General features: G+C 69.6%; 177 protein-coding genes, 3 tRNA genes and 4 pseudogenes (2 of these 184 cut by a window edge). 54 read left to right on the top strand and 130 right to left on the bottom strand.

What is annotated here, in order from left to right; all coding sequences use genetic code 11:
• The 4 genes from eat to HDC36_RS01655 all read left to right on the top strand — a co-directional run.
• A protein-coding gene (gene eat / locus HDC36_RS01670; RefSeq protein ID WP_179563930.1) for an ethanolamine permease crosses the window boundary here: on the top strand, positions 1 to 301 show its 3' end. 1,076 nt of this gene lie to the left of the window's left edge; only the last 301 of its 1,377 coding nucleotides appear in the window; its start codon lies off the left edge, out of view; its stop codon occupies positions 299 to 301.
• Between the two features lie 49 nt (positions 302 to 350).
• Positions 351 to 1,745 (top strand): ethanolamine ammonia-lyase subunit EutB, encoded by a 1,395-nt coding sequence (locus tag HDC36_RS01665; RefSeq protein ID WP_179563929.1) that lies wholly within the window; start codon positions 351 to 353, stop codon positions 1,743 to 1,745.
• A gap of 11 nt (positions 1,746 to 1,756) precedes the next feature.
• On the top strand, positions 1,757 to 2,584 hold the full coding sequence (gene eutC / locus HDC36_RS01660) for an ethanolamine ammonia-lyase subunit EutC (protein ID WP_179563928.1): 828 nt from the start codon (positions 1,757 to 1,759) through the stop codon (positions 2,582 to 2,584).
• A gap of 544 nt (positions 2,585 to 3,128) precedes the next feature.
• Positions 3,129 to 4,310 carry a putative acyl-CoA thioester hydrolase gene (locus HDC36_RS01655; RefSeq protein WP_179563927.1) on the top strand — a complete coding sequence of 394 codons (1,182 nt, stop codon included), beginning with the start codon at positions 3,129 to 3,131 and terminating at the stop codon, positions 4,308 to 4,310.
• A gap of 124 nt (positions 4,311 to 4,434) precedes the next feature.
• Here HDC36_RS01655 and HDC36_RS01650 read toward each other — a convergent pair whose 3' ends face one another.
• The 6 genes from HDC36_RS01650 to efp all read right to left on the bottom strand — a co-directional run bounded on the left by HDC36_RS01650 (position 4,435) and on the right by efp (position 9,348).
• On the bottom strand, positions 4,435 to 5,136 hold the full coding sequence (locus HDC36_RS01650; protein WP_179563926.1) for a phytoene/squalene synthase family protein: 702 nt from the start codon (positions 5,134 to 5,136) through the stop codon (positions 4,435 to 4,437).
• A gap of 21 nt (positions 5,137 to 5,157) precedes the next feature.
• Complete coding sequence (locus HDC36_RS01645; protein WP_179563925.1) at positions 5,158 to 5,868, bottom strand: phosphoglycolate phosphatase; 711 nt, start codon at positions 5,866 to 5,868, stop codon at positions 5,158 to 5,160.
• Positions 5,858 to 6,595, bottom strand: coding sequence for a bifunctional 2-polyprenyl-6-hydroxyphenol methylase/3-demethylubiquinol 3-O-methyltransferase UbiG (gene ubiG, locus HDC36_RS01640; RefSeq protein WP_179563924.1), 738 nt, complete (start codon positions 6,593 to 6,595; stop codon positions 5,858 to 5,860). The genes HDC36_RS01645 and ubiG overlap by 11 nt, the downstream gene beginning before the upstream one ends.
• A 52-nt stretch (positions 6,596 to 6,647) precedes the next feature.
• Positions 6,648 to 7,982 (bottom strand): TRZ/ATZ family hydrolase, encoded by a 1,335-nt coding sequence (locus HDC36_RS01635; protein ID WP_179563923.1) that lies wholly within the window; start codon positions 7,980 to 7,982, stop codon positions 6,648 to 6,650.
• 25 nt (positions 7,983 to 8,007) lie between these two features.
• A complete protein-coding gene (locus HDC36_RS01630) occupies positions 8,008 to 8,658 on the bottom strand; it encodes a TMEM175 family protein (RefSeq protein WP_179563922.1) in 651 nt (216 codons plus the stop codon).
• A gap of 123 nt (positions 8,659 to 8,781) precedes the next feature.
• Positions 8,782 to 9,348, bottom strand: a complete 567-nt coding sequence (gene efp / locus HDC36_RS01625; protein WP_179563921.1) for an elongation factor P — start codon at positions 9,346 to 9,348, stop codon at positions 8,782 to 8,784.
• 101 nt (positions 9,349 to 9,449) lie between these two features.
• On the opposite strand from efp, the gene epmB reads away from it, so the two are divergent.
• Complete coding sequence (gene epmB, locus HDC36_RS01620; RefSeq protein WP_179563920.1) at positions 9,450 to 10,481, top strand: EF-P beta-lysylation protein EpmB; 1,032 nt, start codon at positions 9,450 to 9,452, stop codon at positions 10,479 to 10,481.
• 275 nt (positions 10,482 to 10,756) lie between these two features.
• Positions 10,757 to 11,785 carry a glycoside hydrolase family 43 protein gene (locus HDC36_RS01615; RefSeq protein ID WP_179563919.1) on the top strand — a complete coding sequence of 343 codons (1,029 nt, stop codon included), beginning with the start codon at positions 10,757 to 10,759 and terminating at the stop codon, positions 11,783 to 11,785.
• Between the two features lie 115 nt (positions 11,786 to 11,900).
• Here HDC36_RS01615 and HDC36_RS01610 read toward each other — a convergent pair whose 3' ends face one another.
• The 3 genes from HDC36_RS01610 to HDC36_RS01600 form a co-directional block, all read right to left on the bottom strand.
• Positions 11,901 to 14,039 (bottom strand): EAL domain-containing protein, encoded by a 2,139-nt coding sequence (locus HDC36_RS01610; protein WP_179563918.1) that lies wholly within the window; start codon positions 14,037 to 14,039, stop codon positions 11,901 to 11,903.
• Entirely contained in the window at positions 14,036 to 14,926 is an 891-nt protein-coding gene (locus HDC36_RS01605) for a phosphate/phosphite/phosphonate ABC transporter substrate-binding protein (RefSeq protein WP_179565537.1), read from the bottom strand. Before HDC36_RS01605 ends, HDC36_RS01610 begins: the two co-directional genes overlap by 4 nt.
• A gap of 227 nt (positions 14,927 to 15,153) precedes the next feature.
• Positions 15,154 to 15,915 (bottom strand): RNA methyltransferase, encoded by a 762-nt coding sequence (locus HDC36_RS01600; RefSeq protein WP_179563917.1) that lies wholly within the window; start codon positions 15,913 to 15,915, stop codon positions 15,154 to 15,156.
• 115 nt (positions 15,916 to 16,030) lie between these two features.
• Here HDC36_RS01600 and HDC36_RS01595 point away from each other — a divergent pair, with 115 nt between their 5' ends.
• Entirely contained in the window at positions 16,031 to 16,858 is an 828-nt protein-coding gene (locus tag HDC36_RS01595) for an inositol monophosphatase family protein (protein ID WP_179563916.1), read from the top strand.
• Between the two features lie 169 nt (positions 16,859 to 17,027).
• Here HDC36_RS01595 and secF read toward each other — a convergent pair whose 3' ends face one another.
• The 6 genes from secF to HDC36_RS01565 form a co-directional block, all read right to left on the bottom strand.
• Positions 17,028 to 17,993, bottom strand: coding sequence for a protein translocase subunit SecF (gene secF, locus HDC36_RS01590; RefSeq protein ID WP_179563915.1), 966 nt, complete (start codon positions 17,991 to 17,993; stop codon positions 17,028 to 17,030).
• A 121-nt stretch (positions 17,994 to 18,114) separates the two neighbouring features.
• The gene (gene secD, locus HDC36_RS01585) at positions 18,115 to 19,959 is read right to left on the bottom strand and encodes a protein translocase subunit SecD (protein ID WP_179563914.1); all 1,845 of its coding nucleotides are present in this window, start codon (positions 19,957 to 19,959) and stop codon (positions 18,115 to 18,117) included.
• A gap of 56 nt (positions 19,960 to 20,015) precedes the next feature.
• The gene (yajC, locus tag HDC36_RS01580) at positions 20,016 to 20,360 is read right to left on the bottom strand and encodes a preprotein translocase subunit YajC (RefSeq protein ID WP_145700623.1); all 345 of its coding nucleotides are present in this window, start codon (positions 20,358 to 20,360) and stop codon (positions 20,016 to 20,018) included.
• Positions 20,361 to 20,824: 464 nt separating this feature from the next.
• Complete coding sequence (gene tgt / locus HDC36_RS01575; protein WP_179563913.1) at positions 20,825 to 21,970, bottom strand: tRNA guanosine(34) transglycosylase Tgt; 1,146 nt, start codon at positions 21,968 to 21,970, stop codon at positions 20,825 to 20,827.
• A gap of 143 nt (positions 21,971 to 22,113) precedes the next feature.
• Positions 22,114 to 23,166 carry a tRNA preQ1(34) S-adenosylmethionine ribosyltransferase-isomerase QueA gene (queA, locus tag HDC36_RS01570; protein ID WP_255432562.1) on the bottom strand — a complete coding sequence of 351 codons (1,053 nt, stop codon included), beginning with the start codon at positions 23,164 to 23,166 and terminating at the stop codon, positions 22,114 to 22,116.
• A 141-nt stretch (positions 23,167 to 23,307) separates the two neighbouring features.
• Complete coding sequence (locus HDC36_RS01565; protein WP_179563911.1) at positions 23,308 to 23,739, bottom strand: Lrp/AsnC family transcriptional regulator; 432 nt, start codon at positions 23,737 to 23,739, stop codon at positions 23,308 to 23,310.
• A 128-nt stretch (positions 23,740 to 23,867) separates the two neighbouring features.
• On the opposite strand from HDC36_RS01565, the gene HDC36_RS01560 reads away from it, so the two are divergent.
• Positions 23,868 to 25,364: an aminotransferase class III-fold pyridoxal phosphate-dependent enzyme gene (locus HDC36_RS01560; protein ID WP_179563910.1), complete on the top strand. Its 1,497-nt coding sequence runs from the start codon at positions 23,868 to 23,870 to the stop codon at positions 25,362 to 25,364.
• Positions 25,365 to 25,377: 13 nt separating this feature from the next.
• Complete coding sequence (locus HDC36_RS01555; protein WP_179563909.1) at positions 25,378 to 25,677, top strand: hypothetical protein; 300 nt, start codon at positions 25,378 to 25,380, stop codon at positions 25,675 to 25,677.
• A gap of 147 nt (positions 25,678 to 25,824) precedes the next feature.
• Here HDC36_RS01555 and HDC36_RS01550 read toward each other — a convergent pair whose 3' ends face one another.
• Positions 25,825 to 26,988, bottom strand: a complete 1,164-nt coding sequence (locus tag HDC36_RS01550; RefSeq protein WP_179565535.1) for a phytase — start codon at positions 26,986 to 26,988, stop codon at positions 25,825 to 25,827.
• Between the two features lie 14 nt (positions 26,989 to 27,002).
• A complete protein-coding gene (locus HDC36_RS01545) occupies positions 27,003 to 29,483 on the bottom strand; it encodes a TonB-dependent receptor (protein WP_343204317.1) in 2,481 nt (826 codons plus the stop codon).
• 200 nt (positions 29,484 to 29,683) lie between these two features.
• Here HDC36_RS01545 and upp point away from each other — a divergent pair, with 200 nt between their 5' ends.
• Complete coding sequence (gene upp / locus HDC36_RS01540) at positions 29,684 to 30,316, top strand: uracil phosphoribosyltransferase (protein WP_145700641.1); 633 nt, start codon at positions 29,684 to 29,686, stop codon at positions 30,314 to 30,316.
• A 204-nt stretch (positions 30,317 to 30,520) separates the two neighbouring features.
• Positions 30,521 to 30,955, top strand: coding sequence for a hypothetical protein (locus HDC36_RS01535; protein WP_179563907.1), 435 nt, complete (start codon positions 30,521 to 30,523; stop codon positions 30,953 to 30,955).
• 121 nt (positions 30,956 to 31,076) lie between these two features.
• Here HDC36_RS01535 and HDC36_RS01530 read toward each other — a convergent pair whose 3' ends face one another.
• The 4 genes from HDC36_RS01530 to HDC36_RS01515 all read right to left on the bottom strand — a co-directional run bounded on the left by HDC36_RS01530 (position 31,077) and on the right by HDC36_RS01515 (position 35,889).
• Complete coding sequence (locus HDC36_RS01530) at positions 31,077 to 32,807, bottom strand: glycoside hydrolase family 9 protein (protein ID WP_179563906.1); 1,731 nt, start codon at positions 32,805 to 32,807, stop codon at positions 31,077 to 31,079.
• A 91-nt stretch (positions 32,808 to 32,898) separates the two neighbouring features.
• Complete coding sequence (locus tag HDC36_RS01525) at positions 32,899 to 33,810, bottom strand: MBL fold metallo-hydrolase (protein ID WP_179563905.1); 912 nt, start codon at positions 33,808 to 33,810, stop codon at positions 32,899 to 32,901.
• A gap of 46 nt (positions 33,811 to 33,856) precedes the next feature.
• Positions 33,857 to 35,608: a gamma-glutamyltransferase gene (gene ggt / locus HDC36_RS01520; protein ID WP_179563904.1), complete on the bottom strand. Its 1,752-nt coding sequence runs from the start codon at positions 35,606 to 35,608 to the stop codon at positions 33,857 to 33,859.
• Positions 35,605 to 35,889: a YfhL family 4Fe-4S dicluster ferredoxin gene (locus tag HDC36_RS01515; RefSeq protein WP_179563903.1), complete on the bottom strand. Its 285-nt coding sequence runs from the start codon at positions 35,887 to 35,889 to the stop codon at positions 35,605 to 35,607. Before HDC36_RS01515 ends, ggt begins: the two co-directional genes overlap by 4 nt.
• Before the next feature lie 361 nt (positions 35,890 to 36,250).
• On the opposite strand from HDC36_RS01515, the gene HDC36_RS01510 reads away from it, so the two are divergent.
• The gene (locus tag HDC36_RS01510) at positions 36,251 to 37,174 is read left to right on the top strand and encodes an NmrA family NAD(P)-binding protein (RefSeq protein ID WP_218847970.1); all 924 of its coding nucleotides are present in this window, start codon (positions 36,251 to 36,253) and stop codon (positions 37,172 to 37,174) included.
• 120 nt (positions 37,175 to 37,294) lie between these two features.
• On the opposite strand, the gene HDC36_RS01505 is transcribed toward HDC36_RS01510, so the two are convergent.
• The 3 genes from HDC36_RS01505 to rsmD are packed head-to-tail and all read right to left on the bottom strand — an operon-like array spanning position 37,295 to position 38,934.
• Positions 37,295 to 37,789 carry a hypothetical protein gene (locus HDC36_RS01505; protein ID WP_179563902.1) on the bottom strand — a complete coding sequence of 165 codons (495 nt, stop codon included), beginning with the start codon at positions 37,787 to 37,789 and terminating at the stop codon, positions 37,295 to 37,297.
• Between the two features lie 36 nt (positions 37,790 to 37,825).
• Entirely contained in the window at positions 37,826 to 38,332 is a 507-nt protein-coding gene (gene coaD, locus HDC36_RS01500) for a pantetheine-phosphate adenylyltransferase (protein WP_179563901.1), read from the bottom strand.
• Positions 38,329 to 38,934, bottom strand: coding sequence for a 16S rRNA (guanine(966)-N(2))-methyltransferase RsmD (rsmD, locus tag HDC36_RS01495; protein WP_179563900.1), 606 nt, complete (start codon positions 38,932 to 38,934; stop codon positions 38,329 to 38,331). Before rsmD ends, coaD begins: the two co-directional genes overlap by 4 nt.
• Positions 38,935 to 39,147: 213 nt before the next feature.
• Between rsmD and htpG the strand changes: the two genes are divergently transcribed.
• The 3 genes from htpG (at position 39,148) to HDC36_RS01480 (ending at position 42,661) form a co-directional block, all read left to right on the top strand.
• Complete coding sequence (gene htpG, locus HDC36_RS01490) at positions 39,148 to 41,052, top strand: molecular chaperone HtpG (RefSeq protein ID WP_179563899.1); 1,905 nt, start codon at positions 39,148 to 39,150, stop codon at positions 41,050 to 41,052.
• A 176-nt stretch (positions 41,053 to 41,228) separates the two neighbouring features.
• Entirely contained in the window at positions 41,229 to 42,254 is a 1,026-nt protein-coding gene (locus HDC36_RS01485; RefSeq protein WP_179563898.1) for an Ldh family oxidoreductase, read from the top strand.
• Between the two features lie 236 nt (positions 42,255 to 42,490).
• A complete protein-coding gene (locus tag HDC36_RS01480; RefSeq protein ID WP_179563897.1) occupies positions 42,491 to 42,661 on the top strand; it encodes a hypothetical protein in 171 nt (56 codons plus the stop codon).
• A gap of 12 nt (positions 42,662 to 42,673) precedes the next feature.
• Here HDC36_RS01480 and HDC36_RS01475 read toward each other — a convergent pair whose 3' ends face one another.
• The 22 genes from HDC36_RS01475 to HDC36_RS01370 all read right to left on the bottom strand — a co-directional run bounded on the left by HDC36_RS01475 (position 42,674) and on the right by HDC36_RS01370 (position 85,534).
• Positions 42,674 to 45,562, bottom strand: a complete 2,889-nt coding sequence (locus HDC36_RS01475; RefSeq protein ID WP_179563896.1) for a TonB-dependent receptor — start codon at positions 45,560 to 45,562, stop codon at positions 42,674 to 42,676.
• 617 nt (positions 45,563 to 46,179) lie between these two features.
• Positions 46,180 to 47,769, bottom strand: coding sequence for a glycoside hydrolase family 27 protein (locus tag HDC36_RS01470; protein ID WP_179563895.1), 1,590 nt, complete (start codon positions 47,767 to 47,769; stop codon positions 46,180 to 46,182).
• A 56-nt stretch (positions 47,770 to 47,825) separates the two neighbouring features.
• Positions 47,826 to 50,246 carry a glycoside hydrolase family 127 protein gene (locus HDC36_RS01465; protein WP_179563894.1) on the bottom strand — a complete coding sequence of 807 codons (2,421 nt, stop codon included), beginning with the start codon at positions 50,244 to 50,246 and terminating at the stop codon, positions 47,826 to 47,828.
• Between the two features lie 207 nt (positions 50,247 to 50,453).
• Positions 50,454 to 53,363, bottom strand: coding sequence for a TonB-dependent receptor (locus HDC36_RS01460; protein ID WP_218847969.1), 2,910 nt, complete (start codon positions 53,361 to 53,363; stop codon positions 50,454 to 50,456).
• A 444-nt stretch (positions 53,364 to 53,807) separates the two neighbouring features.
• A complete protein-coding gene (locus HDC36_RS01455) occupies positions 53,808 to 56,171 on the bottom strand; it encodes a S9 family peptidase (RefSeq protein WP_255432561.1) in 2,364 nt (787 codons plus the stop codon).
• Between the two features lie 385 nt (positions 56,172 to 56,556).
• Positions 56,557 to 58,137, bottom strand: a complete 1,581-nt coding sequence (locus HDC36_RS01450) for a family 43 glycosylhydrolase (protein ID WP_179563893.1) — start codon at positions 58,135 to 58,137, stop codon at positions 56,557 to 56,559.
• Positions 58,134 to 62,375, bottom strand: coding sequence for an Ig-like domain-containing protein (locus tag HDC36_RS01445; protein ID WP_343204316.1), 4,242 nt, complete (start codon positions 62,373 to 62,375; stop codon positions 58,134 to 58,136). The genes HDC36_RS01450 and HDC36_RS01445 overlap by 4 nt, the downstream gene beginning before the upstream one ends.
• Before the next feature lie 92 nt (positions 62,376 to 62,467).
• Positions 62,468 to 65,302, bottom strand: a complete 2,835-nt coding sequence (locus HDC36_RS01440; RefSeq protein WP_179563891.1) for a TonB-dependent receptor — start codon at positions 65,300 to 65,302, stop codon at positions 62,468 to 62,470.
• Positions 65,303 to 65,616: 314 nt separating this feature from the next.
• A complete protein-coding gene (locus HDC36_RS01435) occupies positions 65,617 to 67,986 on the bottom strand; it encodes a Tat pathway signal protein (protein ID WP_179563890.1) in 2,370 nt (789 codons plus the stop codon).
• Positions 67,987 to 68,247: 261 nt separating this feature from the next.
• On the bottom strand, positions 68,248 to 68,556 hold the full coding sequence (locus HDC36_RS01430; protein ID WP_179563889.1) for a flagellar basal body rod C-terminal domain-containing protein: 309 nt from the start codon (positions 68,554 to 68,556) through the stop codon (positions 68,248 to 68,250).
• A gap of 40 nt (positions 68,557 to 68,596) precedes the next feature.
• Entirely contained in the window at positions 68,597 to 70,150 is a 1,554-nt protein-coding gene (locus tag HDC36_RS01425; protein WP_255432560.1) for a DUF5597 domain-containing protein, read from the bottom strand.
• 134 nt (positions 70,151 to 70,284) lie between these two features.
• Positions 70,285 to 72,615, bottom strand: a complete 2,331-nt coding sequence (locus HDC36_RS01420; protein WP_179563887.1) for a S9 family peptidase — start codon at positions 72,613 to 72,615, stop codon at positions 70,285 to 70,287.
• Positions 72,616 to 72,729: 114 nt separating this feature from the next.
• Positions 72,730 to 74,301, bottom strand: a complete 1,572-nt coding sequence (locus HDC36_RS01415; RefSeq protein WP_179563886.1) for an APC family permease — start codon at positions 74,299 to 74,301, stop codon at positions 72,730 to 72,732.
• Between the two features lie 190 nt (positions 74,302 to 74,491).
• Positions 74,492 to 76,318 carry a DUF885 family protein gene (locus HDC36_RS01410; protein WP_179563885.1) on the bottom strand — a complete coding sequence of 609 codons (1,827 nt, stop codon included), beginning with the start codon at positions 76,316 to 76,318 and terminating at the stop codon, positions 74,492 to 74,494.
• Positions 76,315 to 78,144, bottom strand: coding sequence for a DUF885 family protein (locus HDC36_RS01405; protein WP_179563884.1), 1,830 nt, complete (start codon positions 78,142 to 78,144; stop codon positions 76,315 to 76,317). Before HDC36_RS01405 ends, HDC36_RS01410 begins: the two co-directional genes overlap by 4 nt.
• Before the next feature lie 64 nt (positions 78,145 to 78,208).
• A complete protein-coding gene (locus HDC36_RS01400) occupies positions 78,209 to 79,417 on the bottom strand; it encodes a Xaa-Pro peptidase family protein (RefSeq protein WP_179563883.1) in 1,209 nt (402 codons plus the stop codon).
• Positions 79,414 to 81,006 (bottom strand): aldehyde dehydrogenase family protein, encoded by a 1,593-nt coding sequence (locus HDC36_RS01395; protein ID WP_179563882.1) that lies wholly within the window; start codon positions 81,004 to 81,006, stop codon positions 79,414 to 79,416. Before HDC36_RS01395 ends, HDC36_RS01400 begins: the two co-directional genes overlap by 4 nt.
• Before the next feature lies 1 nt (position 81,007).
• Positions 81,008 to 81,913 carry a dihydrodipicolinate synthase family protein gene (locus HDC36_RS01390; protein ID WP_179563881.1) on the bottom strand — a complete coding sequence of 302 codons (906 nt, stop codon included), beginning with the start codon at positions 81,911 to 81,913 and terminating at the stop codon, positions 81,008 to 81,010.
• Positions 81,914 to 81,917: 4 nt separating this feature from the next.
• On the bottom strand, positions 81,918 to 83,258 hold the full coding sequence (locus HDC36_RS01385; protein WP_179563880.1) for an FAD/NAD(P)-binding oxidoreductase: 1,341 nt from the start codon (positions 83,256 to 83,258) through the stop codon (positions 81,918 to 81,920).
• Positions 83,251 to 83,487 carry a (2Fe-2S)-binding protein gene (locus tag HDC36_RS01380; RefSeq protein ID WP_179565526.1) on the bottom strand — a complete coding sequence of 79 codons (237 nt, stop codon included), beginning with the start codon at positions 83,485 to 83,487 and terminating at the stop codon, positions 83,251 to 83,253. The genes HDC36_RS01385 and HDC36_RS01380 overlap by 8 nt, the downstream gene beginning before the upstream one ends.
• An 8-nt stretch (positions 83,488 to 83,495) precedes the next feature.
• Positions 83,496 to 84,596, bottom strand: a complete 1,101-nt coding sequence (locus HDC36_RS01375) for an FAD-dependent oxidoreductase (protein ID WP_179563879.1) — start codon at positions 84,594 to 84,596, stop codon at positions 83,496 to 83,498.
• Positions 84,593 to 85,534, bottom strand: a complete 942-nt coding sequence (locus HDC36_RS01370; protein ID WP_179563878.1) for a 4-hydroxyproline epimerase — start codon at positions 85,532 to 85,534, stop codon at positions 84,593 to 84,595. Before HDC36_RS01370 ends, HDC36_RS01375 begins: the two co-directional genes overlap by 4 nt.
• Before the next feature lie 177 nt (positions 85,535 to 85,711).
• On the opposite strand from HDC36_RS01370, the gene HDC36_RS01365 reads away from it, so the two are divergent.
• The 4 genes from HDC36_RS01365 (at position 85,712) to HDC36_RS01350 (ending at position 89,464) form a co-directional block, all read left to right on the top strand.
• Positions 85,712 to 86,419 carry an AraC family transcriptional regulator gene (locus HDC36_RS01365; RefSeq protein WP_179563877.1) on the top strand — a complete coding sequence of 236 codons (708 nt, stop codon included), beginning with the start codon at positions 85,712 to 85,714 and terminating at the stop codon, positions 86,417 to 86,419.
• Positions 86,420 to 86,581: 162 nt separating this feature from the next.
• Positions 86,582 to 87,931: a signal recognition particle-docking protein FtsY gene (ftsY, locus tag HDC36_RS01360; protein ID WP_179563876.1), complete on the top strand. Its 1,350-nt coding sequence runs from the start codon at positions 86,582 to 86,584 to the stop codon at positions 87,929 to 87,931.
• Positions 87,932 to 88,093: 162 nt separating this feature from the next.
• Positions 88,094 to 89,155 (top strand): A/G-specific adenine glycosylase, encoded by a 1,062-nt coding sequence (mutY, locus tag HDC36_RS01355; protein WP_179563875.1) that lies wholly within the window; start codon positions 88,094 to 88,096, stop codon positions 89,153 to 89,155.
• A gap of 30 nt (positions 89,156 to 89,185) precedes the next feature.
• Positions 89,186 to 89,464, top strand: coding sequence for an oxidative damage protection protein (locus HDC36_RS01350; RefSeq protein ID WP_179563874.1), 279 nt, complete (start codon positions 89,186 to 89,188; stop codon positions 89,462 to 89,464).
• Between the two features lie 139 nt (positions 89,465 to 89,603).
• Here the strand turns inward: HDC36_RS01350 and HDC36_RS01345 are convergent, their stop codons facing one another.
• Positions 89,604 to 90,062, bottom strand: coding sequence for a DUF6491 family protein (locus HDC36_RS01345; protein ID WP_179563873.1), 459 nt, complete (start codon positions 90,060 to 90,062; stop codon positions 89,604 to 89,606).
• Between the two features lie 175 nt (positions 90,063 to 90,237).
• On the opposite strand from HDC36_RS01345, the gene HDC36_RS01340 reads away from it, so the two are divergent.
• Positions 90,238 to 92,040: a VWA domain-containing protein gene (locus HDC36_RS01340; RefSeq protein ID WP_179563872.1), complete on the top strand. Its 1,803-nt coding sequence runs from the start codon at positions 90,238 to 90,240 to the stop codon at positions 92,038 to 92,040.
• Positions 92,041 to 92,121: 81 nt separating this feature from the next.
• Here the strand turns inward: HDC36_RS01340 and HDC36_RS01335 are convergent, their stop codons facing one another.
• Together HDC36_RS01335 and HDC36_RS01330 are read right to left on the bottom strand one after the other, a co-directional pair.
• Positions 92,122 to 93,033, bottom strand: a complete 912-nt coding sequence (locus HDC36_RS01335) for a M48 family metallopeptidase (RefSeq protein ID WP_179563871.1) — start codon at positions 93,031 to 93,033, stop codon at positions 92,122 to 92,124.
• Between the two features lie 82 nt (positions 93,034 to 93,115).
• The gene (locus HDC36_RS01330) at positions 93,116 to 95,023 is read right to left on the bottom strand and encodes a formylglycine-generating enzyme family protein (protein ID WP_179563870.1); all 1,908 of its coding nucleotides are present in this window, start codon (positions 95,021 to 95,023) and stop codon (positions 93,116 to 93,118) included.
• Positions 95,024 to 95,126: 103 nt separating this feature from the next.
• Here HDC36_RS01330 and rnd point away from each other — a divergent pair, with 103 nt between their 5' ends.
• Positions 95,127 to 96,212, top strand: a complete 1,086-nt coding sequence (rnd, locus tag HDC36_RS01325) for a ribonuclease D (RefSeq protein WP_179563869.1) — start codon at positions 95,127 to 95,129, stop codon at positions 96,210 to 96,212.
• A 293-nt stretch (positions 96,213 to 96,505) separates the two neighbouring features.
• On the opposite strand, the gene HDC36_RS01320 is transcribed toward rnd, so the two are convergent.
• On the bottom strand, positions 96,506 to 96,910 hold the full coding sequence (locus HDC36_RS01320; RefSeq protein ID WP_179563868.1) for an H-NS family nucleoid-associated regulatory protein: 405 nt from the start codon (positions 96,908 to 96,910) through the stop codon (positions 96,506 to 96,508).
• 258 nt (positions 96,911 to 97,168) lie between these two features.
• Here HDC36_RS01320 and HDC36_RS01315 point away from each other — a divergent pair.
• A tRNA-Ala gene (locus HDC36_RS01315) sits at positions 97,169 to 97,244 on the top strand.
• 114 nt (positions 97,245 to 97,358) lie between these two features.
• Here HDC36_RS01315 and HDC36_RS01310 read toward each other — a convergent pair.
• The 4 genes from HDC36_RS01310 to HDC36_RS01295 all read right to left on the bottom strand — a co-directional run bounded on the left by HDC36_RS01310 (position 97,359) and on the right by HDC36_RS01295 (position 104,812).
• On the bottom strand, positions 97,359 to 97,526 hold the full coding sequence (locus HDC36_RS01310) for a hypothetical protein (protein ID WP_179563867.1): 168 nt from the start codon (positions 97,524 to 97,526) through the stop codon (positions 97,359 to 97,361).
• Positions 97,527 to 97,760: 234 nt separating this feature from the next.
• Positions 97,761 to 98,279, bottom strand: coding sequence for a chemotaxis protein CheW (locus tag HDC36_RS01305; RefSeq protein ID WP_179563866.1), 519 nt, complete (start codon positions 98,277 to 98,279; stop codon positions 97,761 to 97,763).
• Between the two features lie 10 nt (positions 98,280 to 98,289).
• Complete coding sequence (locus tag HDC36_RS01300) at positions 98,290 to 99,948, bottom strand: methyl-accepting chemotaxis protein (protein ID WP_179563865.1); 1,659 nt, start codon at positions 99,946 to 99,948, stop codon at positions 98,290 to 98,292.
• A 496-nt stretch (positions 99,949 to 100,444) separates the two neighbouring features.
• A complete protein-coding gene (locus tag HDC36_RS01295; protein ID WP_179563864.1) occupies positions 100,445 to 104,812 on the bottom strand; it encodes a DEAD/DEAH box helicase in 4,368 nt (1,455 codons plus the stop codon).
• A 316-nt stretch (positions 104,813 to 105,128) separates the two neighbouring features.
• On the opposite strand from HDC36_RS01295, the gene HDC36_RS01290 reads away from it, so the two are divergent.
• The 3 genes from HDC36_RS01290 to HDC36_RS01280 all read left to right on the top strand — a co-directional run bounded on the left by HDC36_RS01290 (position 105,129) and on the right by HDC36_RS01280 (position 107,216).
• A complete protein-coding gene (locus HDC36_RS01290; RefSeq protein WP_179563863.1) occupies positions 105,129 to 105,380 on the top strand; it encodes a hypothetical protein in 252 nt (83 codons plus the stop codon).
• Positions 105,381 to 105,396: 16 nt separating this feature from the next.
• Positions 105,397 to 105,711, top strand: a complete 315-nt coding sequence (locus HDC36_RS01285) for a DUF3175 domain-containing protein (protein WP_179563862.1) — start codon at positions 105,397 to 105,399, stop codon at positions 105,709 to 105,711.
• Positions 105,712 to 105,830: 119 nt separating this feature from the next.
• Positions 105,831 to 107,216: an EAL domain-containing protein gene (locus HDC36_RS01280; RefSeq protein WP_179563861.1), complete on the top strand. Its 1,386-nt coding sequence runs from the start codon at positions 105,831 to 105,833 to the stop codon at positions 107,214 to 107,216.
• A gap of 226 nt (positions 107,217 to 107,442) precedes the next feature.
• Here the strand turns inward: HDC36_RS01280 and pnp are convergent, their stop codons facing one another.
• The 25 genes from pnp to tpiA all read right to left on the bottom strand — a co-directional run bounded on the left by pnp (position 107,443) and on the right by tpiA (position 133,699).
• Positions 107,443 to 109,551 carry a polyribonucleotide nucleotidyltransferase gene (gene pnp / locus HDC36_RS01275; RefSeq protein WP_179563860.1) on the bottom strand — a complete coding sequence of 703 codons (2,109 nt, stop codon included), beginning with the start codon at positions 109,549 to 109,551 and terminating at the stop codon, positions 107,443 to 107,445.
• A gap of 164 nt (positions 109,552 to 109,715) precedes the next feature.
• The gene (rpsO, locus tag HDC36_RS01270) at positions 109,716 to 109,976 is read right to left on the bottom strand and encodes a 30S ribosomal protein S15 (protein ID WP_003467392.1); all 261 of its coding nucleotides are present in this window, start codon (positions 109,974 to 109,976) and stop codon (positions 109,716 to 109,718) included.
• Positions 109,977 to 110,191: 215 nt separating this feature from the next.
• Complete coding sequence (gene truB, locus HDC36_RS01265) at positions 110,192 to 111,118, bottom strand: tRNA pseudouridine(55) synthase TruB (RefSeq protein WP_179563859.1); 927 nt, start codon at positions 111,116 to 111,118, stop codon at positions 110,192 to 110,194.
• A 259-nt stretch (positions 111,119 to 111,377) separates the two neighbouring features.
• Entirely contained in the window at positions 111,378 to 111,785 is a 408-nt protein-coding gene (gene rbfA, locus HDC36_RS01260) for a 30S ribosome-binding factor RbfA (RefSeq protein ID WP_179563858.1), read from the bottom strand.
• Positions 111,786 to 111,898: 113 nt separating this feature from the next.
• Positions 111,899 to 114,607 carry a translation initiation factor IF-2 gene (gene infB, locus HDC36_RS01255; protein WP_179563857.1) on the bottom strand — a complete coding sequence of 903 codons (2,709 nt, stop codon included), beginning with the start codon at positions 114,605 to 114,607 and terminating at the stop codon, positions 111,899 to 111,901.
• A 92-nt stretch (positions 114,608 to 114,699) separates the two neighbouring features.
• Entirely contained in the window at positions 114,700 to 116,211 is a 1,512-nt protein-coding gene (gene nusA / locus HDC36_RS01250; RefSeq protein ID WP_179563856.1) for a transcription termination factor NusA, read from the bottom strand.
• A complete protein-coding gene (gene rimP / locus HDC36_RS01245) occupies positions 116,208 to 116,855 on the bottom strand; it encodes a ribosome maturation factor RimP (RefSeq protein WP_179563855.1) in 648 nt (215 codons plus the stop codon). The genes nusA and rimP overlap by 4 nt, the downstream gene beginning before the upstream one ends.
• Positions 116,856 to 117,060: 205 nt before the next feature.
• Positions 117,061 to 117,137 (bottom strand) — tRNA-Met (locus HDC36_RS01240).
• A gap of 210 nt (positions 117,138 to 117,347) precedes the next feature.
• Entirely contained in the window at positions 117,348 to 118,823 is a 1,476-nt protein-coding gene (gene nuoN, locus HDC36_RS01235) for an NADH-quinone oxidoreductase subunit NuoN (RefSeq protein WP_179565524.1), read from the bottom strand.
• A gap of 37 nt (positions 118,824 to 118,860) precedes the next feature.
• A complete protein-coding gene (locus HDC36_RS01230; RefSeq protein WP_179563854.1) occupies positions 118,861 to 120,363 on the bottom strand; it encodes an NADH-quinone oxidoreductase subunit M in 1,503 nt (500 codons plus the stop codon).
• Positions 120,364 to 120,383: 20 nt separating this feature from the next.
• Positions 120,384 to 122,540: an NADH-quinone oxidoreductase subunit L gene (gene nuoL, locus HDC36_RS01225; protein ID WP_179563853.1), complete on the bottom strand. Its 2,157-nt coding sequence runs from the start codon at positions 122,538 to 122,540 to the stop codon at positions 120,384 to 120,386.
• A 7-nt stretch (positions 122,541 to 122,547) separates the two neighbouring features.
• Positions 122,548 to 122,853: an NADH-quinone oxidoreductase subunit NuoK gene (nuoK, locus tag HDC36_RS01220; RefSeq protein ID WP_179563852.1), complete on the bottom strand. Its 306-nt coding sequence runs from the start codon at positions 122,851 to 122,853 to the stop codon at positions 122,548 to 122,550.
• Positions 122,850 to 123,500, bottom strand: a complete 651-nt coding sequence (locus tag HDC36_RS01215) for an NADH-quinone oxidoreductase subunit J (RefSeq protein WP_179563851.1) — start codon at positions 123,498 to 123,500, stop codon at positions 122,850 to 122,852. Before HDC36_RS01215 ends, nuoK begins: the two co-directional genes overlap by 4 nt.
• A 9-nt stretch (positions 123,501 to 123,509) precedes the next feature.
• A complete protein-coding gene (gene nuoI, locus HDC36_RS01210; RefSeq protein ID WP_003467418.1) occupies positions 123,510 to 123,998 on the bottom strand; it encodes an NADH-quinone oxidoreductase subunit NuoI in 489 nt (162 codons plus the stop codon).
• A 3-nt stretch (positions 123,999 to 124,001) separates the two neighbouring features.
• On the bottom strand, positions 124,002 to 125,093 hold the full coding sequence (gene nuoH, locus HDC36_RS01205; protein WP_179563850.1) for an NADH-quinone oxidoreductase subunit NuoH: 1,092 nt from the start codon (positions 125,091 to 125,093) through the stop codon (positions 124,002 to 124,004).
• Entirely contained in the window at positions 125,090 to 127,342 is a 2,253-nt protein-coding gene (gene nuoG, locus HDC36_RS01200; RefSeq protein ID WP_179563849.1) for an NADH-quinone oxidoreductase subunit NuoG, read from the bottom strand. The genes nuoH and nuoG overlap by 4 nt, the downstream gene beginning before the upstream one ends.
• Positions 127,339 to 128,682, bottom strand: a complete 1,344-nt coding sequence (gene nuoF, locus HDC36_RS01195; protein ID WP_145700758.1) for an NADH-quinone oxidoreductase subunit NuoF — start codon at positions 128,680 to 128,682, stop codon at positions 127,339 to 127,341. The genes nuoG and nuoF overlap by 4 nt, the downstream gene beginning before the upstream one ends.
• A gap of 5 nt (positions 128,683 to 128,687) precedes the next feature.
• Complete coding sequence (gene nuoE / locus HDC36_RS01190) at positions 128,688 to 129,215, bottom strand: NADH-quinone oxidoreductase subunit NuoE (RefSeq protein WP_179563848.1); 528 nt, start codon at positions 129,213 to 129,215, stop codon at positions 128,688 to 128,690.
• A complete protein-coding gene (locus HDC36_RS01185) occupies positions 129,212 to 130,519 on the bottom strand; it encodes an NADH-quinone oxidoreductase subunit D (RefSeq protein WP_145700762.1) in 1,308 nt (435 codons plus the stop codon). Before HDC36_RS01185 ends, nuoE begins: the two co-directional genes overlap by 4 nt.
• Complete coding sequence (locus HDC36_RS01180) at positions 130,516 to 131,265, bottom strand: NADH-quinone oxidoreductase subunit C (RefSeq protein WP_179563847.1); 750 nt, start codon at positions 131,263 to 131,265, stop codon at positions 130,516 to 130,518. Before HDC36_RS01180 ends, HDC36_RS01185 begins: the two co-directional genes overlap by 4 nt.
• A gap of 34 nt (positions 131,266 to 131,299) precedes the next feature.
• Positions 131,300 to 131,854 carry an NADH-quinone oxidoreductase subunit B gene (locus HDC36_RS01175; RefSeq protein WP_003467428.1) on the bottom strand — a complete coding sequence of 185 codons (555 nt, stop codon included), beginning with the start codon at positions 131,852 to 131,854 and terminating at the stop codon, positions 131,300 to 131,302.
• Positions 131,845 to 132,201, bottom strand: coding sequence for an NADH-quinone oxidoreductase subunit A (locus HDC36_RS01170; protein ID WP_179563846.1), 357 nt, complete (start codon positions 132,199 to 132,201; stop codon positions 131,845 to 131,847). The genes HDC36_RS01175 and HDC36_RS01170 overlap by 10 nt, the downstream gene beginning before the upstream one ends.
• Positions 132,202 to 132,307: 106 nt before the next feature.
• Positions 132,308 to 132,392 (bottom strand) — tRNA-Leu (locus HDC36_RS01165).
• A 48-nt stretch (positions 132,393 to 132,440) separates the two neighbouring features.
• Positions 132,441 to 132,878 (bottom strand): preprotein translocase subunit SecG, encoded by a 438-nt coding sequence (secG, locus tag HDC36_RS01160; protein WP_179563845.1) that lies wholly within the window; start codon positions 132,876 to 132,878, stop codon positions 132,441 to 132,443.
• A 65-nt stretch (positions 132,879 to 132,943) separates the two neighbouring features.
• Positions 132,944 to 133,699: a triose-phosphate isomerase gene (gene tpiA, locus HDC36_RS01155; protein WP_179563844.1), complete on the bottom strand. Its 756-nt coding sequence runs from the start codon at positions 133,697 to 133,699 to the stop codon at positions 132,944 to 132,946.
• 127 nt (positions 133,700 to 133,826) lie between these two features.
• Here tpiA and HDC36_RS01150 point away from each other — a divergent pair, with 127 nt between their 5' ends.
• The gene (locus HDC36_RS01150; protein ID WP_179563843.1) at positions 133,827 to 134,624 is read left to right on the top strand and encodes an SDR family NAD(P)-dependent oxidoreductase; all 798 of its coding nucleotides are present in this window, start codon (positions 133,827 to 133,829) and stop codon (positions 134,622 to 134,624) included.
• Positions 134,625 to 134,744: 120 nt separating this feature from the next.
• Here HDC36_RS01150 and HDC36_RS01145 read toward each other — a convergent pair whose 3' ends face one another.
• The 6 genes from HDC36_RS01145 to trpB form a co-directional block, all read right to left on the bottom strand.
• Positions 134,745 to 135,683 carry an isopenicillin N synthase family oxygenase gene (locus tag HDC36_RS01145; RefSeq protein WP_179563842.1) on the bottom strand — a complete coding sequence of 313 codons (939 nt, stop codon included), beginning with the start codon at positions 135,681 to 135,683 and terminating at the stop codon, positions 134,745 to 134,747.
• A gap of 114 nt (positions 135,684 to 135,797) precedes the next feature.
• Complete coding sequence (gene glmM, locus HDC36_RS01140; protein ID WP_179563841.1) at positions 135,798 to 137,147, bottom strand: phosphoglucosamine mutase; 1,350 nt, start codon at positions 137,145 to 137,147, stop codon at positions 135,798 to 135,800.
• 145 nt (positions 137,148 to 137,292) lie between these two features.
• Positions 137,293 to 138,183, bottom strand: coding sequence for an acetyl-CoA carboxylase, carboxyltransferase subunit beta (gene accD / locus HDC36_RS01135; RefSeq protein WP_003467454.1), 891 nt, complete (start codon positions 138,181 to 138,183; stop codon positions 137,293 to 137,295).
• Between the two features lie 398 nt (positions 138,184 to 138,581).
• On the bottom strand, positions 138,582 to 139,397 hold the full coding sequence (gene trpA, locus HDC36_RS01130) for a tryptophan synthase subunit alpha (RefSeq protein ID WP_179563840.1): 816 nt from the start codon (positions 139,395 to 139,397) through the stop codon (positions 138,582 to 138,584).
• Positions 139,394 to 139,549 (bottom strand): hypothetical protein, encoded by a 156-nt coding sequence (locus HDC36_RS01125; RefSeq protein ID WP_179563647.1) that lies wholly within the window; start codon positions 139,547 to 139,549, stop codon positions 139,394 to 139,396. Before HDC36_RS01125 ends, trpA begins: the two co-directional genes overlap by 4 nt.
• A complete protein-coding gene (gene trpB, locus HDC36_RS01120) occupies positions 139,546 to 140,763 on the bottom strand; it encodes a tryptophan synthase subunit beta (protein ID WP_179563839.1) in 1,218 nt (405 codons plus the stop codon). Before trpB ends, HDC36_RS01125 begins: the two co-directional genes overlap by 4 nt.
• Positions 140,764 to 140,858: 95 nt before the next feature.
• Between trpB and HDC36_RS01115 the strand changes: the two genes are divergently transcribed.
• Positions 140,859 to 141,761 (top strand): LysR family transcriptional regulator, encoded by a 903-nt coding sequence (locus HDC36_RS01115; RefSeq protein WP_179563838.1) that lies wholly within the window; start codon positions 140,859 to 140,861, stop codon positions 141,759 to 141,761.
• A 170-nt stretch (positions 141,762 to 141,931) separates the two neighbouring features.
• On the opposite strand, the gene HDC36_RS01110 is transcribed toward HDC36_RS01115, so the two are convergent.
• The 12 genes from HDC36_RS01110 to prmB all read right to left on the bottom strand — a co-directional run bounded on the left by HDC36_RS01110 (position 141,932) and on the right by prmB (position 160,366).
• On the bottom strand, positions 141,932 to 143,029 hold the full coding sequence (locus tag HDC36_RS01110; protein WP_179563837.1) for a toxic anion resistance protein: 1,098 nt from the start codon (positions 143,027 to 143,029) through the stop codon (positions 141,932 to 141,934).
• Between the two features lie 47 nt (positions 143,030 to 143,076).
• Positions 143,077 to 143,796 (bottom strand): hypothetical protein, encoded by a 720-nt coding sequence (locus HDC36_RS01105; RefSeq protein WP_343204308.1) that lies wholly within the window; start codon positions 143,794 to 143,796, stop codon positions 143,077 to 143,079.
• Positions 143,793 to 149,138 carry a DNA repair ATPase gene (locus HDC36_RS01100; protein WP_179563836.1) on the bottom strand — a complete coding sequence of 1,782 codons (5,346 nt, stop codon included), beginning with the start codon at positions 149,136 to 149,138 and terminating at the stop codon, positions 143,793 to 143,795. The genes HDC36_RS01105 and HDC36_RS01100 overlap by 4 nt, the downstream gene beginning before the upstream one ends.
• 128 nt (positions 149,139 to 149,266) lie before the next feature.
• Positions 149,267 to 151,255 (bottom strand): hypothetical protein, encoded by a 1,989-nt coding sequence (locus HDC36_RS01095; RefSeq protein WP_179563835.1) that lies wholly within the window; start codon positions 151,253 to 151,255, stop codon positions 149,267 to 149,269.
• Positions 151,252 to 151,941 (bottom strand): OB-fold-containig protein, encoded by a 690-nt coding sequence (locus HDC36_RS01090; RefSeq protein ID WP_179563834.1) that lies wholly within the window; start codon positions 151,939 to 151,941, stop codon positions 151,252 to 151,254. Before HDC36_RS01090 ends, HDC36_RS01095 begins: the two co-directional genes overlap by 4 nt.
• A 277-nt stretch (positions 151,942 to 152,218) precedes the next feature.
• On the bottom strand, positions 152,219 to 152,881 hold the full coding sequence (locus tag HDC36_RS01085; protein WP_179563833.1) for a phosphoribosylanthranilate isomerase: 663 nt from the start codon (positions 152,879 to 152,881) through the stop codon (positions 152,219 to 152,221).
• Positions 152,878 to 153,651, bottom strand: a complete 774-nt coding sequence (gene truA / locus HDC36_RS01080) for a tRNA pseudouridine(38-40) synthase TruA (RefSeq protein ID WP_179563832.1) — start codon at positions 153,649 to 153,651, stop codon at positions 152,878 to 152,880. The genes HDC36_RS01085 and truA overlap by 4 nt, the downstream gene beginning before the upstream one ends.
• Positions 153,652 to 153,722: 71 nt before the next feature.
• Positions 153,723 to 155,744 (bottom strand): FimV/HubP family polar landmark protein, encoded by a 2,022-nt coding sequence (locus tag HDC36_RS01075; RefSeq protein ID WP_179563831.1) that lies wholly within the window; start codon positions 155,742 to 155,744, stop codon positions 153,723 to 153,725.
• A 422-nt stretch (positions 155,745 to 156,166) separates the two neighbouring features.
• A complete protein-coding gene (locus HDC36_RS01070; protein ID WP_179563830.1) occupies positions 156,167 to 157,192 on the bottom strand; it encodes an aspartate-semialdehyde dehydrogenase in 1,026 nt (341 codons plus the stop codon).
• Positions 157,193 to 157,292: 100 nt separating this feature from the next.
• Positions 157,293 to 158,333: a D-glycerate dehydrogenase gene (locus HDC36_RS01065; protein WP_179563829.1), complete on the bottom strand. Its 1,041-nt coding sequence runs from the start codon at positions 158,331 to 158,333 to the stop codon at positions 157,293 to 157,295.
• Positions 158,326 to 159,429 carry a chorismate synthase gene (aroC, locus tag HDC36_RS01060; RefSeq protein WP_179563828.1) on the bottom strand — a complete coding sequence of 368 codons (1,104 nt, stop codon included), beginning with the start codon at positions 159,427 to 159,429 and terminating at the stop codon, positions 158,326 to 158,328. The genes HDC36_RS01065 and aroC overlap by 8 nt, the downstream gene beginning before the upstream one ends.
• 10 nt (positions 159,430 to 159,439) lie before the next feature.
• Complete coding sequence (gene prmB / locus HDC36_RS01055; RefSeq protein ID WP_179563827.1) at positions 159,440 to 160,366, bottom strand: 50S ribosomal protein L3 N(5)-glutamine methyltransferase; 927 nt, start codon at positions 160,364 to 160,366, stop codon at positions 159,440 to 159,442.
• Positions 160,367 to 160,445: 79 nt separating this feature from the next.
• On the opposite strand from prmB, the gene HDC36_RS01050 reads away from it, so the two are divergent.
• The 3 genes and pseudogenes from HDC36_RS01050 to HDC36_RS23275 form a co-directional block, all read left to right on the top strand.
• Positions 160,446 to 161,093: an SCO family protein gene (locus HDC36_RS01050; protein WP_179563826.1), complete on the top strand. Its 648-nt coding sequence runs from the start codon at positions 160,446 to 160,448 to the stop codon at positions 161,091 to 161,093.
• On the top strand, positions 161,090 to 161,938 hold the full coding sequence (gene asd / locus HDC36_RS01045; RefSeq protein ID WP_179563825.1) for an archaetidylserine decarboxylase: 849 nt from the start codon (positions 161,090 to 161,092) through the stop codon (positions 161,936 to 161,938). The genes HDC36_RS01050 and asd overlap by 4 nt, the downstream gene beginning before the upstream one ends.
• 50 nt (positions 161,939 to 161,988) lie before the next feature.
• Positions 161,989 to 162,090: pseudogene (locus HDC36_RS23275) on the top strand (phosphatidylserine decarboxylase); the annotation flags it as partial.
• A gap of 377 nt (positions 162,091 to 162,467) precedes the next feature.
• On the opposite strand, the gene HDC36_RS01040 reads toward HDC36_RS23275, so the two are convergent.
• On the bottom strand, positions 162,468 to 164,066 hold the full coding sequence (locus HDC36_RS01040) for a transglycosylase SLT domain-containing protein (RefSeq protein WP_179563824.1): 1,599 nt from the start codon (positions 164,064 to 164,066) through the stop codon (positions 162,468 to 162,470).
• A gap of 65 nt (positions 164,067 to 164,131) precedes the next feature.
• On the opposite strand from HDC36_RS01040, the gene HDC36_RS01035 reads away from it, so the two are divergent.
• Positions 164,132 to 165,769, top strand: coding sequence for a helicase HerA-like domain-containing protein (locus tag HDC36_RS01035; RefSeq protein WP_255432559.1), 1,638 nt, complete (start codon positions 164,132 to 164,134; stop codon positions 165,767 to 165,769).
• 30 nt (positions 165,770 to 165,799) lie between these two features.
• Complete coding sequence (locus tag HDC36_RS01030; protein WP_179563822.1) at positions 165,800 to 166,318, top strand: hypothetical protein; 519 nt, start codon at positions 165,800 to 165,802, stop codon at positions 166,316 to 166,318.
• 148 nt (positions 166,319 to 166,466) lie between these two features.
• Here the strand turns inward: HDC36_RS01030 and nudK are convergent.
• A pseudogene (nudK, locus tag HDC36_RS01025) lies at positions 166,467 to 167,065 on the bottom strand (GDP-mannose pyrophosphatase NudK).
• 361 nt (positions 167,066 to 167,426) lie between these two features.
• Between nudK and HDC36_RS01020 the strand changes: the two are divergent.
• The gene (locus tag HDC36_RS01020) at positions 167,427 to 168,707 is read left to right on the top strand and encodes a hypothetical protein (RefSeq protein WP_179563821.1); all 1,281 of its coding nucleotides are present in this window, start codon (positions 167,427 to 167,429) and stop codon (positions 168,705 to 168,707) included.
• A gap of 42 nt (positions 168,708 to 168,749) precedes the next feature.
• Here HDC36_RS01020 and HDC36_RS01015 read toward each other — a convergent pair whose 3' ends face one another.
• Entirely contained in the window at positions 168,750 to 170,204 is a 1,455-nt protein-coding gene (locus HDC36_RS01015; RefSeq protein WP_179563820.1) for a rhomboid family intramembrane serine protease, read from the bottom strand.
• 110 nt (positions 170,205 to 170,314) lie between these two features.
• Between HDC36_RS01015 and greB the strand changes: the two genes are divergently transcribed.
• Complete coding sequence (greB, locus tag HDC36_RS01010) at positions 170,315 to 170,821, top strand: transcription elongation factor GreB (RefSeq protein ID WP_145700821.1); 507 nt, start codon at positions 170,315 to 170,317, stop codon at positions 170,819 to 170,821.
• Positions 170,822 to 170,870: 49 nt separating this feature from the next.
• Here greB and rimO read toward each other — a convergent pair whose 3' ends face one another.
• On the bottom strand, positions 170,871 to 172,268 hold the full coding sequence (gene rimO / locus HDC36_RS01005) for a 30S ribosomal protein S12 methylthiotransferase RimO (protein WP_179563819.1): 1,398 nt from the start codon (positions 172,266 to 172,268) through the stop codon (positions 170,871 to 170,873).
• A 193-nt stretch (positions 172,269 to 172,461) separates the two neighbouring features.
• Between rimO and HDC36_RS01000 the strand changes: the two genes are divergently transcribed.
• Genes HDC36_RS01000 through HDC36_RS00990 form a run of 3 tightly spaced genes read left to right on the top strand, consistent with a single transcriptional unit; the run spans position 172,462 to position 173,737 of the window.
• Entirely contained in the window at positions 172,462 to 173,124 is a 663-nt protein-coding gene (locus tag HDC36_RS01000; protein WP_179563818.1) for a dienelactone hydrolase family protein, read from the top strand.
• Between the two features lie 9 nt (positions 173,125 to 173,133).
• Positions 173,134 to 173,541: an HIT family protein gene (locus HDC36_RS00995; RefSeq protein ID WP_179563817.1), complete on the top strand. Its 408-nt coding sequence runs from the start codon at positions 173,134 to 173,136 to the stop codon at positions 173,539 to 173,541.
• Between the two features lie 28 nt (positions 173,542 to 173,569).
• A complete protein-coding gene (locus HDC36_RS00990; RefSeq protein WP_003467495.1) occupies positions 173,570 to 173,737 on the top strand; it encodes a DUF5668 domain-containing protein in 168 nt (55 codons plus the stop codon).
• 98 nt (positions 173,738 to 173,835) lie between these two features.
• On the opposite strand, the gene HDC36_RS00985 is transcribed toward HDC36_RS00990, so the two are convergent.
• The 3 genes from HDC36_RS00985 to apbC form a co-directional block, all read right to left on the bottom strand.
• Positions 173,836 to 174,363: an RDD family protein gene (locus tag HDC36_RS00985; RefSeq protein ID WP_179563816.1), complete on the bottom strand. Its 528-nt coding sequence runs from the start codon at positions 174,361 to 174,363 to the stop codon at positions 173,836 to 173,838.
• Positions 174,364 to 174,391: 28 nt separating this feature from the next.
• Complete coding sequence (gene dcd / locus HDC36_RS00980) at positions 174,392 to 174,964, bottom strand: dCTP deaminase (protein WP_179563815.1); 573 nt, start codon at positions 174,962 to 174,964, stop codon at positions 174,392 to 174,394.
• 128 nt (positions 174,965 to 175,092) lie between these two features.
• Positions 175,093 to 175,944 (bottom strand): iron-sulfur cluster carrier protein ApbC, encoded by an 852-nt coding sequence (apbC, locus tag HDC36_RS00975; RefSeq protein WP_179563814.1) that lies wholly within the window; start codon positions 175,942 to 175,944, stop codon positions 175,093 to 175,095.
• Positions 175,945 to 176,699: 755 nt separating this feature from the next.
• Between apbC and HDC36_RS00970 the strand changes: the two genes are divergently transcribed.
• Positions 176,700 to 179,447: a TonB-dependent receptor gene (locus HDC36_RS00970; protein WP_179565520.1), complete on the top strand. Its 2,748-nt coding sequence runs from the start codon at positions 176,700 to 176,702 to the stop codon at positions 179,445 to 179,447.
• A gap of 187 nt (positions 179,448 to 179,634) precedes the next feature.
• On the opposite strand, the gene HDC36_RS00965 is transcribed toward HDC36_RS00970, so the two are convergent.
• Both HDC36_RS00965 and HDC36_RS00960 read right to left on the bottom strand, forming a co-directional pair.
• On the bottom strand, positions 179,635 to 181,224 hold the full coding sequence (locus tag HDC36_RS00965) for a sulfotransferase (protein WP_179563813.1): 1,590 nt from the start codon (positions 181,222 to 181,224) through the stop codon (positions 179,635 to 179,637).
• Positions 181,225 to 181,454: 230 nt separating this feature from the next.
• Positions 181,455 to 183,056, bottom strand: a complete 1,602-nt coding sequence (locus HDC36_RS00960; protein ID WP_179563812.1) for an NAD(P)/FAD-dependent oxidoreductase — start codon at positions 183,054 to 183,056, stop codon at positions 181,455 to 181,457.
• Between the two features lie 202 nt (positions 183,057 to 183,258).
• On the opposite strand from HDC36_RS00960, the gene HDC36_RS00955 reads away from it, so the two are divergent.
• Positions 183,259 to 185,361 (top strand): M13-type metalloendopeptidase, encoded by a 2,103-nt coding sequence (locus HDC36_RS00955; protein WP_179565518.1) that lies wholly within the window; start codon positions 183,259 to 183,261, stop codon positions 185,359 to 185,361.
• 282 nt (positions 185,362 to 185,643) lie between these two features.
• Positions 185,644 to 187,653, top strand: coding sequence for a M13 family metallopeptidase (locus tag HDC36_RS00950; RefSeq protein ID WP_179563811.1), 2,010 nt, complete (start codon positions 185,644 to 185,646; stop codon positions 187,651 to 187,653).
• A 389-nt stretch (positions 187,654 to 188,042) separates the two neighbouring features.
• Here the strand turns inward: HDC36_RS00950 and HDC36_RS00945 are convergent, their stop codons facing one another.
• The 7 genes and pseudogenes from HDC36_RS00945 to HDC36_RS00920 all read right to left on the bottom strand — a co-directional run bounded on the left by HDC36_RS00945 (position 188,043) and on the right by HDC36_RS00920 (position 193,754).
• The gene (locus HDC36_RS00945) at positions 188,043 to 188,699 is read right to left on the bottom strand and encodes a rhomboid family intramembrane serine protease (protein WP_179563810.1); all 657 of its coding nucleotides are present in this window, start codon (positions 188,697 to 188,699) and stop codon (positions 188,043 to 188,045) included.
• A gap of 40 nt (positions 188,700 to 188,739) precedes the next feature.
• The gene (locus tag HDC36_RS00940; RefSeq protein ID WP_179563809.1) at positions 188,740 to 189,105 is read right to left on the bottom strand and encodes an MGMT family protein; all 366 of its coding nucleotides are present in this window, start codon (positions 189,103 to 189,105) and stop codon (positions 188,740 to 188,742) included.
• On the bottom strand, positions 189,102 to 190,037 hold the full coding sequence (locus tag HDC36_RS00935) for a DMT family transporter (protein ID WP_179563808.1): 936 nt from the start codon (positions 190,035 to 190,037) through the stop codon (positions 189,102 to 189,104). Before HDC36_RS00935 ends, HDC36_RS00940 begins: the two co-directional genes overlap by 4 nt.
• Positions 190,038 to 190,283: 246 nt before the next feature.
• Complete coding sequence (gene gorA, locus HDC36_RS00930) at positions 190,284 to 191,642, bottom strand: glutathione-disulfide reductase (RefSeq protein WP_179563807.1); 1,359 nt, start codon at positions 191,640 to 191,642, stop codon at positions 190,284 to 190,286.
• A pseudogene (locus HDC36_RS23385) lies at positions 191,639 to 191,812 on the bottom strand (amino acid dehydrogenase); the annotation flags it as partial. The pseudogene HDC36_RS23385 and the gene gorA, both read right to left, overlap by 4 nt.
• Before the next feature lie 15 nt (positions 191,813 to 191,827).
• Positions 191,828 to 193,105, bottom strand: coding sequence for a DUF418 domain-containing protein (locus HDC36_RS00925; RefSeq protein WP_179563806.1), 1,278 nt, complete (start codon positions 193,103 to 193,105; stop codon positions 191,828 to 191,830).
• A gap of 169 nt (positions 193,106 to 193,274) precedes the next feature.
• Entirely contained in the window at positions 193,275 to 193,754 is a 480-nt protein-coding gene (locus HDC36_RS00920; RefSeq protein ID WP_179563805.1) for a peptidylprolyl isomerase, read from the bottom strand.
• A 110-nt stretch (positions 193,755 to 193,864) separates the two neighbouring features.
• Between HDC36_RS00920 and HDC36_RS00915 the strand changes: the two genes are divergently transcribed.
• From HDC36_RS00915 to HDC36_RS00905, 3 genes are all read left to right on the top strand, one after another.
• The gene (locus HDC36_RS00915; RefSeq protein WP_179563804.1) at positions 193,865 to 194,407 is read left to right on the top strand and encodes a C40 family peptidase; all 543 of its coding nucleotides are present in this window, start codon (positions 193,865 to 193,867) and stop codon (positions 194,405 to 194,407) included.
• Positions 194,408 to 194,514: 107 nt separating this feature from the next.
• Positions 194,515 to 195,336, top strand: coding sequence for a C40 family peptidase (locus tag HDC36_RS00910; protein ID WP_179563803.1), 822 nt, complete (start codon positions 194,515 to 194,517; stop codon positions 195,334 to 195,336).
• Positions 195,337 to 195,583: 247 nt separating this feature from the next.
• Positions 195,584 to 196,333 (top strand): nucleotidyltransferase domain-containing protein, encoded by a 750-nt coding sequence (locus tag HDC36_RS00905; RefSeq protein ID WP_179563802.1) that lies wholly within the window; start codon positions 195,584 to 195,586, stop codon positions 196,331 to 196,333.
• A 28-nt stretch (positions 196,334 to 196,361) separates the two neighbouring features.
• Here HDC36_RS00905 and HDC36_RS00900 read toward each other — a convergent pair whose 3' ends face one another.
• The 3 genes from HDC36_RS00900 to HDC36_RS00890 form a co-directional block, all read right to left on the bottom strand.
• On the bottom strand, positions 196,362 to 196,841 hold the full coding sequence (locus HDC36_RS00900; protein ID WP_009584133.1) for an acyl-CoA thioesterase: 480 nt from the start codon (positions 196,839 to 196,841) through the stop codon (positions 196,362 to 196,364).
• A gap of 175 nt (positions 196,842 to 197,016) precedes the next feature.
• Entirely contained in the window at positions 197,017 to 197,853 is an 837-nt protein-coding gene (locus tag HDC36_RS00895) for a class I SAM-dependent methyltransferase (RefSeq protein WP_179563801.1), read from the bottom strand.
• A gap of 7 nt (positions 197,854 to 197,860) precedes the next feature.
• A complete protein-coding gene (locus tag HDC36_RS00890) occupies positions 197,861 to 199,201 on the bottom strand; it encodes a dicarboxylate/amino acid:cation symporter (RefSeq protein WP_179563800.1) in 1,341 nt (446 codons plus the stop codon).
• A 150-nt stretch (positions 199,202 to 199,351) separates the two neighbouring features.
• Between HDC36_RS00890 and HDC36_RS00885 the strand changes: the two genes are divergently transcribed.
• The 5 genes from HDC36_RS00885 to HDC36_RS00865 all read left to right on the top strand — a co-directional run bounded on the left by HDC36_RS00885 (position 199,352) and on the right by HDC36_RS00865 (position 204,616).
• Positions 199,352 to 201,061, top strand: coding sequence for an alkaline phosphatase (locus HDC36_RS00885; protein ID WP_179563799.1), 1,710 nt, complete (start codon positions 199,352 to 199,354; stop codon positions 201,059 to 201,061).
• Positions 201,062 to 201,084: 23 nt separating this feature from the next.
• Positions 201,085 to 201,624, top strand: a complete 540-nt coding sequence (locus HDC36_RS00880; RefSeq protein ID WP_218847966.1) for a WG repeat-containing protein — start codon at positions 201,085 to 201,087, stop codon at positions 201,622 to 201,624.
• A gap of 515 nt (positions 201,625 to 202,139) precedes the next feature.
• The gene (tilS, locus tag HDC36_RS00875; protein ID WP_343204307.1) at positions 202,140 to 203,450 is read left to right on the top strand and encodes a tRNA lysidine(34) synthetase TilS; all 1,311 of its coding nucleotides are present in this window, start codon (positions 202,140 to 202,142) and stop codon (positions 203,448 to 203,450) included.
• Between the two features lie 31 nt (positions 203,451 to 203,481).
• A complete protein-coding gene (locus HDC36_RS00870; protein WP_038237299.1) occupies positions 203,482 to 203,745 on the top strand; it encodes an exodeoxyribonuclease VII small subunit in 264 nt (87 codons plus the stop codon).
• Positions 203,735 to 204,616 carry a farnesyl diphosphate synthase gene (locus HDC36_RS00865; RefSeq protein ID WP_179563797.1) on the top strand — a complete coding sequence of 294 codons (882 nt, stop codon included), beginning with the start codon at positions 203,735 to 203,737 and terminating at the stop codon, positions 204,614 to 204,616. The genes HDC36_RS00870 and HDC36_RS00865 overlap by 11 nt, the downstream gene beginning before the upstream one ends.
• A 288-nt stretch (positions 204,617 to 204,904) precedes the next feature.
• Here HDC36_RS00865 and HDC36_RS00860 read toward each other — a convergent pair whose 3' ends face one another.
• Positions 204,905 to 206,458: a beta-xylosidase gene (locus HDC36_RS00860; RefSeq protein WP_179563796.1), complete on the bottom strand. Its 1,554-nt coding sequence runs from the start codon at positions 206,456 to 206,458 to the stop codon at positions 204,905 to 204,907.
• 281 nt (positions 206,459 to 206,739) lie between these two features.
• Here HDC36_RS00860 and HDC36_RS00855 point away from each other — a divergent pair, with 281 nt between their 5' ends.
• On the top strand, positions 206,740 to 207,831 hold the full coding sequence (locus HDC36_RS00855) for a M35 family metallo-endopeptidase (RefSeq protein WP_179563795.1): 1,092 nt from the start codon (positions 206,740 to 206,742) through the stop codon (positions 207,829 to 207,831).
• Positions 207,832 to 208,003: 172 nt separating this feature from the next.
• Here HDC36_RS00855 and HDC36_RS00850 read toward each other — a convergent pair whose 3' ends face one another.
• The 3 genes from HDC36_RS00850 to HDC36_RS00840 all read right to left on the bottom strand — a co-directional run bounded on the left by HDC36_RS00850 (position 208,004) and on the right by HDC36_RS00840 (position 212,120).
• The gene (locus tag HDC36_RS00850; protein WP_179563794.1) at positions 208,004 to 209,143 is read right to left on the bottom strand and encodes a DUF1501 domain-containing protein; all 1,140 of its coding nucleotides are present in this window, start codon (positions 209,141 to 209,143) and stop codon (positions 208,004 to 208,006) included.
• 37 nt (positions 209,144 to 209,180) lie between these two features.
• On the bottom strand, positions 209,181 to 210,602 hold the full coding sequence (locus tag HDC36_RS00845; protein WP_179563793.1) for a DUF1800 domain-containing protein: 1,422 nt from the start codon (positions 210,600 to 210,602) through the stop codon (positions 209,181 to 209,183).
• Positions 210,603 to 210,749: 147 nt separating this feature from the next.
• Positions 210,750 to 212,120 (bottom strand): MFS transporter, encoded by a 1,371-nt coding sequence (locus tag HDC36_RS00840; protein ID WP_179563792.1) that lies wholly within the window; start codon positions 212,118 to 212,120, stop codon positions 210,750 to 210,752.
• Here HDC36_RS00840 and HDC36_RS00835 point away from each other — a divergent pair.
• Positions 212,089 to 213,111 (top strand): LysR family transcriptional regulator, encoded by a 1,023-nt coding sequence (locus tag HDC36_RS00835; RefSeq protein ID WP_343204306.1) that lies wholly within the window; start codon positions 212,089 to 212,091, stop codon positions 213,109 to 213,111. The two genes, HDC36_RS00840 and HDC36_RS00835, sit on opposite strands and share 32 nt — an antisense overlap.
• A 48-nt stretch (positions 213,112 to 213,159) precedes the next feature.
• Here the strand turns inward: HDC36_RS00835 and HDC36_RS23380 are convergent, their stop codons facing one another.
• The 3 genes and pseudogenes from HDC36_RS23380 to pmbA form a co-directional block, all read right to left on the bottom strand.
• A complete protein-coding gene (locus HDC36_RS23380) occupies positions 213,160 to 213,537 on the bottom strand; it encodes a DUF4870 domain-containing protein (protein WP_185813339.1) in 378 nt (125 codons plus the stop codon).
• Between the two features lie 144 nt (positions 213,538 to 213,681).
• A pseudogene (locus HDC36_RS23375) lies at positions 213,682 to 214,062 on the bottom strand (DUF4870 domain-containing protein); the annotation flags it as partial.
• Between the two features lie 55 nt (positions 214,063 to 214,117).
• The gene (gene pmbA / locus HDC36_RS00825; RefSeq protein WP_179563790.1) at positions 214,118 to 215,482 is read right to left on the bottom strand and encodes a metalloprotease PmbA; all 1,365 of its coding nucleotides are present in this window, start codon (positions 215,480 to 215,482) and stop codon (positions 214,118 to 214,120) included.
• 146 nt (positions 215,483 to 215,628) lie between these two features.
• Here pmbA and yjgA point away from each other — a divergent pair, with 146 nt between their 5' ends.
• Positions 215,629 to 216,222 carry a ribosome biogenesis factor YjgA gene (gene yjgA, locus HDC36_RS00820; RefSeq protein WP_179563789.1) on the top strand — a complete coding sequence of 198 codons (594 nt, stop codon included), beginning with the start codon at positions 215,629 to 215,631 and terminating at the stop codon, positions 216,220 to 216,222.
• A 147-nt stretch (positions 216,223 to 216,369) separates the two neighbouring features.
• Here yjgA and tldD read toward each other — a convergent pair whose 3' ends face one another.
• From tldD to HDC36_RS00800, 4 genes are all read right to left on the bottom strand, one after another.
• Complete coding sequence (gene tldD / locus HDC36_RS00815; protein ID WP_179563788.1) at positions 216,370 to 217,812, bottom strand: metalloprotease TldD; 1,443 nt, start codon at positions 217,810 to 217,812, stop codon at positions 216,370 to 216,372.
• A gap of 64 nt (positions 217,813 to 217,876) precedes the next feature.
• Positions 217,877 to 221,770: a YhdP family protein gene (locus HDC36_RS00810; RefSeq protein WP_179563787.1), complete on the bottom strand. Its 3,894-nt coding sequence runs from the start codon at positions 221,768 to 221,770 to the stop codon at positions 217,877 to 217,879.
• Positions 221,771 to 221,894: 124 nt separating this feature from the next.
• Positions 221,895 to 223,385 (bottom strand): ribonuclease G, encoded by a 1,491-nt coding sequence (rng, locus tag HDC36_RS00805; protein ID WP_179563786.1) that lies wholly within the window; start codon positions 223,383 to 223,385, stop codon positions 221,895 to 221,897.
• Positions 223,385 to 223,951, bottom strand: coding sequence for a Maf family nucleotide pyrophosphatase (locus tag HDC36_RS00800; protein ID WP_179563785.1), 567 nt, complete (start codon positions 223,949 to 223,951; stop codon positions 223,385 to 223,387). The genes rng and HDC36_RS00800 overlap by 1 nt, the downstream gene beginning before the upstream one ends.
• Positions 223,952 to 224,083: 132 nt before the next feature.
• Here HDC36_RS00800 and HDC36_RS00795 point away from each other — a divergent pair, with 132 nt between their 5' ends.
• From HDC36_RS00795 to HDC36_RS00785, 3 genes are all read left to right on the top strand, one after another.
• Positions 224,084 to 224,821 (top strand): SIMPL domain-containing protein, encoded by a 738-nt coding sequence (locus tag HDC36_RS00795; protein ID WP_179563784.1) that lies wholly within the window; start codon positions 224,084 to 224,086, stop codon positions 224,819 to 224,821.
• Between the two features lie 238 nt (positions 224,822 to 225,059).
• Complete coding sequence (locus tag HDC36_RS00790; protein WP_179563783.1) at positions 225,060 to 225,731, top strand: energy transducer TonB; 672 nt, start codon at positions 225,060 to 225,062, stop codon at positions 225,729 to 225,731.
• A 224-nt stretch (positions 225,732 to 225,955) separates the two neighbouring features.
• Positions 225,956 to 228,670: a TonB-dependent receptor gene (locus HDC36_RS00785; RefSeq protein ID WP_318241185.1), complete on the top strand. Its 2,715-nt coding sequence runs from the start codon at positions 225,956 to 225,958 to the stop codon at positions 228,668 to 228,670.
• Positions 228,671 to 228,841: 171 nt separating this feature from the next.
• On the opposite strand, the gene rlmH is transcribed toward HDC36_RS00785, so the two are convergent.
• The 3 genes from rlmH to rsfS all read right to left on the bottom strand — a co-directional run.
• The gene (gene rlmH / locus HDC36_RS00780) at positions 228,842 to 229,312 is read right to left on the bottom strand and encodes a 23S rRNA (pseudouridine(1915)-N(3))-methyltransferase RlmH (RefSeq protein WP_064540057.1); all 471 of its coding nucleotides are present in this window, start codon (positions 229,310 to 229,312) and stop codon (positions 228,842 to 228,844) included.
• Between the two features lie 178 nt (positions 229,313 to 229,490).
• Positions 229,491 to 230,657, bottom strand: a complete 1,167-nt coding sequence (locus tag HDC36_RS00775; protein WP_179563781.1) for a J domain-containing protein — start codon at positions 230,655 to 230,657, stop codon at positions 229,491 to 229,493.
• Positions 230,650 to 230,686, bottom strand: the final stretch of a protein-coding gene (gene rsfS / locus HDC36_RS00770) for a ribosome silencing factor (protein WP_179563780.1). The gene runs 377 nt beyond the window's last position; 37 of the gene's 414 nt are visible here — the last part of the coding sequence; its start codon lies beyond the right edge, outside the window — the gene reads right to left on this strand; the stop codon is at positions 230,650 to 230,652. Before rsfS ends, HDC36_RS00775 begins: the two co-directional genes overlap by 8 nt.

Genomic DNA, 230,686 nt, shown 5'->3' with positions numbered 1-230,686 from the left:
GGCGATGATCACCATGTCGGTGTTCGGCGCGATCGTCATGTACATCATGAGCATGCTCAGCCTGTTCAAGCTGCGCCGCGCCGAGCCGCAGCTGGAACGCAGCTACCGCGCGCCGGGCTATCCGCTGGTGCCGGCGCTGGCGCTGCTGCTGGCGCTGGTGTGCCTGGCGGCGATGGTGTGGTTCAACGCGCTGCTGGCGCTGCTGTTCCTGGGCCTGATGCTGCTCGGCGCCGGCTGCTGCGCGCTGAGCCTGCGCGGCAACGGCGGCGTCATCGCCGCCGAGGCCAGCGGCGAGGCATGATCGAGGACACGGCGCCCGCCGCGCGCGGGCGCCTGCAGGAGGATCCGGCATGAGCGGTTTCGCACACAGCGTCGGCGGCCAGACCTGGCGCTTCGACGACCTCAAGGACCTGCTGGCCAAGGCCACGCCGGCACGCTCGGGCGACCGCCTGGCCGGGCTGGCCGCGGCCAGCGAGCCGCAGCGGGTGGCGGCGCAGATGGCATTGGCCGATCTCCCGCTGCGGCACTTCCTGCACGAGGCGGTGATTCCCTACGAGGACGACGAGGTGACCCGGCTGATCGTCGACAGCCACGACGCCGCCGCGTTCGCGCCGGTGGCGCACCTGACCGTCGGCGGCTTCCGCGACTGGCTGCTCGGCGAAGCGGCCGACGCAGCCGCGCTGGCCGCGCTGGCCCCGGGCCTGACTCCGGAGATGGTCGCGGCGGTGTCCAAGCTGATGCGCATCCAGGACCTGATCCTGGTGGCGCAGAAGATCCGCGTGGTCACCGCGTTCCGCAACACGCTCGGCTTGCGCGGGCGGCTGTCCACCCGGCTGCAACCCAACCACCCCACCGACGACCTGGCCGGCATCGCCGCCAGCGTGCTCGACGGGCTGCTGTACGCCAACGGCGATGCGGTGATCGGGATCAACCCGGCCAGCGACAACACCCAGACCATCTGCGAACTGCTGAAGATGCTCGACGCGGTGATCGCCGGCTACCAGATCCCGACCCAGGCCTGCGTGCTGACCCACGTCACCACCTCGATCGAGGCGATCGAACGCGGCGTGCCGCTGGACCTGGTGTTCCAGTCCATCGCCGGCACGCAGAAAGCCAACGCCAGCTTCGGCATCGACCTGGCGCTGCTGCAGCAAGGCTACGAGGCCGGACTGAGCCTCAGGCGCGGCAGCGTCGGCGACAACGTGATGTATTTCGAGACCGGCCAGGGCAGCGCGCTGTCGGCCGACGCGCACCACGGCGTGGACCAGCAGACCTGCGAGGTGCGCGCCTACGCGGTGGCGCGCCGCTTCAAGCCGCTGCTGGTCAACACCGTGGTCGGCTTCATCGGCCCCGAATACCTGTACGACGGCAAGCAGATCATCCGCGCCGGCCTGGAAGACCACTTCTGCGGCAAGCTGCTCGGCGTGCCGATGGGCTGCGACATCTGCTACACCAACCATGCCGAGGCCGACCAGGACGACATGGACGTGCTGCTGACCCTGCTCGGCACCGCCGGGATCAACTTCATCATGGGCATCCCCGGCTCCGACGACGTGATGCTCAACTACCAGACCACCTCGTTCCACGATGCGCTGTACGCGCGCCAGGCGCTGGGCCTGCGTCCGGCGCCGGAGTTCGAAGCGTGGCTGGAGCGGCTGGACATCCTGCGCCTGGACAACGGCCGCTTCCGCCTCGGCCACGAGCCGCCGGCCGCGTTCCGGCGCGCGCTGGCGCAACTGAGCTGAGCGGGCCGCGCATGCACGACGACAGCGAACGCCCCTCCCGCGCCGATCCATGGGCCGCGCTGCGCCGGCTGACCCCGGCGCGCATCGCCCTGGGCCGCACCGGCACCAGCCTGCCTACCGCGGCGCAACTGGACTTCCAGTTCGCGCATGCGCAGGCGCGCGACGCGGTGCACCTGCGCTTCGATCCGGCGCCGCTGGCCGCGGCGCTGGACGCACGCGGCCGCGATCACGTCGCCCTGCGCAGCGCCGCGGCCGACCGCCACAGCTACCTGCAGCGGCCCGACCTGGGCCGCCGGCTGAGCGAGGACGCGGCCAGCGAACTGCGCGGCCTCATCGCCATGCAACGCCGCAGCTACGACCTGGCCGTGGTGGTGGCCGACGGCCTGTCGGCGCTGGCGGTGCATCGCCACGCCACGCCGATGCTGGAACGCATCGACGCGCTGGCCGCGGCCGAAGGCTGGACGCTGGCGCCGGTGGCGCTGGTCGAACAGGGCCGCGTGGCGATCGGCGACGAGATCGGCGAACTGCTGGACGCGCGCATGAGCGTGGTGCTGATCGGCGAGCGCCCCGGCCTCAGCTCGCCGGACAGCCTCGGCCTGTACTTCACCTACGCCCCACGCGTGGGCCTCAACGACGCCTGCCGCAACTGCATCTCCAATGTGCGCGAGGCCGGCCTGAGCTATGCGCAGGCCGCGCACAAACTGGCCTGGCTGATGCGCGAGGCATGCCGGCGGCAGCTGTCCGGCGTGCAGTTGAAGGACCAGGCCGACACGCCGGCGCTGTCGGCCGACGACGATCCGCCACGCAAGCCGCTGGGCAATTTCCTGATCCCCGAGTGAGTCGGCTCCCGGACTGAGCCCCGCCCCGACTGTCCACGCCATGGACAGCGCCGCCGCAGACACGTAGCTGCGCGCGCAACCGGCGGTCCCGGCAAACGTAGGCGCTGCACGCGGCACCGCTTCGGCAACGCGCCCTCACCGACGCTCCCGGCGTCGGGCCTCCGCCTGAAAACGTGGCCTGCGATCCTGTCGGGCATCGCGCAGCGCCGTGGCGCAACGCAGCAGCCTGCGCGACGCGCGCACGGGGCCGCCGACTGGCCTGGGATCCGATTCCACGCAGGCGCTGCAACCCATCACACAAGCCGCGCCGACGACGACGGCGGCCGGGTCGCGTCCCGCGCCAAAGCGTGATCGCTCCGCCACAACCGGGATTTGGCTGCGGCATCGAACGGCAGCGCGCCAAGGCGCGCCTAGCATTCGCGCCGGCCACGCCATGGCCACCGATCGCCACCATGCGGCCACCGGATGACACCGGTATCAATCACCTGTCGGCGACGGTGTGCCGTTGTGGCGCAGGCCCCATCCCAACCGAGAGAGCACCGCCATGACCGCATCGCGCTGGTTCCAGATCCCCGCCACCCTCGCCCTGGCCGGCGGCGCCATCGCCACCGCCTGGGCGCTGACCGGTACCGCCTCCAGGCCGCAATTGACCAGCTCGGAGGCGGCCAACCAGACCGTCGCCAAGCACCTGGCCCAGGCCGGCACCATCGGCGCGCTGACGACCGACAACTGGAACCCCAGCGCAGGCGTCGCCCTGCTCACGGCCGACTACGCGGTCGCCGCCGACGGCTCCACCCGCTACCGCACCGTGCAGGCCGCGGTCGATGCCGCGGTCGCGGCTGGCGGCACGATGCGGCGCTACATCAGCGTCAAGCCCGGCACCTACAAGGAGGTGGTCTGCGTGCCCGCGGCGGCGCCGCCGATCACCCTGTTCGGCCTGGGCAGCGCGCCGGCCAACACCACCATCAGCTTCGGCAACGCCAACCCGACGCCGAAACCCAGCGGCAGCGCCACCCACCCCTGCGCCAGCAACGCGGCCAGCACCACCGTCGGCACCTCCGACAGCGGCACCGTCACCGTGCGCGCGGCGCAGTTCCAGGCGCGCAATCTGGCGATCGTCAACAGCTACGTCGAGGACACCTACGCCAGCGGCAACCAGTCGGCGGTGGCGCTGGCGCTGCGCGGCGACAAGGCGGTGCTGGAGAACGTGGCGCTCACCGGCAACCAGGACACCCTGCTGGTCAGCGCCGGCAGCGCCAACACGGTGATCCGCGCGTTCTTCAAGGGCGGCAGCATCGACGGCGACACCGACTTCATCTTCGGCTCCGGCGTGGCGGTGTTCTCGGGCAGCACCATCCGCTACACCGCCGCGCGCCGCGGCGCCGGCAACGGCGGGGTGATCTTCGCCCCCAGCACCCGCCCCGGCAGCGGCTATGGCTTCCTGGCCGTCGCCAGCACCTTCGACGCGATCGGCAGCCCGTCGGCGAACACGGTGTACCTGGGCCGCGCCTGGGACGAGAGCGTCGGCAGCCTGTCCAACTACGTCAACGGCAGCTCGCCCAACGGCAAGGTGGTGATCCGCGAATCCACCTTGGGCGCGCACGTGCGCAAGAGCGCGCCATGGAACGCGTCCACGGTCGGCCGGCCGTATTGCAGCAGCGGCTGCACGCAATCGGCCAACCGCTTCTACGAGTACGCCAACAGCGGCGCCGGCAGCGCCGACTAGGGCGCGCCGCCGCTCCCGCTCGGGCATCGCACGAGCACGCCGCAGGAAGCCGACCTGCGTCTGCGCCCGGGGACGACGCGGCCCCGGGCGCGCGCAGGAGCGGCGCTGCGGACCGGCCCGGCGCTCAGCCCAGGCCGGCCCACCAGGCGCGCCACAGCGTAGCCATCGCGCTCGGCGGCTTGCGCACGGCGCGGGCCTGCTGCCCGATCCGCGCACGCGCCAACGCCGACACGATGCGCCGCGGCCGCGGCCCGGCCACGCGCCGCGGCCAGCGCTGCAGCAAGGCCTGCGCCCAGCGCTGCTGCGCCTGCGCCGCCTCGCCGCCGCGCAGCGACAGCGGCACCGCGGCGATGCCGGCGTCGGCCAGCCGCTGCGCCAGCACCTGCGTGGCCAGCGCCGCCGCCGCATCGCGCTGTGCCTCGAACACCGCGCATTCGACCTGCGCCGCGGCCAACGCGAACGCCTCCAGGCGCTCGTAGGCATGCGCCGGATCGGCCGCGGCCGCGCGCGAGGCGAGCAGCCCCGGCAAGGCCTCGGCCAGCTGCGCCCATGGCGCGGCGACCGGCTCCAGCACCCGCCCCAGCGGATGCCGCGAGCGCTGCCCTGCCCAACTGCGCAATTCCTCGCCCCACCACGCCAGCTTGGCGTCGGCCGGCAGCGGATCGCCGGCGATGTTGAGGATGTCGTCGAATTCCTGCAGCAGCGCGAACCAGGCCACCGCGCGCGCGCGCTGCGGCGCCGGCACGAAGGTCTCGGCCACCGTCCATTCCGGCCAGCGGCTGCGCCATTTGTCGAGGAAGGCATCCAGGGCGGAGGTGCTGCTCATGCGATCGGGAAGTCCGGAAGGTCAGGGAAGCTGCGGCGCGCCCGGCCAGGCGCGCGCATCGAGCAAGTCGGCGGGCGCGGCGACCAGCGCATCGGCGCGCCAGGCCAGCGGATCCTCGCCGTCCAGGCGGTAGCCCCACAGCACCGCCACCGAGGCCATGCCGGCGGCGCGCGCGGCGAGGATGTCGCGTTCGTCGTCGCCGACGTAGGCGACCTGCGCCGGCGGCACCTCGATGCGCTGTGCGGCGACCTGCAGCGGCAGCGGGTGCGGCTTGCGCTCGGCCAGCGTGTCGCCGCCGATCAGCACCGCGCAGCGCCGTTCCCAGCCCAACTGCGGCAGGATCAGCCGCGCCAGATATTCGGGCTTGTTGGTGACGATGCCCCACAGGCAGCCGGCGTCTTCCAGCCGCTGCAGCAACGCCGCGATGCCGTCGAACAACTGCGAATGCCGGCCGATCAGGGTTTCGTACTGGCGCAGGAAATCGGGAATCAGCGCATCGCGCGCGGCGGCCGGCAGCTCGGGAAAGGCGACGCCCAGCATCGCCCGCGAACCCTTGGACACCACCGGGCGCAGCTGCTCCAGGGTCAGCGCGTCACGCCCGCGCTCGGCCAGCAGCGCATTGGCCGCGGCCAGCAGATCCGGCGCACTGTCCAGCAGCGTGCCATCCAGGTCGAACAGCACCGCGCGCGGGAATCCGTCGCGCGGCGGCTGTGCCGATTCCCTACTCCCCATTCCCGATTCCCGGCTTCACCGCACACGCCAGATAATTCACCTCGGTGCGCGTGGACAGCCGCGCGCGGTTGCGCCACGGTTCGTACAGCATGCCGCTGACGTCGTGCAGCTGCAGCTCGGCCTGGCGCAGCCACGCCGCCAGCTCGGCCGGCTTGATGAAATCCTGGTAGCGGTGGGTGCCGGTGGGCAGCAGCCGCGCCACGTACTCGGCGCCGACGATGGCCAGCGCGAACGCGGCCGGGGTGCGGTTGAGCGTGGACAGGAACAGCTGGCCGCCGGGCTTGAGCAGGGTCGCGCAGGCGCGCACGATCGCCGCCGGATCGGGCACGTGCTCGAGCATCTCCATGCAGGTGATCGCGTCGAAGCTGCCCGGGCGCTCGGCGGCCAGGTCCTCGACCGACTGCACGCGGTAGTCGACCTCCACCCCGGATTCGAACTGGTGCAGCCGCGCCACCTTGACCAGCTCCGGCGACAGGTCGATCGCGGTGACCTGCGCGCCTTCCTTGGCCAGCGCCTCGCTGAGCAGGCCGCCGCCGCAGCCCACGTCGAGCACGCTGGCGCCGCGCAACGGCAGCCGCTCGGCGACGTAGCGCAGGCGCACCGGGTTCAGCGCGTGCAGCGGTTTCTGCGGGCCGTCGGCATCCCACCAACGGGTGGCCAGCGCACCGAACTTGTCCAGTTCGGCCTGATCGAAGTTGGCGGACGTGTTGGAAGCGGAAGCGGTCATGGCGGCATCTCGGTTGGGCCGCGCGCGGATCGCGGCACGGCAGTAAAGCGGATCAGGCGTGCACGCTGCGGATGCGCTCGCGCCACTGCCGCGCGTTGGCGACCAGCGCGTCGGCGTCCATGTCCACCAGCATGCGCTGCTCGAGCTTGCGCTGGCCGGCGATCCACACGTCGCTGACCTGCTGCCGGCCGGCCGCATATACCAGCTGCGACAGCACGTTGTGCAGCGGCTGGGTCTCCAGCGCCGACAGGTCCACGCAGATCAGGTCGGCCTGCTTGCCGACCTCGATCGAACCGATCTTCTCGCCAAAGCCCAGCGCGCGCGCGCCGCCTAGCGTGGCCGCGCGCAGCGTGGTGGCCGCATCCAGCGCGGTGGCGTCGTTGGCCACCGCCTTGGCCAGGATAGCCGCGGTGCGGTTCTCGCTGAACATGTCCAGGTCGTTGTTGCTGGCGCAGCCGTCGGTGCCGATCGCCAGGTTCACGCCCGCGCGCTGCAGCGCGCAGGCCGGGCAGAAGCCGGAGGCGAGCTTGAGGTTGGATTCGGGGCAATGCACCACGCTGACCCCGCGCTCGGCGCACAGGTGGATCTCCGCGTCGGTGAGCTGGGTCATGTGCACCGCGATCAGGCGGTCGTTGACCAGGCCGAGCCGGTCAAGCCGCGCCAGCGGGCGCTGGCCGTACTGCTTGAGCGAGTCGGCGATTTCCTGCGCGGTCTCGTGGGTGTGCAGGTGCACCGGCACGTCGAGCTGGTCGGACAGCATCCGCACCCGCTCGAAGTTGGCGTCGTTGACCGTGTACGGCGCGTGCGGGGCGAAGGCGATGCCGATCAGCGGATCGTCGCGCCACTGGTCGTGCACCTCGCAGGCGCGTTCGAAGTATTCGTCGGAGGTCTTGGCCCAGGCGGTCGGGAAATCGATGATCACCGTGCCCACCCGCGCGCGGAAACCGTGCTGCTTGTACACCGCGGCCTGCACGTCGGAGAAGAAGTAGTTCTCGTTGGCGCAGGTGGTGCCGCCGCGCAGCATCTCGGCGATCGCCAGCGCGGTGCCGTCGGCGACGAACTCCGGGCCGATCACCGCGGTCTCCACCGGCCAGATGTGCTGCTGCAGCCACACCATCAGCGGCAGGTCGTCGGCGATGCCGCGCAGCAGCGTCATCGGATTGTGGGTGTGCGCGTTGACCAGGCCCGGCAGCAGCGCCGCGTCCGGGCGCGACACGGTGCGCGCGGCGGCGAAGCGCGCCTGCGCCTCGGCGCGCGGCAGCACCGCGACGATCTCGCTGCCGCGCACCGCCACCGCGTGGTCTTCCAGCACCACCGCATGCGGCTCGATCGGGACCACGTAGCCGGCTTCGATCAGCAGGTCGCAGGATTCGGGAATGGAGGTCATCGCACGCTCTTTGGAAATGGAAGGATCAGGCGGCCTGCGCCTGGCGAATGCGCCGCTGGTACACGCGCATCACGAGCCACTGCAACACGAACACCCCCAGGAAGCCCAGGCGTCCAAGCCACGGCGCCACCATTGCCAGCGGAATGCACAGCGCGAACACCACCGGCGCGACCGCCACGCGCAGCGTCATCGCACGCGCCTGCAGCGCGCCCAGGCGCTGCGCCAGGCCCTCCTTGCGCACCGCATAGGCATGCAGCAGGTAGGCGGCCAGGCCGATCGCGGCCAGATGCGCGCAATACACCGAGAACGCCTCCTGGCTGCCGAAATAGTCCGAATACAGCGCGGTGGAAAACGGCAGCAGGCCGATCAGCAGCAGCTGCAGCACGTTGAGCCAGATCAGCCGGTCGTCGAACTGGCGGATATGCCGGCACAGCTGCAGGTGCGACTTCCAGAACAGCGCGGTGACCAGGAAGCTCACCGCGAAGCCGATGAACAGCGGCAGCATCCGGTGCAGCGCGGCCAGGATGCCGCCGGCGGCCTCGACCTGCGCATGCCCCGGCACCTTGATCTCCACCGCCAGCAAGGTGATGGCGATGGCGAAGACCGCATCGCTGAAGAACACGACCCGGTCGTGCGGGTACTTGGCATCGGCGCTGTCGGCGTGGCTGGTCGTCACGGAAATTCCTGGAAGCGGGGTCGGCCGGCACCGCCCCGCGGCGATCCGGCATTGCAGTGCCTGGCCGCCGCACGCCAGCGCATGGGCACGCCCGCGGCCGGCTGCGGCCGCAGGCGCGTCGGCTTACTTGACCCGCGAGAAGTACTCGCCCGAGCGGGTATCGACCTTGATGATTTCATCCTGGCCGACGAACAGCGGCACCCGCACCACCGCGCCGGTTTCCAGCGTGGCCGGCTTGCCGCCGCCACCGGAGGTGTCGCCGCGCACGCCCGGGTCGGTCTCGACGATCTTCAGTTCGACGAAGTTCGGCGGGGTGACCTGGATCGGGGTGCCGTTCCACAGCGTCACCACGCAATCCTCCTCGCCCTTGATCCACTTGGCGGCGTCGCCGACGCCGACCTTGTCGGCCTGCACCTGCTCGAAGGTCTCCTGCTGCATGAAGTGCCAGTACTCGCCGTCGGTGTACAGGTACTGCATGTTGGTATCGACCACATCGGCCGCTTCCACGCTGTCGGTCGCCTTCATGGTCATTTCGACCACGCGCCCGGACTTGATGAAACGGTACTTGATGCGGGTAAAGGCCTGGCCCTTGCCCGGCTTCACGTATTCGGTCTCGGTGATGATCGCGGGTTCGTTGTTGACCAGGATCTTCATCCCGGTCTTGACGTCGTTCATGCCGTAGCTGGCCATCTGAAACTCCTCGGGTAAGGCAAACCCGCCGCGTTCGGCGGCCGGCCGGATAGAATGGAAAGCCCCGCCGCAACCGGCGGGCACTCGTTTTATGACCGCATATGATAACCGCAGCCCCCCGCCCGATGCAGCCGTCCCCGTCCCCCGCCGTCCTGGCCCCGCCGCGCTGGCAGCAGCTGTGGCGCGATGCCGTGCGCGACCCGCGCGAGTTGCTGGCATTGCTGGGGCTGGACCCGCAGGCGCTTGGCGTCTCCGAACAGGCTGCGACGCAGTTCGCGCTGCGCGTGCCGCGCGGCTTCGTCGCGCGCATGCGCCATGGCGACCCGCACGATCCGCTGCTGCGCCAGGTGCTGCCGATCGATGCCGAGCTGCGCCGGGTGCCGGGCTTCGCGCTGGACGCGGTCGGCGACGCCGCGGCCAAGAAGGCCGACGGGGTGATCCAGAAATACCGCGGCCGCGCGCTGCTGGTCGCCACCGGCAGCTGCGCGGTGCACTGCCGCTACTGCTTCCGCCGCCACTTCCCGTATGCCGAGGAGACCGCGGCGCGCGACGGCTGGCGCGAGGCGGTGGCGGCGATCGCCGCCGATCCGGACATCGACGAGGTGATCCTGTCCGGCGGCGACCCGCTGTCGCTGGCCACCTCCAAGCTGGTCGAGCTGAGCGAGGCGCTGGCGGCCATTCCGCACCTCAAGCGCCTGCGTCTCCATAGCCGCCTGCCGGTGGTACTGCCCGAGCGCGTCGATGCGCCGCTGCTGGCCTGGCTGCGCACGCTGCCGTGGCCAGTGGCGTTCGTGATCCACGCCAACCACGCCAACGAATTCGACGCCAGCGTGGATGCCGCGCTGGCGCAGCTGCGCGGCACCGGCGCGCAACTGCTGAACCAGGCGGTGCTGCTGCGCGGGGTCAACGACAGCGTCGCCGCGCTGGCCGCGTTGAGCGAGCGCAGCTTCGCCGCCGGCGTGCTGCCCTACTACCTGCACCAGTTGGACAAGGTCGAAGGCGTGGCCCATTTCGAAGTGGACGACGCCACCGCGCGTGCGCTGCACCAGGCCCTGGCCGCGCGGCTGTCCGGCTATCTGGTGCCGAAGCTGGTGCGCGAGATCCCTGGCGATACGGGCAAGCGCGCGTTGTAGGTTGAGCCGGGACTCGGGACGCGGGACCCGGGACCCGGGACCCGGAACAGCAAAAGCCGGGACGCCGGGAACGACGGCGACACCCCATTCCCTGGCACCCTTTACCGAATAAAAAAGCCGCTATCTACGCGGCCAATTTTATTAAGAGCCTTGCAGTACTGCTCCCCCACTCCTCCGAGTCCCCAGTCCCCAGTCCCCAGTCCCGGCACTTCAGTTAGGCTGCGCATGCGGCCGCCGCTGCGCCGCGATGCTAGCGCTACCAAAGGGAGACCCCGATGCATGCCTTGACCAAGACCTGGCGCCGCCGGCGATGCCGCTTCGGACTCGTAGCGCTGCTTGCCGCGGCGGCAACCGCAGCGGTCGCGGCGGAGCCGCCAGCGGCCGCCGGCTCCAATCCCATCGTCCGCGACCGGTTCACCGCCGACCCTGCGCCCCTGGTGGTCGGCGATACGCTGTATCTGTACGTCGGCCACGACGAGGCGCAGCGCGACGAGATGTTCACCATGCGCGAGTGGCTGGTCTATTCGACCAGGGACATGAAGACCTGGACCGCGCATGCGCCGATCATGAACGTCAAGGATTTCAAGTGGGCCAAGCAGGATGCGTGGGCATCGCAGGCCATCGCGAAGAACGGCAAGTTCTATTTCTATGCGGCGGTGGAGCACGACGCCACGCATCCGGGCAAGGCGATCGCGGTGGCGGTCGCGGACACGCCGACCGGCCCGTTCGTGGACGCGCGCGGCTCGGCGCTGATCACCAATGAGATGACGCCCAAGGGCACGCACAGCTGGGAAGACATCGACCCGACCGTGCTGACCGACGACGACGGCAGCACCTGGATCGCCTGGGGCAACCGCCAGTGCTATCTGGCCAAGCTCAAGCCGAACATGATCGAACTCGACGGCCCGATCCGCGAGATCACCCCGCCGCATTTCGAGGAAGGTCCGTGGCTGCACAAGCGCGGCGATCTGTACTACCTGACCTACGCCTCGCTGGACCGGGCCACGCAACGCGACGAGCACGTGTCCTACTCGACCGCGCCGGCCATCACCGGGCCGTGGACCTATCGCGGCGAACTGACCGGCTCGGGCAAGTACAGCTTCACCATCCACCCGGGCATCGTCGAGTTCAAGCGGCACTGGTACCTGTTCCTGCACAACGCGACCCTGGCGATCGGCGACTTGAACGGCGCCATCGGCCGGCGCGCGGTGACGGTGGAGTACCTGCATTACAACCCGGACGGCACCATGCAACCGGTGCGGCAGAGCCAGGCCGGGGTGTCGATTCCCGACGTGGCGCGGTGAGGCACCGCCTTTCGTAGGAGCGGCTTCGGCCGCGACAGGCGTTACCGACAATGCCTGTCGCGGCTGAAGCCGCTCCTACAAAAAACGCGCGCGATCGCCCGAATCGGCACCGCGCCTAGCCGCGCGGCATGCCCTCGTTGGCCAGCAATTGCCGGAACTCGGCGGCGCTGAGCGGATGGCTGAGCCAGAACCCCTGCCCCAGTTCGCAGCCGCGCTCGCGCAGCAGTTCGAACTGCACTTCCTGCTCGATGCCCTCGGCGACCACGGTGATGCCCAGCGAATGCGCCATGGCGATGATCGCGGTGGTCAGGGCCAGGTCGTCGGGATCGCGCTGCAGGTCGGCGACGAAGCTCTTGTCGATCTTGACCCCGTCCACCGGCACCTGGCGCAGGTGGCTCAGCCCGGAGAAGCCGGTGCCGAAGTCGTCCAGCCACACCTTGACCCCGGTGCGATGCAACCGCGCCAGCATGCTCGCGGCCTGCAGCTCGTCGCCGATCACCGCGGTCTCGGTCAGTTCCAGGTGCAGCTGCGCCGCCGGCAGCCCGGATTCGCGCAGGCAGTCGGCGACGATTTCCGGCAGGTCGCCGCTGCGCAGCTGCCGCGGCGACACGTTGACCGATACGAACAGGTCGCGGCTGCCGTCGAAGCGCTGCCATTGCGTGGCCTCCATGCAGGCCGCACGCAGCACCTTGGGGCCGATGCTCTCGATCAATCCGCTCTGCTCGGCCACGTCGATGAACACCGTCGGCGAGATCGTGCCCAGCGCCGGATGCTGCCAGCGCAACAGCACTTCCACGCCGACCATGCGCCGGTCCAGGGTGCGGAAGATCGGCTGGTACACCAGCTTCAATTCGTCGCGGTCCCAGGCGCCGCGCAACTCGTGCTCCATATGCACGCGCCGTTCCACCGCATAGTCCATCGCGCGGCTGTAGAAACGGTGGCAGTTCTTGCCGGCCAGCTTGGCCTGGTACATCGCGATGTCGCCGTTCTTCAACAGCGCCGAGGCGTCCTCGGCATCGCCGGGGTAGACGGTGATGCCGATCGAGGTGCCCATGAACACCTCGCGGTCCTGGATCCGCAGCGGCTCGCGCAGTTCCTGCACCAGGCGCTCGGCCAGGCCGGTGGCGACCTGCACCACGTGCTCGTCCTCGACCAGGATCACGAACTCGTCGCCGCCGAAGCGCGCCAGCAGCGCGTCGTGCCCGCCCAGCTGATCCACCGCCAGCTGGATGCGCCGCGCGAACTGCAGCAGCGCCTCGTCGCCGGCCTCGTGGCCGAGGGTGTCGTTGATCCGCTTGAAGTCGTCGATGTCGGCGAACAGCAGCGCCAGGCGCCGGTGCGAGGCGCGCGCCGACAGCATGCGGTGGTCCAGCGCTTCGCGGAACGCGAGCCGGTTGGTCAGCCCGGTCAGGGCATCGGTATAGGCCATGTGGCGCACGTCGCGGTCGTGGCGCGCGATCGCCTCGCTCATGCGCCCGAACGCACGCAGCAGTTCGCTGACCTCGTCGTGGCGGCCGCTGTCGCGGCGCTCCACCACGTAGTCGCCGGCCTCGATCTGGCGCGCGGCCGCGGCCAGCCAGCGCACCGGCGCCACCAGCGTGCGCTGCACATAGATCGCCACCATCACCGCGGTCAGCCCCAGCGCCGCCAGCAGCAGCAACAGCCAGCCCAGATGGCGCTTGCCCAGCGCATCCAGGCGTTCGTCCAGGTTCTCGCCGGCCTTGCGCTCGTAGACCAGCGCCCGCGTCCAGGACATGCCCACGCGCACCCCGCCCACGCGCTGGTCGCCGATCATGATCGGCATCGACACGTCCAGGATCTCGTCGGATTCCTGCGCCAGCAGGCCGTTGGCCTTGATCGCCGCATCGGCCATCGGGCCGCGCATGCGCTGGCCGTAGCCGGGCAGATCGTCGCTGCCGTCGTGGATCAGGCGGCCGTCGGCGTCGTACACCAGCACGTAGGCCACCGCCACGTAGCCCAGCGCCGCGCGCACCTGGGTGCCGATCGCGTCCAGGTCCGAGTAGTACACCGGATTGGCCAGCGAATCGGACAGCTGCCGCGCCAGCGTTTCGCCGCGGGTGCGCATGCTGCGGTCGAACAGGCCATGGATCACGTTGCCGCTGAGCGTGCGCACCTCGTTCTGCATCGCCGCCTGCCGCTCCAGCATCAACGCCAGGATCGCCATGATCAGCAACGCGGCCACGCCCATCGCCAGCAGGAACCTGGCCTGCAGTCCGAAACGCAGCCTCTTCATTCGACTTCCAGCTTGACCTGCGCAACGCCGGCACGCAGCTGGTCCAGCCGCTTCTGCGAGGCCGGATCGACCGGGTAGAAGCCGGAGGTGCCGAAGAACTTGTGCAGCGCGGCGCTGCCCTGCGGGTCGTCGGCGGCTTCCAGCAACACCTCGCGCAGACGCGCCTCCACCGGCGAGGCCAGGTCGCTGCGCACCATCTCCACCGCGCGCGGGAACGGCTCGGTGCGGTAGATCACCCGGAAATCGCGGCGGAACGCGGGCGGCACGCGGCGGTCGTCGTCCCAGTCCAGGTTGCTCAGCGCGCCGGCGTCGACCAGGTGCTTGTGCACATAGGAGGCGATGTTGAGCTCGGAGCGCGCGAACACGTAGCCGACCGTGTTCACCGAGGCCTGATCCTTCGGCGAGAGCAGGATCTCCGGATGCAGATCGTGCTCGAACAGGGTCATCATCGGCACCAGGTAGGCGCTGGTGGACAAGGTGCTCTGCAGCGCCAGGGTGCGGCCCTGCAGGTCGTGCAGGGTGTGCACCGGCCCGTCGCGGCGCACGAAGAACACCGTGTGGTACTCGCGCACGCCGTTGCGCTCGGTCAGCAGCAGCGGCCGCACCCCGCCGCGCTGTTGCAGCGCCATCGCGGTGGCCGCGGTCTCGGTGACCCAGTCGACGCGGCCGCGGCGCAGGTAGCTGCTCATCTGCTGGCTGTCGCGGGCCATCAGGATCTGCCCGGAGGTGATGCCGACATCGCGCATGCGCGGCACCACGTAGTCCAGCAACGGCTTCAACTGCTCGTAATGGGCCTTGGGGTTGTCGCTGATGCGGCCCAGGACCAGCACCGTCGGACGCGCGTGCGCCAGCCCAGGCCAGCAGATCGCCAGCGCCAGCCACACCATGACGAAACGCCACCGCGGATTTTGCAAACCACATTCCCCATGTAGAGGCTGTAAGCCTAGCCGAAAGCGTCAGCCGGCGACAGCTGGTGACGCCGGGATTGGGGATTTGGGATTGGGGATTCGGGGCGGTCATGGCGCGGCAAGCGAGAGAACTTGCGGTGCGCTGCGACAAGCGATCCGTCGCCGACGACCGGAATCCCCGCTTTGCCGGGTCCCGGGTCACGAAACTAACTGCGCGCCTGGCCCGCCAGCCGCGCCATGCGCTGCGCATCGGACAGGATGCCGCGCAGCAGCCGCACTTCCTGCTCGGTCAGCGCGTTGCGCAGGAACAGCCGGCGCAGCTTGCGCATCGCCGAATCCGGCGCGCGGCCCTTGTGGAAGTCGATGTCGTCCAGCGTGTCGGCCAACTGCCCGAACAGGCCCTCCAGCTGCGCATGGCTGGCTGGCGCCTCGCGGAAACCGGGTTCCGCGGCGGCCGGCGCCGCGGCCTCGCCGCGCAGCAACGCCAGGCGCAGTTCGTAGGCCAGCACCTGCACCGCCGCGGCCAGGTTGAGCGAACTGAATGCGGGATCGGAGGGAATGTGCACCGCCGCGTGGCACAGCTGCAGTTCCTCGTTGGTCAGGCCGGTGCGCTCGCGCCCGAACACCAGCGCCACCTCGGCCTGCTCGGCGGCGGCGCTCACCAGCCGCTGCGCACCGTCCGCCGGCAGCAGTTCTTCCAGCGACACCCGCCGGCTGCGCGCGGTGCAGCCGAGCACCAGTTGGCAGTCGGCGACCGCCTCGGCCAGGGTAGCCAGCACCGGCGCCTGCTGCAGCACGTCCTCGGCGCCGGCCGAGCGCCGGTAGCCGTCCTCGTCGAGCGCGCGCTCCGGCGCCACCAGCACCAGCCGCGCCTGGCCCATGGTCTTCATCGCCCGCGCCGCCGCCCCGATATTGCCGGGGTGCTGGGTACCGACCAGGACGAAGCGGATGCGGGCGGATGCGGTCATGGCAGGAAGATGCGGAGCGAACGGGGCGTAGATGGTAAACTGTGCGGCCGGCCTTCGCGCCGGACTGTTCTTTTCCTCCGCCAGATCCTTCTCCGCCCTCTCGGGAGCCGTTGCCATGCAAAAACCCGCCGTCACCGTCATGGTCAAGGCCGCCCGCCTCGCCGGCAATGTGCTGTTGCGCCACATCAACCGGCTGGAAGCACTGAACGTGGTGCAGAAGGACCGCATGGACTACGCCAGCGAAGTCGATGCCGATGCGGAGAAGGTGATCGTCAAGGAACTGCGCCGCGCCTATCCCGACTACGGGGTGATGGGCGAGGAAGGCGGCGTGCAGGGCGGCGGCCGCTACATGTGGGTGATCGACCCGCTCGACGGCACCAGCAACTACCTGCGCGGCTTCCCGCATTACTGCGTGTCGATCGCCCTGGTCGAAAACGGCGAGCCGATCGACGCGGTGATCTTCGATCCGCTGCGCAACGAGCTGTTCACCGCCAGCCGCGGCAACGGCGCGGTGCTCAACGACCGCCGCATCCGCGTCAGCGAGCGCAAGGAACTGAACGGCGCCATGGTCAACACCGGCTTCGCCCCGCGCGAGCGCAAGCGCACCAGCGCCCAGCTCAAGTGCGTGGACGCGCTGATGGTGCAGGCCGAGGACATCCGCCGCACCGGCTCGGCCGCGCTGGACCTGGCCTACGTGGCCTGCGGCCGCACCGACGCCTACTTCGAGGCCGGGGTGAAGGCCTGGGACATCGCCGCCGGCGTGCTGCTGGTGCGCGAGGCCGGCGGTCGCATCACCGACTTCAAGGGCGCCACCCCGGGCCGCATCGACGACCGCGGCACCCCGCAGTACCAGATCGTGGCCGGCAACATCAAGGTCAGCGAAGCGCTGCAGAAGCTGATCGTCAATACGGGGTATGCGGCGGAGTTCGACGCGAAGTTTTGATGGGGCCGGGATTGGGGAGTCGGGATTGGGGAGTCGCAAGAGCGGCACCCATCGCTGACCTTCTCCTCTTCCCAAAACGAAAAAGCCGCGCAGATGCGCGGCTTTTTCGTTACAGAACCGGGAACCCGCTCTTGCGAATCCCCAATCCCGACTCCCTAATCCCGGCCCCTCAGGGCCTACGCGCCAACGCCTCGACGTCCTTGGTCTTGGGCAGCAGGTCCTGCTTGGTGACCTGGAACGGGCCGATCGACAGCAGCGGCACCGCCACGATCACCGAGGACACCACCACGATGATCGCGCCGATCATGTGGGTCAGCGCCAGGCCTTCCATCGAGTTGCCGCCGTACAGGTACAGCGCCAGCGCCGACAGGAAGAACATCACCGCGGTGATCACCGTGCGCGACAGGGTCTGGTTGATCGAGCGGTTCAGCACTTCCACCGGCTCCACGCGCAGGCTGCGGAAGTTCTCGCGCACGCGGTCGAACACCACGATGATGTCGTTGATCGCAAAGCCCATCACCGATAGCAGGCCGGCCAGCACGGTCAGGTCGAACTCGCGGCCGGTGAGCGAGATGTAGGCCACCGTCACCAGCAGGTCGAACAGCGCGGTCAGGCTGGCCACCACCGCGAACTTCCACTCGAAGCGGAAGCCGATGTAGATCAGGAAGCCGACCAGCATGAACAAGGTCGCGTAGACGCCGTTCAGCGCCAGGTCCTTGCCGACCTGCGGGCCGACGAATTCGCCCGGCTTCACCGTCGCCGGGTTCTCCGCGGTGGTCACCGCCTTGCGCACCTGCTCGGCGAGGTTCTTGGTCACGTCCTCGTTGTTGTGCTCGCCCTGCGGCTGCAGGCGGATCACGATCTCGTTGCCGCTGCCGACGTTCTGCACCTGCGCGTTCTCGAAGCCGGCGGTGGCCAGCTGCTCGCGCACATGGTCGATGTCCACCGGCTTCTGGAAGCTGGTCTGCACCAGCGCGCCGCCGGTGAATTCCAACGCGTAGTTGAAGCCCTTGGCGAAGATCACCCCGAGCGACGCCACCGCCAGCACCAGCATCAGCACCAGGGTCGGACGCCGCCAACGCATGAAGTCGATCTTGGTGTCGTTCGGGATCAGATGAAGCGGGAAGATTTTCATGGAGACATGCTCTTCAATTTTTTGGACCCCGCACATCGATGGGCGGGCTCTTGCGAAGGACTCGCATTGTTCATCCCCTGCGCAGCGATGCGCAGGGTCGTGCGAAGGATTCGCGTGCGGCTCAGATCGCCAGCGACTTGAGCTTCTTGCGACGGCTGTAGATCAGCGTCGCCAGCGCGCGCGACACGGTGATCGCGGTGAACATCGAAGCGAAGATGCCGATGATCATGGTCAACGCGAATCCCTTCAGCGGGCCGGTCCCGAACGCATACAGGGCCACGCCGACGATCAGGCCGGTGAGGTTGGCGTCGAGAATGGTGCCGCCCGCCTTGTCGTAGCCGGCCACGATCGCCGACTTCGGCGGGACGCCCAGCCGCAGCTCCTCGCGGATACGTTCGTTGATCAGCACGTTGGCGTCCACCGACAGGCCGACCGACAGGGCCAGGCCGGCGAAGCCGGGCAAGGTCATGGTGGCGCCGAACAGCGACATCACCGAGACCACGATCAGCAGGTTCATCAGCAGCGCCACCGAGGTGATCGCGCCGAACATGCGGTAGTACACGCCGAAGAACACCAGGGTGAACAGGAACGCGTACAGCACCGCGGTGACGCCGCGCTCGACGTTCTCCGCACCCAGGCTCGGGCCGATCACGTATTCCTCGACGAAGTCCATCGGCGCGGCCAGCGAACCGGCGCGCAGCAGCTTGGCCAGATTCTCGGCCTCGACCTTCTCCAGGCCGGTGGTCTGGAAGTTCTTGCCGAACACGCCGGCGATGCGGGTCGGCGCCAGGGCTTCTTCCTTGACCCGCACGCTGCGCACTTCCTTGCCGTCGACCATGCTCACGGTCGGGATGCGCTCGATGTAGACCACCGACATCAGCTTGCCGGTGTTGGCGCTGGTGTAGTCGAACATGCGCTGGCCGGCGACGTTGTTGAGCGTGACCGACACCGCCGGCAGGCCGTTCTGGTCGTTGCTGACGGTGGCGTTGACCATCTGGTCGCCGGACACCAGCACGCGCTTGTTCAGCAGCACCGGGGCGCCGCTGTCGCGCAGGCGGAACACCTTGGCTTCCGGCGGGATGTTGCCGGTGCGCACCGCGTCCTCGGCATTGCCCTCGACCACGCCGCGGAACTCCAGCGTGGCGGTGGCGCCGATCATGCGCTTGGCCTCGGCGGTGTCCTGCACGCCCGGCAGTTCGACCACGATGCGGTCTTCGCCCTGGCGCTGGATGATCGGCTCGGCCACGCCCAGCTGATTGACGCGGTTGCGCAGCGTGGTCAGGTTCTGCTCGATCGCGCCGGCGGCGATCTGCTTGAGCTCGGCGTCGGGCACGCTGACCGCGATGGTCTGCCCGGATACGGCATAGCTCAGCGTCGGCTGCGCCTTGGCCAGCGCGGCACGCGCGGCGTTGACGTCGGCGCCCTCGCCCAGGCCGACCTGGATGCTGTTGTCGGCACGGCGCTCGACCGAGCGGTAGGCAATGCGGCTGTCGCGCAGCGTGGTGCGGATGTCCTCGGCGAAGGCGTCCAGGCGCTTGTCCAGTGCCGCCTTCTGGTCCACCTGCAGCGCGAAGTGCACGCCGCCGACCAGGTCCAGGCCCAGCACCATCGGCTTGCCGCCGATCGCCGACAGCCACTGCGGCACGGTCGAGGCCAGGTTCAGCGCCACCGTGTAGTTCTCGCCCACCTGCTGGCGCAGGATGTCGTTGGCGCGGGTCTGCGCCTGCAGGCTCGGCAGGCGCACCATCAGGCTGTCGCCCTCCTTGGCCACCGACTTGGGAGTGATCCCGGCCGCCTTCAGCTCGGCGCTGACCCGCTCGCGCAGGGCCTCGTCGAGCTGGCCGCCGCGGCTGGCGGTGATCTGTACCGAGGGGTCCTTCTGGTAGACGTTGGGCAGCGCGTACAACGCACTGAACGCCAGCACGATCAGGATGAGGAAATACTTCCAGCGCGGAAACTCGAGCATTGCAGGACCCCGCGCGACGCCACGCCGGCGCCGCGCCTAGCAGTAAGAGAAATGGATCAGGCGGACTTCAGCGTGCCCTTGGGCAGCACGTTGCCGATGGCGCCCTTCTGCACGCGGATGCGCACGTTGTCGGCGATTTCCACGGTGATGAAGTTGTCGCCGATGTCGGTGACCACGCCGGCCACGCCGCCGGAGGTGATGACCTCGTCGCCGCGGCCGAGCTTGTCGAGCATCGACTTGTGCTCCTTCTGCCGCTTCATCTGCGGGCGGATCATCACGAAGTACATCACCGCGATCAGGATGATCGGCAGCAGGAACATCTGCATGCCGCCGCCAGCGGCAGGAGCGGCACCGGCGGTCTGCGCCTGGGCTACGGGAATCAGGAAATCGAGCGGGTTCATCGGTGTGTCCTATGGTTTGGGCAGCCCGTCGCCGGCGAAGGCGCGGGCTGCTGGTTTGTCGCCGGAGGCGGCAAGCAGCCGCCGATTATGCCACGATCTCCCCTTACCCCCGGAACGACCGTCGCGCCCTGCCTTCTCCCCTTGGGACCATGGCCCCGTTCTCGGAGGAAGATGCCGCGCAGCAGCGGATAAGGGTCCGGCTAAGCCTCGTGTGCTTTCGATGCCCAAGAGGCTGCGCCCGTACCCTCACCCCAACCCCTCTCCCGACGGGAGAGGGGCTTATTCCCGCTACGACAGGCCACCGCCACTTACTGAAGCAGGCCGCAGCCCCCCCCTTCTCCCACCGGGAGAAGGTGCCGCGCAGCGGCGGATGAGGGTACGGGCGCAGCCTCGTGTGCTTTCGATGCCCGCGAGGCTGCGCCCCGTACCCTCACCCCAACCCCTCTCCCGGGGGGAGAGGGGCTTTATCCCTGCTCCGATGGGAGTGGCGTTGCTTCCACCCCGCGTGCCGCATAGAAGGACCGCCGGAACTGGGCAAAGGTTCCCGCGGCGATCGCCGCGCGCATGTCGGCCATCAGTTTCTGGTAGTACCAGAGGTTGTGCAGGGTGCCCAGCATCGGCGCCAGCATCTCGTTGCAGCGGTCCAGATGGCGCAGGTAGGAGCGGGTATAGCCGCCGCTGCAGGCGTGGCAGCCGCAGCCCGGCTCGATCGGCGCCAGGTCGCGCTCGTAGCGGGCGTTGCGGATGCGTACGGTGCCGAACGAGGTGAAATAGTGGCCGTTGCGCGCGTTGCGGGTCGGCATCACGCAGTCGAACATGTCCACGCCGCGGGCCACGCCCTCGACCAGGTCCTCCGGCCGCCCTACCCCCATCAGGTAGCGCGGCCGGTCGGCCGGCAGCCGCGGATGCAGGTGTTCGAGCATCGCGTTGCGCTCGTGCTCCGGCTCGCCCACCGCCAGCCCGCCGATCGCGTAGCCGTCGAAGCCGATCGCCTGCAGGCCCTCGATCGAGCGCGTGCGCAGGTCCGCATGCACGCCGCCCTGGACGATGCCGAACAGCGCGGCGTCGTTGCTCAAGGCCTCGTGCGCATCGCGCGAGCGCTGCGCCCAGCGCAGGCTCAGCTCCATCGAGCGGCGCGCCACGTCCTCGGTGGCCGGGTACGGGGTGCACTCGTCGAAGATCATCACGATGTCCGAGTCGAGCACCTTCTGGATCCGCATGCTCTCCTCGGGGCCCAGGAACACCTTGGCGCCGTCGGTCGGCGAAGCGAAGGTCACCCCCTGCTCGCTGATCTTGCGCCGGTGCGCCAGCGAGAACACCTGGAAACCGCCCGAATCGGTCAGGATCGGCCCGTCCCAGCGGGCGAAGCCGTGCAGACCGCCGTGGTCGCCGATCACGTCCAGCCCCGGCCGCAGGTACAGGTGGAAGGTATTGCCGAGGATGATCTGCGCGCCCAGCGCCTTGATCTGCTCGGGCAGCACGCCCTTGACCGAACCGTAGGTCCCGACCGGCATGAACGCCGGGGTCTCCACCGTGCCGCGCGGAAAGGTCAGGCGGCCGCGGCGCGCGGCGCCGTCGGTGGTGTCTAGCTGGAACTGCAATCGGGACATTGAAAGGCCGGGATTCGGGATTCGGGATTCGGGATTCGAGATTCGAGATTCGAGATTCGAGATTCGGGATTCGAGATTCGGGATTCGGGATTCGGGATTCGGGATTGGCAAACGCACGGGCGGTGACGGGTAAGAGTGTGCTTCTACGAATCTCCAATCCCCAATCCCCAATCCCGGCCCCACAGCAACATCGCATCGCCATAGCTGAAGAAGCGGTAGTGCTGTTCGATCGCATGCCGGTACGCGTCGAAGATGCGTTCGCGGCCGGCGAAGGCCGAGACCATCATCAGCAGCGTGCTTTCCGGCAGATGGAAGTTGGTGACCATCGCATCGACGCTGCGGATGCGGTAGCCGGGCAGGATGAAGATCTGGGTTTCGCCGGCGAACGGATGCAGCTCGCCGTCCTTCGATGCGCTCTCCAGCGCGCGCACCACCGTGGTCCCGACGGCGATCACGCGGCCGCCGGCGGCGCGCGTGCGCCGCACCTGCTCGACCAGGCTGGCGCCGACGTTGAGCCATTCGCGGTGCATCACGTGCTGCGCGAGCGCCTCAACCCGCACCGGCTGGAAGGTGCCTGCGCCCACGTGCAGGGTGACATGGCCGACGCTCACGCCGCGCGCCTGCAGCGCCTCCAGCAACGGCGCATCGAAATGCAGGCCGGCGGTCGGCGCGGCGACCGCGCCGGCCTCGCGCGCGAACACGGTCTGGTAGCGTTCGCGGTCGTCCAGTCCGGGGTCGCGGCGGATGTACGGCGGCAACGGCAGGCGCCCGGCCTGTTGCAGCCACGCTTCCAGCGTGTCGGGCACGTGGAATTGCAGCACGTAGAACTCGCCATCGCGGTCCAGCACCTCGGCCTCGCCACCGGCATCCAGGACGATGCGGGCCCCGGCCTTGGGCGACTTGCTCACGCCCAGCTGCGCGCGTGCGCGCTGGCCGCCGAGCAGGCGCTCGATCAGGATCTCCACGCGACCGCCGCTGCTCTTGTTGCCGAACAGCCGCGCCGGGATCACCCGGGTATCGTTGAACACCAGCAGATCGCCCGGCTGCAACAGCTCGGGCAGATCGCGCACCTGGCGATCGGCGAACGGCGCCGGCGCCGGCGGCACCAGCAGCAGGCGGCTGGCGGAACGTTCGGCCAGAGGCGCCTGCGCGATCAGTTCCTCGGGCAGCTCGTAGCGGAAATCGGACTTCTTCAAGGCCGGCGTATCACAGTGCAGGTGGCCGGTCATTGTAGCTGGAGGGCCGGGATTGGGGATTCGGGATTGGGAATTGGGTAAAGCGGAGCAGGCACTGCGCTTTTGCGAATCCCCAATCCCGAATCCCCAATCCCGGCCTTTTCACCGCTCGAACTTGGTCGACAAGATGATCGAGGAGGTGGTGCGCTCCACCCCATCCACTGCGCCGATGCGGTCGGTCAGCACGTCCATGTCGTTGACTCCCGGCACCACGCCCAGCGCGATCAGGTCGTAGGAGCCGCTGACCGAGTGCAGCACGCGGATCTCGTCGATCTCGCGCAGCGCCTTGACCACCGAGGTCATCTTCTTCGGCAGCACGGTGATCAGGATGTGCGCGCGGATGTGGCCCTGCTCGAAGTCGCCGCGGGTGCGCACCGTATAGCCGCAGATCACCCCCTCGCGTTCCAGCCGCTCGATCCGGCTCTGCACGGTGGTGCGCGACAGGCCGAGCTTGCGGGCGATCTGCGCGGTGGAGGCGCGGGCGTCCTCGCGCAGCAGCGAGAGCAGGCGTTCGTCGGAGGACGTGATCTTCATGCGCGGCCGGATTTCGTCGAATCGACGAAATTATCCGATTTCCTGCACAAATCAACTCTGCCAATCGACGATCCGGTCCTGATAATAGAAGGTCTATCGCTAGACGACCCGCCTCCAGGAGATCCCGCATGTCCGTACTCGGCCCCCTCGCCCCGCTGCGCGCCCATGCCGGCGAACGCCTGACCGCCGGCCTGGACGATGCCAGCATCGACCGCCTGGCCGCCTCGCACCCGCAGTTGGGCGCCGCGATCGAGGCCGCCGCCGCGGACCATGCGCGCCTGGCCGCGGAGTTCGCCGACCTGCTCGAACTGGACGAGGTCGAGCAGATCCGCACGCTGCAGGCCGGCTTCGTCAATTTCTACGCCGACGACGCGGTGACCCCGTACGTGGCGCTGGCCGCGCGCGGGCCGTGGGTGGTCACGCTGAAGGGCGCGGTGCTGTACGACGCCGGCGGCTACGGCATGCTCGGCTTCGGCCACACCCCGGACGCGGTGCTGGAAGCGATGGCGCGGCCGCAGGCGATGGCCAACGTGATGACCCCGAGCCTGTCGCAGCTGCGCTTCGACCGCGCGCTGCGCGCCGAGATCGGCCAGCAGCGCGGCGGCTGTCCGTACAGCAAGTTCATGTGCCTCAACTCCGGCTCCGAAGCGGTGGGCCTGGCCGCGCGTATCGCCGACATCAACGCCAAGCTGCAGACCGATCCGGGCGCGCGCCATGCCGGCGCCAGGATCAAGCGCATCGTGGTCAAGGGCAGCTTCCACGGCCGTACCGACCGGCCGGGCCTGTATTCCGATTCCAGCCGCAAGGCCTACGTGCAGCACCTGGCCAGCTATCGCGGCGAGGATTCGGTGATCGCGATCGCGCCCTACGACGTGGAGGCCCTGCGTCGGGCGTTCGCCGACGCCGAGCAGCACGGCTGGTTCGTCGAGGCGGTGTTCCTGGAGCCGGTGATGGGCGAAGGCGACCCGGGCCGCGCGCTGCCGCCGGCGTTCTACGCCGCCGCGCGCGAACTCACACGCGCCCACGGCAGCCTGCTGCTGGTCGATTCGATCCAGGCCGGGCTGCGCGCCCACGGCGTGCTGTCGGTGGTGGACTACCCCGGCTTCGAACAGCTCGATCCGCCGGACATGGAAACCTATTCCAAGGCGCTCAACGCCGCGCAGTACCCGCTGTCGGTGCTGGCGGTGACCGAACATGCCGCGCAGCTGTACCGCAAGGGCACCTACGGCAACACCATGACCAGCAACCCGCGCGCGCTGGACGTGGCCAGCGCCACGCTGGCGCAGCTGACCCCGCAGGTACGCGCCAACATCCGCGCGCGCGGCGCCGAGGCGGTACAGAAACTGGAGAAGCTCAAGAGCGAGCTCGGCGGGCTGATCACCCAGGTGCAGGGCACCGGGCTGCTGTTCTCCTGCGCGCTGGCGCCGCAGTTCAAGTGCTACGGCGCCGGCTCCACCGAGGAATGGCTGCGCCAGCACGGGGTCAACGTGATCCACGGCGGCGAGAACTCGCTGCGCTTCACCCCGCATTTCGCGATGGACAGCGACGAGTTGGACCTGCTGGTCGGCCTGATCGGCCGCGCGCTGCGCGAGGGCCCGCGCCTGGCGCAGGCGGCCGCCGCTTAAGGCCGGCTGGCACATGGTGCAGGAACTGGCCGAGGCGATCGCCCGGCCGCTGTTCGAACTCGTCCTGCAGTTGTTCGGCTACTGGAGCGGCCGCCTGCTGCTGCCGGTGCTGTCGCTGGGCTGGATCCGCGCCGAAGCCCGCCGCGACCGGCCACCGCGGCGGCCCGGCAAACGCCGTCACGGCCAGCCGCTGTTCTACCGCAACGCCAGCGGCAGCCTGATCGCCAGCGACGACGCGGTGATCGGGGTCGGCCTGCTGTGCTGGGCGCTGCTGGCACTGGCGGCGTTCCTGCTCTACCGCCTGGCGCAGTGAGTCGCGCGAGCGCGGCATCCCCCGGACGATTCGACCGCACCTCATAGCGCCACCGATCCGAACGAAACCGATCGATCGGCTACGGCAGCGCGTGGTGCCGGCCAAGGGCGATCTGCGCGCGGGTTGCGCGGCAGATCGCCATCCACCTCAGCGCGCGCACTCCTTCAGCCGCAAGCTGCGCGCGATGTCGCGCCAGTCGAACGCGGCCACCGCCTGGTCGTCGTGCAAGGCATAGAACACGCCCTGCGGGAAGCGCCTGTCGCCGCGCTGATCCAGCCACACGCCGTCGGTGTTGGCGGTGACCTTGCCGGCGAAGGCGCCGACATGCGCCAGCGTCTGCCGGTCGAACACGTGGAACAGGCTGCGGTCCTTGAACTGGTCGGTGCCGATCCAGTAGCCGCTGCCGTCGGCGCAGCTCAGCAGCGCGATGCCCTCGGCCTGCGCCCTGTACAGGTCGGCGCCGATGTCGCGTCCGCGGTACTTGCCGTCGGCCAGGCCGTATTCGCGCAGGCGGGTGCCGCTGGCCACGTCTTCCTCCGCCAGCAGCAGGCGGTCGTGCGCCGGATCGGCGTACACCGATTCGGCGATACGGATCGCGCCGGCCGCGGAGGTCTCGCCGAAGGTCTGGGTCAGCGTCGCGGTCCAGGCCTGGCCTTGCCTGCGCAGCTGGTAGCGGCGGAAGCGCTGGCCCAGCTGCGCCAGCGGCGGCACGGTTTCCTCGTCCGCGCCGAGCATGTAGTTGTCGCTGACGACGACCTCGATGCCGCCGTCCTTCGGCTGCGCCCACAGCCCGTACGGCTTCTTCAGATCCTCGGCGCCGAACAGCGCGACCGAGGCGAAGTCCGGCAGCGAGAAGGCCTGCACGCGATGGTTGTCGCGCTCGACCACCAACGCCAGGTCGCCGACCACGGCAATGCCGTTGGGCCGGTCCATCTGCCCGGGCGCGGCGCCCTTGCCGCCGACGGTGCGCAGGCGCTGGCCGCTGTCGCCGTCGAACACCACCAGCTCGCCGCTCTTCTTGGCGGTGGTGATGATCCAACGCTGGCCCTGCGGGGCGGTCCAGCTGGCCGGCGAATCGAGGTTGTCGGCCGGGGTGGACGCGGTGAGGAACGCTTCTGCGATCACCTCATGCGGCAGCTTGGCCTCGCTCAGCAACGGATCGTGTTGCGCGCCCTCGTCCGGTTCGCGGTCGGCCGCTGCCGGCTTGGCGACGGGCGTAGCGACAGGTGCCGCCGCCGCGCCGGTCGACCGCGTGTTGGCACAGGCCACGAGCAGCCCGCAGGCCAGTGCGAGCGCCCCCAGGCGCAGCATCGAGTGCGCACCGGTCACAGCTTCACCCGCACGCCGACGGCGAAGGTGCGGCCGTATTCCTCGTACTGCTGGGTGTGCGCACGCGTGCCCTGGTAGCGCTCCAGCGGCTTGTCGAGCAGGTTGGAGGCGTCGAAGTACAACTGCACAGTGTCGGTCACCTGGTAATCGAGACTGAAATCGAGCTGGGTGTTGGGCGCCACGAAGATATCGTAGTCGCGGGCCTTGCCCAGCTCGTCGAGGTACGCGCTGCGGTACACCGCCGAGAGCCGGGTGGAGAAACCGTCGCGTTCGTAGCCGAGGAAGGCGGTATAGACGTTCCTGGAGGCGCGCGGCAAGGTGAAGTTCTCGCCTTCGCGATCGTCCAGGCCCGGGTCGAACTCGGTATGCAGCCAGGTGCCGCTGACGCCGCCGAGCAGGCCGTTCCAGCCTTCCGGCAGGAACGCGAACTGCTGCTGCCAGTTGAACTCGGCGCCGTAGACCTTGGCGCGCTTGCCGTTGATCGCCATGCTGACGTCGTAACCGGCGTAGGCCGGCGCGTTGTCGATCACCGTGTCCACGATGTAGCCGTCGATCGACTTGCCGAACAGGCCCAGCGAGACGATGCCGGTCTTGCCCAGGTAGCGCTCGAACGACAGGTCGAGGTTGGTCGACGCGTAGGGATCCAGGTTCGGATTGCCCAGTTCCACTTCCTCGTCGTCGTTGTTGATGGTCGCATGCGGCGCGACCTGGCCGAAGCCGGGCCGCGACACGGTCTTGTTCAGCGCCGCGCGCAGCGACCAGTCCTCGCCGCCGTTCCAGCGCAGGTGCAGGCCCGGCAACACATTGGTGTAGCTGCTGCTGGCCTGCAGCGCGCTGGCCGCGAACGACTCGCCGTCGTCGCCGACGTCGACCTGGTAGCCGCTGGCCTTGAACCGGGTGCTCTCCACGCGCACGCCGGCGATCACCCGCAACGCGCCGATATCCCGGGTGCCCATCGCATACGCGGCCAGCACGTCCTCCTTGGCGACGTAGTCCTCCGACAACGCGCCGACCGCATTGCTGCCGACATCGCCGTCGTCGGCGCTGTACTGGCTGCCGTTGCGCGCCCAGTAGGCGCGCATCGCCGAGGAACTCAACGCCTGGCCCAGGCTGTTGTGGCGGTGTTCGGGCGGCGCCACGGTCCAGTCGGCCAGGTCGATGTCGGGACCTTCGGACAGCTCGCTCTCGTTCTTGTCCACGTCGCGGTCGCGCCAGCGCCCGAGCAGGCCGAATTTGTAGCTGGCGTTGTCGGCGTCGAAGCGCACATTGATCTTTGCGCTGTATTCGTCGTCGTCGGTGCGGCCGGGCGAGAGCACGAACTTGTCGAACACGTAGTTGCCGTTGGACACCCAGTCGTCGCCGGACAGGCCGATGGTCGGCAGGCGGCCGTTCTGGTCGATGGTCGCGTCGAGATCGTCGCCGTCGTACTTGAAGCGCGCCTCCTTCTCGTCGTTCACCCGCTCGCGGGTCTTGGTATAGCCGGCCTGGTAGTCCAGCACCGCGCCGCCCAGGTTGTTCTCGCCACCGAAGCTCGCCGCCAGCGTGTCCTGCTGCTTGGTGCGGTAGCGCACCCGCTTGGACAGCTTGTCCACCGGCGCCGAGTAGGTGCCGTCGCCGTTGGCCTGGATGTCGTCGGCGTCGAAGGAGATCACCGTGTTCTGCCGGGTCTCGGCATCCTTGAAGCTGCTGAACAGCGTGCGCAGGTAGTAGCGGTTGTCCTGGTCCGGATGCCAGTCCAGGTTGAGATTGGCGCCGATGCGCTTGCGGTCGATGTGGTACTTGCGGCGCTGCTGCTCGACCATGACCAGGTCGCCGTTGTCGATCGCGTCGTACTCGCCTTCGGTGTTGTCGGACTCGAACTCGCGGTCCTGGTAGTTCAGGCCCAGCGCGATCCCGAACGTGTCGTCGGCGAACAGGTCGCTGTAGTTGAACGAGGCCTTGGGGCTGGTCTTGCCGCTGAGCTGCTGGTGATTGGCCTCGAGCTTGGCGCGGATGCTGCGGCCGTCGCGATCGAACGCCGAGGCCGACTCGACCAGGATCGCGCCGCCGATCGCATCGCCGGGCATGTCCGGGGTCGGCGACTTGACCACCTTCAGCCGCTCGGTGGATTCGGACGGGATCACGTCCATCGGCGCGGCGCGGTTGTCGCTCTCCGGGGTGCCGATGGCGATGCCGTCGATGCTGACGCTGTTGAGCGCCGCGTCCAGCCCGCGCACCACCACGAAACGGCCCTCGCCCTGGTCGCGGGTGACGCTGACCCCGGGCAGGCGCTGCAGCGATTCGGCCACGTTCTGGTCCGGATAGTCGCCGACCTCGTCGGCCGAGACCGCGTCCAGGATCGCGTCGGCGCCACGTTTGAGATCCACCGCGCGGGCCTGGGCCTCGAGTTGCGGGCGGACTTCGACCCGCTCCAGGTCGATCGCCGCATCGGCGGCGTCGGCGGCCTGCGCGCCGTAGCCGGCGCAGGCGGCGCCCAGGCCGAACGCGATCGCCACGAACAGCGGAGTCTTGCTAGGCACGGTATGCACGGATGCGGATCCCCATCTAACGTTAAGAATTGGGAAACAACATATTTCCGACACGTTGCGTGCTAGTGACACCCCGGCGCCGGACAGGCAGCTGGCGGCCACGGAGCCGGCTGCGGCACACTGTGCGCACCCCCGTTGCGAGTGCGCCCATGAAGATCGTCGAAGTCCGCCATCCCCTGGTGCAGCACAAGATCGGCCTGCTGCGCGATGCCGCACTGAGCACCAAGGGCTTCCGCGAACTGGTCACCGAACTGGGCACCCTGCTCGGCTACGAGGCCACCGCCGATCTGGAAACCGAGACACACACGATGGACGGCTGGGCCGGCCCCACCCAGGTGCAACGCATCGCCGGCGCCAAGATCACCCTGGTGCCGATCCTGCGCGCGGGGCTGGGCATGCTGCCGGGCGTGCTGGCGCTGATCCCCGCGGCGCGGGTCAGCGTGGTCGGCCTGCAGCGCGACGAGGAGACGCTGCAACCGGTGCCCTACTTCGAGCGCCTCACCGGCCGCCTGGAGGAACGCGACGCGCTGATCCTGGATCCGATGCTGGCCACCGGCGGCACCCTGATCGCCACCGTGGACATGCTCAAGCGCGCCGGCGCGCGGCGGATCAAGGGCATCTTCCTGGTCGCCGCGCCGGAAGGACTGCGCGCGCTGGAAGCGGCGCATCCGGACGTGGAGGTCTATACCGCCGCGATCGACGACCACCTCAACGACAAGGGCTACATCCTGCCCGGCCTCGGCGACGCTGGCGACCGCATCTTCGGCACCCGGGTGGGTTGAGCCCGCCGCCGCGCGCGGCAGCACTCACAAGGCGTTCGTGTCCACGTTCTAGGCAAGGCGGCCATGGCCGTCGCCGCCCCAGGCGGCGGCCGCGGCCCGGTCTCCGTCCGCACCCCCGCGGCGGGCATCGCCGTCGGCGCGCCCGCTGTCCCACCGCGGACGCGCCGGGCCGGCCGCATCCCTCCTTCCTTCAGGACACGGCATATGAGCTATTCCCTCAATCAAGCCTCCAATCCGCTGGCGATCGGCCCGCAGCAATTCGCGCAACTGGATCTGGAAAGCGGCAACAACCAGGGCGCCCTGTTGCAGTTCAGCACCTTGCTGTCCAGCGTGGGCATCGCCGTGGTGAGCAACGGCAACCTGATCGGGATCAATCTCCCCCTCTACGACAACCTTGGCGAAACGTTCACCGCCGCCGACGTAGCCACGGTACTGAACGTGTTGCAGACCGGCCTGGCGCCGGGAAGCACGCCGCCTTGCATCGTGTTCGGCCAACTCGCCTACTGGGAAAATTCGGCCAGCCAGGCCTACCAGGCGCTGATCACGGCATTGGTGCCGCAGGATGCGGTCGGGCTCGGCAATGTCGCGCCGGCCATCGGCGTCAACGACGGCGGCGCGCCTTACCTGATCCAGTCCTAGTGCGCTCGCGGCGGCGGCGCGCTGCCGCCGCGGCGGCAGCGAGCATCGGCAAGCGAGATGCAGCCGTCAGGCGACGGCGCGGCGGCCACCACGCAGCGCCGGCACCGCCGGCGCACCACGCTCAGCGCTGCAGGTTCTGCAGCGCTGCGCTCACGTACACCAGCGGCGCGTTCCAGTTGATCGCCACCTCGTTGCTGGCATAACTGCATTCCTGGTCCAGGTAGGACAGCGCCGGCAACGACGAGGCGTAGGCGTGCTTGCACTCCCGGGCGTCCTGCTGGCCCGGCTGCGGACCGCCGACCAGCAGGCCCGGCACCGGCAGGGCGACGCCATCGGCGATGGAGATGCGATGGTGGATGTGCAGCGGCGAACGCGCGCCGATGCCGGTCACGAACGACATGCCCAGCGGGTTGCGCCCGAGCACGTAGTCCAGCTGCGACTGCGCGGCCTGCAGGTACTCCGGCTTGCCTTGCAGCCGATAGGCCTGCAGCAGCAGCATCGCCTGGTTCAGCGCGGTGCTGTTGCTGCCCCAATGGAAGTCGCCCGGGGCCATCGCCACTTTCCACGCCGAGCCCTGCCAGGCATGCAGCAAGTGCGTGGCCACGCTGTCGATCTCGTGCGCGATGCGCGCCTGGTCCGCGTGCGCGGTCAGCCGCGTGCGGTGCTGCGCCAGCGACATCCACGCCAGCCCGCCGACCGAGCCCCAGTTCGGCACGCTCGCCGGCACGTTGCGCGCCATCGCCGCGTCGTAGAACGCGTCCTCGCCGGTGGCCAGGTACAGTTCGGTCGCCGCCCAGGCGAACTCGTCGTCGAGCTTGTCGTCGTTGTAGCCGCCGGTATGCACGTCCGCCGGCTGCCGGTAGACCGCATCCGGATGCGCCTGCGCCCACGCCCAGGCGCGGCGCGAGGCCTGCAGCATGCGCTTGGACACGCCGTCGAAGCGGTCGTCGAACGGGGCGTAGATGCGGCTGGCCTGGGCCATCACCGCCGCGAAGTCGAGCGTGGCCGCGGTGCTCTTCTGCACCACGTAACGCGGCGCGCGCGCCTGGTCGGGCATCTGCATGCCGCCGAAGTCCAGGTTGGTCAGCTTGTGGTAGACCCCGCCGTCGCCCGGATCCTGCATCGCCAGCAGCCACTGCAGGTTCCAGTCGACCTCGCGCAGGATGTCGGGCACGCCGCCGCCGCTGTCCGGAATGCCTTCCTTCTGCGCGGCGAAGTAGGCCGGGAATTGTTCGTAGGCGGCCAGCAGCGTGTACACGGTGATGCCGGAATTGACCACGTACTTGTTGTAGTCGCCGGCGTCGTACCAGCCCTTCGGCGCGGAGATCGCGGTGCCGGCCGGACGTCCCGGCGAGGCCGCCGAGGCATGGACCAGCACGTGGGTGTCGGGATGCCCTTCCGCGCGCGCGTGGCGGCCGGCGTACTCGCCGGGCAGCGCGGTGCTGGCGCGGTTGAAGTAATAGGCCTTCAGTGCCGCGCGCGTCACCGCGTCGTAGGCGTCGGCGGCAATGGCGAAGCTGTCCGATGGCGCCAGCCCGTCCACGCGCAGGCGATAGCGGCCCGGTTCCCGCAACGCGGAGAAATCGGCGATGCGCACCGCCTGTTGCGCCGGCGCCCATGTCGCCACCGGCCCCAGTCTGCCGCGCAGCACCACCTTGCCGGAGTCGGCGCGTTCGACCGCGAAGGCGTCGCCGTGGCCATCGGGCACCACCGCGAGCTTGCTGGCGGCCGGCAGATAGCCGACCTGGTTGAGCCGGATCGGCGACATGGCGGCATCCTCGGAACGCGAGGCGCAGCCACCGACGACCAGGCAGGCGAGAAGCAGGCAACGCAAGGCGGTAGGCAGGTTCATGCGCCGATACTGGCCGGCCGCGATGACGGCTGCAAGCGCGGCGCGGCGCGCTTTCAGCCGCCAGCCGGAATGCCGCGGCGCCTGCGGCCTGTCACGCGATCGGGGCTGGCGCCCTAGCCGCCAGCGACCGCGCCTGCAGCGACGGCAGCTCGTGCGTGGTGACGAAACGGCCCTTGCCGTCGCGCGCCAGTTGCGCCAGCGCGCAGTCCGGGTCGTGGGTAAAGAACAGGTGCACGTTGCGCGCCAGCGCGTCTTCCAGGAACGCGCGCTTCTCGTCGATCAGCAGTTCGGCGTTGCGGTCGTAGCCCATCGTGATCGGCACATGCACCCAGGAGCGCCCGGGGATCAGGTCGGCGCAGAAGGCGACGCCGCCATGCGCCTGGCCCTCGACCTGCTGCGCGCCGACGATCTCGGCCAGCATCAGCCCCGGCGTGTGCCCGTCGCTGAAACGGAAACGCACCGCCTCGCCCAGGCTGTGCGAATAGTCGCCGTCGACCAGCTCCAGGCGGCCGCTGGCCTCCAGCAGGCCGGGCAATTCGGGAATGAAGCTGGCGCGGTCGCGCGGATGCGGCTGCAGCGCGCGCTGCCAGTGCGCCGCGCCGACCAGGAAGCGCGCGTTCGGGAACAGCAGTTCCGGCGCGGCGCCTTCGCGCCATGGCGCCAACAGCCCGCCGGCATGGTCGAAGTGCAGGTGGCTCAGCACCACTACGTCGATGTCGGTATGCGCGACGCCGGCCTCGTGCAACGACTCCAGCAGCACGTGGCGCTCTTCCTGGATCCCGTAGCGCTCGCGCAGCGCCGGCGCGAAGAACGCGCCGACACCGGTCTCGAACAGCACCGTCTTGCCGGCCAGCGGGCGCGCCAGCAGCGCGCGGCAGGCCAGCGCGATGCGGTTGCCGTCGTCGGGCGCGGCCCACTGCTGCCACATCGCCTTGGGCGCGTTGCCGAACATCGCGCCGCCGTCGAGTTTCTGGGAGTTGCCTTGGATGGACCAGAGCTTCATTGCAGGGATTCGGGATTCGGGATTGGGATTCGCAAAAGCGGGCGGCTCAGCGCGCCGGCGCTGCCAGTTGCAGGACTTCGGCGCTGCCGACCTCGTTGCGCGGGTCGCTGCCGCCGCTGAGCGTGTTGCTGCGCTTGTCCCACTCCACCGTCTGCAGGTTGCCCCAGACATGGCTGGAACCGCGGCCGCCCTCGGCGCTGTCGCCCGGCAGCTTGAGCGCATGGCCCATCGCCTGCAGGCCCTGCACGGTGGCCGCGTCGAAGGTGCCGGTCTCGGCCTCGATCACGTCCGGCAGCCACTGGTGGTGGTAGCGCGGCAACGCGGCGACCTGCTGCGCACTCAGGCCGTCGTCGTAGCCGAGGATGCCGAGCAGCACCATGGTGATGATGCGGCTGCCGCCCGGGGTGCCGAGCACGATGGTCTTGTCGGCGTTCTCCATGAAGGTCGGCGTCATCGAGCTGAGCGGACGCTTGCCCGGCTTGGGCGCGTTGGCTTCGTAGCCCATCACCCCGAACGCGTTGGGCGTGCCCGGCTTGAGCGCGAAGTCGTCCATCTCGTCGTTGAGCAGCACGCCGGTGCCCTTGGGGATCAGCCCGGAGCCGAACAGCAGGTTCACGGTCTGGGTCGCGCCGACGCGGTTGCCCTCGCCGTCGATGATCGAGAAATGGGTGGTCTCGTCGTCTTCCAGCGGGGTCGGCTGGCCCGACAGCAGATCGCTGGGTGTGGCCTTCTCCGGATTGATCGTCGAGCGCAGGCCGACCGCATAGTCCTTGCTCAGCAGCACGCGCTGCGGCACCGCGGTGAAGTCCGGATCGCCGAGGAAGAAGGTGCGATCGCGGTAGGCGCGGCGCATCGCCTCCACCACCAGGTGGGTGCGGTGCACCGGGTCCATCGCCTTCAGGTCGTAGCCTTCCAGGATCTGCAGCATGCTGGCCAGGGCGATGCCGCCGGACGACGGCGGCGGCGCGGTGGTGATGCTCCAGCCCTTGTAGTCGAACCGGATCGGCGTGCGCTGCTTGACCGTGTAGCCGGCCAGCTCCTCGGCGGTCCAGTGGCCGCCGGCCTGCTTGACCCCGGCCAGCAGCTTCTTGGCGGTGGCGCCGCGGTAGAACCCGTCGAAGCCCTTGGCGCCCAGCAACTGCAGCGTGTTGGCCAGCTCCGGCTGCTTGAACAGGTCGCCTTCGGCGATCGGCTTGCCGTTGCGCAGATACACCTCGCGGGTGCCGGGATAGCGCTCCATCACCTCGCGCCGCGACCGGTAGCCCTCGGCCATGCGCCGGTACACCGGGAAGCCGTCGCGGGCGATGCGGATCGCCGGCGCCAGCGACTGTTGCAGCGGCAGCTTGCCGTGCTTGGTCGCCAGTTCCACCAGCGCCGCAGGCAGGCCGGGAATGCCGGCCGACCACGGGCCGTTGACCGAGCGGTCGCGGTCCAGCGCGCCCTTGGCATCCAGGAACTTGTCGGCGGTCGCCGATTCCGGCGCGACTTCGCGCGCGTCCAGCATCACGTCCTTGCCGGTCTTGGCGTCGTGCAGCAGGAAGAAGCCGCCGCCGCCCAGGCCGGAGCTGATCGGCTCGACCACCGCCAGCGTCGAGGACACCGCCACCGCCGCGTCGAACGCGTTGCCGCCCTCGCGCAGGATCTGCAGGCCGGCCTCGGTGGCCAGGCGATGGCCGCTGGCGACGGCGGCGCCGGGCGGATGTGCGGCAGAGGCAGCGGCAACGACCGGCGCCTCGGCCCACGCCGGCGGCGTCAGGACCAGGGCGAGCAGCAGGACACGGCGGACGAGGGTTCTCATGCGGCGGGGGGCTCCTGTCGGTAAAACTCGGGATGATCGCGCTGCAGTTGCAGCAGCTTGGCCAGCAACTGGTCGTGGCTTTCCGGGATCGCCGGATCCGGGTCGATGCATTCGACCGGGCACACCACCACGCACTGCGGCTCGTCGAAATGGCCGACGCATTCGGTACAGCGGGCCGGATCGATCACATAGATCGTCTCGCCCATCGCGATGGCCTGGTTCGGGCAGGCCGGCTCGCAGACGTCGCAGTTGACGCAGAGCTCGTTGATCTTGAGGGACATTTCGCTGGATTCGGCACTAACCCGCGTATCTTACCGGATCGGGCCGCGCGCCCCCGCGAAGGGCGCAGCGAGCGCGCGGAACGCAACGTCGCCTTGGCGCGCGGCGGCGGTCGGCGCTGGCCTCGCGACGCACGCCTGCGGCGTTGACACCTGCGCCTCGCGGCGCCTACAGTCGCGCCGTCGAAAATGGCTGGCTTGGTCTCGGTAGGCCCAAGCCCTTCCCTGTCTGTGCCGGGAAGCTCTGGTCCGCGCGCCGCGCGCGATCCCCCGACAGTCCCCGCGTTTCGTCCATGCCCGGGGTCTGTCCGTGAGCATGCCGACCCTGCAGCTCCGGCGGATCCGCCATCCCAGGAGCCGTTCCATGTCATCCATGCATCCCTCCCGCTCGCTGCTCGTCTATCTCGGCAACGGCGTGCAAGGCGCCGCCGTCGTCCATGCCGCGCTGCGCCGCGGCTTCCAGGTCAGGGCGCTGGTCCGCGACCGCCGCCGCGCACAGGCACTGGCCGCCCTCGGCGTCGAGCTTGCCGAGGGCGACCTGCGCGATCCGGCGTCGCTGCGCGCCGCCAGCGCGGGCATCGCCCATGCCGTGCTGCAGATTCCCACCGGACCGGAACCGGCGATGCTGGCCCAGGCCGGACATGCGCTGGCGGCGATCACCGCGTGTCGGCTGCGCTCGTTCGTCCTGAAACTGGCGAGCGCGCGTCTGCCCGCCCCCTGCAGCGAACCGAGCTTCGTCGCCAATGCGCAGCTCGAGGACCTGGCCCAGCGCACAGGGCTGCCGTTCCCCAGCGTCTGGCCGACGCTGTACCTGGACAATCTGCTGAAGCCGTCGGCGCGCGCGGACATCGTCGACCATGGCGTGTTCGCGCCGCCGATCGCTGCGACACAGGCGATCGCCTGGACCTCGGCCGAGGACTGCGCCGAGGCGGCGCTGAGCCTGCTCGAGCGCGGCGTCGATGGCGGCAGGCACCGCATCGCCGGGCCGGAGAGCGTGGTCGGCGAGGAATTCGCCGCGCGGCTGTCGGCCGCACTCGGGCGGCGCGTCGTGTACCGCACGCAGCCGCTGGAGGCGTTCGAGCGCGAGGTCGATGCGGCGCTGGGCGCGGGAAGCGGCCGGCAGGTGGCGTCCAAGTTCCACTTCTTCGCCACGCACCCGAGCCAGGCCGATGCGATCCTGGCCGCGCCGTTCCAGGCACAGCCGGCACTGCAAGGATTTCGTCCTGCGACGATCGGAGAGTGGGTCGGCAGGCATCGCCATGCGTTCGGCGCTAGCGCAGGCGACTGAGCTTGCCTCAGCCGCAGCGGGTGGCGGCCGCAGATGGCCGCCGCCCTAGGCGGCCCGCCGCGCCGAACGCCTGGCGGGCCGCGTGGGCCGGCGCGCCCGGGCGGGCACGCCGGCGCTGCATCACTTCGCTTCGACGAAGATGTACTCGGCGCCGGTCGGCTGGATCACGGTCTGCACGCGCGCGTTGTCGGCGGCGTTGCCGATGTAGACCACGCGCACGCCCTTCATCGTGTTCGGCTCGACCTTGGCGAAGGCGGCGGCGATCAGGTCGGCCATCTTGGCCGAGGCCGAGGAGCCGAACGCCAGCATGTTGCCCGGCTGGATGCCGCGGCCGATGGCGGTGGTGGCGCTTTCGACCTGGCGATCGTACTTGGCCTGGAAGTCCGCATCCGACTCCGGCGGCAGGTAGTACAGGAACGGGCTGTTGGTGATGGTGCCCATGTTCTGCAGCGCCACTTCCTGCAGGTACTTCTTCCAGCCGGCATCGTCGTCCTTGGACGGCACGGTGAGCGCAGGCTGCGCGTCGGCGGCGGGCGCGGCGGCCTCTTCCTTCTTGCAGGCGGTGAAGCCCAGTGCCAGCGAGGCGATCAGCAGCACGCGTACGGTGTTCTTCATGGATGGCTCCCTTGTTGTCTGTGAATGGCGGACGGCTCAGCGCTGCGCCGCGGCTTGGCGGGCCTGGACCAGCGCCTGCACCACCGACGGCGGCACGAAGCCGGACACGTCCCCGCCCAGCCGCGCGATCTCGCGCACCAGCGACGACGAAATGAAACTGTGTTGCTCGGCCGGGGTGAGGAACAGCGTCTCCACCTCCGGGATCAGATGCCGGTTCATGCTCGCCATCTGGAACTCGTATTCGAAATCCGACACCGCGCGCAGGCCGCGCAGCAGCACCCCGCCACCGACCGAGCGCACGAAATGCGCCAGCAGCGTGTCGAAGCCGATCACCTCCACGTTGCGGTGCCCGGCCAGCGCCTCGCGGGCCAGGCTCACGCGCAATTCCAGCGGCAGCGTCGGTCCCTTGGACGGGCTCTGCGCCACGCCCACCACCACCTGCTCGAACAGCGGCGCGGCCCGGTTGACCAGGTCGATGTGACCGTTGGTGATCGGATCGAAGGTGCCGGGGTAGACGGCGATGCGGCTGTGGGCCACGGTCATGCGTTGGATACCGCGTGAAGGTCGCCGGGAAGTGTAGCAGCGGTGCGCCGGTACAGGGCAGCGCGGACCTCGCGGCTGCCGCCCTCGCGGTACAGCGCCCACGGCGCCGGCACTGCGGGCGCCTGCCCGGCCGGCGACTCCAGGTACAGCCAGGCGTCGGCGGCCAGCCGCGCCGGCAGCCGCTGCAGCACCGCATCCCACAGCCCGTCGGCGAACGGCGGGTCGACGAAGGCGATGTCGGCCGGGGCGTCGGCGCCAGGCGCCGCCAGCCAGCGCAGCGCGTCGTCCTGCACCACCTGGATCTGCGCCTGCGCCTGCAGCCTGGCGACACTGGCGCGCAGGCCGGCGGCCAGCGCCGGGTCGCGTTCGACCAGGCAGGCCGAGGCCGCGCCGCGCGACACCGCCTCCAGGCCGAGCGCGCCGCTGCCGGCGAACAGGTCCAGCACGCGCGCGCCGGGCAGCGCCGGCAGCAGCCAGTTGAACAGGGTCTCGCGGACCCGGTCGGAGGTCGGGCGCAGGCCCGGCAGGTCCGGCACCGGCAGCCGCGTGTTGCGCCAGCGCCCGCCGATGATGCGTACCTGGCCCGCGCCGGCGCGGCTCATCGGCGGCCTCGCGACGGCCGGGAATCGGGGGGCAACGGGCACGGGATCGGCATCGACGGCGGCGGCACGGAACGGGGCCCGGATGATAGACCAGCGCCATGGCGCCCGCTCGCGCCGGCTGGCGCTTGAAGCCGGGCCTGGCCGCCACCATCTCCGCTGGCAGAGTCGCGCCCTCCTCCGCGCGGCCAGCCATCACCCATGGAGCAAGCACCGATGAGCGTGGAAACCCAAAAAGAAACCCTGGGCTTTCAGACCGAGGTCAAGCAGCTGCTGCAGCTGATGATCCACTCGCTGTATTCCAATAAAGAGATCTTCCTGCGCGAACTGATCTCCAATGCCTCCGACGCGGCCGACAAGCTGCGCTTCGAGGCGCTGGTCAAGCCGGAGCTGCTGGACGGCGATGCGCAGTTGCGCATCCGCATCGGCTTCGACAAGGACGCCGGCACCGTCACCATCGACGACAACGGCATCGGCATGAGCCGCGAGGAGATCGTCTCGCACCTGGGCACCATCGCCAAGTCCGGTACGTCCGACTTCCTCAAGCACCTGTCCGGCGACCAGAAGAAGGATTCGCACCTGATCGGCCAGTTCGGCGTGGGCTTCTACAGCGCCTTCATCGTCGCCGACCAGGTCGACGTGTACAGCCGCCGCGCCGGGCTGCCGGCCAGCGAAGGCGTGCACTGGTCCTCCCGCGGCGAAGGCGAGTTCGAGGTCGCCACCATCGACAAGCCCGAGCGCGGTACCCGCATCGTGCTGCAGCTGAAGGAAGGCGAGCAAGACTTCGCCGACGGCTGGAAGCTGCGCGGCATCGTGCGCAAGTATTCCGACCACATCGCCCTGCCGATCGAACTGCCCAAGGAACACCACGGCGAGGACAAGGACAAGCCGGAAACGCCGGAGTGGGAAACCGTCAACCGCGCCAGCGCGCTGTGGACGCGGCCGCGCAACGAGATCAAGGACGAGGAATACCAGGAACTCTACAAGCACATCGCGCACGACCACGAGAACCCGGTGGCGTGGAGCCACAACAAGGTCGAAGGCAAGCTCGACTACACCTCGCTGCTGTACGTGCCCGGGCGCGCGCCGTTCGACCTGTACCAGCGCGACGCCTCGCGCGGGCTCAAGCTGTACGTGCAGCGCGTCTTCATCATGGACCAGGCCGAGCAGTTCCTGCCGCTGTACCTGCGCTTCGTCAAGGGCATCGTCGATTCCAGCGACCTGCCGCTGAACGTGTCGCGCGAGATCCTGCAGTCCGGCCCGGTGATCGACTCGATGAAGTCGGCGCTGACCAAGCGTGCGCTGGACATGCTGGAGAAGCTGGCCAAGGACGAACCCGAGCGCTACAAGAGCGTGTGGAAGAACTTCGGCCAGGTGCTGAAGGAAGGCCCGGCCGAGGACTTCGCCAACCGCGAGAAGATCGCCGGCCTGCTGCGCTTCGCCTCCACCCACAGCGGCGACGCCGAGCACAGCGTGGCGCTGGCCGACTACGTCGCGCGGATGAAGGAAGGCCAGGACAAGCTGTACTACCTGAGCGGCGAGAGCTACGCGCAGATCAAGGACAGCCCGCACCTGGAAGTGTTCCGCAAGAAGGGCATCGAAGTGCTGCTGCTCACCGACCGCATCGACGAGTGGCTGATGAGCTACCTCACCGAGTTCGACGGCAAGTCCTTCGTCGACGTCGCGCGCGGCGACCTGGACCTGGGCAAGCTCGACAGCGACGAAGAGAAGCAGGCCATGGAAGAAGCGGCCAAGGCCAAGCAGGGCCTGGTCGAGCGCATCCAGCGGGCGCTGGGCGAGGACGTCTCGGAAGTGCGTGTGTCGCACCGCCTGACCGACTCGCCGGCGATCCTGGCCATCGGCCAGGGCGACCTGGGCCTGCAGATGCGGCAGATCCTGGAAGCCAGTGGACAGAAACTGCCGGAGAGCAAGCCGGTGTTCGAGTTCAACCCGGCGCATCCGCTGATCGAGAAGCTGGACGCGGAAGCCGACGGCGAACGCTTCGGCGACCTGGCGCGGGTGCTGTTCGACCAGGCTGCGTTGGCCGCGGGTGACAGTCTGAAGGATCCGGCTGCGTATGTGCGTCGGCTCAACAAGTTGTTGTTGGAGTTGTCGGCGTAAGACTGCGGCACGGACCAAGCACGTGGAAGAACGAAGCCGGCATCGTGCCGGCTTCGTTTATCGGCTTGACCCTTCATGGTCAGCCCTGAAGAACCCCGTCTCGTTCGGTAGCCCGAGGGTTTTCACAAAGCGCGACACAGGTGAGAATCCAGGCCATTCCCGTCCGCGCCTTTTCGATGAACACCAGCGATCCCGTCGCACTGTCCCTGGACCAGGCCACCGCGCTGGTCGAACGTATCCTGCGCCATGCCGGCTTCGGCTCGGCGCATGTGCGCACCCTCACCGCCACGATCGTCGCGGGCGAACGCGACGGCTGCGCATCGCATGGGCTGTACCGGACCCTGGGCTGCGTGGCGACGCTGCGCAACGGCAAGGTGGTGGGCGATGCCGAGCCGGTCGTGCACGATCAGGCACCCGGCATCGTCCGCGTCGATGCATGCGGTGGCTTTTCGCTGCTGGCGTTCGAGCGCGGGCTGCCGTCGCTGATCGAAAAGGCGCGCGGCAATGGGCTGGCGGCGCTGGCGATCAACCATTGCGTGCATTTCTCCGCGCTGTGGCCGGAAGTCGAACGCATCACCGAGGCCGGGCTGGTCGCGCTGATCTGCAATCCCAGCCATGCCTGGGTCACGCCGGCAGGCGGCCATACGCCCTTGCTGGGAACCAACCCGCTCGCGTTCGGCTGGCCGCGCGTTGACGCGCTTCCCTTCGTGTTCGATTTCGCCACCAGCGCGGTCGCACGCGGCGAGATCGAATTGCACCGCCGCGCCGGTCTGCCGATTCCCGAAGGCTGGGGCGTGGACGCCGAAGGCAAGCCGAGCACCGATCCGAACGTGGTCGCCGGCGGCGGTGGCGCGATGCTGACCTTCGGTGGGCACAAAGGGTCGGCACTGTCGGCGATGATCGAACTGATCGCCGGGCCGCTGATCGGCGATCTCACCAGCGCCGAATCGCTGGCACATGATGCCGGCGCCGGCGCCTCGCCCTATCACGGCGAATTGATCCTGGCGCTGGACCCGCTGCGCTTCCTCGGTGCGGAGTGGGCCACGCACATGGCACGCGCCGAAACCTTCTTCGCCGCCTACCAGGACACCGGTGCACGGCTGCCTTCGCAACGCCGCTATCAGGCGCGCGCACGCAGCCTTCGCGAGGGCGTGCGGATTCCACGCGACCTGCATCGGGACCTGCTGAAGTTGCTGGAATAAGCCGATGCAGCTCGGCGGCGGTACGAGTATCTCGCCCCACCTCACCTCACAGCTGCGCGGGCGACCAGGCACCGCGCCAATCGATCCAAAGCCCTGGCCGTCCAGCGTCAACGGCGACCAGGCATCACGCCGATCGATGGGATTGCCGGGACTGCAGCGGTCGCCGATCTACCGGCAGTCTTGCACTCATCAAACAAGTAGTAGGCGCCGTCACATTCGCGCAGCAAGCGAGCGCCATGGACGTTGATCGCTACACCCTGAAAATCGTGCCAAAGCGCCCCACGGCGGATCTGCTCGGCACCGGCGGCAGCCATGTACAGGCTGCCGCCGACATCGCGCATCACTACATCGAAGCGTCAGCAGACGCCAATCGGAAACGGCGTCTGCAACACCCTGGTTCGGACTGAGCGAACGCAGGCTTAGAACTTCACCGTCGCCCGCGCCCAGTAGTAGCGACCGAGCAGATCGTAGGTGGCCACGTCGGTGTTGGCGTTGGTGACGTTGTTGGCGTAGTACAGCGGCGGCTGCTTGTCGGCCAGGTTGTCCACGCCCAGCTCGAGGCGGGTGTGCCAGGGCTTGACGTTATAGCCGACCTGCACGTTGTGATACACGTACGAACCGATGCCGCGCACCACGGCGGCCTGGTCGGCGTCGGCCGACAGCCCCTGCCGCGTATCGGCACTGCCGATCTCGGTGCTGCCGATGTAGCGGATGCGCCACGATGCGCTCCAGTCGCCCAGGTTCCAGCTCAGCGTGCCCAGCCCGCGCCAGCGCGGGAAATTGCCGTAGGCGTAGGTGTACTTGCCGGCGTTGTGGATGGTGACGGTGCTGGCGTCGGTGGTATCCGGGTTGATGTCGTAGCGGATCACGTAGGTGCCGTTGAGGCTGGCGTTGAAGCTGCCCCACGCGGTGTCCGGCAGGCGGTAGTTGAGGCTGAAATCGGCGCCGCTGGCCCACAGCTTGCCGAGGTTCACGGTCGGCTCGGCGATGTAGTTGATGGTGCCGTTGTCGTTGCGGTGGATCAGCGCGCAGAACGCGCTGGACGCATTGGCGTAGCACTGGTTGAGCACGGTCTGCGCCGACACCTGGGTGATGGTGTCCTGCAGGTTGATCTTCCACAGGTCCGCGCTCATCGACAGGCCATCCAGCCAACCCGGATCGTAGACCACACCGAAGTCGTAGGACTTGCCGGTCTCCGGCTTGAGCTGGTAGCCGGCCACCACCGCGCCGGACGCCTTGGCGCCGACCTGGTTGTCGGCCTGCTGGTAGCTGCCGTCGGTGGGCACGTTGGCGCAGGCCGCGGCATGGCCGCCGGTGTAGCCGTTGCACGGATCGTTGACCGACGGCGAATCGCCGGCCACGCCGGCGTACAGCTCGTTGATGTTCGGCGCGCGGAACACCTGCGACACGGTGCCGCGCAGCAGCAGGTTCTCGATCGGACGGTATTCCAGCGAGACCTTGCTGTTGGTCTTGCTGCCGACGGTGTCGTAGTCGGAGAAGCGGCTGCCGACGGTCAGGTTCAGCGAATGCACCAGCGGCAGGTCGGCCAGCAGCGGGAACAGCGCCTCGGCATAGGCCTCCTTGACGCTGAAGCTGCCGCCTAGCACGGTGGCGCAGAATTCGATCACCCCGCACATGCCGTTCTCGTCGCCGGTCCACAGCGCATCGGCCGAAGTGGAGGTGCTTTCCTTGCGGTAGGAGACGCCCGCCGCCAGGCTCACCGTGCCGGCCGGCAGGTCGAACAGGTTGCCGTTGGCGTTGGCCTCGAACTGCTTGACCGTGTAGACGCTGGTGACGATCGGGTTGACCACCAGCGCTTCCAGCGCGGCCTTGTTGCTCTCGCTGTTGAGGTTGAACACGTCGATCGGGGTACAGCCGGCGATCACCGCGCCGGCGCTGCCGCACTTGACCGTGCCGTCGCTGTCCAGGAACGAGGGACCCACCGCGGCGTTGAAGCCGGCGTAGTCGAGGAAGCCGTAGTTGATCGACTTCTGCTTGACCTTGCCGTAGTTGACGCTGGCGTCCCACTGCCAGGAGCTGTCGCCGAAGCTGCCGCGCAGGCCGGGATTGATCTGGAAATTGTAGGTGTTGTACTCGTAGCGGCGGTTGCCCAGCACCGTGGCGCGGGTGTTGAAGCTGTTGTACGAGGTACCGGTGCTGCGGTCGGTGCCGAAGTTGACCCCGAACGGGTTGTAGTAGCTGTCGGCCGAGACCAGGAAGTTGTCGCCGTTGGCGAAGATCGGGATCGGCGCGATGATCGAGGACGAGGTGGTCTTGCTGAAGTAGGTGTTGACGTAGCCTTCCAGGTGATCGTTGAAGCGGAAGCTGCCGAGCACGAAGGCGTTGGTGCGTTCCTGCGGGGTCTGCAGCAGGTTGTACGGTTGGTAGTTGTAGGAGTCGGTGGAGGCGACGTAGCAGTGGTACTGGCTGGCATTGGTCGGGCTGCTGCTGCCGCCGTTGAAGGTGACCCGCGAACAGCCGTTGCTCGCCGCCAGCGCCTTGGACTGGGCGGAACCTTCGTCGAAGCTGATGCTGCCGGTCGGCGTGGCCGAGGAGCCCTGCTTCACCGGCACCCCGTCGATCAGCGACAGCGCATCCTTGGAATAGCTGCGCTCGCCGGCCGAGACCGGATCGATGTTGTGGTAGGACAGCCCGGCGACGATGCTGCCGCGCTCGCTGGTCTTGCCGGCGGTCAGCGAGAAGTTGCGGCGGTTGCCGTCGCTGCGCGAGCTGGTGCCGAAGTCGGTGGTGCCCTCGATGCCGTCGAAGCCCTTGCGCAGGATGAAGTTGACCACGCCGCCGATCGCGTCCGAGCCGTACACCGCCGAGGCGCCGTCGCTGAGCACCTCCACGCGCTCGATCATCGTCGCCGGGATCGCGTTGACGTCGTTGCTGGCCAGGCGCGTGCCGTTGACCAGGATCAGCGTGCGCTTCTCGCCCAGGCCGCGCAGCGAGATGGTCGAGGCGCCGGTGCCGCCGCCGTTGTTGGTATTGGGGTTGGTCGCGTTGCCGGCGATCGACGGCAGTTCCTGCACCAGGTCGCCGAGCGTGGCCTTGCCGGTCGCCTCGATCTGCGCGCGGTTGATGGTCACCACCGGATTGGCGGTCTCGGTATCGACCCGGCGCAGGCGCGAACCGGTGACCACGATGCTGTCCAGGGTCTGGGTCTTGCCGTCGTCCGCGCTCGCCTCCTGTGCCAGCGCCGACCAGGAGGTGCCCAGCGACAAGGCGGCGACCACGGCCAGTGCCAGCGGTTGCGGCACCGGTGCGCGGCGATGGGAAGGATGGGGTGCGTGCGGAAACGACATGGAGATCTCCTGAGCGATGGCGACACGTGGCGTAAGCGAAAACGGTGGGCCGAACGGGTCCGCGCCGGCTTGCGCCAACGGCGGAACATGCGATGAGGACGACGCTGCAACAGCGGCGCCGGTGATACGCATCCTGCGCCGCGGCTTGACAAGGCCGGACGCAATCGCGGGGATGCTTGCTGTCCTTCGCACGCTGCACGTGCGCAGATCCCCGGTCCTGCGGTGGGTGGCGAAGGGCGGTGGCGGATCCTGTCCCGCGCACCGGCCGCTGGCCGGAAAGCAAAAGGTCATCACGTTTTAACGATGCAATCACAATGTGCCCGTAACCACGGCCCGCGTCTTGTCGCAATTAGCGGTTCTGCATGCGGAATAACGCATGGTCGCGACACGGCGGCGCGATCGGGCAGCCCACGGGCATGCATGCCCGTTGCTTTCGGTTCAGCCAGGGAGCCGGTGCATGCCGGCGTCGCGCTACGTGGAACTCGGCACAACGCGTGTCGTTCCGTGGCGATGGATGTCATCCATCGCAAAACCGTGCCACGCGCGCAACACGCAGGCAGGCGCGCAGGCAGGACGGACCGCGCCGGTACTGGCGCGTCGCTGCCTTCCTGCCGAACTCAATGCGGGTGCGCGATCGGCGGCGACAGCCGCAACAACACCACGCCATGCGCCGCGACCTGCACGTCGCGCAGCTGGCCGGCGGGATGGCTGCCGCCGCGCCACAGATCGCGCCAACGGCGTCCGCGCAGCGCGGTGCCGGCATCCTCCGCCGTCAGCGCCACACGATGCGATTGCGCATCGCGATTGAACACGCCGAGCGCGACGCCGCCATCGGCCAGCGGCTTGCGCCAGATCTCGATCGCGCCGTCCTTGCGCACCGCCCTGCCCTGCACGCCCAGTGCATCCTGGTCGATCGCCAGCACGTCGCGGTTGCGCAGCAGCGCCAGCGTCGCCGGCGTCATCTGCCGCAGGTCGTTGCCGAGCAGCAACGGCGCCGCCGACAGCGCCCACAGCGCCAGGTGCGTGCGGTACTCGTCCGCGCTCATGCCGCCGTTGCCGATCTCGAGCATGTCCGGATCGTTCCAGCCGCCAGGCCCGGCGTCGGCGGGATCGCCGTTGCGGTCGAAACCGATCGAGGCCATCTTCGCGTAGGTGTCCTCGATGTCACCGGTGGTGCGCCACAGATGGCCGCCGACCTCGCGCCCCCACTGGCCGACATGGTCGCGGCCGTACTGGCACAGGCTGTAGACGATCGGCCGTCCGCTCGCGCGCAGCGCCTGGCCCATCTGCAGGTAGGCGCGGCGCACCTGTTGCGGTTCGCGGAAGATGCCCTCGCCCGAGCACAGGTCGTACTTGACGTAGTCGACGCCCCAGCCGGCCCAGGTGCGCGCGTCCTGTTCGACGTGGCCGTAGCTGCCGGTGTAGCCGGCGCAGGTCTTGGGACCGGGCGAGCTGTACAGGCCCAGCTTCAGCCCCTTGCCGTGCACGTAGTCGGCCAGCGCGCGCATGTCGGGAAAACGCGCGTTCGGCTGCAGTACGCCGTCGCGGTCGCGCTGGCCCTGCCAGCCGTCGTCGATGTTGACGTAGACGTAACCGGCATCGCGCAATCCGGAGGCAACCATCGCATCGGCGATGCGGCGCACGGTGGCGTCGTCGATGTGCTCGGCGAAGCGGTTCCAGCTGCTCCAACCCAGCGGCGGGGTCTTCGCCAGGCCGTCGACCGGCAGTGCGGCATAGGCCGGCAGCGGCGCGACCGGGAACGCCAGCCGAGCCGCATCGGCCTCGCTGCCGCGGCTCGCGCGCACGTCCACCTGCTCGTCCCAGATGCGGCCGGCCACGTGCAGCTGGCCGTGCTCCAGGGTCGCGGTCCACGGCTGCGCCGGCAGCCGCGGATTGCCGTTGTCGATCTGGAAATGGGCCACGTCGCCGTCGATGCGCAGTTGCTGCATCGGCACGTCGCCATACCAATCGGTGGTGATGCTGCCCTGCGCCTGGCCGTCGCGCTGGACGATGCGCAGGTAACGCGGACCGGGAAACGACGGCCCCTGCGCGATCACCCAGATGCCGTGCAGCGGGCTGGCCGGCGCCATCGCCGCGGCCGGCGGCGGCGCGTGCGCGCAGCTGCCGCAGCCAGCCACGGCGAGTGCGAGCAGGCCGCGCCACAGCCAGCGACGGGCGGGAAAAGCGAAGCGCGAGCGTGACGCCATCGATGGTTCCTTTCAGGGCGCGACGCCAGCGCCGCCTGCGTGCGTTGCCGCAGCCGTCACGCGCGCGCGGCCGGGATCAACCAACCGCCGAACAGCGGCCCGGCGGTATCGCCGTGCTGCGGCTCGATGCGGAAGGTCAATTGCCTGGCGCCGGTCAGCGCCGGCGGCAACGCGTAATCGCGATCGACGAAGTCGATGACCTGGCTGCGGTCCACCTGCACTTCCACCGCCAGCTTGCCGTCGATCAGGATGTTGAAGCGGCCCTTGTCGCTGCCCCAGAAACGCAGGCGCAACGCCAGCGGCTGCGCGCTGCCTTTCATCTGGAACTCGACGAAGCCCTTGCCGCGCACGTCGCGGCATTGCTGGCGGCGGTAGGCGCCGCCGAAGGACGTATCGCTGCGCAGCTTGTGCGCCTGTTCGGAAGCCTCGTCGCCGAACTGGATCATGTCCACCGCGGTGGCCTGCAGCGCGGCGCGCTCGGCCTGCTGGCGCGCGCGCCGCGCCGCTTCCTGCGCCCATTGCGCCGGCGCCATGCGCTTGAAGTACAGCGCGCTGCGGCGTTCGTACTGCGCGTAGAACGGCACGAAGGTCAGCCCCGGCGGCTGCGTGGCGGCGGCCAGGAAATGCCCGGACTGCGGCAATTCGGCGAACCCTGCCAAGGGATCGGCCGCGGCCACCAGCGCCGGGTCCGGCGCATCGTAGGGATCGGCGACCGGGCCCAGATCGGCGGCCAGCGCCAACGGACCGCGCATCACCACCACCGTGTCGGCATCGCCGGCGGCATGCTCCAGGCGCAGCGGCATCGCCAACTCCAGTTCGATCACGTCGCCGCTGCGCCACTGCCGCTCCAGCGCCAGGTAGCCGTCGGCGGACGTGCCGCGCTGGGCCTTGCCGTTGACGCGCAGCGTGTAGCCGCCCTGGCACCAGGCCGGCAACCGCAGCAGCAGGCGGCGCGGCGTGCGTGCGCCGGCGCGGCGCAGTTGCAACCGCACCTTGCCGTTGTCCGGCACGCCGCTGTCCAGCTCCAGCGCCAGATCGCGCTCGGGCCAGTCCAGGGTCGAGGGGATGTACAGGTTGACGTAGAGCGAGGCCGCGTCCTGCCAATAGATCGAGTCGCCGAACTGCGCGTGCGCCTCCATGCCGCTGCCGACGCAGCACCAGAACGAATCGAACTTGTCGGAGAAGCCGCGCTCGCCGCCGCTGATCATCGGCGTCATGTAGGTGAACATGCCGGTGGCCGGATGCTGCGCGGCCATGGTGTGGTTGTGCAGGGTGCGCTCGTAGTAGTCGAAATAGCGCGCCTGCGGCGTCCACTGGTACAGGTGCCGGGTCAGCTTGAGCATGTTGTAGCTGTTGCAGTGCTCGCAGGTCTGCTCGGTCAGGAACGCGGCGATGGTGTCCGGTTCCTGGAAATACTCGCGGTCGGCATTGCCGCCGATCGCGTAGCTGTAGTGCCCGGTCACCGTCTCCCAGAAGAAACGCGCCGCCGCCGCCGCGTCGGCATCACCGGCGACCTCGAACTGGCGTGCCTCGCCGATGAACTTGGGCACCTGGGTATTGGCATGGATGTGCGGCAGCTCGTCGCGGCCGGCCGCGGCCGGATCGATCACCTTCTCGTGCCGCAGGCGCTTGCCCAGCGCGACCCAGCGCTGATCGCCGGTGCGCGCGCCCAGTTCGATGTAGGACTCGTTGAGGCCGCCGAACTCCGTGTCCAGCAGGGTCTGCATCTGCGCGTGGTCGAGCGCGTCGAACACCCCGCCCAGATAGCCGGCCAGCGGCAGCAGCACCTGCAGCGCCTGCGCGTTGCCGGCCAGTTCGTGCGCATCGAGCAGGCCGGCGAACAGTTTGTGCACCGTGTACAGCGGCGACCAGCTGCCATTGAGATTGAACTTGCTGCCCTTGATGACGCCGCGGCGCACCTCTTCGAACACCACCTTGCCGTTGTCGATGGTGCCCTTGTCGTTCTTGCGGGTGAGCCCGCCGACGTAGCCGTCCGCGTCCTTGGCCTGCGCACGCGCCAACTCGGCGACGATGTAGTCGATGCGCTGGCGCAGCACCGCATCGCGGGTTTGCGCATGCATCTTGGCCAGCGCGCTGAGGTAGTGGCCGAGCGTGTGCCCGGCGATGGTGTCGCCCTCCCAGCCGCCGTAGACCTCGCCCTTGGGCGGCAGGCCGGCGTACTGCAGGAAGTTGTGCAGCAGGCGGTCCGGTTCCAGTTCCAGCAGATAGCGGCGGTTGGTCTGCAGCGAATCCAGGAACAGCGACGGCTTGAGCGTGACCTGCTTCAGCGGCAGCGCCTGCACGGCACCGGCGCTGGACGCGGCGGCATCCAGCGGGAAACGCAGCAATCCCGCGGCCACGGCCAATGCGCTCCATTGCAGGAAACGGCGCCGCGATGGATCCAGCGCCGCCGCCGCGTCCGCGGACGCGGTGTGCGCGCAGTGCGCCGTGTGGACATGTCCGGAGCGCGCGCTCATCGGGCACCGCGCGAATGGATGGTCACGGAGAACCGAGGGGAAAGGCGAGACGGCATTGCTTGCTCCTTTGCGCTTGGCGGCGGCAGGCGCAGGCCCGACCGCGGCCACGAACGGGCGGCCTGTCGCCACTGTGTCATCGATACGTCATCGCGTCTTGTCGCCACGGCTGCGCGAACATGCGGATTTGTGCCGAATCGCGCCCGCCGCTCACAGCGCCAGGCGGATCCCGCCGTAGTACATGCGCCCGATCACGTCGTACACGCCGGCGTGGTAGCCCAGCTCGAAGTTGGCGCCGCCCGCCTCCGCCCCCGGCACCCGCGGCGGCGCGCGATCGAACAGATTGCTGACCCCGCCGAACACTTCCAGCCCTGACTTGAGCCGGTAGTAGCCGGACACGTCGCTGTAGAACACATTGCCGGTCCACACCTTCTGGTAGTCGGTATCGGTGATCTCGGTGCTGTTGCGCATCTTGGAGAAGTGGCGCAGCGACCAGGTCGCACCGGCATGCGCATTGGACCAGGTGCCGCGCAGCACGCCCTTCCAGGACGGCGAGCCGAACACGCCGGCGAAGCGGGTGACGTCCTCGGGCTGGTCCGGATCCAGCGTGTAGTCCTGGCGGATCAGGTGCGTGTAGTTCAGGTCGAACGACAGCGCGCCGGCATTCTGGCCCCAACGCTCCGCCAGGTCGTAGCGGTATTGCGCGAAGAAGTCGACGCCGCGGGTCAGGTAGCGCGACAGGTTGAGCTTCTGGGTCACCACGTTGAGCAGGTTGCCGTCGGCGTCGCGGCTGACGAAGGAACAGAACTGGTTGTCCAGGGTCGGCGCGTCCACGCACTTGTTGATGATGGTCTGCGCCGGGAACGAATCGATCGCGCCGCGCAGGTCGATGTTGTAGTAGTCCACCGACAGCGAGAAATCCTTCAGGAAACGCGGACGCAGCACGATGCCGACGGTGCGGGTCTTGGCGGTCTCGTTGGCCAGGTCCAGGTTGCCCTTGGTGATGATGTCGCGATACAGCCAGTAGGTGCTCTTGTCCGACGGATTGAGCTGCGTGCAGTTGGCCGCGGTGTACTGGCTGCGGTCGGTGCGGTAGCGCTGGTTGTAGGTGTTGCACGGGTCGGTGATCCACATGCCGCCGATGCTGCTGGCGGTGTACAGCTCGCCGATGTTGGGCGCGCGCACCGCCTTGCCGTAGGTGCCGCGCAGGGTGATGTCCTGGATCGGCGCCCAGTCGATGCCGAACTTGTTGGTGACCGTGCGGCCGGCGGTGTTGTAGTCGGACACGCGCACCGCCGCGTCCACGCCCAGGCGCTGCGCGAACAGCCTGTCGGCCAGCAGCGGCAGATGCAGTTCGCTGTAGAGTTCCTTGACGTCGTACTGCCCGACCAGCGGCAGCTGGGTGGTGCCCAGGCTGGCGTCGTAGGCCGGATTGGCCGGATCGTACTGGGCGATCGCGCCGATGTCGTTGCGCTCCTTGCGGTACTCGCCGCCGAACGCGATCTGCGCTTCGCCGCCAGGCAGGTCGAACATGCCGCCGGAGGCATAGGCCGACAGCACCTGTTGGGTCATGGTGGTGGTGGCCCAGTCCGAGGTGTAGCGCAGGTAGCCGATCTCCTGCGCGGTCAGGCGCTTGAACGGGTTCAACGGCACGCAGCCGTTGCCCGGGTCGGTGAGCGTGCTGCGGCAGATCGCGCTGCCGTCGGCGCCGGCGGTGGAATCCACCGCCAGGTAATAGCGCGTGTAGGACACCGTATCGATGTCGCGGTTGCGCTGCTCGGTGCGGCCGTAGGAGTAGTACGCGCTGTAGTTCCAGGCGCGGCCGCCCAGGCTGAAGTCGCCTTCCAGGCCGACTACGCCCTGCAGCAGCTGGCGCCGGTACTGGCTGCCGCCCTGACCCAGTTCGTCGTCGAAATGCCGCGCGAAGTAGACCCCGTCGGTGATCGTGCCGCCGTTGGCCGCGCGCATCTCGTCGGTGATGAACGGGCTGTCGGCCGGCACCGCCTCGCTGCCGAACGCGCTCAACGCGCGCCACGCCGATTGCGAGGTGGTACGCGAATAGCCGACGTTGGCGAAGAAGCGCAGGCTGTCGCTGAAATCGAAGTTGAGCGTGGCGCGGCTGGCGAAGCGATCCGACGGCACCGCCAGATACCACGAGTCGTAGCGGCCGCCGTACTCGCCGCCGTCGGTGAGCAGGCTGCCCAGTGCGGTGGACGGATCGGCCAGGCTCAGCGGCACGCTGTTGACGTAGCCGCCCGGGCCGAGCACCGGCGCACGCAGCTGGCCATCGGCGGTCATCGCATAGTGGCGGCCGCCGAGGATCAACTGCGCGTCCTCGGCGTTGTTGATGTTGCGGTTGTTGTCGGAGATCCAGTAGCGCTGGTTGCGGTTGTTGCGCGTGTACATCGGGTAGCCGGTGGCGGTCCACGGACGGTCCTGGCCGGACACCGAATCGGGCTCGCGCTCGTAGAAACCGTAGACGGTCACGTTGCCGCGGTTGTCGGCGAAGTTGTGCCCGAACAGCGCGTCGACGCTGTTGCTGCGCATGTCGCCGCGGCTGGAGATGCCATAGCGCGCGCTGGCGTCCAGGCCCTGGAAATCCTTCTTCAGGATGAAATTGGCCACGCCGGTGACCGCGTCGGCGCCGTACAGCGCCGAGGCGCCGCCGGTGATGACTTCCACCCGTTCGACCAGGCTGGAGGGGATGTTGCTCACGTCCACCGCCGAGGTGCCCGGGATCGCCGGCACCTGGCGGCGGCCGTCGACCAGTACCAGGGTGCGCTGGGTCCCCATGCCGCGCAGGTCCAGCGCGTTGATGCCGGGATTGCCGGCCAGGTTGCTGGTCTGGCTGGTCTGGGTCAGGGCCAGGCTCGGCAGCTGATTGACCACATCGGCGATCTCGGTATAGCCGGCTGCGCGGATCTGCTCGGCGCCGATCACGGTCAGCGGCGTGGGGCCGTCCAGCGCGTCGTTGCGACGGATGCGCGAACCGGTGACGACCACGCTGTCCAGGGTCTTGGCGTCGGCGGCGCTGTCGCTGCCGTCGGCGGCCGCGGTGGCGCTATCGCGCACGGTGGTCGCCTCCTGCGCCGCCGCCGGCAGCGCGGCGAGCAGCGCCATGCCGATCGCGGCGCACAGCAGCGTGCGCCCGTGTCCGCGTCGATCGCGACAGGCGGAGGCCGGAAATGGGGAAGGCAAACGAACGTCGCGCATGGACTATCTCTCGGTTGAGCGGCCTGCACGCAAATCCAGGCCGCACGACGCCGTGCTCTCGCTGCGCATGGCAGCGAGAACCTGCATCGATCGATGGAGGCCGTGCATCCCCGCACGGCGCAGAATGCGGTGCGCGTGTCGCGCATCGGAAAAAACCGTTGCGCGTCTTCGCGCCCCGGGAAGAACCCGTTGCGCGTCGCTACGCACCGCAACTGCAGAGTTTCACGTCGGCAGGGTCAGCGTCTTGTGGAAAAACGTCGCCTTTGACGTGGAAATTTGTCGATATGTTGCGATGTGTCGCAGCCACCGCCACATGCCGCGCGCCAGCTCACGCGGGCACGCGCGCAACCCTCAGTGCGCGACGGGCACCGATGCCGCCGCCTGCCGGTTCCAGTCCGGCGTCGGCGCCTGCTGCAGCCAGCGCACGAAGAAGTCCGCCAGGCGGCGCCGGCCATAGTCGCCGCCGGCGCCGTGGTCGCCGCCCGGCACCACCAGCAGATCGAAATCCTTGCCGGCCTTGATCAGCCGATCGGCGACCTGGAAGGTGCTGGCCGGATCGACGTTGTGGTCCATGTCGCCGGTCACCAGCAGCAGGTGCCCCTGCAGTCGCGCGGCGTTGTCGACATTGGACGAGGCCGAATACCACGGCCCGACCGGCCAGCCCATCCATTGCTCGTTCCACCATATCTTGTCCATGCGGTTGTCGTGGCAGCCGGAATTGGCCACCGCGGCGACGTAGAACTCCGGATGGAACAGCAACGCGCCGAGCGCGCTCTGGCCGCCGGCGGAGGTGCCGTAGATGCCCACGCCCTGTTCGATCGCGTACCACGGATACTGCGCCGCCACGGCGCGGTGCCAGGCGATGCGATCGGGGAAACCGGCGTCCTTGAGGTTGCGCCAGGCCACGTCGTGGAACGCGCGCGAGCGGTTGTTGGTGCCCATGCCGTCGACCTGCGCCACGGCGAAGCCGAGCCCGGTCAGCGCCGGCACGCGCGCGCTGAAGGTCTTGGGCACGAACGAGCCGTGCGGACCGGCGTAGATGTTCTCGACCACGCGGTAACGCTGCTGTGGATCGAGCCCCTGCGGGCGATGGATCACGCCCCAGATCTCGGTCTTGCCGTCGCGGCCGGGCGCGTGGAACGGCAGCGGCGGCACCCAGCCGGCGGCGCGCAGCCGGGTCAGGTCGGTGCGCTCGACCTGCTGTACCAGCGCGCCGTCGGTGCTGCGGCGCAATTCCAGCACCGGGCCCAGGTCCACGCGCGAATACAGGTCGAGCAACCAGCGTCCGTCCGGCGACAGCACGACTTCATGGTCGGCCTGCACCGGCGTCAGCGCAGTCAGACCGCTGCCGTCCAGGCCGATGCGATAGGCCTGACGGTAGTAGGGATCCTCGCCGGGGGTCATGCCCGAAGCGGTGAAATAGATCTGCTGCGCGGCCTCGTCGACGCGCTCGACCTTGCGCACCACCCACTCGCCGCGCGTGACCTGGCGCGGGGCGCCGCCGCTGCGCGTGTCGTACAGGTACAGCTGCTCCCAGCCGTCGCGTTCGGAGGCCCACAGGGTGCGCGCGCCATCGGCGAAATCGTGGCGATAGCGTTTGCCGCCGCCTTCGTGGGTGCCGCTGAGATCGGAATACTCGATGAAGGTCGGCGAGGTTTCCTCGATCAGGGTGCGTGCCTGCGCGCTGCGTCCGTCCGCCTCGATGACCCGGTAGCGCTGGTGGCCGCGCTCGTTGTACTCGAAGGTGAAGCCGCTGCCGTCGCTGCGCCACTGCGGCCAGCTCAGCGCGAACGCATTCGGGAACAGCGTCGCCGGCACCGCCGTTGCCTGCCGCGAGGCCAGGTCGAACAGCACCGGCTGCAACACCGGCAGCGGATCGCCGGGCTTGGCGTAGATCTGCTGGTGCAGCTTGGGCTGCAACTGGTCCGGCGGCGCCGACTCGATGTAGTACACCGTGTGCAGCGGCGCCGGTTTGACCCGGTAGGCGACCAGCCGGGTCGAGTCCGGCGACCAGGCGATGCTGTCCGCCGCGTAGTACTCGGTGGCGCTGCCGTCGCGACTGAGCGCGACCGACGCACCGCCGGCGGCTGGCGCGACCACCACGTTGCCGGCCTCGACCCAGGCGCGTCGCTTGCCGTCCGGCGACGCCTGCGCATACGCCGGCCCCTGCTTGAGCGGGATGCTCATGTCGTAGGAATCGGGCGGCAACGCGCCCATCTCGGTGCGCGTGCAACGGTACTTCGGCAGATCGCACTGCCAGCGCACGCGATAGCTCTCGAACACCAGCCGGTGCGCATCCAGCTTCACCTCGTACAGCTGCAACGCCGCCGCATCGACCGGCTTGCCGCTGGCCGCGGACATCGCCGCCGCCAGCCGCGCATGATCGAACGCGGGTTCGTTGCGGCCGTCGGCGACCGCGACCCGGCGGTACTCGATCGCCGGTGCGGCACCGCTCCGCGCCAGCGAACGCCGATACAGGAAATGCCCGGCGTCCAACCACACCGGCTGCGACGGCTGGTGGTCGACCAGCGCCTCGTAGCGGCTGCTCAACGCCTGCGCGCGCTGGTAGTCGTCCGCGCTCGGCGTTGCCGCCAGCGCGAATGCCGGCAGCAGCGACAACGCGGCGATGGCGGCGCAGAACGGGCGAGGCGCGTGGCTGCGCGGATCGCGGCGCAGGCGGGCCAGGGAGAGGGGGGTCGAGCGAATGCGTTGCATGGGATACACGGTCTCTTCGCTACCGGCCTGCCTTGGATTCAGGCCAGGCGACGCAGTGCCCTCGCCGCCTGCTGCAGCGAGAACCCGCATCGATCATCGGAGGCCGTGCATCCACGCACGGCACGGAACGCGGCGCGCATCGCCGCGCATCGCCAGCCACGATCCTTTCACGCCTTCGTGTGCAGCGTCTTGTGCAAAAGCATCGCCTTTGACACGGAAATCTGCAGATGCATTGCAAACGGTGGCGGCGGCTGGCGCGTAGCGCGCCCCGTTCCCGCGCCGTCGTGCGCGGTGGTCGGCACACGGCAAGGCGCCGCTTCCGGCCTGGCGTCATCCGCAAACCGAGCCGGTCGCGGCGTTCCGATGCGGTGTCGCCCCGTGCCGGTCAGGGCGCGTCGCAGCGCTGCGCATCGGCAACGCCGGCCTGGGCCAGGCGCTGCGCGCGCGTGGCCCACATTTCCCATTCCTGCACCGCCAGCGCGGCATAGCGGCCGTCGCCGCCGGAGGCGTCGAACACCGCGCGCACGCAGCGCGTGGTCACCGGCGCGAAACGCAGCGTCTGCACCCGGCCCGCGACCGGACTGTTTGGGGCCTGTGCCAACGGCAGCCACTGCCCGTCCTTGCGGTATTCCAGATGCCAGCGCGACGGCGGCGCCACGCCCTCGTTCGCGCCGGGCGGATGGTCGGCCCAGAACACGATGCGGCTGCGCTGCAGCGTCACCGGTTGCGCCCAGCTGTACTGGATCCACTGCTGCGGCGGATTGTGCGCGGTCCAGCTGCCCCACATCTGCGGCGGCAGCGGATTGCGCTTGACCACGCCGTCGTTGAGCGCGGCGATCCAGTACTGGTGCGGGATGTCCGGGCCGTTGGAAGCGCTGGCGGATGCATAGCGGGCGACGTTGCGCTGCACCGGCTGTGGCGGCTGCGGCGCGCGCGTGGCCAGCACCGGGCGAATGCGCGCCGGCCGCTGCGTATCGTCCCAGTCCAGCCGGTCGATCGCCACGCTGCGGCGGAAGTGGCCGCCGCCCTTCGCATCGGCGGTGTGATAGACCAGATACCACTGGCCCTTGAATTGCACGATGCCCGAATGCGAGGTGGTGGAGGACACCGGCGGCAGGATCACCCCGCGGTAGGTCCACGGCCCCAGCGGCGACGGCGCGCTGCCGTAGGCGATGCAGGCGTGATACAGCGTCGGGGTGCAATCGGAGTCGGGTCCGGCGCGGTTGCCGGCGTAGGCCATGTAGTAGGTGCCGTTGCGCTTGAACAGCCACGGCGCCTCGAAATAGCCGTCCAGCGTGGTCACCGCCACCGCCGCGCCCTTGGGCGTGACCATGTCGCGTTCCAGCTCGATGCCGAACAGCTTGCCGAAGGTGCCCCAGTACAGATACACGCGGCCGTCGTCGTCGACCAGCACGGTCGGATCGATGTTCTGGATCGTGTTCCTGACCGGCAGCGACTGCGACAGGATCGGCCCTTGCGGGTGCGCGTCGCGCCACGGCCCCAGCGGGCTGTCGGCGACCGCCACGCCGATCGCGAACGGATCGGCGTTGGGCGAGCGCTTTTCCTCCACCGGCGCGTACAGGTAGTAGCGCCGGTCCGGCCCCTGCACGATCTGCGCGGCATAGGCGCGGCCCGCGGCGGCCCAGGCGAAGACCTGCTCCGGACGCAGCAACGAGGGATAGTGGGTCCAGTTGCCGCTGCCGACATTGTCGGTCGCCAGCATTTGCCAGCGCTGGATCACGAAGTCGTTGACGTCGGGCGGCGCCTCGTCGCGGCCGGCGATGATGTACAGCTTGCCGTCGGCGACCAGCGGCGCCGGATCGGCGGAATAGTCATGGCCGTCGGCCAGGATCGGATTGCCAGCGCTGTGCACGCTGCGCGCGCGCAACGGTGCCGCCTGCGCTGCGGCAACGGCAAGCGCCAGCAGCAGGCAGGCGCCGATGCGCGCGGCACGGCGCAGGCTCATGGCGCCACCGCCGCATCGACCACGATCTGCAGCCGCACCGGCAACTGCCCGCTGCCGCCGCGCCCCTGCGCGCTGCCGACGATGCTGGACGTGCCCGGCGCCGCATACGCGGCCGGCACCAACGGCGGCCACTGCACCGGCACCCGTTCGCGCGAGCCGTCGTTGTACTGCACGCCGACGAACGCCGGCAGCGCCGGCACCTGCCCGGCACGCACGTGCAGTGGCGGCGGCGCCTGCACCGTGTTGATCTGGCCCGGCGCGGTGGCGCGCACCCAGATGCTGGCGTTGACCGGCAGGCCGCCGTCGGCCAGGCCCTGCAGCTGCACGCGGCCTTCGCTGGCCAGCGCCGCCGCGTCGAGTTGCGGCCAGCGCACGCCCAACCAGTCCCAGCTGCCGTCGGCGAAGTAAGCGGCGATGCGCTGCGGCAGCGCCGGCGTCTCGCCCGGCGCCACCCGCACGTCGATCGGCTCGACCGTGTCGGCGCGCTCGGCGAAGACCTGCCATTCGTCGATGCCGACCGCGGCATGGCCGTCGCCCTGTGCCGCGGTGTCCAGCACCGCGCGCAACGCGGTGGTGGTAACCGGTGCGAACGCCACGCGGCTCGCTTCGCCGCGCGCGGCGACCGGATAGCCGCCGCGCACCGCGATGTCGCGCCACTGCTCGCCATCGCGGTATTGCAGCTTCCACGCGCGCGGCGGCGCCACGCCGCCGTCGGGCTGGTCGTCCCAGAAGTAGACTGCGGCGCCGTTCAAGCGCTGCGGTTGCCGCCATTGGTACTGCACCCACACCGAGGTCGGTTGCGCGCGGCCCCAGCTGCCCCAGCGGCGATCCGCGGACGGCGCTTGATCCGGCGCGGGCAGCAGCCCGTCGTTGAGCGCCTGCAACCGGTGGTGGCCGGCGGTGACCTGCGCGCTGGCCTCGGCGTCGCCCTGCACTTCCAGGCCCTGTCCGACCGGCGTCGGCGCGGCGACCACGGCCACGTCGGCATGGCCTTGCAACGCGCCATCGTCGGCCTGCAAGCGCAGCGTGTAGGCGCCGGGCGCGGTGAAGCGCACGCTGCTGCTGGCCGCCTGCGGCTCTTCGAAGATCGCCGCGCCGCCCGGCGGCGCCTGCAGCACGCGCCACTGCAGCGCCAAGGTGCCGTTCGGCAGCGCGTCGTCGCCGACGCGGCCAACGACACGCAGCGTGCCGCCACCGACGCCGTCCTGCTGCCAGGCCTCGACCTGCGGCGCCCGGTTGGACTTGGCCGCCGGCACCCGCGCGCCGCTGGCATAGGCCTGGATTTCCTTGATCCCGGTGCGCAGCGTGCCCGCATGGGTCACCAGCACGCGCAGCCGCTGCACGCGCAGCGCGGGGAAGCGCACGCGGTTGCGATTACCCTGCGCGATCGGCGCATCGCGCACCTGGCCGGGCACGGTCTTCCAGGACTGTCCGTCGAAATACTGCAGCACGTACAGCCACGGCGGCGCGTAGCCGGCGCGGGTGCCGGAGGCGAAACCGTGCTGTTCGCCGGGCGGCGAGGAGCTGCGGTAGAAGTACAGACGCACGTCGTCCAGCGTCTGCGGCCGGCCCAGGTCGAGTTCGATCCAGTCGCTGCGCGACGGCGACCCGGCCGTGCCCCAGAACGGTTCGTTGGCGGTGCTGCCGTCCACCGCCGCGGTGGCCGGGAACGCGTCGGCGGCATAGCTGGCGCTCACCGTCGCACCCTGCGCGAGGTTGTGCGCGGTCGCCGGCAGCGTGGTGTCCGCGCCGGCGTCGGCCAGCACGGCGGTGATGCGCGCATCGGCGGCGAAGCGCACCTGCGCCGGTGTCTGCAAGGCGATGGACCTGGAACTGACCACACGCAGCTGCGCGGCGTCCGCATTGACCGCATCCGGCAGCGCCTGCACGCGGCTGCTGGCCGGGTCGTAGAGCACATGCGCCAGGCGATCGACGGTGAACGCCAGCTTCCCGTCCAGATACAGGGAATAGCCCTTGGGCACCGCGCCGCCGTAGTGGCGACCGTCGCGGTCCCAGACGATGGACAGGTCGCGATTCCGGTAGCGCACCGCGTCGGCGGCGAAATGGTCCCAGCCGATGTCGATCGGATACAGCTCGATCCTGGCGTCGCTGCGCGGACGCAGGCCCATCGCGTCCTCGATCACGGTGAAGTTGGTCGCGCCGAGCTGGGTGTGGTGGATCCACGAGCGGTAGCCGATGCTGCCGCCGTCGGCGGCGCTGCCCTGCGCCCAGAACTCGTTCTGGTCCGGGTAGCGGTTGTCGCCGTCGATGTAGTGCGCCCAGGCGTTCCAGTACAGCAGCTTGCGGTAGCTGCCCGCGTCCAGGTACGGGCTGGGATAGTCGCGCAGCGCACTGCCGAGCAAACGGAAGGCGACGGTGGAGTTGATCACCGAGAAGTTGTTGCTGCCACCGGCGCCGCGGGCCTGCCGGTCGGCCTGGTTGGCGGTGTAGAACGGGAAGATCGGGTATTGCCGCGCGTCGGCGAACAGGCGCAGCGCGCGCACGTATTTCGGGTCGTAGTCGGCATCGCCCTGCCTGGGCATCAGGCCGACGCTGAACGGGTAGTAGTTGTTGGTCTCCTTCCAGTCCACCGGTAGCCGCGCGCCATCGGCCTGGCGCTGCTTGAGCAGGTCGCCGTGCAGGCCCATGCCGTCTGCAGTCGCGCTGTGGTCCTGCCACAACACATCGAGCACGGCGCGGCGGATCTTCGCCGCCAGCGCCTGCATCCGCAACGCGGTGGCCGCATCGCCGGCGAGCTGCGCGGCCTGCGCCGCGGCCAGCGCGTTGGCGTAGACGTAGGCGCTCTCGCTGCGGTCCATGCGGATCTGGCCGTGCTGCTTGGCCCAGTCGAAGGACACCGCGTCGGCGTCGTTGCCGGTCATCGCCGCCCAGTCGTACTCGATCAGGCCGTTGCCGTTGCGGTCGTAGGCGCGCAGCAGCGCGTCCACGTCGGCGCTGGCGTAGCGTGCCAGCTGCGCCGCCACCGCCGGCGGCCCGCCGTGCAGCTGGTAGGCGCGCCAGGCGGCGGCGCTGAGGTATTGGGCGTAGGAATTGGACCAGTTCTCCGGCGCGCCGGGATTGTCCACGTACTTGCCGCCGCCGGCGGTCTCGCCGGCGCCCAGCCACGAGCCGTAGGCGTAGCTGGGATCGCGCAGGTACTTCAGGTCGTCGATGAACATGCCGGTGGTCAGCACGATCGCATTGTCGTAGCCGAGCACGCCTTCGATCGCCACCGGGAACTGGTAGTCGTTGCCGGGCACCGCGGCATCGAGAAAATTGAAGCGCAGCAGCCACCAGCGATAGAACAACGTCTTGTCGATGTTGTCCTCGGGCGTGTCCAGGTACGGCAGGTTGTCGGCCCACCAGCGGTTGTAGGCGACGACGTGCTCGGTATAGGCCTGCTGCGGCGATTGCGCCGCGATGCGCCGGTACTCCTGCAACGACGCCGGCAGTTCGCGCGTGACCAGCCCGAGCTGCACCTTCAGCGTGGCCGCTTCGCCGCTCGCCGGCACTGCCACGCGGCGCGCGATGGAACCGCCATCGACCGCGAAGCCGTCGCCGGACAGGCGCGGGAACACCGTGGTGATCGCGTTGTGGGTGGCGAACGCGCCGGTGAGCTCGGCACCGTCGGCATGCGTGGCCATCGGCGAGATCGCGCGCAGGGTCAGCGTGCGCGCCATGCCGTCGCTGCTGGACAGCGTGGCCTCGGCCACGGCCACGTTCTGCTCGCTGATGAACTTGACCAGGCGCAGCCGCACGCCGGCGCCGGCATCGGCGTAGACGCTGCTGAAATAGCTCGGCGTCTGCCGCCGCTGCGCGCTGTCCTCGACCAGGTGCAGCGGCTTGCCGTCGATCTCCGCCTGCAGCCGGAACAGCGCATCGTGGCCGGTCTTGTGCGCATAGGCGACATCGCCGACGAAACCCGGCTGCTGCGGCTGGTGGGTGTACATGTACGCGGCGCGGCCGCGGCTGAACAGCCAGTTGTTGTCGTCGTCGAAGCCGCCGCCGGTGCCGCTGCGCGCGAGCATGCGATCGATCCAGAAATCCCTGCCCGGCGCAGTGCCGGCGCCGGCCGCCAGATCGGCGGCGAACACCCGCTGCAGCTGCCCGCCCGGCGCGAAGGCCACGCCGCTGTCCGGAATCGGCGTCGGCGTGCCCTTGAAGCGCGGATAGCCCAGCGCGGCGTTGCTGGCCTGCAACGCTTCGCCATCCGCCGCGGCGACGGCGCTGGCCGCCACCGCGCCGCACGCCGCGCCCAGCAGCACCGCGCGCAACGCGGCGGCGGCGCGCGGCCGCCGCCATGCCGCGGCCACGCCGCCTGTCGGCAACCTCAAAACTCGGTCCTGAGCCGGGCCCAGAAGTAGCGTCCCAGCGTGTCGTAGGTGAACGCGTCGGTATTGGCCGCGCTCGCATAGCCGTAGTACTGCGGCGGCTTGCGGTTGCCGACGTTGTTGGCGCCGGCCGACAGCGTGGTGTGCAGGCTCTCGAATTTCCGGCTCAGCGAGACGTCGTGGTAGGTCACCGTGCCGACCTTGAAGTAGACGCAGCTGCCGTCGGCGGCGGTGTTCACGCAGAAGTCCTCGTAGGCGCTGCCGACCGTGGTCGGGCCGAGCAGGCGCGTGTTCCAGCTGGCGTGCCACGGCCCGTTGTCCCAGCCCAGGTTGAAGCTGGCGCGCCAGCGCGGCATGTTGCCGTAGCTGGACATCTCGCCGACGTAGTTGTGGTCGTCGCCGCTGAACTTGTAGCTGGACAGGAACGTGGCATCCACGCCGGCCTGGAAGTTGCCCCAGGCGGTGTCGCGCAACGCGTACTTGATGCCGATGTCGTAGCCGCGGATATCGACCTTGCCGCTGTTGATCGCGAACGGCACGGTGACGCTGACCAGTTGCCCGCTGGCGTTGCGCTGGATCAACGGACAGTAGGCGCTCTGGCCGTCGTAGCAGTTCTGCAGCACCTGATCCAGGCCGACGCCGTTGATCATGTCGTCGAGGGTGACCCGCCAGCTGTCCAGGTTCAGCGACAGGCCGTCCGCCCAGCCCGGATCGTAGACCGCGCCGACGTTGTAGGAGCGGCCCTGCTCGGGCTTGATTGCGAAGCCGGCATTGGCCGAGCCGGTGGTCAGCACGGTGAACGAGGACGTGTTGACGAAGCTGCCGTTGGTCGGCACGTTGGCGCAGGCCGCGGCGTTGCCGCCGCCGGTGTAGCCGTTGCACGGATCGGTATAGTCGCCGGTGCTGTCCACCACCGAGTTGTACGGCGAGCCGTACAGGTCGCCCAGCGCCGGCGCGCGGAACACCTCCGAGCCGGTGGCGCGGATCAGCAGGTTGTCGATCGGCCGCCATTCCAGCGCGACCTTGCTGTTGGTGGTGTTGCCCCAGTAGTCGTACTTGGAATAGCGCGTGCCCAGGTTGAGGTTCAGCGCCTGCGCGCCGGGCACGTCCTTGAGCAGCGGGATCAGCACCTCGGCATAGGCTTCCTTGATCGTCTCCTCGTGGCCCTGGTTCATGATGCAGCCGTCGTTGTAGTCGCAGTTGCCTTCGGCATCGGCGGCGGCGACCGGATTGCTGGTGCCCTGCGAGAACCCGTTCTTGCGGAACGACAGCCCGAACGCGGCCTGCACCATCCCCGCCGGCATCGCGAACAGGTCGCCGTTGACGCTGGCCTCGGCGAACTTCATCGTGCTCTCGTCGATCAGGTCGACCGCGCTCTGGGTGGCCTTGATCCCGGCGATGGTCGCCGGATCGTCCGGATTGAACACGTTGATCGGGGTACAGCCGGAGATCACGTTGCCCGGCGTGCCGCACTTGACCACCCCGTCGCTGTCCAGGAACGAGGCGCCGACCGCGTTGTTCAGCGCCGAGGTGATCGAGAAGCCGTTGCGCACCAGGGTGTCCTTGTAGCGCGCATAGCCTGCCGCCGCGTCCCACTGCCAGCTGGTGTCGGCGAACTTGCCGCGCAGCCCGGCCACGATGTTGGTCTGATACATGGTCGAGGTGTAGACGCGGGTGTTGGCCGCCTCCGAGCGCAGCAGGTAGCGCGACAGCTGGCTGCCGAACGGGTTGTAGTAGTTCTGCGAGGCGTTGGGCAGCTCCAGGCCATAGGCGGTCAGCTGCGAGGTGGTCTCGCTGCGGGTCCAGAACATGTCCAGGTAGCCCTGCACGTTCGGGGTGAAGTCGAAGCTGGCATGGGCGGAGAAGTTGGTGCGCTGCACCGGCGTGATCAGGTACTGGCCGTAATAGGAGTTATAGCCTTCGACCGCCTGGCTGTAGGTGTGGAAGTCGCTGGCATCGACCGCACCTGGCGCCAGTCCGCTGTTCGGGGTCAGCACGCTGCCGTCGCTGAGGAAGGCGCGGGTGCCGTTGCCGCGGCGCTCCACCACCTGGCCGTTGAGATAGTTCACCGCGGTCTTGGCATAGCTGCGGTCCTCGTCGTACAGCGCGTTCATCGAGCTGCGGCTCAGGCCCAGGATCAGCCCGCCGCGCTCCCAGGTCTTGCCCCACTCCACGCCCACCGAACGGCGGTTGCCGTCGCCGTGCGTGCTCTGGCCGTAGTCGACGGTCGCCGCGGCGCCGTCGTACTTGTCCTTGAGGATGATGTTGACCACGCCGGCGATGGCGTCGGAGCCGTACACCGAGGACGCGCCGTCGGTCAGCACCTCGATGCGCTCCACCATCGCCGCCGGGATGGCGTTGATGTCCACGCCGGGCGCGGCGGACACGCTGCTGGCCGGGCCGGCCATGCGGTGGCCGTTGACCAGCACCAGGGTGCGCTCGGCGCCGAGGTTGCGCAGCGAGACCAGCGCGCGGCCGTGGCTGAAGCCGGAATTGAGCGAGATGTTGGGCATGTTGCCGGCCATCGCCGGCAGCTGCTGCAGCAGCTGGCCGAGCGTGTCCTGGCCGCTGTCCTCGATCCGCTGCCGGTCGATGGTGATCACCGGGCTGGCGGTTTCCGCATCGACGCGGCGGATATGGCTGCCGGTCACCGTGACCTTTTCCAGCGTGGTGGCGGCCGCGTTGTCGGCCGTGGCGTCCTGCGCCAGTGCGGCCGGCGCGGTCGCGGCCAGCGCCAGTGCGGTGCAGATCGCCGCTGCCAGCGGGCCCGGCCGCTGCGCGCGGCGCCACGAAGACGGGAAAAGCGGCGCAGCGCGTTCAGACAAAGACGACATCGGGATTCTCCTGGGCGGCGACGCATGACGATCGGCAGGGCCGGCATGCCCTTCCCCGGGCTGCCATCCCCATCGCCAGCGGTCGTTGGCGGGACGGAACAGGGCGTCGTGTGCAAGGCGCGGCGGCAGCGCGAGCTGCCGCCGTCGCCGCTGCGTGCGGCGCTGCATCGTGCAGGAATCTCCCCCGGAGACTTCATTGCACGGACACAATGTGCGCGTACCGTGATGGCGTCGTCTTGTCGTATTTATCGGTTAAACGTGCGGAATATCGCATTGCGCGACGCGCAACGGGACATTTCCGACTTTTTCGCCACTCAGCCGTAGGCGGCCGAAATCGTCATTTCCCGCGCCGCGCCGGCGGGCACCTGCACGCGCTCGTTGCGCGGTCCGGACAGCGCCACCGCGCGGCCGTCGATCAGCACCTCGCGCACCTGCGTGCCGGCCGGCACACGCAGGGTCAGCCAGGTGCGTGCCGGTGCCTGCGCAGGCAACCTCAGCGTGCCGTCGATGCGCTTGCGCGCCGGATCGCCGCGCAGGCTCAACGACACCGCGCCCCAGCGGGTCGGTGCGGCCTGGATCGCGATCGGCTCGCCGCTGCCCAGCCACGCGCGCGGCAGCGCGCGCGCCAGGAACAGTTCCTCGCCGGCGCTATCCTCGAACACCAGCATCCAGCGCAGCAGCAGCGGGATGGTCATCTGCGCCGGGATGCAGAACAGCGGCATGCCGCCGGTGATGCCGCTGACCTCGCCCGCGGTCCAGCTGCCGCGCGTGTGCACGTGGTAGCGGTGCGCGTACAGGAACAGCAGGTATTCCTCGATCCGGTCCAGGCGCAACAGCTGCTGCGCGTAGCCGTAGGAGATGAAGCCGAGCAGGTCGCGCCCTTCCGGGGTGGGCGGGGCGATGTTGCCGACCACGCCCAGGCTGGTGCCGCCGTGGCCGCGCACGCAATCGATGACCAGGTGCGCGAGCTCGTCGGGCAGCACGTCGGCCTGCAGCAGTTCGGCGTAGGCGCGGTGCGGCCAGCCCTGCTCGCTGGGGCTCTCCTGCTGCAGCGACTGGCGGAAGGTCAGCTTCACTCCCGGCAGCGGGCCGATGTAGGCCGGCTTGAGGTCTCGGCGGATATTGGCACGCAGGGTCGTGTGCAGCTGCGCGGTCAGTTGTTGCGCGCGCCGCCGCCACTGCGCCGCGGCGGCCTGCGCGCCCGGCCCGGCGATCGTGGTCCACACCGCGGCGATGTCCTGCCAGCCGCGGATCGCCAGCGCGCTGTTGGCGTAGTACGGCTTCCACCACAGGGTCGGGTCCGGGAACAGGCAGGCGTCGGATTCGTTCCAGCCATGGATCAGGCCGTGCCCGGGCGCCTTGGCCGGCAGCTTCAGGCTGGCGTCGTGCAGTTCCAGCAGGATCTGCACCGTCGCTTCGATCTTGCCGCGGTGCTTGCGCAGCAGCGCCGCATCGCCGGTGTAGCGCAGGTAGCGCGCCAGCAGCGACAGGGTCAGGCCGAACTGGCCGGTCTCCGCGCCGCGCATGTTGACCATGCCGTCGTCCTGCACGAAGTCGCTGAAGTAGCCGTCCAGCACCGCGCCGGCCTGGGCGAAGCGGCCCCACTCCAGGTTCGCGTACAGCGAGCTGGTGAAGGTGTCCTGGAAGCCGTCGTATTCGTTGCCGTAGTAGTCGCGATCGACCGCGCCGTATTTCGGATAGGTGCCGCCGGGGCGCACCACCAGTTCGCGGGCGAAGGCGAAGCGCGCCATGTCGCTCCAGCTGGCATCGGGCAGCTGCGCCTGCACGGTGTCGGCGAGCAGCCCCTGCCAGTAGCCGGCGAAGGCCAGCAAGCCGCGGTAGAAGTCCTCGGCGCTGCGCGGACCGCGCCGCGGCGGATAGTCGGGATAGCTGTAGCCGTACACCACCTTGGTCACCTGGCCGTGCTCGACCAGCGCGCTGCGGTGCCAGGTCTGCACGATGAAGCGATCGGTGGCGAGCACGTCGGCGAACAGCAGCACATCGTAGTAGCGGCCCTCGCCGGCCGGCACCACCTTGCGCACCGCCGGCATCCAGCCGCCGATCAGGCCTTCGTGGCGGCGTGCGACCAGTTCGGCCTTGCCCAGCTCGGGAAAGGCGTGCAGCGCGCGATAGGCGCGGGTGCGGCCGTCCGGATACACGGGTATGGTGTCGGCGCATTCGCGGGTGCCGACGAAGGTCGTCCACGGCAGGCGCCCGTTGTAGTCCTTGGGATCCAGTTGCGAGGCCGGCGGCGGCGCCGCGTCGCGCACTTCGTCCATGCGCGGATCGCCGTCGCGCAGCAGGCGGTCGGCGAGCAGATCGGCTTCGGCCAGCGCCACGTCGGCCAGCTTCATGCCGAAGTACGGCGCCTGCGCGCTGGGGTAGACCGCTTCGGTGCGCTTGCCCAGCACCAGCGCGCCGCCGGGGCCGAGCAGGGTCAGGTCGCCATCGGCGCTGCGCAGGTCTTCGTACACCTGCCACTGCGCGCCGGCCTCGGTGAAGCGGCATTGCAGGGTGTGGCCGGCTAGCGCATCGGCGGCCAGCGGCTGCAGGCGTGGCAGGGCCGGTGCTGGCGCCGCGGCGGGCGCTGCATTCGCGGGCGCGGCGATGCCGCCGGCGAGCGCTTCGACACCGGCCACCGCGCCGACCGCCAGCCCCTGACGCAGGAAATCTCTCCGATCCATGTACCGTCCCCCGATGAGCAATAGCGCATCATCGTGCGCCGCAGGTGCGGCGACGTCTTGTGCGCTGTGTCGAGGATCGGTGCGGAAAATTGCATAGCGCCGGGTGGGGTGCAGGAGCTGCGCTGGGCTTTGTGCTTGCTCTTGCGGGTTGCGCAGGAGCAGGTACGCGAGGCTGCGCCCGTACCCTCATCCGCCCCTGCGGGGCACCTTCCCCAAAGAAGGGAGCCATGGTCCCGCAGCGAGAAGGAGAGCGGCGCGGCCTCAGGCCAGGATGTCGAGGAGGCTGCCGATGGTGTCGTCGGCCGCGCGCAGCACCCGCGCATTGGCCTGGAAATCGTTGCGTGCGGACAGCCCGCCGACCATGTCGTCGACCAGGTCGCTGCCCTCGCGGCCCGCCGCCTGCACCTGGACGCTGACGCCGCCGCCGGGTGCTTCCTGGTTGGCCGTCACCTGACGCTGGAAACCTTCGGTGGCGGCGTTGGCGACATTGTTCGCGCGCGCCTGCAGGCCGGAGGCGGCGGCGCGCATGCCGGACAGGGCGATCGAGGACACCGAGGCGATGGAACTCATGCGCGTTTGCTCGTCGGGCGGCCGGGTTGCGGCCGCAAGGTCAGTAGGTTCCCACGGTCACCCGCAGCACGTAGGGATCGGCACGCCGGAAATTGAGCCCGTAGTCGGTCTCGTCGCCGTTCAACAGGCGCACGAACCGCCACTGCCCATCGACGTAGCGGCCCTGCTCCACGCGCAGCAGTTGCCCGTACTTGCCATCGGCACGGTCGCGCACAAATTCAACGCGGGAATTGAAACCTGTGACCAGGAACACGTTCGGCTGCAGTTCCTGCACCAGCGCGCGGCCATCGTGCTGCGGCGTGCCGGGCAGGATCGCCGGCGCCTCGCCCCAGCCCGGCGCGCCGAACGACACCTGCGCCTGCCACGGCCCGAAGCGCAGGCTCTGCTTCGGCACCCCGGCCTTCTCCACCGCCGCCTGCAAGGTACCGGCGAACGCGCCGGCGGCCAGTTCGCGCTGCAATGGCGCCAGCAGGCCGAAACCGGCCGCATGCGCGGCGATCGCGGCCTGGTTCTCCGGGGTGTCCTCGTTGCCGTCGATGCCGAACACCGAAAAGCCGATGCCGCCGCGGCCGAGCACGTGGAAGTGGTACGGCGCGGTGGCCGCCTCGAAGCCGGTCTCCGAGACCCAGGCCGGGTTGTCGGCGCGCGCGTACTGGCCGACCACCCTGGTGTATTCGTCGTAGTCGCTGGTGTAGATGTCGGTGCCGATGAAGTCGATCGCCGGCGTGGCCAGGCGCCACAGGTCGAACACGTTCCAGGTGGCGCCGCCGGCCGGGTATTCCTCGCCCGGCTTGGTGCGGCCCTTGTAGCGCAGCCAGGTGTTCACGTACAGCGGCAGCGGATACGCGGCCTTGCCGGCGGCGGCGACCTGCTGGATGTAGCTGGCGTTGCTCCAGGCGCTGAACATTTCCTCGGCGTCGCGGCCGAACACCTGTGTCCAGGTGCCGGCCGGCTTGCCAAACCGTTGCAGCACTTCCGCCGGCACCGCGGCATCGAACGCGCGCTCGCCGGCGGCGCCGTGGTCGCGCACGGTGCCGATCGCGCCGGGTTCGTTCTGCACCTGCACCGCGATCACCGTGTAGCGGCCGGCGTCGATCTTGCGCAGGTGCTGCATCAGCGCGGCGAAGGCGCGCGCGTCGGCCTGCACATTGGCCGGCGCATGCGGCGACAGCACATCCACCGGCTCGCCCTTGGCGTCGCGCATGCGCGGATACGTGGCCGGATCGCGCTTGATCCATTCCGGCACGTAGTGCATCTGCCCGTTCTTCCAGGTGCCGAACCACAGCACGATCAGGCGCAGCCCGCGCGCGCGGCTCTGCTCGACCAGCGCATCGACGTTGCGGTAGTCGTAGCGGCCCGGCTCCGGCTCGAACTGTTCCCAGTACACCGGCGCCTCGACCGTATTGGCATGCAGCGCCTGCACTGCGTCCAGCGACTGCGGCAACACCTGCGGCCAGGCGCTGGAGTTGTGCAGCTGCGCGGCCATGATGCTGTACGGCGCGCCGTCGACGAACAGCGCGTGGTGGCCGTCGCGGCTGACGTAGCGCGGCATCTCTTCGGCGTGGGCGAGCAGCGGCAGCAGCATGGCCAGCATGGCGTAGCGGACGACTGACGACGCTTTGTGTAGGAGCGGCGTCAGCCGCGACACCGGCGCCGAACGGATTCTGGCTTCGGAAATATCGGTCGCGGCTGAAGCCGCTCCTACAGGGAAGTGCGGATGGCGGTCGGTCATTGCGCGTCTCCCGCGGAAATGGCATTCCAGCGCGGCGTCTGCGCGCCCAGCAGATGGCGCACGAAGAAGTCGTACTGGCGCCGCTGCACGTAGTCGATCGGACCAGTGGAGCGGCCGACCGAGTGCTCGCCGCCGGGCACGTTCAGCAGGTCGAAATCCTTGCCGGCCTTGATCAGCGCATCCACCACCTGCGCGGTCGAGGCCGGATCGACGTTGCTGTCCTGCTCGCCAACGATCATCAGCAATTCGCCGCGCAGCTTGCCCGCGTTGTCCACGCCGGAGGCGGCGGCGTAGCTGGCGTCCACCGGCCAGCCCATCCACTGCTCGTTCCAGCTGATCTTGTCCATGCGGTTGTCGTAGCAGCCGGCGAACGCCACGCCCACCTTGTAGAAGTCCGGATGCCGTTCCAGCGCGCCCAGCGTGCTCTGCCCGCCGGCCGAGGCGCCGTAGATGCCGACCCGGCTGATGTCGTAGGACGGATCCTTGGCCGCCAGCGCCTTGTGCCAGGCGATGCGGTCGGGGAACCCGGAATCGCCGAGGTTCTTCCAGGCCACGTCGTGGAACGCCTTGGAGCGGTTGGCGGTGCCCATGCCGTCGATCATCACCACGATGAAGCCCAGGTCGGCCTGCGCCTGCATGCCGATCTGCTTGTCGCCGCCGGAGTGGTAACCGAACGGCCAGAAGGTCTTGGGCACGAAGCTGTCGTGCGGGCCGGCGTAGATGTTCTCGATCACCGGGTATGTCTTGCGCGGGTCGTAGTCGCGCGGGCGTACCACCATGCCCCAGATGTCGGTGCGGCCGTCGCGGCCCTTGGCCACGAAGGTCTGCGGCGCGCGCCAGCCGGCGGCCTGCAGCTTGCCGATGTCGCCGCGTTCCACCACCTGCAGCAGCGTGCCGTCGATGGCGTGCAGTTCCATCACCGGCGGCAGGTCCGGGCGCGAATAAGTGTCCACGTAGTGGCGGCCGTCGTCGGCGATGGCCACGTCGTGGTCGGCGTCGGCGGTGGTCAGCCGGGTCAGGTGGCGGCCGTCGAAATCGACCGCGAACAGCTGCCGGTAGTACGGGTCCTTGCCCGCATCCATGCCGCTGGCGGAGAACCAGATGCGGCGCTGCGCATCGTCCACGCGCAGCACGTCGCGCACGATCCACGCGCCCTTGGTGATCTGCGTCTTGACCTTGCCGGTTTCGCCATCGAACAGATAGAGATGGCGCCAGCCGTCGCGTTCGGAGATCCACAGGATCTCCTTGCCGAGCCCGTCCACGTCGTGACGGTAGCTGCGATCGGCGTAGACGAAGGTCGTGGCGTCCTCGCCCACCGCCACGCGCGCGCGGCCGCTGGCCGCGTCCACCGCGATCGCGCGCATGCGCTGGAAACCGCGCTGCACGTAGTCGAACACGAAGCTGCGGCCGTCGGTGCGCCACTGGATCGGCGACAGTTGGTACGGATTGGCGAACAGCGCATCGTCGATGGCGAGGCGCCGTGCGCCGGCGCCGGCGGACACGCCGGCGAGATCGAACAGCACCGGCCGCTCGATATCCACCGCGTCGCCGGGCTTGGGATACAGCTGGGTGCGTACGCGCGGCTGGCCGCCGCCGGGCGGCGCCGCCTCCACCCGCGTCACCCGCCGCGCGAAACCAGGACGCACCTTGTACACCGCAAGCCGCTGCGAATCCGGCGACCAGGCCAGCGTTTCCGGATCGTAGAAATCGTCGGCGCGACCATCGTCGCTCAAGCGCATCACGCGGCCGTCGGCGACGCTGCGCAGCACGATATCGTTGCCATCGGCCAGCGCGTCCCAACGCCCGTCCGGCGAACGTCGCGGCGTGTTGTCCGCGGCCACCGCCGGATCGCGGACCACGCCGAAGCCGCGCGGCCGCGGCTGCGGACCGGCCTCGGCGCGCGCGCAGACATAGTCGGCGAGCGTGCAGCGCCACGGCACGTAGTCGATCTGGAACACGATCGCGGCGTTGTCGCGGCCGGCGTCGGCCGCATAACTGAAGCGCTCGAACGGCAACCGCAGCGCCTGGTACTCGGTCCCGGCCGCGACGCTGAGCCCGCGCGCCAGCCGCAGCGCATCGAACGCCGGCTGCTTGCGCTGGCCGGCCACGTCCTCGAGCACGAAGGCGAAGCCGCCGGGCACCGTCTTGCGGTAATAGAACGTGCCGTCGTCGCGCCATTGCGCCGGCCAGGCGACGTTCTCGGTCAGCGTCATCCACGCCTCGCGCAGGCCGAGCGAGCGCTGGTAGTCGGCGGCGCTGGGCGCGGCCTGGGCGTGGCCGGCGAAAGACACCGCAGCCAGCACGATCGATGCAGCGAATCTGTTCATTGCGTTCCGATATCCCCTGAATTCCCTGCCCTTCTGTAGGAGCGGCTTCAGCCGCGACAGGGACTCTGCAGCATGCTGTCGCGGCTGAAGCCGCTCCTACAAAAAGCGGGCAACCTATTCGCCGTCGTCCTCTTCCAGCGCCAGCTCGTCGCTGCGCAATCCGGTGCGCGCGCCCCAGTGGTAGCAGCCGAACGCGATCACCGCCACGCTCAGCGTGTCCCAGGGATGCGCGATCTGGCCGGTGCCGCCGAAGGTGCCCAGGTAGGACACCAGCAGCACCAGCACGAAGAACCCGATCAGCCACAACGCGCCGCGCACCTGCCGCCACAACTGCGCGCGCCCGGCCGCGCTGGGCAGCCGATACAGCACGTACAGCGCGAACATCGCGACCTGCAGGCCGAGCAGCCACGACAGCGTGTTCCAGGTGGACCAGTAGACGATCAGCGCGGCGACGATGAATGACAGCGGCCCGAGCACGGCGAAGCCGCGCAACAGGAACGGCCGCGGCAGTTGCGGCGCGCTGCGGCGCAGCGCGGCCACGGTCACCGGCGCCACCGCATAGCTCAGCACCAGCGCCGCCGACACCACCTGGATCAGCGTCTCCCACGACGGGAACGGCAGGGTCCAGAACACCGACAGCGCCAGGCTCAGCCACAGCGCCGGACGCGGGATGCCGGACTTGGCGTCGACCCGGGTCAGCACCGACAGGAAGCCGCCGCTGCGCGCCCAGCCGTAGACCACGCGCGGCGTGGCGTTCATGTAGATATTGCCGGTGCCGCTGGGCGAGATCATCGCATCGCAGATCACCAGCGCCGCCAGCCAGCCCATGCCCAGGGCCAGCGCGATGTCGTGGTACGGCAGCGCGAATGCCTTGTCGATGCCGCCCCAGCCCTGCGCCAGGTACGTCGACGGCACGCTGCCCAGGAACGCCAGCTGCAGCAGCACGTAGATCACCGTGGACAGCGCCACCGACAGGATCAGCGCGATCGGGATGTTGCGCTGCGGATCGCGCACCTCGCTGGCCACCGACACGATCGGGGTCAGCCCCAGGTAGGCGAAGATGATGCCGCCGGCCGAGATCGCCGCCTCCACGCCGGCCGCGCCGGATGGCGCGAAGCCCTGCACGTGCAGGTTCTGCGGATTGAAGTGGGCCATCAGCAGCACGATCACCAGCACCGGCACCAGGAACTTGAACACGCTGACGATGTTGTTGGCGGTGGCGAAGGTCTTGACGCTGAAGTAGTTGAGCAGGAAGAACGCCACCAGCAGCGCCAGCTGCAGCAGCCAGCCGGCCACGCTGGGATGGGTGCTACCGGCCTGGTTCAGCGACGGGAACCAGGCCGCGGCGTACTGCCGCGCCGCCTCGACCTCGATCGCGATCAGGCTGGAGAACGCGATCAGGGTGATGAAGCCCATCAGCCAGCCGAGCAGCGCGCCGTGCGAGTACTCCGGGTAGCGCACCACGCCACCGGCGCGCGGCAGCGCCGCACCCAGTTCGCAGTACACCAGGCCCAGCAGCAGCACCGCCACGCCGCCGGCGATCCACGACACGATGCCGGCCGGGCCGGCGATGGCAGACACATGGCTGGCCGAGAACAGCCAACCGGAGCCGAAGATCGAACCGAGCCCGATGAAGGTCAGGTCGGTCAGGCTCAGACGCTTGTGGAACTTGCCTTGTGTGGTCATGGTGCCCCCGCTGGAAAGGTTGTAACCGATTCCTAACTACCTGCAGTTGTCCCTTCTCCCCCCGGGAGAAGGTGCCCCGAAGGGGCGGATGAGGGTACGGCCGAAGCCTCGCGCCGTTTCGACTGCATGAAGCTTCGCGCCGTCCCCTCACCCCAACCCCTCTCCCGAGGGGAGAAGGGCTTCAGCGTGCCTACTGCTTTGGCGCCTCCTGCGCCCACGGCGACTTGCCACCCTCGGCGATGAAACGATCGATGCGCTGCTCCAGCACCGGCAGCGGCACCGAGCCGGTTTCCAGGATCGCGTCGTGGAAGGCGCGGATGTCGAACTTCTCGCCGAGCGCGGCTTCGGCCTTGCGCCGCAACTCGATGATCTTCAGTTCGCCCAGGTAGTACGACAGCGCCTGCCCCGGCCAGGCGATGTAGCGGTCGACCTCGGTGGTGACCTCGTGCTCGCTCAGCGCGGTGTTGTCGCGCAGGTAGGCCTGCGCCTGTTCGCGGGTCCAGCCGTTGTGGTGGATGCCGGTGTCGATCACCAGCCGGCAGGCGCGCCACATCTGGTAGGTCAGGTAGCCGAAGCGGTCGTACGGGGTGTCGTACATCCCCATTTCCTGCCCCAGGTATTCCGAATACAGCGCCCAGCCTTCGCCGTAGGCGGAGATGTAGCCGTAGCGGCGGAAGTCCGGCAAGCCCTGCTGTTCGGCCGCCAGCGGCATCTGCAGCGCGTGGCCAGGCGAGGATTCGTGCAGGGTCAGCGCGGTCAGGTTGTACAGCGGACGCGACGGCAGGTCGTAGGTGTTGACCAGGTAGATGCCCGGGCCGCCACGGCCGCCGGTGTAGAACGGCGCCAGGTCCGGCGGCACCGGCTCGATCGCGAAGCGCTGCCGCGGCAGGCGGCCGATGTAGTCGCCGACCTTGGCGTCCACGCGCTTGGAGATCCACGCCGCCTGCTTGAGCAGTTCCTCCGGCGTCTTCGGATAGAACTGCGGATCGGTGCGCAGGAATTTCAGGAACGCCGGGAAGGTCGGCTGCCCCTTCGGTGCGACGAAGCCGCTGGCGGCGATGGTCTGGTCCATGTCCTTGCGCAGCTTGGCCACTTCGCGCAGCCCGATCTGGTGGATCTGCTCGGGCGACAGGTCCAGCGTGGTGAACTCGCGGATCTGCGCGCGGTAGTAGTCCTTGCCATCGGGCAACGCCTCGCCGGCGAGCGTGCTGCGCGCCTTCGGCTGGTACTCCTCGCGCATGAAGCGCAGCAGGTCGGTATAGGCCGGCACCACGCTGTGCGCGATGGCGTCCAGCGCCTGCTGCCGCAGCTGCGCCTGCACGTCGGCCGGGATGCTGGCCGGCATCTGCTTGAACGGGGTGTAGAACAGGTTGGCCTCGCCGCTGGCGTTGGCCACGTCGGCGATCGACTGGTCGCGGCCGGTCAACGTCACCTTCGGCTGGCTGAAACCGCGCGCCAGGCCGGCGCGCATGTTGACCATCTGCTCGTCGAAGTAGCGCGGAATGTCGGCGAGGATCTTCAGGTAGCGCTGGTAGTCGTCGCGGGTGCGCAGCGTGGCGCGGGCGCTGAAGCCCAGATTGCTCCAGAACGCGGTATCGCTGTTGAACGGCATCTCCCAGGCGCGGAAATGCTGCTGGTCCAGGAACACCGCGATCTGCTGGCGGTAGACCTGGTAGTTGACCCGGTCCTGCGCCGAGAGCTGCGCCTGGTCGATCGCATCCAGTTCGCGCAGCACCTGCTGCCAGTACGCGGTGCGCAGGTTCTGCGTGGCCAGATCGACATTGGGCAAATGATCCGCTGCCGCTCCCTGGCTGTCTTCGTCGTCGGCGCCGGCGGACTGCTCCTGGCGCCATTTCCACTCGCGCAGGTACAGCGCCTTGAAACGCGTGCCGGCGTCGCTGCTCGCCGTGGCCGCGGCGGGTGGCGCGGGTTCTGCGGCAGCGGCGACGCCCTGCCCTGCGAGCGCACAGACGATCGCCAGCAACAGCGGTGCGCGAAGTCGGGAATTCAGGCTCATTGCGCTTTCTCCGAAGTGGCGGCCGCAGCGGCCTTGGCCTGCGCGATCCAGGCGTCGATGCGGGCGTCGAGCAGGTCCAGCGGCATCGCGCCGCCGCCGAGGATCTGGTCGTGGAAGGCGCGGATGTCGAAGCGTGCGCCGAGTTCGCGCTTGGCCTTCTCGCGCAGCGCCAGGATGTCCAGCTCGCCGAGCTTGTAGCCCAGCGCCTGGCCCGGCCACACGATGTAGCGGTCGGTCTCGGCCTGGATGCTGGGCTCGTCGTCGGACGGATGCGCGTGGAAGAAATCGATCATCTGCTGCCGGGTCCAGCGCTTGTAGTGCACGCCGGTGTCCAGCACCAGGCGGTTGGCGCGCAGCAGTTCGCCGGCCAGGCGGCCGTAGTCGCTGTACGGATCCTGGTAGAAGCCCACGTCCTTGCCCAGGCGCTCCGCATACAGCGCCCAGCCTTCGACGTAGGCGTTGTAGCTGGATTGCTGGCGGAACGGCGGCAGCGGCAGGCTCTGCGCGAGCGAGATCTGCAGGTGATGGCCGGGCACGCCTTCGTGATACGCGGTGGCCTCGATGTTGACCAGGGTGCGCTGCGCGTAGTCGCTGGTATTGACCATCACCAGCGCCGGCTTGCTGCCTTGCGCGTCGCTCTGCCAGTACTCGGCGCCCGGTGCGGTGCTGCGGAACTCGGCCATCGCACGCACTTCCAGCGGCGTCTTCGGCAAGGTACCGAACAGCTTGGGCAGCTGCGGCTGCATCTGCGCGATGTCGTCGCGGTAGCGCTGCAGGATCTGCTCGCGCGAACTGGCGAAGAACCTGCGGTCGCGGGCCACCGCCTTGCGCAGCGCAGGCAGGTCGGCATAGCCGAGCTGCTTGGCGATGGCGCTCATCTCGCCTTCGATGCGCGCCACTTCGGCCAGGCCGATCTGGTGGATCTGCTCGGGCGACTTGTCGGTGGTGGTCTGGGTATGGATCGCGTAGCGGTAGCGGCGCTCGCCATCGGGCAGCGACCACAGTCCTTCCTGCGCGCGGCCCTGCGGCGCGTATTCGTCGGCGACGAAATCGGCCAGCTTGGCGTAGGCCGGACGCACCTGCTGGTCGATCGCCGCGAGCATCGCCTCGCGCAGGCGCGCGCGCTCGGCCGCCGGCACCGCGTCAGGGAAGCTCTTCAGCGGCAACGCGAACGGGCTGTCGGCGCCGGCCGGCGCGGCGATCGCGCGCACCTGCGCCGGGATCCGCTCGAGCAGGTATTTCGGCTGCACCAGCCCGTCCTTGGCGCCGGCGCGCGACAGCGCCACAACCTGGTCGAGCAAGACCGGGATCGCCTGCAGGCGCTTGATGTAGTCCTCGTAGTCCTTGACGCTGGCGAACGGGAACGCCTGCGCGTAGCCCGGCAGCGCCAGCTGGATGCCGCCGACCGGCTCCAGCGGCATCTCGTCGTTCTTCAGCGCGATCGCTTCCAGCCGATCGCGCAACTGGCGCAGCATCATCTGCAGGCTCAGCTGGTCCTGCGCCGACAGCGCCTTGCCGTCGATCGCCTCGAAACGCTTCAGGAAATCCGCGGTGGCCTGTCGTTCGGCCTGCAACGCCGCCGGCGAGTAATCGCTCCAGCGGTCGTTGTAGCGGGTGTCGCCGATGATGCTGGCGAACTCCGGATGGTGCTCGAGCTGGTACTGCCACTGCGCGTCGAGCAAGGCGGCGAAGGCCTGGCCCGGCTGTTGCGCTGGTGTACCCGCCGCGGCCGCCGGCTGCGGCGAGGCGGGCGGCGTGGACGGCTGGCAGGCGGCCAGCAACGCCGCGGCCAGCGCACAGGGAAGCAACAGGCGGGCGAATCTCATCGACGGACTCCGGTAAGCGAATGGAACCTCTGCGGCGGCACCGTGCCGACGGCCGCCGCCTGCATCAGGCGAACGGCCGATCGATCGCCGGCGACGGCGGCGTGAACCACTGCGCGCCGTGTTCGGTGACGTAGAAATGGTCCTCCAGGCGCACGCCGAACTCGCCCGGCACCACGATCATCGGCTCGTTGCTGCAGCACATGCCCGGCGCCAGCGCGAGCGCGTTGCCACGCACCAGGTACGGCGCCTCGTGGATGCTCATGCCGCAGCCATGGCCGGTGCGGTGCGGCAATCCCGGCAGGCGATAGTCCGGGCCCAGGCCGGCCGCCTGCAGCACCTCGCGCGCCGCCTGGTCCACCGCCGCGCAGCTCACGCCCGGACGCACCGCGGCGAACGCGGCCGCCTGCGCATCGTGTTCCAGCTGCCAGATGCGCCGCTGCTTCTCGCTCGGTTCGCCGAAGATGTAGGTGCGGGTGATGTCGGAGTGGTAGCCATGCACGGTGCAGCCGGTGTCGATCAGCACCAGCTCGCCCGCACGCAGCGCCTGCACGCCAGGGATGCCGTGCGGATACGCAGTGGCGTGGCCGAACTGCACGATGCAGAAGGTGGAACCGTTGTCGGCGCCGAGCGCGCGATGCGCCTGGTCGATGAAGCGCACCAGTTCGGCGGTGGTGATGCCTTCGTGGATCAGGCCGGCGGCCAGCCGCTGCACCTGCAGGGTCATGTCGCAGGCCTGCTGCATCAGCGCCAGTTCCGCCGCCGACTTGCGCATGCGGCAACCATCGACGATCGGCGTCGCGTCGCGGATCGCGACCCGGTCCAGCACCGCGCTCAACCCGCTGTGCACGGCGAAGGCGATGCCCGGATCCAGCGCCAGCGCCTGCGCGCCGAGTTCGCTCAGCGCCTCGGCGACCAGCGCATGCGGATCCTCGTGCTCTTCCCACAGCCGCTTGCGCACCGGGATGCGCAGCACCGCGTCCAGCGAGCCTTCCTCGAACGCCGGGCAGATCAGCAGCGGATCGCCTTCGGCGGTCAGCAGCATCGCCACCAGCCGCTCGCTGGCGCCCCACGGCACGCCGGTGAAATAGCGCAGCGAGGCGCCGGCGCCGATCAGCAGCGCATCGGCGCCCTGCGCGCGCAGCAGTTCGCGCGCCCGCGCCAGCCGCTGTTGATATTCCTGCGGCTGGATCGGCGGCGCCTGCGCCGGCCATGGCGCCAGCTGCGCATGCGCCATGGCCAGGCTCAGCCCGCCGATCTGCGCGGTGGCGCTCATGCCGCGCGCTCCACGTCGGCGACGCTCCACTGGCCGTCGATCAGCCGCTGCACGCCGCCGGGATTGCGGTCGCGCAGCAGTTCCGGCAACAGCGCATCGGGCAGGCCGTCGTAGCTGTGCAGCGCGGCGAAGCGACGGATCGCGGCCGGCATGCCGACCGCGGTGAAGCCCGGATGGCCGGTGCTCGGGTACGGACCGCCGTGATTCATCGCCGCACTGACCGCCACGCCGGTCGGCATCTTGTTGCAGATCAGGCGTCCCACCCGCGGCCGCAGCGCGGCGGCAATCGCGGCGAACAGCACGTCGTCGCTACCGTCGGCCGCACGGTAGAGCGTCCCGGTGAGGTTGCCCTCCAGGCTGTGCGCCAGCGCGGTCATCTGCGCCAGGCCGTCGACACGCACCACCAGGCTGACCGGACCGAACGCCTCGGTCTGCAGCGCCTCGGGCTGTTGCAGGAAGGCCTGCGCCGAAACCGCCAGCAAGGTCGGCGCATGCCGATAGCCCGGCTCCGGCGCGGCGTCGCCGCCGGCCAGCACGCCGGCGCCGGCATTGCGCAGCGTGGCCACGCCGCGCTGCAGGTGCTCGAGCACGCCGCGCGAGAACAGCAGGCTCGGCGCGGCACCGGCGAAGTGCGCGCTGGCCGCGGCGACGAACGCATCGCCGTCCTCGCCCTCGGGCACCACCACGATGCCGGGATTGGTGCAGAACTGGCCGCTGCCCATCGTGCACGAGGCGAAGAATTCCTGTGCCAGCGCGGTACCGCGCTCGGCCAGCACGCCCGGCAGCAGGAATACCGGATTGACGCTGGACAGCTCGACGTAGGCCGGCACCCCGGCACGGTCGGCCGCGGCCTTCAGCGCCAGTCCGCCGGCACGGCTGCCGGTGAAACCGATCGCGCCCAATCGCGGATCGCCGGCCAGTTCCAGGCCCAGCGTGTTGTCGAAGTGGTACAGCAACTGCACCGCCGCGGCCGGCAGGCCGTTGTCCAGCAGGGCCTGGTGCGCGAGCTGCGCCAGGCGCTGGCTGGTGGCCGGATGCGACGGATGCGCCTTGGCGATGACCGGATTGCGCGCGGCGATGGCCGAGGCGAAATCGCTGCCGGCCACCGCGTTGAACGCGAACGGAAAATTGTTCGGGCCGAACACCAGCACCGGCTTGTGCAGCGGCCCCAGCTGCGCGCGCAGGCCGGCGGCGGTATCGATCACCGGCTGCGTCCAGCTATGGCGGCGCACCGCCTGCGCGGCCTGGCGCAGCTGCCCGCTGGCGCGCGGCAACTCCACCTTGGCCAGGCGCGGTTCGACCGGCAAGCCGGTCTCGGCATGCGCCAGCGCGACCAACTGCTCCACGTCGGCATCGATCGCCGCGGCGTAGCTGTCGAGGAACCCGGCGATGCGTTCGGGCGCCGCCGCGGCCAGCGCGTCGGCGACCAGCACCGCCGCGCTCAGCGCCGCTTCCAGATCGGCGGCGCCGCTGACCGGGAACTCCGGTCCGAACGCGTTCCCGTCGCGCGGGTCCTCGGCGCGGAAGCTCCCGCGCGCTTCCAGCGACGGCTGCCAATGGCCGGCAAGCAACAGCGGCTGCATGCTCATCTCAGAGCCCGGGGTGGGTGGCGATGGCGTGGTCGATCACCTTCAGCGCCGCTTCGCGCTCGGCGCCGTCGACGACCAGGCGCGGCGCGCGCACGCGCTCGCTGCCCAGGCCGACCTTCTCCTGCACCAGCTTGATCAGCTGCACGAACTTGGGCACGGTGTCCAGGCGCAGCAGCGGCAGGAACCAGTCGTACAGCGCCTTGGCCGCCGGGTAGCCGCCGTCGCGGGCCAGCTCGAACAGCTTCACCGACTCCTTCGGATACGCGTTGACCAGGCCGGCGATCCAGCCCTTGGCGCCCATGCTGAGGCCTTCGACGATCGCATCGTCCATGCCCACCAGCAGCACCAGGCGGTCGTTGAGCAGCTCGCCCAGCGCGGCGAAGCGGCGCACGTCGCCGGAGGATTCCTTGACCGCTTGCAGGTTCGGGAATTCGGCGGCCAGCTCGGCGATCTGCGCCGGGCTGAAATCGGTCTTATAGGCGACCGGGTTGTTGTACAGGATCACCGGCAGGTCGGTGGCGGCGATGACCGCACGCGCATGCGCGCCCATCTCGCGCCAGTCGGTGGAGTACACGTACGGCGGCAGCACCATGAGCCCGCCGCAGCCGACCTGCTTGGCCGCCTGCGCCAGGCGCACGGCCTCGTCGGTGGACAGCGCGGCGATGCCCGGCACCACCGGGATGCGGCCGTCCAGCGCCTGCACCAGGGTCTTCAGGATCGCGACCTTGTCGTCGAAGCTGAGCGTGGCGGCCTCGCCGAGCGAGCCCAGCGGCACGATCGCGGTGCAGCCGGCGTCGACCATGACCTGCGCATGCTTGGCCAGGAACGCGTGGTCGATGCTGCCGTCGGCGTTGAACGGAGTGGTGATGGCCGGCAGCACGCCGTACCAGAAAGAAGCCTTGCTCATGGGATTACACCTTGTCGAGGGTTGTGAGTGGAGGTTCGGGAAGAAGCGGATCGGGAAGCGATTGGGCGAGCGCGTCCAGGCGCACCGGGAACAGCGGCGGCCGGCGGCCGTCGTCGGAAAAATCGTCGTGCCGCGGCGCCAGCCCCAGCTCGGTCAGCGCACTGCCGCAGATGCGGCCCTGGCAGGCGCCCATGCCGCAGCGCGAGACCAGCTTGGCGTCGCGCAGGTCGGCATGGCCGCGCAGCGCCGACAGCGGCACGTCCTCGCAGCGGCACACCAGCGTGTCCGCCGCGGCCAGCGTGTGGATGCGCGGGTCCAGCGCGAACTGGCGCTGCAGCAATGCGGCGAACGCGCGCGCGCGCCGCCGCTGCGGCTGCAATGCCTGCGCCGCGGCCGCCTGCCCCGCCGCCAGGTGCCCGGCGATGGCGCCTTCGACGCGCGCGCAATCGCGCCCGCCGATGCCCAGCGCCTCGCCGGCGGCGTACACGCCTGCGACGCTGGTACGCAACTGCGCGTCCACCGCCACGCACGGATGCGCGCCGCTGCGCGCCAGGCGGCAGCCGAGCAGTTGCGCCAGCTCCACGTTCGGCACCAGTCCGTAGCCGACCGCCAGTTGGTCGCACTCGAGGCGGCGGCGGCCGCGCGGGCCGTCGATCTCCACCGACCGCAGCTGGCTGTCGCCGTGCGCCGCCAGCACCACGCTGCCGCTGTGATAGCGCACGCCGGCCAGCTGCGCGCGCAGGCTCAGCGCCTGCAGCGCCTTGTCCGGCCAGCGCCACGGCAGCTGCGCGGCGAAACCGGCCAGCGCGCGCAGCGGCGCCTGTTCGACGATGCCCAGCACCTGCGCGCCGTGGCGGCGCAGCGTCGCCGCGCTGGCCAGCAGCAGCGGACCGCTGCCGGCGACCAGCACGCGCTTGCCGGCCAGCGGCCAGCCCTGCTTGGCCAGCGCCTGCGCGCCGCCGGCGCCGGTGACGCCAGGCAAGGTCCAACCGGGGAACGGCAGCAGCAATTCGCGCGCGCCGGTGGCCAGCACCAGAGCGTCGTAGCCGATCCAGCGCGCGCCCTGCGGGCCATCGGCCAGCAGTTGCCGGTCCTGCGCCATCAGCAACTGCGTCTGCGACAGAAATTCGATCTTGCTCGCCGCCAGCTGCGCCAACACGCGCGCGGCCAGCTTCGGCGGCGCATGGGCCACGTCGTGGCGCCAGATCTGGCCGCCGGCGCGCGCCTGCAGATCGACCAGCGCCACGCGCCGGCCATGCCCGGCGGCGGCCAGCGCCGCCGCCAGTCCGGCCGGACCGGCACCGGCCACGACCACGTCGTACTGCAGCGCGCGCGGCTCAGCCATCGGTCCACACCTGCATGCCGTCGCGGACCGGAGTGATGCAGGCGCGCAACTGGCCGAGGCCGTCGATGCGCACCCGGCATTCGCTGCACACGCCCATGCCGCACAGCGGCGCGCGCGGCTGGCCGTTGCGCGAGCGGCGGAAATGCACCGCGACCTGCGCCACCGCCGCGGCCACGCTGCTGCCGTCCAGTACCTCGACGGCCTGACCGTTGATCTGCAGGCGCAGCATCGGCGCGCTCACGACAGCGCCCGCGCCGGCGCGAACGGCGCCGGGTCCAGCACGGGAGTGCGCTGCAAAAGCAGATCCAGCAACAGCCGCGCGCTGCCCAGCGCGGTTGTCACGCCCAGCCCTTCATGGCCGGCCGCGACCCACACGTCGGCACGCTCGGGCACCGCACCCAGGTAGGGACGGCCGTCGGGCGTGGCCGGACGCAGCCCGGTCCACACCCGGATCGCCTGCAACTGGCGCAACGCCGGCAGGAACGCGAACGCGCGCTCGAGCATGCGTTGCAGCATCGGCATCGACACGCTGCGGTCGCTGGCATCGAATTCGCGCGAGGAACCGATCAGGATCTGCCCGGTCGGCCGCGGCTGCACGTTGAATGCCACGCTGCTGCCGTCGCTGCCGTGCGCGCTGTCGGCATAGCCCAGCTCCAGCAATTGGTGGCCGACGAAGCCCGGATAGCGGTCGGTGATGACCAGCTGGCCCTTGCGCGCGCGCATCGGCAGTTCCGGCAGCAACTCCGGCAATGCGCAGCCGGTGGCGACCAGCACCGGCCCGCTGAGGGTACTGCCGTCGTCCAGGCGCAGTCCGCCGGCGGCCAGCGCCAGCGCGCGGCGCCCGGCGAACATCTGCGCACCGGCGGCGAGCGCACGCTCGACCAGATGCCGCGCCATCCGCGGCGGATACACCACCGCTTCGGCGGCCACGCGCATGCCGCCGGCCAGTCCCGGCGCCAACGCCGGCTCCAGCCGGTACAGCGTCTCGGCATCGATCGCCTCGGCATGCACGCCGGCCGCGGCCAGGCGCTGGATCTTGGCCGGGATCGCCTCCAGCTCGCGCGCCTGCCGCGCCACCCACAGCGTGCCGCAGCGGCTGAACTCGGCCGCCGGCAACTGCGCGAATTCTTCCCACAGGCGCAGCGAATAGGACGACAGCGCCAGTTCCGCCGGATCGTCGTCCATCGCCACCAGATGACCCATCGCCGCGGCGGTGGAACCGCCGCCGATCGTGCCCGATTCGACGATCGCCACCCGCAGCCCGGCGGCGGCGGCCGCATCGGCGCAGGCCGCGCCGACGATGCCGGCGCCGACGACGATCAGGTCGAAACCGCTCATCCGGCGCCGATGCCCCAGGCGAACGGATCCTGCGCATCGATCAGCAACTGCGCGCGGGCGGTGATGTGCGCCTGCCCGGTGATCCGCGGCAGCACGCCGCGGGTGCCGGGCACGTAGCTGCCTTCGAACAGGCTGCCGAGGATGCCCTCCTGGCGCCACACCTGGCCGGCGGCCAGCTTGCCGTCGGCGGCCAGGCACGCCAGCTTGGCGCTGGTGCCGGTGCCGCACGGCGAACGGTCGTAGGCCAGGCCCGGGCACAGCACGAAGTTGCGCGCGTCGGCGCCGGTGTCCGGCGCCGGGCCGTTGATCTCGATATGGTCGATCTCGCCGTCGTCGGCGCCGCGGATGCCGGCCGCCTCCAGCGCCAGCCGCAGCGCCTCGGTATACGCGGTCAGCGCGCGCTGGTTGCGCAGCTCCAGCGCGCACGGCGTCTGCTCGGTGATGAAGAACCAGTTGCCGCCCCAGGCCACGTCGCCGCGCACGCGGCCGTAGCCGGGCACCTGCACCTCGATGCCGGCGGCATGGCGGTAGCTTTCCACGTTGTCCACCGAAACCCGGCCATCGCCGTGCAGCTCCACTCCCACCGTGCCCACCGGGGTCTCGATGCGGTGCGTGCCCGGCGCCAGCCGGCCCAGCTCGGCCAGCGTGCGCACCAGGCCGATGGTGCCGTGGCCGCACATGCCCAGGTAGCCGACGTTGTTGAAGAAGATCACCGCGGCGCAGGCGTCGGCCGCGATCGGCGGCAGCAGCAGCGCGCCGACCATGGTGTCCGAGCCGCGCGGTTCGCAGGCGATGGCGCTGCGCCAGCGATCGAAACGATCGCGGAACAGATCGCGCCGTTGCGCCAGCGGGCCGGTGCCCAGGTCGGGGAAGCCGGCGACGACGACACGGGTCGGTTCGCCGCCGGTATGCGAGTCGATCACATCGAGTGTATGCATAGGTCCATGCTCACATTCCGGGCCGCCGGCGGCTAGCAGCGTTTGCTTGTCATAAATGCGGAAATTCGCACAACCCCGGCGTCCCCGCAGGCCCGGTTTAGGCTAGGATCGGTGCTCAGGGGTGGGCATGCCGCGGCTTGCCTGCCGCCGCAGCCTACAACCGCCCGGTGAGTGCAGATGGATACTTTGATTTCCGCATTGGAGATGCAGACGCTGTTCGATGCGCTGCCGGACGTGGTGTTCTTCGTCAAGGACCGCGATGGCCGCTACACCCACGTCAACCTGACCCTGGTGCGGCGCCTGGGCAAGAAGTACCGGGCCGACCTGATCGGCAAATCGGCGCTGGAAGTGTTCCCGCTGCCGCTGGGCGGCAGCTACCTGATGCAGGACCGGCGCGTGCTGTGCGGCGAAATGATCGAGAACCAGCTGGAAGTGCACCTGTTCCCGAACCGCACCCCGGGCTGGTGCCTGACCTTCAAGCGCCCGCTGTGCGAGCAGAACGAAGTGATCGGCGTGGTCGGCATCTCCCGCGACCTGGGCCAGCCCGACAGCCGCCATTCGGCCTACGAACGCATCAGCCGCGCGATGGAGCACATGCAGACCCACTACGGCGACAACCTGCGCGTGCAGACCCTGGCCGACCTGGCGGAACTGTCGGTGGCGCAGCTGGAACGGCATTTCCGCCGCGTGTTCCAGCTGACCCCGCAGCAGCTGCTGACCAAGATGCGCATCGAAGCGGCGATGCGCCTGCTGCACGGCGAGGACAGCATCGCCAGCATCGGCCAGGCCTGCGGCTTCGCCGACCAGAGCGCGTTCGCGCGCCAGTTCAAGGCCACCGTCGGCATGACCCCGCGCGACTACCGCTCGATGAAGGGCAAGCTCTGAGAGGCCGGGATTGGGGATTCGGGATTGGGGATTCGTAAGGGCGCTGCCTCTGCAGGAGGCAAAAATGCCGCTATTGCGAATCCCGAATCCCCAATCCCGGCCCCACAGGGGCCTAACAGGCTCAAGTGGTAGCATTCCCGGTTTCCGGTACACGCGTTATCCATGGTCAGCCTATTCCGTCGCAACAAGCCCCAGGACCACGCTGGCGATAGCCGCAGCACCCAGCGCTACAGCATCGAGGAACTGGCCGCCGCCTTCCCCAAGCCGGCCGGCGCAGCGCCTGCCGCCGAGCCCGCCGCCGTTGCAGCGCCTGTCGATGAACAGGCACCGCCGCACGCGGCGCCAGCCGCAGCGCCAGTGGCGCGCGACAGCGGCCGTCCGAGCGCCGACGCCGCACCGCTGCCGCCTGCCCCGATCGCCGTGCCGCCCCCCGGCGCAACGCCGCTGCCGCCACAGGCGCCGACCGCGCAAGCGGAAGCGCGCGTTCCCGCCCCGGCGACGCCCAGCGCGCCCATGCCCACGCCGGCGCCGGCGAGCGCGCTCGCCGCAGGCGACGACCTGCAGCGCAGCGACGCCGCGCCGGCCGCACCTGCCGGCAAGCCGGGTTGGCGCGAACGCCTGCGCAACAGCGCCATCGCACGCAGCTTCGGCGGCCTGTTCTCGCGCAATCCCAAGCTCGACGACGACCTGCTCGACGAGATCGAGACCGCGCTGATCACCGCCGACGTCGGCGTGCCGGCCACCACCGCGCTGATCGAGAACCTGCGCAAGCGCATGAAGGCGCGCGAATTCGTCGATGCGCAGGCGCTGCTGCGCGCGCTGCGCGCCGACCTGATCGCGATCCTGCTGCCGGTCGCCAAACCGCTGCAGATCGACCGCACTGCCAAGCCGTTCGTGGTGCTCACCGTCGGCGTCAACGGCGTCGGCAAGACCACCACCATCGGCAAGCTGGCCAAGCGCTTCAAGGACGACGGGCACAGCCTGATGCTGGCCGCCGGCGACACTTTCCGCGCCGCCGCGGTGGCGCAGTTGCAGGCCTGGGGCGATCGCAACGGCGTCACCGTGATCGCGCAGGGCCAGAACGCCGACGCCGCCTCGGTCGCGTTCGACGCGCTGCAGGCCGGCAAGGCGCGCGGTACCGAGGTGCTGATCGCCGATACCGCCGGGCGCCTGCACACCCAGACCGGGCTGATGAACGAGCTGGGCAAGATCCGCCGCGTGCTCGGCAAGCTCGATCCGGCCGCGCCGCACGAAGTGCTGATGGTCATCGACGGCACCACCGGCCAGAACGCGCTGTCGCAGCTGCGCCAGTTCCACGCCGCGGTCGGCGTCACCGGGCTGGTGGTGACCAAGCTCGACGGCACCGCCAAGGGCGGCGTGGTGTTCGCGCTGGCGCGCGAGTTCGGCATCCCGATCCGCTTCGCCGGCATCGGCGAGCGCCCGGAAGACCTGCGCGTGTTCGACGCCGAAGCCTTCGTCGACGCCCTGCTGCCGGAAGCGCTGGGCGCCTGACCCAAAGCCCCTCTCCCGTCGGGAGAGGGGTTGGGGTGAGGGTACGGCGAAGTCCGCTGCGCAGGCACTTGCGCTGTCCGAACCGCGCTGGGCTTCGCCCGTACCCTCATCCGCCCCTTCGGGGCACCTTCTCCCGAGGGGAGAAGGAAAGACAAAGCCAGCATGCGCCAGCCCCCAGACACCTTCGCCCCCCGCCTGCTCGCCTGGTTCGACCGCAGCGGCCGCCACGACCTGCCCTGGCAGCATCCGCGCAGCCCGTATCGCGTATGGCTGTCGGAAATCATGCTGCAGCAGACCCAGGTCGCGGTGGTGATCCCGTATTTCCTGCGCTTCCTGCAGCACTTTCCGACCCTGCCCGACCTGGCCGCGGCCGGCACCGATGCGGTGATGGCGCAATGGGCCGGGCTGGGCTACTACGCCCGCGCGCGAAACCTGCATGCCGCCGCCAAGCGCTGCGTGGAGCTGCACGATGGCGAACTGCCGCGCGATTTCGATGCGCTGCACGCGCTGCCCGGCATCGGCCGCAGCACCGCCGGCGCGATCCTGAGCCAGGCCTGGAACGACCGCTTCCCGATCCTGGACGGCAACGTCAAGCGCGTGCTGACCCGCTACCACGGCATCGCCGGCTATCCGGGCCTGCCGGCGGTGGAGAAACCGCTGTGGGCGATCGCGCAGGCGCACGTGGCCGCGGTCGCCGACCGGCGCATGGCCGACTACACCCAGGCGCAGATGGATTTCGGCGCTACCCTGTGCACCCGCGCCAACCCGGCCTGCGTGCTGTGCCCGCTGCAGGACGACTGCGTGGCGCGCCGCGACGGCCTGGTCGAGGCATTGCCCACACCGAAACCGGGCAAGACCCTGCCCGAACGCGAAGCGCTGGCGCTGCTGCTGGAAAACGCCGCCGGCGAGCTGCTGCTGCAGCGGCGCCCGGCGAGCGGCATCTGGGCCTCGCTGTGGACGCTGCCGCAGGCCGAGAGCGAGAGCGAACTGCGCGCCTGGTTCGAACGCGAGATCCGCGGCCGCGGCTTCGACGATGCCGAGCCGATGCCGCCGATCGTGCACACCTTCAGCCACTACCGCCTGCACCTGCAGCCGCTGCGCCTGCGCAAGGTCGCCTTGCGCGACGCGGTACGCGACAATGACGACCTGCGCTGGGTCGCGCGTGCCGACCTGTCCGCACTCGGCCTGCCCGCCCCGATCCGCAAACTGCTCGACGGCCTCTGATCGTCGCCCATCGCGCCACCAGGAACCGCCATGTCCCGCACCGTCTTCTGCCAGTACCAGCAACGCGACGCCGAAGGGCTCGACTACGTGCCGTATCCCGGCGAGATCGGCCAGCGCGTGTTCGCGCAGATCGGCAAGGCCGGCTGGCAGGCATGGCTGGCGCACCAGACCATGCTGATCAACGAGAACCGGCTGTCGCCGCGCGATCCCAAGCACCGCGCATTCCTGGAGGCGGAACTGGAGAAATTCCTGTTCCAGGGCGGCGCGCCCAAGCCCGAGGGCTACGTGGAACCCGAACAGGAATCCTGAGCCCAGGCAAGCCACGCCCCCTGTAGGAGCGGCTTCAGCCGCGACAGAACCCATCCGCAAAGTCCGCCGCAGCCGCAACCACTCCTACACGCTGCGCCCGCCCGCTTCGGTAGCGACCGCAACCCGCCTGACGCCGACGCTACTGCGCCGGCGCCGGCTGCTGCGCCCGCTCCTGCACCTTGGCCTCGCGCAACTCCTTTTCCGAGGTACGCAGCGCTTTCACGTCGAGCGGGCGAATGCTCTGGATGCGGCACGGCAGGCGGATCGCGCCCGGGCTGCCGCCGATCACCAGCACGTCGTCGAAACGCGCCGACACCCGGTCGCTGAAGTGGGTGATGGCGATCGTCGGCGCAAAGTCCAGATCGGGGCAGCGGCCGCTCAGCTCCAGCAGATAGGCCTGGTTGGGCCGCGTCCACACCGCCAGCGCGCTGTCGCCGAGCGCGGTCCAGCCGCTGATCCGGTTGTAGTACTGGAAGTCGCGCACCGGCGCGGCGGCATGGGCGCGGTACAGCGCCAGGCGCTCGTCGTCGCTGATCCGGTTGGTGGCGCAGCCGGCCAGCGCGGCCAGTCCGAGCAGTGACAGCAAGAGGCGTTTCATGGCGAATGCTCCGGTGGCGATGCGCGAATGATGCACCCGCGCCATGCCGTGCCGCGTGCGTGCGCGCAGCGCGTTCAGCCACAAGGCAGCTGGCGGACCGAAGCCGCGGCGGGGGCCCAACCCCGTTGCCGGCCATCGCGCGTTTGCAGCCTCGGACCCACACCGAGCGCCCACCATGCAACTACGCCCGCACCGCACCGTCCTGCCGTCCCTGATCCTCGCCGCGCTGCTGGCAGGCTGCAGCACCACCAGCGACGATCGCGTCGCCGCGCGCGCGCCGGCGGCGATCGATGCCGCCGCCGTGCCCGAGGCCTACACCCCCAGCGAACGCCTGGCCGAGCCAGCGCCAGCGCCGGCACGGATGCTGGCTCCGCCCGCCCCACCGGCGCCGCCGGCGCAGGCCGCGGCACCGGTCGCGGCGTCGGTGGCCGGCGACAGCTACATCGCTGACGCCCGCGTGCGCATGGCCAAGACCGCGACGCCGATCCCGCCGCTGGACCGCGAACGCTACGAACACCCGACCGACAACCCGGTGCACAGCGCGCGCGAACAGCCGCTGTCCACCTTTTCGATCGACGTGGACACCGGCAGCTACGCCAACGTGCGGCGCATGCTGCACGATGGCCAGCGCCCGCCCGCCGATGCGGTGCGCGCCGAGGAATTCATCAACTACTTCGACTACGCGCACCCGGCCCCGCGCGACCGCGACACGCCGTTCCGGGTATCCACCGAACTGGCGCCCGCGCCGTGGAATCCGCAGCGGCAGCTGCTGATGATCGGCATCAAGGGCTACGACGTCCCGCGCCAGGCATTGCCGCCGGCGAACCTGGTGTTCCTGATCGACACCTCCGGCTCGATGGAAAGCGCGGACAAGCTGCCCTTGCTCAAGCAGGCCTTCGCCATGCTGGTGCCGCAGCTGCGCGCGCAGGACCGCGTCTCGATCGTGGTCTACGCCGGTGCGGCCGGACTGGTACTGCCGCCGACGCCCGGCGACCGCCATGCCGAGATCCTCGCCGCGCTGCAACGGCTGCAGGCCGGCGGCAGCACCAACGGCGGCGACGGCATCCGCCTGGCCTATGCGACCGCGCGCAAGAGTTTCGTCGCCGGCGGCAGCAACCGGGTGATCCTGGCCACCGACGGCGACTTCAACGTCGGCACGGTCGACCGCGGCGCGCTGGAGACCCTGGTCGCCGACCAGCGCCGCAGCGGCGTGGCGCTGAGCACGCTCGGCTTCGGCCGCGGCAACTACAACGACGCGATGGCCGAACGCCTGGCCGACGTCGGCGACGGCAACCATGCCTACATCGATTCGGCGCGCGAGGCGCACAAGGTGCTGGTGCAGCAGATGCAGGCCACGCTGCTGACCATCGCCCGCGACGTCAAGATCCAGGTCGAGTTCAATCCGGCGCAGGTCGCCGAATACCGCCTGATCGGCTACGAGAACCGGTTGCTGGCGCGCGAGGATTTCGCCAACGACAAGGTCGATGCCGGCGAGATCGGCGCCGGCCACAGCGTCACCGCGCTGTACGAGATCACTCCGGTGGGCAATGCGCCGCAGCGCCTGCCGGCCTTGCGCTATGCCGCACCGGCGCCGGCGGCGCAGACGCCGCTGCACGCCGGCGAACTGGCGCAGTTGCGGCTGCGCTACAAGCTGCCGGGGCAGGAGCGCAGCCGCCTGTTGCAGAGCACGATCGCGACCGCCGCGGCGACGGCGCAGCCAAGCGCGGATCTGCGTTTCGCCGCCGCGGTCGCCGCCTACGCCGACCTGCTGCGCGGCGGTACCCACATCGATGGCTGGGACTGGGCGCAGGTGGCCGACGCGGCGCGCGCGGCGACCGGCGAGGACCGCAGCGGCGACCGGCGCGAGTTCGTCGAACTGCTGGCGGTCGGTCAGCGCCTGGCCGCGCCACAAGTGGCGGATGCGGTGGATGCGGCAGACGCGGCCGCAGCGGCGGCAGCGCAGGTGTCCACGCGCTGAGCGCAGGCGTGCGCAGGCTGCGCACGCCCCGACATGCGCAGCCGCAGACGCCGGCTCAGTCGCCCGCGCCTGCCGCCACGCTCAACGCTGCGCGGTCTTCGCCGATTCGCAGAAGCGCTGCCGGTACTCCATCGCCTTGGGCATCAGCGCCTGCAGGTTCTGGATCCGCGTGCCCGGATTCGGGTGCGTGGACGAGAACTCGGGCGGCGCCTGGCCGCCGCTGCTGGCGCTCATCCGTTCCCACAGCGGCACCGCCTCCTGCGGATCGAAGCAGGCCGCGGCGGCCAGCATCAGCCCGACCTCGTCGGCCTGGGTCTCGTGGCTGCGCGCGTACGGCAGCAGGTAGCCGTAGCCCATCGCCGCCATCGCCATCTGTTGCTGTTGCGGGTCCATGCCGCTGGCCGCGCCGGCCATCTGCCCGATCTGGGTCAGCTTCTGCTGCGCCATGCGTTGCGCACCGTGGCGCAGCAGCGCATGCGCGATCTCGTGGCCCATCACCACCGCCATCGCATCGGCATTTTTGGCCACCGGCAACAGCCCGGTGTAGACCGCCATCTTGCCGCCGGGCAGGCAGAACGCATTGGCCTGCTCGGACTCGATCACGTTGACGTCCCAGTCGAAGCCGCGCGCATAGTGCTTGGCCTGCATGCCGTGCTCGGCGGCCAGCGCGTCCTCGACCACGTCGACCTTGGCGATCAGCCGCTGCGCGATCGCGCGCACCTGCTGCGCCACCTGCGATTGCGGATCGACCGGATGTTCCTGCGCCAGGATCTCCTGGTAAGCCTGCAGGCCCAGCGCCTTCTCGTCCTCGACCCCAAGCGAATTGTCGATCAGCACCTTCTCGCCGGTGTACGGATCCTCGCTGCGATTGGAGAACCAATAGAAGCCCGCGTACACGGCGAAACCCAGCAGCACCAGCCAGCGCACCCCGCCCAGCGGCCCGCGACGGCCTCCGCCCTGTTCCCCGCCCTGGCGGCCGAAGACGTTGCTCATGTCCAATCCCCTTGCTGGCTGGTAGGCGGCGACGGCGCCTGCCTGTGCCGCGCACTGTAACGACGTGCGGTGCGCGGCCGCGTCAAATTCCGCGCACCAGGCGAAAACCGACCCTGGCGCTGGTGGTGTCGGAGTCCTGCATCAACCGCCAGGCTGCACGGGTCTGCTCCGGCGCGTTGGCCCAGTTGCCGCCGCGCACCACCCGCGAGCGACAACCGGGGTTGTACCAGGCGGCGCCGTCGGCCGGCGCGCGGCGATAGCTGGAATGCCAGCAATCGGCGACCCACTCGCTGAGGTTGCCGCCCATGTCGTGCAGGCCCCAGGCATTGGCCTTGAAGCTGGCAACCGGCGCCGGCCCCCAGAAGCCGTCGGCATAGCCGACGAAGGCGTTGTTCCAGTGCCGGCCGCTGGGCGAGACGTCGCCGCCGCCGGTGAAGTTGCCGGCGCCGCGCGGCGGCGTGCCGGCGTTGCCCCACGGATAGCGGCCGCGGCCGCCGGCGCGCAGCGCGTATTCGAACTCGGCCTCGCTGGGCAGCCGGTAGTGGCGTCCGGTCTGCTGCGACAGCCACGCCGCGTAGGCTTCGGCATCGCGCACGCTGACGTGCATCACCGGGCTGTTCGGCGCGGCGCGCGCGCCGTTGTAACCGGACTGCCAGTCGGTGCCGCTGCGGCGCACGAAATTGCCGCTGCGCTCGTCGTAGACGATCGAATGCCCGCGCCGGGTCGCCCGCGGCCGCGCGCCGCTGACCTCGACGAAGCGGCGGAACTCGGCCACGGTGACCTCGGTGATCGACATCGCGAAACCGCGGTCGAAGCGCACGTAGTGCAACGGCTGCTCCGCCGGCATCGCGCCCGGCTCGGTGTCGCTGGCGCCCATGCGGAAGCCGCCGTGCGGCACCACGATCATCTGCGGCCCGCGCTCGCCGTTGCTCATGCCGTCGGTGAACACCTGGCCGGGGCGGAAGCTGCCGTAGTGGGTGGCCAGGTCGATGCGCTCGCGCAGCATCGCCGCCACCGGATCGCCCGGATCGGCGATGCGCAGCACCTCGCCCAGTTTCTCGCGCGCCGCCTTCAGTCCGGCCGGCGTGGCCAGGTCGCGCAGGCCGGCGTCGCGCAGCGCGGCGATGCGCGCGGTGCGCACGCCTTCCACCCGCGCACGCGCGTCGCGCACGGTGGCGGCGGCGTCGCGGATCCGCGCCGCGCGCGCCAGCCAGCTGCCGGCGGCGGCGAAATCGGACACCGTCGCGGCCGCCTCGGCGCGCCGGATCAGCGCGCTCTCCACCGCCGCCACGCCTTGCCGCGCACGCGCATCGTCCGCGTCCAACTGCAGCGCTTCGCGGAAGTTGGCGAGCGCGCCGTTGCCGTCCTCGCCGAGCCGGCCGGCGCGCAGATCGTCTTCGCCGGCGCGGTTGTAGGCCAGCACCCGCTGCGCGGTCTCCACCCGCTGCTGCAGGCGCCGCACCGCCGGATCGTCGGCATCCAGCGACAGCGCCACCATCGCGATGCGATCGGCGCGCTCGAGCGCCTGCTCCTGCTGCTCCGATACGCGCAGCAGGTCGCCGCCGAGTTGCAGCAGCCGGCGTCGCGCCTTGCGCAGGCCGTCGCGCGCGACCGGGTCCTGCGGCGCCAGCGCGCGGATCGCCAGGTACAGCGGGATCGCCGACTGCGCGTCCTCGAACAGGCGATCCTCGGCCAGCGCGCGCGCGGCGTCGCGGCGCGCCTGCGCCAGTTGCGCGCGCTCGAGCGTCGGCAGCGGCGGCTGCCAGCGCGCCACCGTCTCGGCGGCATCCTCGCCGCCGATGGTGACGCTGGGCGCCTGCACCGGCTTGCCGGCCGCCGCTGCCGCTGCCTGCGCCGGCTTGTCGGGCGGCGACTTGGCGGGTTGTGCAGCCGGCGCGGACGCCGGCCCGCTACAGCCGCACGCCAACGCGGCCAGCAGGGTCCAGGCGATCACAGGGCCGCTCGTACGCACGCTTCCTCCCAACGACATTGGCCTCCCGATGGCATCCGCGCCACTCCGTCCGTGCGGCCGGCGGGCCGACGTTAGGCTATTCTCGCCTGCCTGAGCAAACCCTGCATTCGACGGAAACCACGTGCCCTATTGGATCAAGCAACCCGCCGAGCTGGCCGAACGGCTGGCGCAGCGCCCGGCCAGGATCGGCCTGGATACCGAATTCGTTCGCGAACGCACCTACTGGCCGCAACTGGCACTGGTGCAGATGGCGGTGGCCGACGAGATCCTGCTGATCGACCCGCTGATTCCAGGCATGCCGCAGGCGCTGGCGCCATGGCTGTCGGACCCGTCCATCCTCAAGGTCATGCACAGCGCCAGCGAAGACCTGGTGGCGTTCAAGTGCGCCTGCGGCGCGCTGCCGCGGCCACTGTTCGACACCCAGATCGGCGCCGGCCTGGCCGGCATCGGCGCCGGCATGGGCTACCAGAAGCTGGTGCTGGAAATCACCGGCGTGCACCTGGCCAAGGGCGAAACCCGCTCGGACTGGCTGCGCCGCCCGCTGTCGCCGGCGCAGCTGGACTACGCCGCCGACGATGTGCGCCACCTGTTCGCGATCCACGACGCCTTGCAGCAGCGGCTGCAGACGCTGGACCGCAGCGCCTGGCTGCACGAGGACGGCGAGCGCCTGCTCGGCACCGTGGAGCACGACGAAGGCGAGCGCTGGCCGCACCTGGGCATGCGCTCGGCGCAGTTCATGGACCGGCCCTCGCAGCAGCGCCTGTTGCGCCTGCTGCGCTGGCGCGACGTGCAGGCGCGGCACAGCGACAAGCCGCGCAGCTGGATCCTGGACAACGAACTGGCCGCCACCCTGGCGCGCTTCCCGCCGGCCGACCGCCAGGAGCTGCAGGCGCTGCTGGACAAGCACCCCAAGGCGCCGCGCAAGCTCGGCGACGCGCTGTGGCAGGCGCTGACCACGCCGCTGCCCGACGAGGCGGACGCGCCGCTGGCGCTGGCCTCCAGCGACGACAACAAGGCGGCCTTGAAGCGGCTGCAGGACGCGGTGTCCGCACGCAGCGCCGAGCTCGGCCTGCCCGACGGCCTGCTCGCCTCGCGCAAGCACCTGGAAGCCCTGCTGGAAAGCGGCCAATGGCCGCAGCCGCTGGCCGGCTGGCGCCGGCGCGAACTGGAAGCGACGCTGCAGCCGCTGCTCGGCAACGCGGGCTGAGGGATTCGGAGGGTATTTGGTATTTGTAGGAGCGGCTTCAGCCGCGACGGGCGTTACCGATAACGTCTGTCGCGGCTGAAGCCGCTCCTACAGGGATCTGTCGCCCGCGAACAGCGGCGCAAGAGTCACAGCGACGACCATGCCGCCGCCCGGCCTTCGGTCAATCCAGGCGCATTCCCTTCATCGAACGCTTCTCCGCCACGGTGTATCCGCGGCAAAACGCGGGCGACGCCAAGGCCGCATAAAACCACCGCGCATAAAAAAGGCCAGGAAACCCGGCCTTTTTCGACCGATCAGTATTTGACCAACGGGAACTTCAGATCCGGATGGCGCGCCTTCCATTCGTTGTAGGCGGCGGTCCCTTCCCATGCGGCGAACGCCTTCGGCGTGCGGCCGCGGCCGGACCAGGTCTCGCCGGTGTGCGGCAGCTGGTACTTCGGCTTGACCTCGCTGCGGCCGCCGGCGGACTTGGCGCTGGCCACCTTCGGCGCGGCGCTGGTCACGTAGGCCGCGATCTCGTTGCGCTGCTTGGCGCTGAAGAACTCGGCGAACTGCTCGAGCAGCGACAGGACGTTGGCGTGCGCGGCGCTGGTCTCGCCTTCGCGCGCCTGCTTCTCCTGCTCTTCCAGCTTGCGAATCTCTTCGTGCAGTTTGGCCTTGGCTTCTGCGATCTGCTGCAAGTTGCGAACTTCCGTCATTTTTCAAAGACCCGTGGATAAAAGATTTGGAACGGACGGAATATTTCATCCGGAACGACGAAATCGTCTGGCGAGGATTTCGGCTCACGATTATATCGGCTCTGCCCGGCGGCTGCCCGGATACGGCGCCTCATTTCCGCGTTCGGCGGCAGCCCCAACCGCAGCCGACCGGCAGCGATGCGAAGGCGCCGCGCCGGCGCCTCGCATCGCCCCTCTTGGCACGCATGCCCCGGGCCAGTTAGACTATGCGTCTGATGTGGGGCGGTAGCTCAGCTGGGAGAGCGTCGCGTTCGCAATGCGAAGGTCGAGGGTTCGATCCCCTTCCGCTCCACCACTTGTTCAGACGAAAAGCCTCGGAGTCGCCTCCGGGGCTTTTTTGTGTCTGCGCGCTGGCGACACACCGCGGCCGCCTCGCGGGCCGCGCCGATGGCGGCGCGCGAAGCGCGGCTCAGCCGGTCTTCTGGCCGTCGCCGGACTTGGGTCCGCGCTCGTGCGCTTCGCGCAACTTCTGGTCCTCCAGTCCGGAGCGCTGCTTGGCCACCTCGTCCTGCGCGCGGTCCTGCCGACCGTCCTGGATGCCCTGCTGCGCGTCGGGCTGCTTGTCGTTGTCTGCCATGGTCCGGATCTCGCGATGGCGGGCGGATGCCCTGTCGCGCAGACACTAGCGAGGCGGCCGTGATGCGCATATCACGGCAGCCGCCTGTCGATTCGGACGATGCCGCTTCTGGCCTGCGCAGCACCAGCTGCGGTGCCCGCGGCTGCAGCGCCTGCGTTGCGCAGGTACCGGGTACACACCGCCACGCCGCGTCGCCCAGCCACCGCGCCGGTGCAGTGGCGCCGCTGCGCCGCCTCAGGCGGCGGCCGGCAACGCCACGTCGGCGATATCGTCCACGCGCAGCAGGCGCGCGCGATCCAGCAGGATCACCAGCCGGTCTTCCAGCTTGCCCATGCCCTGCAGCAACTCGTCGCGGATGCCGCTGCCGAACGACGGCGCCGCCTCGATCTGCTGCGCCGGGATGTCCAGCACCGCGCTGACCGCATCGACCAGCAGGCCGAATGCCTGGATCGTGCCGCCTTCCTCGGCGGTGACGATCACGATGCAGCTGCGCCGGGTGACGCGGCTGGGCGCGCGCCCCAACCGCAGCTGCAGGTCCACCACCGGCACCACCGCGCCGCGCAGGTTGATCACGCCGCGCACGCAGGCCGGCATGGTCGGTACCGGGGTCGGCGCACGGTATTCGATGATCTCGTGGATGCCGTCGATGTTCAGCCCGAACAGTTCCTGTTCCAGCTGGAAGGTCAGGAACTGCGACGGCGCCTCCTGCGTCTGCAGCGGCACGGCTGCTGCGTTGTCCAGATGCGTACCCATGGTCTGCTCCTCAGAAGCTGGCGAACTGGGATTCGTCCGGGCTCGCCATCGCGTAGGCCGGCTGCGGCGCGCGCGGGCGCACACGCTTGGGTTCGACGCGGCCGCTGATCGCCTTGGCGCTGGGCTTGTCGGCGACGCGCGGCGGCCGCGGCGCCTCGGCGTGACCCAGGCGGAAGAACGCCATCGACTGCTGCAGGTACTCGGCCTGCGAACTCATTTCCTCGGCGGTCGCGGCCAGCTCCTCGGACGCGGTGGCGTTCTGCTGCGTGGTCTGGCTCAGCTGCACCACCGCCGAGTTGATCTGCGCCACGCCGGAGGACTGCTCCTGCGACGCCGCGGCGATCTCCTGCACCAGGTCCGAGGTCTTCTTGATGCTGGGCACGATGGTCTCCAGCAGGCGCCCGGCCTTCTCCGCCAGCTCCACGCTGGAACCGGCGACCTCGCCGATCTCCTGCGCGGCCACCTGGCTGCGTTCGGCCAGCTTGCGCACTTCCGCGGCGACGACGGCGAAGCCCTTGCCATGCTCGCCGGCACGCGCCGCTTCGATCGCCGCGTTCAGCGCCAGCAGGTTGGTCTGGTAGGCGATGTCGTCGATGATGCCGATCTTCTGCGCGATCTGCTTCATCGCCGCCACCGTGGCGACCACCGCTTCGCCGCCTTCCACCGTTTCCTTGGCGGCCTGCGCGGCCATGCCGTCGGTGATGCGCGCGTTCTCGGTGTTCTGCCCGATCGAGGCGGTCATCTGCTCCAGCGAGGCGCTGGTTTCCTCCACGCCCGCGGCCTGCTCGGTCGACGCCTGGCTCAGCGACTGCGCGGTCGCGCTGACTTCTTCCGACGCGCCGGCCAGGGTCTGCGCGCTGGCGTTGACCTCGCCGACCACCTGCTGCAGTTTCTCGACCATGCGCCGCATCGCCAGCAGCAACTGCCCCGCTTCATCCTTGGACGTGGTTTCGATCACGATGCTCAGGTCGCCGTCGGCCAGCGCGTTGGCGACGTCCACCGCCTTGCCGATCGGCTTGGTCACGCTGCGGCTGATGAAGAAACCCAGACCGATGCCGAGCAATACGCCGCCGGCGATGATCGCGGTCAGCATCCTGGCGCTGCTGACGTGGATCGCATTGGTTTGCGCGCTCGCTTCGGCGGCGCGGGCCTCCTTGATGGTGGCCAGTTCGCTCATCAGCACGTCCAGTTCGTCGGAGAAGCCGCGCACCGAGGTGGACAGCGCGATGAGATCCGGATTGGCCTGCTGCAGCGGCTCGTGCACGGCCTGTTCCAGGAACCGGCTGCGCTGAGCCAGGAACTGCTTCCACACTTCGTCGAAGCGAGCCAGCTTGGCCTTGGATTCGGGGCTGTCGAACGAGACGCGCGCCTTGGCCATGTAATCGACCACGTTCGCGGTGTACTTGTCGATGTTGGCCAGGTGCTTGGCGCGCTCTTCCTGCGTGGTCGCCAGCTGCAGGTTGGCGCGTGCGCGGCCCGCATAGATCAGGTTGATGTTGGCTTCCTTGACGTTGGACAGGCCGACCAGCTCGCGTTCGTACAGCAGCGTGGCGTAGTCGTTGATGCGTCCGGAATTGCGGATGCCGATCGCGCCGATGCACGCGCCGATGGCCGCCACGATCAGGAACGCGCAGGTAAGCCTGATACCGATCTTCATATTGCCCAACATGATGTCTTCCCCGATTGTTTGCTAACGACCGCGCCACGACGACGCGTCTGGATGTCCCTTCCCGTTGCACCTCGTGGATCGGGAACGATGGCGACGGCGTATGCGATGCGACCGAGATGACTCGATGCGGCACGTGCATTCGCCCGTTGCTTGAAGGCTATCGGCAGACCGGAAAGTCGCCTTTAATCGGCCGCACAACTGCGGAATTCAGCACACACGTGCACATTTGCGCTGCTTCGATGAATACGCGCCGAGCCTTTCCGCGCAGTGTTCATGCGCTGCAGCAGGAGGCCTGGGCCAGGCCCGACACGCATGCCGCACTTGTTCTGTGCGCCGTTTTTCGCCCGCGCCCAGGTGACGAACAACTGGGATGAACACCTAAGTTATTTGTAGACAAGACGTGAAAACCGCACGACCGCGGCGTCGCCGCGTTGTTATGTGAATGAGTTAGTGTTACGCGATACCGCTTCGTGGCGACATCGCGTATTCCGCGTATTCAACGCAGGCTGGCGAGCATTTCGGCGATGGCATCGCGTGTGCCGGACGTCGCCGTCTCTGTCAGCCGCTGCCGCGCCACGGCGCTGTCGGCCGCGCTCAGGTCCTGCAACGTTTCGAAACGCTCCGCTACCCACGTCGCCACCGGTACGCCATCGCGATACAGCACCCGCGCGCCGGGCACGCGTGGCACGCGGTTGCCCGGCAGCACGCTGCCGAGCAGGTTGGCCGGATCGGCCGCGGCCACGCACAGCCAGGCGCCATCGTGCGGCTGCCGCCGCACCTGGCGCAGCAGGCCGATCGCCTCGGGCAGCGCGAACTGCTCGCCGGACAGCCCGCTGATGAAACGCCCGCCGCGGATCTCGCCGCGCGCCTCCAGGCGCTGACAGACGCGCAGCAGCTCGCGCCACGGCGGCAGCCACGCCGCCTCGCGTTCGAGCAGGCGCCAGCAGATCACGCCGTAGCGGCGCAGCAGAGTCCGCGCCAGGTGCTCGAGCGCCTCGCCCCGCGCCGCGGCGTCGTCGGCATCCGCAGCAACGCGCAGCAGCGCCCAGCGTCCCGCATCCTGGATGCCGTACAGCGGCACCCGGCGCCGGCGCCGGGCCAGCGCCGACGGTCGCTTCGATGCCGGTACCAGCAACGCGCGCAGGCCGGCGTAGCTGTCGCAGTGGATGCGGCCTGCGCCGACGAGCTCGGCCAGCGCCTCTTCCAGTTCGGTGGACAGCAGCCGCGTCGCATCGGCGATCTCGTCGAAGAACGAGGCGCCGTGCGTCCCCAGGTAATCGGCGACCTTCTGCGCGCGCGAACCGAGCGTGCCCGGTTCGGCCGCCGCCGGCGCCAGGCGCGACCACTGCGTGGCGCTGCGCCGCGGCAGCAGCAGGATCGGCGTGCTGCGCAGCGAACCCGTGCCGCCCGCACCGACCGCGCCAGCCGCTGCCGGGCGCAGGCGCGTCCACAGCGTGCGTCCGGCGCTGCACAGTTCGTCCAGCCAGGCCGGGGCATAGTCGCGCACCCGCGCCGGCAGCAGGTCGGCCTCCCACAGCGCCGCCGGCGCCTCGAAGCCCTCCAGTTGCGCCAGCACGCTGGCCAGCGCCTCCGCGCCGGCGACGCGGCCTTCGCCATCCAGGTGCTGCCAGCGGAACAGGAAGCGCGCGTAATCGCGCGGCGCCACCGGTTCGATCTCGCGGCGCAGCCGGCCCAGCGTGTAGCGGTGGATGCGCGCCAGCAGATGGCGCTCGCACCACTCGTCGTCGCCGGCCTCGGGAGTGAAGCGGCCGGGCAGGATGTAGCCGTCCTGCTGCAACGCCAGCAGCGCCGCCTGCACCTCGCGCAGCGGCATCTGCAGCGGCGCCGCCAGCGCCGCCGCGGTCACCGGACCCAGGGCCGCCAGGCGCGAGCGCAGCAGTTCGCGCAGCGCGTGGTCGCGTTGCCAGTCGTCGATCGCGTAGCCCTCCGGCACGGCGATGCGCGGCTGCGCGGCGGCCTGCGGATACAGCGGCGCGATCAGCGCCAGCGACTCGGCCGCGACCCACAGCGCGATGCCGTCGCCGCCGTTGCCCTGCAGGCGGGTGGCACGCGCGTCGGCGGCCAGCTCGGCCAGCCAGTTCGGCCAGGCCGCGTGTGCGGCGGCCTCGCTGTCGGTCAGCACGCCGAGCGCGACCAGCGCCTCGTGCATCTCGTCGCGGCTGCGCGGCTGCGGCCAGGCTTCCTCGCGCACCGCGGCGATCGCGTCCGGATCGAGCCGGCCGAGGTCGTCGGCGCTGTCCGGATCCTGGTAGCGGCGGCTGTGCACGGCCTGGGTACGGCGCTCTTCCAGCGGCGCATCGTCGAGGAACGCGTACGGCCGCGCGTCCAGCGCCTCGGCCGCCAGCGGCGACGGCGCCGCCAGATCGCGCGCCAGCACGCGCACGCTGCCGTCCTCGATGCCGCGCAGCAGCTGCAGCCAGCCGTCGCTGTCCATCGCCTCGTGCAGACAGTCGTGCAGGGTCTGCGCGACCAGCGGGTGTTCGGGGATCTCGCGCTCGCCGACCAGGTTCTCGGCGCAGGCGACCTGGTCCGGGAACACCGTGGCGAGCAGATCCTCGGACTTCATCCGCTGCAGCTGCGGGGCGACCTTGCGCCCGCCGGTGAAGCGCGGCAAGGCCAGCGCGTTGGTGGCGTTCCAGCGCCAGCGTACCCCGAACAGCGGCGCGTCCAGCAAGGCCTGCACCAGCACCTCCAGCGCCGACGACGCATGCAGGTAGCGTGCGACCTCTTCCAGCGCGAAACTGTGCCGGGTCGACAGCGACAGCACGATCGCGTCCTCGGTGACCGCCGCCTGCAGTTCGAAATTGAAGGTGCGGCAGAAGCGCTTGCGCAGGGCCAGGCCCCAGGCACGATTGATGCGGCTGCCATGCACGCTGTGAATCACCAACTGGGTGCCGCCGCTGTCGTCGAAGAAGCGCTCCAGCACGATGCAGCGCTGCGTGGGCAGCGCGCCAAGCGCGGTGCGGGCGCGGCCCAGATAGTCCACCAGTTGTTGCGCGGCGGCGGCGTCCAGCGCCAGTTCCTGGTGCAGCCAGGCCAACGCCTGCGCCGCACCGCCCTGCTCCAGGCACCGCTCCAGCTGCGCGCGCAGCCGCGACACGCCGGCCGACAGTTCGTCGCTGCGCCCCGGCGCTTCGCCGAGCCAGAACGGGATGTTCGGCGGCGCGCCGCGCGCGTCTTCCACCCGCACCCGCCCCGGCTCCACGCGCAGGATGCGATAGCTGGCGTTGCCGAGCTGGAACACGTCGCCGCTGAGACTCTCCACCGCGAAGTCTTCGTTGACCGTGCCGATGGTCTCGGCCTGCGGCTCCAGCAACACGCTGTAGTCGCCGGTCTCGGGAATGGTGCCGCCGGAGGTCAGCGCCGCCATGCGCGCGCCGCGGCGCTCGCGCACGCGGCGATGCACCGCGTCGCGATGCAGGTAGCCGGCGCGCGGGCCGAGCCGCGTGCTGAAGCCTTCGCTCAGCATCCGCAGCACCGTGTCGAAGCGCTCGCGCGGCAGCGTCGCGTACGGCCAGGCGCCGCGCACCAGCGCGTACAGCGCGTCCTCGTCCCATTCCTGGCAGGCCACCTCGGCAACCAGTTGCTGCGCCAGCACGTCCAGCGGCGCGTCGAGGATGCGCAGCGCATCCAGTTCGCCGCGGCGCACGCAGTCGAGCAGTGCCGCGCATTCGACCAGATCGTCGCGCGACTGCGGGAACAGCCGCGCCTTCGGCGTGCCGCCGACGGCATGCCCGGAACGCCCGGCGCGCTGCAGGAAACTGGCGATCGAGCGCGGCGAGCCGAGCTGGCACACCAGGTCCACGTCGCCGATGTCCAGGCCCAGTTCCAGCGAAGCGGTGGCGACCAGCACCTGCAACTGGCCGGCTTTGAGCCGCTGCTCGGCGAGCAGCCGCGCCTCGCGCGCCAGGCTGCCGTGGTGCGCCGCCACCGCCTCGTTGCCGAGCAGTTCGCCCAGGTGCCGCGCGGTGCGTTCGGCCATGCGCCGGGTGTTGACGAACACCAGCGTGGTGCGATGCGCGCGCACCAGCTCGGTCAGGCGCGCGTACACCTGCTGCCACTGGTCGTTGGACATGGTCACGCTGAGCGGCGTCGGCGGCAGCTCCAGCGCCAGGTCGCGGGCACGCGCGTAGCCGATGTCGACGATCGCGCAATCCGGTTGCCCCGCGTGCACCGCAGCGCTGCCGACCAGAAAGCGCGCGACCGCATCGATCGGCTTCTGCGTCGCCGACAGGCCGATGCGCAGCGGCGGCGTCGCGCACAACTGCTGCAGCCGCTGCAGCGACAGCGCCAGGTGGCTGCCGCGCTTGTTCGCGGCCAGCGCGTGGATCTCGTCGACGATCACCGTGCGCACGTGGCGCAGCGCGTCGCGCCCGGACACCGAACCGAGCAGCACGTACAGCGACTCGGGCGTGGTCACCAGCACGTGCGGCGGACGCCGCCGCGCCTGCGCGCGCTCGCGCTGCGGGGTGTCGCCGGTGCGCACCGCGGTGCGGATCTCCACATCGGGCAGGCCCAGCGCGGCCAGCTCGGCGCGGATGCCGGCCAGCGGCGCCTCGAGATTGAGCTGGATATCGTTTGAAAGCGCTTTCAGCGGTGACACGTACAGCACCTGGGTGCGATCGGCGAGTCCGCCATCGCGCAGGCCTTCACGCAGCAGCGCATCGAGCGCGGCGAGGAACGCGGTCAGGGTCTTGCCGGAGCCGGTGGGCGCCGCCACCAAGGTATGCCGCCCGTCCTGGATCGCCGGCCATGCGGCCAGCTGCGCCGGCGTCGGCGCGGCAAAACAGCGCTCGAACCAGCGGGCGACGGCAGGATGGAAGCGTGCTTGCACGAGCGACATGCGGACTCCTGCGGCGCGCGGTTGCGATCGGATGCACTGCGCGCGAAAGATGGAATGTCTCGATTGTCCTCGGTGCGACAACCGCGTCAATGACGCATGCGCAAGATGGTGACGTTACCAGCCCCGATCAAGCGAGCATGCGCGGCACAGCTGTTTTCAAGGGATTTTTCGGTTAATCGTTCAGTGAAAAGCGCACTGTCTACCACGAGCACCGAGATGCGCGGTTATGTTGTCGATGACGTCACGCCTGCGCCTCTAGCGTCAACGCAACGGACGTGAAATTCGCTTCGGGGAGCCTTGCATGCAGCATGGCAGCATGATCGAACAACCGCGTCGATGCCGGCGCAGCCACGCAGGCGCGGCGCATGCCTGCGCGCGCGATGGCATTGCGCAACGCCGGTGGTCCGCGATGGCCGCCACGCGCGACAGCATCGCAACGCGCGTGTGCGGTATCGGCGTGCATCGCGGCAGCGTCCGCACCGACGACGATGGTTTCTTCGCTCCACCCATTCGCTCGCCATCGGCGGCATGGCGATTCCGCGTCGACTTCCACTCTTCACTTCCCTAGCCAAGGAGCATCACCAATGGCACACAGCAGCTCGAATGTTTCCACCGCCCACTGGGTGCAGCGCGTCAACGAGAGCAGCGATGCGCTGGATCTCACGCCCAGCGTGTTCGAACGCGACGACCCGGTGTCCATCGCCCGTTCGCTCAAGCACTCCGCCGACCAGAGCGCGCGGCGCCGCACCGGTCCCTACCGCTCGGCGATGTCGATGCTGACCTTCTACATCAACCGCGCCGGCAAGCAGCTGCCGGCCCAGCGCCGCGAGGTGCTGGAACAGGCCAAGGACGAACTGCGCAGCCTGTACGGCAAGCCGCGCAAGGGCGCCACCGGCTGAGCGACGCGACGCGGCATGCGGCGGCGCGGCGTGATGCGCACGGCAGTTCCGTGCTTCGCCAGCGCAACCCCGGCGCGTTCCGATTGCCCTGCGCCGAACCATAGGCGCATGATCGCGACATGACCAGGGAACCCGACATTTCGGACTGGGTCCAGCGCCCCGCCGATACCGCTGCCGAGCGCGGCCCCGTTGCCTCGGCGATGAGCGAGGATGCGCTGCTGCTGTCGCGGATCATCCTCGCCCAGGGCGAGATCGCCGCCGCCGGCAGCGACCCGCTGCAAGTGGTCGATGTGGTGACCCGCCGCGCGCAGGAGCTGACCCGCTCCACCGGCGCGGTGGTGGAGATGTGCGACGGCAACGACATGCTGTACTGGTCGGCCAGCGGCATCGCCGAACGACACCTGGGCCTGCGCCTGCCCAGCGACGGCAGCCTGTCCGGCCTGTGCATGCGCAGCGGCCAGGTGCTGCAGTGCGACGATTCGGAAGAAGACCCGCGGGTCAATCTGGTCGCCTGCCGCAAGGTCGGCCTGCGCTCGATGCTGGTGGTGCCGCTGCGCTACGGCGACCGCGGCATCGGCGTACTGAAGGTGATGTCGCCGTACCGCTGCAGCTACACCCCGCAGGACGTGCGCACGCTGGAAATGCTGGCGACCCTGGTCGGCGCGACGCTGGCGCTGGCGATGGACCGCGCTGCGCTGCAGACCGATATCGCGCGCCGCCAGAACGCGGAGAAGCACGCGTTCCGCGAGAAGGCGGCGATCGCCACGCGCATCCGCGAGGTGGTCGCCAACGAGCGCCTGCAGATCGTGACCCAGCCGGTGCTGGCGCTGTCCACGCAGCGCATCGTCGGCGTGGAGGCCTTGTCGCGGTTCCCGTCCAATCCCGGCCTGGCGCCGTTGCGCTGGTTCGACGACGCGAGCAGGGTCGGGCTGGCGCTGGAACTGGAGCTGGCCGCGGCGCGCAAGGCGCTGCAGTTGCTGCCGCAGCTGCCGGCGCCGCTGTACCTGGCGATCAACGTCTCCGCGCAGACCCTGCTGCACCCGCAGCTGGAGGCGCTGCTGCACGGCCACGACCTGTCGCGGGTGGTGCTGGAGATCACCGAGCAATTGCAGGCGCCGGACTATCCGCGCCTGTCCGAGCATATCGGCGCGCTGCAGCGGCAGGGCCTGCGCATCGCGCTGGACGACGCCGGCACCGGCTTCGCCAGCCTGCGCCACCTGCTGCACCTGTCGCCGGACATCATCAAGCTGGACCTGACCCTGACCCGCGGCATCGACGCCGAACCGCGGCGCCAGCGGCTGGCGCTGGCGATCCTGTCCTTCGCCGCCGAGACCGACGCCAGCGTGATCGTCGAAGGCATCGAGACCGAGAGCGAACTGGCCACGCTGCAGGCGCTGGGCGCGCGCTACGGGCAAGGCTACCAACTGGCGCACCCGGGGCCGCTGTCGGCGCACCTGGCGCGCTATCCGGTGATCGGCGACGAGGCGGACTCAGCGCCTGGTTAGAACGTTGGATTGCTCCTGTAGGAGCGGCTTCAGCCGCGACCTGGCATTGCCGGGAAAGCTCCTGTCGCGGCTGAAGCCGCTCCTACAAGGGGTCGCGGGGGGATCGCGGGGATCGCGGCCTGCCGCATTCCTACCGTTAACCGAACGCATCGCGCGCAAACGCCGCGCATGAAAAAAGCGGGCCGAAGCCCGCTTTTTCCTTGCTGCAGCGTTGGACGCCGACGGCTTACTCGGCCGTCACGCCCTCGCCTTCTTCCACGGCCTTCATCGACAGGCGGATACGGCCCTGCTTGTCGACTTCCAGCACCTTGACCTTGACCAGATCGCCTTCCTTCAACACGTCGCTGACCTTCTCGACGCGGTCGCTGGAGATCTGCGACACGTGCACCAGGCCGTCCTTGCCCGGCAGGATGGTGACGAACGCACCGAAGTCCATGATCTTGGCGACCTTGCCTTCGTAGATGCGGCCCGGCTCCACGTCCGAGGTGATCTGCTCGATGCGCGCCTTGGCGGCCTGCGCAGCGATCGCGTTGACCGAGGCGATGACGATGGTGCCGTCGTCCTGGATGTCGATCTGGGTGCCGGTTTCCTTGGTGATCGCCTGGATGGTCGAGCCGCCCTTGCCGATCACTTCGCGGATCTTGTCCGGGTGGATCTTGATCGTCAGCAGGCGCGGCGCGTAGTCGCTCAGTTCCGAACGCGGGCTGGTCAGCGCGCTGGCCATCTCGCCGAGGATGTGCAGGCGGCCGGCCTTGGCCTGCGCCAGGGCCTGCTTCATGATCTCTTCGGTGATGCCTTCGATCTTGATGTCCATCTGCAGCGCGGACACGCCTTCGGCGGTACCGGCGACCTTGAAGTCCATGTCGCCCAGGTGATCTTCATCACCCAGGATGTCCGACAGCACCACGAAGTCGTCGCCTTCCTTGACCAGGCCCATCGCGATACCCGCGACCGGCGCCTTCACCGGCACGCCGGCGTCCATCAGCGCCAGCGAGCTGCCGCACACCGAGGCCATCGACGAGGAACCGTTGGACTCGGTGATTTCCGACACCACGCGGATCGTGTACGGGAACTCTTCCATGCTCGGCATCACTGCCAGCACGCCGCGCTTGGCGAGGCGGCCGTGACCGATCTCGCGACGCTTCGGCGCACCGAAGCGGCCGCACTCGCCCACCGAGTAGGGGGGGAAGTTGTAATGGAACAGGAAGTTTTCCTTGTACTCGCCGCTGACCGCGTCGATCACCTGGCCGTCGCGGGCGGTGCCCAGCGTGGTGATGACGATCGCCTGGGTCTCGCCGCGGGTGAACAGCGCCGAGCCATGGGTGCGCGGCAGCACGCCGGCCTTGACGCTGATCGGACGCACAGTGTCCAGCGCACGGCCGTCGATGCGCACCTTGGTGCTCAGCACCGAGCCGCGCATGGTCTGGTATTCCAGCTCGCCGAATTCCTTGGACAGGTCGGCAGCGACCCAGCCTTCGACGGTGGCGCGCGGCGCCAGCTGCGCCAGCACGTCCTTCTTGATCGCCGAAATCGCGTCGCGACGCTGCAGCTTGTCGCGCACCTGGAACGCCGACGCCAGCTGATCGCCGACCGCTTCCTTCAGCGCCGCGATCATGCCTTCGTTCTTCGCCGGGGCGACCCAGTCGGACGGCTTGGTGCCGGCTTCGACGGTCAGCTCGTTGATGATGTTGATGACCTTCTGCATCTCGCGATGGCCGAAGGTGACCGCGCCCAGCATCACTTCTTCCGACAGCAGCGCCGCTTCGGACTCGACCATCAGCACCGCGTTGGCGGTACCGGCCACGACCAGCTCCAGCTGCGAATCCTTCAGCTCGGTGATGGTCGGGTTGAGGATGTATTCGCCGTTCTTGTAACCGACCTTGGCGGCGCCGATCGGGCCGTTGAACGGGGTGCCGGCCAGCGACAGCGCGGCCGAGGCGCCGATCAGCGCGGCGATGTCGCCGTCGATGTCCGGGTTCATCGACATCACCGTGGCGATGATCTGCACTTCGTTCTTGTAGTCCTCCGGGAACAGCGGACGGATCGGACGGTCGATCAGACGCGAAATCAGCGTCTCCTTCTCGGTCGCACGACCCTCGCGCTTGAAGAAGCCGCCGGGGATGCGGCCGCCGGCGTAGAACTTCTCCTGATAGTCGACCGTCAGCGGGAAGAAGTCCTGACCTTCGCGCGCGCTCTTGGCGGCGACGGCGGTGACCAGCAGTACGGTGTCGTCCATCTTGACGATGACGGCGCCGCCGGCCTGGCGGGCGATCTCGCCGGTTTCGAGGGTGACGGTGTGCTTGCCGTACTGGAAGGTTTTGGTGATTTTTGCCACGGGGTTTCCTTGGATGATGCTGTCTTCGAATGGACCGCTGACGGCCCATGCCGCTGGCGGGTGGCCGGGAGGATCCGGCCGGCGGCGCGGAGCATTCCCCGGGCCACGGTACTACCCAAAACAAAACCGCGGCGCATCACTGCGCCGCGGTAGGGTTCGTTGACTCAGCGACGCAGGCCGAGCTTCTCGATCAGCGCCTTGTAGCGCTCGCCATCCTTCTTCTTCAGATAGTCGAGCAGGCTGCGGCGGCGGTTGACCATCTGCAGCAGGCCGCGGCGGCTGTGGTGGTCCTTCTTGTGGGTCTTGAAGTGGCCGGTCAGCAGCTCGATGCGCGCGGTCAGCAGGGCGACCTGCACTTCCGGGGAGCCGGTGTCGGCGGCGCCGCGCTTGTTTTCTTCGATGACTTTCTGGGTGTCGATGGACATGGTGTGTTTTCTCTGAGATGCGGGGCCGGCAGAAACGTGCTGATGAGACGCACCGCCTGGCTCGCCGATTGCGAAGGATTGCGCCGGAGCGCAGGGTTGCCGTAAAGGCCGCCGAATTGTACCGGCCCCAGCCCGGACGAACAAGGTGTTAACGCCGCGTCACGGCCAGGCCGGCCGCATCGCGGCCCGCGCCGGGCTCCTCGGCAGGTCGCGAATCAGAGGTTGAACATGCGCTGCGGCGCCAGCAGCCCGCCGGCATCGACCTGGCCCAGCCCCAGCGGCAGGCCGTCCTCGCCGAACACCGCGACCGCGCCCGGCGCCCAGGCCGCATCGCGCAGGCGCTGGCCCATGCGGAAACGCTGCGCCGCAGCATGGTCCAGGCGCAACGGCGGGAAGTCGACCAGGCCGGCGGCCAGCGGCAGCAACAGCGCCTCCAGCGCCTGCGGCTCCTGCGCGGCCAGTTGCTGCAGCTGTTCCAGGGTCACCATCTGCGGCTGCCGGAACGGCTCCACCCACAAGCGCCGCAGCCCGGCGATATGCGCGCCGCAGCCCAGCGCCTCGCCCAGGTCGCGGGCCAGGCTGCGGATGTAGGTGCCGGAACCGCAGGCCACATGCAGGCGCAGGCGCTCGCTCTCGTGGGCGAGCACGTCGATGGCGTGGACCTCGACCTCGCGCTCCGGCGCCTCGATCGCCTCGCCGCGGCGCGCCTTCGCGTACAGCGGCTCGCCGCCCTGCTTCAGCGCCGAATAGATCGGCGCGCGCTGGCGGATGCGTCCGCGCAGCGGCGCCAGCGCCGCCTGCAGGGTCGCCGCATCGATCGCCGGCACCGGCCGGGTGCGCAGCACCGCGCCGTCGGCATCGTCGCTGTCGGTGCTTACGCCGAGCACGATCTCGGCTTCATAGGCCTTGGCCGACCCCAGCAGCAGCCCGGCCAGCTTGGTCGCCTCGCCGAAGCACAGCGGCAGCAGGCCGGTGGCCAGCGGATCCAGGCTGCCGGTATGGCCGCCCTTCTCGGCACGGAACAGCCGCCGCGCCGCCTGCAGCGCCGCGTTGGAACTCATGCCGGCCGGCTTGTCGAGCAGCACGATGCCGTCGAGGCGGCGGAAGGAAATGCGGGGCAGTCGGGGGCCGAAGACGGGCATGGCGTTGGAAGCTGGGGGATTCGGGATTCGGGATTCGGGATTCGGGATTCGGAAATCGGGAATCGGGAATCGGGAATCGGGAATCGGGAATCGAACGGTAAGGCCTGCGATCGTCGCAGGCCAGAAGGAAAAGCAGGCCGATGCAGAAGGATCTGCCGGCCGCGCAGACAAGGCTGCGGAGCACGGGCCGACGCAAACATGGGTGGCCTGCAGTGCGCCCGACGCGCGGTGCCGATGCAATCGCACCGGCGGCAACGACTCAGGCTTTCGGCGGGACCGCGTCGCCGTCGCTGTCGCCCTCGGCGTCTTCCGACTGCTGCAATTCGGGCATGTCGCGCAGCAGGTTGTCGATGCGCTCGCCGCGATCGACCGAATCGTCGTAGTGGAAATGCAGTTCGGGCACGTGGCGCAGCTTCATCGCCCGCGCCAGCTCGCTACGCAGTTGCGGCGCCAGCTCTTTCAGGCCCTTGACCGCCTCTACGGAGCGCTCGGGCAGCAACGCGGTGACGAACACCTTGGCATGGGCCAGGTCGCGGGTGACCTCGACGTCGGAAACACTGACCGACGGCAGGCCGTGATCGCGCACGGCCGAATGCACGATCGTGCCCAGGTCGCGGCGGATCTGCGCAGACACGCGATCGGTACGGTGAAAGGATTTTGTTGCCATGGTCCGGAATCTCTCTGTTCGGAGCGCGGGACCGGGAATGGGCGGGAACGAGCGACGCGCACCAGGCCGCCACTTTTCCCAATCCCGATTCCCGAATCCCGACTCCCGGCTTCTTACAGCGTGCGCTGCACTTCGATGCGCTCGAAGCACTCGATCTGGTCGCCCGGCTTGACGTCGTTGTAGGCCTTCACGCCGATACCGCACTCGGTGCCGTTGCGCACCTCGTCGACGTTCTCCTTGAAGCGACGCAGCGATTCCAGCTCGCCCTCGAAGACCACGGTGTTGTCGCGCAGCACGCGGATCGGCTTGTTGCGCTTGACCACGCCCTCCACGACCATGCAGCCGGCGACCGCGCCGAACTTGGAGCTGCGGAACACGTCGCGCACCTGGGCGGTACCGATGATCTCTTCGCGGATTTCCACGCCGAGCAGACCGGAGGCCACCTGCTTCACCTGGTCGATCACGTCATAGATGATCGAGAAGTAGCGCAGGTCCACGCCGTTGGTTTCGATGATGCGCCGCGCCGAAGCGTCCGCACGCACGTTGAAGCCGATCACCGTGGCCTTGGAGGCCAGCGCCGAGTTCGCATCGGACTCGGTGATGCCGCCGACGCCGGAGTGGATCACGTTGATCCGGATCTGCTCGTTGGACAGCGCCACCAGCGACTGCTTCAGCGCTTCCACCGAACCCTGCACGTCGGCCTTGATCACCAGGTTCAGCGACAGCTGGCCTTCGCCCTTGCCGAGCTGCGACATGATGTCTTCCATGCGGCTGCCCGCCGAGGACACCAGGCGCGACTCGCGGCGCTTGGCCTCGCGCTGCTGCGCCACGTCCTTGGCCAGGCGCTCGTCGTCGACCACGACGAAGTCGTCGCCGGCATCCGGCACGCCGGACAGGCCGAGCACCTGCACCGGGATCGACGGACCCGCCTCGGCCGGCTGGCCGCCGGTCTCGTCGAACAGCGCACGCACGCGGCCGTACTGCACGCCGCACACCAGGTAGTCGCCGCGCTTCAGGCTGCCCTGCTGCACCAGCACCGTCGCCACCGGGCCACGGCCCTTGTCCAGCGAGGATTCGATCACCACGCCGCTGGCGCGGCCATCGAACACCGCCTTCAGCTCCAGCACTTCGGCCTGCAGCGAGATCGCGTCGAGCAGCGTGTCGATGCCCGCGCCGGTCTTGGCCGAGACTTCGACGAACTGGGTGTCGCCACCGAATTCTTCGGCGACCACGTCCTGCGAGAGCAGTTCGTTCTTGACCCGCAGCGGATCGGCGCCGGACTTGTCGATCTTGTTGACCGCCACGATCAGCGGCACGCCGGCCGCCTTGGCGTGCTTGACCGCCTCGATCGTCTGCGGCATCACGCCGTCGTCGGCCGCCACCACCAGCACCACGATGTCGGTCAGCTTGGCGCCGCGCGCGCGCATCGAGGTGAAGGCCGCATGGCCCGGGGTATCCAGGAAGCTGATGACGCCGCGATCGGTTTCGACGTGATACGCGCCGATGTGCTGGGTGATGCCGCCGGCTTCGCCCGAGGCGACCTTGGTGCGGCGGATGTAATCCAGCAGCGAGGTCTTGCCGTGATCGACGTGACCCATGATGGTGACCACCGGCGGACGCGAGCGCTTCTCGCCCTGCTCGTCCTCGGTGTGCGCCAGCAGCGCGTCCTCGGCGTCGGCACTGCCCGCACGCACCGGCTTGTGGCCGAGCTCTTCGGTGATCAGCGCCGCGGTGTCGTGGTCGATGGACTGGGTGATGGTGGCCATCACGCCCATCTTGAACAGCGCCTTGACCACGTCGCCGCCCTTCAGCGCGAGCTTCTGCGCCAGGTCGGCCACGGTGATGGTCTCGCCGATCGCCACTTCGCGCACCACCGGTGCGGTCGGACGCTCGAAGCCATGCGCACCGCCGCCGCTGCGCGAGGGCTCGGGCTGGCGACGGCCGCCGCTGTTGCCGCCGCGCGGCTTGCCGCGCACGTTGGAACGGCGCGCGCGATCGGCCGCGGACAGGTGCAGCTGGCCGGCGAAGCGGCTGGTGCTGTCGTCGTCCTCGACGCCGGCGACCATCACGTGCGAGCCGCGGGTCTTGTGCTTGTTGCCGGCGTTGCGGTCGTCGCTGCGCGGCGCGGCCGGCTTCGGCGGATGATGCGGCGCGCTGGCCGGACGCGGCGCACGCGGCGCGGCGGCGGCACCGGTGCCGGCACCGGCATTCGGGGTCGCAGCGGACGCAGGCGCAGCCGCGGCCGCCGGCGGCGCCGACTCGGCTTCCAGCGCGGCCTGCGCGGCCTTGCGCTCGGCTTCGACGCGGTCGCGCGCATCCTGCTCGGCCTGGCGCTTGCGCTCGATTTCCTCGGCGCGCGCACGGTCCTGCTCGGCGAGCTTCTGCTGTTCGGCCAGGTTGCGCTGCTTGGAGGCTTCCAGCTTGCGCAGGATCTCGGCGCGCTCGTCATCCACCCGTCCGCCCGACGACATGCCCGCGCGCTCGGCAGCGAGGTCTTCGGCGGTCTTGACGTAGGTACGCTTCTGCCGGACCTCGACGTTGACCGTGGTCTTGCTGCGACCGGCGCTGACCGTCACTTCCTGCAGCTTGCGCCGGTTCAGGGTGATCTTCTTCGGCGCGGCCTGGGCTTCTTCCTCGACCGGCTTGTCGGTCTTGCCGTGGGTACGGCGCAGGAAGCCGAGCAGCTTCATCTTTTCGGTACTGGTCACGACCTGGTCGGGACCGCTGAACTTCATTCCGGCCTCGGCCAGTTGAACCAGCAGTTTATCGACCGGCGTATTCACCAGTTCGGCCAGCTTGCGGATGGTGGTTTGCTGCGACATTCGGATCCTATGATCTGGTTGGCGCCCCCTCGCGTGCGAAGGTAGCGCGGATTCTAAGCCCTGATCGGTTCAGGGCGGCATTCATCGCTGACTCATTCGCCGCGTTCCAATCGGGCGATCTCCTCGGCACGGGCTGCCAGGATGAGCGCAGCGGCGCGCTCCTGGTCCACATCCTCGATGCCGAATTCGAGGATTTCGTCCGCAGCCAGATCCGACAGGTCCTCGCTGGTCCGCACGCCATGGCTGGCCAGCGCGTAGGCGGTGGCCTCGTCCATGCCTTCCAGCGACAGCAAATCCGCCGCCGGCACGCCGCTGTCGTCGCTTTCCTCGGCGGCCAGCGCCTCGTTGAGCAGCGCATCGCGCGCGCGGGCCCGCAGTTCCTCGACGATGTCCTCGTCGAAGCCTTCCACCGCCAGCAGCTCGCCGACCGGCACGTAGGCGATTTCCTCGACCGAGTTGAAGCCCTCGGCGACCAAGATCGCGGCGATTTCCTCGTCCACTTCCAGCTTTTCCATGAACAGCTGGCGGGCGACGGTCTGCTCGGCCTCGGACTTGGCCGCGACCTGCTCGGCGGTCATCACGTTGAGCTGCCACCCGGTCAGGCGGCTGGCCAGACGCACGTTCTGGCCGCCCTTGCCGATCGCCTGGGCCAGCCGGTCTTCGGCCACCGCCAGGTCCATCGAGTGCTTTTCCTCATCGACGATGATCGACTGCACCTCGGCCGGCGCCATCGCGTTGATGACGAAATTGGCCGGGTTGTCGTTCCACAACACGATGTCCACGCGCTCGCCGTTGAGCTCGTTGGACACCGCCTGCACGCGCGAACCGCGCATGCCGATGCAGGCGCCGATCGGGTCGGTGCGGGTGTCGTGCGCCAGCACCGCGATCTTGGCGCGGTCGCCCGGATCGCGCGCGCAGGCCTTGATCTCGACCAGGCCCTGGCCCACTTCCGGCACTTCCAGCTTGAACAGCTCGATCATGAATTCCGGCGCGGCGCGGCTGATGAACAGCTGCGGGCCGCGCGGCTCCGAGCGCACTTCGGCCAGGTAGCCGCGGACGCGGTCGCCGGCGCGCAGCACGTCGCGCGGGATGCCCTTGTCCTTGGGAATGAAGGCCTCGGCGTTGCCGCCCAGATCGACATAGATGTTGCCGCGCTCGGCGCGCTTGACCACGCCGGTGACCAGCTCGCCGATGCGGTCCTTCCACGCGTCCACCACCTGCTGGCGCTCGGCCTCGCGCACGCGCTGCACGATCACCTGCTTGGCGGCCTGCGCGGCGATGCGCCCGAAATCCGGGTTCTCGATCTGCTCTTCGATGTAGTCGCCGACGTCCACGCCTTCGGCTTCGTCGACCGCGTCCATCAGGCGGATCTGCCGGTCCGGCGATTCCATCACCACGTCGTCGGCCACCACTTCCCAGCGGCGGTAGGTTTCGTAATTGCCGTCCTTGTGATCGATGGTGACGCGCGTCAGCACGTCCTGATCGGGGTAGCGCTTCTTCGCCGCCGAGGCCAAGGCGGCCTCGATCGCGTCGAAGATCACTTCGCGCGGCACGCCTTTTTCGTTGGCCACCGCGTCGACTACCAGCAACAGTTCCTTGCTCATTCTTTCGCTCCGCGCGCAGCCTTGTCGGCTGCCGGTTCGTTGGATGGTTTCTTATTGGGTTTTGCGGTCTTGCCGGCCGGCTTGGGGCGCTTGGCCGGCGGCTTTGGGGTGCTACCCGGCTGCTTGGGCGTCTTGCCCGGCTTGGTCGGGGCCAGGCCCAGCGCCGCCCAGTCGGGCAGGATCCGCGCCTTGTCGATATTGTCGAAATCCACCGCCAGTTCGGCGCCGTCGACCTCGAACACGATGCGGCCGGCGTCCGCGTCCACCTGGGCGATGCGCCCCTGCAGGCGCCGACGGCCCTGCTGCGGCAGCTTCAACACCACCTTGGCCGACTCGCCCTGGTGGCGCGCGAACTGCGCGGCGGTGAACAGCGGACGGTCCACGCCGGGCGAGGACACTTCCAGCGTGTAGTTGCCGCTGATCGGATCTTCCACGTCCAGCTGCGCCGACACTTCGCGGCTGACCCGCTCGCAATCGTCGATGTTGACGATGCGCTCGGGCTGTTCGGCCAGCGGCACGTCGATATACAGGCGCAGCGTGGCGCCGCCCGGGGCCGGCAGGTATTCCGCCCCCAGCAGTTCCAGACCCAACGCGTCCACGGTCGGGCCCAGCAGATTCGCGATTTCGTTTGCCTTGTCGCTCACAGCCTGCCTTGCATTTGAATGAATGAAATCGGTCCTGGCGGTTTTCCCGGACCCCGGAAACGACAAAGGGCCCGTTGGGCCCCTTGTCCGGTACGACTCCGGTAAAGCTGGATTCCGGTTGCAAAGACGGGAACATGCGTCTTCGCGAAGCCCAAATTTCCCTACCGCAGGCAACCGGTGAACTGGTTGCCGCTGTAGACAAATATGGTAGCGGGGGCAGGATTTGAACCTGCGACCTTCGGGTTATGAGCCCGACGAGCTGCCAGACTGCTCCACCCCGCAGCAGAAGCGGAATTATGAAGAACCAGCGCGATTATTGCAAGCCCTGATTTTCATCCGACCCGGTGGCGATGCCGCCGGTCTTCGAGCGACATGATAACCGCACGCGACCGATAACGGAATACCGATAGCATCGCTCGATGCACAAACGACAACGCCGCCAGGACGGCGGCGTTGTCGCAAACAGCTTGAAAACAGCGCTTTGGCGCGCGATCAGGCCAGATGCGCGAACGCGCGCTGGCACCACGCCATCAGCGGGCTCCAGGCCAGGCCCAGCGCCAGCAAGCCGATCGCATTGACGCCGAGCACCACGCCGAGCACGCGGTCGTCGTTGGCCGGCAACGGCTCGCCGACCGGCTCGTCGAAATACATCACCTTGATCACGCGCAGGTAGTAGAACGCGCCGATCACCGCGCACAGCACCGACAGGATCGCCAGGCCGGTCCACCACAGGTTGTCGGTCGGCACCGCGACCACCGCGCCGAGCACCGCCAGCTTGGCCCAGAAGCCCAGGAACGGCGGCACGCCGGCCAGCGAGGCCATGATGCACAGCACCAGCAGCGCCATCCACGGGTTGCGCGCGTTCAGGCCCTTGAAGTCGTCGATGTGCTCGGCCTCGAAGCCCTTGCGCGACATCGCGATGATCGCGCCGAACGAGGCGGTGGACATCACCGCGTAGCAGATCGCATAGAACAGCGCCGCCGCATAGCCGCGCTCGCCGCCGCCGGCCACGCCGAGCAGCAGGAAGCCGATGTGCGAGACGGTCGAATACGCCAGCATGCGCTTGAGGTTGCTCTGCGCCAGCGCCATCAGGTTGCCGACCAGCAGCGACAGCGCCGCCAGGCCGCCGATCACCCAGTGCCACTGCTCGGCCAGCGGGCCGACGCCCACTTCCAGCAGCCGGTAGGCCATGCCGAACGCGGCCAGCTTCGAGGCCGAGCTGATGAACAGCGCGATCGGTGCCGGCGCGCCCTGGTACACGTCGGGCAGCCACATGTGGAACGGCGCGGCGCCGAGCTTGAACGCCACGCCGGCGATCATGAAGACGGTGCCGGTCAGCAGCAGCGTGCGCTCGTGGGTGGAACCGATCGCCTCGTGGATGCCGGTCAGGCTCAGCGTGCCGGTGGCGCCGTAGATCAGCGACATGCCGTACAGCAGCAGGCCCGAGGCCAGCGAGCCGAGCACGATGTACTTCATCGCCGCTTCGGTGGCCATGCCGTTGTCGCGGTTCGACGCGACCAGGGCGTACGAGCACAGCGCCAGCAGTTCCAGGCCCAGGTAGACCATCAGCAGGCTGCCGGCCGAGACCAGGATCATCATGCCGACCGTGGCGAACAGCACCAGCACCGGGATCTCGCCCTGGTACAGCTTGCGCTCGCGCAGGTAGCTCCAGCCGTAGATCAGGGTCAGCGCGCTGAGGCCGACGATCACCGTCTTCATCACGTCGGCGGCGGCGTCGCGCACGAACATGCCGTTGAACACCTCGCCCTGCCCGCCCACGCCGGCGAGCAGCATCGCGAACACCGCGACCAGGATCGCCACCGAGACGATGTGGGTCCAGGCCTTGTTGCGCTCGCTGACGAACAGATCGAGCATCAGCAGGGCGAAGGCGCCGCCGGTCAGCACCAGCTCGGGGAGCAGGGGCGGCAGGTCGACGGCGGTCAGGGGCAGTAGCGCAGGGGTGGTCATCATCAAATCTCTGGAATCATTTCGCTCGACGGCCCGATTACAGCTTGCTGGTGGCGATCTGCGCCGCCAGCTTTGCGATCGAGGGTTCCATCAGGTCGGTCAGCGGCTTCGGATACAGGCCCAGGACCAGCACGCCCACCGCAAACACGCCCAGCACCAGCGCCTCGCGGCCGTTGATGTCCTTCAGCTCGGCCACGTGCGCGTTGGCCACTTCGCCGAAGAACACGCGCCGGTACAGCCACAGGGTATAGGCGGCGGTGATCACCAGGGTCGTGCCCGCACCGACGGCCAGCAGCGGATGGGTCTGGAAGCTGGCCATGAGCACCATGAACTCGCCGACGAACCCGCTGGTTCCCGGCAGGCCGGCATTGGCCATGAAGAACAGCATCGAGAACGCGGCGAACCACGGCATCACGTTGGCCACGCCGCCGTAGTCGGCGATGCGGCGGGTATGCATGCGGTCGTAGAGCACGCCGACGCAGGAGAACATCGCGCCGGACACGAAACCGTGCGAGATCATCTGCACCATCGCGCCCTGCAGGCCCAGGCGCGCCGCATCGGTGCTGCCGAAGCCGACCAGGGCGAAGGCGATGAAGGTGCCGAGGGTGACGAAGCCCATGTGCGCGATCGACGAATACGCGATCAGCTTCTTCATGTCGTCCTGCACCAGCGCGACCAGGCCGACGTAGATCACCGCGATCAGCGACAGCGCGATCACCAGCCAGGCCCACTCGTTGCTGGCGTCGGGCAGGATCGGCAGATTGAAGCGCAGGAAGCCGTAGCCGCCGATCTTCAGCGCGATCGCCGCCAGGATCACCGAACCGGCGGTCGGCGCCTCGACGTGCGCGTCCGGCAGCCAGGTGTGCACCGGGAACATCGGCACCTTGACCGCGAACGCGATCAGGAAAGCGAAGAACAACCAGGTCTGTTCCTTGGAGGTCAGCGACAGCTGGTACAGGTCGGCGAGCTGGAAGCTGCCGCCCTTCAGGTACAGGTAGATCAACCCGACCAGCATCAGCACCGAGCCGAGGAAGGTGTACAGGAAGAACTTGACCGCGGCGTAGATGCGGCGCGGGCCGCCCCAGATGCCGATGATCAGGAACATCGGGATCAGCATCGCCTCGAAGAACACGTAGAACAGCATCGCGTCGGTGGCGGCGAAGATGCCGACGGTGACGCCTTCCAGGATCAGGAACGCGGCCACGTACTGGTTGACCCGCTTCTCGATCGAGGTCCAGGCGCCGATCAGCGCCAGCACCGTGACCAGCGTGGTCAGCACGATCAGCGCGATCGCGATGCCATCGACGCCGAGGTTGTAGCCGATGTCGTAGGCCGGGATCCACGCATGGGTCTCGACGAACTGCAGCGCGTCGCTGGCGTAGTCGAAGCCGGTGAGCAGCGGCAGGCTGAGGGCGAAGGTCAGCAACGCGACCAGCAGCGACGCCCAGCGCGCCGCCTTGGCGTCGCGCAACGCGAGGATCAGCGCGCCGCCGAGGATCGGCAGCCAGATCAGGAGAGTCAGTAGGGGCCAGTTCGACACGTGTTCTTATTCCGTACAGGTCAACGCCAGAAATGCATCAGCACGCCCAACAGGGCAATGAGACCGATGATCATCGCGAAGGCGTAGTGATAGAGGAAACCGGATTGCGTGCGACGCAGCAGGTTGGCCGCCAGGTCGATCACGCGCGCGGTGCCGTTGACCATGACGCCGTCCACGACATGCGTATCCACCGCGCGCGACACCTTGCCCAGGCCCAGCCCGCCGCCGGCGAAGCCGTCGATCCAGAGCTTGTCGAAACCGTACTTGTTCTCGAGGATCCACACCGGCAGCGAGAACGTCTTGCGCGCCTTCGCCGCCAGCTCGGGCTTCCACAGGTACAGGATCCAGGCCAGGGCGAAGCCGGCCAGGGTCAGGAAGAACGGCGGCTGGGTCAGGCCGTGCAGCGCGAACGCGACCGGGCCGTGGAACTCTTCGGCCAACGCGCCGACGCTGTCGCGCGCCGGGTTGTAGAAGTCGATGATGCCGCTGAAGAAACTGACCGCCTGGCCCTTGATCGCCACCGCGGCATGATGCCCCGCCCAATCGGTGCCGAACAGCATCGGGCCGATGGTGAAGAAGCCGATCGCGATCGACGGGATCGCCAGCAGCACCAGCGGCACCGTCACCACCCACGGCGACTCGTGCGGCTCGTGCGCGCCATGGTGGCCGTGGTCGTCGTGACCATGGTCGTCATGCGCATGCGTGTCGTGCGCGTCGGCATGCGCGCTGTCGTGGTGCGCGTGCGCCTCGTGCGCATGCGCGTCGCGGAAGCGTTCCTTGCCGTGGAAGGTCAGGAACAGCAGGCGGAAGCTGTAGAAGCTGGTGATCAGCACGCCGCCGAGCACCGCCCAGTAGCCGTAGGTCGCGATCCAGTTGTGCGACTCGTGCGCATGGTGCGCGGCCGCCTCGATGATCGTGTCCTTGGAATAGAAGCCGGCGAAGAACGGGGTACCGACCAGGGCCAGGGTGCCGATCACGCTGGTCCAGTAGGTGACCGGCATGTACTTGCGCAGGCCGCCCATCTTGCGCATGTCCTGCTCGTGGTGCATGCCGACGATCACCGAGCCGGCGGCCAGGAACAGCAGCGCCTTGAAGAAGGCGTGGGTCATCAGGTGGAACACCGCCGCCGAGTACGCCGACACGCCCAGCGCCACGGTCATGTAGCCCAGCTGCGACAGCGTCGAGTAGGCGACCACGCGCTTGATGTCGTTCTGCACGATGCCGATCAGGCCGGTGAAGAACGCGGTGGTGGCGCCGATGAACAGCACGAAGTTCAGCGCGGTTTCCGACAGCTCGAACAGCGGCGACATGCGCGCCACCATGAAGATGCCGGCGGTGACCATGGTCGCGGCGTGGATCAGCGCCGAGATCGGGGTCGGGCCTTCCATCGAGTCGGGCAGCCACACGTGCAGCGGCACCTGCGCCGACTTGCCCATCGCGCCGATGAACAGGCAGATGCAGATGATCGTCGCCACGTTCCACGGGTGGCCCTGGAACAGCTGCACCTGGGCCAGGCCGCCGGCCGTCTCGCTGCCGAGCACCGCCGTGGCGTTGGCGAACACGCTGGCGTAGTCGAGCGTGCCGAACCACAGCAGCACGCCGGCGATGCCGAGGATGAAGCCGAAGTCGCCGACGCGGTTGACCAGGAACGCCTTCATGTTGGCGAACACCGCGCTCGGCCGCTTGAACCAGAACCCGATCAGCAGGTACGACACCAGGCCCACCGCTTCCCAGCCGAAGAACAGCTGCAGGAAGTTGTTGCTCATCACCAGGCTCAGCATCGAGAAGGTGAACAGCGAGATGTAGCTGAAGAAGCGCTGGTAGCCGGGATCCTCGGCCATGTAGCCGATGGTGTAGATGTGCACCAGCAGCGACACGAAGGTCACCACCACCATCATCATCGCGGTCAGCCGATCGACCATGAAGCCGACGTGGGCCGAGTAGTGGCCGACCTCGAAGAAGGTGTACAGGTTCTGGTTGAACGGCGACGCGCCCTGCCCGACTAGCTGGTACAGCGTCCAGCACGACAGCGCGCAGCTGATCGCCACGCCGAGGATGGTGACGGACTGGGCGCCCTTGCGGCCGACCTGGCGACCGAACAGGCCGGCGACGATGCTGCCGACCAGCGGCGCAAGCACCACCGCGATCAGCAGACTCTTGGAGAGAGTGATTTCCATCTACGGGTCAGCCCTTCAGCGAATCGACTTCGGCCACGTTGATCGTGTGGCGGGTACGGAACAGCGTCACCAGGATGGCGAGGCCGATGGCGGCCTCGGCCGCGGCCACGGTCAGGATGAAGAACACGAACAGCTGGCCGGCGGCGTCGCCGAGTTCGCGCGAGAACGCGACGAAGTTGATGTTGACCGACAGCAGCATCAGCTCGATCGACATCAGCAGCACGATGACGTTCTTGCGGTTGAGGAAGATGCCGGCCAGGCTGATGCAGAACAGCACCGCGCCGAGCGCCAGCATGTGGCCTAGGGTGATCATGGCTGGCCCTCCTGCGGCGCCGGAGCCGGGGTGTGCAGCGTGGGCGTTTCGGCATCCATCTTGACGATGCGCAAGCGGTCGCCGGCCTTGACCCGCGCCTGCTCGCCCGGGTTCTGGGTCTTGATGCCAGTGCGCTTGCGCAGGGTCAGCATCACTGCCGCCACCACCGCCACGGTCAGGATGATCGCGGCGAATTCGAACGGCAGCAGGAACTGGGTGAACAGGGTCTTGGCCAGCCAGGTGATGTTGGAGGTGTCGGCGGCCTGCGCAGCGGCGTTGTCGGCCGGGAACGGGGTGGCGGTGCGCGCCTTGACCCCGATCAGGGTGACCATCTGCACCAGCATCGCCACCGCCACCACCAGCCCGACCGGTAGGTAACGCACCCAGCCCTGGCGCAGCCGCGCGGTATCGATGTCGAGCATCATCACCACGAACAGGAACAGCACCATCACCGCGCCGACATAGACCAGCACCAGGGTCACGCCGAGGAACTCGGCGCCCACCAGCAGCCACACGCAGGCGATGGAGAAGAAGGTCAGGATCAGGCACAGCACCGCGTACACGGAGTTGCGCACGCTGATCACCGCGCCGGCGGAGACCGCGGCGATGGTGGCGAAGATCCAGAAAGCGATATTTACCCAATCCATTTCGGGACCTCAGCGGAAGGCGGCGTCGGCGGCGCGGCGCTCGGCGATCTCGGCTTCGAGCCGGTCTCCGATCGCCAGCAGCTGCGGCTTGGTGACGATGTTCTCGCCGCGGTTCTCGAAGTGGTACTCGAGCACGTGGGTTTCCACGATCGAGTCCACCGGACAGCTTTCCTCGCAGAAACCGCAGTAGATGCACTTGAACAGGTCGATGTCGTAGCGCGTGGTGCGGCGGGTGCCGTCCTCGCGCTTGGCCGAATCGATGGTGATCGCCAACGCCGGGCACACCGCCTCGCACAGCTTGCAGGCGATGCAGCGTTCCTCGCCGTTGGGATAGCGGCGCAGCGCGTGCAGGCCGCGGAAGCGCACCGACTGCGGGAACTTCTCCATCGGGTACAGCACGGTGTACTTGGGACGGAACGTGTACTTCAGGGTCAGCCACAGGCCGCCGAGCAGCTCGAGCAGCAGCAGGCTCTTGAAGTAATGGGTGACTTTATTCATCGCTTACACGCCCTTGTGGATCACGCCGTAGAACACCATCAATGCCGTCACCGCGATCCACACGATCGTCAGCGGAATGAACACCTTCCAGCCCAGGCGCATGATCTGGTCGTAGCGGTAGCGCGGGAAGCTGGCGCGGAACCAGATGTAGGCGCTGGCGAAGAACAACACCTTCATCAGCAGCCACGGCCAGCCGCCGGTCCAGATCCAGTTGACCCACGGCGAGATGTCCGCCGTGACCCAGCCCTGGATCGGGCTCAGCCAGCCGCCCAGGAAGAAGATCGAGACCAGGAAGCTGACCAGGATCATGTTGGCGTATTCGGCCAGGAAGAACAGCGCGAACGCGCCGCCCGAATATTCGACCATGTGTCCGGCGACGATTTCCGACTCGCCCTCGACCACGTCGAACGGGGCGCGGTTGGTCTCGGCCACGCCGGACACCCAGTACACGATGAACAGCGGGAACAGCGGCACCAGGAACCAGTCGAAGAAGCCGGAGTTGCCGGCCTGCGCCGCCACGATCGTGCTCAGGTTGAGGCTGCCGGCGGCGATCATCACCCCGACCAGGGCGAAGCCCATCGCGATCTCGTAGCTGACCACCTGCGCGGCCGAGCGCATCGCGCCCAGGAACGCGTACTTGGAGTTGGACGCCCAGCCGGCCAGGATGATGCCGTACACGCCCAGCGAGGTCATCGCCAGCAGGTACAGCAGGCCGGCGTTGGCGTTGGACAGCACCAGCTTGGCGTCGAACGGCACCACGGCCCAGGCCGCGAACGCCGGCGCCAGGGTGATCAGCGGCGCGATCACGAACATCGCCTTGTGCGAGCTGCTGGGCTGGATGATTTCCTTGAACAGCAGCTTGAACACGTCGGCGAAGGCCTGGAAGATGCCCATGCCCACGTACATCGGTCCGTGGCGCACGTGCATCCAGCCGATCAGCTTGCGCTCCCAGACCACGTAGAACGCCACCGAGATGATCACCGGCATGGCGATCAGCAGGATCTTCAGCACGATCCACAGGACCACGCCGATCGCGCCCAGGCCGACGAACCACTGGTGCAGCGGATCGACCACGTTCAACAGCATCTCGTTCATGCAGCCACCACCGTTACCCGGCCGGCACCGATCGGCGCCGTCGCACCATGGCCGGATTCGATCCAGGCCACCCCTGCCGCGACCCGCGGATCCAGCACCACCGGCAGCGTCGCGTTGCCGACGGCGTTGCCGACCTTGACCACCTGCCCGGCGGCCACGCCCAGTTGCGCGGCATGCTCGGGATGCAGGCGGATCGCCGGCGCGTCGTTGAGCGGATGCGTCTGCAGCGCGGGCGCACGGCGCACCACCGCATCGGTGCGGTAGATCGCCGGCGTCGCCGCCACTTCGATGCCCTCGCCCGCCGCCGCGCCTTGCGCCGAACCGCGCAGGCTCACGCTGCGCGGCTGCACGCCGGCACGCAGGCCGGCCAGGTCGGTGAAGTCGAAGCCGGCCAGCTGCAATTCGCCGCCGAGCGCACGCAGCACCCGCCAGCCTTCGCGCGCCTGGTCCGGCAGCTTGCCGGCGGCACGCGCCAACTGCTCGACGCCGTCCAGGTTGGTCAGCGTCGCGTCGATTTCCGGCAGCGCGCCGATCGGCAGGATCACATCGGCGACATCGCGGGTGGAGGCGCAGGCGAACTGGCTGAACGCCACCACCTTGGCCGCGCCCAGCGCGGCGCGCGCGGCGCCGGCATCGGCGAAGTCCAGGCCCGGCTCGATGCCGTAGAGCACATAGGCGCTGCGCGGCTCGGCGAACATGCCGGCCACGTCGCGCGCGCTCGGCAGCACGCCGAGCTTGGCCAGGCCCACCGCATTGGCGCCCTGCGGCACGCGGCACAGCGCCGCGCCGGTGGCAGCGGCGAAGTCGCGCGCGGCGGCGCGCAGCGCGGCGGCCTGCGGATGGTTCTCGACCAGCGCGCCGACGATCAGCACCGCACGCCCGGCCGCGCCCTGCACCGCCTCGCGCAGCGCCGCATCGGCGAGCGCGGCGGCGAAACCGGACGGGGCCACGATCTGCTTGCCGGCCTGGTCGAAGGCGAAATCGAAATCGACCGGGTTGATCGAGTACACGCGCGCCTGGCGCTGCATCCGCGCCTTGCGGATGCGGGCGTGCAGCAGCGGCAGCTCATGCCGCAGGTTGCTGCCCAGCACCACGATCACGTCGGCCTGCTCGATCTGCGCCAGCGGCACCGCGAACGGCTCGGCCACGGCGGCATCGGAGAAATCGCGGTTGCCGATGCGGTGGTCCAGGTTGCCGCTGCCCAGGCCGTCGGCCAGGCGCGCCAGCAAGGCGCCTTCCTCGTTGGAGGTGGCCGGGTGCGCGAGCACGCCCAGCGCATCGCCGCGGTTGCTGTTCAGGATGTCGGCGGCGGCGGCCAGGCCATCGGCCCAGGACACTTCCTGCCACTGGCCGTCGATCTTGCGCAGCGGCCGGGTGGCGCGGTCGGCCGCGTACAGGCCCTGGTGCGAATAGCGGTCGCGGTCGGACAGCCAGCACTCGTTGACCGCCTCGTTGTCGCGCGGCACGGTGCGCAGCACTTCGCCGCGGCGCACGTGCAGGAACAGGTTGGAGCCCATCGCGTCGTGGTAGCCGAGCGATTCGCGCGCGGTCAGTTCCCACGGACGCGCCCGGAACTGGAACACCTTGTTGGTCAGCGCGCCGACCGGGCACACGTCGATGACGTTGCCCGACAGCTCGGTGGTCAGCGGCTTGCCGTCGTAGGTGCCGATCTGCAGGTTCTCGCCGCGGTACATGCCACCCAGCTCGTAGGTGCCGGCGATGTCCGCGGTGAAGCGCACGCAGCGCGTGCACTGGATGCAGCGGGTCATCTCGGTGGCGACCAGCGGACCGATGTCCTCGTCGGCCACCACGCGCTTGCGCTCGTTGAAGCGGCTGACCGAGCGGCCGTAGCCCAGCGACACGTCCTGCAGCTCGCACTCGCCGCCCTGATCGCAGATCGGGCAATCCAGCGGGTGGTTGATCAGCAGGAATTCCATCACGCTGCGCTGGTACTTGAGCGCCTTCTCGCTGCGCGTGGCGACCTTCATGCCGTCCATCACCGGCGTCGCGCAGGCCGGCGACGGCTTCGGCGACTTCTCCACATCGACCAGGCACATGCGGCAGTTGGCCGCGATCGGCAGCTTCTCGTGGTAGCAGAAGCGCGGGATCGGAATGCCGGCCTTGTCGGCCGCCTGGATGATCATCGAGCCCTTGGGCACGACCAGGGACTGGCCGTCGATCTCGACGGTCACATGTCCCTCCGGCACCACGGCCGGGGTCACGCCAGGATTGTTGGGTTGCGCGCTCATGCGGCGGCTGCCTCCACCTTCTTGCCGTCAACCATCGAATGACCGTTGACGATGTAGTACTCGAATTCGTCCCAGAACTGGCGCAGGAAGCCCTGGATGGGCCATGCCGCCGCTTCACCGAACGCGCAGATGGTGTGGCCTTCGATCTGGCCGGCCACCGTCCTCAACTGGTGCAGGTCTTCCATCGTGGCCTTGCCGGCGACGATGCGCTCAAGCACGCGGTGCATCCAGCCGGTGCCCTCGCGGCACGGGGTGCACTGGCCGCAGGATTCCTTGTGGAAGAACTGCGAGATGCGGCAGGCGAACTTGACGCAGCACACGCTGTCGTCGAGCACCACGATGGCGCCCGAGCCCAGGCCGGTGCCCAGTGCGCGCAGGGTGTCGTAGTCCATCTGCAGGCCCTTGAGCTGCTCGGCCTTCAGCACCGGCATCGACACGCCGCCCGGCACCGCGCCCTTCAGCGTGCGGCCCGGCTTGAGGCCGCCGGCCATCTCCAGCAGTTCGTCGAAGGTGGTGCCCAGCGGCACCTCGAAGTTACCGCCCTTCTGCACGCAGCCGGACACCGAGAAGATCTTCGGCCCGCCGTTCTTGGTCTTGCTCAGGCCCAGGAACCATTCCGGCCCATTGCGGATGATCGCCGGCACCGAAGCGTAGGTCTCGGTGTTGTTGATCGTCGACGGCTTGCCGTACAGGCCGAAGTTGGCCGGGAATGGCGGCTTGTAGCGCGGCTGGCCCTTCTTGCCTTCCAGCGACTCCATCAGCGCGGTCTCTTCGCCGCAGATGTAGGCGCCGGCGCCGAGCGCGCCGTAGATGTCGATGTCCACGCCGCTGCCGAGCACGTTCTTGCCCAGCCAGCCGTTGGAATAGGCGTCCGCCAGGGCCTGCTCGAAGTGCTCGAACGGCTCGTGGTGGAACTCGCCGCGCAGGTAGTTGTAGCCGACCGTGCTGCCGGTGGCGTAGCAGGCGATGGCCATGCCCTCCACCACCGAATGCGGGTTGTAGCGCAGGATGTCGCGGTCCTTGCAGGTGCCCGGCTCGGACTCGTCCGAGTTGCACAGGATGTATTTCTGCGGCGCGCCCTTGGGCATGAACGACCACTTCAGGCCGGTCGGGAAACCGGCGCCGCCGCGGCCGCGCAGGTTCGACTGCTTGACCATCTCGATCACCTGCTCCGGCGCGATCTTCTCTTCGAGGATCTTGCGCAGGGCGGCGTAGCCACCGGTCTTCAGGTAGCTCTCGTACGACCACGGGGTGTCGTAGTGCAGCGTGGTGTACACCACCTGGTGCGGCAGCGGCGCAGGGCCGACCGGACCGGTGGGAGCGTGGGGATGCTGTGCCATTGCCGTTACTCCAACCCGTCCAGCAGCGCGTCGACCTTGTCCTTGGTCAAGTGCTCGTGATAGTGGCCGTTGATCACCATCATCGGCGCGCCGGCGCAGCCGGCAAGGCATTCTTCTTCGCGCTTGAGGTAGACGCGGCCATCGGCGGTGGACTGGCCCAGCTTGCAGCCGAGCTTCTTCTCCGCATGCGCGACCAGGTCCTCGGCGCCGTTGAGCCAGCAGCTGATGTTGGTGCAGAAGGCGACGTTGTTGCGGCCGACCTTCTCGGTCTCGAACATCGAGTAGAAGCTGGCGACCTCGTAGGCCCACACCGGCGGCAGCTCCAGGTACTTGGCCACGCCGACGATCAGTTCGTCGGTCAGCCAGCCCTGGTTCTGCTCCTGCGCGGCGTGCAGGCCCTGCAGCACCGCCGAACGCTTGCGGTCCGGCGGGAACTTGGCCAGCCAGTGATCGATGTGCGCGCGCGTCTTGTCGCTCAGCACCAGCATCGGATCGACGTCGCGCGCCGCTTCGAAATTACCTGTCGCCTTCATCGGTCGACCTCACCAAACACCAGATCATAGGTACCAATCATCGCCACCACGTCGGCCAGCATGTGCCCGCGCACGATCGCGTCCATCGAGGACAGATGGGCGAAGCCCGGCGCGCGCAGGTGCACGCGGAACGGCTTGTTGGCGCCGTCGGACGCCAGGTAGCAGCCGAACTCGCCCTTCGGCGCCTCGACCGCGCAATAGGTCTCGCCGGCCGGCACGCAATAGCCTTCGCTGAACAGCTTGAAGTGATGGATCAAGGCTTCCATGTCGTCCTTCATTTCCGCCCGCTTGGGCGGGGCGACCTTGAAGTTCTCGACCATCACCGGGCCCGGATTGGCCTTCAGCCACTTCACGCACTGCTGGATGATGCGGTTGGATTCGCGCATCTCGGCCACGCGCACCAGGTAGCGGTCGTAGCAGTCGCCGTTGGTGCCGACCGGGATGTCGAAATCCACCGCGTCGTACTTGGCGTAGGGCTGCTTCTTGCGCAGGTCCCACTCGATGCCCGAGCCGCGCAGCATCACCCCGGTCATGCTCCAGCCATAGGCCTGTTCCGGCGTGACCACGCCGATGCCGACGGTGCGCTGCTTCCAGATGCGGTTGTCGGTGAGCAGGGTCTCGTATTCGTCGACCCGGCCCGGGAAGGTGTTGGTGAAGTCTTCCAGGAAGTCGAGCAGCGAGCCTTCGCGCGCGGCGTTGAGCCGCTTCAGCGCGTTGCCCTTGTGCCAGCGCGATTCCTTGTACTTGGGCATGCGGTCAGGCAGGTCGCGATAGACGCCGCCGGGCCGGTAGTAGGTCGCGTGCATGCGCGCGCCGGACACCGCCTCGTAGCAGTCCATCAGCTCTTCGCGCTCGCGGAACGCGTACAGCATCACCGCCATCGCGCCCAGATCCAGGCCGTTGGAGCCGACCCACATCAGGTGGTTCAGGATGCGGGTGATCTCGTCGAACATGGTGCGGATGTACTGCGCGCGCTCCGGCGCCTCGATCCCCATCAGGGTCTCGATCGCGCGCACATAGGCGTGTTCGTTGCACATCATCGACACGTAGTCGAGGCGGTCCATGTAGCCGATCGACTGGTTGAACGGCTTGGATTCGGCCAGCTTCTCGGTGCCACGGTGCAGCAGGCCGATATGCGGATCGGCGCGGACCACGGTCTCGCCGTCCATTTCCAGGATCAGGCGCAGCACGCCATGCGCGGCCGGATGCTGCGGGCCGAAGTTCATGGTGTAGTTGCGGATCTCCTGCCTGGCTTCGGCGGGATTGCTGGCGAAGGCGTCGTGCGCCTGGTGGTACTCGCTCACTTGGCGGGCTCCTTGAATGCTTCGCCCGCGGCGGTCTGGTAGCGCGCATCGTCGCGAATCACGCGCGGCACGCCGACGCGCGGCTCGACCGAGGTCACCGGCTCGTAGACCACGCGCTGCTTCTCTTCGTCGTAGCGCACTTCGACGTTGCCGATCAGCGGGAAATCCTTGCGGAACGGATGACCGACGAAACCGTAGTCGGTGAGGATGCGGCGCAGGTCCGGATGGCCGGCGAAGACCACGCCGAACAGGTCGAACGCCTCGCGCTCGAACCAGTTCGCGCCGGGCCAGATGTCGGTGACCGAGGCCACCACCGGCAGGTCCTCGTTCGGCGCATAGCAGCGCACGCGCAGGCGCTGGTTGTGGCGATAGGAGATCAGTTGCGCGAGCACCGCATAACGCTGCTGCGGCACCGGCAGCGGCTGGATGTCGCCGGCGGTCTCGCCGCTGGGGAACTCGCCCCAGGCGAAACGGCCCATGCCCTTGCCTTCGACGCCGCGGCTGAAGCCCTGCGACGACACGTCGGCGGTATCCCACTCGTCGCTGCCGTAGCCCAGGTAGTCCACGCCGCACAGGTCGGACAACTGTTCGAAACCGAACTCGTCGCGCAGCGCCAGGCAGGTGGCGTGCCAGGCGTCGGCCGGCACTTCCAGGGTGACTTCGCCACGCGGGAGGACCACGAACACCTGGCTGCCGGGGAAACGGGCGCCGAGTCGGTCGCTAAAGGAAGATGCTTGCTCTGCCATGGGGGCTTGGCGTGCTCTTAAGAAGTAAGAGGAATCAGCGCGCGATGGTCTGGGTTCGCCAGATCTTCTTCTGCAGCTGCAAGATGCCGTAGACCAGCGCTTCGGCGGTCGGCGGGCAGCCCGGGACGTAGATGTCCACCGGCACGATGCGGTCGCAACCGCGCACCACCGAATACGAATAGTGGTAGTAGCCGCCGCCGTTGGCGCAGCTGCCCATCGAGATCACCCACTTCGGGTCCGGCATCTGGTCGTAGACCTTGCGCAGCGCCGGGGCCATCTTGTTGACCAGGGTGCCGGCGACGATCATCACGTCGGACTGGCGCGGCGACGGGCGGAACACCACGCCGTAGCGGTCCAGGTCCAGGCGCGCGGCGCCGGCGTGCATCATCTCCACCGCGCAGCAGGCCAGACCGAAGGTCATCGGCCACATCGAGCCGGTGCGCGCCCAGTTCAGCAGCGCATCGACGCTGGTGGTCACGTAGCCCTTCTCGAGCAACGGGTTCTCGCCTTCGGGACGCAGGATGTCGTCCACCCGCCCTTCCGGGATCGGGTTGGTCATCAGGCGATCCAGGGTCTGAATCACTCCCATTCCAGCGCTCCCTTCTTCCACACGTAGATAAAACCGAGGAACAGCATGCCGACGAACAGGCCCATGGTGACCAGGGAGCGAGCGCCCAGGTCCATGAACACCTGCGTCCACGGCACGATGAAGATGATTTCCAGATCGAAGACGATGAACTGGATCGCGATCAGGTAGTAGCGCACGTCGAACTTCATGCGCGCGTCCTCGAAGGCCTCGAAGCCGCACTCGTAGGGCGAGAGCTTCTTCGCGTCGGGACGCCGGGGACCGAGGAACCGCCCCACCAGCATCAGCGCGACGCCGATTCCGGTGGCCACGATCAGAAACAGTAGGGTGGGCAAATATTCGGCCAGCACTCGCAATTCTCTCTTGCCTGTGCCCGCGCGCGTGCCGCGCAGGCATGGGATAGACGATCTTCCGGCAAGAACATGACGTTCCTGCCCAGAAACCGTAGCCAAACAATGGTGCCCAAGAGGGGACTCGAACCCCTACGACCTAAGTCGCTACCACCTCAAGGTAGTGCGTCTACCAATTCCGCCACCTGGGCTTGCGTATCGCGCGCAGCATCCCGCCGCGCAACATATTGTAACCGTCTTCAGTCTTTCTGCGATGGGGCAGGCGACTTTTGTTGTGCATTTTCCGGCGCCTGCTGCGCGGGCACCGCAGCGGCAGGTGCGGCGGCGGCCGGCGCGGTCGAGGCCGGGGCCTGCGGGATCTGCAGCTCGCCGGCCGGCGCCGCCGGCGACGGGGTCGCGGCCTGCGACATCACGCCGAGGTTGGCCTCCGCAGCCGGGCGCGCGCTGTGGCCGGCATACCAGGCCATGAACAGGCTGATGCCGAAGAACACCACCGCCAGCCACTTGGTCGACTTGGACAGGAAGTTGGACGCGCCGCGCGATCCGAACACGGTGCCGGACGCACCCGCGCCGAAGCCCGACCCCGCCGCCGCGCCGGAACCGCGCTGCATCAGGATCAGCGCGATCATCGCGATCGCCACCAGCACGTAGACCACATTGAGGATGACCATCAGCATTTCGAAATCCGTCCGGACAGTTGCGACTTGAGTAGCGAGCGGCCGCCAGCACGGCGACCGTTCGGTTAACGGGCGGCCGCCGCTCGCGCGATGGCCAGGAAATCCTGGGCGACCAGCGAAGCGCCGCCGACCAGCCCGCCATCGACGTCCGGCTGCGCGAACAGCTCGGCGGCGTTGTCGGGCTTGACGCTGCCCCCATACAGGAGCGGCAGCGAATCAGCGATTCTAGCATCGTGGGCGGCGACTTCGCCACGGATGAAGGCGTGTACCGCCTGCGCCTGGGCCGGGCTGGCGGTGCGCCCGGTGCCGATCGCCCACACCGGCTCGTAGGCGACCACGGCCTGGGCGAAGCCCTGCGCGCCGACCAGCGCCAGCACCGGCGCCAACTGCGCGGCGATGACCGATTCAGTCTGGCCGGCCTCGCGCTGCTCCAGGGTCTCGCCCACGCACAGGATCGGGATCAGCCCGGCATGCAGCGCCGCGGCGAACTTGCGCGCGACCAGCTCGCTGTTCTCGTGATGGTACTGGCGCCGCTCCGAATGTCCGACCAGGCCGTACTCGGCCCCGACATCGACCAGCATCGCCGCCGACACCTCGCCGGTGTAGGCGCCCTTCTCGTTGCTGCTCACGTCCTGCGCGCCGAAGCGCAACGCATGGTCCTCGAAATCCTCGATCAGGTCGCCCAGGTAAGGCAGCGGCGGCAGGATCACCACCTCCACGCCGTCTGCAGGCAGGCCTGCGGCCACCTCATGCACCAGCGCGGTGGCGAAATGGCGGTTGCCGTGCAGCTTCCAGTTTCCGGCTACGATCTTGCGTCGCATCGGCGCGTTCTCCCGCGAAAAAGTGCCGAAAGGATAGCCGATGCGCGGTGAGGCCCGGCGCCGCCGCCGCGCTTCGCCGCGTCCGCTGCCGCCCTGCCCCATCCTCTACCGCCTTTGCGAGACCGCCATGCCCCAGCCTTCCGGCCATGCCCTGATCACCGGCGCCTCCAGCGGCATCGGCCGCGAGATCGCCCGCGAATACGCGCGTCGCGGCGTGCCGTTGATCCTCAGCGCGCGGCGCGAGGCGCTGCTGCAGGCGCTGGCCGAGGAATTGCGCGCGCAGGTGCCGGTGCAGATCGTGGTCGCCGACCTGGCCGACCCGGCGGCACCGGCCGCGCTGGTAGCCGAACTGGAACGGCGCGGCCTGGCGGTGCGGATCCTGGTCAACAACGCCGGCTACGGCGTGCCGGGACGCTTCCCCGACAGCGACTGGGCCACCCACGCCGCGTTCCTGCAGGTGATGGTCGGCGCGGTCTGCGAGCTGACCTGGCGCCTGCTGCCGGCGCTGCGCGCCAGCGGCCACGGCCGCATCCTCAACGTCGCCTCGTTCGCCGCGCTGGTGCCCGGCGCCGACGGGCAGACCCTGTATGCGGCGGCGAAGAGCTTCATGCTGCGCTTCAGCGAATCGCTGGCGCTGGAAAATGCCGATCGCGGCGTCAACGTCTGCGCGCTGTGCCCGGGTTTCACCTGGTCCGAATTCCACGATGTGACCGGCACCCGCGAACAGATGGACAAGCTGCCGCGCTGGGCCTGGCTGCAGACCGCCGCGGTCGCGCGCGCCGGCATCGACGGCGCCGAGCGCGGCCACGTGCGGGTGGTGCCGGGCGCGTTCTACCGCGCGCTGCTGGGCCTGGTCGCATTGCTGCCGAACGCGCTGCTGCTGAAAGCGATGCGGCGCGGCTCGCAGCGGATCAGGCCGTTGTGAGGCCGGGATTGGGGATTCGGGATTGGGGATTCGCAAAGCCGGGGCGTGCACCGCGGACGCAAACGCCAGCGCGGGAATCCGCTCTTGCGAATCCCCAATCCCCAATCCCCAATCCCGGCTTCAAATCAGCTTGATCTCGCGCAACCGCTCCTCCAGATACCCCTGCGCCGTGATCGGCTCTGGATAGCGACTGGGGTTGTCGGCGCTGATGCACGAGGGCAGCACGTCGATGACGAAATCCGGGTTCGGGTGCAGGAAGAACGGCACCGAGTAGCGCGGCTGCCGCGCCTGTTCGCCCGGCGGGTTGACCACCCGGTGGGTGGTCGAGGGATACACGTGGTTGGTCAGGCGCTGCAGCATGTCGCCGATGTTGACCACGATGGTGTCGGCGTCGGAGGTGAACGGCACCCACTCGCCCTGCTTGGACTTCACTTCCAGGCCGGCGGCGCTGGCGCCGACCAGCAGGGTGATCAGGTTGATGTCCTCGTGCGCGCCGGCGCGCACGTTGGGGATGTCGTCGGCGGTGATCGGTGGGTAGTGGATCGGGCGCAGGATCGCGTTGCCCGAATCGGTCTTGTCGGCGAAGTAGTGCTCGGGCAGGCCGATATGCAGCGCCAGCGCCGCCAGCACGCGCGCGCCGAGCTGGTCCAACGCCTGGTACAGGCCGTAGCCGTGCTCGCGGAAGCCCGGCACTTCGCTCGGCCACAGGTTCGGCAGCATGACGTCGCGATACTTGGAATCCTCGCCGATCTCGCGGCCGATGTGCCAGAACTCCTTCAGGTCGAAGTGCTTGGAGTCCTTTGCGGTCTCCACGCCGAACGCGGTATAGCCGCGCGCGCCGCCGCTGCCGGGCACGTGGTACTTGCGCTTGACCTCCTCCGGCAAGGCGAAGAATGCCTTGAACACGCCATAGGCCGCATCGATCTGCGCCTGCGCGATGCCGTGGTTGCGGATGCCGGCGAAGCCCCACTCGCGGTAGGCCGCGCCCAGCTCGGCGACGAAGGCGTCGCGGTCCGTGTCGAAGCGGGTGATGTCCAGGGTCGGGATGCGCGCAGTCATGGCGGGAACCGTAGTCGTGAAAGGGAAAGACGCCGCGATCAGATCAGCAGGCGGTACAGCAGGTAGAAGGTGGCCGCCTTGGCAACGACCACCGCGACGCCGATGGCGATCGACTCACGCCGCGTCACGGACCGCCTCGGCGAGTTTTTCCAGGGTGTCGCGCATCAACGCGGCATCGTCGGCCTCGACCGTGACCCGCACCACCGGCTCGGTGCCGGACGGACGCAGGAAGGCGCGCCCGCGCCCCTGCACCGCCGCCTGCGCCGCGGCCAGCGCGGCCTGCACGCTGGCCGCCTCGGCCGGGCGCGCGCCTTGCTGCAGGCGCACGTTGACGGTCTGCTGCGGCACCTTGCGCAGGCCCTGCAGCGCCTGGCGCAGGCTCTGCCGCGAGCGCTTGAGCACCTCCAGCACCTGCAGCGCGCTGACGATGGCGTCGCCGGTGGTGGCGCGGTCCAGGCACAGCATGTGCCCGGAGGTCTCGCCGCCGAGCACGCCGCCGTGCTCGACCAGCGCCTGGTGCACGTAGCGGTCGCCGACCTTGACCCGCAGGAACGGCAACTGCAGCGCGGCCAGGGCCTGTTCCAGCCCGTAATTGGTCATCAGCGTGCCGACCACCGGCCCGCGCAGGCGGCCGCTGGCCTGCCAGCCGCAGGCCAGCACGTACAGCAGGTCGTCGCCGTCGACCCGGTTGCCCTGGTCGTCGGCCATCAGCACCCGGTCGCCGTCGCCGTCGAAGGCGATGCCCAGCTGCGCGCCATGCTGGCGCACGTTGCTGGCGAGGTTGTCGATGTGCATCGAGCCGACCCCGGCGTTGATGTTGAGCCCGTCCGGCGCGGCGCCGATCGCGATCACCTCGGCGCCCAGCTCGCGGAACAGCAGCGGCGCGATGTGGTAGGTCGCGCCGTGCGCGCAGTCCAGCACCACCTTCAGCCCGCGCAGGTCGAAACCGCGCGGCACGCTGGCCTTGCAGAACTCGATATAGCGGCCGATCGCGTCGCGCGCGCGCATCGCCTTGCCCAGGCGCTCGGACTCCACCGTGGCGAACGGCGCGTCGAGCGCCGCTTCGATCGCGCTCTCGGTGGCGTCGTCGAGCTTCTCGCCCTCGGCGGAAAAGAACTTGATGCCGTTGTCGTAGTGCGGATTGTGCGAGGCACTGATCACGATGCCGGCATCGGCGCCGAGCGTGCGGGTCAGGAACGCCACCGCCGGCGTGGGCATCGGCCCGAGCAACTGCACGTCGGCCCCGGCGGCGACCAGCCCGGCCTCCAGCGCCGATTCGAACATGTAGCCGGAAATGCGCGTGTCCTTGCCGATCACCACCGTCGGCCGCGCAGTGCCGGCGCTGCCGGCGCCGAGCACGCGGCCCAGCGCATTGCCCAGGCGCATCACGAAATCGGCGGAAATGGCGCCCTGTCCGACCCGGCCGCGGATGCCGTCGGTGCCGAAGTATTTGCGTGTGCTCATGCGGCGGGGAATCGGGAATCGGGAATGGGGAATGGGGAAAAGCCGGAGACGTCCAGGGATCGCGAGCGATGCGCGCTTGCCGCGCAATGCATCACGCGCGCGGGACCGCGATTCCCTACTCCCATTTCCCGATTCCCGGCACCCATTACGCCACCACCTCGGTCTTGGCCGGGGCCGGCTGGCGCATCATCATCGCCAGCAGTTCGGACAGGCGGTCGCGCAGTTCGCGGCGGTCGCAGATCTGGTCGATGGCGCCGTGCTCGAGCAGGAACTCCGAGCGCTGGAAGCCTTCCGGCAGGGTCTCGCGCACGGTCTGCTCGATCACCCGCGGGCCGGCGAAGCCGATCAGCGCGTGCGGCTCGGCGATGTTGATGTCGCCGAGCATGGCGAAGCTGGCCGAGACGCCGCCGGTGGTCGGATGGGTCAGCACCGACACGTACGGCAGGCCGGCTTCGCGCAGGCGGCCGAGCGCGGCCGAGGTCTTGGCCATCTGCATCAGCGACAACAGGCCTTCCTGCATGCGCGCGCCGCCGCTGGCGGAGAAGCACACGAACGGCGCGCCGATCTGCAGCGCGGTCTCCGCGGCCAGCGCGAAACGCTCGCCGACCACCGAGCCCATCGAGCCGCCCATGAAGGCGAAATCGAACGAGGCGGCGACCAGCGGCTGCGCCTTGAGCAGGCCCTGCATCGCGATCAGCGCGTCGTACTCGCCGGTGCTCTTCTGCGAGATCTTGATGCGTTCGCTGTACTTCTTCTGGTCCTTGAACTTCAGCGCGTCGGTCGGCCCAAGGCGCGCGCCGATCTCGGTCGGCGTGGTGTCCGGATCGAACAGCGAGGCCAGGCGCGCGCGCGCGCGGATCGCCATGTGGTGGCCGCATTTCGGGCACACCTCCAGGTTCTCCTCCAGCTCCGGCCGGTACAGCACGGCGCTGCAGTTGGGGCACTTCTCCCACAGGCCTTCGGGAACGCTGCGCTTCTTGCTGGGCGTGCTATCGGTGCGGATGCCGGAGGGCATCAATTTGCTGAGCCAACTCATGCGGAATGACGATCCAGTCGCGCGGCCCACCAGGCCGCCAAGGGGCGACAGTCTAGCGCGCCGCCAGATATCGCGCCGCAACGAGGTCATGCGGGCCGCCGCGCCGGTTGATGCGCCGCAACATCCCTGCCCCGTTGCCGGCGCGCAATCGGGTCGCATGGCAAGCGGGGGGCTTGCCTCCCCGCTCCCGGCGGGGCGGGCGGGCACGGCCTGCGCGCCAATGGCGCGCGTGCCGTGAAGCGCCCGCGCTGTTGGCGCGGGCCGGGCGCAACGCCGAAGATACGGGCGAAGCCGCGCAGCCTGCCCCTCGCCTCCAGAAAATCCGCAGCCGAGCCGCTACCGCAGATGCCTGCCGACCTTGCCGCCGGACGTCACCGACCGCCGACGGATACGAGCCCTCACTCCTCGTCCAGCGCCTGCCGCAGCGGCGCCAGGAACGCCAGCGCGCATTCGCGCACCGCCTCCTGGGTCGTCGCCTCGGCCAGCGCCGCGACCAGCGCGCTGCCGACCACCACGCCGTCGGCGTCCACCGCCATGGCCCTGGCGCTGGCCGCATCCTTGATCCCGAACCCGGCCACCACCGGCACCGGCGAACGCGCGCGCAGCTGGCGCAGGCGATCGCCGGCGGCGCGGGTATCGAGATGATCGGCACCGGTCACGCCGGCGAAGCTGACGTAGTACAGGTAGCCGCGCGCCGCATCGCACAACAGGCCGATACGCGCGGCGCTGGTGGTCGGCGAGGCAAGCACGATCAGGTCCAGGCCGGCGGCGGCGAAGATCGCCAGGGTCTCGGCCGACTCTTCCGGCGGCAGGTCGACCAGCAGCACGCCGTCCACGCCGGCCGCCACCGCCTCCTCGGCGAAACGCGCGGTGCCGTGGATCTCGACCGGGTTGAGGTAGCCCATCAGCACCACCGGCGTGGCCGCGTCGTCGCGGCGGAACGCGCTGACCGTTTCCAGCACATAGGCCAGGCCGGCGCCGCGCGCCAAGGCGCGTTCGGAACTGCGCTGGATGGTGGGGCCGTCGGCCATCGGATCGGAAAACGGCACGCCCAGTTCGATCACGTCGGCGCCGGCCTCGACCAGCGCGTGCATCGCCGGCAGCGTCGCCTCCAGCGACGGATCGCCGGCGGTGACGAACGGGATCAGTGCCTTGCGCCCGGCCTGGCGCAGCGCATCGAAGCGCGTGGCGATGCGGTTCGCGGCGCGGCTCATGCGCAGCCCTCGACCAGTTGCACGGCGTCCCAGCTTCCCCAGTACATCGATGTCACGTTGCCTTCTCCGGTGTCGTAGCGGACCGCGAGCCCGTGTTGCGGGTCGCGCCAAGTCAGATAACGATCCTTGCGGTCGTCGCCAGGTTCGTTCACAGCACCATGCCTTCGCGCGCGGCGATGGTATGCACGTCCTTGTCGCCGCGGCCGGACAGGTTGCACAGCACCAGTGCGTCCTTGGGCAGCTCGCGCGCCAGCTTGATCGACTGCGCCACCGCATGGCTGGATTCCAGCGCGGCCAGGATGCCCTCGGTATGCGCCAGCAGGTGGAACGCGGCCAGTGCCTCGTCGTCGGTGATGCCCTGGTAGACCGCGCGGCCGCTGTCGGACAGGAACGCGTGCTCGGGGCCGACGCCCGGGTAGTCCAGGCCGGCGGAGACCGAATGGGTCTCGATGATCTGGCCGTCGTCGTCGCAGATCACGTAGGTGCGGTTGCCGTGCAGCACGCCGGGGCGGCCGGCGGCGATCGAGGCGGCGTGGCGGCCGGTGGCGATGCCGTCGCCGGCGGCTTCGGCGCCGTAGATCTTCACCCCCGAGTCGTTGAGGAAGGCGTGGAACAGGCCGATGGCGTTGCTGCCGCCGCCGACGCAGGCGCTGATCGCGTCCGGCAGGCGGCCGTAGTCCTCGAGCATCTGCGCGCGCGCCTCGCGGCCGACGATGGCGTTGAAGTCGCGCACCATGCGCGGGTACGGATCCGGGCCGGCGACGGTGCCGATGATGTAGAAGGTGTCCTGCACGTTGGTCACCCAGTCGCGCATCGCCTCGTTCAGCGCGTCCTTGAGCGTGGCCGAGCCGGAGGTCACCGGTACCACCCGGGCGCCCAGCAGCTGCATCCGGTAGACGTTGATCTTCTGCCGCTCGATGTCGGTGGCGCCCATGTAAACCACGCACTCAAGGCCCAGCCGCGCGGCCACCGTGGCGCTGGCCACGCCGTGCTGGCCGGCGCCGGTCTCGGCGATGATGCGGGTCTTGCCCATGCGGCTGGCCAGCAGCGCCTGGCCGATGGTGTTGTTGATCTTGTGCGCGCCGGTGTGGTTCAGGTCCTCGCGCTTGAGCAGGATCTGCGCGCCGCCGACTTCGCGGCTGAGCCGCTCGGCGTGGTAGATCGGGCTGGGCCGGCCGACGTAGTGCTTCAGGTCCTTGTCGTACTCGGCGATGAAGGCCGGGTCCTGGCGCGCCTGGTCGTAGGCCGCGGCCAGCTCCTGCAGCGGCCCGATCAGGGTCTCGGCGACGAAGCGGCCGCCGTAGCGGCCGAAGTGACCGTTGGCGTCGGGGTAGGCGTGGAAGTCGCTGATGGGAACGGAGGACATGGCAATCACGGCAAGTAGGACAGGCCTGCACTTTAGCGCACGCGTCGCCCGGCAAAAACCGATAAAGTCTGAGCATACCCGTCAGGAAATCTCACATGTCCAATCTGCGCCGCCTGCCTTCGCTGAACGCCCTGCGCGCGTTCGAGGCCGCCGCGCGGCTGCGCAGCGTCGGCGGCGCGGCGGCCGAACTGCACGTCACCCACGGCGCGGTCAGCCGCCAGATCCGGCTGCTGGAGGAGGAACTGGGGCTGGCGCTGCTGCAGCGCGAGGGCCGCGGCATCCGCCCGACCGCGGCCGGCGAGCGGCTGCGCGACGCGGCCGGCGGCGCCTTCGCCCAATTGCAGGACGCGGTGGCGGAACTGCGCCGGCCGGCACGGCCCAGCGCCCTGGTGCTCGGGTGCCCGGGCAGCATCCTGGCGCGCTGGATGATTCCGCGGCTGCAGGCGCTGCAGCGCGACCTGCCCGCGCTGACCCTGCACCTGTCCGCACACGAAGGCGAGTTCGGCGCCGACCTGGACGGGCTGGACGCGGCGCTGCTGCTCGGCCAGGCGCCATGGCCGGAGAGCTGGCAGGTGCACGTGCTGGCGCCGGAGCGGATCGGCCCGGTGCTCAGCCCGGCGCTGCCGCAGGCGCAGACGCTGGCGGCCGGCCCGCCCGCGGCGCTGCTGCAGCAACCGCTGCTGCACACCGCCTCGCGCCCGCAGGCGTGGCCGTCCTGGGCGCAGGCGCATGGCGTGGACCCTGCCGCGCTGCGCTACGGCACCGGTTTCGAACACCTGTACTACCTGCTCGAAGCGGCGCTGGCCGGCATCGGCGTGGCGATCGCGCCGCAGCCGCTGGTCGCCGACGACCTGGCCAACGGGCGCCTGCTGGCGCCGTGGGGCTTCGCCGAGACCGGCGGCGAGTGGGCGCTGTGCACGCGCCGGGAACAGCCGGACCCGCGGGTGGAAGCGCTGGCGCGCTGGCTGGCTGGCGAGTTGCGGCTGGGCGACGGTTGAGCGTCTTCTTTCGCTTGTTTGCGGGGAACCAGCGCTAGGGCAACGCCGTCGAGCAGGCGGCCCTTGCGTGCCGCGCGTTGTCGGATGTCTGTCGCGGCTGAAGCCGCTCCTACAGGGGCTTGCCGACTGGCGAAAGGCATCGGCCGCTGTGCGCGGCCGACGCTAGCGCCTCAGCCGGCCGGGGTCGGCGCCGCCAGGCGCTGCTGCAGCTCGTCGCGCAACCGCGCCAGCTCGACCTCGGCCGCACGCCGCTGCTGCATGCCGTCGCGGTGGATCTCGCGCACCTCTTCCACCGTGGCGATCAGTTGCTCGTGCACGTGGCGCAGCGTGTCCATGTCGATCACCGCGCGCTGGTTGGCGCGCGCGGTGTCCACCGAGGTCTGCCGCATCAGCTCGGCGTTGCGCCGCATGATGTCGTTGGTGGCGTCGTCGATGGCGTTGGACAGGGCCGCCGCGTTCTGCTGCTCGCTCAGCGACAGCTGGATCGCGAACTGGCGCTTCCACGACGGGATGGTGATGTCGCGCACCGTGTTGAACTTCTCGATCAACTGCAATGCGTTGGCCTGGATCAGGCGGATCATCGGCAGCGCCTGGTCGGCCGCATGCTGCATCACCTGCAGGTCGCCGACGCGCTTGTCGAGCAGGCGGATGGCGGTGTCGATCTCGGCGCGCTCGCCGCGCGCCTGCGGATCGTCCTGCCCCGCCAGCGCCAGATGCTGCTGCTGCAGTTCGGCCAGCCGCAGCTTGCCGGCAGCCACGTGCAGGCCCAGCTCGCGGCGTTCGGCCTGCACCATCTGGTGCATGCGGTCGAACTCGCCCACGCGCTGGCTCAGATTCGCCTGCTGCGCGCCGACATCGCGCAGCAACTGCTCGATCTGGCGGTTGGTGTCGCTGAACTTCTGCACCAACTCGCCCTTGGAGGCGCGCAGCCGGTCGATCAGGCCGCCGATCAGCGGCACCCGCGAGCGTTCGCCGAGCTGGTCCAGCTTCAGCGCGCGGGCGATCCGCACCACCTCGCCGAGCTTGTCGCCGGTGGCTTCGAGATCGCGGTTGCGCACCTGGTCCAGCAACTGGCTGGAAAACGCGGCGGTATGCGCGGCGACCTCGCTGCCGAACAGGTGCAGGCTGCCCGGGGCCAGGTCGCGCAGCCCCTGCGCCAGGGCGACGATCTGCTCGCGGTCGTCGGCCACCAGGCCCAGGGCCTTGAGCTCGGCCGCGTCGGGCGTGGCCGGCGCAGCCTGCGGCAGCAGCGGATTTTCCTGGGTCATCGTGCTTCTCTCCTTCGATAGCGGGACGCGGCGGCTCGGGCGCAGGCTCAGCGCAGTCTAGCCCGCATCGCCTGGACTTCGGCCAGGATGCGCTGCTGCGCCTGCGCGGCGCGGGTGGCGTGGGCCGCGCCATGCGCCGCCTGCACCGCCGACTCGGCCTGGCGCCATGCCGGCAGCAGCACCTCGCGGATATGCCGATAGCGCTGCAGCAGCTCGTTGCCCTGCTGTTGCAGCAGGCGCCACTGCGCGGCCTCCAGCCGCCAGGCGGCGGCGACGCGCTGCAGGTGATCGAGACGCCGGCTCCAGGCTTCGGTCAGCTGCGTGCCGCTGGCCGGCACCGGCGCGGCGGCGATCCAGCGTTCGAGCGCGGCGACGCCGGCATCCGCAGCGGCCGCCATCGCGCCATGGTCATCGAGACGCTGCTGCAGTCCGAGCGCCTGCTGGTCGGCGCGCAGCAGCACCACGCCCATCTGCGAACTCAGGGTCTCGGCCTCGGCCTGCGCTTCCAGGTCGCGTCCGAGCAGGCGCCCGAGCACGCCGCTGGCGCGGCGGATGCGGTGCGGATCGCGCGCCTGCAGCGCCTGCTGGATGTGCTCCAGCTCGCGGACCAGCGCAGCGCCGCTATCGGGGGTCGTGTCACGCTGCGCCAGCGCCTGGCCGACGGCCTCCAGCAACGGCGCCGCGTAGCCTGCCGCAGCCTGTGCGTCGCCCATCTCCAGCGGCGAGGCAGGCGGCTGCGGCAGCGCCGGGACGATGTCCGCGCTCACGCCGGGCCGGGCTCCGGATCGTCGCCGCGCGCGGCCCCGGCTTCGCCGTAGAAATGCCGCGCCAGCGCTTCGTCGAGTTGGCGTTCGGCCAGCGTGCGCGGACGGCGCTCGCGCGGCGCGGCAGCGGCCGGCGTCGCCGGCTCGCGCAGATAGGCGCGGACCGCCTCGGCCAGGCCCGCCAGCGCCTGTCCTGCCTGGGCGTGGCCTTCGTGCGAGCGCGCCAACGCGTCCAGCAAGGGCTGCAGTTCCGGTGCGGCTGGAGCAACAGGCGGCGGCGCCGAACTGGGTTCGGAAACGGCAGGTGCCGCCGGCGCACGCTCGCGCTCGGCCAGCACCTGCTGCAGCAGCGCCAGCATCTGCTCCCAGCGCTGCTGCGCCGATGCCGGTTCGGCGCGCAGCACCTGCAGGCCACTGGCGATATCGGCCAGCTGCGCCACCATGCGCCCGCCGACATCGGCTTCGTCCGCGCCCATCGCCTTGTTGCGCAGGAAATCGCGCTTGATCTGTTCCCAGCGCGCCAGCTCCTCGGCCCCCATCGTGCCGCGCAGTTCGGCCAGCTTGAGCAGGTTTTCCTCGGCGCCGCTGGTCAGCAATTGCGCCTCGCCCAGGTAGTGGTCGGAGATCAGCTGCTGCAGCTCGGCCTCGTTCATCACCGGCGAGATCTTCTCCGCCAGCTTGTTCATGTTGCGGTAGCTGCCCTGCAGCCGGAACGGCGGCTCGCTGCGGTAGCGATCGTCCTGCGCGGCGCTGGCGATGTACTGCTGGTTGACCCGGTAGACCACGTCGCGCACGCGCAACATGCGCTGCAGGGTGGCGACGATCTCGTTGATCTCCGCGCCGCTGTAGGCGTGGCTCAGGGCATTGGTTGAGATTTCCTTGCCGCGGGCGCGCTCGACCAGCAGGTACAGATCGGCCAGCTCGCGCGTGGCCAGCGGCGCCAGCACCGGATTGGAGGTCAGGCTGTTTTCGATGTAGCTGAGCACGAACGCGTCCTCCATGCCGCCGAGCACGTCGCCGAGGTTGTAGACGTCGGCGCGGTTGGCCAGCATGTCCGGAATCTTGAACACCTCGCCGGATTCGGTGTACGGATTGCCGGCCATCACCACGCAGAACTTCTTGCCGCGCATGTCGTAGGTGCGGGTGCGGCCCTTCCACACGCCTTCGATGCGGCGGGTGCCGTCGCACAGCGAAATGAACTTCTGCAGGAATTCCGGATGGGTGTGCTGGATATCGTCGACATACAGCATGGTGTTGTTGCCCATCTCCAGCGCCAGGTTGAGCTTGAGCAGTTCCTGCCGCGCGGTGGCGTCCGGCGCCTGCGCCGGATCCAGCGAGCGCACCGCATGCCCCAGCGCCGGACCGTTGATCTTCATGAAGACCAGGCCGAGGCGGCTGGCCACGTATTCCATCAGCGTGGTCTTGCCGTAGCCCGGCGGCGAGATCATCAGCAACAGGCCCATCAGGTCGCTGCGCTTGTTCTCGCCGACGGTGCCCATCTGCTTGGCCAGGTTGTCGCCGATCACGCCCAGATAGACCTCGTTGATCAGCTTGTTGCGCACGAACGAGGACAGCGGCCGCGCCTTGAACTCGGACAGGCGCAGCTGCTCGCGTTCGCGCACGATGACCTGTTGACGCAAGGCCTGGTAGTGGCGGAAGCCCGGCACGAAGCTCTGCTCGTGGCGGTGCAGGCGCGCCAGGAAATCGTCGATGGCGATGATCAGGCGGCCGCCCTCGATGCGCGGATGCTCGCCGAGCAGGCCCTCCACCGTGGTCATCAGCAGCACCTCGCTGTGCTGGCTGCGCAGCCGCGACGCCAGCAGTACGATCGCCACCGCTTCCGGCACGTAGCCGGAATAGGCGACGAAGCGCGGATCCTGGCACAGGCCCTGCAGCCAGTGGCTGGCCAGGGCCCAGCCGGCGGCGAGCTGGCCGCGCACGCGCTCCAGCGAGCGCTCGAACTCCTCGCGCAGGCCGGCCTCGCCCAGCCGCGCGTGCAAGGCGTCGAGCAGTTCGCGCGCATGGCGGCTGAGCGGGAAGGTCGGCTCGCCCAGCGCCAGCTCGGCGGCCAGGTAGACAGCGGCGGCGGCGGCGTGGCCGGCGTCGAACGGCAGCAGGCTGTCGTCGAGGAACCGCTGCAGCGCCTGCTGCATCTCGGCCTGCAGCGCCTGGCGGCCCTCGTCTGCGCCGAACAGGCGGAAGATCGCATCGGCGCCGGCCTGGCGCGCGACCCACGCCGCGACCGCGTCGTCGCGCTGGCGCTCGGCCCAGAACGCCATCGCCAGCGCGCGCGCGGCCGGCGCATGCACCAGCGTGCCGGCCGCCTGGTGCAGCGGCAGCAGCGCCTGCAGGATGCGCGTGGCGTCGTGGTCGTGGATGCCGCGCTCGTAGCCTTCGCGATAGCGCGGCGCGGCGAAATCGCGCACGCTGCGGGCCAGCGCGTCGGGCGTGGCCGCCTGTTGCAGCAGGCCAGGCAGGTCGAGTCCGTCGCGGCCGGCCAGCGCGGATTCCAGCAGGCTGCCGGCCAGGTATTCGCCGCGGTACAGGTCCGGCGATTCCGAATCCAGCGTCACCTGCCAGTAGGCGCGCGTCGCGTCGAGCGCGGCGTCGTGCAGCGGCTCCAGATAGTCGGTGCCGGTGAGGTGCAGGGCCAGTCCGTCCTCGCGCGGCAACAGGGTCAGATCCAGCGCCTGGGTGTTGACGCTGAAACGGTGCCGCGGGCCGAGCCGGACCACGTTGCCGCCGGACTCGAACAGCTCGCTGCGGTCGCGCAAGGCGCGTACCGCCTGGTCGCGTACGCCCTTCAGGCGCGCCTCGACATCGTCGGCCTTGACGCTGTCGCGGTAGCCGCGCAGGCGTTCGGCCAGTTCGCGCAGCTTGAGGATCAGCGGATCGCCGGCGAAGAAGGCGTTGAGTTCGTCCGCCGTGGCGAAGCGTTCGGTGCGCCTGGGCAGCCCGTCGAGGATGCGCGTGGCGGCATCGAGCAGCGAGCGCGCCTTGCGCTGGCGCTCGTCGAGCGAGGCCTGCTTGTGGCTGTCGAAGGCCTCGATCAGTTCCTCGCGCTTGCTGAGGATGTCGCCGAGGAACTGCTCGTGCTCGCCGAACTGGCTCTCCAGTTCCTCCAGCTGCAGCAGCAGCCGCGACAGCTGCTCGTCGGCGCGCTCGGGATCGGTGGACAAGGACAGCGCGCTGGTGATGGCCTGGCCGAACAGCGCGAACTGCGCCGCGAACTGGGCCACGGTCTCGGCCGAGCCCAGGGTCTTGCGCCGCTGCTCGGCGCGCGCGCGCGCCTGGTTGAGCCGCGCATAGACTTCGGACAAGGTTTCGACCACGCGGGTGCGTTCGGTGGCGTCGTCGACCTTGAGCCCGGCCATCAGCTCGGAGAGCAGATCCAGGTCGTTCGACAGCGCCTGCATCGCCTGCAACTGCTCGGACAGCGCGCGCGCGGTGACCGCCGCTTGCGCCGCCGCGTCCAGTTCGGCCAGGCGCGCGTTCAATGGCGCCAGCGCGGTCTCGCTGCCGAGGAAGCGGCCGGTGGCCGCACCGACCGTCTCGTGTGCCTGCTGCAGCGCCGCGCCCATCGCATCGATCGCCGCGGTATCGATGTAACGGTATTCGCGGATCGTCAACAGATGCCCGCGCTGGGCGGCGATGGCATTGAGCGGCTCGACGAATTCCTGGATGCCGGTCCAGTTCTCCGGCTGCAACCGCGCCAGCAGCGCCTTGTGCGCGGCGACGGCGTCGGCCATCGCCTGCTCGGACTGCTGGCGGATCGACAGCACCTTCTCGTATTCGTCCAGCACCGCTTCGCCGGTGGCGCTGATGCCGCGCAGCACGCCGCCGAGACCGCCGCAATGCGCGTCGTCCAGCCAGTGGTGGGCGTCGAACAGGCGCCGCGCGTCCTCGACCAGCAATTCGTAGCGCTGCACCGAGACCTCGTCGTGCTCGATCGCGCGCGCCAGCCCGAACAGGTTGGAGATGCCGCGCACCAGTTCGGCGTTGCCGATGCGGCCGAGGAAGCTGTTGCCCGGCGCGCGCCTGGCGGCGAATTCGTCGCTGCTGAACGGGGTCTGCCAGACCTGCATCGGATGGATCCGGGTCGGCTCGGTGCCTTCGGCATGGAACAGCACCATGCGCCCGTCCTGCAGCAGCGCATAGCCGTGGCCGAACACCGGGTTCTGCAGCGCGCGGCGAATGGTGTTGTAGACGAACAGCGCCGACTTGCCGCCTTCGCGCTCGTAGAAGATGTACAGCACGTCCTCGCCGTTGGGCGAGCGGATCGCGCGCTTGAACTGCATGCCGTCCATCGCCGCGTCGAACGCCTTGTGGTCGCCGTTCTGCAGGTAATAGCCGCCGGGGAAGATGATGCCGTGGTCCTCGGGCAGCTGCACGCAGGCCTGCACGATGGCGTCGTTGCGCACGATGCGGCCGCTGAGCGTGTTGTAGATCAGCCCGCGCCATTGCGTCTCGCGGTACGGCAGCACCTTGAGCAGGACCAGCGTGCCGACCCGCGCGAAATCGAACTGCGCGTCGTCCAGCGACTGGGTCTTGTCCTCGACCGGTTCGCTGTAGATGCCCTGCCCGGTCTCGGTGTTGTTCTCGACCTTGATGGTCAGGTCTCCACCGATGGTTTCCACGAACAGGGTGTCGAGGATGTTCAGGTGCGAGTGGCGGCCGTTCACCGCCATCTCGCGGGTGGCGCGGGTCCATTCGAAATCGAACGGCGGCGGCAGCGCGATGTCGCGCTCGCCGCGCGCGTCGATGTAGCTCAGCTCGCCGGCGCTGTCGATCGCCCAACGGAACACGCGCACGTCGGCGCTGCGCTCGCCGATCTGGAACGACGCCAGCAGCTTGCCGCCGATGACGATCAGCTGCAGCAGCCGCGCGTGCTTGTAGTAGGCGTACAGCTCGCCGAAATCGTGCACGAAGCCGGGCTGACCGAGGAAACTGCCGGCCAGGTCGATCGGGCTGACGTCGTAGCCGTCGGCGCCCTCGACCAGCCGGTACAGGCCGAACACGTCCTCGATGCGGGTCTGGTTCTTGAGCCCGAGGAACACGTTGTAGCCGAACAGCAGCATGTCCTGGCCGACCTGCACGATGTCGCGGCCGACGCAATTGTTCTCGGTGCGGATGCGGAAGCGCCCGACCACCTCGAGCCGGCTGTCGCCGAATTCCTGCAGCCGCTGGGCGTTGAGCGCCTCGACCGCTTCGTGCAGGCGCGCGCCCTGCTCGACCAGGCGCCGGCGCAGCACGTCGTAGGCGCCGCCCTGGGCGACGGCCTGGTCGACCTGGGACGGATTGGCGCCCTCGGGCTGCGGATCGGTCGGGGATTGGGTTGCTGCCATCGTCAACGGCTCCTGCCGGCTTGCATACGGCCGGCGCGCGTCGCCGCGCGCCGGCTTCTCAACGGGGTCCGGCGGCACGCGGCCGCCGGCGGGCCGATCCGCGCGCGCGGATCAGCCCAGCTCCAGGATCACGGCTGCGCGACGGGCAGCGCGCCGGCCGCATCGGCGGCCACCGGCTTGTGGCGCTCCACGCCCAGGTAGCGCTGCATCAGGTCCTGCACGATCGGGCTCTTGTCGGCCAGGCCTTCGATCGACTTGCCGAGCGAGACCGCCTTGATCAGGTTCTCGAACATGCCGCCGTCGCCGCCGACCAGGTCGATATCGGCATTGCGCAGCGCACTGGCGATGACCTCGGCGTTTTCCTTGGACACTTCCTTGCCGGCTTCGATCGAGGCCAGCGCCTGCTTGAGGCTGTTGTCGAGCATCATGCGGAACTCTTCGTGGCCGCGCGCGGTGTCGCTGAGCGCGCCGATCGCCTCGAACTTGCGGGTCAGGCCGTCGGCTTCGGCGAACAGGCGCTTCTCCACCACCGCCGCCTCGGCCATGCCGATCGACTCGGCCGCGCTGGCCTTGGCCTTGCCCATCTGCTCCTCGCCCTGCGCCTTGGCCTGCAGCGTCTCGGCCAGCACGCGCGCATCGTTGCTGCCCTGCTTGAGGCTGGCGTCGGCCTTGGCCTCGATCACCCGCGCCTCGGCGATGCCCACCTTCTCGATCGCCAGCGCCGAGGCTTCCTTGACCTGCGCGTCGGCCAGGCCGGGCGCGGCCTTTTCGGCGCGCGTGCCGTCGGCGAGCAGCTTCTTGGCTTCGGCCTGCTTGCCTGCGGCCTCGTGCTCGGCCTGGGCCAGGGTGGTGAGTTCGACCGCGCGGTGCTTGGCCGCGGTCTCGCGCGCCTGCGCTTCCTTGACCTGGCGCACCAGCTGTTCCTGCGCCTTGGCCTCGGCTTCCAGGATCGTCACCTGCTTGTGCCGGTCGGCCTCGGCGACTTCGCGCACTTCCTTGATCCGCTCCTCTTCCTGGGCCACGGTCTTGTCGATGGCGATGCGCTCGCGGGTGATGTTGGCCACGTCCATCTTGCCGTTCTCGACCACCTTGTCGCGCTCCACGCCCTGCAGCTGCACCTCGCGATCGGTGGTGACCTGCTCCAGCTGGCGCGCGCGCGCCACCCGCTCGACCTCGATGGCGACCGCGCGCTGGCGGTTCTGTTCGGCGACCTCGACCTCGCGCAGGCGGTTCTGCTCGCGGATGTCGATCAACTGCTGCGCCTCGATGCGCGCGTTCTCCGACAGCTGGCGCTGTTCTTCCTGCACCTTCAGCGTCTCGGCCTGCTCGCGCGCGCGGATCGTGTCGACCTCGCGCTTCTGCCGCGCCTCGGCCTCGGCCTGCTGCCGCTCCAGCGCCAGCAGCGCCTCGCGCGCTTCCACGTTCTTCTTGGTGATCGCCAGCTTCTCGTTCTGCTCCAGCTCGTTGGTCACCACGTTCTGGGTGGCGGTCAGCTCGGTGATCTTGCGGATGCCCTCGGCGTCGAGGATGTTGTGCGGATCCAGCAGCGACTTCGGGGTCTGCTCCAGATAGTCGATCGCCACGTCCTCGAGCACGTAGCCGTTGAGGTCGTTGCCGATCACCGCGATGATCTCGTCGCGGAATTCCTGGCGCTTCTCGAACAGTTCGGTGAAGTGGAACTTCTTGCCGACCGTCTTCAGCGCCTCGGAGAACTTGGCGTTGAACAGTTCGTCGACCGCATGCTTGTCCGAGGCGCGGTCGGCGCCGATCGCCTTGGCCACGCGCAGCACGTCGGCCTGGGTCTCGTTGACCCGCAGGTAGAACGCGACGGCGATGTCGGCGCGCATGTTGTCGCGGCAGATCAGGCCTTCCTTGCCGCGGCGATCGACCTGCAGGGTGATCAGGCTGATCCGCATCAGCTCGGCGCGGTACAGCACCGGCACGATCAGCGCGCCGGTGAAATGCACCTTCGGCGTCGAACTCATGTCGTTGACGATCAACGCCACGCCCTGGTCCACCTTGCGGTAGAACGCCTTGAACAGGCCGGCCAGTCCCAGCAGCAGCACCAGCAGGATGCCGACGCCGATCAGAAACGGCGCCATCGTCGCAAAACTCATCGGTGGATCTCCTTATCGCCCGCAATCAGGCTATGGGGTAACGGCGAACCCGGCTGATCCTGCTCGCGGGCCACCAGGTAATGGTTGTGCGCATGCACGTAGTCGACCAGCACGACACGCTCGCCGCGCAGGTAGTGGCTGCCGGCCGGCGCGCGCACCTGCAGCACCAGTCCGGCGCCGCCGTCGTCGACATTGGCGTAGCCGCTGCCGGCATCGGCGCGCGGCGAGGCGATCACCCCGACCTTGCCGAGCAGCGACTGCTGCGCGACCGGACGCAGCTTCAGCAGCAGCCGGCGCAGCGGCCGCAGCATCCACGAGGTCAGCGGCACCGCCGGCACCAGCGCCAACAGCGCGACCACGCTGCCCAGGCCCCAGCGCACCCCGTCCGGCAACGCCTGCAGCAGGAACAGATGCGCGAAATAGGTGCCGGTCCAGGCCCAGAACGCCAGCAGGGCCACGACCAGCATCAGCGGCGCGCCGCCCAGGCCGAGCCGCGCGAAGATGCCGGAAATGCCATGCAGGCCGTGCTCGGCGCCGTGCGCGCCGTCCACATGCAGATGCCCGTCGGCGAGGTGGTGGTCGGCCATGCCGGTCGCGGCCAGCAGCCAGTAGATCGCCGAGAATCCCAGCAAAATGCTGTACGGCAACGTGGGAAACCCCAGTGCGACGCTCAAGAACTCGGCCATTCCCTCATCCATCCCTGCGCGAGCGGCGCACACCGCCATCGGGCGCGTACGCTGTCGCTTCATCCTCATCGGCCGGCAGCGCGCATGTCGCGCGGCGCGGCATCGCCGACCGACCCCTGGTCCGGATCATACGATAAAGGCGTGACGGCACCCAGCGCGGCGCGCGGGCGCCCTGGCGGTGGCGCGCCCGGAACGGCCGGCGCGCGCGGCGGCCGACCTTCTTGCCATACCGCCGCGTACGCGGCCTGGACGCCCTAGCGTGGCGGCGCCGCCCGCGCTAGCAGTTGGTGTTCAGTTCGTGGCAATCGGCGCGGCGCACTTCCTCGACGAACTTGCGCATCTTGTGCCCGTCCTTGATGCCCGGCTGGCTCTCGATGCCGCTGGACACGTCCACGCCCCACGGCAAGGTGGCGATGATCGCGTCGAACACGTTGTCGGAGGTGATGCCGCCGGCGAGCAGGAACGGCCGGTGCAGGCCGGTGGGCAGGCGCGTCCAGTCGAAGGTCTTGCCGGAGCCGCCGCTCTCGCCCGGGGCGTGGCTGTCGAACAGGAAGCCGGCCGCGTTCGGGTACTGCAGCTGCAGGGTGCGCGCGTTGATGTCGCTGCCGCCCATCGGCACCGCCTTCAGGTACGGCAGGTTGAAGCCGCGGCAGAAGCCGTCGTCCTCGTCGCCATGGAACTGCAGCAGGGTCGGGCGCACCGTGCGCAGCACTTCGCGCACCTCGTCCTTGGGGTTGTCGCGGAACAGCGCGACCACGTCGACCATCGGCGAGGCGGCCTGGCGCATCGCGCGGGCCTCGGCCGGCGCCACCCGCCGCGGGCTGCCGTGGGCGAACACGAATCCCACCGAATCCACGCCAAGTTCGCCCGCCAGGCGGATGTCGCCGGCGCGGGTCATGCCGCAGAACTTGATGCGGGTGCGATACAGGGTTCGATTCATAGGGTGACCTCGGCCGGTAGCTTCCAGATATCGGGGTAGAGAGGACCGACGAAGACCAATCCCTGCGGCGGCGCCGTCGGGCCGGCGACGCTGCGGTCCCGCCCGGCAAGCAGTTCGCCGATCCAGGAAACCGGCTTCTCGCCTGCTCCTACCATGATTAAGGAGCCTACGATATTGCGCACCATGTGATGAAGGAATGCATTGGCCTGGACCTGGACCTCGACGACCTCGCCGATCCGGGTCACCGCGATCGCCTGCAGCTCGCGCCGCGCGTGCAGCGCCTGGCACTGGATGCTGCGGAACGCGCTGAAATCCTGCTCGCCCAGCAACGCCTGCGCGGCGGCATGCATCGCCTCGGCCTGCAGCGGCCGCCGCTCCCAGCTCAGCGTCTGCCGGTACAGCGCCGGGCGTACCTGGCGGTTGAGCAGGCGGTAGCGGTAGCGTCGCGCGCGCGCCGAGAAGCGCGCGTGGAAATCATCCGCCGCCGGCACGCACCAACGCACGCACACCGATGGCGGCAAGCGCGCGGTGGCGCCGAGCATCCAGCCGCGCGGCGCGCGCGGCGCATCGCAATCGAAATGCACGACCTGGCATTCGCCGTGCACGCCGGCATCGGTGCGCCCGGCGCAGACCACGCTCACCGGCGTATCGGCCACCGACGACAGCGCCGCCTGCAGCGTCGCCTGCACGCTCGGCCCGCCGGATTCGCCCAGCTGTTGCCAGCCCTGGAACTCGCTGCCGTCGTATTCCACGCCCAGCGCATAACGCATCGCGCCCTACTCCGTCACAACGCGCACTGCGGGCTGCAGCGGCCACGGCGCTGCGCTGCGGCACGCGCGCATCAGCTCAAGCGGGCCAGCAACTGCTGGGCTTCGGCACGCGCCGCCGGATCGCCGCCGGCCGCCACTTCGCTCAGCAGGGTCCGCGCGGTTTCGTTGTCGCCCAGATCCATGTAGGCCACGGCCAGTTCCAGGCGCTCGCGGCCGATCGGCGGATACGCGGGCGCCGGTTCGAGGCTCGGCTCGGCGGCGGCAGGCAGATCGCCCTGGTGCCAAGTCGGCTCCTGGCGTTCCGCAAGCACCGGCGCGACCGGCGTCGGCGCCAGCACCGGCGGCTGCCGCCATGGTTCGTCGGCGTCGAGCGGCGCCTGCGGCGCCGGCGCGATCTCGGCGTCGGGCCGTAGCGCGAACTGCGGATGCTCCGCGGCAGGCGCAGCGTCGGCGTCGGCGTCGGCGTGATGCTGCGCCTGCGCGGCCAGCTCGCGCTCGAATGCGTGGTCCTGGTAGGCCCGGTCTTCGTCGACCGCGTCCTCGGCCACTTCGCGCTCGTGTTCGTCCAGCGGCGGCAGATCCGGTGCGTCCACCTCGCGATGCGCCACCACCGGCACCGCCGCGGCCAGTTCCGCCGCGTCGTAGCCGTGCCGCGGCAGCGGCAGCGGCGGCAACGGCGACGGCTTGCGCCGGCGCGACAACAGCAGCGCGCCGATGCCCAGCACCAGCAGCGCCAGTCCGCCCCACAGCCACAGCGGCCAGCCACTGGAGGCCGCGGCCGGCGCGGGTTGCGCCTGCGCCTGAGTCTGCCCGGATTGCGCCAGGCGCTTCTGCGCTGCGGCCAGGTCGCTGTCCTTCAGCGCGATCAGTTGCTGCTGCTGGGCCTTGAGCTTTTCCAGCTGTTCGACCCGCGAGCGCAGCTCCTGGACCTCGGCATCGCGTGCCGCGAGATCTTCGCGCGCCTGCTGCAATTGTTGAGTCGCCACCATGTCTCCCTCGTCGCCGGCACCGGTGCCGGACTTGGTTCCTGCGTTGTCGCGCTGCGCCGGCACCGCCGGCGCGATTTCCAGGCGTGCGCCCGACGTCGCCGCGGTCGCGGCGGCGGGCTTGGCGGCGGCCGGCGCAACCGCAGCGGCCTGCTGCGCCTGTGCCGGTTGCGGCACCGGCGCGCGCGCCTGGCGCCATTGCGCGGCCTGTTCGCGGACGATGGCGGTGGCCGCAGCGGCATCGATGCTGGCCAGCTCTTCCTGGCGCGGCGTGCGCAACACCGCGCCCTGCTTGAGCAGGTTGACGTTGCCGCGGATGAACGCATCCGGGTTGGCGCGCAGCAGCGCGACCATGGTCTGGTCCAGCGAATGGCCGCTGCCGCGCGCCAGCTGCCCGGCGATCTGCGACAGGGTCTGCCCGCGCTGCACCGGCGCCAGCGCATCGCCGGGCGCCGCCGTGGGCGCCGGGGCGCTGCGCACCGGCGCGGCGGGTGCGGCCGACACCGCGGGCGGCGGTGTGGGGGCGACCGGCGCCGGCGCCGGAGCCGTTGCCGGCGCCGGCAACGGCTCGCTGCGGACGATGCGGTCGGACGGCGCGGCGGCGGCCGGGGCATCGATCGCCGGCGCGTCGATCGCCGCGGCGGTGTTGGGCGCATCGAGCAAGGCCGAATATTCGCGGATCAACCGGCCCTGGCCCCAATCGACTTCGATCAGGAAGCTCAGCGACGGCACCTCCACCGGCATCTGGCTGCTGACGCGGATCACCGCGCGGCCCTGGTTGGTCTGCGCGAAGCGGAACTGCAGGTTGCCGACCAGGCCGTCCGGGCGCTCCAGCCCGACCCGGGCGAAGGTCGCCGGCGAGGCCAGCGCGACGCGTGCGTTTTCCAGTTCGCCCGGTTCGTTGGAGATCACCGGGATCTCGGCCAGGAACGGCTGGCCGGGTTTGGACAGGACGCGGATGTCGCCCAGTCCCAGCGCCAGCGCGGCCTGGCTGCAGGCCAGCAACAGCAGCGCGCACGCCGCACGCCAGCCGCGGCTCGGAGCGAGCGCAATGGAAATGCCGTCGCCGCCATGGCGGCGGCGGAAGAAGCGTGGTTGTAGGCGCATCACGCCCCTGCCCTTGGTGTCATGGCGTGCAATATAGCCGTTGCCCTTCGCATTGTGGCGTTCGTCTACGCGGCCGTGCGACGGAGCCTGCACAGGTTCGCGCGGCCCTACCCCCTTCTCCCATCGGGAGAAGGTGCCCCGAAGGGGCGGATGAGGGTACGGGCGAAGCCTCGTGGGATCGAACAGCGCGAGGGCTTCGCCCCGTACCCTCACCCCCGGCCCCTCTCCCGAGGGGAGAAGGGCGTCTTGGCTTCGCTTGTTGTGTTGCACGCTCGGGCAGCCCTCCCTTCTCCCATCGGGAGAAGGTGCCCCGAAGGGGCGGATGAGGGTACGGCGAAGCCTCATGGGATCGAAACAGTGCGAGGGCTTCGCGCCGCACCCTCACCCCCGTCCCTCTCCCGAGGGGAGAGGGGAGATATCGCTCAGCCTTCCTGCGCCACCAGCTCGGCCAGCTGCACCGCATTGAGCGCAGCGCCCTTGCGGATGTTGTCGGAGACGATCCACAGGTTCAGGCCGCGCGGATGCGAGATGTCCTCGCGGATGCGGCCGACGTAGACCGCGTCGTTGCCCGAAGCGTGGGTGACCGGGGTCGGATAGCCGCCGGCCTTGCGCTCGTCGACGACTTCCACGCCCGGCGACGCGGCCAGCAGCGCGCGCGCCTGCTCGGCGCTGACCTTGCGCGTGGTCTCGATCGCGACCGCTTCGGAGTGGCCGTAGAACACCGGCACGCGCACCGCGGTCGGGTTCACCTGGATGTTGTCGTCGCCGAGGATCTTGCGCGTCTCCCAGACCAGCTTCATCTCTTCCTTGGTGAAGCCGTTCTCGAGGAAGTCGTCGATGTGCGGGATCAGGTTGAAGGCGATCTGCACCTGGAACTTCTTCGGCTCGATGTCCTGGAACGCCAGCAACTGCGCAGTCTGCTTGCCCAGTTCCTCCATGCCCGAACGGCCGCCGCCGGACACCGACTGGTAGGTGGCCACGTTGATGCGCTCGATGTTGTATTCGCGGTGCAGCGGCGCCAGCGCCACCAGCATCTGCATGGTCGAGCAGTTGGGGTTGGCGATGATGCCGCGCGGGCGCTGCTTCAGCGCCTCCGGGTTCACTTCCGACACCACCAGCGGCACGTCGTCGTCGTAGCGGAACGACGAGGAGTTGTCGATCACCACCGCGCCGGCGGCGGCGAACTTCGGCGCGTATTCCTTGGAGATGCCGCCACCGGCGGAGAACAGCGCGATGTCCACGCCGGTCGGATCGAAGGTGGCCAGGTCGAGCACGGTGACCTTCTGGCCCTTGAACTCGATCTGGCCGCCGGCGGAGCGCTCGGAGGCCAGCGGGTACAGCGTGGCGATGGGGAAGTCGCGCTCGGCGAGAATGGCCAGCATGGTTTCGCCGACAGCGCCGGTGGCGCCGACGACGGCGACGTTGAAACGACGGGATTCGTTGCTCATGGGAGATTGTTCGATCGGGTAGGAGAAAGGGGTAACAGCCGCACTGCCAGCTGGATTCGGGGAACCTCCCGAGCGCGCCGCTCAGGTCGCCGGAGGTTCCCTATCGTTTTTTGCTCGCGATGCTGCCGTCGCCATTGCCGGCGCCAGCGGCGATCGCATCCAGGTTCAACGCATTCGGCGGACGCCCGGCGTCGGCACCGAAGCCCAGCGCGGCCAGCAGGTTGTCCACCGCCAGCGCCACCATCGCGCGGCGGGTCGCGGCGCTGGCGCTGCCGATATGCGGGGTCAGCACCACGTTGCGCAGCGCCAGCAGCTCCGGGCGCACCGCCGGCTCGCCCTCGTACACGTCCAGCCCGGCCGCGGCCAGGCGCCCGTGCGCGAGCGCATCGGCCAGCGCCAGTTCGTCGACCAGGCCGCCGCGGGCGATGTTCACCAGCGTGGCGCCCGGCTTCATCTGCGCCAGCGCGGCGGCATCCAGGATGTGGTGCGACTGTGCCGAATACGGCAGCACCAGCAGCAGGTGATCGGCGCGCGCCAGCAGTGCGTCGAAGCCGACGTACTCGGCGGCGTGCGCACGCTCCACCTCGGCCGGCAGGCGGCTGCGGTTGTGGTACAGCACGCGCATCGAGAAGCCCGCGGCGCGGCGCGCGATGGCCTGGCCGATGCGGCCCATGCCGAGGATGCCCAGGGTGCTGCCGTGCACGTCGGCGCCGAGCATGGTCTGGAACGACCACTGTTGCCACTGCCCCTCGCGCAGCCAGCGCTCGGATTCGGTGATGCGCCGCGCGGCGGCCATCAGCAGCGCGAAACCGAGGTCGGCAGTGGTTTCGGTGAGCACGTCCGGCGTGTTGCTGGCGAAGATGCCAGCCGCGCTGAGCGCGTCCAGATCGAGGTTGTTGTAGCCGACGCCGACGTTGGCGATGGCGCGCAGCCGCGGCGCGGCGGCGATCTCGGGCGCGCCGATACGCTCGTTGAGGGTCACCAGCGCGCCGTCCAGCGGCGCCAGCGCCGCGGCCAGGTCTTGCTGCGAGTACTTGGTCACGTCCGCGGTGATGGTCAGCGCGCAATGTTCGCCGAGCCGTGCGACGACATCGTCGAACAGCGGTTGGCTGACCCACACCCGTGGCCGCGACTCAGCCATCGCCACCGCCGGGGATGCGCGGGGCGACGCTGCCGACGTCGCCGCACTGCGCGCGATGGCGCAGCGCCTGGTCCATCAGCACCAGCGCCATCATCGCCTCGGCGATCGGGGTGGCGCGGATGCCGACGCAGGGGTCGTGGCGGCCGGTGGTGATGACGTCCACCGCCTGCCCGTCCACGTCCACCGTGGCGCCGGGCAGGCGCAGGCTGGAGGTGGGCTTGAACGCCAGCGAGGCGACGATCGGCTGGCCGGTGGCGATGCCGCCGAGCACGCCGCCGGCATGGTTGGACTGGAAGCCATCCGGCGCGATCAGGTCGCGGTGCTCGGTGCCCTTCTGCGCCACCACGGCGAAGCCGTCGCCGATCTCCACGCCCTTGACCGCATTGATGCTCATCAGCGCCGCGGCCAGTTCGCCGTCGAGCTTGCCGTAGATCGGCTCGCCCCAGCCCGGCGGCACGCCGTCGGCGACCACGGTGACCTTGGCGCCGATCGAATCGCCGGACTTGCGCAGCGCGTCCATGTAACTTTCCAGCTCCGGCACCTGCGCCGCATGCGGCCAGAAGAACGCGTTGTCCTCCACCGCATCCCAGGCGAAGCCCTGCGGCACGACCGGCCCGAGCTGCGACAGGTAGCCGCGCACGCGCACGCCGTAGCGCTGCGCCAGCCACTTCTTGGCGATCACGCCGGCGGCCACGCGCATCGTGGTCTCGCGCGCCGAGGAGCGGCCGCCGCCGCGCGGATCGCGGATGCCGTACTTCTGCCAGTAGCTGTAGTCGGCATGGCCCGGACGGAACTGGCGGGCGATGTCGGTGTAGTCCTTGCTGCGCTGGTCGGTGTTGCGGATCAGCAGGCCGATCGGGGTGCCGGTGGTGCGGCCCTCGTAGACCCCGGACAGGATCTCCACTTCGTCGGCTTCGCGCCGCGCCGAAGTGTGGCGGCTCTTGCCGGTGGCGCGGCGCTGCAGGTCGTGGGCGAATTCGCTGGCATCCAGTTCCAGCCCGGGCGGACAGCCGTCGATCACGCAGCCGATCGCCGGCCCGTGCGATTCGCCGAAGGTGGTGACGGTCAGCAGGGTGCCGAAGCTGTTCGCGCTCATGGCCGCCGGCTCACCGGCTCGCGGCCAGGTCGGCGATGCGCGCGTGGTGCGCGACCAGCTCGCTGGCTTCCACCGCGAAGATGCCCATCTGCCCGACCTTGAACTCGACCCAGGCGAAATCCACTTCCGGCAGCAACTGCACCAGCGCGCGCTCGGATTCGCCGACTTCGCAGATCAGCAGGCCGTCCTCGCTGAGGTGCGCCGGCGCATCGCGCAGGATCTTCAGCGCCAGGTCCAGGCCATCGTCGCCGGCGCGCAGGCCCAGTTCCGGCTCGTGCGCGTACTCGGGCGGCAGCGCGTCGGTCTCGGCGTGGGTGACGTACGGGGGGTTGGTCACGATCAGTTCGTAGCGGCGCCCGCCCAGCCCGGCGAACAGGTCGGACTTGACCAGTTCGACGTTGTCGGCCAGCAGCCGCGCCTTGTTCTCCGCGGCCAGGGCCAGCGCGTCGTCGCTGATGTCGACCGCGTCCACCTGCCAGTTCGGGTTGTAGTGGCCCATCGCGATGGCGATGCAGCCCGAGCCGGTGCACAGGTCGAGCGCGCGGTTGACCTCGCGCCCGGCCAGCCACGGCTCGAAGCCGGCCTCGATCAGCTCGGCGATCGGCGAGCGCGGCACCAGCGCGCGCGCGTCGCTCTTGAAGCTGAGCCCGGCGAACCAGGCCTCGCCGGTCAGGTAGGCGGCGGGGATGCGCTCGGCGATGCGGCGCTCGAACAGCGCCAGCACCTGCGCCTTTTCCGGCGTGGTGACGCGCGCGCCGCCGTAGGCCGGGCCCAGGTCGTGCGGCAGGTGCAGGGCGTGCAGCACCAGTTGCGTGGCTTCGTCCAGGGCATTGTCGTAGCTGTGGCCGAAGCTCAGTTCGGCGGCATTGAAACGGCTGGTGCCGTAGCGGATCAGGTCGATGATCGTGTGGAGTTCGGCGGCCGCGTCGGCAGTCATGGCAACAGGCAAGGCAATTCGGCCCCCGATTATAGAGGCCCGGCCGCTATCATGAGCGTTCGTTGCAAGGGAAATCAGTATGTTCAACCGCAACTTCGGCATCGTCCTGGTGGTCGCCCTGGCCGCCGGCCTGGGCCTGCTGCTGGCCCAGAAGTACTTCGGCAGCAGCGCTTCGGCGTGGCCCGAGACCCGCAGCGTGCGCCTGTACCCGCAGCCGCGCGCCCTGCCCGACTTCCACCTGCGCCAGTCCGACGGCACCCCGCTGATCCCGGGCGAGCTGAAAGGCCACTGGATGCTGGTGTTCCTGGGCTTCACCGCCTGCCCGGACGTGTGCCCAACCACCCTGGCCGACCTGGCCCGCGCGCAGAAGCAGTGGGAATCGATCCCCGACACGCTGCGCCCGCGGGTGCTGTTCGTCTCGGTCGATCCGGAGCGCGACACCCCGGCGCGGCTGGGCGCCTACGCGCACGGCTTCCACAAGGACACCCTGGCCGCCACCGCCGACGTGCCGGAGCTGGAACGCTTCGCCACCGCGCTGGGCTTCGTGTTCCAGAAGGTGCCCGGCAAGCATTTCCAGGAAAACCCCAACGACTACAGCATGGACCACTCCGCCGCGATCGCCGTGCTCGACCCGCAGGGCCGCCAGGCCGGGCTGATCCGCCCGCCGTTCGAGCCGGCGGCGATCGCCGCCGACCTGCAGGCGCTGACCAAGGCGACCGCGCCATGAGCCTGCTGACCACGCTGACCTACGTGCTGCCGCACCGGCTGCTGTCCTCGCTGGCGCGGCGCCTGGCGTATTCGTCGCGACCGGGGCTGAAGCAATGGCTGATCGACACCGTGGTGCGCCGCTTCGGGGTGAACCTGGCCGAGGCCGCCGAACCCGATCCGCGCGCCTACCCGACCTTCAATGCGTTCTTCACCCGCGCGCTGAAGCCCGGCGCGCGCGTCGCCGATCCCGACCCGCAGGCGCTGCTGATGCCGGCCGACGGCCGCATCAGCCAGCTCGGCCCGATCCAGGACGGGCGCATCTTCCAGGCCAAGGGCCAGGCGTTCACCGCCGCCGAACTGCTCGGCGACGCCGCCGCCGCGGCGCCGTTCGCCAACGGCCTGTACGCCACCGTGTACCTGTCGCCGCGCGACTACCACCGCGTGCACATGCCCTGGACCGGCACCCTGCGCGAGACCGTGCACGTGCCGGGACGCCTGTTCAGCGTCGGCCCGGACGCGGTGCGCAACGTGCCGCGGCTGTTCGCGCGCAACGAGCGGCTGGTCTGCCATTTCGACACCGAGTTCGGCCCGATGGCCTCGGTGATGGTCGGCGCGCTGCTGGTCAGCGGCGTGGAGACGGTGTGGAGCGGCGTGGAGATCCCGCGCTACGGCGACCGCATCACCCGCAAGGACTGGCGCGGCAAGGGCATCGTGCTGGAGCGGTTCGCGGAGATGGCACGCTTCAACTACGGCTCTACCGTCATCGTGCTGTTGCCGCCCGGCATGGCACAACTCGATCCGACGCTGGCGGCGGAAACGCCGGTACGGCTCGGCCAGGCCCTGGCACTGCGGTTGGATCGCTGACGCGCGGCGGCGCGCCAACCTGCCGGGCGCACCGCATCCACTGCGGTGCGGCGCGCTACAACCACGGCTCAACGGTGATCGTACTGTTGCCGCCAGCCGTGGCGACGCTCGATCCCGCGCTGGTAGCGGAAGCGCCGGTCCGGCTCGGTTGAACGCTGGGCACACAGGCACTGCCTGCAACGTCGCGCGGGTATCGGAGCGGCGACAGCGCGCCCTGGCGGCCTTGCATTCCCGGTGCTGGTGTACCCTCACCCTACCCCTCTCCCAATGGGAGAGGGACATCATGGCTTCGCGTTTGATGTGAGGCGCGGCTGGACCATCACCGCGCGTTGCGCGCCCCCTTCTCCCATCGGGAGAAGGTGCCCGAAGGGCGGATGAGGGTACGGCGCCGCAGCCAGGCGGGCGACGCTCCTGATAGCAGGGGTGGAAAACCTCTCCCGAGCAATTGATTGCGCCCCCACCCTCATCCGGCGCTGCGCGCCACCTTCCCCCGAAAAGGGGGCCTTGGTCCCGGCGGGAGAACGAAGGCCTACTTGTCGCAGCCGGTCATCTTCAGCGATTGCCCCGGCTTCAACGCATAGCCCGGCGCGCGCAGGCCATTGGCCTTGGCCAACTGCTTGAGATCGCAGCTGTAGCGGTCGGCGATGCGGCCCAGCGTGTCGCCCTTGGCCACGCGGTAGCTGCGCACCTGCTTGGGCTTGGGCTTGACCGGCGCCGGGCGCCCGGTGGCGACGGTGGTGGGCACGCCGGCCACCGGCGTCACGTCGCCCACCGCCACGTTGCCGGTGGGATCGGCGACCACGGGCGTGTTGCTGCGGATCGCGGCGTTGACGTCGGCGGTGATCAGCGCGCGCGCCAGGTCGGCGCGCGGGCCGCTGACGCAGTAGCGGTTGTACAGGCCGACGATCTTGGTGGTGGCGTTGATGGTGACCCCGGCCGGGATCCAGCCATCGGGTTCGTAGCGCGGATTGAGGTTGCGCAGCGCGCGCATGTAGCCGTCGCGGGTGCCGTCGCTGCCCAGGCAGATGGTCAGCTCGTAGATCGTGGTGGACTTGGCCAGGCGCAGCGTTGCCGGCTGCGCGTTGATCTTCGGGAACGCCACGCCGTACTGCTGCGGGTGCAGGAAGATCCACGCCGCGGCGATCACCATCGGCACGTAGTCCTTGGTCTCGGCCGGGAACTGGTTGTACACCGAGGCGTCCCAGAAGCTGCGCCCCTGCATCTGGTTGTAGACGCGCGCGGCGCGGCCCTCGCCGCCGTTGTAGCCGGCCAGCGACAGTTCGATGCTGCGGTTGAGTTCGGCCATGCGCTCGTTGATGTACACCGCGCTGGCCTCGGCGGCGCTGCGCGCGTCGTAGCGGGTGTCGAAGCCGGTACCGTCCGGGCCCAGCCCGAAGCGGCGCCCGGTGGCCGGCATGAACTGCATCAGTCCGGCGGCGCCGACCCGCGAATTGGCGTGCACGCGGCCGTTGGATTCCTTGGCGATGATGCCGAACAGCAGCGCCTCCGGCAGCCCGCGCTTTTCCCATTCCGGCCACATGATCGCGCGCAGGTTCTGGTAGTTCTCGTAGCTGTTCATCAGCGACGGGCGCATGTCGGTGAGCCAGCGGCGGATGCCGGCCTGCACCGCCGGGTTGTATTCGACCATCGCGTCGAAGGCATGGCGCTGGTCGTTGAGCAGGCTCGCCGCGCGCGCCGCTTCCGGCACGTTGGCGGCCAGCGGACTGATGTGGTCGGGATCGGCCTGCAGCGGCACGGCGTCGTCGTCGCTCGCATCGGCATCGGTCGCCGCGCCCTGCGCGTCGGCCTTGGCCTTGAGCAGGCGCTTGTACGCGCCCAGGTAGGTGCCGACCTGGCAGCCGCGCTGCTTGATGCAGGCATCGACCACGTCCTCGATGTCCTCCAGCGCCGCGTCGCTTTCCTGGGTGCCCTTGGGGTCGCTGTTGCCGACCAGCACCATCGCGTCGTTGTAGCGCTTCTCGGCCGCCGCCAGGCGCTGGTCGAGGACGGCGATGGCGGCCTTGTCGCGCGCGGAGACGCGTTCGGCGTGGGCAGAAGGCGCGGCGCAAGCCAGCGCCAAGGCAGCCACGGCGGGCCATCCATGGGTGATACGGAACGAAAGGGGCATGATGGGACGCGACGACGGAAAGGCCGCAGGGTAGCCGCCGCTGTCACATCGCGGCAAGGTCGGGCATGCGCCGGCACCGCGCCGGCGGGGCATTCGTTCATCGCCCAGGCCAGGCGAACCGCGGCCCCGGCGCCCTCGCGGCGAGCGGGCGCCGGCGCGAACGCCTAGAATCCGCCCACCTCACCGCGGAGCTGTTCATGGACCCGATCCTGCTGGGCAAAGGCCTGACCGACGATATCGCGGTGCTGCTGCAGCCGCGCCTGGGCAATCGCCACGGCCTGGTCGCCGGGGCCACCGGCACCGGCAAGACCGTGACCCTGATGACCCTGGCCGAGGGCTTCTCGCGGATCGGCGTGCCGGTGTTCATGGCCGACGTGAAGGGCGACGTGGCCGGGCTGGCGGTGGCCGGCGACGGCAGCGAGAAAGTGCTGCAGCGCGCCAGGGACATCGGCGTGGCCGACTATGCCCCGGCCGCCAACCCGGTGGTGTTCTGGGACCTGTACGGCCAGCTCGGGCACCCGGTGCGCACCACCGTCAGCGAGATGGGGCCGACCCTGCTGGCGCGGATCCTGGAACTCAACGACACCCAGGCCGGCGTGCTCGACATCGTGTTCAAGCTGGCCGACGACCGCGGCCTGCTGCTGCTCGACCTGGACGACCTGCGCGCGCTGCTGGCGCTGGTGGTGGAGCAGCGCAAGGACATCTCCACCGAGTACGGCCTGGTCAGCGCGCCGTCGGTGGCGGCGATCCAGCGCGCGCTGCTGCGCCTGGCGCAGGACGGCGGCGAAGGCTTCTTCGGCGAGCCGGCGCTGGACCTGGCCGAGCTGATGCGGGTCGGCAGCGACGGCCGCGGCGTGATCGGCATCCTCGCCGCCGCGCAACTGGTGCTCAAGCCGCGCCTGTACTCGACCTTCCTGCTGTGGCTGCTGTCGGAACTGTTCGAGCAGCTGCCGGAGGTGGGCGACCTGGACAAGCCCAAGCTGGTGTTCGTGTTCGACGAGGCGCACCTGCTGTTCGACGACGCGCCGCCGGCGCTGGTGCAGCGCATCGAGCAGGTGGTGCGGCTGATCCGCTCCAAGGGCGTAGGCGTGTACTTCTGCTCGCAGTTCCCCGACGACGTGCCGGACAACATCCTCGGCCAGCTCGGCAACCGCGTGCAGCACGCGCTGCGCGCCTACACCCCGCGCGACCAGAAGGCGGTGCGCACCGCCGCCGAGACCTTCGTCGCCAACCCCAAGCTGGACGTGGCCAAGGCCATTTCCCAGCTCGGCACCGGCGAAGCCCTGGTCTCCACGCTGCAGGACAAGGGCGTGCCGTCGCCGGTGCAGCAGACCCTGATCGCGCCGCCGCGCTGCCGGATGGGTGCGATCTCCGACGCCGAGCGCGCGCAGGTGCGCGCCGGCAGCGTGGTCGGCAACCGCTACGACAGCCCGGTCAACCGCGACTCGGCGGCGGAAATGCTGGCGCGCCGGGTCGAGGAGGTGGCCGAGAAGACGGCGGCACCGGCGGCGCGCACGCGCGAGCAGGACGACGCGCAGGACAGCGGCTTCGGCCAGGCGGTCAAGGACGCGGTATTCGGCACCAAGCGCCGCCAGGGCATGCTCGAGACGATGGCCAAGCAGACCTCGCGCACCGTCGGCAACCGCATCGGCCAGCAGATCGTGCGCGGCATCTTCGGCAGCATCTTCGGCGGCAAGCGCTGAGCGCAGCCGACAACCACAAGGAGTTCCACCATGGACAAGGAAGCGATGAGCGCCCTGCTGCTCGGCCTGGCGGCGGCCATAGCCGCAATGGCCGCCGATGCCGCGCAACCGGCGTCGGGCGATGACTGGCCGCCGCAACGGCAGCAACTGCTGGCCGGCCGCTACGTCGGCAAACTCCAGGGATATACGCGGGATTGCGAGACCGTTCGCGCCGATCTCAGGCTTGAGGTGGGAGCGGCGAGCGAGACCGCCCATCGCTATACGCTGACGACCACCTGCATCGCCGGCGCCGCACGGCACGCCGCGCCCAGGACCATCACCGGCGTGTGGGGAATCGACCAGATGGCCAGCAGTTGCCTGACGCTCGGCTTCGAGGACCCCGACGATCCGCAGGTGGGCCCCAACATCTACGGGTTCCGTGTCGAAGAGGCCCAGACGCGCGGCCGCCGCGCCGCGGCCGCCGACTACGATCTGGCCCAGGACGGCTTCAACTGCCATAGCGGCATGCCGCCGGAGCATGCCGACAAGCGCCTGCGGCGCGTGCGCTGACCCGATCGGTGCAGCGCGCCCAAAACCAGGGCCACGCGGCGCGGGTCACGCTGCGGCGCAGGTGCGTGTACAGCGCGCGCCGACAGGCACGACAGGCCACGTTCGATCCAGGCGATGCCACACGCAGAGACAAACCGACAGCACTGCGCTAGGCCAGCAATCCCTTCAGCTTGGCGTACTGCAACAGCATGATCGTCTTGCCGTCGGCGATCTCGCCCGTCTCGATCATCGCCAACGCGGCGTCGAGCGGCAGTTCCAGCACCTCGATCTCCTCGCCCTCGGCCGCGACCCCGCCGCCCGCGCCGACCTTGTCGCGATCGAAATACTCCCCCACGAAGAAATACAGTTTTTCGGTGACCGAGCCAGGACTCATGAACGCCTCGAACACCTTGCGCACGTTCTCGATCCGGTAGCCGGTTTCCTCTTCGGTCTCCTTGCGGATGCAGGTCTGCGCATCGTGCTGGTCGAGCAGCCCGGCGCAGGCTTCGATCAGCATGCCGTCGGGATTGCCGTTGAGCAGCGTCGGCAACCGGAACTGCCGGGTCAGCATCACCGTCTGCTTGGCGCGGCTGTAGAGCAGAATGGTGGCGCCGTTGCCGCGGTCGTAGGCTCGCGCGACAGCGTCTGCCAGCTGCCGTCGCTGCGCTGGAAATCGAAGGTGACCTTGCGCAGCACGTACCAGTTGTCAGACAGCACCTCGACCTTTTCGATACGCACACGCGGATTGCCTGTGGCGGATGGGTTCAAACGACACTCCATGCGATGAGCTGGCAGTGCCGGCGCCCGCAGCGGATTGCCGCTCCGGAATGCCGGCATTCGCCGTGGAACGGCCATTCTAGCCGCCGTACCGCAGGTCGCGGCGACGCCACCCAGGACCCGCCGCAACGCCCGGCCCAGTGAACCTTGCACGCCGCGAACCGATCCCGCCCGGCTCGTGCTGCCCGCCTGCGCGCGCACCGCAAGCATCGGCGCGACGAGCGCGATGCGCGGAGGGACTAGCGGCGCCCTGCCCGGCACGGCTCGCCCGGGCCAAGCGCGCGAGCGCACCCCAATTGCACGCCCGCCCGGCGCGTCGCACAATCGGCGCACATTGAACGCAGGGGGCGTCATGGAAGACCGTCATCGCGCCGGCGCAGGCCGCGCGCGCCGCAGCACACCCGAACCTTTCTGGGCGCGCACCCGCGCCATCGCGCTGTATCCGCTGCGCGGCGGCGCGCTGTTCGCCCTGATCGCGCTGACCCTGTGCCGCTTGCTGGGAATGCTGCCGGGCATCGGCTGGATCATCGGCATCGTCACCACGCTGGCGATCTACAAATACGCCTTCGAGATCCTGCGGCATACCGCCGACGGACACATGGATGCGCCCGAACGCGGCTTCGACATCGGCGACGGGGTGGTGCTGCGGCTGCTGGCGCTGATGATCGTGCTCGGCGCGGCGGTCGCCGCCGCGGCGCTGCTCGCCGGCCCGGTCGTCGGCCTGCTGATGCTGCTGGCGGTGGTGCTGCTGCAGCCCGGCTTCCTGATCTCGCTGGCCATCGACGGCAGCCTGCGCCGCGCCCTGAATCCGGCCGTGTCGATCGGCCTGGCGCTGCGCATCGGCTGGCCGTACCTGGCCGCGTTCGGCCTGCTGTTCGTGATCCAGGCCAGCGCGCTGACCGCGGCCAGATGGCTGCAGCACTACCTGCCGCCGCTGGCCAGCGATCTGGCGATCGGCGTGGTGACGATCTGGGGCCTGTTCGCCGCCTTCCACCTGATGGGCTATCTGGTCTACCAGTACCACGAGGTGCTGGGCTACGAACCGGCCGCCGGCAACGACGATGCGTATCGCCGCCACGATCCGGACCAGCGCGTGCTCGACGAAGCCGAACAGTTCGTGCGCGACGGGCATGCGCCCGAGGCGCTGCAGTTGCTGCGCGGCGAAGTGCGCACGCGCGCGGTGAGCCTGGCGGTGCACGAGCTGTACCAGCGCCTGCTGCGCACCGGCGGGCGCGCCGACGAGCACCGCGACCACACCCGCCAGTACATCAATCGCCTGCTGCAGGAAAAGCAGGAGCGGCGCGCACTGGCGCTGCTGCGCGAGGCCCTCGACGCCGATCCCGACTTCGTCCCGCTGCTGCCGGAACAGGCTTCGCTGCTGGCCGAGCGCGCGCAGCTGGCCGGGCAGTTCAAGCTCTCGCTCGACGGCCTGCTCGCCGCGCTGCGCGCCTGGCCCAAGGCGGCGGAATTCGGCGCCTGGTCGCTGAGCGCGGCGCTGTTGCTGGCCGAGCGTTTCGGCGACGACGCGCAGGCTCGCGCGCTGCTGCAGGACGCGCTCGCGCGCTGCGAGGACGAGGCGCAACGCGGCAAGCTGCAGGCGGCGCTGAAGGCGCTGACCATCGCGCCGGCCTAGCAGCGGCGCACGACCGGGCGGCCATGCCGCCGCCAACGGCACTCACGCGTTGGCGAGCAGGAACCGCGCCTTGTCCGCCTGCGGCAGATCCGGGTAGCGCTCGATCACCGCGAGCAGCAGGCGGTGCCATTCGGCAGCGGCCTGTCGCTCGCCGTGGCCCAGCGCGAGCCGGAACCAGTGCTGCGCCTGTTCGGCGCGCGGCACCGCTGCGGCATCCTGCGCCAGCAGCGCTTCGGCATCGTGCAGCCGGCCCAGCGCCAGCCAGCGATCGAACAGCAGCGCACGCGTCGCCGCATCCACGGCGATGGCGCCGGCAGTGCAGTCGCCGAGCAACGCCGCCTGCGCTTGCGCTTCCTGCGCGGTGGTCGCCGGCAGGCGCAGCAGTTCGATCGCGCGCGCCTGCGCGGCACGCGCATCGCCGGCATTGCGTGCGACCCGGTAGCGCGCCTGCGCCACGTCAAAGCGGCGTGGCTGCTCGGCGGCGAGTTCGTCGAGCAGGAACGCGGCCTCGCGGTTCTCCAGCCGCCCCAGATGCCGCTGCGCGCGCTCCCAGCGATCGTCCACGGCGGCCACGGCCTCGTCGCGCATGAACGCCTCGCGGGTCTGCCGCATCGCCACCAGCGCCGCGCCGAGCAGCGCGCCGACGACCAGGCCGCCGGCATGCGCATCGAAGCCGATCCCGGCATCGCCGTTGGCCAGCAGGTTGTACAGCTCCCAGCCCAGCCACAGCGGCAGCAACGCGATCGCCGGCCCGCGCACGTAGTCGAACACCACCGCGAACCAGTAGAAGAAGCGCACCGGCCGCCGCCCCCAGACCACGCAGAACGCGCCCATCAGCGCGGCGATGGCGCCGGACGCACCCAGCCCGCCACCGGCCTCGCCCCAACGCCACCACAGGCTGACCGCGCTGGACCCGAACGCGCCGAGCAGGTAGACCAGCAGGAACCGCCAGCGCCCGATCGCCCCTTCCAGCAAGGTGCCGAGCACGACCAGGAACAGCATGTTGCCGAACAGATGCAACGCGTCGGCATGCAGGAACGCCGCGGACAGCATCCGTGCCGGCGACCATTCGGAGCTGCGCTGCAGGTGGCGCAAGGTGAACACGCGATCCAGCAACGCGTCGTAGCGGGCGCGCAACGGCGTCCACGCCTGCCACGCCGCCGCATCCTCGAACGCCGCGCCGTTGCGCAACGCCTGCACGAAGCGCACGTCGCTGACCGTCGCGGCGCCGACGAACTGCGCCTGCTCCGTCGGCGGCATGCGCTCCAACTCGGCCAGCGCTTCCTTGCTTCCGCTGCGCTGCAGGTAGCGCGCATAGGCCGGCGCTTCGTGGGCGCCGAGCCCAGAATCGAGGTAATAGCGCTGCGCCTGCTGCAGCGGCACCGCGTCCTGACGCTGCCAGCCGAAGTAGATCGCCGCGTTGAGCAGCACCAGCAGCAGCGTGACCAGCGGAAAATTCTCCCGCGACAGCGGCTTGTGCAACGGCAGGATCAGCATCGAACAACGTCCGTGTGGATGGCCGCGCCAGCTTCGGCCATCGCCCGCGCGTGCGCAAGGCGCACGTACGGGCTAGCATCGTGCCCCGCTCCACCGCAGTCCCGACCCCGATGAGCCGCTGGCGCCCCCCTGCCGAAAAGAGCACCGCCCTGATCACCGCCGAAGGCCACGCCCGGCTCAAGGCCGAGCTGGAAGAACTGTGGCGCGTGCGCCGCCCGGAGGTGGTCAAGGCGCTGGCCGCGGCCGCGGCCGAGGGCGACCGCTCGGAGAACGCCGAGTACACCTACCGCAAGAAGCAGCTGGGCGAGATCGACCGCCGCGTGCGCTACCTGAGCAAGCGCCTGGAAGCGCTGCGCGTGGTGGATACCGCGCCGTCCGATCCGCAGGCGGTGTTCTTCGGCGCCGTGGTCGAACTGGAGGACGCCGACAGCGGCGAGCTGCTGCGCTACCGCATCGTCGGCCCGGACGAGACCGATGCCGGCCGCGGCTGGATCAGCATCGACTCGCCGCTGGCGCGGGCGCTGCTGAAGAAGCGCATCGACGACGAGATCGAGGCGCAGCTGCCCGGCGGCCGCCACAGCTTCGTGGTGGTGTCGGTGGACTACGCCGCGCGCTGAGCGCCGCGCCGTCCACACCGGGGCGCGCCGGCACGGCCGGCCGCCTCGCTCACAGCACCCGCAGGTCCAACGCGCGCGGCTGCGCCGCGCCCGCCGGCAACGCCTCGCCGAACAGGTCGTGCTCGTCGCTGTCGGTGATCTCCACGTCGACCAGATCGCCCGGCTGCAGGCCGCGCTCGGCCCCGTTCTGGATGTGCACCAGGCCATCGATTTCCGGCGCATCGGCCTTCGAACGCGCCACCGCGATGCCGTCTTCGAGCAGATCGACCAGGCATTGCTGCACGCTGCCGATCTTGGCCTCCAGGCGCGCCGCGGAGATGTCGGCCTGCCTGGCCATGAAGCGCGCCAGCCGCTCCTGCTTGACCGGCTCTGGCACCGGATCGGGCAGCGCGTTGGCGCTGGCGCCCTCGACCGGCGAATAGGCGAACGCGCCGACGCGGTCGAGCTGGGCGGCGTCGAGAAACTCCAGCAATTGCTCGAACTCGGCCTCGGTCTCGCCTGGGAAGCCGACGATGAAGGTCGAGCGCAAGGTGATGTCCGGACACAGCGCGCGCCAGCGCTGCACCCGCTCCAGGGTCCGCTCGACCGCGCCCGGCCGCTTCATCAGCCGCAGGATGCGCGGGCTGGCATGCTGGAACGGGATGTCCAGGTACGGCAGCAGCTTGCCCTCGGCCATCAGCGGGATCACCTCGTCCACGTGCGGGTACGGATACACGTAGTGCAGCCGCGTCCACACGCCCAGTTCCGACAACCCCTCGCATAGCGCCTTCATCCGCGTCTGGTAGCGGCGGCCGCGCCATTCGCGCTCGGCGTATTTCAGGTCCACGCCGTAGGCCGAGGTGTCCTGCGACACCACCAGCAGCTCGCGCACCCCGCCCTTGACCAGCCGCTCGGCCTCACGCAGCACCTCGTCGACCGGGCGCGAATCCAGGTCGCCGCGCATCGAGGGAATGATGCAGAAACTGCAGCGGTGATTGCAGCCCTCGGAGATCTTCAGGTACGCGTAGTGGCGCGGGGTCAGCTTGACCCCGACGCCGTCCTCGTCGTGCACGCCGTGGCGCCCGCGCGGCAGCAGGTCCACGAACGGGTCGTGGCGCGGCGGCAACGCCGCATGCACCGCTTCCATCACGCTTTGGTAGTCCTGCGGACCGGACACCGCCAGCACGTCCGGGTAGGCCGCGCGGATCTGCTCCGAGCGCTTGCCCAGGCAACCGGTGACGATGACCTTGCCGTTCTCGGCCATGGCCTCGCCGATCGCCTCCATCGATTCGGCCACGGCCGAGTCGATGAAGCCGCAGGTATTGACCACCACCACGTCGGCCGCATCGTAGCTGGGCACGATCGCGTAACCCTCCACGCGCAGTTGGGTGAGGATGCGTTCGGAGTCGACCAGCGCCTTCGGGCAGCCGAGGCTGACGAAGCCGACTTTGGGGTTCGCGAGGGACATGGAGGGCCTGGGTCCAAGGGGCCTGGGAGAAAAAACCGCGCGGATTATACCGGGCAGGAGCCGCCACGCGGCCGGATTGCGCGACGGGCACGCAAGCCGCCGCGCATGGCACACCCCATCCCAATCGCGTTGACAGCCGCCTAGCCGCCGGCATGGATAATCCTCGTCTCTCTCCCCGCCACAGGAACGCACCATGGGCCACTGGACTACCCTCGATACCCCGCACGGCCAGGTCTCCGCCTGGCACGCCGTGCCGGAAGGCGCTCCGCGCGGCGGCCTGGTGCTGATCCAGGAGATCTTCGGCGTCACCGCCTACATCCGCGAGGTCGCCGACTATTACGCCGCGCAAGGCTACGAAGTGCTGGCGCCGGGCCTGTTCGATCCGGTGGAGAAGGACATGCAGCTGAACTACGACCAGGACGGCGTGCAAAAGGGCCTGGAACTGGTCGGCGCGCTCGGCTTCGACAAGGCGCTGGACATCGTGCAGGCCGCGGCGCAGGCGCTGACGCCGGCCGGCAAGGTGGGCACTGTCGGCTACTGCTGGGGCGGCAGCGTCGCGCTGCTGGCCGCGCTGCGGCTGGGCCTGCCTTCGGTGAGCTACTACGGCGGGCGCAACACCCAGTTCCTCGACGAGACGCCGAAGGCGCCGGTGCTGTTCCACTTCGGCGCGCAGGACAGCAGCATTCCGCCGGACTCGGTGCAGCAGCATCGCGAGAAATTGCCGCAGATGCAGACCTACGTGTATCCGGCCGGGCACGGCTTCGACCGCCATGTCGACCCGAACCACTACGAGGCCGACAGTTCCGAAAGCGCGCGCCAACGCAGCCTCGCGTTCCTCGCCGAACACCTGCGCTGAGCCGGGCCGATGGCCGATTTCGCACTCGACCCGCGGCTGCAGGCCGACAGCGCGTTCGTCGCCGACGGCCCGCTGTCGCAGGTGCGGCTGATGGACGACGCGCGCTTCCCATGGCTGTTGCTGGTGCCGCGCGTGGCCGGCGCCAGCGAATGGATCGACCTGGACGGCGCCCAGCAGCGCCTGCTGCTGGCCGAGATCAACCAGCTCTCGCAGCTGCTGCGCGGCGAGCCGGGCGTGCACAAACTCAACATCGGCGCTCTGGGCAATATCGTGCGCCAATTGCACGTGCACCTGGTCGGGCGCCACGAAGGCGACGCGGCCTGGCCCGGGCCGGTATGGGGCAGCGGCACGGCGCAGCGGCTGGACGCCGATGTCCTGCAGACCCGTGTTGCGACGTGGCGGCAACGGCTACGATAGGCGCCCTTTTAGCGGAAGCCGCGCCTCCATGAAATCCAATGTGATCGCCGCCATCGTGCTGATCGTGATCGGCCTGGTGTTCCTGGCCAACAACCTGGGCTGGACCAATCTCAGCCTGGGCCGGCTGATCGCCACCTGGTGGCCGGCGATCCTGGTCGCGGTCGGCGTGGGCATGCTGTTCGGGCGCGGCAAGTAGTAGATGCCGGGATTGGGGATTCGGGATTGGGGATTCGATCCGGCGATCTCCACCCTCCTGGCTGCCGGCCGCCGATGCGCGGCGGCCGGCACGGCGCCTCAACGGCGGACGTTGACCACCTGGGTGCCGGCGATCAGGTCGTGCAGGCAGCGCTTGTCCTTGCGGAAGATGAACAGCGCATCCACCAGCGCATAGAAGTTGCCTACGATCGGCACCAACGCCAGCAGTTGGGTCGGCAGGTAGCGCAGCGCGATCAGCCGCCACAGCGGCGGTTGCCCGCCTTCCAGATCGGCGATACGGATCCACAGCAGCTTCTTGCCCCAGGTCTGCCCGGTCTTGGCCAGCGGATAGCCCTGCACCACCAGGAACACCACGAACGACAGCACCGCGTATCCGGCCATGGTCAGCCACGGCATCGGCTCGCCACCGCGCGCCGCGTCCATCACCCTGCCGAAATAGCCGGTGAGCGCGGCCAGCGGCAAAAAGGTCGCCAGCGAAATCACGCCGTCGATCAGCGCCGCGCCGAAGCGCTCGCCGCGGCCGGCCAGCACCTCGGTGCCGTCCAGCGCCAGCGGCGCCGACGGCAGCGGCGCCTCGGGCGCCTGGTAGGGATTGGGATCGTTCATTGCGCGCTCCTTGTGCTGTTGGGAAAACTCAGGTCTTGGGCAGGGTCACGCCGGTCTGGCCCTGGTACTTGCCGCCGCGGTCCTTGTAGCTGGTCTCGCAGACGTCGTCGGCGTCGGACTGGAAGAACAGCATCTGCGCCACGCCTTCGTTGGCGTAGATGCGCGCCGGCAGCGGCGTGGTGTTGCTGAATTCCAGGGTGACGTGCCCTTCCCACTCCGGCTCCAGCGGCGTGACATTGACGATGATGCCGCAGCGCGCGTAAGTGCTCTTGCCCAGGCACACCACCAGCGTGTCGCGCGGGATGCGGAAGAATTCCACCGTGCGCGCCAGGGCGAAGCTGTTGGGCGGGATGATGCATTCGTCGGCCTCGATGTCCACGAAGCTCTTCGGATCGAAGCGCTTGGGATCGACGATGGTCGAGTTGATGTTGGTGAACACCTTGAACTCGCGCGAGCAACGCACGTCGTAGCCGTAGCTGGAGGTGCCGTAGCTGACGATGCGCTCGCCGTTGAGCTGCTTCACCTGGCCCGGCTCGTAGGGCGCGATCATGCCGTGCTGCTCGGACATGCGGCGGATCCAGCGGTCGCTCTTGATGCTCATACGTCTTCCTGATGCCTGTGGCGGCAGGCCGGAACCTGCCCGCCGGGAGCGCGGCCGACGCCGGAGCGGGCCGCAGTGACCGGCGATTCTAGCCGGTCGCGGCGCGTTCGCGGCGGCCGCGGCGGCGCTCAGAGCAGCGAGGCGGCGATCGGGATCGAGGCGCGCGGCCGCTTGCGCAGTTCCTCGGTCAGGCGCTGCGCGGTCGCCAGATAGGCCAGCGCCGCGGCCGAGTCCGGGGCCGCGGCGACGATCGGGGTGCCGACGTCGCCCTGCTCGCGGATCGCGATCGCCAGCGGCAGCGAACCCAGCAGCGGCACGCCGTACTGCTGCGCCATGCGCTGGCCGCCGCCTTCGCCGAACAGATGCTCGACATGGCCGCACTGCGTGCAGGTATGCACCGCCATGTTCTCGACGATGCCCAGCACCGGCACCTCGACCTTCTCGAACATCTTCAGCGCCTTCTTCGCATCCAGCGTGGCGATGTCCTGCGGGGTGGTCACGATCACCGCGCCGGCGACCGGGATCTTCTGCGCCAGGGTCAACTGGATGTCGCCGGTGCCCGGCGGCAGGTCGATCAGCAGGTAGTCCAGGTCGTCCCACAGCGTATCGGTGAACAACTGGGTCAGCGCCGAGGTGGCCATCGGCCCGCGCCAGATCATCGGCGTGTCCTGGTCCACCAGCAGGCCGATCGACATCGCCTCGATGCCGAACGCGCGCATCGGCTCGATCGACTTGTTGTCGGGGCTGTCCGGGCGGCCGCTCAGGCCGAGCATGGCCGGCACGCTGGGGCCATAGACATCGGCATCCAGCACCCCGACCCGCGCGCCCTGGCGCTGCAGCGCCAGCGCCAGGTTCACCGCAGTGGTGGACTTGCCCACCCCGCCCTTGCCGGAACCGATGGCGATGACGTTGCGGACCCGCGGCAGCGGCGCGAGGTTGGGCTGGACGGCGTGGGCGGGAATGCGGGGACGGTCGGTCATGGGAAAACTCGCGGAGGTGATGCCGGCCTGCGCGCAGTGCGCTGCAGCTGGCGAAAAGAAAGGAAGGAAGGAAGGGTGACACAGGGCGGGCGTCTTGCGTATCGGGCCGGACGCGGCGCGCGATCGCCGCGGCCGGTCGCGCGCCGCGCGCATTTGCGCGTTCGAACCCGCGATCGCCGCGCGCACGGAGCAATGCAACCGCCGCCGCCTCATTCGCTGTGCCCGCTCGTGGCAGCGATCAAGAACGCATCCGTGGCAGCGGCGCGACTCGCCATCGCCATCCATTCCCCATTATGGCGAAACGCCTCACCGCATTGGTGCATGCCGCGCGTGCAGACGATCGGGTTCGCAGCGATGCCCCTTCCGCGCACAGACCCGACTTTTCAGGCTTTCTGAAACGCGCCGAAAACGCCCCCAACCCCATTCATCTACCTGTCTCGCCCAGGCCCCGAATTGGTGCAAAGCAGCGCGAGCGATGCCGTACCCGACACCCACAGCCACATTTGCCGGGCGTTTGCCGCCCGATCGCTGCAGATGCAACTGCTAGCACCAAAACGTGACGGACCTGTACAAACCGCGTTAAGTTCGTGTTACGTTTGGGTCGCTCGCATGGATGCGACCCCAATTCAAGGCATATGCCGTGGCACGACGCCACCCGCCTTTTCTTTATTGATTTCCGGGGATAGAGAGAAATGACTGCTCGTCAGACACGTAGTTTCAAGCACAGCCGCCTGAGCGCGGCGCTGGTGACCGCCATGGTCGTGCCGGCCGCGTTCAGCGCCTTCGCGCAGGACAGCACCGACACCAAGGCCACCGACCTGGAGCGGGTTACCGTTACCGGCTCGCTGATCCCGCAGAGCGAGATCGAGACCGCCACGCCGGTCACCACCATCACCGCCGAAGACATCAAGGCCCGTGGCTTCAATTCGGTGGCCGATGTGCTGCAGAAGAGCTCGTTCGCGACCGGCGCGGTCCAGGGCGGCCAGACCTCCGGCTCCTTCACCCAGGGCGCGAAGACGGTCAGCCTGTTCGGCCTGTCGCCGGGCTACGTGAAGTACCTGATCGACGGCCGGCCGATGTCGAACTACCCGGCGCTGTACAACGGCAGCGACACCTTCAACAACATCAGCGGCATTCCGATCGACCTGGTCGACCGCATCGAGATCCTGCCGGGCGGCCAGTCGTCGCTGTACGGCTCGGACGCGATCGCCGGCGTGATCAACGTCATCCTCAAGAAGAAGATGGACGGCGCGGTGTTCAGCATCCGCGGCGGCGGCTACTCCGAAGGCGGCGGCAGCAACTTCCGCGCCACCTTCGCCGACGGCTGGACCTCCGCCGACGGCCGCACCTCCGTGCTCGGCGGCGTGCAGTACGAAGAGAAGGACCCGATCTGGGCCTACGACCGCAGCCTGACCAAGCAGTACAACACGCAGGGCTACACCGCGCCGCTGATCAGCCGCGACTTCCTGGTGTACAGCCCGTTCACCAGCTACAAGTTCCTCGACCCGGCCAACTGCGGCAATGTTTCCGGCCTGTTCGGCGGCACCATGTCCCTGCAGCAGCGTCCGGGCTTCGGCGACGAATACTACTGCGGCTCCAAGTACACCCCGGGCTACCGCACCCTGGACAACGGCCAGAAGTCGCTGCAGGCGTACGTGCACGGCACCTTCGACCTCAACGACAACGTGCAGCTGTACGGCGACGTCCTCTACAGCAAGGACCAGGTCAAGTACAACTCCGGCGGCAACTATCTGTGGTGGGGTACCAGCGCCGACTTCGGCTACTACTACGACCCGAACCTGGACGACCTGGTCAACCTGCAGCGCTCGTTCGCGCCTGAGGAAGTCGGTCCGAACGGCTTCAACGACACGATGAGCCGCGACACCAGCGAGTCGGTCCGCGTCACCTTCGGCGCGCAGGGCACGCTCGGCCAGTCGAGCTGGGACTACGACGCCGGCGTCACCTACACCCAGTACAAGCTGGAAGAGCGCAACTTCGTCCGCTTCAAGGACCCGATCGACCAGTTCTTCATCAACAAGGTGCTGGGACCGCAGCAGGGCCTGGATCCGTACTACAACGCCTATCCGGTCTATACGCCCAACTACGCGGCGTTCTACTCGCCGATCACGCCGGAAGAATTCGCCAGCTTCACCGGCCACGCGACCAACAAGAGCAAGACCTCCGACAGCATGCTGCGCCTGCAGCTGACCAACGCCAAGCTGTTCGCCCTGCCCGGCGGCGACGCGGGCCTGGCCGTGGTCGGCGAATACGGCAAGCAGAAGTGGGACTACGATCCGGCACCGGAAATCCTCAACGGCGAAGTGTGGGGCCTGACCTCGGTGGCCGGTGGCGGCGACCGCGACCGCTACGCACTGACCTCGGAACTGCGCATGCCGGTGTTCGATCCGCTGACCATCACCCTGGCCGGCCGCTACGACGCGTTCAAGGCCAGCGGCACCACCGTCGACAAGCCGACCTACAGCATCGCGCTGGAATACCGTCCGTTCCAGTCGCTGCTGCTGCGCGGCAAGTACGGCACCGCGTTCCGCGCGCCGACCCTGTCCGACCAGTACCAGGGCGAGAGCGGCTACTACAACAGCGTGATCGACTACTACCAGTGCGCACAGCGCGGCTACCTGCCGGGCAACACCGACAGCTGCCCGGCCGCCTATTCCAGCCGCCAGTTCCGGGGCACGCAGTCCGGCAATCTCGGCCTGAAGCCGATCAATGCCGACGTGTGGAGCGCCGGCTTCGTGTGGTCGCCGGTCGACCGCATGGCGCTGACCTTCGACTACCTCAACTGGGACATCAGCGATGAAGTCACCCAGCAGAGCGCCGATGCGCTAAGCCTGCAGGACTACCGTTGCCGCGCCGGCATCGACGACATCAGCTCGGCGCTGTGCACCAGCGCGATGGCGCAGGTCACCCGCAACGCGGCCGGCCAGATCACGGCAATCTACACGCCGAAGATCAACGTCTCCAACCAGAAGCTGGAAATGGCCGTCGCCTCGTTCCGCTACGGCTACGACTTCGGACGTTGGGGCGACCTCAGCACCGTGGTCAGCTATACGCAGAAGATCAGCCACGAGTACACGCAGTACGCGGGTGACGAACCGGTCGACCTGCTCAACAACCCGTACTGGAGCACGGACCCGAAGCGCAAGGCCGACGCCTCGCTGACCTGGGAGATCGGCGACTTCGCGACCACCTGGTACGCCAGCTGGTTCGACAAGACCCCGAACTACGCGGCAAATCTCAGCACCGCCGGCTACGACGCGCCGCGCGCCGGCAAGCTGCCGTCGCACATCACCCACAACGCCAGCATCACCTACACGGCGTTCGAGGGCATGGAGCTGTCGCTGATGGTGAACAACGTGTTCAACAAGATGCCGCCCTTCGACGCATCCTACCCGGGCAGCGCGAGCTCGCCGTACAACTCGTACAACTACGACGTGTACGGTCGCGCGTACTACCTGGAAATGCGTTACGCGTTCGGCAAGTAAGCGAGCCTCAAGCGACACCGAAGCCCACCCGCGAGGGTGGGCTTTTTTTATGCGTGGCGCCTGCCGGCGGGACATGCGCGACAGCGACTGCAAGCGTCCGCTTTGACGCCCGCAATGACCCTCGGTCGCACGCGCGATGGCGCGGCCTTTTCGTTCGGTCGGTGGTTACCGTAAGGGGCGTGCCGCCTCAGCGGCTGCCTTGCCCCGCCGCTTCGAGCGATTGCGTCTCGAGCAACTGTTTCAGCTCGGCGAGATCCTCGCCGTAACGCTGCCAACGCCCCATGTAGGCGCGGGTCATCGACGTGCGCACCTGCACCACGCTGGCGGTGGCCACCGGCGCCTGATTCTGCTCGAAGCGCAGGCAGGCGTCGTCCCACGGCAATCCGCAGAACTCCAGCAGGCGGCGCGTGGTCGGCTCCTGCTCCAGCACCAGGTCTTCGTAGTCGATCTCCATGAACCGCTGCGGGAACAGCGCGCGCCAGTGCGCCATCAACCGTTCGAACATCAGGTAGTAGCGACCGACATCCATCAGGTCGAAGGAATAGTCGTAGTACGGCGAAGACAAGGCGAACAGCTGGCGGAAGTTGCTCAGGCAGGTGTCCATCGGATCGCGCCTTAGGCAGACGATGCGCGCGTTCGGCAACGCCCGCGCGATGTGTCCCACGTACAGGAAATTGTGCGGCAGCTTGTCCACGAAGCGCGGCTTGGCGGCGGTGCCTGGACGGGTGGACTCGACGTAGGCACGGCCGAGTTCGCGCCAGTCCAGCCCCTGCAGCCGGGTCAGCGTGGCCACGTCCAGGATCGCCGGCGATGGCGTGCGCACCAGGCGCTTGAGCGCCACCGAGAAATTCTGCAGCTCGCCGGCCGAGTGCACCTGCGGATGGCTGGACAGGATCCGGTCCACCAGGGTGGTGCCGCTGCGCGGCATGCCGACCACGAAGATCGGCTCCTGGCTGTCGAAGCCTGACGTGGGCGCAGCGTCGGCGCGGAAGGCGCGCTGCAACGCCTCGAACAGCACCGCATCGTGCTCGGACGTGTAGCCGCGCGCGCGCTTCTGTACCGCCTTGCCCTGCACGTAGCCACGGAACGCGGCATGGTAGTCGCCGAGATCCTCGTGCTCCTTGGCCAGCGCCAGGTTGAGATACAGCACCGCTTCCGGGGCGTCGCCGGCCGAAGCCAGCGCCTGCTCCAGCATGGCCAGGTTGTTCTCCTCCGCGCTCCACTTGCGCAGTTGCGACAGCGACAGATAGACCTTCCAGTAGCGCGGCTCCAGCGCCAGGCAGGCCCGGTATTCCTGCTCGGCTTCCTGCAGGCGCCCGGAGAACAGCAGCGAGGTGCCGAGGTTGTAGCGGAAGCTGGCCTGCTGCGGCGCGAGTTGCACCGCCTGGGTGAACGCCTGCAGCGCGGCGACGTGCTCGTTGACCTGGGTATAGACCACGCCCAGCGTGTCCAGCGTGTGCGCGTCGGTCGGCCGCAACGCCATCGCCTGGTCGGCGAAGCGCTGCGCCTCCTGCATGAAGCGTCCCATCGCCAGCACCTTGGCCAGCTGCGTCGCGTAGTCCGCACGCTGCGGATTCAACGTCGTCGCCTGATACAGGTGCGCCGCGGCGGGTTGCATCTGTTTCAACTCCAACGCCGCCACGCCGGCCACGAAATGCACGCCGGGGTGTTGCGGCAACGCGCGCAGAAGCTGCTGCGCGAGCCGCTGCGCCTGGCCCCAGTCGCGCTGGTTGAGCGCGGCGACGGCCTGGTTGTAGAGCTGAACCTGTTCGGTCATGGAGGGGCCTGATGTCGGAGGAAGCCAGCGCCGGCGCGAGGACACTGCGGCTCGAGCGAGCGGCCAGCCATTATGCCCGGCGATCGGAACGATGGTCTTGAAGCGGATGCCTGCGCTACGTCGCATCGGACCCGCGCACCGAGCGGCGCGATGGCGGCAGCGGCACCGGCGCAGCCGTCCGTGAAACGAAGGCACCGCAGCGCGGCGCCGGCAGACGGCACCGCGCTCAGTCAGCGCCGCCCATCGCCCAGCAGCGCCATCGCCGCATTGTGCCCGGGCGCGCCGGTCACGCCGCCGCCCGGATGGGTACCGGAACCGCACAGGTAGAGGCCGGGAATCGCACCGCGGTAGTTGGCCTGGCCGAGCATCGGGCGCGCGCTGAACAACTGATTGAGGCTCAGCGCGCCATGGAAGATGTCGCCGCCGATCAGGCCGAAGGTGCGCTCCAGGTCCAGCGGGGTCAGCGCCTGCAGGGCCAGCACCGAGTCGGCGAAGCCCGGCGCGTAGCGCTCGACGGTGGCGATCATCAACTCGGCCACCTCGTCGCGGTGCGCGTCCCAGCTGCGCCCGTCCGCCAGCTGCGGCGCCACGTGCTGGCAGAACAGGCTGGCCACGTGCTGGCCGGGCGGCGCGAGCGAATCGTCCAGCGTGCTGGGGATCAGCAGTTCGACGATGGGCTCGCGCGACCAGCCATGCGCGCGCGCATCGCGGTAGGCGCGATCCATGTAGTCCAGGCTCGGCGCCAGGATGATGCCGGCGGTGAGGTGGTCGCCCTGCCCCGGCAACGCACGGAACTGTGGCAAGCGCGACAGCGCCACGTTCATCCGGAACGTGCCCGAACCGCAGCGCCAGTTGGCCATGCGTTCGCGGGTGGCGGCCGGCACCTGCGCCGGGTCGAGCAGGCGCTCGTACAGCAGCTTGGGATTGACGTTGGCGACGACGCGGCGCGCATGCAGGCGCTCGCCGTGTTCGGTGACCACGCCGACCGCGCGCCCGTCCTCGACCAGGATCTCGCGCACGCCGGCATCGGTGCGGATCTGCGCGCCGGCCGCGATCGCCGCCTTGGCCATCGCCTGGGTGATCGCGCCCATGCCGCCGAGCGCATGGCCCCACGCGCCCTTGACCCCGTTGCTCTCGCCGAACACGTGGTGCAGCAGCACGTAGGCCGAGCCCGGCGTGTACGGGCTGGCGTAGTTGCCGACGATGCCGTCGAAGCCGAACAAGGCCTTGACCGGATCGCTTTCGAACCAGCGCTCCAGGTACTCGGCGGCGGAGATGGTGAACAGGTCCAGCAGCTCCTGGCGCAGGCCGGGATCGAGCGCATGCAGGCGGCGGCCGAGGCGGCCGGCACGCAGCAGTTCCGGCAGCGCCTGCACCCAGCCGCCATCGGTGACGTTCGGCGGCGGCTGCAGCGCCAGCGCACGCAGCACGTCGGCGATGCGCTCCAGCCGCGCTTCGTAGGCCGGCAGGCGCTCGGCGTCGCGAGCGGAGAACTTCGCCACCTGCGCCTGGGTGATGCCGGCGCCGGCCAGCAGGTAGCGGTCGTCGGGCAGCGGCACGAAGTTGTTGCAGCGGCGCGGCACGATACGCAGGCCGTGTGCGGCCAGGTCGAGATCGGCGATCACCTTCGGCTGCAGCAGCGACACCGTGTAGGACGCCACCGAATTGCGGAAGCCCGGATGGAATTCCTCGGTGACCGCAGCGCCGCCGACCACGCCGCGCCGCTCCAGCACGGTGACCTTCCAGCCGGCGCGCGCCAGGTAGGCGGCGCAGACCAGGCCGTTGTGGCCGGCGCCGACGATCAGGGCATCGCAGGACGGTTCGCGCTTCATCCCGGGGATGATACCGGCCCGCCGGCCTCACGCCCGCTGAGCGAGGCCCGCTGAGCGACGCCCGCTGAGCGCGGGCGCCCGGCCCATGACCTTCGACACCCCTGAAACCCCGGGCAGCGGCGTACAGTCTCGCCACGGCCCTTAGGGCCATTCCGTATCCACGCTGGCTTGGAGCTTCCTTGTGACCTTTCGCAATCCCCAGATGCTGTTGTTGACCCTGGCCGTGAGCGCCGCCCTGAGCGGCTGCAACAAGCCCGACGCGGCAGCGCCCGCCGCCGACACCGCCAAGACCGAGGCCGCCGCGCCGGCGCCGGCCGCCGCGCCGGCCGAGCTGAAGCTCGACACCAGCAAGCTGCCGCCCTACAACGCGTTCAGCGCCAACGACCTGGACCCGACCAAGGAGGCCTGCAGCGACTTCGCCGGCTACGTCAACGGCAAGTGGCTGGCCGCCAACGAAATCCCCAAGGACCGCAGCAGCTGGGGCGCGTTCTCGATCCTGGACGAGCGCTCGGTCGCCGTGCAGCACCAGTTGGCCGAGCAGGCCGCCGCTGCGGCCAACGCGCAGGGCGTGGACAAGATCGTCGGCGATTTCTGGTCCTCGGGCATGGACGAAGCCAAGGTCAACGCGCAGGGCATCGAGCCGCTGAAGGCCGACCTTGCCGCGATCGACGGCCTCAAGGACGGCCCGGCGGTGGCCGAGTACCTGCGCCAGAGCGCGGCCAAGGGCGAGAACGGCCTGTTCGGCTTCGGCGCCGAGGCCGATTTCAAGAACTCCTCGATGAACATGGCCTACGCGATGCAGGGCGGCCTGGGCCTGCCCGACCGCGGCTATTACTTCGATGCCGACAAGAAGGACAAGCTCAACGCCTACCAGGCGCACGTGGCCAAGGTGCTGGAGCTGTCCGGGGTGCCGGCCGCCGATGCGGCCAAGCAGGCCAAGGACGTGGTGGCGCTGGAAACGCGCCTGGCCAAGGTCTCCAAGTCCAGCGAGCAGATGTCGCGCGACGCCGAGCTGTCCTACAACCCGGTGACCCCGGCCGAGGCCGACAAGCTGGCCCCGAACTTCCCGTGGACCAAGTTCTTCGAATCGCAGGGCGTGGCGGTGCCGGAGAAGTTCTCGCTGGCGATCCCGGCGTTCCACCAGGAAGTGAGCAAGGCGCTGGGCGACACCGACCCGTCGGTGTGGCGCGCCTACCTGCGCTTCCACACCGTCGACAGCGCTTCGCCGTACCTGAGCGATGCGTTCGCGCAGGAGAGCTTCGCGTTCTACGGCAAGGAGCTCAACGGCCAGGCCGAGATGAAGCCGCGCTGGAAGCGCGTGCTCGGCAGCATCGAGGACGGCGCCGGCGAGGCGATGGGCCAGATGTACGTCAAGGTGGCGTTCTCGCCCGACGCCAAGAGCAAGATGCAGCAGCTGGTGGACAACCTGCGCCAGGCGCTGAAGGCGCGCATCGAGAACGTCACCTGGATGAGCCCGGAGACCAAGGCCAAGGCGATCGCCAAGTGGGAGACCTTCACCCCGAAGATCGGCTACCCGGACAAGTGGCGCGACTACAGCGGCCTGAGCACCCAGCGCGACAGCTACCTGGACAACGTGCGCGCCGCCACCGCGTTCAACTACAAGTACAACCTGAGCAAGATCGGCAAGCCGGTGGACAAGACCGAATGGGGCATGACCCCGCAGACGGTCAATGCCTACTACAACCCGCTGCAGAACGAGATCGTGTTCCCGGCCGCGATCCTGCAGCCGCCGTTCTTCGATCCCAATGCCGACGACGCGTTCAACTATGGCGGCATCGGCGCGGTGATCGGCCACGAGATGACCCACGGCTACGACGACCAGGGCGCGCGCTTCGGGCCGACCGGCAACTTCGAGAACTGGTGGACGCCGGCCGACGCCAAGAACTTCGCCGGGCTCACCGGCAAGCTGGTCAAGCAGTTCGACGAGTACAAGGTGGACGGCAAGCCGGTCAACGGCAAGCTGACCCTGGGCGAGAACATCGCCGACCTGGGCGGCCTGTCCACCGCCTACGACGCGATGAAGAAGGCCACCGAGGGCAAGGACGATCCGAAGGTCGGCGGCATGACCCGCGACCAGAACTTCTTCCTCAACTGGGCCACCGTGTGGCGCACCAAGTACACCCCGCAGAACGCGGCGGTGCGCCTGACCACCGACCCGCACGCCCCGGCGCAGTTCCGCGCGATGGGCGCGCCGTCGAACCTGCCGGCCTTCGCCGCCGCGTTCCAGTGCAAGCCCGGATCGCCGATGGTGCGCGCCGGCGACAAGCAGGTCGTGATCTGGTAAGTCTGGCGATCCGCTGCAACCCGAAAAGGCCCGGCATGTCCGGGCCTTTTCTTTGCGCGCTGCGCGCCACGCCGCGGAAGCCCGCGCTGGCGCGGAAGCGGCCGGCACCGCACGCCTGGATGCGTGTGCGACAGCCCGCCGGCGACACCCGCACGACCGCCCCGCACCCACGCGCGCATCCATCTGAACCGGTTAGGCAAAGCCGCGCCGCAGCATGGACACAGCTGCGGGCCGCAGCTTGTTAAACTCCGCCGACTTTAATCCTGACCGGATTCGCTCCCGATGCTCAATGCCCGTCCGCTTGCCCTCGCTGTCGCCCTCGGCCTGATCGCCCTGGCGTCCACCGCCGATGCCGCGCCCAAGAAGAAGCGCGCCGCCGCCAAGGCGCCCGTCGTCAGCGCCGCCTGCACCGATTTCTACGACTACGCCAACGCCGACTGGCTGAAGAGCAACCCGCTGCCGCAGACCGGCGCGGTCACCGCCCTGGGCCAGTTGTCCGCGCGCGCGCAGCAACAGCAGCGCGACCTGCTCGACGCGTCGATGCAGTCGCCGCAGAACGACGTGCAGAAGGCGCTGGGCGATTTCTGGGCCAGCGGCCTGGACGAAGCGGCGGTGGAGAAGGACGGTTCCAACCCGATCGCACCGCTGCTCAGCCGCATCGACGCGATCAAGAAGGCCAAGGAGGTCCCGGCCTCGATCGCCGCGCTGCACCAGATCGGCATCCCGGTGGCGTTCAACTTCGGCGCCGACGTCGACCTGAAGGCGCTGGACCGCCACATCGGCTACTTCATGCAGGGCGGCATGGGCCTGCCCGACCCGGCCTTCTACACCCGCACCGACGCCGACACCGTGGCGCTGATGGGCCGCTACCGCGCCTACGTCAAGCAGATCCTGACCCTGACCGGCACCCCGGCGGCCAAGCTCGAGGCCGACACCCAGTCGGTGCTGCAGATCGAGACCGCGCTGGCGCGCAGCGCCAAGTCGCTGGCCGGCATCAACAACCCGTTCAACAACTACGCGCCGATCTCCACCAAGGAGTTGAACAAGCAGTACCGCAACCTGCAGCTGGACGCGTTCCTGAAGGCGCAGGGCGTCAACGACGACCTGGTGTCGATGGCCGATCCGGACATGTTCAAGCAGCTCGACGGCATGATCGTCAGCATCAAGCCCGATCAATGGAAGGCCTACCTGCGCTGGCGCGTCGGCGACGCGATGGCGCCGTACCTGTCCAAGAGCTTCCGCGACGCCAGCTTCGAGTTCCGCGGCCGCGTGCTGGAAGGCCAGACCCTGCCACCGCAGCGCTGGTCGCAGGTGCTGGACGCGATCAACGTCGCCGCCGGCCCGATGCTGGGCCGCGAATACGTCGGCCGCTATCTCAATGCCGACACCCGCCGCCAGGCCGAGAGCATCGCCGACCAGGTGCGCGACACCGAGATCGCCGCGATCAAGCGCAACACCTGGCTCAGCGCTTCGGCGCGCGCCGAAGCGCAGGCCAAGCTGGCCGCGCTGAAGATCGAAGTCGGCGCGCCGCGCCGCGACCTGGACTACAGCGTGCAGCCGATGGGCCGCGGCAGCTTCGGCGGCAACATGCTGATCGCCTCCACCTGGCGCCACCGCGAGGAAATGAAGCGCATCGGCAAGGGCAACGCCGACCGCCGCTGGGACGTGCTGCCGCAGCAGCCGGCGCTGACCTACGACCTCGCCCAGAACCGCCTGATCGTCACCGCCGCGGTGCTGCAGCCGCCGGTGTTCGTCGCCGGTGGCGATGCCGCCGCGCTGTACGGCGGCTACGGCGCGCTGGTCGCGCACGAACTGATCGGCGCGATCGACAGCAAGGGCAGCCAGGTCGACGCCAAGGGCGAACTGCGCAGCTGGTGGACTCCGGAAGACAAGAGCGCGTGGACCGCACTGAGCGCGCGCGCCGCCGCGCAGTACGGCGCCTACGACTTCCCCGGCGTGAAGGGCGCCAAGGTCAACGGCCAGCTGACCCAGGAACAGGACCTGACCGACATCGGCAGCGTCGAACTGGCCTGGCAGGCGTATGCCGCCGCCCAGCCGGCCGCCGGCGACGCCGGCAAGCAGGCGTTCTACAAGGCCTGGGCCGGCCTGTGGGCGCAGCAGCTGTCGCCGAACGAAGCGGTGCAGCGCGTCACCGCCGACGTGCACGCGCCCGGTCGCTGGCGCGCCAACGGCCCGCTGGCCAACCTGCCCTCCTTCGCCGCCGCCTTCACCTGCAAGGCCGGCCAGCCGATGGTGCGCAGCGACGCCGAGCAGATCCGCGTCTGGCCGTAACCGCAATTCGCTAGGCAGTGCATGCACGACGGCGCGGGCAACCGCGCCGTCGTGCGTTGTGGCGATGGCGATCGGCACAACCCGCCAGCGTCTCGGCGTTTGGCAACGGCCGTCGGCGCGACCAAGCCAGCGCGCCGCGCCATCAGCCGATGGCGTCTCGCAAAGCCATTCCAGCTGCGACGATACGTGCCCGATGCGCTCGAACGCACGCTCGGTCGGTTGCGGCGGTGCGCATGCACCCACCCCCGAAATGCGCCAAGAGCGCGTCGCAAAACATCGCCGCCGAAGTGGACAGTGGCCGCGTTGCATGCGGCCATGTCGGATCGCCGCTCAGGAGCGTTCGCGGCGCACGCCCAACCGTGGCGCTAGTCGCTGCAGACCGACGCCCCTCAGCGCACGATCCGCGGCCGCGGCGGCTTGCGCTTGCCGAACGGCGGCTGGCCCCGCCAGTAGCGGATCAGCAGCCAGCCGAACAGCATGCCGCCCAGGTGCGCGAAATGCGCCACGCCCGGCTGCCAGCCGGTGAAGCCCATGATCAGCTCCAGCGCGCCGAACACGATCACGAAGGTGCGCGCCTTCATCGGGATCGGCGGGAACAGCAGCATCACCCGCTGGTTCGGGAACAGCATGCCGAACGCCAGCAGCAGGCCGAAGACGCCGCCGGACGCGCCCAGGGTCGGATACGGATCGCCGCCATTGCTCACCATCCACCAGCCCACCAGCAGCTGGCACAGGCCGGCGCCGGCCACGCACACCAGGTAATAGGTCAGGAAACGCTTGTTGCCCCAGGTCTGCTCCAGCGGCCCGCCGAACATGTACAGCGCCAGCATGTTGAACAACAGGTGCGAGAAGCCGCCATGCAGGAAGCCATAGGTCAGCAGCTGCCAGATCTGGAAATTCTGTCCCGGCGAAAACGCATCGAAGTCGCTGAGCGGCCACAGCATGAACGGCGCGAAGGTGTCGTCGCCCAGTAGCAGCTGCAGCAGGAACACCACCACATTGCCGATCAGCAGGGCTTGGGTAACAGGCGGAAGTCTGGGAAACATGGTCGTGTCCGTGGCAACTGCCGACCATCATAGCCGCTCGCTATTGCGGCCCCCATAACGCCGCGTCGAGGTCGCGCGCCGGCGTTGGGGCACGCTTCACCCGTCCGCCCTGCACCGCCACGCCTTCGGCGCGCAGCCGCTGGCACTGTTCGCGAAAGCCGCGCGAGCCTTCCGGGAAGGCGATGCGCCCGTCGCTGCGCAGCACCCGGTGCCAGGGCAGCGCCGGATCGGTGTTGCCGCCGAGCACCCGCGCGACCAGGCGCGCGCGGCCGGGCAAGCCGGCCAGCATCGCCACCTCGCCATAGCCGCGCACCTGGCCGGGCGGGATCGCGCGGATCGTCGCCAGGATCCGCGCCTGGGCCGCCGCCGAGGCGTCGGCAGCCGACGTGGAACCCTGCCCGCTCATGCCGGCACCGTCCGTGCCGGCCGCGACACGGTCAGCACCCCGCCCAGCACCAGCAGCGTGCCGGCGATCTGCCACGGTCCCATCGCCTCGCCCAGCAACAGCACGCTGAGCACGATGGTCGAGACCGGGCCGAGCATGCCGATCTGCGACGCCAGGCCCGAGCCGATCCGCCGCACCGCCAGCATCGTCGCCAGCACCGGCACCGCCGTGCACAGCGTGCCGTTGAGCAGCGACAGCCAGTACACCGGCGTGGGCAGCAGCAAGGCGTGCAGCGGTCGCAGCAGCAGGAACTGGGCGATGCACAGCACGCAGGCGACCAGGCTGGCGTAGGCGGTCAGCCGCACCGCGCCGATCCGCGCCACCATCTGCCCGCTGCCGACCAGGTACAGCGCATAGGCCAGCGCGCTGCCGAACACCAGCAGGCTGCCCCAGGCGGTGCGCGCGCCGCCGACCTGCAGGTCGTGGCCGAAGGCGAGCAGCACGCCGAGATAGCTCAGCGCCAGCGCCCACAGCTGGCGGCGTTGCGGCCGGCGGCGGAACGCGAGCACGCCGATCAGCAACACCAGGGTCGGGGTCAGATACAGGATCAGCCGCTCGAGCGTCGCGGTGATGTAGGCCAGGCCGAGGAAATCCAGGTAGCTGGCCAGGTAGTAGCCGAGCACGCCGAGCGCGCCGATGCGCCAGCGATCGCCGCGCTGCAGCGGCGGCGCCCGGCGCGCGGCCCACAGCGCCATCGCCGCGAAACACGGCAAGGCCACCAGCATGCGCAGCGCCAGCAGGGTCACCGCGTCCACCCCGTAGCGATAGCCGAGCTTGACGATGATCGCCTTGCCGGAAAACGCGATCGCGCCGCCGGCGGCCAGCAGCACGCCGCCCAGGTCGGCATGCGCCGTCGCCAGCGGAGCGGCGGTCGAGCGCTCGGAGGCGCTCATCGCGGACCGGCGCCGAAGCGGAAACGAACATCGTGCATGCCGCCCATTCTACGGCCGCTGCCCGCAACAGCAGCGCTACCGATGCGACAGAGCGAACCGCATCGCATGCACACGCGCACCCAGCGTGCGCAACGCCGGCAACGCAGTGCAGTAAGGCGGATGACCGCACAGCCCGATCGTGGCCCTACCCGCGCCCTAACCCGTTTCGCCATCGCCACATGCAGCAGCACCGCAACGGCGCGCGCCTCAGCGCATCAGCACCACTTCCTCGGCCGAGGTCGGATGGATCGCCACCGTGTCTTCCAGCTGGCGCTTGGTCACGCCCAGCTTCAGCGCTACCGCGAAACCCTGCAGGATCTCGTCGGCGCCATCGCCGAGCAGATGGAAACCGACCACCCGTTCGTCCTCGCCGGCGCAGACCAGCTTGAACAGACTGCGCTGCGGCGCGTCGGCCAGCGCATGCAGCATCGGCCGGAAATTGCTGCGATACACCGTCACCGCGTCGCCGTAGCGTGCCCGCGCCTGCTCCTCGCCCAGGCCGACCTGGCCCAGCGGCGGATGCGAGAACACCACACTGGGCACGTTGTCGTAGTCCAGCCGCGCCTGCGGCTGGTCGCCGAACAGGCGATCCATCAGCTTGCGTCCGGCGGCGATCGCCACCGGGGTCAGGCCGACCTTGCCGGCCACGTCGCCGATCGCGTACAGCCCCGGCACGTCGGTGTTCTGGTAATCGTCGACCACGATCTCGCACTTGTCGCCGATGCGCACGCCCAGCGCTTCCAGGCCGATGTCCTTGCTGTTCGGACGCCGCCCGATCGCGAAGAACACCTGGTCCACGGGCTCGCTCGGCTGCCCGTCGCCGTCGTGCAAGTGCAGGCCCTGCTCGCCGCGGCGCAGGGCCGTGGCGCGATAGCCGAAATGCAGGCGCACGCCCTGATGGCGCAGGTTCTCGCCGAGCTGCCGCGCCAGTTCCGCATCGAAACGCTCCAGCAGGCGCTCGCCCTGCACGAACAGATCGACGCGGCTGCCCAGCGCCTGCAGCAGGCCGGCCAGCTCCACCGCGATATAGCCGCCGCCGACGATGGCCACGCGCGGCGGCGCCTCGCACAGATTGAAGAAATCGTCCGACACCAGGCCCAGCTCGGCGCCCTCGATCGGCGGCCGCAGCGCATGCGCGCCGGTGGCGATCACCACGTGGCCGGCGCTGATCTTCACGCCGTCGCCGCATTCCACCGTATGCGCATCCAGCAGCCGGCCGCGCTGCGGAATCAGCACCACGCCGTCGGCATCCAGGCGCCGCCGGTAGCTGCCGTGGATGTTGCCGATATAGCCCTGGCGATGCGCCACCAGTTCCGGCCACGACAAGGTGGAACTGGGGATGGAAAAACCGATGGCGCGGGCCAGGTCGATGCGCCCGACCAGGTCGGCGGCCAGCCACATCGCCTTCTTCGGCACGCACCCGATGTTAACGCAGGTGCCGCCGAGCGCGCCCGGCTCCAGAATCGCCACGCGCGCGCCGAGGCCGGCGGCGCGGAACGCGGTGGCCAGGCCGCCGGAACCGCCGCCGAGCACCAGCAGGTCGTAGTCGTAGACGGCATCGGTCACTGCACACGCTCCGCGCGGTACGGTGCGGGGTCGATCGCGGGCGACTGCCCGCCTCTCTGGTCGGCCATCGGTTGTCCTATCGTGTGGCTCATGCTGATTCCGAGCATGCCACGCGCGGTGGCGAGCCACGCGTGAGGATGCCGCGGCATATACGGGATCGGCGCATCGTCATGGGCAGTCGCGTTTCAGGCAGTGCCATGACGGCGCATCGGTTGCCAACGCAGATAGCTCGCCGAACGCCACAGCCATTCCGCCGGACCGAAGCGGAAATGGCGCAGCCACAGCTGCGACGCCACCACCTGCAGCGCGAACAGCGCGAACGCGAACGGGATCTGCCAGACGCGCGGCAGGCGCTCGAAATAGCCCAGGCCATAGCCATAGAACAGCGTGGTGCACAGCAGCGACTGCAGCAGGTAGTTGCTCAGCGCCATGCGCCCGGCCGGTGCCAGCCAGCGCAGCGCCGGGGCGAAGCGCAGCAACCAGGCCGCATAGCCCAGCGCCATCATCCCGCTGGCCACGGTGGCCAAGGCGAACGCGCTGGCCAGGCGCAGGTCCAGGCGCGCCGGATCCATCCACGGTTCCAGCCGGAAGCTCAGCAGCATCAGCGCCATGCCCGCCGGCAGCACGCCCCAGCGCAGCGCCGCCAGCAGCCGCGGACGCCGCTGCGGCTGCTGCGCCAGGCCGCTGCGCACGCACCATGCGCCGAGCAGGAACATGCCGAAGATGGTCGGCGCATTGAACACCAGCGTACCCAGCGCATCGATCAGGTCGCGCAGGCGCTGCGCGGTCGCCTGCGCGTAGCTGCCGTGGCCGAACACCTGGCGCTGCTGTTCCAGCGCCGCCGCCGCGCGCTGCGCCTGCTCGGCCATTACCTGCCGCCACTGCACGGCGCCGTGCGGATCGGCCTGCGCCGCCGAGCCGACCGCGCCGGTCAGCAGCGACAGCAGCGGCGAGCACAGGTAGACCGCCAGCGCCATCCACGGCAACCAGCGCGTCGGCGCCTCGCGAAAGGCCAGCAGCATGAACGCCAGCAGCGCATAGCTGACCAGGATGTCGCCGGACCACAGCAGCACCGCATGCAGCACGCCGATCAGCAGCAGCACCGCGCTGCGGCGCACGAAGAAGCCGCCAAACTCGCGCCGCGCCGCCTCGGCGCGCTGCGCCATCACCGCAAAGCCCATGCCGAACAACAACGAGAACAAGGTGTAGAACTTGCCCTGCACCAGCAGGTAGACCGCCGCATCGGCGACGCGATCGGCACCGCGCAACAGCGGATCCAGCCCGGTCATCGCCGTATCCAGCGGACCGACGAAGCCTTCGATGTTCATCAGCAGGATGCCGAGCAGCGCGAAACCGCGCAGCACGTCCAGGGTGACGATGCGTTCGGCGGGCGCTACGGGCTGCAGCACGGGAGCGGAGGAAGCCAAGGCGTGGCACCGGACGAAAGACCGGCGATTATCCATCGCCGCGGCGCGCATGCGCCAAGGCGCATCGCGAAGTACATGAAGTACGGAAGTGGCCGAGCGGCGAGCGCGGCCGCGCCGTTCGGCCACGCCGATCAGGCAGCGGCGGCGCAGCGCGCACCCGCACGGCGCAGACGGATCCCGCCAACGGGACCCGCGCCGCGCTCACTCAATGATGGTGACCGCCCTCGCCGTGCACGTGGCCGTGCTCGATCTCTTCCGGCTTGGCTTCGCGCACCTCGAGGATCTCCACGTCGAAATGCAGGTCCTTGCCCGCCATCGGATGGTTGAGGTCGACATCGACCACGCTCATGCCGACCTTCTGCACGGTCACCGCGCGCGGGCCAAAGTTGGTCTGCAGGACCACCTGGCTGCCCGGCTGCAGCTTGGTCGCGCCGAAATGCTTCTTCGGCACGCGCTGGGTCAGGCCCTCGCGGTAGTCGCCGTAAGCGTCCTTGGCGGCCACGTCGACGCCGAAGCTGGCGCCGGCTTCCTGGTCCAGCATCGCGTTCTCCAGGCCCGGGATGATGTTGCCGTGGCCGATCAGGATCACCAGCGGATCGCGGTCCTTGGACGTCTCGATCGGCGCCTGGCCGGCTTCGGAGACGGTGTAGTGGAAACGGACGACGCGGTCTTTTTCGATCTTCATGTGCAACTCTGCGCTGTGGCTGCCGATGGCAGACGGTGTGGACGGCTTGTCGGCCGACGGGAGCGCCGCCATGATGGCGGCCATCTAAGGTTGCGCATTATCCCGGCTCCATGCAGAACAAGCCAGTTGCAACGTCCACGCGGCGCCTTCTTCCCTGTGGGGCGGTCCTGCTGTGCATGGCCGTGCTGGCCGCCTGCGGCCGCCACGAGGTGCGCCCGTCGCGCCCGCCGCCGGTGGCGGTGCGCAGCTGGCCGCAGGTGGCGCCGGCCGACCCGGCCGCGGCCAACGCGGTGCTGATGCGCGCGCTGGGCCTGGTCGGCACGCCCTACCGCTATGGCGGCAATACCCCGGATTCCGGCTTCGACTGCAGCGGCCTGGTCGCCTACGTCTACCGCGACATGCTCGACCTGCGGCTGCCGCGCACCTCGCGCGAACTGGCCGCGGTGCAGGGTCCGCGGATCGATCCGCAACGCCTGAGCACCGGCGATCTGGTGTTTTTCGGCAGCGGCGGCACGGTCAGCCATGTCGGCATCTATGTCGGCGAGGGCCGCTTCGTGCACGCCCCCAGCACCGGCGGAACGGTCCGCCTGGACTATCTGGACGGGACCTATTGGCGCGACCACTACACCGGCGCCAAGCGCGTCCTGCACTGAACTGTGGTTGCGCTCACATTCATAATTACGAAATATTAACGTAATTTGAACTTCGTCTTGCCGTCTACAGGGCATCATCGCCCATCGTTTGAATTTGTGATCGAAGCGTGACGACCGAAGCAAAGACCTCTCCAGGCAAGACCTCCGTCCCCCGCCGGGCCGCCTTCCGCTTAATCTGCACCGCCTCGCTCTGCCTCTCGGCCGTTCCGGCCCTGGCCCAGTCGGCTCCGGCCGACACCGTAGTCCCCGAAGCCATCGCTCCCGTCGCACCGGCGCAGGTGACTGCCGCCGGCGCCACCAGCACCACTTCCACGATCTCCCAGTCCGCGACCGCCAAGCTGGTCGCCGCGCAGGCCCCGGCCACCGCACGCAGCAAGGCCGACGCCGCCGCCACCGCCACCCTGGCCGCCCTGCTCCCGCATCTGGCCGCCAACGACACCATTCCGCTGATGGACCGCTCGGCGATGTTCGCCGGCGACATCAGCCGCCTGCTGGCCAACTACGACGTGTCCCAGGCTCCGCTGCGCGAGGGCGTGGTCCCGGGCGGCGACAAGGTGCAGTCGGTGCTCAAGCGCGCCATGGCGCTGCTCGGCACCCCGTACCGCTGGGGCGGCGAAGACACCGAAGGCTTCGATTGCAGCGGCCTGGTCGGCTACGTGTTCCGGACCGCGCTGGGCATCGAGCTGCCGCGCGTGTCGCGCGAGATGGCGCGCGAGGCCAATGCCGAACTGATCAAGGACCGCGACGCGCTGGCGCCGGGCGACCTGGTGTTCTTCGGCCGCAAGGGCCGCGTCGACCACGTCGGCCTGTACGTCGGCGAAGGCCGCTTCCTGCACGCGCCGAGCCGCGGCAAGGACGTGCGCGTGGACACGCTGACCAGCGGCTACTGGAGCGAGAAGTTCGTGCAGGCGCGGCGCGTGGCGATGTAAGCCGCGCAGCACGCAGGCAAAAAAAAGAAAGGCCGCTGGAGACAGCGGCCTTTTTCGTTGTGGCGATCGTTCGCCACCCGGCGCCTGGCGCCTGGCTGCCCTGCTGGCGGCACGCTACGCTGGCCCGGCTCGATCATGCCCCCGGGACCACAATGACGCCACCGCCCTCGCCCGCAGCGCCGCCGCGCCGTGTCCACCGGCACCGTTGTTCCTCCATCCCTCCGCGGTGCCGGCAGGCGGCGCACTGATGCCGGCCGCGCCCGTTCTGCCCACACCCGCGCAAGCGCTGGCGATCGCGCAGGCGCTGCTGTCCAGCCGCTACGACGGGGCGGCCTTCGGCTTCGCCGCCGGCTCGATCCTGCGCGGCGAAGGCACCCACCTGTCCGATATCGATCTAGTGGTGGTCTACGAGCGGTTGCCCGCGGCGCGGCGCGAATCGTTCCTGGCCGACGGCGTGCCGGTCGAAGCCTTCGTCCACGATCCGGGCACGCTGACCTGGTTTCTCGATGACGACGTGGCCCGCGGCCGCCCCAGTCTGCTGCACATGATCGCCGAGGGCTGCATCGTCGGCACCGCGAGCGAACCCGCGCGCACCCTGCAAGGCCAGATCGCCGCACGCCTGCAGGCCGGGCCGCCGCCGCTGTCGCCGGCGCAAGTGGACGCGCTGCGCTACCAGATCACCGACCTGATCGACGACCTGTGCGGCGAGCGCAGCGCCGCCGAGATCGTCGCGATCGGCGCCCTGTTGCACCCGCTCCTGACGGAACTGGCGCTGCGTGGGCGCGGCGGCTGGTCCGGCAGCGGCAAATGGGCGCCGCGTCTGCTCGCGCGGATCGATCCCGCGCTGGGCCAGCGCTTCGAGCACGCTTTCGCCGCGCTGTTCGCCAGCGCGGACTGCGCGCCGGTGCTCGCGCTGGCGCAACGGGAACTGGCCGCGCACGGCGGCCGCCTGTTCGATGGCCACTGCCGCACCGCGCCCGCGGACTGGCGCGCCTGAGTCGCGGCGCGGCGTCTTGGCCGCGATATCAGGCCTGGTAGTGGGAGATGGTGTCCTCGATGCCCTTGCTCAGCTCCATCACCTTCAACGCGTACTCGGACAGGCGATGGTCTTCCGGCGTGTCCGGCTGCCACGACGGCACCGGGGTCGGCTTGCCCTCCACCCCGTCCAGGGCCACGAACACGATGATGCAGTGGGTGCACAGGCGCGAGTCGCCGCCCATCGGGTCGCGCGCGCGCACGTCGATCGCGAAATGCATGCTGGTGCTGCCGGTGTAGACCAGCTTGGCGGTGACCGTGACCATGTCGCTGATCCGGATCGGCGAGACGAAGCGGATGCCGCCGACCGCCACGGTCACGCTGTAGCGCCCGCTCCAACCCACCGCGGCGGCGTAGCCGACCTGGTCGATCCACTTCATCACCACCCCGCCATGGACCTTGCCGCCGTAGTTGACGTCGATCGGCTCGGCCAGGAAGCGGAAGGTCAGTTCGCGTTGCGTGCCGCTCATCGGGGCTCCAGGGAAAGGAAGGAAGCGGAAGTCTGCCACGTACCGATGCTGCAGGTGCCGCAACGCCGCAACGCGCGGATCGGCGGTTCAGGGCTGGCTACGGCGCCGCGCGGGAACTGCCAATGCCGTGCTCTCTTGCCTCGCCAGGGGCGCCCGCACGCGATCGCGACGGCAATTAGCCAGCCGCCAATGCCGGGTTGTCGCGCTTGCGGATGCACAGCCACGGAAAGTGCGGCTGCGGCCGGCGCAGCGCGCGCAGGCAACGGGCACGCAGGCTGCGCGGATCGAACAGCACGCACAGCGCGATGCCGTCGAGCGCGGCCCAGGTGTGCTGGTGATACTGGTCGGCCAGTTCCGCGCAACCCAGCCCGCTGAAGTAGCGCAGGCTGCGCGCGGCGCTGGCCTGCGCCTGTGCGGCGTCGGCGTAGAACGGACTGTCGATCACGTGCAGTTCGCCGTCGTGCTGCAACAGGCCGAGCAGGCGCGCGATCAGCGCGCGCGGGTCGGCGAAATACTGGATGCAGGCCGGCAGCACGACCGCATCGAAGCGCTGCGGCGGCAGCGGCAGCGTGTGGATGTCGCCGGCGACGAAGCTCAGATGCGCACTGGCCGCGAACACGCGCGCGGCCTGCGCCAGCTCGGTGCGGTTGACGTCGACGCCGCAGACCTCGCGCTGCAGGCCCTCGGCCAGCCGCTGCGACAGCCAGCCGTTGCCGCAGCCCAGTTCGAGCAACGGCCCGCTGCCGCCGCGCGCGCGCAGGTGGCGCAGCAGGCGCCGGCACGACTCGGCACGCACCCGCCACTCGTGGCTGGCGCCCAGCGCTCCGCCGGGATGCGGCAGCGTGCGTACCTGCGCGTCGCTGTAGACGCGGCCTTCCTGCTGCCGGACCGCGAGGTACTGGCGCTCGAACGGATCGGCGGCCAGCGCCTGCTGCACCAGCACCCCATCGATCGGCGTCAGCCCGGGAAGCCGCAGCAACTGTTCGCGCAAGCGCGTCGCGGGCGTGCTCACCGCGGAATCAACGCAGCTGGCCGGACCCGTCGGCCGGCGGATCTTCCAGGCCGACATTGCTCGAGGCCGCCTCGTATACGCTGCGGTCGAGCAGGCCGGTTTCCTTGGCCACGAGCACCGGCACCAGCATCTGCCCGGTGACGTTGGTCATGGTGCGCATCATGTCCAACACGCGGTCGATCGCGTACAGGTAGCCGATCACCTCCAGCGGCAGGTTGGCCGCGCTCAGCACCACCGTGGCCATCACCACCGCGGTACCGGGCACGCCGGCGGTGCCGAAGCTGCCAAGCACCGAGGCGATCAGCACCACGAAATACTGGTTGGCGGTCAGCGGCACCCCGGTGTATTGGGCGATGAACACCGCGCACAGCGCCGGGAAGATCGCGCCGCAACCATCCATCTTGATGCTGGCGCCCAGCGGCACCGCGAACGCGGCGTAGTCCTTGTTGACGCCGAGGTTGTGGGTGATCGAGCGCAGCGCCACCGGCATCGCGGCGAAGCTGGAGGAGCTGACGAAGGCCACCTGCATGCCCGGCGCGGCGCCGCGGAAGAACTTCCACGGGTTCAGCCCGTGCGCCAGCAGCAGGCCGCTGTACACCACCAGGATGTGGATCGCGCAGGCCAGGTACAGCGCCAGCACGAAGTTGCCGAACGGCAGCAGCTTCTCGAAGCCGTAGCTGCCGACCAGCGAGGCGATCAGGCCGAAGGTGCCGAGCGGGGTCATCTCCAGCACGAAGCGGGTGACCTGGATCATGATCTCGCTCATCTGCCCGGTGAGCTTGCGTGCCTCGGCCACGCGCTCGCCCAGCTTGACCATCGCAAAGCCCAGCAGCGCGGCGAAGAAGATCACCGGCAGGATCGAGCCGCGCCCGGCCGCCAGCACCGTCTCGCCGGCGGCGTTGGTCCTGGTGCCGATGCCGGTCAGCGCATAGAACGGATTGGACGGCACCACGTCCAGCAGCACCTGGATCGGGCTGGGCACGTCGCGCGGCTTCCATGCGCCATCCACGCTCAGGCCGAAGTGGCCGGCGCCCGGCTGCAGCAGCGTGCCCACCGCCAGGCCGACGCCGACCGCCAGCGCGGCGGTGAGCACGAACCACAGGAAGGTGCGCCCGCCCAGCTTGGCCACCGATTGCTGGCCGTGCAGCGAAGAGATCGCGTTGATCACCGCGAAGAACACCAGCGGCACCGCGATCATCTTGATCAGGGTCACGTACAGGTCGCCGAGCGGCCCGAACCAGGTGTCCGCCGCCGGCCCCAGCGCCCAGCCGGCCAGCGCACCGAGCACGAAGCCGGCCACCACGCGCTGCCAGAACGGGATGCGCAACCAGGCGGTCACCACTTTCATCGATGCTGTCCAGAAAATCTCGGGGTCCTGCACCATAGCGCAAGCCGGCGCGGGCGACGACGCCATGGCTGGAAAGGCGCGATGTCATCGGCGTGCCTTGTCGCAGCCGGCATAATGCGCAGGACTTCGTGCCCAGGGGCCGTTCCTCGCATGCGCCATCTCGTTCCCGCTTTCGCCGCCGCTTCCACCCTGCTGCTGGCGGCCTGCGCCAGTGCGCCGCGCGCGCCTGCCAGCGCCGCCATCGCGCCCATCGCCGTGCCGGCCGTCGCCCATCCCGGCGGCGAGACGCCGGACTGGTGGTACCGCAGCGGCGCGGCCAAGGCCGCCAACAACGGCGCGATGCGCGGCAAGGCCAAGAACGTGATCCTGTTCCTCGGCGACGGCATGAGCCTGACCACGGTCGCCGCCGCGCGCATCCTCGACGGCCAGCGCAAGGGCGCCTCCGGCGAGGAGAACCAGCTGTCGTGGGAGGCGTTCCCGGCCACTGCGCTGAGCAAGACCTACAACACCGACTCGCAGACGCCGGACTCGGCCGGCACCATGACCTCGATCACCACCGGGGTGAAGACCCACATGGGCGCGATCGGCGTGTCCGCCGGCAAGCGCGAAGCCTGCGCCGACAGCCTCGGCAAGCAGTTGCTGACCTGGCTGGAACTGGCCGACAGCGCCGGCCTGAACACCGGCATCGTCACCACCACCCGGCTGACCCACGCCACCCCCGCGGCGACCTACGCGCACACCCCCGAACGCAACTGGGAAAGCGACACCGACCTGCCCGAGAAGGCGGTGGCCGAAGGCTGCCGCGACATCGCCCAGCAGATGGTGAGCGCGCGCTACGGCCGCGGCCCGCAGGTGATGCTGGCCGGCGGCCGCAGCCAGTTCACCACGGTCGAGCAGCGCGACCCGGAATACGACGACAAGGTCGGCCTGCGCCTGGACGGCCGCGACCTGGTCGGCGAATGGCGCCAGCGCCACCCGCAGGGTGCCTATGTGTGGAACCGCGGACAGCTGGAAGCGGCGCAGAACGCGCCGGCGCTGCTTGGCCTGTTCGAGCCGGACCACATGCAGTTCGACCACGACCGCGACCAGAGCGCGGCCGGCGACCCCAGCCTGGCCGAGATGACCCGCGCCGCGATCCGCACCCTGTCGCGCGGCAAGGACGGCTATGTGCTGATGGTCGAAGGCGGCCGCATCGACCACGCCCACCACGCCGGCAACGCCTACCGCGCGCTGGACGAGACCATCGCCCTGTCGCAGGCGGTGCAGGCCGCGGCGGAGGCGACCTCGGCCGAGGACACGCTGATCGTCGTCACCGCCGACCATTCGCACACGCTCAACTTCGTCGGCTACCCGCAGCGCGGGAACCCGATCCTGGGCAAGGTGCGCGGCACCAGCGGCGAAGACGCCAACACCGGCGAGTTGGCGCTGGACGGCAACGGCCAGCCGTATGCCACGCTCAGCTACGCCAACGGCCCCGGCTACACCGGCGCCAGCAACCAGCAGCCGGCCGGGATCAAACAGTTCCCGCACGCGCCAAGCAGCTTCGAACCGGTCAAGGGCCGCCCCGACCTGACCCACGTCGATACCGAACAGCCGGACTTCATGCAGGAAGCGCTGGTACCGACCAAGGCCGAGACCCATGGCGGCGACGACGTCGGCATCTGGGCGCGCGGCCCCGGCAGCGACGCGTTCCGCGGCAGCCTGGAAGAGAACGTGATCTACCACGTGATCGTGCAGGCCACGCCGAAGCTGCGCGGGCGCCTGTGCCAGGCCGGCACCTGCAACGGCGACGGCGTGCCGGTGCAGTTGCCGAAGCCGGACGCGTTCGTCGCCGAGGCTGCCGGCGCCACCGCAAAGTGAGTTTGGCGCGGCAGCGGCACGCGATGACGACAAGGCGGCGGGCGGCGGCGCTGGTCGCGCTGGCTGCGCTCGCGGCGGCGCCGGCCGCCTGGGCGCAGGCCGACAGCGCATGCCGGATCGCCGACCCGAACTCCGACCGCGCCATCGTGCCCGGCTGCAGCGTCGCGGCCGATGGCCGCCTGCGGCTTTCGCCGCGGACAGCGCAAGGCTTGCAGTTCGACGCCGATGGCCTGTCGGTGCTGACCGTAGGCGACCAGTTCTACTACGTGCGCGCCGATGGCAGCAGCCTGCCGGTGATCCTCTGGGACAGCGGCCCGGACTATTTCGCCGAAGGCCTCACCCGCGGCATCTTCCATGGCCGCATCGGTTTCTACGACCGGCAGCTGCGCGAAGTGATCCCGCCGGTCCACGACTTCGCCTGGCCGTTCGAGAACGGCGTGGCCCGGGTCTGCGACGGCTGCCGCCGCGGCACGCCCGATGGCGACGGGCATACGCCGATGGAGGGCGGGCGCTGGTACGCCATCGACCGCAACAACCGCGAAGTGCCCGAACCGCAGCCCTGAGCGCATCCGACCGCGTCGGCCTACCGACAAAGCAGGCGGCGGACTGCGTCCCTATCCCCTTTTCAGTGCCCGCGCCGCTGGCGCGGAGCGAAGCTTGCGGCGCGGCAGCCGCGTACCGTCGAACGGGACAGGAACCGCAACCCGCCACGGCGCGCGGACGCGGCGCTGCGGTACGGCACCGAGCCCCTGCTCCAGGCGCTCGACAACCGGTAGCCGGTTGCCGATTGCCGCTGCCGTCTTCGACAGGATCGGCTGCAGGCTCCTGCCGACACCGACACCGACAGCGCGGCGATACGCCGCACGCCGAGCGCGGTCGCGTCGCGTCGGATCGGGTTGGGTTGGGTTGGGCGGCGATACAAGCGCATGGTCGCGATCCAGGCCACCCTTCGCCGCCGCCTCCAGCGCAATCCGCTGCGCGACCGCGACGTACCGTCCGCAGCATGCTTCGCGGCCACGCCGCCAGCCTCTAAAGTGACGCGATGAAGCCCCATTCGGATATCGCATCGTCCTGCGCCGTGAGCGCCGCCCTGCCCGACCCGGCGCCGGCGGCGGTCCTGGTCGCGCTCAGCGGCGGGCTGGATTCCAGCGTGCTGCTGCACGCGCTGGCGCGACAGCCGCAGTACCGCCGCGCCGGGCTGCGCGCGCTGCACGTGCACCACGGCCTGCATGCCGACGCCGACGCATGGGCCGAGCACTGCACCGCCTGCTGCGCCGCCCTGGCGATCCCGCTGCAGGTGCTGCGCGTGCAGGTCCCGCGCGACAGCGGCCACGGTCTGGAGGCGGCGGCGCGGCAGGCGCGACGCACAGCCTTCGCCCAGGTGCTGGGCGAAGGCGAGTGGCTGGCGCTGGCGCAGCATCGCGACGACCAGGCCGAAACATTTCTGCTGCGCGCGTTGCGCGCGTCCGGCCCGGACGGGCTGGCGGCGATGCAGCCGCTGCGCAGCTTCGCCAACGGCATGCTGTGGCGTCCGTTGCTGGCCTTGCCGCGCAGCGCATTGCAGGCCTATGCGCAGCGGCACGCGCTGCGCTGGGTCGAAGACCCGAGCAACGCCGACCCCGGCTTCGACCGCAACTTCCTGCGCCTGCAGGTGTTGCCGCTGCTGCGCCAGCGCTGGCCGCATGCCGATGCCGCGCTGGCGCGCAGCGCGCAGCTGTGCGGCGAGGCCGGCGCGCTGCTGGACGACGGCGACCAGACCGCGCTGGAGGCGCTGCGCGCCGACGCCACCGCGCCGCTGTCGCTGCCGCAGCTGCGCGCACTGCCGGCGCCGCGCCGTGCGCGCGTGCTGCGGCGCTGGATCGCGCAAGCCTGCCTGCCGCCGCTGCCGGCTGCCGGCCTGATGGCGATCGAGCGCACGCTGCTGCACGCGCGTGCCGATGCCGCCGCGCAGTTCGCCTGGCATGGCGCGACGCTGCGCAGCTGGCGCGAGGCGCTGTACGCCGAACGCGATCCGCCGCCGCTGCCCGCCGACTGGCAGGCGCAGTGGGACGGCCGCGCACCGCTGGCGCTGCCCGACGGCCGCCGCCTGCGGCTGCTCGCCGACACCCCGCTGGTGTTCGACGCCCCGCTGCTGGTGCGCTTGCGCCAGGGCGGCGAACGCATCCTGTTGCCCGGGCGCGTCCACTCGCAGGCGCTCAAGCAACTGCTGCAGGAGCGCGCCGTGCCGCCCTGGCAGCGCGCGCGCCTGCCGCTGCTGTTCGACGCCGAGCGCCTGCTCGCCGCCGGCGACCGGATCGTCGCCGCGCCGCTGCACGCCTGGCTGCAGGCACGGCACGCGCGGCTGGTACTGGACAGCGCCGCCACGCCATCGTCACCCGCCTCGCATTGACCCTGCCGCCGGCGCCGCGCACACTTCCGCGATGCCCAAGAAGTCATTAGAAGAAGCCTCCCCGGTCGCCCGCTTCGAGCAATCGCTCGAGGAACTGGAAGTGCTGGTGGAGAAGATGGAAACCGGCGACCTGAGCCTGGAGCAGTCGCTGAGCGCCTACGAGCGCGGCGTTGGCCTGTACCGGCAGTGCCAGCAGGCGTTGGAACAGGCCGAACTGCGCGTGCGCCTGCTCAGCGACCCGGAGCAGCCGGACACCGCCGAGCCGTTCGATCCCGCCCCGCTCCATGGCGGCTGACGCCGCGTTCGCGCGCTGGCGCCAGCGCGTGGAAGCCGGCCTGGATGCGCACCTGCCCAGTGCCGCGGCCGCGCCGCAGCGCCTGCACGCGGCGATGCGCCACGCCACCCTCGGCGGCGGCAAGCGCATGCGTCCGCTGCTGGTCTACGCCACTGGCGCGCTGTTCGCCGCCGACGAAACCCGACTCGACGCGCCGGCGCTGGCGGTGGAACTGATCCACGCCTATTCGCTGGTCCACGACGACCTGCCGGCGATGGACGACGACGCCTTGCGCCGCGGCCGTCCCACCGTGCACATCGCCTTCGACGAGGCCACCGCGATCCTGGCCGGCGATGCGTTGCAGAGCCTGGCCTTCGCGCTGTTGGCCGGTGCCGACGCGGCCGATGCGGCATTGCGCGTGCGCTGGCTGCAGACCCTGGCCGAGGCCGCGGGCGCGGCCGGCATGTGCGGCGGCCAGGCGCTGGACATCGACGCCACCGGCACGGTGCAGCCGCTGGCCGAGCTGCAGCGCATGCACGCATTGAAGACCGGCGCGCTGATCCGCGCCAGCGTGCGCCTGGGCGCGCTGGCCGGCGGTGCCGACGCCGCCGCGCTCGCGCAACTGGATAGCTTCGCCAGCGCGCTGGGCCTGGCGTTCCAGGTGCGCGACGACATCCTCGACATCGAGGCCAGCTCCGAGCAGCTCGGCAAGACCGCCGGCAAGGACGCGGCACAGGCCAAGTCCACCTATCCCGCGCTACTCGGCATGGACGGCGCCAAGGCCAAGCTCACCGAACTGGCGGCGACGATGCGCGACAGCCTGCATGGCCACGGCGCCCGCGCCGACACGCTGGCGGCGCTGGCGCGGCTGGCGGTGGATCGCTCGCACTGAGTCCATCCAGCCGCTCCCTGCAAGCCCCTGCAGGAGCGGCTTCAGCCGCGACAGAGGCAGCGGCAGGATCGGATAGATTCGGTGCCTTCGGGCTGAAGGTTCACGTGGGAGCGACTTCAGTCGCGATGGACTCCATCGGTGGCCCTCCAGCACGACTGGGCGCTGGCACTTTGTAGGAGCGGCTTCAGCCGCGACCGGGGCTATCCTGGGCAGGAACGACCCGGTCGCGGCTGAAGCCGCTCCTACAGTTGCACGCGCGCGCTGCCAATCGGCGCGAAAACCCGCGAGCTAGCGCGGACGCAACTCGACCAGTACCACATCGTTGGCGCGCATCGCCACGTCCACCTGCGCGCTGCCGTCCTTGCCGACGCGCACGCGGCGCAGTTCCGGCGTGTCGGTCGTCCGCTCCTGCAGCTGCCGCAGCTGCTGCGCGCTCAGCGCCTTCGGCGAGCCCATGCGCAGATAGGCGCTGTACGCATCGTTGGCGTCGAAACCGGTGCGGCGGATCGCCAGCGCATACGTGCCCGGCGCCAATCCACGCAGCTGCAGGCGCAGCGGCGCGGTCGCGGCCGCCGGCAGCACCTGGGTGAAGTACGGGCGGTTGCTCTTGTCCTGCTGCGGGGTGACGAAATTCCACGCCAGCAGCTTCAGCACGCCGCCGTCGTAGGTCGCATAGCTCTGCGCATCCGTAGTGCGCAGCTGCCGCTCGCCCAGCGCATTGAGGTACTTGTAGGCGAAGTACGCCGGCTTGCGGATGCCCTGCGGATTGAGCAGGCCGAAGCCGCCCTGGAACGGCGCGGTCGGCGGGCCCGGTTCCTCGAACAGGTCGCTGTAGGTCCAGTAGCTCATGCCCTGCGCCAGCCCCTCGACTGCCTTGAGCTTGCTCAGGATGTAGGCCGCGCTGAGGTAGGCGTCGTGGACCGGATCGCGCGGGTTGTAGCTGGCGCTCCACTCGGTGAAGTACAGCGGCAGCCCCGGCATCGCCGAAGTCTGGATCTGCTCGCGCACGCGGCGCACGTCGCCGGTCACCGCATCGGGCGATGGCGACAGCTTGTTGTCGCTCTCGCCCTTCTCGTCGAGGAAGCCGCCGTCCACGCCGTAGGTGTGGGTGGTGATGAAATCCAGCGGCGTGCCGGCGGCATGCGCATGCGCGATGAACTCCGGCACCCAGGCCGCGCCCGCGGTCGACGGCCCGCCGACCTTGAGCTGCGGATCGATGCGCTTGATCGTCTTCGCCGTCGCGGCGTACAGCGCGAAGTACGCGGTCTGGTCGGCGCCTTCCCAGAAACCGGCCAGGTTCGGCTCGTTCCAGACCTCGAAGTACCAGCGGCGCACTTCCTCCTCGCCGTAACGCTGGCGCGCATGGCGCACGAACGCGTCCACCAGCGCACTCCACTTGTCCAGCTGCGGATGCGAGGTGTTGCCCTTCCAGTAGAAGATCTGCTGGTCCGAAGTCTTCATCGCCTCGGGAGTGAAGCCCAGTTCGACGAAGGGACGGATGCCCATGCCGAGCATGCGGTCGTAGAGCTGGTCGATCTTGCTCCAGTCGTAGACCGGGCGCCCATCGACCTCGCGGTAGGTGCCGAGCACGTCGTGGAAGATCGCGTGGAAACGCAGATAGCGGAAGCCCAGTTCGTCGCGGGCCGTGCGCAGCTGCGCCAGGCTGTCCTCGCGCAGCAGCGTGCCCGGATAGTCCGAACCCACCGACAGGTCGTAGAAGCGATCGCGCGGCGAAGTCGGCCCCTGCACGTCCAGCGCGATCTCGCGGACCGCAGGCTGCGCCGCGGCAACCGCTGCCAGCGAACCCAATGCAGCAGCCAGCAACAGCCGTAGCACTCCCATGACATCCCCTCTCCCAAGGCGCGAATGCCCGACTCTAGCATCGGCATGCGCACCGGCAAACCGGAAGCGCACGGGCGAACACGCGATGCGAGGCGCTACACGCGCGTTCTGCAGCGAATCGCTGCGCCGCGTCTTCGCGCGAACGTCGTTTGTGGGACCGATCGCCCGGTTCGCTGGACGGAATCGCAGACAAACGCGCAAACGCCGGTTGCCCGCGGATCGTCGGGCTAGTTTGCATACGCCCTCGCACGGGCACCCCCTTTTCGACGGAGAGAGCCTGCATGAAACACGTATCCCTGATCTCGGCAGCCATCGGCTTCAGCCTGGTCGGCCTCATGTCGGCGGCCACTGCGCAATCGCAGCTGTCGCGCACCGCCACGCCGCTGCAGGTCGAACTGGCGCCGGTCGCCGACGCGGACGGCCACTACCGCGGCCAGGTCGCGGTCACCGTGCGCAACACCGGCGAGCGCGTGGCGCGCGTGCCCAGGTGGGAGCTGCCGCTGGGCGAACTCGATGCCAGCCTGTTCGAGATCGCACGCGACGGCAGCACGGTCGACTACGTCGGGCGACTGGTCAAGCGCGCCGCGCCGCGCGCCGAGGATTACGTGACCCTGCAGCCGGGCGAAGCGCGGCACGCGCAGATCGACCTGGCCAACGCCTACGACCTGTCGCGCAGCGGCAACTACACCATCCACCTCAACGCGTCGCTGCAGTACGCCGCATTCGCAGACGGCGAGCGGATGCAGCGCGCCGACGGCCAGGCCCAGACCGTGTCCAGCGCACCGCTGACGTTGTGGCTGGACGGCCGCGGCCGCGCGGTGCGCAACGAGCTGATGGCCGGTCCGCAGGCCGTGGTCAACGGCATCAACTACGCCTCGTGCAGCAGCAGCCAGATCAGCACCATCGGCAGCGCGGTGAACTCGGCGCGCACCTATTCGCAGAACGCCAAGACCTATCTCAACGGCGGCAGCACCGGCGCGCGCTACACCTCCTGGTTCGGCGCCTACAACGCCAACCGCTACAGCACCGCCACCTCCAACTTCGTCAACATCGATGCGGCGATCGACCAGAACAACGGCCAGGTCACCATCAACTGCGGCTGCAGCGACAGCTCCTACGCCTACGTCTACGCCAACCAGCCGTATCAGATCTACGTCTGCAACGCGTTCTGGAGCGCGCCGCTGACCGGCACCGATTCCAAGGCCGGCACGCTGATCCACGAGATGAGCCATTTCACCGTGGTCGCCGGCACCTCGGACTATGCCTACGGCCAGAGCGCGGCGCGCAACCTGGCCACCAGCAACCCGGCGCGCGCGGTGAAGAACGCCGACAGCCACGAGTACTTCGCCGAGAACACCCCGGCGCAGAACTGAGCCTGGCGCCGTACGCAGCGCACGCGCGACCGGTGCCGGCAGCCCATGCCGGCACCGGTGCCGAAGCGCAGTACGAGGTGATGGCCGCCGCATCGGATGCCGAGCGGCGGCCGGTTTGTCGTGCATGCGACCACGGATCGGAAGCGTTGCCGTGCAGCGTCGGCATGCCCTCTCAGCGCGACGCCACCAGTCCCTCCATCGCCCGCACCGCACCGCTGCCCGGAAACACCTGCGTTTCCAGCGCCGCTTCGGACACGCCCAGGTGGGCGCTCAACAGATGCTTGAACAGGCCGCGCAAGTCGGCCGTCGCGCGCAGATCGCGGCCTTCGTTCAAGGCCCGCGGCGACAGCCCCGGCCAGTCGCCGGCAACGCGCCCGCCGCGGATCGCGCCGCCGGCCAGGAAGGCCACGCCACCGGTGCCGTGATCGGTACCGCCGGTGCCGTTGACCGCCGCGGTGCGTCCGAACTCGGTCACCACTGCGACCACGCTGCGCTCCCAGCTGGCGCCGGCGCCGTCGTGGAACGCGCGCACTCCGGCATCGAGTTCGGCCAGCTTGCGCTGCAGCACCGTGGCCTGGTTGCCGTGCGTGTCCCAGCCCGAATCCTCGACGAAGCCGATGCGCGGGCCGTCGGCCTTGGCCATGAAGCTGGCGGCGGCGCTCATCGCCTGCGGCAGCTGCCCGCCCTTGACGCTGTCCACCTGCATGCCCTGCCCGCGCACCGCGCGCGCGAAGCCGTCGGCCAGTTGCGCATCTGCGGCGTACAGGGGCTGCAGCCGCTGCAGCAGGATCGGATTGACCGCGGTCGGCAACGGCGGCGACCAACTGCTGACCGCGCCCGGACCGCGCATGATCAACGGCGTCACCGTGCTCACCGAGAGCGCGTCGGCACCGTGCAGCGCCGCCGCGCACCGGTTGAGCCAGCCGCTGGAGGCGCCGCTGGGCCGCGCGGTGCCATTTTCCAGGCAGTCCTGCGCTTCGAAATGCGAGCGTTGCCGATACGGCGGCGCCACCGCCACCACCGGCAGCCACTGCTTGCGCGCATACAGTTCGTGGGCGAAGGCCAGCGCCGGGTGCAGCGCGAAGCTGCCGTCCAGCGCCAGGGTCTGCGGCGGCGCCAGCGCGCCGCGCAGCCGCGCGTAGTCCGCATCGCCCTGCGGCACCAGCGCATGCAGGCCGTCCAGCGCGCCGCGCAGCAGCACCACCAGCAGTCGCGTCTGCGCGCCCGGCGTGGCCAGAGCGGCGCCGGACCACAGGCTCAACAACGTGGCCGCACCGCTGGCGGCGAGAAAACGGCGGCGTGTCAGTTGCATCGGGCGTTCTCCGCGATCATGGTGCGCGACGCGCCGCTCAGGCGCGCCATTGGAAGGCCGGGCTGGCCAGCAGCAAGGCCACGCCGTCGCGCGGCGATTCGGCGCGGCGCAAGGCACTGGCGGTGTTCTGGTCCAGGCTGGTGGCGAACACGCTGCCGGCCAGCGCCAGCGGATCGGTGGGTGCGACCAGCCCGGCCAGCGCCTCGGCCGCCTGCACCCGCTTCCACAGCGCATCCGGCCCGCTCCATTCGGCGGCCACATCGGCATAGCCGGCGGGCGAGCGCGGCGTGAACGGCGGCTGCCCCATGCGCATCAGCAGGCCGAGCACCGTTTTCTGCTGCGCCGGCGCCTGCGGCCATTCGCCGCCGGCGCGCAGCGCCGACAGCACGAAATCCTGCGGTGGCTTGAACTTGCGCGCCTGCGCACTCCACGCTTCCGGGCTGTCGATCAGCGCCCGGTACACGCTGGGCAAATGCCCATCGCTGCGCAGCCAGGCGTCGGCCATGCGCTGCACCAGTGCCTGCGGCGGATCGTCATGGACGAAATGCCGCGCCAGCTTCAGCGACACATGCCGCGCGGTGGCCGGGTGCCCGGCCAATGCGGCCAGGATCGCCTCGCCCTGCTCCAGCCCGGCCTCGGCGTAGCGCCGGCCCAGCACCTGACGGCTGCCGGCGGCATGCGCCGGGGCGCGGAACACGAAGGCGCGATCGGGCGCGCCCTGTTCGAAATCGCGCGGCGCCGGCACGCCCCAGCCCGTGATCGCGCGCGCCAGCTCGGTGACGTCGGCCTGGGTATAGCCGCCGTCCACGCCCAGCGTATGCAGCTCCAGGATCTCGCGCGCCAGGTTCTCGTTGAGGCCGGGCCGGCGCGCCGGCGCATCCAGGCCCTGGCGCGCCGCACGGCGCTGCGCGCGTTGCGCCAGCACCGAGTCCGGACCGATCGAATTGGCGTTGTCCAGGTAGCGCAGCATCGCCGGATGCCGCTCCACCGCCAGCAACAGGTCGGCGAAACGGCCCATGCACTGCGGGCGGATCGCTTCGCGTTCCATCGGCGCGGCGTACAGCGCGGCCGCACGCTTGTCGACCGAGACCGCGAAATGGTTGGACCAGAAATGCACCAGGCGCTCGGCGAAACCGTCCGCGCTGGCGACCGCGACGGCGTAGCGCGCCGCCAGTTCCTGCGCCTGCGCCTGCCGGTACAGGCCGCGCGCCGCCTGCTGCGCGGGCTTGGCATCCGCTGGCGCCTGCATCCGCGCCTGGCGCCGTTCGCGCTGGTAGTCGGCTTCGCGGCGCAGATAGTCCAGGCTGTCGGGCAAGCCCTGCATGGCGGGAACGGCAGCGGGCGCCGCGCGCACCTGCGCGGCCAGCCACGCGTGCGGATCGTCGATGCTCGCCAGTTCGCCGGGGCGTGCGCCCAGACCGAAGCGGTTCGCGGCACTCAGGGTTTCGCGACGGATCATGCGGCGCTCCGGTTCGGCATCGGTAATGCAAACGCGCGACACCAGGCCAGGTTGACCCGCCGCAGCCGCAACCTGCCGCGCGAGCTCGCCGGAGCGGATCGTGGGCCAGGAACCACGCACAGGCCGCGGCGGCACCCACGGACCCGGTCACACGGTCGGACGCTCCGGACGGATGCCGAACCAGCACAGCACGCTCCCGCACAGCAGCAACGCCACGGAAATGCCGATCGACAGATGCATGCCGCGCATGAAGGCCGCGGCCGCGGTATCCCGGATCAGGTAGCCGAAGATGGCCACGCCGAGCATGCCGCCCACCTGCCGTGCGGAATTGAGCACGCCGGAGGCGATCCCCGCACGCGACGCGTCCACCGACGACAGCGTCGCGTTGGTCATGGTCGGCACCATCAGCGCGATGCCGCTGGCCGCCAGCAGCATCGGCACCACCAGGCGCCAATAGCTGCCATCGATGCTGACCGGCAGCAGCAGCGCGTAGCCCAGCGCCGCCAGCAGCAACCCCGCGACCATCAAGCGCCGGCTGCCCATGCGGGTGATCAGGCGGCCGGCCAGCACATTGACCGCCATCAGCACCAGCGTCATCGGCAGGAAGGCCACCCCCGCCAGTTGCGGCGAGAGCTGCTGCTGGATCTGGAAGAACAGGCTGAACACGAAAATCAACCCGTAATAGGCGAAGTTCACCACCACGCCGGCGACCGAGGCCACGGCGAAGGTCGGAATCCGCAACAGCGGCAACGGCAACATCGGCGCGGCGCTGTGCGCCTCGATCCAGACGAACCCCAGCGCCGCCGCGACCGCCAGCAACAGCATGCCGAGGACCAGCCCATGGCTCCAGCCGAGCGGGCCGGCTTCGGTCAAGGCCATGGTCATCGCCGCCAACGCCACGATGGCCGTCGCCTGCCCGCCCCAGTCCAGGCTGCGCCGATGGCTGCCGCCGTGCGCGGCGACATGGCGCAGCGTCAGGCAGATCCCGATCGCGCCGATGGGCAGGTTGAGCAGGAAAATGCTGCGCCAGCCCAGGTGGGTCACCAGCACTCCGCCCAGCACCGGCCCGGCCGCCAGCGAGATGCCGCCGCAGGCGCCCCACCAGCCCACCGCGCGGCTGCGCCGCTCGCGGTCCGGGAATGCCTGTTGCAGCATGGACAGCGAATTGGGCACCAGCAGCGCCGCGCCCAGGCCCTGCACCAAGCGTGCGGCGATCAACAGCGGCAGGCTGCCGGCCAGGCCGCACGCGGCCGATGCCAGGGTGAACACCGCGAAGCCGAGCAGGAAGATCCGCCGCGCGCCGTAGCGGTCGCCGAGCGCGCCGCTGCTCAGCAGCAGGGCGGCGAACACCAGCGTATAGGCGTTGATGACCCATTGCAGGCCGGCCACGTCGGTGGCGAAGCGCTGGCGCAAGGCGTCCAGCGCCACGTTGACCACTCTGACATCGAGCAGCACGACCACGAAGCCGAGCGCGGCCGCCAGCAAGGTGCCGCGCGCGGAGGGAGAAGGCGAAGCCATGGAATGCGTCCGAAATGCGATGACGCTGCATGCTAGGCGGCGCCCATGTCCGCGCAAATTCCCTAAAATCGCCAGCCATCCTGGAGAAAACGCACAGATGTTCGATTGGGAGAACTTTCGTCATTTCCTGGCGGTCGCGCGTGCCGGCACCTTGTCCGGCGCGGCCCGCGCCCTGCAGGTGGACCATGCCACGGTCAGCCGCCGGCTGACCGCGCTGGAAGCCGAGCTGCAGGCTGCGCTGGTCGAGCGCCTGCCGCGTTGCTGTCGTCTGACCGCCATGGGCGCGCATCTCTACGAACACGCCAAAACGATGGAAGCGGCCGCGTTCGCCGCGGAACGCCTGGTCCGTGCCGACCACACGCCGCTGAGTGGGACGGTGACGCTCAGCGCGCCGCCGGTATTGGTGACGCACCTGCTGGCACAGCGGCTGCCCGATTTCCGCAGCGACTACCCCGGCATCCGCCTGTCGGTGATGGCGCAGGCGCAGCAGGTCTCGCTCAGCCGGCGCGAAGCCGACGTCGCCCTGCGGCTGGTGCGCCCCACCGAAGCCAGCAGCGTCGTGCGCAGGCTCGCGCAGATGCCGTTCGCGCTGTACGCGAGCCGCGACTACGCGGCGGCGCACCGCCCCGAGGACTGGACCTTCATCGCCTACGACGCGCAATTCGCCGACATGCCGCAGCAACAGTGGCTGCTGGACATCGCCGGCAAGCGGACGGTGGGCTGCGAACTCAGCGACATCGGCAGTCATCTGGCCGCGGCGCGGGCCGGGGCCGGCGTCGCCGGCCTGCCGTGCTTCCTAGGCGACGCAGACCCCGCGATGCAGCGGCTGGAACACGCGGGAAACATGTTCTCGCGCGATATCTGGCTGGTCGTGCACCGCGACCTGCGCCGATCTGCGCCGGTGCGTGCGGTGATGGACTTCGTGGCCGCGGCTGTCGCAGCGACACCGGGACTTGGCCTTGAACCGCCGGTTGCCGAGCGGCCGAAATAAAGAAGGCCCAGCGAGTGCCGGGCCTTCTTCGCGAACCGGACCGCGCGCTTACTTGATCAGGCGCAGCGCGAACGGGTAGCGGTAGGCCACGCCTTCGTTGGCCTTGATCCCGGCCAGGATGCAGAACACCAGGTTCACCACCCACACCACCGGCATCAGCAGCCCGCCGATCACGATGACGCTGAGCACCACGCAGATCACGTAGGCGATGGCGACGGTGATCTGGAAGTTCAGCGCTTCCTTGGCCTGATCGTTGAGGAACGACTTGGCCGGGTTGTCCTTGTTGATCAGCCAGATGATCAGCGGCACGATGAAGCCGGCGATGATGCCCGACAGATGGGTGATCAAGGCGACCGTGCGGTCTTCCTGCGGACCGGCAGCAGCCGGCGGCGGCGGCGGTGCGGTCACGTTGTCGAATTCGCTCATCGGTATTCCTTTCCTTATGGTGGTGAGTGGGCAAGGCGCTTCGCGCGCCACTCTCGGTGGCCCGCGCGAACCTGTCAAGTGATCCGGCCCCCGCGCCGGGGCGGCGCCTGCTCGGTCGCCACCCCAGGGCAGCAAGGGATGGCGGTAGCGGCGGCCGCACACGGCCGCAACGGTGGCGGCCAGGCCAGACCCCATGCTGGCCAACATAACCAGCATCAGCAGCGGCAGCGCAAGCAGCCCCGCAACGACGACCAGCAACGCCGGCGCCAGCAGCGCGCACAGGAGCGAGAGGCTGGCGCCGAGGGCCAGCGCCTGCGCGCAATGCGCGGCGGCGAAGGACCGGCGGCGCCTGGTCGCCAGCCACAGGCGGCCAGGCGGCACCCACAGGCACAGCAGCGCGTACAGCATGTAGACCAGATGCCCGTTCGCCGCGACGAACGCGCCCAGCCACATCGACAGATGCGCGGCCACCGCCACTGCGCGCTGCGGCGCCGATGCGGTCGGATCCGGCGCCCCGGCGCGCATGCCTGTGCGGTGGTCGCGTTCGCCCAGTTTCGGTCCGGACCGGGGAGCGACGGCCTCAGTCGTTGCCGGCCACCGTCATCTTGCCGACCAGCACCGCGCCGATGTGCACGTGCGAACGCACGTCGATGTCGCGGCCGACCGCTTCGATGCGCTGGAACATCTCGCGCAGGTTGCCGGCGATGGTGACCTCGTCCACCGGGTAGGCGATGGCGCCGTTCTCGATCCAGAAGCCGCCGGCGCCGCGCGAATAGTCGCCGGTGACCGGGTTGACGCCGTTGCCCATCAGTTCGGTGACCAGCAGGCCGCGCGGGATGCCGGCGGCGATCGTGGCCAGATCGTCCGCGTTCGCCGCCACCTGCAGGTTGTGCACGCCGCCGGCGTTGGCGGTGGTCTGCAGGCCGAGCTTGCGCGCCGAATAGCTGCCCAGCACGTAGCGCTGCAGCACCCCGCCGGCAACCAGCGGCGCGGCACGGGTGGCCACGCCCTCGCCGTCGAAGGTCGCCGAGCGCATGCCGCGGCGCAGGTGCGGCAGTTCGTCGATCGCGAACCACTCCGGGAACAGGCGGCTGCCGACGCTGTCGAGCAGGAAGCTGGCGCGGCGGTACAGCGCGCCGCCGGACACCGCGCCGAGCAGATGCCCGACCAGCGAGCGCGCCATCTCCGGCGCGAACAGCACCGGCAGCTCGCCGGTCGGCAGCGAGCGCGGCTGCAGCCGGGCCACGGTGCGCTCGGCGGCGCGGCGGCCGATCGCCGCCGGCTGTTCGAGATCCTCGCGCGCCAGCGCGCTGCTGTACCAATGGTCGCGCTGCATGCCGTCGCCGTGGCCGGCGATCAGCGCGCAACCGATCGAATGGTGGGTGCTGCGCTCGCGGCCGACGAAGCCGTGCGAGTTGGCGTACACCGACAGGCTCTCGCTGCTGCCGGCCGAGGCGCCGTCGGAATTGGCCACCCGCGGGTCGGCCTCGCGCCCGGCGGCCTCGCAGGCCAGCGCCAGCTCGATCGCCTCCTCGGCCTCCAGCGCCCACGGATGCCAGCGGTCCAGCTCGGGCATGTCGCGCGCCATCAGCGCCGCGTCGGCCAGCCCGGAGGCGACGTCGTCCTCGGTATAGCGGGCGATCGCGCAGGCCTGGGCGACGGTCGCCTCGAGGCTGGACTCGTGCAGGTCGGCGGTGCTGGCGCTGCCCTTGCGCTGGCCGAAGTAGACGGTGACGCCGATGCCGCGGTCGCGGGTGGCCTCGACCGTTTCCACCGCGCCCAGGCGCACATTGACGTCCAGCCCGCGGTCTTCGCTGCAGCTGACCTCGGCCTGGCTGGCGCCCAACTCGCGCGCGCGCGCCAGCAGCCGCTCGGCGATGCCGGACAGGCGCTCCAGGCGTTCCAGGCTGTCGTCGCGGCGCAGTTCGGAAGTGATCGCGTTCAATGCTTTATCCTTGTTGTGCGAGTCCCTTCGCAAGAGCCCGGCCATCCATGGCCGGACTTGGAATTATGCGATTCCTTCGCAACAGCCCGGCCATCCATGGCCGGACTTTCTAATTTGATGTTTCAGACTGATCGAGTAGTACGACGATGCGCGGACGCGACGAAGACACCGGTGAATTCCGCGGCGACAGCCGCAGCCAGCAGCGCCGCGCGGCGCTGGAAGTGCTGACCCTGGGCGAGAAGCTGGTGGCGCTGACCCCGGCGCAGCTGGCCAAGCTGCCGGTGCCCGAGTCGCTGATCCCGCATATCGAGGAAAGCAAGCGCATCACCTCGCACATCGCGCACAAGCGGCAGCTGGCGTTCCTGGCCAAGCAGATGCGCCGCGAGGACGACGCCACCCTGGACGCGATCCGCGAGGCGATGGACGCCAACAGCGACGGCGCGCGCCGCGAAGTGGCGGCGATCCACCGCGTCGAGGACTGGCGCGCGCGCCTGCTCGCCGATGGCGACAGCGCGCTGTCCGAACTGCTGGGCGACTACCCCGAGGCCGACCGCCAACGCCTGCGCCAGCTGATCCGCAACGCCAAGGAAGAGCGGCTGAAGAACAAGCCGCCGCACGCCTACCGGGAGTTGTTCCGGGAGTTGCGCGAGTTGGTATTGGAGGGTGCGGGACTCGGGACCGGGGACTCGGGACTCGAGGAAGTAGACGACGACGCGTTCGAGGACGACGCGCGCGACTGAGCCGCGGCGGCGCCGGCCCCGCACGGTTGCGCACCCGCGACCGCTTCGGCACGCGGGGCGGCGACGCCGACCAAACGCATCGGCATCGCCACAGCCACCGCGCGCGGCTTTACCGAATCCCGAATCCCGAATCCCCACTCCCGGCTCCTACGCCGTCCCGCCCACGGTCAGCCCGTCGATCAGCAGCGACGGCTGGCCGACGCCGACCGGCACGCTCTGCCCGTCCTTGCCGCACACGCCCACGCCTTCGTCCAGCGCCAGGTCGTGGCCGATCATGCGCACCTTCTGCATCGTCTCCGGGCCGTTGCCGATCAGGGTGGCGCCCTTCACCGGCGCGGTGACCTTGCCGTCCTCGATCAGGTAGGCCTCGGTCGCCGAGAACACGTACTTGCCGCTGGTGATGTCGACCTGGCCGCCGCCGAAATTGACCGCGTACAGGCCCTTCTTCACCGAGCGGATCATTTCTTCCGGATCGTGCTGGCCGGCCAGCATGTAGGTGTTGGTCATGCGCGGCATCGGCAGGTGCGCGAACGATTCGCGGCGGCCGTTGCCGGTCGGCGCCACGCCCATCAGCCGCGCGTTCAGCGAATCCTGCATGTAGCCCACCAGCACGCCGTCTTCGATCAGCGTGGTGCAGTTGGTGGGCGTGCCTTCGTCGTCCACGTTCAGCGAGCCGCGGCGGCCGTCGAGGGTGCCGTCGTCGACGATGGTCACGCCCGGCGAGGCCACGCGCTGGCCGATGCGCCCGGCATAGACGCTGGTGCCCTTGCGCGCGAAGTCGCCTTCCAGGCCGTGGCCGACCGCTTCGTGCAGCAGCACGCCGGGCCAACCGGGACCCAGCACCACCGGCATCACCCCGGCCGGCGCCGGCACCGCCTCCAGGTTGACCAGCGCCTGGCGCAGCGCTTCCTTGGCGAAGGCTTCGGGGCGGCCGTCGGCGAACAGCACTTCGTAGCCGTAGCGGCCGCCGCCGCCGGCATAGCCGGACTCGCGGCGCCCGTCCTGCTCGACGATCACCTGCACGTTGAGCCGCACCAGCGGACGCACGTCGGCGGCGAGCACGCCGTCGCTGCGCGCCACCAGTACCGTGTCCACGCCGCCGGACAGGCCGACCATCACCTGCTGCACGCGCGGGTCGGCGGCGCGCAGGAACTGGTCCAGGCGCCGCAGCATCTCGACCTTGAGGTCGTTGCCCATGCCGTCCACCGGGTCCAGCGCCGGATACAGCGCGCGCCCGTTGCCGCGCAGCAGCGATTGCGCCGGCTGCGCGCCGCCGTCGCGGGAAATCGCCCGCGCCGACTGCGCCGCGGCCAGCAGCGCGTCGCGGTGGATGTCGTCGGAATAGGCGAAACCGGTCTTTTCGCCGGAAATCGCGCGTACGCCCACGCCCTGCTCGATGGAATGGGCGCCGTCCTTGACGATGCCGTCCTCCACGCTCCAGCTCTCGCGCCGCGAATGCTGGAAATACAGGTCGCCGAAGTCGATGCCGGGGCCGAGCAGCGTGCCGAAGGCGCGCTCCAGGCTGGTGGCATCGAGGCCGGCGGGAAGCAACAGGCGGGTTTCGGCGAGGCTGAGGGCGTTTTCGGTCATGGGGCTCAACATGGGGGACGGGGACGCTCAGCGCAAGCGCCGGCGGTACGGCGCAGGCGCCGATTCAGGGACTTCTGGACGCCGCAGGCGGCGCCGGCGGACGCGCCGATTCGCGCTCGATCACCTCCACCTTGGGATCCTTCCACGGGCCGGTGACGCGGTAGGTGCGCGCGCCGATCGCGCCCAGCGGCTTGCCCAGCACCGCGTTGGCGGCGGCGCCGACCGCCGCGCCGACCGGGCCGCCGGCGACCGCGCCGACCACGGTCAGCAGGTTGCCGGATTTGGGATTGACGTCGATGGTCTGGTCGAACTGCTGCGCGCGCAGGTCGGCCTGCCCGCGCACCTTGATCTCCGCGGCCGGACCGTCGATCAGCATCGATTCGCTGCGCGCGACGCCGTCGCCGAACTGGACCTGGCCGTCGATGCGGTTGAAGGCGAAGCCCTTGGAGAAGAAATCGCGGAAATCGAACATCAGCCGGCGCGGCAGCTGCGCCACGCTGAGCAGGCCGAGCACGCGCCCGGCACCGGGGTTCAGTTCCAGCAGCTGGCCATTGCGCGCGGCCACGTCGAGCTGGCCCTGCAGCGTGGCCAGCTGGAACCCGGCCGGATCGCCGGGCCAGGCGGCGCGCAGGGTGAGCGTGCCTTCGCCACCGCGCACCTGGCCGCCGAAGTCCAGGCTCTGCATCAGTTCGCCCAGGTCCTGGCTGTCCACGTTGGCGCTGAGCTGGGTGCGCGCGGTGGCGCCCTTGCCGCGCCAGTCGCCGCTGATGTCGATCTTCTGCTTGTCCGAGCGCAGGTGCAGCTGGTCCACCTGCATGCCGTCGCTCAGCTTGCGGGTGCGCAGCGAGGCGGCGCCGAGGTTCATCGCGCCGAAACGCAGGTCGTCCACGTCCAGCGCCAGCGCCGGGATCGAGGCCGGATCGATCGCCTCGGTCAGCGGCCGCACCGCCGCAGCCGCGGCCGCGGGGGTGGGATCGGATGCCGCGTTGGCCGGCGCCGCGGCCGCGGCCGCAGGCGCGCTCGCCGCCGGCGCGGCGCGCCAGTGCACCCGCGCCAGGCGGCCGCCGAGCACCCCGCCCTCCTTGCTCGGCACGCTGAGTTCCCCGGCCAACGCCGGTCCGTCCAGATGCACCGCCACCGTGTCGGCCTGCGGCTGCAGCCGCAGCCGGGTGTTGTCGAACACGCCGCCGAGCAGCAGCAGGTGGTCGGCCAGCACGTCGATCTGGCGCAGCGGCATCGGGTCTTCGGCGCCCGGCGTGGCCGACTTGTTCGGATCCGGGCCGCTGACCAGGCCGATCCAGTCGATCGCGTTCAACGAGGCGGTGCGGCCGCTCACGGTCAGGCCGCTGCTGGGCGGATCCTCGGCCACGTGGTCGCTGCCCATCACCACCTTGACCCCGGTCTTGCCGTTCTGGCTGCGCGCGACCAGCGCCATCAGCTTGCCGAAGGCCACCTCGATGCGCCCGCTGCCGACCGGCAGCGGCACGTTGACCGAGGTCGCCAGCGGCGCGGTCACGCCCTTGTCCATCGGCGCCGGCAGCAACAGCTGGGTGCCGACCAGATCCGAATGCAGCTGCAGACGGCTCGGCGGCTGCACTCCGCCATCGGCGGTCTTGGGCAGGCCGACACCGATGTTCCAGCGCGAGCGGCCCTGCACGAACGGCTTGAGCCAAGCCATTTCCGGCGCCCGGTCGAGCAGTTCGTCGGCGTCCACCGAGGCGCTCAGCGCCGCTTCGAAGGCCTGCTGCGGATCGCTCACGCCATCGCCGGCGCGCAGCGCCAGTTCGCCGGCATGGCCCGCGTACTGCACCGCCAGTCTGGGCGCTTCGAAGCCGGTATCGCGATAGTCGGCACTGCCGCGCATGTCGTCGAAGGCCACATCCCAGCGGCGGTCGGCGATGTGCGCGCCGAGCAGTTCGACCTTGCCGCGCAGATGATGCACGCCCACGTCGCGGCGCAACGGCTGCAGCAGGTCGAAACTGACGTCGGCCGGGCCGGAGGCGCTGAGCGCGTCGAGGGTGTCGCCATAGCGCTTGCGCAGCGGACTCTGGCGCAGCATCGCCAGCAGCTGCCCGGTTTCGGCGCGGCTGCTGGCCAGCACGCTGAGCTGGCCCTCTTTGTAGTCCGGCAAGGTCGCCGACAGCCGTTCCACCGGCACCCCGCCCATCTCGCCGCGGCCCTGGACCTGGAAGCCATTGCCGATGAACACGACATCGGCGTCCACCTTCTCCACCGCCGGCCATTCGCGCTGGAAGCGGACCTTGCCGTCGTCCAGCCGTGCACTGGCCTCGAAGCGGCCGTTGTGGTCGACGAACGGCCACTGGTCCAGGTCGCCGGACACCAGCGCGCGGCCGCCGCGCAGGCGCCCGCCCTGCAGCGCGGCGTCCAGCCAGTCGGTGGCCGCCTTGCTCATCTTCGAATGCACCCAGAATTTCTTCGCCGCCACCACCGGCGCGTCCTGCAGCTCGGCGGCCACGTCGATCCACGGCCGCGAGCCGTCGGCCTGGAAGCGCAGCCCGCCGCGGAAGTCGGCGCCGTAGTCGGTGCCCTGCACGCGCAGCGCGGGCGTCGCCACGCGCAGGTCCTCGCCGTCGCGGAACACCACGATGCGCCCGGCCAGTTGCACGTCGTGGGGCACGCCGAACCCGCTGGGCCAGTCGAAACGCACCGGGCTGGCGGCATCCAGCACCAGCTCGCCGCCCTGCGCGTCGCCCTCGAAGCGTCCGCGCAGGCCGCTGACGCCGGGCGATTGCCCGACCGGCGCGAACGCCAGAGCGCTCAGCCGGCCCTGGCCGTACAGCGGCCCGCCGGCGCGGCCGGTCAGCGCCACCTGGGTCAGCTGCAGCCGCGGCCGCGCCGCGTGCAGCCAGGCGCGCAGGGACGGCGACAGGCCGTCGCTGAGCGCGGCCACCGCCAGCAGCGGCGCCAGGTCCAGGTGTTCGCCGAGCAGCGCGAAGCGGCGCCCGCCGGCCACGGTCAGCCCGTCCAGGCGCTGCATCGGCTGGCCCGCCTGGCCGATCTGCAACTGCGGCGCATCCAGCCGCCAGCCGCCGTCGATCTGCCGCCAGCGCGCGGTGGCGCGCAGGGTGGTGAACGCGGTCTGCGGCCGTGCGGCGCCGGCGACCGGCGCCGCGCCGCTCAGGCGCAGGTCGCGCAGCGTGGCCTCGACGCTGACCCCGACGATCCGATGCCGCTGCAACTGCGCCCAGCCCTGCACCTGGCCGGTGCCGCCGTCGATGCGGATGCCGCCGGCCTGCAGCAGCCCCGACCAACCGGCCAGTTCGGCCGGGCGCGCGGCCACATAGGCCTGGCCGTTGCCGCGCCGGCGGTCCATGTCCAGCACCGCGGTCAGCGGCGCCTGCCTGGGATCGATCCAGCCCTGCGCACCGACGCGCAGGCGGTCGCCGTCCACGCGCAGGCGCAGGTCGATCTTCGGCAACGTCGTCTCCACGCCCAGTTCCGGCGCATGCACCGCCAGCCGGCCGTCGATGACCTGCAGCTCGCCCAGGCCCTGCAGCGCGTCCAGCGGATCGCCGCCCTGCCCGGTGGTCGGCAGGCCCTGCACCGACCAGGTGCCGTCGGCGCCGCGCAGCAGGGTCAGCGCCAGTCCGCGCAGGCGCAGCTCGGTGAACGAGCGGCCCGGCAACAGGCCGGCGTACATCGACACCAGCACCTCGGCCTGGCCGACGCGCACGCCATCGCCGGCGCCCACGCGCAAGCCATCCAGGCGCAGCAGCGGACCGCGCCGGGTCCACGCGGTCTCGACCCGGTCGAACTGGATCGGGCGCCCGGCGCGCTCGCTGAGCCAGGCCTGGATCCGCTGCGGATGCCGCTCCACGAACGGCAGCGCCTGGCTCAGCGCCCCCACCACCAGCGCCACGCACACCAGCCCGATCGCCACCGCGTAGAACGCGAAACGGCGGGCCAGGCGCAGGCGGCGGCGCAGGGGGGTAGGCATCAACGGCGGGGATTGGGTAGTCGGGATTGGGGATTCGCAAACGCCAAAGCGACGCACGCGGACAGCAACCGGTTGCGATCACGCCGCTCAACCAATCCCCAATCCCCAATCCCGAATCCCGGCTTCACAACAACACCACGTCGAACTGCTCCTGCAGGTATTGCTCGTCGGCCTGGAAACGGATGCTCTTGCCGAGGAATTCCTCCAGCTCGGCCACCGCCGAGGATTCCTCGTCGGTGATCCGCGCCACCACCTTGCTCGAGGCGATCACCAGCAGCCGCGCGGCGTCGAACTGGCGCACCGCGCGGGTGATCTCGCGGAAGATCTCGTAGGTCACGGTTTCGGCGGTCTTGATCGAACCGCGCCCGCTGCATTCCGGGCACGGCTCGGACAGCTGCCGCTCCAGGCTCTCGACGGTGCGCTTGCGGGTCATCTCGACCAGGCCCAGCGGCGAGAATTCGTACACCGTGGTCTTGGCGTGGTCGCGCGACAAGGCCTTCTCCAGCGTGCGCAGCACCTGGCGGCGGTGCTCGGCGTCGTCCATGTCGATGAAGTCGATGATGATGATGCCGCCCAGGTTGCGCAGCCGCAGCTGCCGCGCCACCGCCTGCGCCGCCTCCAGGTTGGTGCGGAACACCGTTTCCTCGAGGTTGCGCTGGCCCAGGAACGAGCCGGTGTTGACGTCGATGGTGGTCATCGCCTCGGTCTGGTCGATCACCAGGTAACCGCCGGACTTCAGCGGCACCTGCTTGTCGAGCGCGCGCGCGATCTCGTCCTCGACGCCGTACAGATCGAAGATCGGGCGGTCGCCGGTGTACAGCTCCAGGCGCTCGGCCAGGATCGGCATGTACTTGGCGACGAACGCCTGCAGCCGTTCGAAGGTCTCGTGCGAATCGACCTTGACCTTCTCCACGTCCTTGCGGATCAGGTCGCGCACCGCGCGCAGCGGCAGGCTCAGGTCTTCGTAGATGATGCTGGCCGGGGCGCCGTCGCGGCCGCGCCGCTCGACCACGTTCCAGACCCGCGACAGATAGGCGATGTCCTCGGCCAGCGCCTCGGCCGGCTGGCCCTCGGCATTGGTGCGGATGATGTAGCCGAAGCCGCCGTGGCTGGCGGCCAGGTCGGCGACCAGGGTCTTCAGGCGCAGCCGCTCGGCCTCGTCCTCGATCCGCGCCGACACCCCGATCACCCGCGACTGCGGCAGCAGCACCAGGTAACGCGAGGGAATGCTGATCTGCGTGGTCAGCCGCGCGCCCTTGCTGCCGATCGGGTCCTTGACCACCTGCACCACGATGTCCTGGCCGTCGCGCAGCAGCTCCACGATCGGCACCCCCGCCGCCACCGGCAGCGGCGGCGCCTCGTCGGTGTCGCCGTTGGCCACCGGCGCCGGCCGCACCACGTCGTTGGCGTGCAGGAACGCCGCGCGCTCCAGCCCGACCTCGACGAACGCCGCCTGCATGCCCGGCATGACCCGCTGCACCCGGCCCTTGTAGATGTTGCCCACCACCCCGCGGCGCCAGCCGCGCTCGATGTGCAGTTCCTGCAGCATGCCGTTCTCGATGACGGCCACCCGGGTCTCGCGCGGTGTGACGTTGACCAGGATCTCTTGCGACATCAAAGCACTCCGAAGGCGCGCAGCAGTTGGGAAGTTTGGTGCAGGGGCAGGCCCATCACCCCGGAATAACTGCCGTCCAGGCGGCTGACGAAGCGCTCGGCGCCGCCCTGGATCGCATAGGCGCCGGCGCGCCCCATCGGCTCGCCGCTGGCCACGTAGTCGGCGATGTCCTGCGCCGACAAGGCCGCGAAGCTGACCTGGGTCGGCACCAGCAGCACGTCCTCGCGCGCCGCGGCGACCAGCGCCACCGCGGTGATCGCCTGGTGGGTGCGCGCGGACAACGCGGCCAGCATCGCCGCCGCGTCGGCGGCGTCGGCCGGCTTGCCGAACACGCGATCGTCCAGCACCACCTCGGTGTCGGCGCCGAGCACCACCGCATCGGCCGCACCGGCCAGCTGCGCCATGCCGGCGCGGGCCTTGTCCAAGGCCACGCGGCGCACATAGGCTTGCGCAGATTCGTCGGCCGCGCGCACCTCCGGCACCTCCAGATCGAGGATCCGGAACGGCACGCCCAGGCGCGTCAGCAGTTCGTTTCTGCGGGGGGAACGGGAAGCGAGATACAGCATGGCTGAAGGATAACCCGGCGGGCCTGACTGAACGATCGCTAATTCCGGAGGCGCACACTCGACCCCGCTCCGAATCACGACGCGTTCATCGTCGCGGCAACACCCTCGCCTCACTTTCAAGGAGAACCTCCAATGCGTGCACCCTCCATCCGTCCGCTGCTGCTGGCCCTGACCCTCGCCCTAGGAGGCACGATGACCGCCCATGCCCAAACCGCCGCACCGGGCTATGCCGTGCCCGCCGACGGCACCCTGCTCAACATCGCCGCCCAGGCCGAGGCCAGGCACGCGCCGGATGTGGCCACGCTGTCGGCCGGCGTGGTCACCCAGGCCAGCGACAGCGCCGCGGCGATGCGCCAGAACGCCGAGCAGATGACCAAGGTGCTGGCCGCGGTGCGCGCCGCCGGCATCGCCGACAAGGACGTGCAGACCAGCGGCATCAATCTCAGCCCGCAGTACAAGTACGTCGAGAACCAGGCGCCGCAGATCCTCGGCTACCAGGCCAGCAACTCGGTCAACCTGAAAGTGCGCGACATCGCCAAGCTCGGCAAGGTGCTGGACGCGCTGGCCGCGCAGGGCGCCAACCAGATCAACGGCCCCACCTTCGAGATCGACGATCCGGAACCGCTGTACGACCAGGCCCGGGTCGATGCGCTGAAGAAGGCGCAGTCCCGCGCGCAGACCTACGCCAAGTCGCTGGGCCTGCGCGTGCGCCGCATCGTCAGCATCTCCGAAGGCAGCGGCGGCGGCGTGCGCCCGATGCCGATGATGCGCACGATGGCGATGAAGGCGGAGATGGACAGCACCCCGGTGGCGACCGGCGAAAGCAGCGTGTCGGTCAACCTGGACGTGGTGTTCGAACTGGGCAAGTAAGCCCCGCCCGCACCAGCTTGCCGACGACGGCGCCTGCGGGCGCCGTCGTCGTTTCTGCGCCCATGCGATGCCGTGGCGCCGGGCTGGCGTGCGGGTCCGCCGGCGATGCTTGCCATGGCGACGGCAACAGGCGCAATGTCGAAGGCGCGGGCGGGGGCCGCATCGACCCCGTCCGCCGCGCTGGCGCGTTTGGTCGTACCGCAAGTCCACAAGACGCACTTCATCATGGAGGTGGATCATGGTTCGCACGCAACTCCCCGCTCCCTCGTTCGGTATCGACCTGTCGCGGATCCTGGCGCTCAGCGCCGCGATCGGCCTGCACCTGTTGGCCATGCTGCTGTTGCTGATCCCGCTCTCGCACGTGGCGCCGCCGCAGGAGCCGGCCAAGGCGCAACCCATCTGGCAGCAACCGATCGTGGTTCCGGTCACTCCAACGCCGCCGCAAGCCACGGTGCAGCCCGAGAAGCGGCCCATGACCCAGCCGCGGGTGCCGACCGCCGTGCCGGTCCCGACCCCGGTGCAGGCGCCGCTGGCCGACACCAGCCCGATGCCGATGCAGGCCGAGGCCGCCGATCCGGCCCCGACCGCGGCCGAGCCGAGCGTGCCGCCGGATCAGGTCAGCGCACCGGTCGCCGGCATGCAGCTGCAGTACCTGCGTGCGCCGGCCCCGCCCTACCCGCGCGATGCGCTGCGCGACGGCTTGCAGGGCAGCGTGTTGCTGCGCGTGCTGGTCGGCGTCGACGGCCAGCCGCTGGAGGTCAGCATCGCCAAGAGCAGCGGCCACCGGATCCTGGATCAGGCCGCGCGCGAGCAGGTGCTGAAGCGCTGGAAGTTCCATGCCGCACTGCAGCAAGGAGTGCCGGTTCAGGCTTATGGACTGGTCCCGGTGGATTTTTCCCTGGGCCGTTGAGGTAGCTGCGTCCGTCCCGCTGCGACACCCCGCGGCGGGACGGCTGCATCGCCAGGCTTCACTGAAATTTCACAATACCTGCAAGTACATGGCACGCGTCCGACCGGGACAGGTCGGCGCCCTTGCGATTTTTAGCCGTACAACTCGCGTTTCCAGTTAGGAGAGAAACTGTGAACATCCAGCAGCAACGGCGTGCGACCCGCCGCCTTGTCCTGTGCGCGTGCGTGAGCAGCGCCCTCGCGACCGCCGCGGCCACCCCCGCATTCGCACAAGAAGCGGCCACCAACCTCGACCGCATCACCGTCACCGGCTCCAACATCCCCCGCACCAACACCGAGACCCCGTCCCCGGTCCAGGTGGTCACCCGCCAGGAAATCGACCGCACCGGCAAGAGCACGGTGGCCGAATACCTGCAGACGCTGACCTCCGACGGCGCCGGTTCGATTCCCAAGAGCTTCGGCAACGGCTTCGCCGGCGGCGGTGCCGGCATCTCGCTGCGCGGCCTGGGCGCCGGCTCCACCCTGGTGCTGTTGAACGGCCGGCGCATGGCCACCTACGGCCTGGCCGACGACGGCCAGAAGGTGTTCACCGACCTGAGCACCATCCCGCTGGACGCGGTCGAGCGGATCGACATCCTGAAGGACGGCGCTTCGGCGATCTACGGCTCCGACGCCATCGCCGGCGTGGTCAACATCATCCTGCGCAGCGACTTCGAAGGCGCGATCCTGCGCGGCTCCTACGGCATGTCCGGCGACAGCGACGGCAACGCGCGCAAGGCGACCCTGACCGCCGGCACCGGCAACTTCGCCAACGACGGCTGGAACGCGTTCTTCAGTCTGGACGTGGGCAAGTCCGACGCGATCAAGATCAGCGACCGCAAGGACCGCAAGTGGATCGGCACCGGCGACATCCGCCGCTACGGCTACGACCCCGCCGACATACAGTTCATCACCGGCGCCTATCTCAGTGGCGGCACCGCCGGCGGCGCCGGCCCGAACGGCTCGGTGTTCAACAACGCGGCCACGCCGCAACTGGTGGCCTTGCCCGGTTGCGCCAGCGTCAGCACCATCCCCGGCCAGACCGACGCCACCGCGCAGGCCCAGGGCTGCCTGGGCGATGCGGTCCAGCAATACCGCGACCTGAGCCCGGAGGAGAAGTACGTCAACGTGTTCGGCCGCGCCAGCTTCGCCTTCGGCGAGGGCGGCGAGATCTACACCGAGATCGGCTACTCGAAGAAGGAAACCGTGTTCTCCAACACCCCGTCCGGCGTGTCCGGCGGCTGGGGCTATCCCGGCGGCCCGGTCAATGCCAACAGCGGCGCCGGCGCCACCGTGCTCTACGCCGGCCATCCCGACAACCCGCTGCCCTACGCCGCGCGCCTGCGCTACAGCGCCTGGGACGTCGGCCCGCGGGTGACCGACAACACCAACGAGTTCAACCGCTTCCTGGCCGGGGTCAAGGGCAATTGGGGCGAGTGGAGCTACGACACCGCCTACCTGCATTCGGGCACCGACCTGGTCAACAAGCGCACCGGCTTCCTGCGCTACAGCGCGGTGCGGTGCGTGCTCGGCAACCCGGCCTGCCCGGCCGGCACCTGGCGCATCGGCGACGACGCCGGGCTGAACTCGCAGGCGCTGTACGACTACATCTCGCCGACCATCAGCGCGCGCGCCAAGTCCAGCCTGGACATGTTCAACTTCACCGTCTCGCGCAGCCTGGCCGACCTGCAGGGCGGCCCGCTGGGCCTGGCGCTGGGCACCGAATGGCGCCGCACCAGCAACAGCCTGACCCCGCAGACCTACACCGACATCGGCGACATCATCGGCCTGGGCTACTCGTCCTACGACGGCACCCAGAACGTCTACGCCGCCTATGCCGAGCTGTCGGCGCCGGTGCTGGAGCAACTGGAACTGTCGGCGGCGGTGCGCTACGACAAGTACGAGAGCGGCGACAGCAAGGCCACGCCGAAGCTGGGGGTGAAGTGGACGCCGGCCGACTGGATCGCCCTGCGCGCCAGCTACGCCGAAGGCTTCCGCGCGCCGAACCCGGCCGAGAACGGCGACGGCGGCCTGGCCGCGTTCTCCAATGCGGTCGACCCGATCCGCTGCGCGATCGATCCGGCCAACGAATGCACCGCGCGCTCGGTGGCGATCATCACCCGCCCCAATTCGGCGCTGACCCCGGAAGAGTCCAAGAGCTACTCGGTGGGCTTCGTGCTGCAGCCGACCGCCAGCACCTCGCTGACCGTGGACGCGTGGGAAATCAAGCGTACCAACGAGATCGCGCAGGGCAACACGCGCGACGCGATCCTCGCCGGCGACGTCCTGCGCGACAGCAACGACATCGGCGGTGTGGCCAACAGCGGCACCATCCTGGCGGTGAACACCGATTACGTGAACGCCAATTCCTCGCGCGTGCGCGGCATCGATACCGACATCCGCCAGACCTTCGTCATCGGTCCGGGCCAGCTGGAGCTGGACGCGCAATGGAGCCACCTGCTCAAGTTCGAGCGCACCGAAGGCGACACCACCTACGACTACGTCGGCACCCACGGCAACTGCGACGTGACCAACTGCATCGGCACCCCGCAGGACCGGGTCAACGTCGGCAGCACCTGGAAGCAGGGCAGCTGGAGCGTCAGCGGCGTGGTCAACTACATCGCCAGCATCGAGAACAAGGACAGCCGCGGCGGCGACTACCTGGCGTTCTATGCCGACGGCAGCCCGGTCGAGAAGATCGCCTCGTTCACCACCTTCGACCTGTCCGGCCGCTGGAACGTCACCGAGGCGTTCGAACTCAACGCCTCGGTGCAGAACGTGTTCGACCGGATCGCGCCGCTGGATCCGTCCACCTACGGCGGCGTCAACTACAACCCGCTGCACTTCAGCGGCGCGGTCGGCCGCTACTTCACGGTGGGCGCGAAGTACACGTTCAACTGATCGAACGCGTTGCGATACACGGAAGAGCCCGGGCGCGAGCCCGGGCTTTTTTGTTTGTGCCGACCTGCGCCAGTCGCGCGGCGATTGCGTTGCCGGCGTCGCGCCGGCGCCGCGGGCGACGCGCGGCTGGCGCGTCGTGCAGGCGCGGGGCGAATCAGGCGAGCCTGGCGGTCATGCGCGATGATAGGGATGGTTGGCCAGCATCGCCGCGGCGCGGTACAGCTGTTCGGCCACCACCAGCCGCACCAGCATGTGCGGCAGGGTCAGCGGACCCAGCGACCAGGATTCGCCGGCCACTGCCAGCACCTCGGGCGAATGGCCTTCGGGACCGCCGATCAGCAGCGCCAGGTCGCGGCCCTGGCCGCGCCAGTGTTCCATGCGCTGCGCCAGCTGTTCGGAACTGTACGGCTTGCCGGGCACGTCCAGCGCCACCACCAGCGCGTTCTTCGGCAGCGCAGCGAGCACGCGGCGGCCTTCGTCCTCGATCGCGCGCTGCGCGTCGCGGCCCTTGCCGCGCAACCCCGGTTCGATCTCGACCAGTTCCAGCGGCAGCCAGTGCGACAGGCGCTTGCGGTATTCGGCGAAGCCCTGCGCGACCCAGGCGGGCGCGCGTTCGCCGGTGGCGATGAGTCTGCATTTCATGCCGGCATGATAGCCGCGGCGCGGCCCGGCGATCGGCGCGCGGCTGTAGCGCCCTGGTCGCGGAGCCAGCCGCCCTCCCTGTAGGAGCGGCTTCAGCCGCGACCGCTTTTACCGGCCGCGTCCATAGCGCGCCATGGGCAGACCACCCGCCATCGCACTTGCACCTGCCTGCTGCGCGCTACTCGTCGCGCTGCGCGTCGTCCAGCATGGCCTGGAACAGCATGGCCTCGCGCGAGATTTGCGGCGGGTGCGGGTGCTGCCGCTTGAGCCAATGCCGCAGCGCCGGCGCCTGCCGCAGTTCGCGCAGGTCCTCGGCCAGTTCGTCGATCTCGTCCTGCAGCGCGCGCTTGATCTCGGCCATCGCCGCATGCAAGCGCTCCGGCTTGAGCCGGCGCGTGCCGAACACCGCGTAGTCGGCCTTGAACGCGGCATCGATTCGGCGCAGCTCGTCCTGGGTGGCCTGCAATTGCTCGCCGAGCATGCGGTTGTAGCGCTCGATGCGGGGTTCGGCCATCGCCGCCAGCGCGGCGGCGTCGAGCTGGCCGGCCTGCAACTGCAATTCGAGCAGGCCGAGCAGGTCGGCATCGGCATAGGCCGCGTTGAGCCGTTGCATCAGCGCGGTCTTGCGCTCGCGCTGCAACGGATCGGCCTCGCGGTCCGGATGCAGCGCCGCGGCCAGCCTGCGGTACACCTCGCGTAACGCGGTCTGCGGATCGAACGCCGGCGCCGGCGCCGCCGAGGCGGCGCGCTGCGCCTTCTTCGCCTTGCGTGCGACCGCCGCGACCTGGGTCTGCCGGCGGCGCTGCTGCAGGCGCTCGAACAACGCCTGCGGCGATGCCAGATACGGCAGGGCATCGGCGTCCACACCGAAATGCACGGCGATCAACCCGCGCAGCGCCGCATCCGAGGCGGCGATGCGTTCGTCGTAGGAGGTTTCCGCATGGCGGTCGTAGAGCGGCTTGAGGTCATGCAGGCCAACCTCGTCGATCAACGGCTCGATCAGCGCGCAGAGCTGCGCCGACAGCGCGGCGCGGTCGCTCTTGCCCAGCTTCTGCGCCATGCCCGCCGCATCCAGCGCCAGCACGCGCTCGACGTGCAACTGGTCGCGCCGCTGCAGCAAGGGCTGCACCTGTTCGTGGAAGCGCTGCTGCCAGCGCGGCAAGGCCTCGCGCCAGGCGGCGAGTTCGCCGCGGCTGCGCTCCAGCTGCACCACCAGGCTGTCGAAGCGCTCGCCAGCGGCGCTGCGTAGCGCATTGCCGGCGCCCGGCAATGCGGCCGACAGGGTCAGGCCCGGGCTTGCATCCGCCACCGGCGCGTCGTCGCGCCGGGGCGTCGGATCAGGCATCGCGCGCGTCGTCGTCCGCGTCGCTCGGC

It is taken from the genome of Xanthomonas sp. JAI131, from assembly GCF_013410075.1.
Lineage (GTDB): Bacteria > Pseudomonadota > Gammaproteobacteria > Xanthomonadales > Xanthomonadaceae > Xanthomonas_A > Xanthomonas_A bonasiae.
Note: the sequence above shows the minus strand (reverse complement) of the source record. Positions and strands in the feature narration are given on the sequence as shown.

What these genes read in the sequence shown, in the direction of transcription:
- HDC36_RS01415 (WP_179563886.1), bottom strand. Translation starts at nt 74,301, where the DNA reads ATGACCACACAAGGCAAGTTCCACAAGCGTCTGAGCCTGACCGACCTG.
- HDC36_RS01390 (WP_179563881.1), bottom strand. Translation starts at nt 81,913, where the DNA reads ATGAGCAAGGCTTCTTTCTGGTACGGCGTGCTGCCGGCCATCACCACT.
- HDC36_RS01455 (WP_255432561.1), bottom strand. Translation starts at nt 56,171, where the DNA reads ATGCAACGCATTCGCTCGACCCCCCTCTCCCTGGCCCGCCTGCGCCGC.
- HDC36_RS01485 (WP_179563898.1), top strand. Translation starts at nt 41,229, where the DNA reads ATGAACACCAGCGATCCCGTCGCACTGTCCCTGGACCAGGCCACCGCG.
- HDC36_RS01320 (WP_179563868.1), bottom strand. Translation starts at nt 96,910, where the DNA reads ATGACGGAAGTTCGCAACTTGCAGCAGATCGCAGAAGCCAAGGCCAAA.
- HDC36_RS00790 (WP_179563783.1), top strand. Translation starts at nt 225,060, where the DNA reads ATGGTTCGCACGCAACTCCCCGCTCCCTCGTTCGGTATCGACCTGTCG.
- HDC36_RS01610 (WP_179563918.1), bottom strand. Translation starts at nt 14,039, where the DNA reads ATGAAGAGGCTGCGTTTCGGACTGCAGGCCAGGTTCCTGCTGGCGATG.
- HDC36_RS01635 (WP_179563923.1), bottom strand. Translation starts at nt 7,982, where the DNA reads ATGACCTCCATTCCCGAATCCTGCGACCTGCTGATCGAAGCCGGCTAC.
- HDC36_RS01430 (WP_179563889.1), bottom strand. Translation starts at nt 68,556, where the DNA reads ATGAGTTCCATCGCCTCGGTGTCCTCGATCGCCCTGTCCGGCATGCGC.
- HDC36_RS01075 (WP_179563831.1), bottom strand. Translation starts at nt 155,744, where the DNA reads ATGCGCCTACAACCACGCTTCTTCCGCCGCCGCCATGGCGGCGACGGC.
- rlmH (WP_064540057.1), bottom strand. Translation starts at nt 229,312, where the DNA reads ATGAAATGCAGACTCATCGCCACCGGCGAACGCGCGCCCGCCTGGGTC.
- ggt (WP_179563904.1), bottom strand. Translation starts at nt 35,608, where the DNA reads ATGAGAACCCTCGTCCGCCGTGTCCTGCTGCTCGCCCTGGTCCTGACG.
- HDC36_RS01510 (WP_218847970.1), top strand. Translation starts at nt 36,251, where the DNA reads ATGTCATCCATGCATCCCTCCCGCTCGCTGCTCGTCTATCTCGGCAAC.
- nuoE (WP_179563848.1), bottom strand. Translation starts at nt 129,215, where the DNA reads ATGAAGGCGACAGGTAATTTCGAAGCGGCGCGCGACGTCGATCCGATG.
- HDC36_RS00945 (WP_179563810.1), bottom strand. Translation starts at nt 188,699, where the DNA reads ATGTTTCCCAGACTTCCGCCTGTTACCCAAGCCCTGCTGATCGGCAAT.
- HDC36_RS23380 (WP_185813339.1), bottom strand. Translation starts at nt 213,537, where the DNA reads ATGAGCGAATTCGACAACGTGACCGCACCGCCGCCGCCGCCGGCTGCT.
- HDC36_RS01375 (WP_179563879.1), bottom strand. Translation starts at nt 84,596, where the DNA reads ATGAGCGGTTTCGACCTGATCGTCGTCGGCGCCGGCATCGTCGGCGCG.
- HDC36_RS01550 (WP_179565535.1), bottom strand. Translation starts at nt 26,988, where the DNA reads ATGCTGCGCCTGGGGGCGCTCGCACTGGCCTGCGGGCTGCTCGTGGCC.
- HDC36_RS00905 (WP_179563802.1), top strand. Translation starts at nt 195,584, where the DNA reads ATGCCGGCCGCGCCCGTTCTGCCCACACCCGCGCAAGCGCTGGCGATC.
- HDC36_RS01605 (WP_179565537.1), bottom strand. Translation starts at nt 14,926, where the DNA reads ATGGTGTGGCTGGCGCTGGCGATCTGCTGGCCTGGGCTGGCGCACGCG.
- prmB (WP_179563827.1), bottom strand. Translation starts at nt 160,366, where the DNA reads ATGACTGCCGACGCGGCCGCCGAACTCCACACGATCATCGACCTGATC.
- rng (WP_179563786.1), bottom strand. Translation starts at nt 223,385, where the DNA reads ATGTCGCAAGAGATCCTGGTCAACGTCACACCGCGCGAGACCCGGGTG.
- HDC36_RS00850 (WP_179563794.1), bottom strand. Translation starts at nt 209,143, where the DNA reads ATGCAACTGACACGCCGCCGTTTTCTCGCCGCCAGCGGTGCGGCCACG.
- tpiA (WP_179563844.1), bottom strand. Translation starts at nt 133,699, where the DNA reads ATGCGACGCAAGATCGTAGCCGGAAACTGGAAGCTGCACGGCAACCGC.
- HDC36_RS01065 (WP_179563829.1), bottom strand. Translation starts at nt 158,333, where the DNA reads ATGGCTGAGTCGCGGCCACGGGTGTGGGTCAGCCAACCGCTGTTCGAC.
- HDC36_RS01330 (WP_179563870.1), bottom strand. Translation starts at nt 95,023, where the DNA reads ATGTCGTTGGGAGGAAGCGTGCGTACGAGCGGCCCTGTGATCGCCTGG.
- HDC36_RS01115 (WP_179563838.1), top strand. Translation starts at nt 140,859, where the DNA reads ATGTCCAATCTGCGCCGCCTGCCTTCGCTGAACGCCCTGCGCGCGTTC.
- nusA (WP_179563856.1), bottom strand. Translation starts at nt 116,211, where the DNA reads ATGAGCAAGGAACTGTTGCTGGTAGTCGACGCGGTGGCCAACGAAAAA.
- rbfA (WP_179563858.1), bottom strand. Translation starts at nt 111,785, where the DNA reads ATGGCAACAAAATCCTTTCACCGTACCGATCGCGTGTCTGCGCAGATC.
- HDC36_RS00960 (WP_179563812.1), bottom strand. Translation starts at nt 183,056, where the DNA reads ATGAAGCGCGAACCGTCCTGCGATGCCCTGATCGTCGGCGCCGGCCAC.
- HDC36_RS00810 (WP_179563787.1), bottom strand. Translation starts at nt 221,770, where the DNA reads ATGCCTACCCCCCTGCGCCGCCGCCTGCGCCTGGCCCGCCGTTTCGCG.
- truB (WP_179563859.1), bottom strand. Translation starts at nt 111,118, where the DNA reads ATGCCCGTCTTCGGCCCCCGACTGCCCCGCATTTCCTTCCGCCGCCTC.
- nuoH (WP_179563850.1), bottom strand. Translation starts at nt 125,093, where the DNA reads ATGAACGAGATGCTGTTGAACGTGGTCGATCCGCTGCACCAGTGGTTC.
- HDC36_RS01350 (WP_179563874.1), top strand. Translation starts at nt 89,186, where the DNA reads ATGTCCCGCACCGTCTTCTGCCAGTACCAGCAACGCGACGCCGAAGGG.
- aroC (WP_179563828.1), bottom strand. Translation starts at nt 159,429, where the DNA reads ATGAGCGCGAACAGCTTCGGCACCCTGCTGACCGTCACCACCTTCGGC.
- HDC36_RS00860 (WP_179563796.1), bottom strand. Translation starts at nt 206,458, where the DNA reads ATGGGAGTGCTACGGCTGTTGCTGGCTGCTGCATTGGGTTCGCTGGCA.
- trpA (WP_179563840.1), bottom strand. Translation starts at nt 139,397, where the DNA reads ATGAGCCGCGCCGCGAACCGCATCGCCACGCGCTTCGATGCGCTGCGC.
- HDC36_RS01370 (WP_179563878.1), bottom strand. Translation starts at nt 85,534, where the DNA reads ATGCATACACTCGATGTGATCGACTCGCATACCGGCGGCGAACCGACC.
- HDC36_RS01665 (WP_179563929.1), top strand. Translation starts at nt 351, where the DNA reads ATGAGCGGTTTCGCACACAGCGTCGGCGGCCAGACCTGGCGCTTCGAC.
- HDC36_RS01040 (WP_179563824.1), bottom strand. Translation starts at nt 164,066, where the DNA reads ATGCCCCTTTCGTTCCGTATCACCCATGGATGGCCCGCCGTGGCTGCC.
- HDC36_RS01470 (WP_179563895.1), bottom strand. Translation starts at nt 47,769, where the DNA reads ATGGCGTCACGCTCGCGCTTCGCTTTTCCCGCCCGTCGCTGGCTGTGG.
- HDC36_RS00840 (WP_179563792.1), bottom strand. Translation starts at nt 212,120, where the DNA reads ATGGCTTCGCCTTCTCCCTCCGCGCGCGGCACCTTGCTGGCGGCCGCG.
- HDC36_RS01180 (WP_179563847.1), bottom strand. Translation starts at nt 131,265, where the DNA reads ATGGCAGAGCAAGCATCTTCCTTTAGCGACCGACTCGGCGCCCGTTTC.
- HDC36_RS01310 (WP_179563867.1), bottom strand. Translation starts at nt 97,526, where the DNA reads ATGGCAGACAACGACAAGCAGCCCGACGCGCAGCAGGGCATCCAGGAC.
- nuoI (WP_003467418.1), bottom strand. Translation starts at nt 123,998, where the DNA reads ATGAATAAAGTCACCCATTACTTCAAGAGCCTGCTGCTGCTCGAGCTG.
- HDC36_RS01460 (WP_218847969.1), bottom strand. Translation starts at nt 53,363, where the DNA reads ATGGCGCTGCTCGCCGCGCTGCCGGCGGCGGCGCAGGAGGCGACCACC.
- epmB (WP_179563920.1), top strand. Translation starts at nt 9,450, where the DNA reads ATGATAACCGCAGCCCCCCGCCCGATGCAGCCGTCCCCGTCCCCCGCC.
- HDC36_RS01050 (WP_179563826.1), top strand. Translation starts at nt 160,446, where the DNA reads ATGTTCAACCGCAACTTCGGCATCGTCCTGGTGGTCGCCCTGGCCGCC.
- HDC36_RS01530 (WP_179563906.1), bottom strand. Translation starts at nt 32,807, where the DNA reads ATGAACCTGCCTACCGCCTTGCGTTGCCTGCTTCTCGCCTGCCTGGTC.
- HDC36_RS00990 (WP_003467495.1), top strand. Translation starts at nt 173,570, where the DNA reads ATGAAATCCAATGTGATCGCCGCCATCGTGCTGATCGTGATCGGCCTG.
- ubiG (WP_179563924.1), bottom strand. Translation starts at nt 6,595, where the DNA reads ATGACCGCTTCCGCTTCCAACACGTCCGCCAACTTCGATCAGGCCGAA.
- HDC36_RS01175 (WP_003467428.1), bottom strand. Translation starts at nt 131,854, where the DNA reads ATGGGAGTGATTCAGACCCTGGATCGCCTGATGACCAACCCGATCCCG.
- HDC36_RS00970 (WP_179565520.1), top strand. Translation starts at nt 176,700, where the DNA reads ATGGTCGTGCCGGCCGCGTTCAGCGCCTTCGCGCAGGACAGCACCGAC.
- HDC36_RS01215 (WP_179563851.1), bottom strand. Translation starts at nt 123,500, where the DNA reads ATGGATTGGGTAAATATCGCTTTCTGGATCTTCGCCACCATCGCCGCG.
- HDC36_RS01015 (WP_179563820.1), bottom strand. Translation starts at nt 170,204, where the DNA reads ATGCTGATCCTGCCGTTGCACAAGCCGCTGTCGCGGGAGAATTTTCCG.
- apbC (WP_179563814.1), bottom strand. Translation starts at nt 175,944, where the DNA reads ATGACCGACCGTCCCCGCATTCCCGCCCACGCCGTCCAGCCCAACCTC.
- greB (WP_145700821.1), top strand. Translation starts at nt 170,315, where the DNA reads ATGAGCCGCTGGCGCCCCCCTGCCGAAAAGAGCACCGCCCTGATCACC.
- rpsO (WP_003467392.1), bottom strand. Translation starts at nt 109,976, where the DNA reads ATGTCCATCGACACCCAGAAAGTCATCGAAGAAAACAAGCGCGGCGCC.
- asd (WP_179563825.1), top strand. Translation starts at nt 161,090, where the DNA reads ATGAGCCTGCTGACCACGCTGACCTACGTGCTGCCGCACCGGCTGCTG.
- HDC36_RS01345 (WP_179563873.1), bottom strand. Translation starts at nt 90,062, where the DNA reads ATGAAACGCCTCTTGCTGTCACTGCTCGGACTGGCCGCGCTGGCCGGC.
- coaD (WP_179563901.1), bottom strand. Translation starts at nt 38,332, where the DNA reads ATGACCGTGGCCCACAGCCGCATCGCCGTCTACCCCGGCACCTTCGAT.
- HDC36_RS01150 (WP_179563843.1), top strand. Translation starts at nt 133,827, where the DNA reads ATGCCCCAGCCTTCCGGCCATGCCCTGATCACCGGCGCCTCCAGCGGC.
- HDC36_RS01035 (WP_255432559.1), top strand. Translation starts at nt 164,132, where the DNA reads ATGCGCCGGCACCGCGCCGGCGGGGCATTCGTTCATCGCCCAGGCCAG.
- HDC36_RS01110 (WP_179563837.1), bottom strand. Translation starts at nt 143,029, where the DNA reads ATGACCCAGGAAAATCCGCTGCTGCCGCAGGCTGCGCCGGCCACGCCC.
- HDC36_RS01535 (WP_179563907.1), top strand. Translation starts at nt 30,521, where the DNA reads ATGAGCTATTCCCTCAATCAAGCCTCCAATCCGCTGGCGATCGGCCCG.
- HDC36_RS00915 (WP_179563804.1), top strand. Translation starts at nt 193,865, where the DNA reads ATGCAGAACAAGCCAGTTGCAACGTCCACGCGGCGCCTTCTTCCCTGT.
- HDC36_RS01305 (WP_179563866.1), bottom strand. Translation starts at nt 98,279, where the DNA reads ATGGGTACGCATCTGGACAACGCAGCAGCCGTGCCGCTGCAGACGCAG.
- efp (WP_179563921.1), bottom strand. Translation starts at nt 9,348, where the DNA reads ATGGCCAGCTACGGCATGAACGACGTCAAGACCGGGATGAAGATCCTG.
- HDC36_RS00950 (WP_179563811.1), top strand. Translation starts at nt 185,644, where the DNA reads ATGCTCAATGCCCGTCCGCTTGCCCTCGCTGTCGCCCTCGGCCTGATC.
- nuoF (WP_145700758.1), bottom strand. Translation starts at nt 128,682, where the DNA reads ATGGCACAGCATCCCCACGCTCCCACCGGTCCGGTCGGCCCTGCGCCG.
- HDC36_RS00985 (WP_179563816.1), bottom strand. Translation starts at nt 174,363, where the DNA reads ATGAACGATCCCAATCCCTACCAGGCGCCCGAGGCGCCGCTGCCGTCG.
- HDC36_RS01365 (WP_179563877.1), top strand. Translation starts at nt 85,712, where the DNA reads ATGGATACTTTGATTTCCGCATTGGAGATGCAGACGCTGTTCGATGCG.
- HDC36_RS00955 (WP_179565518.1), top strand. Translation starts at nt 183,259, where the DNA reads ATGCTGTTGTTGACCCTGGCCGTGAGCGCCGCCCTGAGCGGCTGCAAC.
- HDC36_RS01395 (WP_179563882.1), bottom strand. Translation starts at nt 81,006, where the DNA reads ATGAGCATGCAGCCGCTGTTGCTTGCCGGCCATTGGCAGCCGTCGCTG.
- HDC36_RS01555 (WP_179563909.1), top strand. Translation starts at nt 25,378, where the DNA reads ATGGTGCAGGAACTGGCCGAGGCGATCGCCCGGCCGCTGTTCGAACTC.
- secD (WP_179563914.1), bottom strand. Translation starts at nt 19,959, where the DNA reads ATGCTCGAGTTTCCGCGCTGGAAGTATTTCCTCATCCTGATCGTGCTG.
- tgt (WP_179563913.1), bottom strand. Translation starts at nt 21,970, where the DNA reads ATGTCCCGATTGCAGTTCCAGCTAGACACCACCGACGGCGCCGCGCGC.
- HDC36_RS01420 (WP_179563887.1), bottom strand. Translation starts at nt 72,615, where the DNA reads ATGAACAGATTCGCTGCATCGATCGTGCTGGCTGCGGTGTCTTTCGCC.
- HDC36_RS01480 (WP_179563897.1), top strand. Translation starts at nt 42,491, where the DNA reads ATGGACGTTGATCGCTACACCCTGAAAATCGTGCCAAAGCGCCCCACG.
- HDC36_RS01020 (WP_179563821.1), top strand. Translation starts at nt 167,427, where the DNA reads ATGGAAGACCGTCATCGCGCCGGCGCAGGCCGCGCGCGCCGCAGCACA.
- HDC36_RS01525 (WP_179563905.1), bottom strand. Translation starts at nt 33,810, where the DNA reads ATGAAGCTCTGGTCCATCCAAGGCAACTCCCAGAAACTCGACGGCGGC.
- glmM (WP_179563841.1), bottom strand. Translation starts at nt 137,147, where the DNA reads ATGAGCACACGCAAATACTTCGGCACCGACGGCATCCGCGGCCGGGTC.
- HDC36_RS01650 (WP_179563926.1), bottom strand. Translation starts at nt 5,136, where the DNA reads ATGAGCAGCACCTCCGCCCTGGATGCCTTCCTCGACAAATGGCGCAGC.
- nuoL (WP_179563853.1), bottom strand. Translation starts at nt 122,540, where the DNA reads ATGGAAATCACTCTCTCCAAGAGTCTGCTGATCGCGGTGGTGCTTGCG.
- HDC36_RS01380 (WP_179565526.1), bottom strand. Translation starts at nt 83,487, where the DNA reads ATGCTGCGCCTGCAGATCAACGGTCAGGCCGTCGAGGTACTGGACGGC.
- HDC36_RS01440 (WP_179563891.1), bottom strand. Translation starts at nt 65,302, where the DNA reads ATGTCGTCTTTGTCTGAACGCGCTGCGCCGCTTTTCCCGTCTTCGTGG.
- HDC36_RS00920 (WP_179563805.1), bottom strand. Translation starts at nt 193,754, where the DNA reads ATGAAGATCGAAAAAGACCGCGTCGTCCGTTTCCACTACACCGTCTCC.
- HDC36_RS00795 (WP_179563784.1), top strand. Translation starts at nt 224,084, where the DNA reads ATGCGTGCACCCTCCATCCGTCCGCTGCTGCTGGCCCTGACCCTCGCC.
- HDC36_RS01655 (WP_179563927.1), top strand. Translation starts at nt 3,129, where the DNA reads ATGACCGCATCGCGCTGGTTCCAGATCCCCGCCACCCTCGCCCTGGCC.
- HDC36_RS01595 (WP_179563916.1), top strand. Translation starts at nt 16,031, where the DNA reads ATGCAAAAACCCGCCGTCACCGTCATGGTCAAGGCCGCCCGCCTCGCC.
- HDC36_RS01645 (WP_179563925.1), bottom strand. Translation starts at nt 5,868, where the DNA reads ATGGGGAGTAGGGAATCGGCACAGCCGCCGCGCGACGGATTCCCGCGC.
- HDC36_RS01295 (WP_179563864.1), bottom strand. Translation starts at nt 104,812, where the DNA reads ATGTCGCTCGTGCAAGCACGCTTCCATCCTGCCGTCGCCCGCTGGTTC.
- HDC36_RS01285 (WP_179563862.1), top strand. Translation starts at nt 105,397, where the DNA reads ATGGCACACAGCAGCTCGAATGTTTCCACCGCCCACTGGGTGCAGCGC.
- HDC36_RS01505 (WP_179563902.1), bottom strand. Translation starts at nt 37,789, where the DNA reads ATGAAGAACACCGTACGCGTGCTGCTGATCGCCTCGCTGGCACTGGGC.
- HDC36_RS01435 (WP_179563890.1), bottom strand. Translation starts at nt 67,986, where the DNA reads ATGGATCGGAGAGATTTCCTGCGTCAGGGGCTGGCGGTCGGCGCGGTG.
- HDC36_RS01300 (WP_179563865.1), bottom strand. Translation starts at nt 99,948, where the DNA reads ATGTTGGGCAATATGAAGATCGGTATCAGGCTTACCTGCGCGTTCCTG.
- rsmD (WP_179563900.1), bottom strand. Translation starts at nt 38,934, where the DNA reads ATGAGCCGCGCCGGCGCGGGCCAGGTACGCATCATCGGCGGGCGCTGG.
- HDC36_RS01410 (WP_179563885.1), bottom strand. Translation starts at nt 76,318, where the DNA reads ATGAGCCTGAATTCCCGACTTCGCGCACCGCTGTTGCTGGCGATCGTC.
- secG (WP_179563845.1), bottom strand. Translation starts at nt 132,878, where the DNA reads ATGCTGATGGTCATCCTCAATGTGGTCTACGTGCTGGTGGCGATCGCG.
- HDC36_RS00900 (WP_009584133.1), bottom strand. Translation starts at nt 196,841, where the DNA reads ATGAGCGGCACGCAACGCGAACTGACCTTCCGCTTCCTGGCCGAGCCG.
- htpG (WP_179563899.1), top strand. Translation starts at nt 39,148, where the DNA reads ATGAGCGTGGAAACCCAAAAAGAAACCCTGGGCTTTCAGACCGAGGTC.
- nuoK (WP_179563852.1), bottom strand. Translation starts at nt 122,853, where the DNA reads ATGATCACCCTAGGCCACATGCTGGCGCTCGGCGCGGTGCTGTTCTGC.
- HDC36_RS01565 (WP_179563911.1), bottom strand. Translation starts at nt 23,739, where the DNA reads ATGAAGATCACGTCCTCCGACGAACGCCTGCTCTCGCTGCTGCGCGAG.
- HDC36_RS01405 (WP_179563884.1), bottom strand. Translation starts at nt 78,144, where the DNA reads ATGAGATTCGCCCGCCTGTTGCTTCCCTGTGCGCTGGCCGCGGCGTTG.
- rimO (WP_179563819.1), bottom strand. Translation starts at nt 172,268, where the DNA reads ATGTCCCTCGCGAACCCCAAAGTCGGCTTCGTCAGCCTCGGCTGCCCG.
- tldD (WP_179563788.1), bottom strand. Translation starts at nt 217,812, where the DNA reads ATGACCGAAAACGCCCTCAGCCTCGCCGAAACCCGCCTGTTGCTTCCC.
- trpB (WP_179563839.1), bottom strand. Translation starts at nt 140,763, where the DNA reads ATGTCCTCCGTTCCCATCAGCGACTTCCACGCCTACCCCGACGCCAAC.
- nuoG (WP_179563849.1), bottom strand. Translation starts at nt 127,342, where the DNA reads ATGAGCGCGCAACCCAACAATCCTGGCGTGACCCCGGCCGTGGTGCCG.
- HDC36_RS00890 (WP_179563800.1), bottom strand. Translation starts at nt 199,201, where the DNA reads ATGAAAGTGGTGACCGCCTGGTTGCGCATCCCGTTCTGGCAGCGCGTG.
- yajC (WP_145700623.1), bottom strand. Translation starts at nt 20,360, where the DNA reads ATGAACCCGCTCGATTTCCTGATTCCCGTAGCCCAGGCGCAGACCGCC.
- truA (WP_179563832.1), bottom strand. Translation starts at nt 153,651, where the DNA reads ATGCGTTATGCGCTGGGCGTGGAATACGACGGCAGCGAGTTCCAGGGC.
- HDC36_RS01425 (WP_255432560.1), bottom strand. Translation starts at nt 70,150, where the DNA reads ATGCTGGCCATGCTGCTGCCGCTGCTCGCCCACGCCGAAGAGATGCCG.
- HDC36_RS01145 (WP_179563842.1), bottom strand. Translation starts at nt 135,683, where the DNA reads ATGACTGCGCGCATCCCGACCCTGGACATCACCCGCTTCGACACGGAC.
- HDC36_RS01560 (WP_179563910.1), top strand. Translation starts at nt 23,868, where the DNA reads ATGTCCGTACTCGGCCCCCTCGCCCCGCTGCGCGCCCATGCCGGCGAA.
- secF (WP_179563915.1), bottom strand. Translation starts at nt 17,993, where the DNA reads ATGAAAATCTTCCCGCTTCATCTGATCCCGAACGACACCAAGATCGAC.
- HDC36_RS00885 (WP_179563799.1), top strand. Translation starts at nt 199,352, where the DNA reads ATGCGCCATCTCGTTCCCGCTTTCGCCGCCGCTTCCACCCTGCTGCTG.
- infB (WP_179563857.1), bottom strand. Translation starts at nt 114,607, where the DNA reads ATGTCGCAGCAAACCACCATCCGCAAGCTGGCCGAACTGGTGAATACG.
- dcd (WP_179563815.1), bottom strand. Translation starts at nt 174,964, where the DNA reads ATGAGCATCAAGAGCGACCGCTGGATCCGCCGCATGTCCGAGCAGCAC.
- HDC36_RS01475 (WP_179563896.1), bottom strand. Translation starts at nt 45,562, where the DNA reads ATGTCGTTTCCGCACGCACCCCATCCTTCCCATCGCCGCGCACCGGTG.
- HDC36_RS00845 (WP_179563793.1), bottom strand. Translation starts at nt 210,602, where the DNA reads ATGATCCGTCGCGAAACCCTGAGTGCCGCGAACCGCTTCGGTCTGGGC.
- HDC36_RS01100 (WP_179563836.1), bottom strand. Translation starts at nt 149,138, where the DNA reads ATGGCAGCAACCCAATCCCCGACCGATCCGCAGCCCGAGGGCGCCAAT.
- HDC36_RS01095 (WP_179563835.1), bottom strand. Translation starts at nt 151,255, where the DNA reads ATGAGTTTTGCGACGATGGCGCCGTTTCTGATCGGCGTCGGCATCCTG.
- HDC36_RS01000 (WP_179563818.1), top strand. Translation starts at nt 172,462, where the DNA reads ATGGGCCACTGGACTACCCTCGATACCCCGCACGGCCAGGTCTCCGCC.
- HDC36_RS01030 (WP_179563822.1), top strand. Translation starts at nt 165,800, where the DNA reads ATGGACAAGGAAGCGATGAGCGCCCTGCTGCTCGGCCTGGCGGCGGCC.
- ftsY (WP_179563876.1), top strand. Translation starts at nt 86,582, where the DNA reads ATGGTCAGCCTATTCCGTCGCAACAAGCCCCAGGACCACGCTGGCGAT.
- HDC36_RS00800 (WP_179563785.1), bottom strand. Translation starts at nt 223,951, where the DNA reads ATGCTGTATCTCGCTTCCCGTTCCCCCCGCAGAAACGAACTGCTGACG.
- HDC36_RS01515 (WP_179563903.1), bottom strand. Translation starts at nt 35,889, where the DNA reads ATGTCCCTCAAGATCAACGAGCTCTGCGTCAACTGCGACGTCTGCGAG.
- mutY (WP_179563875.1), top strand. Translation starts at nt 88,094, where the DNA reads ATGCGCCAGCCCCCAGACACCTTCGCCCCCCGCCTGCTCGCCTGGTTC.
- HDC36_RS00935 (WP_179563808.1), bottom strand. Translation starts at nt 190,037, where the DNA reads ATGAGCGCCTCCGAGCGCTCGACCGCCGCTCCGCTGGCGACGGCGCAT.
- eutC (WP_179563928.1), top strand. Translation starts at nt 1,757, where the DNA reads ATGCACGACGACAGCGAACGCCCCTCCCGCGCCGATCCATGGGCCGCG.
- HDC36_RS00940 (WP_179563809.1), bottom strand. Translation starts at nt 189,105, where the DNA reads ATGAGCGGGCAGGGTTCCACGTCGGCTGCCGACGCCTCGGCGGCGGCC.
- HDC36_RS01615 (WP_179563919.1), top strand. Translation starts at nt 10,757, where the DNA reads ATGCATGCCTTGACCAAGACCTGGCGCCGCCGGCGATGCCGCTTCGGA.
- upp (WP_145700641.1), top strand. Translation starts at nt 29,684, where the DNA reads ATGAAGATCGTCGAAGTCCGCCATCCCCTGGTGCAGCACAAGATCGGC.
- HDC36_RS01450 (WP_179563893.1), bottom strand. Translation starts at nt 58,137, where the DNA reads ATGAGCCTGCGCCGTGCCGCGCGCATCGGCGCCTGCCTGCTGCTGGCG.
- yjgA (WP_179563789.1), top strand. Translation starts at nt 215,629, where the DNA reads ATGCGCGGACGCGACGAAGACACCGGTGAATTCCGCGGCGACAGCCGC.
- HDC36_RS01465 (WP_179563894.1), bottom strand. Translation starts at nt 50,246, where the DNA reads ATGAGCGCGCGCTCCGGACATGTCCACACGGCGCACTGCGCGCACACC.
- HDC36_RS00865 (WP_179563797.1), top strand. Translation starts at nt 203,735, where the DNA reads ATGGCGGCTGACGCCGCGTTCGCGCGCTGGCGCCAGCGCGTGGAAGCC.
- HDC36_RS01340 (WP_179563872.1), top strand. Translation starts at nt 90,238, where the DNA reads ATGCAACTACGCCCGCACCGCACCGTCCTGCCGTCCCTGATCCTCGCC.
- HDC36_RS00855 (WP_179563795.1), top strand. Translation starts at nt 206,740, where the DNA reads ATGAAACACGTATCCCTGATCTCGGCAGCCATCGGCTTCAGCCTGGTC.
- HDC36_RS01385 (WP_179563880.1), bottom strand. Translation starts at nt 83,258, where the DNA reads ATGGCTGAGCCGCGCGCGCTGCAGTACGACGTGGTCGTGGCCGGTGCC.
- HDC36_RS01280 (WP_179563861.1), top strand. Translation starts at nt 105,831, where the DNA reads ATGACCAGGGAACCCGACATTTCGGACTGGGTCCAGCGCCCCGCCGAT.
- HDC36_RS01335 (WP_179563871.1), bottom strand. Translation starts at nt 93,033, where the DNA reads ATGAGCAACGTCTTCGGCCGCCAGGGCGGGGAACAGGGCGGAGGCCGT.
- accD (WP_003467454.1), bottom strand. Translation starts at nt 138,183, where the DNA reads ATGAGTTGGCTCAGCAAATTGATGCCCTCCGGCATCCGCACCGATAGC.
- HDC36_RS01290 (WP_179563863.1), top strand. Translation starts at nt 105,129, where the DNA reads ATGATCGAACAACCGCGTCGATGCCGGCGCAGCCACGCAGGCGCGGCG.
- HDC36_RS01085 (WP_179563833.1), bottom strand. Translation starts at nt 152,881, where the DNA reads ATGAATCGAACCCTGTATCGCACCCGCATCAAGTTCTGCGGCATGACC.
- HDC36_RS01090 (WP_179563834.1), bottom strand. Translation starts at nt 151,941, where the DNA reads ATGGCCGAGTTCTTGAGCGTCGCACTGGGGTTTCCCACGTTGCCGTAC.
- HDC36_RS00775 (WP_179563781.1), bottom strand. Translation starts at nt 230,657, where the DNA reads ATGCCTGATCCGACGCCCCGGCGCGACGACGCGCCGGTGGCGGATGCA.
- HDC36_RS00995 (WP_179563817.1), top strand. Translation starts at nt 173,134, where the DNA reads ATGGCCGATTTCGCACTCGACCCGCGGCTGCAGGCCGACAGCGCGTTC.
- HDC36_RS00870 (WP_038237299.1), top strand. Translation starts at nt 203,482, where the DNA reads ATGCCCAAGAAGTCATTAGAAGAAGCCTCCCCGGTCGCCCGCTTCGAG.
- HDC36_RS00880 (WP_218847966.1), top strand. Translation starts at nt 201,085, where the DNA reads ATGACGACAAGGCGGCGGGCGGCGGCGCTGGTCGCGCTGGCTGCGCTC.
- HDC36_RS00925 (WP_179563806.1), bottom strand. Translation starts at nt 193,105, where the DNA reads ATGGATAATCGCCGGTCTTTCGTCCGGTGCCACGCCTTGGCTTCCTCC.
- HDC36_RS01600 (WP_179563917.1), bottom strand. Translation starts at nt 15,915, where the DNA reads ATGACCGCATCCGCCCGCATCCGCTTCGTCCTGGTCGGTACCCAGCAC.
- nuoN (WP_179565524.1), bottom strand. Translation starts at nt 118,823, where the DNA reads ATGACCACCCCTGCGCTACTGCCCCTGACCGCCGTCGACCTGCCGCCC.
- HDC36_RS01070 (WP_179563830.1), bottom strand. Translation starts at nt 157,192, where the DNA reads ATGAGCAACGAATCCCGTCGTTTCAACGTCGCCGTCGTCGGCGCCACC.
- HDC36_RS01400 (WP_179563883.1), bottom strand. Translation starts at nt 79,417, where the DNA reads ATGAGCGCCACCGCGCAGATCGGCGGGCTGAGCCTGGCCATGGCGCAT.
- HDC36_RS00965 (WP_179563813.1), bottom strand. Translation starts at nt 181,224, where the DNA reads ATGACCGAACAGGTTCAGCTCTACAACCAGGCCGTCGCCGCGCTCAAC.